This window comes from Eudoraea chungangensis, from assembly GCF_029360665.1.
GTDB lineage: Bacteria > Bacteroidota > Bacteroidia > Flavobacteriales > Flavobacteriaceae > Eudoraea > Eudoraea chungangensis.
On the sequence record NZ_JARDUB010000003.1, the window covers coordinates 1 to 230,686 of the forward strand.

Genomic DNA, 230,686 nt, shown 5'->3' on the forward strand with positions numbered 1-230,686 from the left:
TAACTATATAAGAAACGCTGTCTGTCAATATGTCAATGAACTTCCTTTAACGCTCAAACTCTACCCCATCTATACATCACATCCCTGCCTAAGCGGCTGCAAATATAAACACCTTTTTTAAATTAAAAACTAATTTTAAGTATTTTTATGAAATAAATTTCACCCTAATTTTTAATGCGCTAATAATTAGGTTTTTGACAAGAATGTCAAAATAAAAAAGGGTTATAAATCTACACTATTTAATGGTTTCCTGCAACTATTTTTTATTCTTTTCCATCTTGCCCCACTTATTCGTTAATGAGGAATAATCGTAGTCCAAAACTGTCTCCTGTCTTTGTAACCTATTTGTTGCAAAGGCCCTTTGTAAAATATCTTCTATAAGATAGTCTTCGTGCACCATTTCAGGATTATAGACCTCCTTAATACTTATCTTAAACATTTTCGCGGTAGTATTATACCAAAATGCACGCCATCCAGATCTGAGCTCCTTCACCAAATCATAAGCAGAGGTCCCTGTCTGACGGTAAATTAATTTTACCAGAATCTGTCCTTCTGTACGAGTTAACTTTTTTAATTCTTCTGAGAACTCCCCTTCTATATAGTTCTGTAATTCCTTGGTATACTTTTTCCTTTTCCTTTTAGACTTTATAGAGGCCAGGCTATCATTTAAGTCTTCCAGTCTTTCAGAAGCCAATTTTGCATAAGGATAAACCTTTAAAGTCTTTCTTCTTAAAATATAATAGCGTAGTTTTTCCTGGTAAGAACTAAATTCCAGTTTGCCAAAAATATACACTTCATTTAGGGGTATATAATTTTGAAAAATAGAATCTCCTTCTACAATGATCATTTTCTCAGTAATAGAATCCATTGGCATTTCCTCTACTTGCGCCTGGCCAGTAAAAGTTATACCTACCAAAAAAAGTAACAACATAATTTTTCGCACAGTAACCACTTTTCAAAATTCTTGCCAAAATTACGTATAAACCTCATACCGAACACCTAAATAAAAGTGAATATTATTAAGTTTGTATTAAACTAAAACATATATGAGCGCCAAAAAAATAATCACTAAAAAATCCTTAGACTTTTTTGAAAAATATCTAAACAACGCCTCCCCAACAGGATATGAATGGGAAGGGCAAAAGCTTTGGATGAATTATATTAAACCCTATGTAGATACTTTTATTACGGATTCTTATGGAACAGCGGTTGGGGTAATTAACCCGGATGCAGCCTATAGAGTTGTTATTGAAGGACATTCGGACGAAATTTCATGGTACGTAAACTACATAACGGACAACGGTTTGCTCTATGTAATACGTAATGGTGGCAGTGATCACCAAATAGCCCCTTCAAAATGGGTAAACATTCATACCAAAAATGGCATTGTAAAAGGTGTTTTTGGATGGCCTGCAATTCATACCAGAGATAGGGCAAAAGAAGAGCCACCAAAACTAGATAATATTTTTATTGATATTGGGGCAAAGGACAAAGACGAAGTGAAAAAAATGGGGGTTCATGTCGGCTGCGTCATTACCTATCCAGACACATTTCAAATTTTAAATGGCAATAAATTTGTTTGTAGAGCAATTGATAATCGGGCAGGAGGTTTTATGATTGCAGAAGTAGCACGACTTTTAAGTGAAAACAAGAAAAAACTTCCTTTTGGGTTATATATTACCAATGCCGTACAAGAAGAGATAGGTCTAAGAGGAGCCGAAATGATTACGGAAACCATTAAACCAAACGCTGCCATAATAACAGATGTTTGTCATGATACCACCACTCCTATGATAAACAAAAAACAACAAGGACATACAGAAATGGGAGCAGGTCCGGTTATTTCATATGCCCCTGCAGTACAAAATAAACTCAGGGAAAGAATTATTGAAACCGCTGAAGCTAACAACATTCCTTTTCAAAGAATGGCAGCTTCAAGAGCTACAGGAACAGATACGGATGCCTTTGCATATAGTAATGGCGGCGTACCATCCGCACTTATTTCCCTGCCTTTGCGCTATATGCATACGACAGTTGAAACAGTTCACAAGGATGACGTAGAAAATGTAATTCGACTTATTTACGAATCCTTACTACAAATTAAAAATGGGGAGACCTTTAGTTATTTCGATTAAATTCCCTTGAAAAAGAAAAGATTCAAAATTATTGGTCATGGAAGAATGGGTAGATGTATTAAATGAAAATGGAGCTCCTACGGCCAAGGTTGTTTTAAAATCAGAGGCACATGAAAAAGGAATATTTCATGCCACTGTACATATATGGTTTTATACCAAAAATGGAAAAGTCCTTTTACAACAAAGAGGGGAGCAGAAAAAAACCTTCCCTCTTCTTTGGGACGTCTCCGTTGCTGGTCATGTTATGGCAGGGGAAGCTATTTCTGATGCTGCTTTAAGAGAAATACAGGAAGAAATAGGGCTCAGTATTACAAAGAATAAATTACAAAAACTTGGCGTCTTTAAATCTGTTCAGGAACACCATAAAAATTTATTGGACTGCGAATATCATCATACTTTCCTATGCCTTCTGGAAAAAGAAATTCATGAATTAAGAAAACAAAAAGAAGAAGTTAAGGATCTAAAACTTATACCACTGCAAAAATTTGCAGAGGAAACTTGGGGAATAGCTAATCCAAAACCTTATGTCCCCCACGATAAGGAATACTATGCCGCAGTAATTAAGTCTATTAAAAGGAGTTTATAGAGTAGCTAGAAATTGATCTATTTCATTAATAGGATAGGTGGTTTGAAGGCCTTTTTTCATATCCTTGACTACAAATACATTTGCTTCCAATTCTTGCTCTCCTAATAGTATTATGTACGGAACCTGCCTTTGGTTTGCATATTTCATTTGTTTCTGCACCTTTACTGTATCGGGATACAAGTCTGTCCTGATACCATTACCACGCAATTTCCCGAGGATTTTCATTGCCTCCAATGCCTCTTTGTTTCCAAAATTTAAAATTAGCACATCCAGATTATGTGCTATATCGGCTGGAAAAAGATTCAATTCTTCTAAAACCAAATAAATCCTATCTAATCCGAAAGAGATACCAACACCACTCACATTTTTCAACCCAAAAATATCCGTGAGATGATCGTACCTACCACCGCCACCTATAGAACCCATTTTTACACCATGCGGAGGAGTTACTTCAAGTATTACACCCGTATAATAATTAAGACCTCTAGCTAAGGTTACCTGAAAGTTTAATTGAATACTTGCTGCTTCTAAATCCGAAGTCCTTTGCAGTACAAATTCTAGCTCTTCGATTCCTTTTGATCCCTCTTCAGAGTCTTTTAAAAACTCCTTTAAAACAGCTAATTTTTCGGTATTAGAACCACGCAAAGAAAACAATGGATTAGCCTTATTAATGGCTTCCTGAGAAATGCCCTTAGCCAACATTTCGGTCATTACTTTATCTACCCCAATTTTATCTAACTTGTCTAGGGCTACCGTAAAAGGTATCAACTTCTCCTTCTCACCTATTACCTCAGCAATTCCGGATAAAATTTTTCGGTGATTAATATAAACAATGGAGCCTTTCAGCTTTAAGTCGTTAAATACGGAATTGTACAGCTGAATCAATTCTATCTCCTGCAACAAGGAACTAGAGCCCACCATGTCCGCATCACATTGGTAAAACTCTCTAAATCTTCCCTTCTGTGGTCTGTCTGCCCTCCATACTGGTTGTATTTGATAGCGTTTAAAGGGAAAGCTAATTTCATTCTGATGCATTACCACATAGCGAGCGAAAGGCACGGTTAAATCATAGCGTAGGGCTTTCTCTGAAATACGTGGTGTTAATGTTGAAGAATTCTTGCTTTTGTATAACTCTTCATCTACCTTGTTTAAAAAATCTCCTGAATTTAAAATTTTAAATATCAGACGATCTCCCTCCTCGCCATATTTACCCAAAAGCGTGTCGAGATTTTCGAATGAAGGTGTTTCTATGGGTTGGAATCCAAATAGTTCGAAATGCTTCCTTATTACAGAGAAAATATAGTTTCGTTTTGCAATTTCTTTTGGAGAAAAATCTCTTGTTCCTTTTGGTATAGAAGGTTTACTTGCCATAGGTTCCGGTTAGTTTACAAAGATAGAGGTTTCTGGAAAGCTGATTAAATGAACGCACAATTTATCCTATAATCTTATCAAACCATTGATATAAATCGCCTTTAGTAATTACAGCACCTTCTTGTATTAGTCCAAAAATATCTAAACTTTTATCCTCAGAATATGCCTTAGAGGCTGTTAGGTATTCTACAAAATCGGATTGCCAATTTTTTTTAAACCAATTAAACCCCAAAGAAGTTGTTAAGTCTATGTCTGGGTTTAAGACCTTTATAGACACCAATTTCATTTCCTTTTCTGCCATGAAGAACAAATGCATATGTTGTTTAGAAACATTTTCTAAATAGGAAACCTTCTGGAGTACCCCTTCCCAAACTAAATCGCTAAAGACATCTAATTCATCCTCTGCAACCTCTGGTTTATTTTGTTTAATTTCTTGCCATTCATCTGCAGTAATGGACTGAGTTGCTAGAAAATTGATAAACTCTGTATGCAATTCCTCTAACTGTTGTTTGGTTAAACGCGTATATTTCATCCCAAAAAAATAGCTGTTGGCCAATGGCCGTAAAATACTTATTAATTAAAAAGATATCTAATTCCAATTTGTGCTCTCCAACGTGATATTTCAGAAGTAACTGCATTGAAGGTACTTGTGTTGGAAGGATTAAAAGTATAGGTTGGCACATTGTTTTCATCTATGGTTACTCCCATCAACTGATCAAACGAAGGAGCCTGTACCACTCCCCAATTGGAGTTCAAAAGATTTCCAAAATTCAGTATGTCAAGACTTATTTGGAACTTGTTCTTTTCGTTAATTTTAATGTCTTGCAATACCTTTATATCGAATGTACTTCTCCATGGTGCCAATGCCCCATACCTTTCCGCGTACTGCCCTCTTCTACCATTTAAATAATCGTCTTGTTGAATAAATGCTTCAAAAGCTTCAGCTTGTCCGGGGCCACTAAAGTTCATTTGTGAGAGTTCTGTTGCCGTTGGAATATACAGCAGATCGTTTATACTAGACCCATCGTTGTTGATGTCACCACCATAAATGTAATTATACCGTCCACTTTTCGCATATTCAAAAAATGCTGATACCGTTGTACCCGTTTTAAAACCTTTAGAAATCACCCCAATTACTCTGTGGTTATCCCCATATCTAGAAAAAGATAATACGTCTTTATTGGCATTCCCAACTACTGCGTTCCCAGCAAAAGCATCCCCGGTGATTTCTGCATCAATTGAGTTAACTTCTTTAGAATTTAAAAAGCTATAGGCGAGCATGGCATATATACCATTATCCCAGGTCTTTTGTCCTTTTACTGATGCATTCCAAATTCTTCCCTGATCTGAATTGGTAAAAACATAAGCATTAGTTGGTCCTCCAAAAATTTGAGATTTATCATCGTTAGAGTAAACCGCACGATTATCAACGCCAGCTAATGTTTCAGAAGGAGATTTTAATCCCCAATTCTGCACGTGGGCTGCGTTTATATCCTTGGTATATGAAACATCAGCTGTTAGGATAAGTCCGTTATCGAAACGTTTATCGGCACCTACATTAGTTCTCCAAACCTGTGGCCATTGAAAATCAGGATCCACGATTTGGTAGAAGAAAAAGTCTAAGCCCTGTACTTGGTTCCCCAACCAAACAAATGGAAAACGGCCCGTAAAAACTCCGGAACCTCCTCTAATTTGCAACGTATTATCATTATTCACATCCCAGTTAAACCCTACTCTTGGAGAAATTAAAATCTTATTGGTGGGTAATTGCTCAGAATCTAAGAAAATAGGTTCATCCGTGTCCGGATCAAAGTATTGTATAGAGGGTATATAAGTTCCTGAATCTCCCCCTTTTCTTTCAATATTTTCTCTTATTTTAGCTGCGGTATCAAAATAAAGCGGTTTATCGAAGCGGATACCATAGGTTAGCTTAAAGTTTTCTTTTATGTCCCACTGGTCTTGAAGATAAAACGATAGTTGCCCAACATTAGTTTCTGCCAATGCCCAACCTCCTGGGTTTCCCACGCCAGCCGCATTAAACGCGTTATTAGTGGCGATAGCGTCGTCAAAAGCCTGTTGTAAGGCTCCTGAACTGGCAAACTCCGGAAAATCTGTAATAGTTGTGGTAGGAAAGAATACTCCCTGTGCCCCGTAGGCCCCTAAATTAAATGAGTTATCAAACTCGAACTTTTCAAATGAAAAACCTACCGTAAAGGTATGGTCTCCTTTAAAGAAGTTTAAATTGTTAGTAATTTGCAAGACTTTCTGATCTAGCGTATTATTTATTGAAAAAGGTTCGTGACCGCCAATGATGTAATTTGAACTACCTGTATCATCCAGTATAACTAAACTTGGTGCAGGTGTTGAGAATGGGTTTCTAAAATCATCAAAATGGGTATATCCAAATTGCAATTTATTGGTAGCTTCCTCAGAAAGTTTAGTGTTAAGTTCTACCTGAATAGAATTTATATTATTGTTTATTTCGTAACCGGCATTTTCAAACTGAAGAGTTTGTGTATTCGGCCCTCTAAAAGTAATCGCATCTCTATTCGCAGGTTTTCCTTTTGAGGCCTTCAAAAAGTTATAGATAACGGCTAGTCTATTATTGTCGTTTATGTTCCAGTCAATCTTAAAAATACCTTTGGTAGACTCCTGATCAAAGTTAAAACCTTCGTATCTTCCTGGGTTATAAAAAATATCATTGCCGCTTCCATCTTGTCCAATAACTACCTGGCGTAACAAATTGTCCACGAGCTCAAAATCTGAGGCAAGAACGCGACTTTCATTTATCTCCCCTGTTCCTCTATTAGGAACAAATCCGTCTGTACCTAAAGAGGTTAATTGGTCTTTTTCTAGGTTGACAAAAAAGAATAGCTTGTTCTTAACAATAGGACCTCCTATACTGAGACCATACTGATACTGTTCAAGACCTGTTTTAAATACTTTATCGCCATTAATCTTACCCCCTGTTAAATCGTCATTTCGGAAAAAGCCATAGGCTGTTCCATAAAACTCATTAGTTCCACTTTTAGTAACGGCATTTACAGAAGCCCCAGTAAAACCTGATAGGGTAACGTCATACGGTGCCGTGGTAACCTGTATCTGATCAATTGCATCTAAAGAGATGGGCTGTGAATTTGTCTGCCCCCCTGGGGTAGCTGCGTCCAAACCAAAAGGGTTATTAAAAATGGCACCATCCAAGGAGAAATTATTGTATTGGTCATTTCTTCCTCCGAAAGACTGGCCCGAAGCTCCGTTAGAAGCTGTAGGATCTAATCTAGTAAAATCACTTGCCGATCTTGAAATAGTAGGTAATTTGGTAAGCTCATTTCTTCCTACGCTGGTTTCCGCTCCTGTTCTGTCACTACCAAAAGTTCCTGTTCTGTCTCCAACCACAGTTACCTCGTCTAAAAGTTCACTATCGGTTGCCATTTGAACATCCACATTATAGGTCTTACCTAAAGAAAGGAAGATATCATTTTGCGTTTGCGATTTAAACCCTATATAACTGATAGTTAGCTCATAAGGCCCTCCTACTCTGAGGTTAACAAGATTAAATCTTCCGTCTTCATTAGTTACGGTTCCATGTTTGGTTCCGGTGGGCATATGAATAGCGACTATATTGGCTCCTAATAAAGGTATACCTTGATCATCAACGATAGCACCTCTAATATTTGATGTGGTTACCTGTGCCATCAAGGACGTCATGGCACCTAAAAACAACAACAGACAAAACAGTTTGTTTTTCATAGTAATTTAGGTTAGTTAGATTGAAGAAATCCGTTAGAATATAATAAAAAAAGAGCTATGATATCATAGCTCTTTTACAATAAAAAATTGAAATACTTATTTTTTGTCACCCACCACTTCAAATGGGAATTCCACAACTACATCTCTGTGTAGCCTAATAGCTGCTTCATAAGGACCCGTTCTCTTTATGGTTCCTCCTTTGATGCTAATATATTTCTTGTCTATTTCGTGACCTTCTTTATGTAGAGCGTCCGCAACATCGATATTAGAAATGGATCCAAATAATTTTTCTGCGGCACCAACTTTGGCAGCAATTTTTATTTGAAGTTCTTTAAGTGCTTCAGCGGTTTTGTTTGCTTTAGCAATTATTTCTTTCTCCTTATGCGCTTTTTGACGGATATTCTCTGCAAGTACTTTTTTAGCAGAAGGTGTTGCCATCATAGCAAGACCCTGAGGTATTAGGTAGTTTCTACCATAACCATTTTTAACCTTAACTACGTCATCCTTAAAACCAAGGTTCTGGACGTCATCTTTTAATATAAGTTCCATGATCTGCTATTTTTATTTTAATAAATCGCCTACATAAGGCATTAAGGCTATATGGCGTGCTCTTTTAACTGCCTGAGCCACCTTTCTTTGATATTTTAAGGAAGTACCTGTAAGTCTTCTTGGAAGTAATTTTCCTTGCTCGTTTACTAACTTCATTAAGAAATCAGGATCTTTATAATCTATATATTTGATACCAGATTTCTTGAACCTACAATACTTCTTTTGCTTGTTAGTCTCGATATTAAGAGGGGTTAAATACCTAATTTCCCCATCTTTCTTGCCTTTCGCTTGTTGTTCTATTGATGCCATAAAATTATGCTTTAGCTTTTAATCTGGTTCTTCTTTTTTCTGCCCATTCAATGGCATGCTTGTCTAGCTTTACAGTTAAAAAACGCATTACACGCTCATCTCTTCTGAATTCTTGCTCGTAAGGAGCAACGGTTTCGCCAGAAGCTGTAAATTCAAATAAATGGTAAAAACCACTCTTTTTGTTTTGAATCGGATAGGCCAATTTCTTTAGCCCCCAATTTTCTTTGGCCACTATTTTAGCGCCATTTTTAGTCAAGAAATCTTCAAATTTCTTTACTGTTTCCTCTATCTGAGTATCTGATAGAACGGGATTTAGAATGAAAACAGTTTCATAATTGTTCATAATATAATTGTTTTAAAAGGAGCGCAAAAGTAATAATAATTAGTTCTAATTACAAGAAAATGAGAAAATCTTCGTTATAGCTTACAAGAATCATAAAATCTAAACTTAACCTATAACTTTAAAATGATTAATCATTTACCATTTACACAGAAAAATCAGCAGTGTTTACAACTTTTATTGCAGTTCAACTGATTTTTTCGGTACTTTGTCGATGATTTAACCCCACAAATCAACCCATTTATGAAACTAAGAAGTATTGTTGTTGATGATTCATCTATGCAGCGTATGGCCGTTGCAAAATTAGTGAATAATCACCCTAACTTGGCATTAGTCGCTGACTACAGTAATGCCATTGAAGCAAAAAATGGTATCAAGAATAATGAAATTGACTTGATATTTTTGGATGTAGAGATGCCAATTATTAATGGTTTTGACCTACTAGAGTCCCTTGAAAATAGACCTCAGGTAATTTTAATCACTGGAAAGCCAGATTATGCCCTTAAGGCATTTGATTATGATGTAACCGATTATTTGCACAAGCCTATTACCATGGCAAGATTTGATGCCTCCGTAAAACGTGCTGTTGCCAAGTATGAGCAAATGCATAAGGTTAACGAAGATGAGGAACATATCTTTGTAAAAAGTAATCTGAAGAAAAGGAAGGTTATTTTAAACGATATTAAATGGATAGAAGCTCTTGGTGACTATATTAAGCTTGTGACTGATGAAGCTAATATTGTAATATTGTCTACCATGAAGGCATTTGAAAAGCAATTACCGGAGGATAAATTTCTCCGTATACATAAGTCTTACATTGTAAACCTCGAAAAAATCGAGAAATTCAATAGCAAAAACGTAGAAGTAAGTGGAAGATCTATTCCACTTAGCCGAAATAAAAAGACAGAATTGGCAGAAGCCTTGAGTAATGTATAATTAGAAATAATCTACATTGTAAATTACGCGTACACTTCTGTACTGTGAAATAGCATCAAAAGAGTTTTGAATTCTTTTGATGTTTTTTTTGGTTTGTACTAAAGGAACTTTTTTTGGAATTTTTATTAATAGATGCTTAATATACTGGTTTCGTATTCGTGATATAGCAGGATACTCTGGTCCCAGAACTTCGGCAGCGAGCAAGTTTCTTAAAGCCTGTGAAAACCATAAAGAGGCTTCATTGAGCTTATTGTAGTCTTTGTGTTTAAAAGTAAGACGAATAATTCTATTATAAGGAGGGTATTTGAACTGAGATCGTTCGTAGAGTTGCTCCTTAAACATTCCTTCAAAATCTCCTGTTGTGACTTGTTTTAAAATTTGATGGTATGGATTATAGGTCTGAATTATGACCTTACCTCTTTTTTTTGTTCTTCCTGCTCTCCCTGAGACCTGTGTCAACATTTGAAAGGTTCGTTCATGAGCTCTGAAGTCAGGGAAATTCAAAAGAGAATCCGCATTCATGATACCAACCAAGGTGACATTCCTAAAATCTAAGCCCTTCGTTAGCATTTGCGTTCCAACCAAAATGTCTAATTCTTGTGCTTCAAAAGCTTCTATAATTTTGGCATATGCATGTTTTCCCCTGGTTGTATCATAATCCATTCTTCCTACTTTTGCCTCTGGATACATACTTATCAGCTCTTGCTCTACCTGTTCGGTCCCAAATCCTTTTGTATCCAAGTCTTTGCTTCCGCAAGCCGGGCAGCTGACAGGAAGACTGATATGATAACTGCAGTAGTGACATCTGAGTTGACTTCGATTCCTGTGAAACGTTAGACTAACATCACAGTTGATGCACTGAGGACTATGTCCACAAAAATTACATTCTAATATAGGCGCAAAGCCTCTTCTATTCTGGAATAGTATTATTTGTGACTTTTCGGCAAGTGACGCTTCAATTTCAAGTCTTAGTCGTTCTGAGAAATGGCCCTGCATCCGCTTCTTCTTGCGCTGTTCCTGAATATCCACCAGTTCCATTTCTGGCAATAGAACGTTGCCATATCTTCTGTCTATCTGTGCATAGCCATATTTTCCCTGTAATACATTGTGATAACTCTCAATACTGGGGGTCGCCGAACCAAGTAGTATTTTAGAATTAAACAAATTTCCGAGTACGATGGCAGAATCTCTGGCATGGTACCTGGGAGCGGGGTCGAATTGTTTAAAAGATACTTCATGTTCTTCATCTATTATGATTAGCCCTAAATTTTTAAATGGTAAGAAAATTGAAGAGCGTGCCCCAAGGATAATCTGGGCTTTATCGGAATTATATAATACATTTTTCCAGATTTCCGCCTTTTCTTGTAAATTATACTTTGAGTGAAAAACTGCTATTTTTGGACCAAAATACTCTTCTAGCCTCCTAATTAATTGTGTAGTAATTGCAATCTCAGGGACCAAGTAAAGCGCTTGCTGTTTTTTTGCTATACATGATGCTATTAACTCTACGTAAATCTCAGTTTTCCCGGAAGAGGTCACTCCTTTTAAAAGTACCACTGGTTTATCCTTAAACTGTTGTTTAATTTCTAACAAAGCCCTGTTTTGATCGTCATTTAGTGTTTTTAGCGCAGATAATTCTTTAGATCCCTTATACTCAATTCTATCTCTCTGGACAGAGTATTCCTTAAATACCCCTTTTTTAAGCAGGGATTTAATTACGGCTCTACTTAAGTTACCCTCCTTCTCCAAATCTGCGAATTTAACTGGCTTTTTTGTAGAACCCTCTAATTGAAACAACATTAATACGGCCTGACTTTGTTTAGGGGCTCTTGCCAAAGAACGGAGTAGATCCTCTAATTTATCGTCTTCTTCATAGTCTTCACTAAGCTGCACATACTTCTCCATTTTAGGTTTGTAAAGCTCCTTTATTTCTTCCTGTACATGAATAATCCCCAGCTTTAGAAGTCTATTTAAAATCGGAAAGATATTTTTCTTATCTACTATATTTATAATATCCTCTACAAGTAAAGTTGGTTGATGCCTGAGGGCCTCTACCACCAGAAAGTCATCGTCTGGCAAAACCGACTCCTCTAAATTTTCCAAGCTAGTTAATTGAATGGATGTTTCACTTTCCAGAATAAACGTCTTTGGGATTGCAGCTCTAAAAACCTCTCCCAGAGAGCACATATAATATTCGGAAATCCAAAGCCAATGTTTTATTTGCGTATTGGTCACAACAGCTGTGGAATCCAAGATATCATGGATCGGCTTTGCTTCATAGGCCTGAGGCGGATTGTTATGGATTTCATAAACCAAGGCCGTGTATATCTTACTCTTTCCAAAAGGTACAGCAACCCTAAAACCAGGGGCTAAGCTACTAGCCTCTTCCGCGGTAAGACTATAGGTAAAAAGCCTTTCAACGGGTATAGGCAAAATAACATTGGCAAATATTTTCATCTCCATTCTTTAGGTAGCCGAAAGATTCTTAGTGTTTCACAGACAAATTAACAAAACACTATTCGTGTTTTTTTCTCAAAAAGTTAAGCGTTGCATTTAATTCAAATCCCAACAAGAGTATATTGGAATTAAGCCATATATAAACCATCAAGATCATTAATCCGCCTAAGGCACCATAAAGCTCATTATATTTCGAGAAATTTTCAATATACACCCCAAACAAATACGAGGTTAACAAAAATAATAAGGTGGTCATTAAGGCTCCATATGAAAAGAATTTGGCTTCTTTTCCTTCATGGGTACCAAAGTAATACAACACTGCAGTTGTTAAATAAGACAAAACAACAAAAAACAGATACTTGCCTAATTGTGCATTAAACAAGCTCCAATTGGAATATTCCTGTCCGGATGCTTGGGTTGTGAGTGTACCAAGGTATCCGAGAATATAAAACTCAAAATATACATAACCGATAGCTCCAACTAAAAGTAAAACAGACAATAAAAAACCCACCATCAGAGCATAGGCATACTGTTTAAAAAAATTTCTTGTGAGTTTTATATGATAGGAGTATTCAAAACCGGCAAAAATTGAATTTACGCCATTGGTCATTAAAAAGATCGATAACAAAAAGGTGGAAGACAGTAAACCTCCCCTTTGTTGAAATTTAATTTGATTATATATTTCCTCAAAATAATCGCCGGTAGCAGAGGGTAAAAACGATTCTAAAAATAATAAAAACTGGTAGTCAAAGTTTTCATTGCCAACACTGACATAGGGGATAACGAACGGGATAAGTGTAATTAGGAAAAGTAAAAGAGGAAACAGAGCCATAAAAAGACTAAAGGCAATTGAGCTGGCCCTTGTAGAAAGAGCTCCTTCAACTATACCAATGATGTACATCTCAATAAGATCGTATAGAGAAAGACCTTCAAAAGCATATAGTTTTACGCGTTTTAATAGTCTTACGAACCAATTTATAATAGGAATCTTGTCTAATTTTGCCTCAATTTCTGCTGACATCTAAACGGCTTTTAGACTTAGATCTTTGTTATAAACAGAATGTGTTAGGGCTCCCGAGGATATGAAATCTACTCCGCATAGTGCATATTCTCTCAGGGTATCTTTGTTTATTCCGCCGGAAGACTCAGTAAGGCAACTTCCATTTATAAGCCTTATCGCCTCTTTTGTATCCTCATAATTGAAATTATCTAAAAGAATTCTATAAACGCCCTCATTAGATAAAATCTCCTCTACCTCTTTCAGATTTCTTGCCTCTACAATAATTTTCAAATCTTTATTAGTCCTTTCTAAATAATTCATTGTTTTGGCTATTGCCAAACTTATTCCCCCTGCGAAATCTATATGGTTATCTTTCAGCATAATCATATCATAAAGAGCAAATCTATGGTTCTCTCCTCCCCCGATTTTAACAGCCCATTTTTCTAAAGCTCTAATACCTGGTGTAGTTTTTCTGGTGTCTAGTATCTTGGTTTGTGTGCCTTCCAAAAGTTTTACATATGTTCTGGTTTGTGTAGCTATTGCGCACATACGCTGCATTGCATTTAGAACAAGGCGCTCGGCTTTTAATATGGATTGAGAATTTCCAGAAACATAAAAGGCTATATCACCTACTTGTACCTCTGTACCATCTTGTAGCAATACTTCTACTCTTAAATTTGCATCTATATATCTAAATGTCTGTATAGCAAAGTCGACCCCCGCTAAAACACAGTCCTCTTTTACTAGTAATTTGGCCTTGCCTTGCGCATCTTCAGGTATGCAAGCCAAGGAACTATGATCACCATCACCTACGTCTTCCCGAATTGCATTTGCAATAATTAAATCTATCTCTAATTGAAATTGTTCAGGTGATATCATTTTGCCTTTCTTAGATAGCACTAAATTAGTAAAAACTCCAGCCAAAATGGAATTTCAAATTATACAAATAGTAACTTTGAAGCATGCGAATAAAGATAATAGCCGTTGGGAAAACCGATCAGCCTGAATTGCAACAACTTATTGATTTGTATTTAAAAAGACTGGCCTTCTACGTAAAGATTGAATTGTTGGTTTTAAACGATGTAAAAAATAGCAAGAACTTATCTAATTTCGATCAGATGAACAAAGAAGCTGAACTTATATCCAAACATATTCAGAAGTCCGACATGGTATTTATCTTGGATGAAAAGGGGAAGGAATACAGCTCCAAGGGTTTTGCCCAGCAACTCCAAAAAGTTATGAATATGGGAACTAAACAACTGGTGCTGATAATTGGAGGTCCATATGGATTTAGCCAGAATTTTAAGAAAAAAGCTAACGGCAGTATAAGCCTCTCCAAACTAACCTTTTCGCATCAAATGGTGCGTCTTTTTTTAGTTGAACAATTATACCGGGGATATAGTATACTCAACAATCAGCCTTACCATCACGAATAAGACTGCATTGTTTAAAACACCTAATATAGTACTCGGAATTTGATGGTATTTTCTACCTTTTTCAAGGCTTTTACTACCTCTTTGTTATAGTCCTTATCTATATCCGTAATTACATAGCCAACTTCACTATCGGTAGATAGATATTGTCCTGCAATATTCATTTCGTAGGTGGCCAGAACCTCATTAATTTTAGCCATTATTCCGGGAACGTTTTTATGAATATGTAAGAAACGATGCGCATTCGTTTGTTTTGGCAATCTAATGTTTGGAAAATTCACTGCATCCACCGTATTTCCAGAATTAACATAGTACATTATCTTATTGGGCACAAAATCTGCAATATCCCTTTGTGCTTCTTCAGTACTTCCACCTATATGCGGTGTTAAGATGACGTTAGGGATTCCCTGTAATGCAGTTATAAATGAACCATTTGTTTTTGGTTCTTCTGGAAAAACATCTACGGCGGCACCAGAAAGTCTACCTCCCTTTAATGCAGTTACTAAGGCTGGGATATCTACAACAAAGCCTCTGGATAGATTTATGAGAATTGCCCCTACACGCATTTGATTAAACTCGCGTTCTCCGATAAAGTTGATATTTGCTTTATTATCATCCAGGTGCAGTGAAATAATATCGGAAACGTTTAACAAGTCTTCCAAAGTTTCACATTTTACCGCATTTCCCATTGCAAGGCGATCTTCAATATCATAATAATAAACCCTCATGCCCATTGCTTCGGCAAGAACAGAAAGTTGTTTTCCAATATTTCCATAGCCGACAATACCTAAATTCTTGCCTCTAATTTCTTTAGAATTACTTGCTGTCTTATTCCATTGCCCTTGATGTAATTCGGTACTCCTGGGGAAAATATTTCGAATTAGCATAATCATTTGTCCTACTGCTAATTCTACTACAGAGCGCGTATTACTATAGGGTGCATTGAAAACAACAACCCCTTTCTTTTTAGCATATTCCAAATCTATCTGGGTAGTACCTATGCAGAAGGCTCCGACAACTAGTAGTTTGTCAGCAGCATCCAACACGTTGGAAGTAAGCTTAGTTTTTGAACGAATTCCCAAAACATGAACCCCCTTAATTCGTTCTATTAACTCCTTCTCAGACAAACTGTGATCAACCAATTCTACAGAAAACCCGTCCTTAGATAGATTGTCAAAAGCAGCTGGATGAACATTTTCGAGTAAAAGTATTTTTATTCTATTTTTAGGATAAGATAAGTTTCTGGGTAAATCATTTACAAAAAGAAACTCATCTAAATTTGGAGCAACATGATCAGCATTGTCGGCTGCTTTATCTCTGTGTACATTTTCGGTATATGCAAAGAATTTATGCGCTATCCCAGCTTCACGCATTACATAGTCGCTATAGCCATCCCCTATGACCTGTACTTCTCCATCAAGGTCTAACCTTCTTAAACATTCTATCTTCCCGTTATGCGTAGCCAAAACATTCTCCTTATCGAACCCAACGATATTTCCTAGATCATCAAAACTAAAGGTATTTGCAAAAACTCTTTCCGAAGGAATATTGTAGTCTTTTACAATTGGATCAATAAATTCTTTAAAACCACAAGAAATGACATATATATCTTCTGAATACTTTTCAAAAAACTCCTTATTAGATTCTATGGATTTAGATATCTTCTGTCTCAGTTCTTCCACGAGAGGATCTAAATGATCTTTGTGCGCCTTTAATAAATTTATTCTTCGCTCTAAGGATTCGGTAAACGAAATGTCCCCATCAATCCCTAAATTCGTTATTTCTTGTATTTCATGTATTACCTGATCTCTATTAGCTTTACCTTGTAAGGTCATCTCGGCCAAAACATCCAGTGCTTCTACCCTAGTTAAGGTACTATCAAAATCAAATACGTATTTTCTGCCTACATCTAACATACTTCTTGAAAATTTTGCATGTAAAAGTAAAAATTTATTTAATCCAACAAGTTTAAAGTAGATCAAAAATAGACTAAGTTATTAAAGATATCGAGCAACTCGTCAATTATAACAAATGAGGACATAAATTGCTTTTAATTAAACAAACACTTGTTAAATCAAAACTGTTTTTGTTAACAGCGAACTATCCCGCTATTTCAATATCCAATAACTTCTTTAATAAAGTCTGTTTCTGCTTGGGAATAAGGCGAGCCATCCGGTCTTAGGATGTCATGATGCCAGACATCTGGTTCGTGTACAAAGCTAGAATCCCAGCTAATCCAGGGGTATATGGTATTGGTTTTGCCGGCCACAAAACCCCAGTTGATTGCTGCTATTTTCTCTTTCTTAAATATGGGTAAGATTGTTTCGAAGGTGTTCCCTACTCCTCTGGCTAAATACTCTGTACACAAAATTGGTCTGCCGTAATTTTGCAACTCCTTTATTTTAGTCTTAACCTTAACCGAATCCCCATCATAGGCATGAAAAGATATTACGTCTGAATGTTCCACCATAAATCTATCTAATTTGGAAAGACTATCCGGGTTTCCCCAATTGGCAATATTTCCCTTCCAAATACCTGCAGTAAGAGGTTGGGATGGCTTAACCTCTCTGACCCAATGCACAACTTTTTTAAGCAGTGCCAAAGAGTAGATATGTTTGTTTGGTACTTCAAGTGCTTTGCGCCCCGGTTGTTGAGCAACATTATCGGGCTCATTATATACATCCCAAACAACAACTCTAGGATCATTGGCAAACTTGGAAACAACTCCTTGGATATAAGGTTTTAATTCATTATGCCGACTACTGTCTCTTAGTATTTCCGCTCCGGGGGCTTGCACCCAACCCGAATTATGCACACGAACTATCGGTTCTGGCTGCTTACCCAACTTGGGTACGGGATGCCATACATCGTCTAAAAGGACAAACATGGTTTTTATTTGGTATTTATTGGCTAGGGTTAAATAAGTGTTTAGTCTATCTAAAAAACCTATGGAGTCTTGTTTCCAAAGCAGGTTGTGTAAATACACCCTATGCAAATTCATACCCAGTTCGGCAGACCATTTTAATTCTCTCTCGATTGTTTTCGGGTCAAAAGTTGTTTCTTGCCAAAATTCCAATTGATTGATGGAGGTACTGGGATTAAAATTTGACCCAACAAACCAAGGTTGCTCGTTGTACCAGTCCCATGCCTTTTCCTTGGACCAACGATAATTATTTTCACTAGAGTTGACCTTGTGGCTTTCTTTTTTTAAATCGCCACATGCCAACACAATCAGGCAAACTAGGCTTAAACAGCAGATAGTTTTCATTAGGTCAAGTATTTGAAGTGTAAAGTATTCCTGTCATCAATGCCATACCAAAGCTTAATAAGGTACCTATAAGAATATACTCTGTTAGTTTTCTATTATTTGTTTCCTTTAAGTCGTTAAATCGGAACACCGATTTAGCGGCAATCAAGAATCCTATTGCCTCCCATCTGCCCATTACAATAAATACAAAAACAAAAAGTCGTTCCAATATACCAATATACTTGCCGGCGTTTTGTAGAGATTTATGATCAAGACTTATTTGTTTTGACATACGTTCTAAAAGCACATTCATTATTATCGATGCCGGATATGTTACAAATACTAAAGCCGTGACAAGGGCCCAGTTGATGTGATGGTACAAATAAAGGGAATGCTCTAAAAGATTGGAGTGATATGCGCATAGGTATAAAACCAGAAGGTGTAAGCATTGATCTAGTAAAAATGGTATTGCCTGTTTATGAAAGAGGGGGGCTGTATACAGCTTTAAAATATCTATCAGCAAATGTGATCCCGCTATGATAAGAGCAATTTTCCAATACTTTATATTCCCCAAAAGAAGAAGGGTCAGGGTAAAATGAATTAAAATATGGAAATACAGGTATTTTGATTTTATTTTATGCACTTCTTTATGTACAACCCATTTTTTTGGTTGAAAAACAAAATCGCCTAAAATATGGGCAAGAAGAAGTTTAGTAATAAGCATTAAAAATCAGATTTGTTAACCGTTTCCTTATAGTATTCTAGCAGTTCTTGCACAAGGTTAAGTCGCGCTCTTTTTTGGCGCTGACTAACAGCAGACTGTTTTATCTTGAGTTTTTCAACGATTTCTCGCTGTTTCCAATTCGGATTTTGGAGGCTAATTAGAATAATTTCGGCTGAAACGACACTCCAGGAATCCATAAAATCTAACGCCAGCTTGAATAGAAGGTTTAAAGTTTTCTCATGTGCATTACCAGTACTAATGCCCAAGTTTACTCCCTCTTCCTTCAGTCTGGATAGTGTTCTCCCCGACCTTCTGTAAGCAGATCCATTAGAATCCGTAATACCAGCACCTTGATATTCTTCTTCCCCCAGGCCAATGCCTATTCGTACATCTAAGTATGGAATTGTTTTGATTAGTGCCTTTATTCCGATAGCAGTCTCTAAGGCCAGTTCTGGAGAAGTTGATAATTGAAATTCATCCCCTCTATAGATTTCCCAATTACGTGAAGATTCTCCTACTTTACGGAGGTAATCTTTTAACAAGGGCATCCATTTTTCAGTTCCAGTTTTTTCTGAATTTACTATATCGCCAGTCAGTACTGCAAGCATTTTTATAAGGATATAAGCTAATATATAAAAATATTAACATAATTACTAATAATATTATTTATTTCTTGTTTTCCTTATACTTGTAGTCTTGGATTCAGAACCATCTTCTAACCAGGATACAATAATTTTTATAGTCTTTCCCGAAGCGTTCAAGAAGCGCTTTCTCTTCTAAGGAAATTTGAAATCTATTCATATAACCAACAAAACCTGCGGCCAGTAAAATATTAAAAGCGTTACCTAACCACAAGCCCCATGCTAGCAAAAAAAGCAAAAGTCCCAAATACATGGGATTTCTAGAGAAATTATACAAACCCGTAGTGACCAGATTAGAAACCTTCGACAACTTTTTAGGGTGAATTGTTGTGCGAAATTTGTAAAACTGAAGAAGCGATATTATTCCCAGGGCTATGCCTAGGATAACAAAAAGCTTACAAAAGAATATGCGTCCATAGAAATCAAAGCCTCCAACGGGCAAGAGTAAGTTGAGCATCCACATAAGTAATGCAAAAATCCCAAAGACTAGAACGGGAGGTATTTTAAGATTTAGTTGATCCATAAGACTGCTGATAAAATTACTACTTTTGATTTCTTTTTAATCTCTTTTTGACCAATAATTATAGCTATGAAACTTGTTTTCGCCACTCAAAACAGGAATAAGATTAAAGAGGTAAAACTCTTGTTGCCGTCTGAAATTAATATTATCTCACTTGCAGAACTTCATTGCCACGAAGATATCCCGGAGACTGCAGACACTTTAGATGGAAATGCTCAATTAAAAGCAGAATTTGTTTGGAACAAATATGCCCTCGGGAGTTTTGCTGACGATACAGGGCTCCTAATAGATGCTCTTAATGGGGCGCCTGGGGTATATTCGGCAAGGTATGCAGGTCTTCAAGCCACAGCAGATGATAATATTGATAAAGTTTTACACAAAATGAAAAATAAATCAAACCGGGCGGCGAGATTTATCACTTCCATTGCCTTAAACTTAGATGGGTCTACGCATTTTTTTAAAGGAATTATTGAAGGACAAATAAGCAAAGAAAGAATGGGAAAAAAAGGCTTTGGATATGACCCAATTTTTATCCCAAAAGGATACCAAAAAAGCTTCGCACAAATGACACCTGAAGAAAAAAATTCAATCAGTCATAGAGGAAGGGCCTTAGAATATTTAAATACCTATCTCCGCAAAACATTATAATTCTTTTAAGTATTGGTTCTTAATAAATAAGAGTATCTTTGCGCCTTAAATTAATGCCGCTGGTATAGCATGTGTTGCGCTGGGTCTTTTAGGTTAGATGAACAATCGCTCTATGCAACATAAATATTTGCGATTAAGTAAATTAACATATTATGACAAAATTTGAGGCGTTAGGGCTAGAGAAGTCCCTATTAGATGCCATTACCGATATGGGCTTTGATACCCCATCAGAAGTACAAGAAAAATCTATTCCACTACTCCTAAGTGACGAAATCGACCTGGTGGCCTTGGCCCAAACGGGTACTGGAAAAACAGCAGCTTTTGGTTTTCCTTTAATTCAGAAAATTGACCATAGTAGCAGAACAACACAAGGATTAATACTTTCCCCTACTAGAGAGCTTTGTTTACAGATTACCAATGAAATGCAACTGTATTCCAAATATGTAAAAGGGCTAAACATTGTAGCTGTTTACGGAGGAGCAAGTATTACAGAACAGGCCAGACAGATTAAGCGAGGAGCACAAATAATCGTTGCAACTCCTGGTCGAATGAAAGACATGATTGGCAGAGGAATTATAGATATATCCAAAATAGACTATTGTGTTTTAGATGAAGCGGATGAAATGCTAAACATGGGGTTTTATGAAGATATCAAAGACATACTCTCCAATACGCCCGAATCTAAATCTACCTGGCTCTTTTCGGCTACCATGCCAAAAGAAGTAGCCTCTATAGCTAAAAAGTTTATGCATAAGCCAGCGGAGATCACCGTTGGATCTAAGAATTCTGGTGTAGATACGGTACAGCACGAGTATTATACCGTAGGAGGCAGAGACAGGTATCCTGCTCTAAAAAGGCTGGCTGATGCCAATCCCGGGATTTTTTCAGTGGTTTTTTGTAGAACTAAAAGAGATACCCAGAAAGTAGCTGAAAAACTTATTGAAGATGGGTATAATGCCGGTGCTCTGCATGGAGATTTAAGTCAGAATCAGCGAGATTTGGTAATGAATGCTTTTCGAAAGAAGCAAATTCAGATGTTAGTTGCCACCGATGTTGCTGCCAGAGGAATTGATGTAGACGACATTACCCATGTTATCAACTATCAGCTGCCAGACGAAATTGAGACCTATACGCATAGAAGCGGAAGAACAGGACGTGCTGGGAAATCTGGGATATCTATGGTCATTGTAACCCGAAGTGAACTTCGGAAGATTGGAGCCATTGAAAAGAAAATTCAACAAAAATTTATCAGCAAAAAGATTCCTACCGGAATAGAGATTTGCGAAATTCAGTTATACCACCTAGCTAACAGGATACGCAATACCAAAATAAATGAGGAAGTAAACAACTATCTTCCAGCTATTCACGACGTATTGGAAGGCTTGGATAGAGAGGAATTGATACAAAAAATTGTTTCTGTAGAATTTACTCGCTTTTTTAATTATTACAATCGAAGTAAAGATCTGAATACTACCGATGGTGATCGTGGGAATAGAAAGGAAAAAGATTTCCAGTCAGACTCGGGCTCTGTTCGATATTTTATTAATATCGGTGAAAGAGATGGTTACGATTGGATGTCGTTAAAAGACTTTCTAAAGGATACTCTCTCCCTAGGCAAAGAAGATTTGTATAAGGTCGACGTAAAAGATAGTTTTGCTTTTTTCAATGCAGATTCGCAATACAAAGACTTTATCCTTGAAACCTTTACCGACTTTAAGGTAAAAGGACGTTTCATAAATGTTGAAGTTTCGGACAACCCAGGAGGAGGTCGTAAGAGAAGACGGGATAAAGATTCGCGAAGATCGAATAATAAATATGGAGAAAAATCCAGAGGAAAAGGGAGGAAGAAAGATTCGAATTTCTCCAAAGGGTCTGGAGGATCTAGAAGATCCGCTTCCTCCGGTAGAAGGAGCAAGAAGAGAGATGGGTTTTATTAGTTAATTCTATAATAAAAATTGGCTTTAGCGACCTTTTTTCACTTTATTCGTGGACTAAAGTTCCACTGTACTTTATGAAGAAGTTTTTAATATGTACTCTATGCTTAATCTCTTTAGTCGGATTTTCTCAGGAATCTGAAGGAGAGCCGGTTGTGCAGGAGTTTCAAGCCATTGTAGTCAATGCACAGTCTAGCAGCCCATTAGAAAGTGTTCACGTTGTAAATCTTAACAGAGTGGTTGGTACCATTACCAATAAAAAAGGAGAGTTTTCTATGACGGCAGCAGTCAACGATACACTTTATTTCTCCTATCTGGGTTTTAAATCGCAGAAAATTAGGGTAACTAATGATATGTTTCGCTTTAAAGACACTAAAATTGCCCTTACCGAATTAGCATATGCATTAGAAGAAGTGGTTGTTCGACCCTACTCATTGACCGGGTATTTGGAAATCGATATTAAAAATTTACCAATAAACAACTCCTATCAGTATAGCATCTCAGGATTACCAACCAGCTATGAGGCTGGAAGTAAAAGTCCAGGTGCGGTTACTAAGGTATTGGGCTCTATCTTAAATCCTGCCGATCTGCTTAGGAACTTATTTGGCAAAAAACCTGCACAAATGAGAAAAATGAGGCAGATTAAAGAAGATGATGATATAAGAGATTTGTTGGCATCTAAATTTGATAGAGAAACACTTACCGAATTGTTACAAATAGACAAGGTAGACATAGATGATATTCTTTCTAACTGCAATTATTCTACATCTTTCATAAAAACTGCGAATGATCTTCAGATTTTAGATGCAATAAGCAGTTGTTACGAAGAATATAAGGTACTTAATCGCAAATAGACACATAAGCTAAGAGACTAAGCCTTAACACAATAAGCAAGGCCTAAGCATATGTTTTACAGAAGAGCAGCAAATTGGCAAATAAATTTCATATTCCGGCATTCATTTTATAGTTTTAAGAAAAATCTATAAACATGAAAAAACTGCTTGTTGCCACTGCAATTTTTGCAATTTTTTTTAGCTGTAAAGAGAATAAATCTTCCCAAGAACCTGTACCTGCTAATTCACAAACTACTGCTGGCCTTGAAAAAGAAAAAGAAGTTCCTTTCCTATGGGAAGGAGCCACTATTTATTTCTTGTTAACCGACAGATTTAATAATGGAGACCTCACGAACGACATTACCTTAGAAAGAACAAATGAAACAGGTGTATTAAGAGGCTTTATGGGAGGAGATATAAAAGGAATTACTAATAAAATTAAAGAGGGCTATTTTACAAAATTAGGAGTAAATGCCATTTGGTTTACCCCTGTAGTAGAACAAATCCATGGGGACACAGATGAAGGAACTGGCAATTCCTATGGGTATCATGGTTATTGGGCCAAAGATTGGACTGCATTAGACCCTAATTTTGGCACAAAAAAAGATCTGGAACAACTAGTAAAAGAGGCACATAGCCATAACATTCGCGTATTAATGGATGTTGTTGTTAATCATACAGGGCCCGTAACGGAAGAGGATCCGGTTTGGCCTGACGAATGGGTAAGAACTACCCCACTTTGTGAGAACACAACTTATCAAAATACCACTAGCTGCACTTTGGTTGAAAACCTACCAGATATCTATACAGAATCTGACCAAGCCGTGGAATTACCAGATCCTCTTTTGGCTAAATGGAAACAAGAAGGCAGGTTAAGTACCGAGCTAGATGAATTGCAACTTTTTTTTGAAAGAACTGGCTATCCAAGAGCACCGCGTTTTTACATAATTAAATGGCTTACGGACTATGTAAACGACTTGGGTGTTGATGGCTTTAGAGTAGACACAGTAAAACACGCCGACGAGCATACTTGGGCAGAATTATATGCCCAAGCATCCTATGCCTTTGAAACATGGAAGAAAAAGCATCCGCAAGAAGTACTAGACGAAAATCCATTTTATATGGTCGGTGAAGTTTACGGCTATGAGATTTCAAAAGGAAGAGCATATGATTTCGGAGATAAAAAAGTAGATTATTTTAACTATGGCTTTCATAGTTTAATCAACTTTGATCTGAAAAAAGATGCCCATAAAGACTATGAAACCATTTTCAAGAAATATAGTAAGCTATTAAACACTAAATTAAAAGATAGAGGGGTTGTTAATTATTTAACCTCCCATGATGATCAAAGTCCGTTTGATAAAGAAAGACAAAACTCTTTTAAGGCAGCTAACGTTCTTTTGCTAACCCCTGGCACTGCACAGATTTATTATGGTGATGAGTCTAATAGAGATCTAACCATAGAAGGTGCCGTTGGCGATGCAACACTTAGATCATTTATGAATTGGAAAGAAATAGATAGTCTTCCTAAAATCCAAGAATTAATGGCGCATTGGCAAAAATTGGGAAGCTTTAGAAAAAATCATCCTGCGATTGGTGCAGGTAAACACAAAAGATTGGCTAAAAAGCCCTATGTTTTTAGTAGAACATATATAGATGAAGATTACAAAGACAAAGTAGTTGTTGGTTTAGAACTACCTAAAGGAAAAAAATACCTTTGGGTAAAGGGGTTTTTTGGAGACGGAACCAAACTATACGATACCTATTCCGAAACAGAAGTAGAGGTTAAAAACGGGAAAGTATATCTTGAAAATAACCATACCATGGCCCTATTGGAACTAGCCGATTAGGTGGAAGAATGAAGAGCAATTCTATTTCCCTCGCAATCTAAAAACAAAGCCATATAGCCGTGGCCTTCTCCTATAGCCGTTTTATCTTGAAGAATGTTGCCCCCAGCTTCCTTTATTCTATCTAGTTCCTGAGACAGGTCCTTACAGGAAAAATACAGAAGTGGTCCTGCTTTATTGCTTGGAATATACGAATCGTGTTTAACTAATGCACCAGAAGTACCATTCTTATCCTGAAAATTGGGAAACCACCCCATAACAAATCCTTCTAGCTTGTGTAGCGAAATCTTGATCCTAAAAACCTTCTCATAAAAAGTAATGGCCCGTTCCATGTTGATAACCGGAATTTCAATCCAAACTATTAGATTTTGGTCCATGTTTCTATTTTATGCCTTTTCCATAATGGCTTTCAAACTGGCAAGTCCTTCCTCAAATTCTTTCCCTACCATTTTATCCATATTCATAAAAAGCATCATTATACTCATTGGAAACTTGTTTTTACCAGAAAAACCCCAGCTAACTTCAGTACTATCACTTCCCAATTCTTTAACTTTTAGATAGGCATCGGATTCTGATTTATACGGTTTAAAAAACCTTAATTGACTTTCGATTATTTCATTATCCACAATATTGGTTATTTCCTGCTCCCCACTGCCTACTTCTTTATTACCTTCCCATTTACTTAAAAACCCAGAAGTCCCGTCAACACCTACAAATTCTTTCTTCATATTTGGATCTTTTTTCATCCAAGGGCTCCACGCATCTTGATTTTTTAAATATTTCAAATATTCAAAAACCTCCTTTGTTGGTTTGTTTATTTCAACTAGTCTGTTTACATGATAGGTCTTGGGAGCTATAATCCCTAATACCAGAATTAGTAGAATTACTGCCGCCAAAATGTATAAAATTGTTGTCATTTACCTGAATATTAATTGGTTGTATCTAAAGATACTAAAAAATTATAGCTTTTGGTAGTAGCGATTAATGATCTGATCACAACTTTTAATTGACTTCTTTGCCCAATCCAAGCGCTTTTCTAAAATTTCCTCTTCAGACAGATGCCACGGCACTTCCGAATCTCTTAACCTCTGGGATAATTGCTGTAAGATAATGGCAACCGCTACAGAAATATTGAGACTTTCTGTAAATCCAAGCATTGGAATTCTAATAAGATCGTCGGCTTTTTTAAATACATTCTTAGTTAGCCCGTCTTTCTCTGTTCCAAAGAAAAGAGCCATAGGCTTGTCTACTGTTAAATTGTCTACAAGTTTGCCAGATTTGTCCGGACTTGTAGCCACAATACGATAGCCTTCTGATTTGAGCTTCTTGATACAACTAACAGCATCGTCGTATCGCCTTAAATCGACCCATTTTTCTGCACCCATTGCGATATTCTTATCTAACCGATCCCCATACCTATTTTCTATAAGATGTAGCTCCTGAATACCAAATACTTCACAACTCCGTAATACTGCACTAGTATTGTGAAGCTGGTATACATCTTCCATAACCACAGTTAAAAATTTAGTACGCAGATTGAGCACTTCTAAAAAACGTTCCTTACGTTCAGCAGTTAGAAATGTCTCCAAATACGCAAGCAGTGCCATATCTACCATAACCCTAAGATAGGAAAATCACGTATATTTAGTTTCAATTTACAGTATGAACAACATTGTTGTACTTAGCGGAGCAGGCATGAGTGCCGATAGTGGCATCCATACCTTTAGAGATGCGGATGGTTTATGGGAAGGACACGACGTGATGTCGGTAGCCTCTCCCCAAGGATTCCGTAAAAACCCTGAACTAGTATTAGATTTCTACAATCTGAGAAGACGGCAGCTTAAAGAGGTAGTTCCAAATGCAGGGCATTTAGCAATTGCCGAATTAGAAAAGTGTTTTTTAGTAAACATAATTACCCAAAATGTGGACGACCTACACGAACGAGCGGGCAGTACTAATGTCCTCCATTTACATGGTGAATTACTAAAGGTTAGAAGTATGGCTAACCCGAATATTTCTTTACAATGGAAAGAAGATTTAATCCTGGGACAAACTGCTGAGGACGGCTGTCAATTAAGGCCCGATATTGTATGGTTTGGTGAAGAAGTCCCCTTACTTCCAAAAGCCGCTGAATTAACCTCTAAGGCAGATATTCTAATAATGATAGGAACCTCGCTTCAAGTCTATCCGGCCGCAAGTCTGATTCATTATGCGCCAGTAAACAGTCCTAAGTTTTTTGTGGATCCCAGACCATCTGTAGAAGAAGATTTCTGTCCTAATTTAAAAATAATCAGAAAGACATCCGCAGAGGGAGTTCCTATTTTGGTAAAGGACCTAATGCATAAATTGCGCTAGTTCTTCTTGCCCATTCTAAGAGTTTTTCCTTTTGATCATTCGATATTTTCGATTCGGAATGAAGTAGAGTATAGGCGGGCATGGGCAGGGCATGGTTTTCAATTACCAAATGAATCTCCTCTATAAGTTGTTTTTTCTCCATCTGAGAATAGTTCTGCCATCCGGAGAAATTCAGTTTTTCTTTTCCCTTAGAAATATCATTAGCCAGGAAGAATGAAACAGGGGCTATATTATTATACCATGGATAATTGGTTTGGTTGCTATGACAATTATAACAACTGTCCTGCAAGACTCTTTGTATTTCTTCTGAAGGATTGGCATCTTTTAAAAAACCATGCAAATGCTCTCCTTGCTCTAAATTTTTACTAGGTTTAAAAAATTGTAATAGTACAAAGAACAGCAAAATAAATTTTGCTGTATTTTTAAGTAATTTCATGTTTGGGGCATTTATTACGCCGGAAAATTACAACTTTTGTGGATATTTCAAACTTAGTTCCTTTAATAAAATCTATCGATGCCAGCAGAGTTAAACGGCAAAATCTTGCGGATATCGTTATCCGCAACCCATCACTTATGGAGCCGTTAATGAGAATTGCATTTTCAGAAGAAGGGGAACTCGCCAACAAGGCTTGCTGGATTGTTGAGTTTGTTGCCAAGTCGGACCTAAACCTATTACATGCTCATCTCAATATTTTTACGGAAAATCTTTCTGGACTAAAAGAGGATTCTTCAATAAGACCCATGGCCAAACTCTGTGAAATATTAATTCTTTCTTATTTTAAAAAAAAAGCAGGACAAAACATTGGCGATTGTCACGGACAAACATTTAGAACAGATAGCTACGGCCTGTTTCGATTGGTTAATTGGTGATTACAAAGTGGCCAGCAAGGCTTATTCTATGATATCCCTTTACTATCTAGGTAGCAAGATAAAATGGATAAGACCTGAACTTAAGTTGGTTCTGGAACAGGACTACTCAGAAGGAAGCCCCGCATACAAAGCAAGAGCACGTGAAATTTTAGCTCTTTTACGGTAATAATATAGCAAACCATTTAGGAAGAACTTCCCTTCCGGAAAGTTTTTATAATGAAGGCCATTAAGTATCTTTGCAACTTTCTAAAACTCTTCAACATTTATAACTATGTCTTTAAACTCTTTAAACGCTATTTCTCCCATAGATGGGCGCTATCGATCAAAAGTGGAGGACCTCGCGAACTACTTTTCTGAAGAAGCACTTATTAGATATAGAGTTTTAGTAGAGATCGAGTATTTTATCGCTCTTTGTGATTTTAATCTCGAACAACTTCCCAAGCTCTCTGAAACACAAAAAATAGAATTACAGTCGATTTACAAATCCTTTAGTACGGAAGATGCTCTGGCTATCAAGGAAATAGAACGAACCACTAATCATGACGTGAAGGCCGTTGAGTATTTTGTTAAAGACAAATTTGACAGATTGGGACATCAGAAATACAAGGAGTTTATACACTTTGGACTAACTTCTCAAGATATTAATAATACTGCAATTCCATTATCAGTCAAGGAATCTATTGAGGATGTTTATTATCCTCTTTTAGAGACTTTAATAGCTACTCTCCTAGGGTATGCAAAAGAATGGGAGGGAGTGCCAATGCTTGCCAGAACGCACGGCCAGCCGGCGTCCCCTACCCGATTGGGGAAAGAAATAATGGTTTTTGTTGTACGGCTTGAAGAGCAGTTAAAACAGCTCAAATTAGCCCCTCATGCAGCTAAATTTGGTGGAGCGACAGGAAATTTTAATGCCCACCAGATAGCCTATCCATCGCTTGATTGGAAAGAATTCGGGAAACACTTTGTGGAAGATCGACTTGGTTTAAAACATTCTTTTCCAACAACGCAAATAGAACACTACGACCACCTAGCTGGCCTTTTCGACAATTTAAAAAGAATTAATACCATACTAATCGATTTAGATAGAGATATGTGGACCTATATCTCTATGGAATACTTTAAGCAGAAAATAAAGGCCGGAGAGGTTGGTTCCTCGGCCATGCCACATAAGGTAAATCCCATCGATTTTGAAAATTCGGAAGGAAATTTAGGAATAGCAAATGCCATTTTTGAACATCTAGCAGCCAAGCTGCCCATTTCCAGAATGCAGAGAGACTTAACCGATAGTACGGTATTAAGAAACGTTGGGGTGCCTGTAGCGCATACAATATTGTCTATCAAAGCTTGTCTAAAAGGACTTAATAAACTCTTGTTGAATGAAGATAAGTTTAAGGAAGATCTTGAAGACAATTGGGCAGTAGTAGCCGAAGCAATACAAACAATCTTAAGGAGAGAAGGCTACCCAAACCCTTATGAGGCTCTAAAAGGGTTAACAAGAACAAATGCCGGTATTACCCAAAGCTCTATTTATGAATTTATTGATACATTGGAAATAACAGAGACCCTCAAGCAGGAGTTAAAATTGATTAACCCAAGCAATTACACCGGCATTTGAGCTGCATAAGGGCAGCTTTTTAGGTGTTCTTTTTAGCTTTTTTATAATTAGGAATCTTTATGTATTTCAACAGAGTGTGGATAAGGAATTTCTATTCCTGCAGCATCTAGTGCTAGTTTACAGTCCTCTACCGTTCCAAAATACACATCCCAATAATCTTCCGGTTTGGAATAGGGTCTTACGGCAAAATTAACAGAACTATCAGCCAATTCTAAAACATTTACGGAGGGCGCCGGCTCTTTTAAAACCTTGGCATTAGAAGTTAAAACATTAAGTAGCACTTCTTTTGTTTTCTTAATATCTTCATCGTAGCCCACACCAATAACCAGATCAATTCTTATTTTCCCTTCTGCCGTAAAATTCACAATATTTCCATTAGCCATTGCGCCATTTGGAACTATTGCCTGTTTATTCTGAGGCGTAATTAATTTGGTTGTGAAGATATCTATTTCTTTTACTACGCCTAATATGCCTTGTGCTTCTATAAGATCACCCAGTTCGTATGGTTTAAAAATCATTATCAGAACTCCTCCGGCGAAGTTAGATAGAGAGCCTTGCAGGGCTAGGCCAACTGCTAAACCGGCAGCGGCAATAACCGCAGCAAATGTAGTCACATTAACGCCCAGCGTGGATATAACAATAATGATTAGAAGAACTTTTAATCCCCAATTAGCGAGGTTAAGCAAAAAGCTCTGAAGAGAGGGGTCGTATTTACCCTTTGCCATCATCTTTCGGGCAGCACCAATTATCTTTTTTATTACCCAAGAGCCGATAATAAAAATGAGAATTGCACCTACCAGTTTGGGACCATATTCAACAACAAAGTCTATTCCCTTATTAATCCAAAGTTCTGCATTTTCCATTTGTTCCTATTACTTTAATTTTTAAGACCTTGAAGATAAAAAAAATGTCTGAAGCACAACAATCATACATGGATAATTTTACAAACAAAAAAGCCTGCTCTTTTTTTAAAAGAGCAGGCTTTTTTACTATTTAGTTTTTCTCTTTAACCCTTTAAAAAATCCCCTATTTCACCAAGTTCTGCAGTGTCAAAGTCAGAATTCTGAATTGCCCCCATTAACTGAACTAACTGTGTTGGATTCATATTTTTTCCCAGTACTCTAATTATGGCAAATCCTTTATCCTCGCTGCTTCCATAGATAATAACTTCGTCAATAGCATCCGCATCACCTAGGTACTTTATCGCTCCTTTTCCATATTGAGAGTTTAATTTCATTAACTCAATATATTTATCGTTATTCAGGATAGCGTTTACCCTGGTCTTTTCTGTTTGGAACTCGGCCTTATTATCTTCCGTAACCCTAAAAGCTAAAACATTCAGCTTTCGCAAAGATTCTAATCCTTCACGCTGTGTCTCTGTGAGACTGTTGCTCTGCAGATTAAGGATACTTGCCGGCACGTCTAGGGAAATAAAGTTTGGATTCTCAGAATTACTAACATAATACTCCTGCAGGCTTTGTCTGGAGGAACAGGAAACTATTAGCAGTAAAAACATTCCCGATATAACTATTAACGTTTTTTTCATGGTTCTTTTATTTCTGTTTAACCTTTTTTCTCTGCTTTACTAAGCTCTTCAGGAAGATTCATCTTTTTGGTAAGAGAACCTATTTTAGTAAGGTCTATATCTCCCGTCAAGGTCAGTAAAACAGTTTCAATATTTCTATTGTCTATTTCAATATTATCGCTCTTAATCCCTGTTACAAACATAAGAAGCTCGCTCACATGGTCATCATCTTTACCATTCTTCACATAGAATTTCACGTTGGTATCCTTATCCTTCACTCGCATTAACTCTTCAAGAGAAGAAGACTTTAAATACTTATTTACGGTTGCCTGCATATCCGCAGAAACTTCTTTATCTTCCGTAATAAAGACTTTTAGGCCACTTAAACTTTTGGCTATGTCCATAAATTCTTGTGCTTCAGGATCATCCACATCCACATCCATTTTCATCAATAAATTAAACATGTTCTTATTCACAACTACTGAACTTACAGCGTCAGAATCTTCATATTTATCAAAAATAGACTGTGAAAAACCAACCAAAGGCATTACAGCCAAAGCAATAATTAATATATACTTTCTCATCTCTTTAAATTTTAATTGTTTTTATAAATTTTTTGTTTTGTGTTTTCAAACTCTTTTAAATAGGCTACTTTTTCGGTTCCACGATCGAAATTTTCTGCTAATAAGCCAAGTGCCATACGAGTCTGATTATAGGCATACTCCGCTTCTCTTTGCTCCCGATAATCATTACCGAAATATATACCAAAGGCCATAACTGCTACCGCTGCAACGGAAATCCATTTGTAAAAATTTACTCTAGGTTTTAATGGAACCTGCTTTGTAAACCGTTCGTCTTTGGCTTCAGAAAAATAAGTGAACATAGGGGCGTATTGCTTTAAATGAGGAGCTACCTCTTCCTTGGCAAAATAATCCCGAAGTTCATTTTCTTCAGCTACCGTTGTGCTAGCTTCGAAATATTTTTCTAATAATTTTTCTTTTCTATCCAATTCCATAATTATGTTTTTGAACTAATTTTTCTCTTACTGTTTTTCTCGCCCTAGACAGAGCCACTCTCACTGCAGTTGGTTTCATCTCCAAAAGGTCTGCAATTTCATTATAATCGTACTGCTCTACATCTCTTAGCTGTAGTACCATTTTTTGTTGCTCGGGCAATTCTTGCATAATGCGTTCTACCCAACTAATACTATCTCTAGTTTCTACCTGGCTCTGCAAAGACCTGCTGCCATCTTCGTAATTACTGTGTACTAACTTAAGATTACTAGATTGTTTGGATTTTAACCTATCTAAACAAAAATTCTTGGTCATGGTCATAGCAAAGGCCTCTACATTCTTATAACCTTCAATATTTTTCTTCTTTGCCCATAACTTCATCAGAATCTCTTGTGTGGCATCTTCCGCCTCCTCTGCAGAGACTAATAATCTTTTTGAAAGCCTGTATAGCTTATCCTTAAAAGGCATTACCACATTTAGAAACTCGGACTGTGTCATTGTTGGTTGATCTGTTTCTGTATAAACCATTTATTGGTGTGTTACAAAAGGAAGACGAAGCACCTTCAAAATTGTTACACAGACAGTAAAATTCTTTTTATTCTTTAAATTAATATAAGCAAATAAGCCAATTTATGATACGCCCTAACCTAAGAATACAGCGGTAAAAACTGTTAAGGAATACTAAAGTTGGTATAAAAATTGTTTAAAGAAAGTATATTTACCAAAAAATTAGAAATATGAAGAAGTACGCCCTTGCCCTAGTGGTTTTCTTATTCCTATATATTAGCTGTAGCAAAAATGATGATGATGGTATTCAAGGTCCGGGTACCCCTTCCGTAAGTACACAGGATTTTATGTGGAAAGCCATGAATATTTGGTATTTCTGGCAATCAGATGTAGAAAATCTTGCCGATGACAGGTTTGCAACCAATGAAGAATACACTACTTTCCTAGAGTCCGAAGAAGATCCTGCTGCTTTTTTTAATGGCCAATTGCGATTTGGTGAAGATCGATTTAGTTTTTTTAATGAAGACTACAAGGAATTAACAGAAAACTTATCTGGTATATCTAGAAGCAATGGTGTAGAGTTTGGATTATTCTTCGCGGGCGATGGTAGCGATAATATCTTTGGATATGTTCGCTATATAATTGCAAATTCGGATGCTTCTAATAAGGATATCAGCCGTGGAGAGCTATTCTCAGGAGTAGACGGACAAACGTTAACTGAAGGTAATTACAGGGACCTTCTATTTGGTGATAATGCTAGTTATACGCTAAATATGGCAGATATTCAGGACGGTAATGTAGTTCCAAATGGCAAAAATGTAGCGCTTACAAAACAAGATGGGTTGGTAGAAAATCCTGTCTTTATTACAGAAGCTTTTGAGCTTAATGGGAGAACAATTGGCTATTTGATGTACAATGGTTTTACCAATGAATTCGACGAAAACCTTAATGCAGCTTTTGGCCAATTAAAATCAGCTGGTGTAACAGACTTAGTATTGGATTTCAGGTATAATTCTGGAGGATCCGTAAATTCTTCAAGACTGCTCTCTAGCATGGTATACGGAACCAACACAAACGATGTGTATATCCGTCAACGATGGAATGATAAGTTGCAAGGACAGTTTTCCGAAGAAAATTTGGTAGACTTTTTTGCTGATCAAACCAGTGAAGGATCTCCTCTTAACACTCTGAACCTGAGTGAAGTATATATTATCACCACCAATAGTTCTGCCTCAGCCAGTGAATTAGTGATAAATGGGCTAAACCCGTATGTGAATGTTATTAAAGTGGGAGACACGACCAGAGGGAAAAATGAATTCTCCTTGACGCTGGTAGATGATCCAGACAGAGACGGTGCACCATTCGTATATAGTCCCTCAAGAGAGAATCAAATAAATCCAGATAATCAATGGGCTATTCAACCCTTAGTTGGCCGAAATGAAAATTCTGTTGGTTTTTCGGATTATACTGCCGGATTTGCACCCGATATATTACTAAGCGAAGACCTGGAAAACCTAGGAGTACTTGGAGACCCAAGCGAACCTCTGCTGGCCAGGGCAATTGAAGAAATTACTGGCATAGTGGGCAAAAGGGAGTTTCGGGCCAAGATGCCAGTGAAGCCTTTTACGGATAGCAAAAAGCAAAGACCCATAGGAGACAATATGATTTTGGACAAGCCTTTAAACTTAAGTCCAGCTGTATTTAAAGGGATAAATTAAGTCCAATCCGTAAGTTTCTGCCTCTAGTAGTAAAACCAATTACCTCGGTAAACTCTTCATTAAACAAGTTATCGATATTTAAGAATAACTTAAGACGATCGTGCATTAATTTTTGTTCGAAATAGATACCAAAGAGCGAGAAGGGGTCTAGGACTTCATCTTCAAAACTATTAAAATTAGTATCTACTCGCTTCCCTGTATAGGCATAGGAAAATGAAGCAAAGGTTTTTTTGCTAAAGGAATATCCCGCCAGGAAATTAAGCTTATGCTTTGGTAGCCTTATTGCGTTATCCCCAACACGTTCGGTAAATGTGTAGTTAGCATCGATTGAAAGTTTTTCCAATGGTTTCCATTGCAATTCTGCCTCTACCCCTTGAACATCAATTGCTTCAGTGGCATTAAAATATTGAAAAAGATCATTGTCAAAAAAAACGTAATTCTCTTCTTTTCTATTAAAGTATAAAAGACTTAGCCGTAAAGCTTTGGAAGTTTTGTACTCTGCACCACCCTCAATCGTTCTATTAGTTTCGGGCTCTAACATATCATTTGCCCCAAAAATACCATATAACTGACTCAAAGAGGGAGTTATATAGGAAGTGGCGTAAGTCCCCATGAATTTAACATATCCAGAAGACAGGTTATAGGTGTATGAGGGATTTATATTGTATACCAATTGAGAGCCATATTCCGAGTGAATATTAAGTCTGGTTCCAGCATTTAAATTTAAGCCAAAAGACGACAGATACACAATATTAGCATAGGGATCTACCAGAGAAAACTCTTGGTTCTCTTCTATAAAAGTTTTATCCAAGTTGTAGTTAAGGCCCACGACTGTTAGGAAATTCTCACTAAAAGAGTAACGGTTATACAAGTCGGCCACATAATTACTACCCTCAAAGGTCGATGGAAAAGCACTAATATTTTCTGAGCTATAATCCGAATAGGCAGCATTAAGATTTATGTCGCCCTTTTTGTAAGACCATTTCGAAGAAATACCCACCCTAGTTTGTTCGGATAGAAATTGATAAGGGGCATCTATCATTCCAAAGGATTCGTCGTAATCCGTTTTAATATTCGTATTGTTCAAATACAATACTAGTTTAAAATTATTCTTGACATTATATCCAATTTTCACATCAACATTATATCTTGAAAAGGGATCTTCCTCATTTTCCGGTGTGATAATCGAAGAAAGTCCGTTAGAATACGCATTAGAAAAACCTAAATTATAGGTAAAACGCTCGAGGCTCCCGCTAATAAGTGCAGCGTTTCTAAACTCAGCAATATTAAAATTTTGATCCGTAGCCGATTGATTTGTGCCAATACTAGATTGTAAATTGGCCGCAATTTTTCGATTTGAAGCCTCTTTGGTGGTTATGTTAATCACAGCGGTTGCGGCACTCATGCCATATAAGGTACTTGCGGCTCCTTTAATAATTTCAATAGACTCTATCGCCGAAGTATTCAGTAGACGAAGATCGTATTCTTGTGAAAAAGAAGAAGGGTCGGATACCCTAACACCATCTATTAAGATTAAAACCTGTCTACCGCGACCTCCTCTGGGAAATACACCTAATACCTCCCCTTCTCTGCCTCTACTACCCGCAATTTCAATTCCGCTTTTCGTATTAATAATTTCAGCTACTGTTTTCCCCTGGCTCTTGGCCAAATCCTCTTGGGTAATTTGTATTACTGTTTTACCAGAATTCTCTCTTTTTAGAGAAAATCTCGAATCACTAACCACCACCTCATCTAATTCTTGTACTTCCATTTGCTCCTCTTCCTGGGCTAAGGTGAAAGCACTAATAAACAAACTGAGAATCCAAAATAGAACGCCTTTCTTTAACATATCTTCAATTTAAATTGGGAATAAGGCGTAGGAGTATCCATACGAAAACCTCTATCCCGAAAGTTTTACATTATTATCTCAATTGGCAGGTCTCCTGACTTGCGTTTTGCTACTTACCTTCCCGTTACTACAAAAAATATTGTGAAAATTGTAGTTCCGACTAGTTACCGGATTCACAGTGGTACAGAATTAGCAGCAAACATCCCAATTTACGGGACTAAGCTTACAGTTGCGGGAACAGTTCCAGACTTTTACTTTTTACATACATAAAAAGAATCACTGGATTCCCTTTTAATCTTATGCCTTTACCATAATGGCATAAAAACCAATAATGCGACCAAAGTAATATATATTATTTAGAAATGTACTATTCTGTTTAAAGTTTGATTTTTTCTGTTTCTTTAAATTATTAACGTACTGGCGGCCAATAGGACATTTACAAGATTAATTGAGTTGTTAAAAAAAATAATATATTAAACAGTTTGGCATTCCTTGAGTAATGCTTTGGCACTTTTGTTACCTTGTGGCAATGAAAAACCTTTGCCTAAAATCCGTCTACTTTTTAATAATCCACTTTGCAGTCCTTGCCTGTAATTCAAAAAAAGAAAAGCGGATCCTTGTTACAGAAAACCCCCGAAAGGAACTAATAAGGCATGCTACAGGATTTTCTATCTCTGTACACAGCCCTGCCTTAACCATTATAAAGGTAAATTCTCCATGGCCAGAGGCTAAGGCCCCTTTCTGTTATGCCTTAATAAAGAAAGGTTACAACCTCCCTCAGAGTTTTGACAGCACTAAATATGATGCTGTCATAAGAACTCCGGTCCAAAGGGTAATCGCCACCTCCACTACCCATATTGCCGCCCTGGAGGCTCTTTCAGCAGACTCTTCATTAATTGGATTTCCGAATACGGCCTATATTTCTTCTAAAAGAACAAGAGAAAGAGTAGATAAAAATCTAATTAAAGATCTTGGTAAAAATGAATCGATAAATACCGAATTAGCTCTTAATTTAACTCCAGATGTAATTTTTGGTTTTAGCATTAACAGTCAAAACAATCCGTATAAAACTCTTCAAGAATCTAAAATACCTATTGTTTACAATGGGGATTGGGTAGAGGAAACTCCTTTGGGCAAAGCCGAGTGGATTAAATTTTTTGCCGCATTTTACCAACTCCCGAAAAGAGGCGATTCTATATTTAATACAATTGAGAACAACTATAAGGAAGCTAAAAAATTAGCTTTAAGCGCAAAAGAAAAACCATCCGTTTTAAGCGGTGCCCTTTACAAAGACGTTTGGTACTTGCCTGGGGGTAAAAGCTGGGCAGCAAGGTTTATAGAAGATGCTAATGCCAATTATTTATGGAAAAACAATGATCTTTCCGCAAGTTTAGCCTTAAGTGTTGAAAGTGTAATTGAAAAGGGATTACAGGCAGACTTTTGGATTTCTCCCTCCCAATTTACGTCTTATAAAGAACTCATGGACGCAAATCAACATTATATGCGTTTTAAGTCCTATAAAAAAAGGAAAATCTACACTTTCGCAAGAACCAGGGGGGCAACAGGAGGCTTGCTATATTACGAGCTCGGTCCAAGTAGACCAGATTTGGTTTTGAAAGATTTGATACATACTTTTCACCCAGAATTATTGGAAGATTATGAGCCATTTTTCTTTAAACCCTTAGAATAATTGAAAACCAAAAGCCCATACACGTTATCCTTTACAGTTTTGATTTTGGCACTACTTGTTTTTTTCTTGCTGAATCTAAGTTTGGGATCGGTCAACATACCTCTTGAAGAAACGATTCAAAGTATCTTTGGCGCAAAAATAGAAAATGAATCTTGGGAATATATTATTAGGAATTATCGTATTCCAAAGGCATTTACAGCCGTCCTCGTAGGAGGAGGATTATCCCTGAGTGGACTTATAATGCAGACTCTTTTTCGCAACCCCCTTGCGGGTCCCTTTGTATTAGGGATTAGTTCGGGAGCCAGCCTGGGAGCTGCCCTTTTAATTATGGGAAGTGGCCTGTTGGCTTCTTTCTTCTCGGTAAGTTTCGCTAATGACGTCAGTCTGGCAATTGCGTCAAGTATCGGCAGTTTTATTGTTTTACTAGTTGTTTTAGGAATGGCATCAAGGGTAAAGGATACAATGGCTTTGCTAATTATTGGATTAATGTTCGGTAGTATCTCCGCTGCTGTAGTAAGTGTATTATCTTATTTTACAGATGCTGAAAGGTTACAGCAATACATTTTTTGGGCCTTTGGCAGTGTGGGTAATCTTAGTTGGTCTCAGGTGGCTCTTTTGGCCGGTTTTGTCGCTGTTGGTATTCTCATAACTATAGCTGCCATCAAATCTCTTAACTCCTTGCTGCTTGGTGAAAACTATGCTCAGAGTTTAGGGGTACCCGTAAATAAAATCCGCTTTTTCCTAATTATTGCAACAGGACTCTTGGCAGGCTCGATTACTGCCTTTGCCGGACCAATAGCTTTTATTGGTCTTGCTGTGCCCCATTTAACAAGACAACTATTTAATACCACAGAACATAAAATACTAGTCCCTGGGGTACTTATTTTAGGGGCAATTATTCTTTTACTATGTGATATTATAGCCCAAGTACCTAGCTCTTATTACGTATTACCCCTTAATGCAATAACCACTATAATAGGTGCTCCCGTTGTAATCTGGCTATTGGTTAGAAGAAAAAAAATGATTTTTTAGTAACATTAAAAATTTACACTAATCCAAGAAAAAAAAGAAAATATAACCCTTAAGATTAACGATTTATCCATTGGATATAAACTAAACAAGAAGGATAAGCCGGTTTGTGGCTCTATAAACTTTGATCTAAAGCAAGGTGAACTATTAGGCATAATTGGCGTTAATGGGATAGGTAAGTCTACTTTCTTACGCACCTTGGCCAAGGTACAGCCTAAGTTATCGGGCAGTATCATTCTCAAAGGAAAGGCCTTGGAGAATTTTGAAAATAAAGACTTCGCTAAGACTCTTAGTGTGGTATTAACAGAACCGTTGGCCTCAAAAAATTTAAGTGTAAAAGAATTAGTTGCTTTAGGAAGACAGCCTCATACCAATTGGCTGGGTACTATGAATAAAAGAGATCTGAGTGTACTCCATAGTTCATTAAAACAACTAAAGCTTGAAGAATTACAAAATAAAAAATGTTTCGAACTTAGCGATGGGCAACTTCAAAGAGCACTAATTGCCCGAGCACTTTGTCAGGATACCGAAATAATAATTCTAGATGAGCCTACCACCCATTTAGATCTCTATCACAAGGTTGAAATTATTAAATTGCTTAAGAACATTGCAGGGAATACAGGCAAAACCATACTTTTTACTTCTCATGAGATAGATCTGGCCATTCAGCTTTGTCATAAAATTTTAATAATCAAAGAAACTGATTCGGTTTTTGGAGATCCATGTACGCTTATAGAAGAAAAAAGTTTCGATGACTTATTCCCTAAAGACAGTATTACCTTTAACGCAAAAACGGGAAGTTTTAGAATCGTCAAATAACCCTACCTAACAAAAATTTTCAAGTTAATATCCTATCTTTATCTCGTTTTAATTCTTCTTTATGGAAAACCCATTAATCTATTTATCTATAATTGTCGTGAGTCTTGGGATTGGGTATTTCTTAGGCGCTTACATAAATAGTTTAAAAACGAAATCCAACCAAAGCACTTTACTTGAAAGAGAGCAGCAACTGAATATTGCTATTCAAGGACTAGAGGAACGTCTTGAGAAAGCCGACATGCATATTAACAACTCACAAAAGGAGAAAGAAAATTTGCGTTTGGAGCTTATACGTAATGAAGAAAAATTGGGGCATCTCCAAGAAAGAAATGAAGAGCAAAAAACAGAAGTGGCCAAGCTTCAAGAGAAATTTACTAAAGAATTTGAAAATCTTGCTAATAAAATATTAGAAGTAAAGTCTGAAAAATTTACCAAGCAGAATAAAGAGAACATCGAAAACATCTTAAATCCCCTAAAAGAAAAAATAAAACATTTCGAAGAAAAGGTAGATAAAACACATAAAGAAAGTATAGACTACCACGCCGCTCTGCGTCAGCAAATATATGGGCTAAAAGAGTTAAATGAACAGATGTCAAAGGAGACCCTAAACCTTACAAAAGCGCTGAAGGGTGACAGTAAAATGCAGGGTAACTGGGGAGAGTTAGTACTAGAAAGAGTCTTGGAGAAATCTGGTCTTAAAAAAGACCATGAGTATACCGTTCAACAGAGTTTTCAAAAAGAAGATGGTAGCAGACAATTGCCTGATGTAATAATTAATTTACCTGGAGGCAAAAAAATGATCGTAGATTCTAAGGTATCCTTAACCGCTTATGAACGATTTGTAAATGCAGAGGAAGACAAACGTCCATTGCACTTGAAGGAGCATATAAATTCTATTAAAACACATATAACTCAACTTTCATCCAAAAAATACGAAGATATATATGAGATGGAGAGTCCGGACTTTGTTCTGATGTTTATTCCCATAGAACCCGCTTTCGCAGTGGTTATTAATGAGGATAATTCGATGTATGGGAAGGCTTTGGAGCAAAAAATTGTTATTGTTACTCCTGCTACTCTTTTGGCCACTTTACGAACTATAGATAGTATGTGGAGTAACGACAAACAACAGAAAAATGCCTTGGAAATTGCCAGACAGGCCGGTGCTCTTTATGATAAGTTTGAAGGCTTTATTTCCGATTTAACCAAAGTCGGAAAAAAAATGGATGAGGCCAAAACAGAATATAGAGGGGCTATGAATAAACTCGTTGAAGGTCGGGGAAATATTATAAGTAGTATTGAAAGACTTAAAAAAATGGGTGCTAAAGCAAAGAAAGCCTTGCCAGACAAATATTTGGAAAGAGCGGAGTACGACGAAATAGACTAAATTAAACCAAATGAAAAAAGCATTATTAATTACATTATTGGCTATCGGAATAGGAATTGTTGGTTATTTTACTTTCGTGTATTACGTACCCTATAGTACGGGAGTGCGATCCGGAGAATTAATTAAAATTAGCCACAAAGGGGTAATAGTAAAGACCTGGGAAGGTGAGATTAGTCAAGGTATTTCCGGAGCACAGATATTTCCATTCTCTGTCTCTGGCAGTAGAACAGATCTCATCGAAAAACTGAAAGAATACCAGGGAGCCTATGTAAAACTAGAATATGAAGAACGCTTCCGCTCCTTTTTTTGGTGGGGAGATACCAAGTATTTTATAACAGCGGTAGAAAAAGGATCTAGGCAAAACAGAAATCAGTAAGGCTTTTTTAATTTATTACGTGTTGCCAGCTATTCAACTTATAGATAAGTGGCCGCATCTTTATCCATAAACCAAACTAAATTGGATGACCTAGGCGCAACTAGAGCAGCTGGATATTGAATATAATCCCCAGTTTTGTTGATAATTTGGGTAACTTTATCGGCCTTATTCTTACCAGTGACTAAGAAAGCCACCTCAGCGGCATTGTTAATGATTTTGCCAGTTATGCTTATTCTTTTTTGACCTGTTTCCGGATGTGCAGCAACAATGCAATTTTCCCTGGCATCCCATAAATTAATTTGGAAAGGAAATATAGAAGCAGTATGACCATCATCTCCCATCCCTAAGATAACCATATCGAATTGTGGAATACCAAAACCTGGCTTTAATTTGTCTTCCAAGAGTTGAGCATAACGCCTTGCTTCCAAACTGGGCTCGTTTTCCCCCTGTATTCTAAAAACCTGCCTTTCGGAAATACCAATCTTGGAAAGCAAATGGCTGTTGGTCATATTATAATTGCTCTCAGAGTCTGTTGGTAAAACACATCTCTCGTCCCCCCAGTAAAAAAACACCTTAGACCAATCAATTATGTTCGCATATTCTGCAGCAAGCAAATCAAAAACAGCTTTGGGTGTACTTCCGCCGGACAATGCCAAATGAAAACTTTGCGAATTATTGATGCGCTCTGCAAGATATTCCGCAAAAGCTTTAGCTGTTTCTTCTTTAGACTCTTGTATATTTACTTTCATGTGTAATTTTAGGATATAACACAAAAACCAGGATCCTCTCCCAAAAGAGCTCCAGGGTTGCGCCATGAATATTTGCCATTAAACAGATCATTGGCATTTTGCGGGCCCCAAACCCCAGCCGAATATCCATACGTAATGACGTCTTTTCCATTCTTCCAATAATCCAAGATAGGGTCTACAAAAGCCCATGCCGCCTCTACTTCATCCGCTCTAGCGTAAAGCGTGGGATCGCCTTGCATGGCATCTAATAACAGTCTTTCATAAGCCGTCATTAATGTGGTTTCAGCTAGATCATCATAGTAAAATTCCAAATTGGCTCTCTCCACTTTAAATCCTTGACCCGGAACTTTTACCCCAAATTTCATTAAAATTCCTTCGTCGGGCTGGATTCGAATAATCAATTTATTGTCTTTGTCTATTACACCAGACTGACTAAAAATATGGTGGTGTGGCGACTTAAAATGAATTACAACTTCGGTTACTTTGGTAGGCATCCTTTTAGCAGTACGGACATAAAAAGGAACATCTTTCCAGCGCCAGTTGTCTACATAAAATTTAACTGCAGCATAAGTTTCTGTGGTTGAATCATTTGCAACCCCAGGCTCTTCTCTATATCCTAGAACTTTTTCTCCCATTAAGTCCGACGAAAGATATTGTCCACGGATGGTGTTCTGATATAAAACTGCCTCATCCTTCATTATTCTAATAGATTTTAAAGCTTTAACTTTTTCGTCTCGTATAGCCTCGGCTTTGTCATCAATGGGTGGTTCCATGACGATGAGTGACACAATTTGCATAAGATGGTTTTGGAACATATCGCGTAAGGCACCCGATTTATCATAATACCCCCCGCGTTTCTCAACACCTACACTTTCTGCATTCGTAATCTCTACATGTTCAATGTAGTTCCTATTCCACAAAGGTTCAAAAATACTATTGGCAAATCTGGTCACCAAGAGGTTTTGAACCGTCTCCTTCCCTAAATAATGATCAATCCGGTAAATCTGTGATTCCTCAAAATATTTTTGCAAACCGGTGTTCAATGCTTTAGCTGTACTAAGACTATAGCCAAAAGGTTTTTCCACAATAAGTCTTTTCCATCCGTCCTTCTGATTTGCTAAATTCTGCTCGCTAAGATTTCTGGCTATCACCTCGTACATATTAGGAGGCGTAGAAAGATAAAATATGCAGTTTCCTTGTGTGTTGTACTGAGCCGCTAAAGAATTAATTCTACTTGCGAGTTTACCATATTCTACGTCATAACTATCTCCCAGATCCTGATAAAAAAGTTTATCCATAAAAGAATCCAGAATACGCTTCGTCTCTTTTTTGCCGTATTTTTTGAAATAAGGACTATTCTGAACTACCTTATCGCGAAATTCCTGGTCAGACAAATCACTTCTACTAGCGCCCAATACCAGAAAGTTCTCAGGCAGATTCCCTCCCTTAAACAAGGCAAACAATGCAGGTATTAGCTTTCGTGCCGTTAAATCTCCTGAGGCACCAAATATGACCAGCATCTGATTATCTATAGTGTTCATTTGTCTTGAATTAATTACCTAAAATATTTTTATGGCGATACCCAAAGCTTTTATTAGAATATTTAAATTATTTTTGAGATGCACGCTAGGCTAAGATAAAATATATTTATCTCATACGTTAGTCTGGTATTAATATATCGGAAGATTTTTAAAAAGTTAAAACAGTAAATCAAATGCAACAAAACACCTACGATTTTGGTCTTGTTGGCCTAGGAGTAATGGGACGTAATTTTATATTAAATGTCGCCGACAATGGTTTTAAGGCATTTGGTAATGATTTGGATGAGGAAAAGGTAAATGCCTTAGTAAAAGAAGGAGGTGATACGGTTAAAGTAAATGCTTCCACAAATACTGAAATTTTTGTTGCATCTCTGTCTAAACCCCGGAAGATTATGCTATTGGTGCCAGCAGGGAAGGTTGTAGACATTGTCATAGAAGGTTTACTCCCTTTTCTGGATAAAGAAGATATTGTCATAGATGGAGGAAATTCTTTTTTTACAGATACGGATAGGCGTGAGGCATACTTAAAGGAAAAGGGTATACACTTTTTTGGAGCAGGGGTATCGGGTGGCGCAAAAGGAGCAAGAATAGGCCCAAGCATAATGCCTGGCGGGAACCGTAAGGCCTATGGTGTTGTAAAACCCATTTTTGAGGCCGTTGCTGCTAAGTTTAAAGGAGAACCTTGTGTTGCCTACTTAGGGCCAAAATCGGCAGGGAATTATGTAAAAATGGTTCACAATGGGATAGAATATGGATTGATGCAATTAATCACAGAGGCTTATGATCTTTTAAAAAAAGGTGGAAAGACCAGCAACGAGGAATTACAGAGCATATTCTCTAGTTGGAATAAGGGTAGACTTCAATCGTTCTTAATGGAAATTACCGCAGATATTTTCAAAGTTGATGATGATCTATCGGATGGCAAACTAGTAGATAAAATACTAGACAAAGCAAAACAGAAGGGTACCGGAAAATGGACATCACAAAATGCCATGGATTTGGGCATACCCGTGCCCACAATAGATATGGCGGTAAGCATGAGAGAATTATCAGCGCTTAAGAAGGAAAGAATAGAGGCGGATGCGATGTACAATAAACCAGAGCTATCAAATAATGCAAAGGAAGAATTAACTAAAAAGATGGAAGCGGCATTGTATTTTGCTTATATAATTACTTATGCTCAAGGGCTGCACCAATTAGAAGATGCATCCAAAGAATATTCTTATTCTTTAGAATTAGCCACCATTGCAAAAATTTGGCGTGCAGGTTGTATTATTAGAGCAGGTCTTTTGGAAGATATTTCCATAGCATTTAAGACAAACAAGGGCCTGCCGAATCTGTTACTCTCCCCTCTTTTTAAGAAAAAGATAGAAGAAACAGTACCTGCAGCGAGAGAAATAGTTGCCTATGCCGCCACGAATGGAATCCCCATGCCTGGTTTATTTAGTGCTCTGTCTTATTTTGACGCTTATACCTCAGCAAGGCTGCCTCTAAACTTATTACAAGCGCAAAGAGATTATTTTGGTTCGCATACTTATGAGCGTGTAGATAGAGAGGGCATATTCCATACCGAATGGGAGTAGGATAACTTTCATTCTTCTAGATTAACGAATAAAGAATACCAATACACCAGGGAAAACTAGGGCCTAAATTTCGCTGGAATATTTCGTCAAATTTTCTAAGAATATGAAACTTACCGCATTAAAACAGATTATAGTCTATATTCTGTTTATTACAGTTTTTCAAGGAATAGCGCAGGAAGAACCTCTAATTATCCAAAGTGTTGGCGGGCTGCGAACCGTTAAGTCGGGTGAGATTTGGTTATCCCATGAGCATATAATAGTGGATTTTATTGGGGCAGACAGCATAGATAATACTTCATGGGACCGGGACGACATTTTAAAGCAGACGCTTCCCCATCTGATTGAATTAAAGAAATTTAATGTAGCATATTTTGTGGATGCCAGCCCCCAATACCTAGGAAGAGATGTTTCCCTCTTAAAAGAACTAGCACAAAGAACAGGACTTACAATCCTTACCAATACGGGGCTTTATGGTGCACGAAAAAATAAGTTCATACCCCACACAGCTAAACAAAAAACCGCTGAAGAATTGGCCGAGGAATGGTTAATAGAATTCAAAGAGGGAATTGAGGATACCCGAATAAAACCAGGCTTTATCAAAATAAGTGTAGACAATAACGATTCTTTAAGTCCTATGCATCAGAAATTAGTTAAAGCAGCTGCCCTTTGTCATTTACAAAGTGGTTTAACCATTGCATCTCATACGGGAAAGGCCTTGGCACTATGGCCCCAACTAGAAATTCTTACAAAACAAGGCGTATCTACAAAGGCCTTTGTCTGGGTTCATGCGCAGGCCGAGGAAGACGATTCAAATTTCATAAAAGCTGCAGAATCTGGTTGCTGGATTAGCTTGGACGGCCTTGGTTGGGAGATAGATAAACATGTAAAAAAACTTTTACTAGCTAAAAATAACGGTTTTTTAGATCAGATTTTAATCTCCCACGATGCAGGATGGTACGATCCTCAGAAAAGAGAACAAAACATACAACCCTATACACCTATTTTTAAAAGACTGATACCCCTTCTAAGAGCTAAAGGGTTTACTTCTAATGATATTATGCAAATTCTTTCAATAAACCCTTCCAAGGCTTTTGCGATAAACATAAGAGAATTACAAGCCAAATAAGTAAGACTTCTATCGTATATTTTAGTAAATACCGCTTAAAATAGTTTGCGACTTTTTAAGTATTAAAAACAACTATTCCCAAACTCGTCAGAACTTAGAATTTCCGTCTAAATACAATTTAAAATCCTAGTATAAGTCTGTAAACAATCCCTTACTTACTTAAATACATTTTACGTTTAGAATACAGCTCGTAGAATTCGTCGTCTTTTAGACTGTCGATAAACAAAATACTCTCCCCGGTACTTTTCATTTCTGGTCCAAGGTTCTTATTTACATTCGGAAACTTGTTGAAGGAGAAAACAGGTTGTTTTATAGCAAATCCTTCCAGTTGCGGGTTAAAACTAAAGTCTTTCACCCTCTTCTCACCAAGCATCACCTTAGTTGCATAATTTACATAAGGTTCTCCATACGCCTTGGCAATAAAGGGAACTGTTCTCGAAGCCCTAGGATTAGCCTCTATGATATATACCATATCATCTTTTATGGCAAATTGAATATTAATTAGTCCCACGGTATTGAGGGCTAGAGCAATTTTCTTAGTATGATCCTTTATTTGTTGCATAACAAATTCCCCCAAATTAAAAGGCGGTAAGGTAGCATTAGAATCGCCCGAGTGAATTCCGCAAGGCTCAATATGCTCCATGATACCTATGATATAGACATCTTTCCCATCACAAATGGCATCGGCTTCCGCTTCAATTGCGCCGTCTAGGTAATTATCTAGTAACAATTTATTATTTGGAATTTTACGCAATAAATCCACTACATGAGCTTCTAAATCTTCTTTATTGATAACGATTTTCATGCCCTGTCCGCCCAATACATAAGACGGTCTTACTAGTAAAGGGAAGTTTAATTGGTCGGCCAATTCCAATGCCTCATCAGCACTTTCGGCTACTCCAAATTCGGGATAAGGGATATCATTTTCTTTTAGAAGCTTGGAAAAGCTTCCCCTATCTTCTGCTAAATCCAGGGACTGAAAACTAGTCCCTATAATCTTAATTCCATATTTATCTAGTTTCTCAGCCAATTTTAAAGCGGTTTGCCCACCTAATTGTACAATAACTCCTTCCGGATTTTCGTGAAGAATAATGTCGTATATATGTTCCCAGAAAACGGGTTCAAAATATAGTTTGTCTGCCGTATCAAAGTCGGTGGAGACCGTCTCCGGATTACAGTTGATCATGATAGTTTCATAACCACACTCCGCCGCCGCTAAAACGCCATGAACACAGCAATAATCAAATTCTATCCCCTGCCCTATTCTATTAGGCCCAGAACCTAATACTACGATTTTTTTGCGGTCTGTTACCTCGCTATCATTCGCAACAAATCGATTTCCATCTGAAGTTTCAATTTCTGCTTCAAAGGTAGAATAGTAATAAGGCGTCATTGCTTTAAATTCAGCAGCGCAGGTATCCACTAATTTATACACTCTATTAATACTAAGTGCCATTCTCTTCTTGTGTACTTCACTCTCATAGCAGTCTAACATATGTGCTATTTGACGATCTGCGAATCCTTTTTGCTTTCCTTCCAACAATAATTCTTTTGGCAGGCTTTCGATGGTATATTTTGAAATCTCTTTTTCCAATAAGTGTAATTCTTCATATTGTTTTAAGAACCACATATCAATTTTGGTTATCTCATGTATTCTGCTCAGCGGGATACCTAATTGTATGGCATCATAAATAACAAAGACCCTATCCCAGCTGGCAACGGTAAGTTTAGCTATTATCTGATCGTAATTTTTATAACCTTTCCCGTCGGCACCTAATCCATTTCGTTTTATTTCCAACGACTGTGTAGCTTTGTGAAGGGCCTCCTGGAAAGATCTTCCGATACCCATTACCTCGCCAACCGATTTCATTTGTAAGCCTAATGCCCTGTCCGAACCTTCAAATTTGTCAAAATTCCAACGTGGTATCTTTACAATAACATAATCGAGAGTTGGCTCAAATAAGGCAGACGTAGACTTTGTAATCTGATTGTCTAATTCATCTAAGGAATAACCAATAGCCAATTTGGCTGCGATTTTTGCAATCGGATATCCTGTAGCCTTCGAAGCTAGGGCTGAAGATCTTGAAACTCTTGGATTAATTTCTATTGCAATGATATCTTCTTTTTCATCCGGACTTACTGCAAACTGTACATTACATCCGCCAGCGAAATCGCCTATGCTCCGCATCATATGAATGGCCATATCGCGCATTCGCTGAAAAGTTCTATCCGAGAGTGTCATGGCCGGGGCAACTGTAATGGAATCCCCCGTATGAATACCCATAGGATCCATATTCTCAATGGTACAGATAATTACAACATTGTCGTTCTTATCTCTTAACAATTCTAATTCGTATTCCTTCCAGCCCATGAGAGCCTTGTCTATCATTACCTCATGAATAGGAGATATTTCTAATCCTCTGCTCAATAATTCATCAAAATCTTCTGGCTTATACACTATAGAAGCTCCTGCACCTCCCAGTGTATACGAAGCGCGGATAACCAAAGGAAAACCAAATTCCTGTGCAATTTCCTTGCCTTTAAGAAAGGAAGTTGCTGTGGCCTGTGGCGCCATTCCAATGCCTATCTTTAGCATTAATTCACGAAACTTTTCTCTGTCTTCTGTGATATTTATTGCATCGATGTCTACGCCGATAATATCGATGCCAAAATCTTCCCAAATACCTTTATCTCCTGCCTCGATACACAGGTTTAGTGCCGTTTGCCCTCCCATCGTTGGTAAAACCGCATCAATATTGGGATGCTTCTTAAGAACCTCAATGATAGACTTAGTAGTCAAGGGAAGTAAATAGATATGGTCGGCCATGGACGGGTCTGTCATAATAGTAGCCGGATTACTATTAATAAGGATAGTTTCTATTCCATCTTCCCTTAAAGAACGTAATGCTTGAGAACCTGAGTAGTCAAATTCACAAGCCTGACCGATAATAATGGGTCCGGAACCGATAATAAGTATTGAGTGGAGATCTTTTCTTTTTGGCATTTTCTATTCTTTTATTAGGTATTTGTTCGTAATTGGATAAAAAAAAGGTGCTACTTTTAAAAAGTAACACCTAATTATTTAAAGATATTCGATCATTATTTTTTGTGTCTCGGCTCTGAAGATACGGTTAATTTTTTTCTTCCCTTTGCTCTTCTTCGAGCAAGGACTTTACGTCCGCTAACTGAAGCCATGCGCTCCCGAAAACCGTGTTTATTTCTTCTTTTCCTTTTGGATGGCTGATATGTCCTTTTCATTACCGATTATTTTTACTTTGCATGTGCAAAATCTGGGCGCAAATATACGAAGAGTTTTTTCTTTGGCAAATGGATTTAAAAAAATATTTCGGATAGTTTTATTACTTTTGCACAAGCACTAAAAATGAGCGCCATTAAAGTGAAATATCCTTCTATTTTTCTACTTCTTTTATTTACCAATACTTTCGCTTTTGGCCAAACTATTTTAAGGTACCATTTAGCAATAGGGGACAGTTTTACCGTACAACAGGACGCTCATCAGAGTATAACACAGGATACTGAGGGTATGAAACATGTCATTACCAACGATTTGCAAGGCATAATTAAGTTTAAAGTGGAGGGTATAAAAGAAGACATCTATGAACTTCAGGTATCGTTTAAAGATTTAAAACTAAAGGTAAATTCTAGTCTTCAAGGAGATTTATTGGTGGTAGATGCCTTAGAACATGAAGAGGGCGACCAACAATCCAAGATGTTCCATGGGCTTTTAAATATTCCAGTAACGGTTTACATGTCTTCTCAAGGAGAAATATTAGAAGTACGGGGTGGGGATCAATTAGTAGCTAAAATGGTAGAGGCTAGTAATATGCAGGATCCAGACGGAATAAAATTCTTGGAGAATTCCTTAAGTAAAGAATTTGGTTCTAAAGCCTTGTCGGAGAGTTATGAACAGCTCACCTATTTATATCCTAAAAAACCCCTGAGTCAAGGAGATCTCTGGGAAAATGAGTTTCACGGAAAATTAAAGGCCAAGAACAACTGGGTTTTAGAGGGGATAAACAAAGACAGCTTGCAAATCGCAGGGACTTCAACTATTCGTATGCTTGTTGAGGACGAGAATTCCTCCATGCGCCTTGAAGGAACACAGAAATCCAAAGTAAATGCCTCTACAAAGACGGGGTTTATAAAAAAAATGCATGTTGAAGGAAATGCTTCAGGAGTTGCATTTGTAGGAGCGAATTCTGAAACAGAGATTCCAACTCAGATCCAATCAACCATTATATATCAATTAATAGAAAACTAATTTATGTTTAATAAAAATTTCAAACTCATCCTTGCCGGACTAATTGTTGCCTATGCTGTTTATCAGTTTATCGAAGGAAATATTGGTAATGGCATCTCTTTAGTACTGCTTGCGGGCATCTTCGTTTTTTTATATTTCCGTAATGAAATGATTTTATTAGCGTTTTTAAGAATGCGAAAACAAGATATGGCAGGTACTGAGAAATGGCTTACAAAAATTAAAAACCCAGAAAGCGCATTAACACCAAAGCAACAGGGCTACTACAACTACCTCCACGGGATTATCTACTCTCAAAAGAATCTTACCCAGGCAGAGAAATATTTTAGAAAAGCCCTTAAATTAGGTTTAAATATGGATTATGACGTGGCCATGGCCAAGCTTAGTCTTGCGGGAATTGCGATGCAAAAAAGACGTAAAAGAGAGGCGACAACTTTATTGACAGAAGCCAAGAAACTAGATAAAAATAATATGCTTACGGATCAGATAAAGATGATGCAGCAACAAATGAAAAAAATATAAGTTTTTTTATTTAGAGGTCTTATAATATCCTTTATTCGGAATTTCCAAAGTGTACTTTTTCCTAGAAGCATTATTTAAGTGCGGCTCCCTTAACCAAGGATTATGTCTTTTTAAGATTTTATAGTTAATCTCATATTCCTGTGCAAAATCGGCAAAATTGGTTACCGGTTCGTCAATTTCTACATTAAATGTTGGAATAGCATTGTACATATCCTCTTTCCCGATTTCAAATCCATATTTTTCAGGATTGTTTAAAATCTCTTTTATTGCCATTATTCTAAAAACATATCTCCCGGTCTCCTGTCCCAGAAGCAAGTCGTAATAGTCATTAACCTGCTGGATACCCATATACTTGTTGATAGCTCCAGGGCCGGCGTTATAGGCTGCGGCCGCTAAAGTCCAACTTCCAAATTTTTCCTTGTATTTCTTCAAATACCTACAGGCCACCTCAGTAGACTTTTCTAAATGATACCGCTCGTCTACGTTCGAATTAATTTCAAGACCATATTCTTTTCCGGTACCTTTCATTATCTGCCAAAAACCGGTTGCACCGGCGTGCGATACAACGTTTTGTAAACCACTCTCGGCAACGGCTAAATATTTAAAGTCTTCAGGTATTTCGTTTTTTGCAAGTATTGGCTCAATCACTGGAAAATACTTATGGGCTCTTTTCATAAGCAATAGAGCGTTAGACTGCCAATAGGTGTTTACTAAAAACTCTCTATCTACTCTTTCCATAATTTCGGGGTCCTCCTGAGGCACTTCCTCTCCAGCAAAATTTAAATCTTCTGGGATGTCTATTGCCGATATTTTATAAGTAGAAGCTACATTTTTATTTATTTCATTTTCCGGTAGCTGCACCTGTGGTTCTTGGCTGAAATTATCGCCTTGTTGGACTGCAAAAATCAGGGAACTGAAAACAAAAACTATTCCCAAAACCATTAAAATATTCTTAATAAACTTCATAGATACATGTTTTGATACTACCAAAGGTATAAAATAGAACTGCGTTACGACAAAATAATTGTAGGCAATCGCTCATTAAACCATTTAAATCTATGAATGATCATTGCATGAGTCCCGTTTTTTATCTCGATATAGTCCTTAATGTATTTCACCGGAAAAACCGGATCTTTCTCCCCTTGAATATGTATTATGTTAGGCATTGGTTCTTTTCTTTTCCAATTTATTATTTTATCTATACACCAATCCAAATACTGTTTGTCGCGAATAACTAGGTATTTTTCATATAAATCCAGTCTTTTCTTTACCGTTTCACCAAAGGCATATTTTGACAATAACTCCATATTGTTTATTATCCCCGTGGGCAGAATTTTATACGCCCTCGTGTACCTGGCAAAAATGAACCTCTTTGGCAGTTCTAACTCACTCTTAATACTAGATATAATTATAATTTTTCTGACCTTAAGGTAGTTTGCCACTTCCTGCATTAGGATACCTCCAAGGGATACCCCAATTAACACAGGGTTTTTTCTATCAATATTCTTCGATATAAGCTTGGCGTAATCTTCCAAAGACATTTCTTCGGTAGGCATAAACCATTCCAGATAAATACAATCAAAATATTCACTGGGCAATTCAATTCTATCAAAAATAGTTGGCCCTGTAGCCATTCCGGGCATAAAATAAACGGGGATTTTGGAAGTGGGCATAGGTCGTAAACTCTTTATTTTGCTAGGAAATTACTATAATTTTTGCTACTTTTGCTCCCCGACTATAAATTCCCTTAAAAAGTCTTACTAAGCATTTGGAAAACTTATGGTCTTACGATTGGATAGGACGGTCGTATTTTTATTATCTGAAACCACTATAACACATACTATATGAATGAAGTAGCAATTAAGGATAACAGTTTTCTGCGTCAGTTTGAAACAAAGGTCGATAATCATTTAGCCAAAATTGAATACTCTTCCCAAGAAAGAAAAGTCTTTCTAACCAAATTAGTTATCCCGGAGGAAATTACTCAAAAGGGTTTTAAAGAAGATTTTATAAAAGCAGTTTTGCATCATATACAGGAACAAAACCTAAGAGTTGTTCCAACAAGTCCGCAAATTGCTGGTTTCCTGCGAAAAAATAGGCAATATAAAGAGATGTTACCGGTAGGCATCCGGATATGATTTTCTTAAACCTCCAAACGGGAGGTTTTTTTTTGTGCTAGAGATTTTTCTTTTATTTTAATTTGCACTATACCATCTTCATAAATACTTTCAAGAGAAACCTTTTTTAAGGTATTCACAAGCGCAGGATTCCAAGGTGCTTTCACCTTTATATAATTTTCTGTAAACCCGTGAATATATCCCTCTTTATTTTCACCTTCAAAAAGCACAGTAAAATCTTGTCCTATTTGACTTTCGTAAAATGCCCTTCTCTTTTTAGTAGAAAGACCTCTTAACATCTTACTTCTTTTTCGTCTTACAGATTTAGGAACTGCATTAGGCATAGTACTGGCCAAGGTATTCTCTCTTTCAGAATAGGTAAAAACATGAAGATATGCGATGTCTAATTCATTAAGATAGTTATACGTCTTTAAAAAGAGATCCTCTGTTTCTCCGGGAAAACCAACAATTACATCCACACCTATACAAGCCTGTGGCATTATTTCCTTTATCTTCCCTACCCTTTCTGTATACAAAGAGGTCAGGTAGCGTCTCTTCATTTGTTTAAGCAATAAATCACTCCCACTTTGTAGCGGAATATGAAAATGAGGTACAAAAGAATTACTTCTAGATACGAATTCAATCGTTTCATTTTTTAGAAGGTTTGGTTCTATTGAAGAGATTCGGTACCGATGTATGCCTACTATCTTATCTAAAGCTTTTACCAGGTCTAAAAAAGTATGTTCATGTCGTTTATTCCCAAATTCTCCCTTGCCATAATCTCCGATGTTAACCCCAGTGAGCACTATCTCTTTTATTCCTTGATCGCCAATTTCTTTAGCGTTTTTTAAGACATTAGCAAGGGTGTCGCTTCTGGAGAATCCCCTGGCTAAGGGGATCGTACAATAGGTACACTTATAATCACAGCCGTCTTGAACCTTGAGAAAAGCTCTTGTTCTATCGCCTACAGCATAGCTTCCTACATAAAAATTAGCATCTTCAATTTCGCAGGAATGAACCTCACCAAAATCATTTTTAGATAAATCATTAATGTAGTCTGTAATTTTAAACTTTTCTGTAGCTCCCAGGACCAGGTCTACCCCATGAACATCAGCAAGCTCTTTTGGTTTAAGTTGTGCGTAACAGCCAATGGCGGCTACAAAGGCCTCAGGATTGCGCTTTTGGGCCTGCTTTACAAGAGTTTTAAATCGTTTATCCGCGTTTTCAGTAACCGAACAAGTATTAATGACATATATATCTGCCTCTGTATCAAAACCCACTTGTTCAAATCCCTTTTTTTCAAAATCTCTTGAGATAGTGGAGGTTTCTGAATAATTCAATTTACAACCTAGTGTATAAAAAGCAACTTTCTTTTTCATTAATATATCAAACTAATAAAGGGTTTGCAAAGATACCAAAAGCTTCTAATTGCTATTGTAAGATGTTGTGAAAAGCTTTTTAAAGCTAGAAATTCCGATACTTCTTGGTTAATTCAAAAACATGGTTTAAAATACCCGCTTCTATCTCATCAAATTCAACTCCACGCCTTGCCATCATTACCCTTGCCGCCTCAAATGCCTTCTTGGGTAAATAGGTAGAAAAGCCCGAAGCTCCTCCCCAGCTAAAACTGGGAATAAAATTTCTGGGGAATCCGGGAACATAGATATTTGAATTAACCCCTATTACAGTACCCGTGTTAAACATAGTATTAATAGCTGTTTTACTATGATCTCCCATCATTAGGCCACAAAACTGTAATCCAGTTGGAACAAATCTCTCTTTGGGATAGCTCCAAAGCTTTACCTGTGCATAATTGTTTTTTAAATTGGAATTATTAGAATCTGCTCCAATATTGCACCACTCCCCTAAGACGGCATTGCCAAGATAACCGTCATGTCCTTTGCTGGAATAACCGAATATTACCGAATTATTAATTTCTCCACAAACTTTACCATAGGGCCCAATGGTTGTAGGACCATAGATCTTCGCTCCCATTTTTACAACGGCCTTCTCACATAAGGCAAAGCCCCCTCTAATTAAATTACCCTCTAAAACTTCTGAGTTTTTACCCAAATAAATAGGTCCATGGGTGGCGTTTAATAAGCTATACTCTACTTTTGCACCTTCTTCCAGAAAAATATTTTCAGGATTAATGAGCTGATTGGTAGTAGAAATAGGTGCACTTTCTCTTCCTTCAGTTAATAAATCAAAATCGTCTTGTAATGCAATTCCATTCTTAGAAAATATATCCCAGGTATTTATTAGTTGAAAAATATCTTTGGTGCATTCTATCTTCTTAAAACTACTTAATTGCTTTTCTTTGGCTGGTTCTTCAGCCATATAAGCCAACAACACTTCTCCCCTGTAAATTGCTGTATTTAACTGCAATTGCCCAAGCATTTCAACTAATACTGGATTGGGAAGCACGGATGCATTAATAAAGGTATTCAACACGTCTAAGTGCAAGGGAAATTTTTTAGACAAATAATCTTCCGTCAAGGTAGAAGTTTTAGTTCCTAAGTACTTCTCCCATTTTTCCCGAATAGTTAAAATACCAATACGGATGTCGGCCACTGGCCTAGTAAACGTAAAAGGTAAGAGGGATTCTCTAGTCTCGTCTTCAAAGAGTATATAATTCATCAAAGATATTTTAGATAAAATTAAAAAAATAACGCCTTCGATTTAAATCGAAGGCGTTATTAAGATAAATATGTCTATTAAACAGTTGAAATAACAACGGCTAGAGATTTCTAGCTCTCGTATTAACCGTTTATTTCTTAAATTTTTTGTATTTACTCTTAAACTTGTCAATTCTTCCAGCTGTATCCACAAGCTTGGCCTTCCCAGTATAGAAAGGATGTGAAGTTCTGGAAATCTCCAACTTAATTAAAGGATATTCTACCCCATCAACCTCTAAAGTTTCCTTTGTATCTGCAGTAGATTTAGTTATGAATACATCCTCATTGGACATATCTTTGAACGCGACTAATCTATAATTTTCTGGATGTATACCTTTTCTCATCTTTACTTCGTTTAATAAACTGAATTTTTCAGCGTGCAAATTTAATTAAAAATATAAGAAACTACAATTATATTTAGTAAAAAAGAAAAGTTAAAAATTGTATCTTTAAATGTAACAATATCTAGCAGGCAGTTACTAACTAAACAAACAAAAAATATCAGATAATGGAAGAAAATCAACCAAAAACCGGAAAGTTTGCACTTAATTATGGACTTATTTTAGGCGGCATCTCGGTGGCCTTTGCCCTTATGCTTTTTTCGATGGATGCGCATTTTTCACAAGACTCATCCAATACCATCGTTAGCATACTAATTACTGTAGCAGTAATTATGTGGGGAATCTTTAGTTTCAAAAAGGCCAACAACGGATACCTGAGCCTTGGAGAAGCTCTTAAACTAGGTGCTGGAATAGCCTTAATTGCAGGGATTATTGGAGTAGCGTACACCATGTTACTTGCAAATGTTTTAGACACTGAATTTGTTCAGAAAGTTGCTGATGCTCAAAAAGCCGCAGGTATTGAGGGTGGAGCAATGACAGAACAGCAAATAGAGCAACAATACCAGGGTACCCTAAACTATTTTTGGATTTCCTATCCCATAATCCTGGTTTTTAATATCATCATTGGATTGGCTATTGGTCTCATTGGAGGATTGATTTTGAAAAAAGCAAAACCTATGGAATAAAGATCAAATATTGTACTTTTGATGGAATTTCCTTGAGAGCTGCATGAATTTATCTATAGTTATCCCTTTACTTAACGAAGAAGAGTCGTTACAAGAATTACATGATTGGATTGTGAGTGTTATGCAATCCAATCATTTTTTATATGAAATAATTTTGATAGACGACGGAAGTTCGGACGATTCCTGGGATATCATTAAGCATCTAATTGAGAAAGACCAGAACACAAGAGGGATTCGATTTCGTAAAAATTTTGGTAAGTCTCAAGCTCTGCATGCGGGTTTTAAGATAGCCGTTGGGGAGGTCGTTGTTACCATGGATGCAGACCTTCAGGATAATCCAGAAGAAATCCCAGAATTGTATCAATTAATTATGGAAGAAGACTTCGATATGGTCTCCGGTTGGAAGAAAAAACGATACGATTCTCTGTTAACCAAAAATATTCCTTCCAAAATTTTTAATTGGGCGGCAAGAAAGACTTCTAAAGTGAAGCTTCACGACTTCAATTGTGGGCTTAAAGCCTTTAAGTTAGAGGTGGTAAAAAACATTGTAGTTTCTGGGGAAATGCATAGGTATATACCAGTCTTAGCAAAAAACGCAGGATTTTCCAAAATCGGAGAGAAGGTTGTGCAACATCAGGCCCGAAAATATGGAAAAACTAAATTCGGTGCAGAACGATTTATTAATGGTCTTTTAGACCTTATTACCATTTCTTTTGTCGCCAAATTTGGCAAAAGACCTATGCACCTTTTTGGTGCTTTAGGGGTTTTTATGTTTATCATAGGTTTTGGCTTTGCCCTTTATTTGGGAATCGATAAATTGTTTATTAATCCAACCGGTCGCCTGCTATCAGAGAGACCTCAGTTTTATGTTTCACTAACGGCAATGATTATTGGAACACAGTTCTTTTTAGCCGGATTTATTGGAGAAATCATGGTTCGGTCCAGAGTAAACGAATTGCGATATACTATTTCTGAAGAACTAAATCTGTGATGTATCCCAATATTCTTTGTAATTTTAACTACTAAATTTAATTCCCGCCTATGGATTCTATAAATGCCAAAGCCAGTGCCTGGTTAACCTCTTTTTTTGATAGTAAAGTTCAAGAGGAAGTGAAATTCCTTATGGAAAATGACCCTGAAGAGCTAAAAGACCGATTTTACAAGGATCTAGAGTTTGGAACTGGAGGCATGCGCGGGATAATGGGGACTGGTACCAATAGAATAAATAAATATACCTTAGGAAAAAGCACCCAAGGTTTAAGCAATTATTTAAACGAGGTTTATCCTGATCGGGAATTAAAAGTAGTGATTGCCTACGATTGCCGGCATAATAGTGATACTTTGGCAAAAACAGTGGCAGATGTTCTTTCTGCCAACGGAATAAAGGTATATCTTTTTTCAGCCCTTCGCACCACCCCAGAATTATCTTTTGCAGTAAAACACCTGAATTGTCAGGCAGGCATTGTTCTTACAGCTTCACATAACCCTCCGGAATATAATGGCTACAAAGTATACTGGACAGATGGAGGGCAAATAGTACCACCACAAGACCAGGAAATAATAAGGAGGATAAATAAGTTAGCCTTCGAAGAAATTCGCTTTAAGGCAAAAGAGGAACTTATTGAATTAATAGACAAAGAAGTGGATGAGGCATTTATTAATGCCTCGGTTAAAAACGGCAGTTTTAACGCCCAAGGAAAGGAAAATTTTAAAATAGTCTTTACCTCCCTTCACGGCACGTCTATTACCGCAATTCCTGAAGTATTAAACCGTGCTGGTTATTCGAAGGTTACTATAATTGAGGAACAAGCTGAACCAGACGGAAATTTCCCCACAGTAAAATCTCCTAACCCAGAGGAACCTGAAGCATTGACTTTGGCTATGAAAAAGGCCGAAGAGATTGGAGCAGATATGGTTATTGGCACAGATCCAGATAGCGATAGGCTGGGAATTGCTGTAAGAAACCTTGAGGGAAATATGCAATTGCTAAATGGGAATCAAACCATGCTACTAATGACCAGGTTCTTGTTGGAAAAAAGAAAAGAAAAAGGTTTTAACGGGAGTGAATATGTGGCCACAACCATAGTTTCAACGCCCATGATGGAAAAGATGGCAGAAGCTTATAGTGTGGAGTGTAAAACTTCCTTAACTGGCTTTAAATGGATCGCGAAAATGATAAAAGATTTTCCCGAACAAAGTTTTATTGGAGGTGGGGAAGAGAGTTTTGGATTTATGGTGGGCGACTTTGTAAGAGACAAGGATGCGGTGACCTCTACCCTTCTTGCCTGTGAAATTGGTGCCGCAGCAAAGGCGTCAGGAAGTTCTTTTTTTAAACAACTTATCGATTGCTATCTAGAGTACGGGTTTTATAAGGAGAAGCTTATATCATTAACTAAAAAAGGGATTCAGGGTGCGGAAGAAATCAAAGAAATGATGATTTCATTTAAAAATAATCCGGTTCAAAAATTAGGAGGTTCCAAGGTAGTTAAATTAGACGATTACAACACATCCACCTCCTTAGATCTGAATTCTGGAGAGGAAACAACCATAGATTTACCAAAATCGAACGTTCTTATTTATACAGCAGCGGATGGTACCAGAATGGCTGCAAGACCAAGTGGAACAGAACCCAAAATAAAATTCTACTTTAGTACAAATAGCCCTTTAGAAAGGTTTGAAGATTTTTCTAAAGTAGAAACCCAGCTTGAAAAACATCTGGCAGAAATCATAACCGATCTGAAACTCGATTAATGGATTATTTTAAAAAAATCCTTCGATACGCTATACCTTATAGAAGATTTGGTTTTTTAAATATTTTCTTTAACATTCTATATGCCCTGTTTAGCGCGCTTTCTTTTGCCGCTCTAATTCCCATGTTGGATGTTCTTTTTGACAAGGGTAAAAAAGTAGTAGAATTACCGGTGTATAAGGGCTTAGGAGAAGCAAAGAATTATCTTCAAGACTATATAAATTATCAGGTTACCTCTTATGCAGGTGACGATGAAATGAAAGGCTTGGTATTGGTCATAGGCTTGGTATTAATACTTTTTTTATTAAAGAATCTCTTTAATTATTTGGCAATGTATTTTATTACCTTCTTGAGAAATGGGGTTTTAAAAGATGTTAGAAATGCCATGTATAAAAAAATAGTAGACCTACCACTTTCCTATTATTCAGAAAAAAGAAAAGGGGATGTGATAGCCAGAATTTCCTCGGATGTGCTCGAGATACAGCATTCATTCCTATCTATTTTGGAATTAATAGTTAGAGAACCCCTAACTATACTTTTTACTATTCTAATCATGTTTTTTATCAGTGTAAAGCTGACCCTTTTTGTATTCATTTTTATTCCCATTGCCGGAATGATAATCTCAAGAATTGGTAAGTCTCTAAAAAGACAATCCGATGAAGTACAAAAAGAACAGGGCGAATTTCTATCCATAGTTGAAGAAACCCTCGGGGGTTTAAGAGTTATCAAAGCCTTCAATGCCGAAAATAGGTTTTACAGGGCTTTTGCCCGGTCTACGGACCGCTTCTATAAATTTTCTAATGCCCTTTTAAATCGTCAGAATTTGGCCTCGCCGACAGGAGAATTCCTGGGGATTTTGGTAATTGGAATTCTTTTGTGGTTTGGTGGGAAGATGGTCCTCATAGACCAAACCTTAGACGCTTCTTCCTTTATTGCCTATATGGGTCTTGCCTATAACATTCTTACACCGGCCAAATCTATCAGTAAAGCCTCTTATGGAGTTAAAAAAGGAAACGCCGCTGCGGAAAGAGTTCTGGAAATTCTGGAAACGGAGAATCCAATTGCTGATAGCACTGGTGCGAATGACAAAAACTCTTTCGACGATGCTATTACCTTAAATAATATATTCTTTAAATACGAGGACGACTATGTTCTAAGCGACTTTAATTTAACCGTTAAGAAAGGACAAAGCGTTGCTCTTGTTGGGCAGTCCGGAAGTGGCAAGTCAACCATCGCAAACCTTGTTACACGTTTTTATGATCCTAATGAAGGTGCAGTTAAACTGGATGGAACAGACATAAGACTGCTATCAAAACAATCTGTTAGAAATCTAATGGGACTTGTTACTCAAGACTCCATTTTGTTCAATGATACGGTAAAAAACAATCTCGGCCTAGGCAAAGAAGGCGCCAGCCTTGAAGAAATTATTCGGGCTGCAAAAATTGCCAATGCCCACGACTTCATAATGGAGTTACCAAATGGGTACGATACTAATATAGGTGATAGCGGAAACAAACTAAGTGGAGGTCAGAAGCAGCGATTATCTATTGCAAGAGCTGTACTTAAAAACCCGCCAATAATGATTATGGACGAGGCTACCTCAGCATTAGACACCGAAAGTGAAAAACTCGTTCAGGACGCCCTTGAAAATATGATGAAGAATAGAACTTCTATTGTAATAGCACATAGATTGTCGACTGTCCAAAAAGCGGATAATATAGTGGTGCTTCAAAAAGGAAAAATAGTAGAGCAGGGTTCCCACAGCGAACTACTCCAGAACAATGGCGTCTATAAAAACCTGGTGGAAATGCAATCCTTAGGCTCCAATTAATTAAATTGGAAAATTAAACCTTTTCAACTTACCTTAGTCTAAAGACAAGAAATGATTGACTTTGATAACGGAACAATCCTTAGTTGTAGATCTTAAAAATGAGGAAACAAGGGCCAAGGCTTTTGAAACACTCTTGCACACATATAAAGAACGTTTATATTGGCATATCAGGCGAATAGTCCTAAATCATGAGGACACTGATGATATTCTTCAAAATACATTTATCAAAGTTTTTAAGAATATAGATGGTTTTGAAGGCAAGAGTAAACTCTATTCTTGGCTATATAGAATTGCTACAAATGAAGCATTGAGTTTTTTGACCTCTAAATCTCGTAAGCTAGGAATACAAAGTCAGGAATTACAAAACAAAATGGTAGAAGACTTAAAAGCAGACAGCTATTTTGAAGGCGATGAAATTCAGTATAAATTACAAGCCGCCATAGCTACTTTACCAGAAAAACAGAAATTGGTTTTCAATATGAAATATTTTGATGACTTAAAATATCAGGAAATTTCTGAAATTCTAGATACCAGTGTAGGAGGCTTAAAGGCATCTTATCATCTGGCGGTTAAGAAAATTGAGCAGTATCTAAAAGACAGCTGATACCTAAATGAAGAAGCATAAAAAAAATAGTGGTTTTAAAATTCCAGATAATTATTTGGAACGGTTTTCAGACGACTTACTTCAAAAATTAGAGGTAGGCGAATCTAAAGCAAATCATAACCCCTTTTCAATTCCGGATGACTATTGGAATACTTTGGAAAAAGAGGTGCTTAAAAAAACGACAGAAAATAAAAAACCAAAGAAGAGTACCATACGGTTGGCACCCTATTATGCAGTAGCCGCATCCGTCGCCCTAATAATTTTCTTAACCATAGGCACAGAGAAAAATAAGACGAAGGAATCTGACTTAACTTTTGCCAATTTGGAAGTGACTGAACTGCAATTGTATTTACAAGAAGTGTATCTAGAAGAACCCTCAAGTGAGCTAATATTACTTATTCCCGAAGAAGGTTTTAGATGGGAAGCAGAGGAGGTAAATACGCTTAATGGAGAAAATATACTTCAATATTTAGAAGATACAATAGAAGAAACAGATGAATTTAATATATACGAAGATGAAGAATTATAACCATTACTTTTTGTCCCTATTCCTGTTACTGCTATGCTGGAGTGGCTATTCGCAACAAGGACCAGGCAGGGATAGAATAAAATCCCTGAAAGTGGGATTTATTACAGAAAGAGTAGGTTTAACAAGTGATGAAGCTACATCTTTTTGGCCCATCTATATGGCACACGAAGAGGCTCTGGGGAAATTGAGAAGGCAAGAAAGGAGAGAAGTCAATGGTAGACTGGAAGAAATAGAAGCTCTCTCGGAAAATGAAATAGACAAAATTTTGAATAGTTTAATGTCTTTAGAGGAAGAAAAGCAAGAACTAAACCAGACCTATCTCAAAGAAATAAGAAAGGTTATTTCTGCAAAAAAAACCCTATTACTAATTCAGGCAGAGATTGCATTTAAAAAGAGACTTCTTCAGGAAATGCAGAAAAGAAGAAGGGGCGAGCGTTAAAAAGGTTTTCCTTTAATAAAATGTAGTTTAGCGATACGATTTTTTCCAGCGGCAAAAGCTATACTATCGTTCTGAAATCTAATGGTATAGAAACCTTCCTGCGACAAGTTTTGCCATGTTTTACCACTGTCTTTAGAATAATTAATTCCGGTATAGCCTACAGCAACCATTTGTTTGCCCCTACTATTGGGCACAAATTGAATACAACTCATATAGCCAGGAGGATAACCATCTGCAACCAATCCCCATGTATTTCCGCCATCTTGCGTAAACGCCTTATTTCCTTTGTTTGTCTGAGAATCCGTAAAATCTCCTCCTATTATCACACCCAGGTCATCGTTGTAAAAGTTAATAGAAAAAATACCCTGTGTATGCTTCTCTGCAGTTATAGGTGTTTCTTGAATAACCCAATGCCTCCCCTTGTCTTCTGAGAAGTAAACACGACCAAAACTAGTGGCAACCCAGGTATAATTACCAACACTTGTAATATTGGTATTACTAGCCGCAAATGCACCTTCTCCCGGTATGGCTTCTGGCAATCCATCACAAGCCATCTTACGCCACGTATTGCCACCGTCTCTTGTAATAATTATGGAGAGACAATTACCAATAGCATCCCCAACAGCAATTCCTTCGGTATCATTCCAAAAAAGCATGGAATCATAAAACACCTTCTCCCCTACCTCCTCATACACCAATTGCATTTTTCCAGAGGACCCGGTTTTGTACAGTAAAGCCGGAGTGCCTGCTGATAACATAAAAAAATCATTGGACGTATGCCCTACTGCCCTGAATTCCGGCAAGCTATCTAAATGACGCTGTTTCCCCAAAAGGACTTTGTTATTGGTTAGATTTATAGAGCCATAAATGCCTTTATTTGCAGCAAATGCCAGACTATTTCCAATTAAGTCAATAGCTCTTACGCTCATTGTGTCTTCCACCAGTAATTCTATATCTACGGAAGTAAAAGACATATCCTTCTTTACCTCCCCACAGGAGATAAGAAATACTACCAAAACAAATGAAAGAACATAACGCATAGATGAAAGAAGTTTAAAATAGAAACTTGATTATAGGATTATTACAGCCTGATTCACCCTCTTTAACTCACTTAAGGAAGGTATTAATCGACAAGAAACAACATGCATTTAATAAATCCTATATGATTTCAATAAGAATTAAAAAACGATACCTTTGCCACCTAAATAAAGTAAAATGCGATTGCATAGAAATCTTGTATTTGCGGTAGTTGACGGGTTAAATATGATCTTTAATGAAGGAGAGTATGCAGACAAAGTCGTAGAAAAATTACTAAAGCGCGATAAGCGATGGGGAGCAAGGGATAGAGGTTTTATTGCAGAAACCACCTATGACATAGTGCGTTGGAAGCGATTATACGCTGAAATTGCGGAAGTTCATTCCCCTTATTCCAGAGCAAATCTTTTTCGCTTATTTGCTGTTTGGGCAGTACTAAGAGGAATAGAACTACCTGATTGGAAACAGATTGAAGCTACACCTTCTAGACGAATAAAAGGGAGGTTTGACGAGCTTTCTCAAATTAGAAAATTTCGAGAATCTATACCTGATTGGATAGACCAAATGGGATTGGAACAACTCGGAGAAGCTAGATGGACTCAGGAGCTAAAATCTCTAAACGAAAAAGCTCCGGTTGTGCTTAGAACCAACACTTTAAAAACCAACAAGAAAGACTTAAAAGCAAACTTAGAAGAAGAAGGTATAAAGACAGACTTAGTAAAAGTAGATCCCGATGCATTAGTGCTTATAGAAAGGACTAATGTTTTTAAGACAAAAACATTTAGATCTGGCAGTTTCGAAGTTCAGGACGCTTCTTCACAAAAGGTTGGATATTTCTGTGATGTTAAGCCCGGAATGCGGGTTATTGATACCTGTGCGGGCGCCGGTGGCAAAACCTTACATCTTGCGGCTATTATGGAGAATAAAGGGCAATTAGTAGCCTTAGATATCTATGAAAACAAATTAAAGGAGCTAAAAAGACGGGCCAAACGGGCAGGGGCTCATAATGTGGAAACACGCCATATTACAAATAGCAAAGTCTATAAAAAACTATTTAATGGTGCAGATAGGGTACTAATAGACGCTCCCTGCTCTGGACTAGGTGTTTTAAAAAGAAATCCAGATGCTAAATGGAAATTACAGCCAGAATTCTTGGATAAACTTATTCGTACACAAAGGGAAATTCTTGGCAGCTACTCCAAAATGGTTAAAAAAGGAGGCAAACTAATTTATGTTACCTGTTCTATACTTCCCTCTGAAAATGAAAAACAAATAGCTTGGTTCCTTGCTTCCAAAGAAGGAGAAGACTTTGCCGTAGAATCTCAGAAAACGATCTACCCCTCCGAGAGTGGCTTTGATGGATTTTTCATGGCTCGCTTAGTAAAGAAGTAATCAACAATGATGTTTGAAAACTGTTGAGGATTCTCCTCAAAAAACCCGTAATAAAAACGTAAATTTGTGCTTTTCTAATCTTAATCTAGAAACGTTCCATGATTCATTTCTTTGGAGACCTAAGCACAAAAGTTTTTGCAGTAGTATCTTCTCAAAAACTTTCTTCGTCACACAGTGATAAACTTAGCTGGCTTTTTGGTAACAAGCCTCTTTTAAATTCGGCGTCAATTGACGCTTTTTTTGTAGGTCCTAGAGCCGCAATGATTACTCCATGGAGTACCAACGCTACAGAGATAACGCAGAATATGGGGATTACTGGGATAAAAAGAATTGAAGAGTTTATTCCAGTAAGTGCAGACTTTTCGGACTACGACCCAATGTTAAGTGCCAAATATTCGAGCCTGGATCAGGATATTTTTACCATTAATATATCGCCAGAGAGCATTCAAGAAATAGATAATATAAAGGCCTATAACGAACAAGAGGGTTTGGCGTTAAGTGAGGAAGAAGTAATCTACCTGGAAGAATTATCTGAAAAAATTGGCAGAAAACTTACGGATTCTGAAGTTTTTGGTTTTAGCCAGGTTAATTCGGAACATTGTAGGCATAAGATATTTAATGGAGTTTTTGTGATTGACGGGAAAGAGAAACCATCTTCTCTCTTTAAACTTATTCGCAAGACCTCTGAAGAGAATCCTAATGATATTGTTTCTGCTTATAAAGACAATGTGGCGTTCGTAAAAGGACCACAAGTAATTCAATTCGCTCCTAAGACTTCCGATAAACCAGATTACTACCAAGAATCACCGTTTAACTCTGTAATCTCCTTAAAAGCAGAAACACACAACTTTCCTACAACGGTAGAGCCCTTTAACGGGGCTGCCACAGGTTCTGGTGGCGAAATAAGAGATAGACTAGCCGGGGGAAAAGGTTCATTGCCCCTAGCCGGTACAGCGGTATATATGACTTCATATTCTAGGTTAGAAAAAGACAGAGTTTGGGAAAATGGCATGAAAGAAAGACCATGGCTCTATCAAACTCCCATGGATATCCTTATCAAGGCTTCCAACGGCGCTTCGGACTTTGGGAATAAGTTTGGCCAACCTCTTATAGCCGGTTCCCTGTTTACTTTTGAGCACGAAGAACATGAGAGAAAGCTGGGATTTGATAAAGTAATAATGCTGGCCGGTGGCATTGGATATGGGAAGGAAGATCAGGCCTTAAAAGACGTTCCGAAAAAAGGAGACAAAATAGTAATTCTTGGAGGAGATAATTACCGGATAGGTATGGGCGGAGCCGCAGTGTCTAGTGCTGATACTGGAGAATTCAGCTCTTCTATAGAGCTAAACGCCGTGCAAAGATCAAATCCCGAAATGCAGAAAAGAGCTGCAAATGCCATTCGTGGAATGGTAGAAAATGAAAATAATCCTATAGTTTCTATACACGATCATGGTGCCGGAGGCCATTTAAATTGTCTTTCGGAACTGGTGGAAGAAACCGGTGGAATAATCGATGTTGATAAACTTCCCATAGGTGATCCCACTCTATCCTCAAAAGAAATTATTGGAAATGAGTCTCAGGAGCGCATGGGACTCGTAATAGGCGAAACCGATTTATCACTGTTGCATAGAATTGCCGATAGAGAACGTTCACCGATATACGACGTCGGGGACGTGACAATGGATCATAGATTTACCTTCAAATCTGGAAAAACTGGTGCAAAACCAATGGATCTGGATATTGCCGATATGTTTGGAAGTTCGCCAAAGACGATTATGAAAGATCAACATATAGAAAGACCCTACGCAGAGCTGTCTTATTCTATAGAAAATTTTCAGGATTATTTAGAAGCTGTCTTACAACTAGAGGCTGTAGCCGCTAAAGATTGGTTAACAAATAAAGTGGATAGATGTGTTGGGGGACGTGTTGCAAAACAACAATGTGTAGGACCGCTACAATTACCTTTAAATAATTGCGGGGTTATGGCCTTAGATTTTAAAGGTAAAGAAGGAATTGCCACCTCCATTGGGCACTCTCCTATTAGTGGTTTAATTGATCCACAGGCCGGAAGTAGAAATAGTATTACGGAAGCCCTAACAAATATAGTCTGGGCTCCGCTAAAGGATGGACTTAAGTCAGTTGCCTTATCCGCAAATTGGATGTGGCCTTGTAGAAATGCCGGCGAAGATGCCAGACTTTATGAAGCTGTAGAAGCAGTCTCCAATTTTGCCATCGGATTGGGAATCAATGTTCCTACAGGGAAGGATTCCCTGTCGATGAAGCAGAAGTATAAAGATGAAGAAGTAATAGCCCCTGGAACCGTCATTATCTCTTCTGCGGCGGCCTGTTTGGATATTACTAAGGTTGTAGAACCCGTTTTACAAAAGGATTCAGGAGCCATCTACTATTTAAACTTATCTGCGGATAAGCATAAGCTTGGAGGTTCATCATTTGCGCAAATCTTAAATAAAGTTGGTTCGGAAGCGCCCGATGTTAAGGATATCGACTTGGTAAAAAGAGGTTTTATGGTAATTCAAGAGCTTGTTTTAAAAGAAGACATTGTCGCGGGTCATGATATTGCTTCAGGTGGATTAATTACTACATTGTTGGAAATGTGTTTTGCAGAGATATCTGTGGGAGCTCAGATTGATTTAAGTCTTATTGGAGAGGAAGATTTAATTAAACTGCTATTTGCTGAGAACTCGGGAATTGTTTTTCAAGTTAAAAATACAGCCGTTGAAAATAGGCTAGCATCCTATAACCTACCCTTTATAAAAATTGGTAAAGCGGTAGAATCGCCACAGTTAGAAATTAAGAATAATAATTTACAAATTGCTCTGAATATTAATACTCTAAGAGATACATGGTTTAAGACATCCTATCTTTTAGATAAAAATCAGACAGCCAATGAACTTGCTAAAGAGCGCTTTAATAACTATAAGAAGCAGCCTCTAAAATTTGTTTTTCCGCAAGAGTATCAGAATTCTTTTCCTTCAAAAAATTTAAAAGAACTTTCCAGACCTAAAGCCGCTATTTTGCGAGAAAAAGGAAGTAACTCGGAGAGAGAAATGGCCAATGCCATGTATTTAGCTGGCTTTGACGTAAAAGACGTCCATATGACAGATCTTATTTCTGGAAGAGAAACCCTGGAAGATATCAGTTTTATTGGTGCTGTTGGAGGGTTTTCAAATTCCGATGTTCTAGGAAGTGCGAAAGGTTGGGCCGGAGCTTTTAAATATAATGAAAAGGCTAAGAACGCATTACAGGCATTCTTTTCCAGACCTAATACCCTGTCGGTTGGTATCTGTAATGGCTGTCAGTTATTTATGGAATTAGAACTGATTAATCCTGAGCACAAAGAACATGGTAAGATGGATTTTAATGACTCCCATAAACACGAAAGTGGATTTACTTCCGTAAAAATTCAGAAGAATAATTCTGTTATGTTATCGTCCTTAGCAGGAGCACAATTAGGTGTTTGGATTTCACACGGTGAGGGAAAGTTTAATCTTCCCAACACTCAAGAAGATTATAACATCGTCGGTACCTACGGCTATGAAGCTTATCCTGCCAATCCGAATGGTAGTGACTTTAATACGGCAATGCTATGCGATAAAAGTGGAAGACATTTAGTTACTATGCCACACATTGAACGCTCCATATTTCCTTGGAATTGGGCACATTATCCCAAAAACAAAAAAGACAAAATTTCTCCATGGTTAGAAGCATTTATAAATGCTAGGAAATGGGTAGAGCAACATCCCTAAAAGTGTTATGAATATTAGAAAGGCAAAAAGAGAAGATGTTATTTCCATAGTACGATTATTGGCAGATGATATTTTAGTAAAACAGAGGGAAGACTATAGAATACCATTGCCACACGCTTATTACCAGGCCTTTGAAAAGATAAACACCGACCCTAATCAGGAATTAATGGTAGTGGAAAACAAACAGAATATGGTTATTGGGACCCTACAACTAAGCCTTATTCCTTACCTTACCTATCAGGGCGGATTACGGGCCCAGATAGAGGCTGTGCGGATAGCAAAAGAACATAGAGGGCAGGGATTGGGCAAAGAGCTCTTTGTCTGGGCAATTCAAAGGGCAAGAGAAAGAGGAGCACATGTTCTACAACTTACCACCGACAAAAAAAGACCTGAAGCCGTACGGTTTTATGAGAGCTTAGGTTTTAAAGCTAGCCATGAAGGCATGAAACTACATTTCTAAGAAATATCTTAATAAAGGAAAAAGCTACAACCAAGTGCCATAAGCCAAGTAAACACCCCAATCATATACTTGGATTTATTTTATATTACGCTTCCCTTTTCTTATTTTGCAAGGACTATTTAGACTAAACTTATGCAAAACATAACTCGCTTATTTGATTTTCCCTATTACCAGTTAGAAAAAAACAATCTGGAAGACTGTTTAGTGACAAAAAAAGATGGTCAGTGGATTAAAACTTCTACACAATCCTACTTGGATCAGGCAAATAAAATAAGCAGGGCACTTTTGCGCCTAGGGGTTAAGCCAAATGATAAAATTGCCCTTATCTCGATGACTAACAGAACGGAGTGGAACATAATGGACATTGGGGTACTACAATTAGGAGCACAGAATGTCCCCATATATCCGACTATTTCTGAATCGGATTATGCCTATGTTCTCAACCATTCGGAATGTACTTATTGCTTTGTCTCTTGCGAAGAAGTGTACAACAAAGTAAAGTCGATAAAGGATCAGGTACCCAGCCTAAAAGAAATTTACTCCTTTGATAACCTGAATGAATGTAAAAATTGGAGTGAGGTATTGGCCTTAGGGGAAGACAATTCAAATCAGGATGAAGTAAAGGAATTGATGGCAGCAGTTCGACCTGAAGACTTGGCAACACTCATTTATACATCAGGAACTACGGGTACTCCTAAAGGCGTAATGCTATCCCATAAAAATGTGGTAAGTAATGCTTTGGAGAGTTCCAAAAGAATGCCGGTAGAAGCAGGATATAGAGCACTGAGTTTTCTCCCGGTATGTCATATCTATGAAAGGATGTTGATGTATCTATACCAATATTCTTCTGTTTCCATTTATTTTGCGGAATCTTTGGAGACCATAAGTGAAAACTTGAAGGAAGTTAAACCCCATATAATGACGGCAGTGCCAAGATTGCTAGAAAAGGTGTATGATAAAATCATTGCCAAAGGGGCGGATCTTGGAGGTATAAAACAAGCCTTATTTTTTTGGGCCGTTAAAGTTGGGCTCAAATATGAACCATACGGGCAAAACGGATGGTTTTATGAAAAAAAATTGGCACTTGCTCGTAAACTTATCTTTAGCAAATGGAAAGAAGGTTTAGGAGGAAACTTAAAACTGATCGCTTCAGGAAGTGCGGCTTTGCAATCAAGGTTAGCGCGGGTATTTAATGCTGCTGAAATGTGTGTCATGGAAGGCTACGGACTAACCGAAACCTCTCCTGTGGTTTCTGTAAACGACATGCGAAATAAAGGTTTTAAAATTGGGACCGTAGGAAAATTAATTGGCAAAACAGAAGTAAAGATTGAAACCGACGGGGAAATATGCGTAAAGGGTCCTCAGGTAATGATGGGATATTATAAGGATCCTGAAAAGACTGCTGAGGTTATTAAAGATGGCTATTTCCATACGGGGGATATTGGAGAAATTGATGCAGAAGGGTTTTTAAAAATTACAGATCGTAAAAAGGAAATGTTTAAAACTTCTGGAGGGAAGTATGTGGCTCCTCAAGTTTTAGAGAACCGCTTTAAACAATCTCGCTTTATTGAACAAATAATGGTAATTGGAGAAGGAGAAAAAATGCCTGCTGCCTTCATTCAGCCTAATTTTGAATTTGTACAAGAATGGGGTAAAAGACACAAACTAGACCTGGAAGATCCCGAAATTATTGCCAGGCATCCAAAGGTTATTGAACGTTTTCAGGAAGAAGTTGAGGCGGCGAACGAACAATTTGCCAAATGGGAAAAGGTAAAACAATTTCGCCTCACTCCTAGCGTCTGGTCCGTAGACGAGGGGCACCTTACCCCTACCATGAAATTAAGACGCAAGGTAATTAAGGATTTGTACAAAGACCTATATTCTCAAATATACGGGGCTTAATCATACGTCATCGTTAAGCAGCAACCTACCTTCCACATCCTTTTACTTCTTTTTTTAATTTATTATGCATGCATAATAAATTTTATTATCTTTGGGAAGCTGAAAACCAAACATGAAGGATCAAACCATAGATTACGCCCTTAGAGCTACATGGCAACTTGTTGCCAGAATGTACAACGAAGAAGCAAAGAATTTTGGCACTACCATGGCAGTTGGTTTTACTCTCCTGAGTATTGACCCCAAAACGGGAACGCCTTCCACTGCCTTAGGTCCAAAAATGGGAATGGAAGCCACTAGCTTGTCTAGAATTCTAAAAAGTATGGAGGAAAAAGAATTGATAATGAGAAAGCCAAATCCTGAGGATGGGCGAGGCGTACTCATTTTTCTAACCCCTTTTGGACTAGAAAAAAGAAAAGATTCTAAAGACGTGGTACTGCAATTTAATGAAATAGTAAAAAACAATGTTTCTGAGACGCATCTCGAGGGTTTTTTCCATGTAGTTGATACTATTCATGAACTAATTTCAGAAAAGAAAATATATCCTAAAGATTCAATTAATAACAATCATTCAGAATGAATAAACATATAAACAAGGTAGCGGTAATTGGTTCAGGAATCATGGGAAGTGGTATAGCCTGTCATTTTGCCAATATAGGTGTTGAAGTTTTATTACTAGACATAGTGCCTCGAGAAACTAATGAGAAAGAAGACAAAAAAGGATTAACTCTTCAGGATAAGGTGGTTAGAAATCGTTTAGTAAATGATTCATTAACTGCAGCCCTCAAGTCTAAGCCCTCTCCAATCTATCACAAGAATTTTGCAAAAAGAATCCTAACTGGAAATCTCGAAGATGATATTGCAAAAGTCTCTGAAGTGGATTGGATTATCGAAGTAGTGGTAGAACGCTTGGACATAAAAAAATCTGTCTTTGAAAATTTAGAAAAGCACAGACGGCCCGGGACTCTCATCACCTCGAATACCTCTGGGATTCCCATTAAGTTTATGAGCGAAGGAAGAAGTGATGACTTTCAAAAGCATTTTTGTGGAACTCATTTCTTTAATCCAGCCAGATACCTAAAATTATTTGAAATTATTCCAGGACCAAATACTTCTAAAGAAGTTTTAGATTTTTTAAATGGTTATGGTGAGAAGTATTTAGGCAAAACTTCTGTGGTTGCAAAAGATACACCGGCTTTCATAGGAAATAGAATAGGTATTTTCAGTATTCAAAGTCTCTTCCATATGGTAAAAGAAATGGGACTTACGGTAGAAGAAGTAGATAAGTTAACAGGACCGGTCATTGGCCGTCCTAAATCCGCTACTTTTAGAACAGTTGATGTGGTAGGCTTAGACACTTTAGTTCATGTTGCTAATGGCATTGCTGAAAACTGTCCCCAGGATGAACGTCACGAACTTTTCAAACTCCCTGCCTTTATAAATACTATGAATCAGAATAAGTGGCTGGGTAGTAAAACTGGGCAGGGTTTCTATAAAAAGGTTAAAAACGAAAAAGGAAAAAGTGAAATTCTGACTTTAGATTTAGATAGTATGGACTATCGAAAATCTAAAAAAGCAAGCTTTGCAACTCTAGAGCTTACCAAACCCATAGACAATGTAATTGATAGGTTTAAAATCTTGGTTAATGGGAAAGATAAAGCAGGATTGTTTTATAGAAAGACTTTAGCCGCCCTGTTTGCCTATGTGTCTAATAGAATCCCAGAAATAACGGATGAATTATATAAGATCGACGATGCCATGAAAGCTGGCTTCGGTTGGGAACATGGGCCTTTCCAAATTTGGGATGAAATCGGTATAGAAAGGGGATTAGAATTGATAAAAGAGGAAGGCCTACAAGCTGCAGATTGGATAGCAGAGTTAGTAGAATCCGGGATCTCAACATTCTATTCCGTCCGTGAAGGAGCTACCTATTATTATGATATTCCAGCCAAAGACATGACCAAAATTCCAGGTCAAGATGCCTTTATTATATTGGATAACATTAGAAAATCTAAAGAAGTATTTAAGAATTCGGGAGTGGTCGTTGAGGATTTAGGTGATGGTGTCTTAAATGTGGAGTTTCAGTCAAAAATGAATACGATTGGGGGTGATGTATTGGCTGGATTAAACAAAGCAGTTGATATAGCTGAAAAAGATTTTCAGGGACTTGTAGTAGGAAATCAGGCGGCGAATTTCTCCGTAGGTGCAAATATAGCAATGATATTTATGATGGCCGTGGAACAGGAGTACGACGAGCTGAGCATGGCTATCAAAATGTTTCAGGATACCATGATGCGTATGCGATATTCCTCTATTCCCACAGTCTCCGCCCCTCATGGCATGTGTTTGGGAGGAGGGTGTGAATTATCACTTCATGCAGATAAGGTAGTAGCGGCGTCAGAAACCTATATTGGCCTTGTTGAATTTGGCGTTGGAGTTATACCCGGTGGAGGAGGATCCAAAGAAATGGCATTAAGAGCTTCCGATATTTTCAAAAAAAATGACGTAGAACTCAACGTCCTGCAAGAATACTTTTTAACTATCGGAATGGCGAAAGTATCTACCTCAGCCTATGAAGCATATGATTTAGGAATACTCCAAAAAGGCAAAGACATCGTTGTTGTTAACAAAGACAGACAACTCGCTACAGCTAAAAATTATGCCAGAATTATGGCCGAAAACGGATACACAAGGCCAATAGCACGAAAAGACGTAAAAGTTCTGGGAAAACAAGCTTTGGGAATGTTCCTTGTTGGAACAGATTCTATGGAGGCCGGACATTATATCAGTGAACACGACAAAAAAATTGCGAACAAGTTGGCCTATGTAATGGCAGGTGGCGATTTGTCTGAAGCGAGTATGGTTAGTGAACAGTACTTGCTCGACTTAGAAAGAGAAGCATTTCTCTCCTTGTGTACGGAGCGAAAAACCTTAGAAAGAATACAGCATATGTTAAAAACTGGGAAACCATTAAGAAACTAAATAAAATGAAAACAGCATATATAGTAAAAGCATATCGAACCGCAGTAGGTAAAGCACCAAGGGGGTTATTTCGTTTCAAAAGACCGGATGAATTGGCTGCCGAGACAATAGCCTATATGATGAATGAACTGCCTAATTTGGATAAAAAAAGAATCGATGACGTTATCGTGGGTAATGCTATGCCAGAGGCTGAACAAGGTCTTAATATGGCACGTCTTATTTCATTAATGGGCTTAGAAATTGATGATGTTCCCGGAGTTACCGTAAATCGCTATTGCGCTTCCGGCATAGAAACTATTGGAATTGCCACTGCAAAAATCCAGGCAGGTATGGCCGAATGTATTGTTGCAGGCGGAGCAGAAAGCATGAGCTATATTCCTATGGGGGGGTATAAGCCAACACCTGATTATGAAGTGGCAAAGAAGGGGAATGAAGACTACTATTGGGGCATGGGACTAACTGCAGAGGCCGTAGCCGAACAATTTAAAGTATCGAGAGAAGATCAGGATATGTTTGCCTACAATTCCCACATGAAAGCGCTAAGTGCGCAAAAGGAAGATCGATTTAAAGAACAGATTGTACCCATTACTGTAGAGCATACTTTTATAAACACCGCAGGTAAAAAAGAGACTTCTAACTATACTGTGGCCAAGGATGAAGGCCCCAGAGCAGATACCTCTAAGGAAGTTTTGGCCAAACTTAGACCAGTATTTGCAGCCAACGGATCGGTTACCGCGGGTAATTCTTCTCAGATGAGCGATGGTGCTGCATTTGTTATGGTAATGAGTGAAGACATGGTGAAAGAATTGAACCTGGAACCGATTGCGAGACTTGTAAATTATGCAGCAGCTGGTGTAGAACCACGTATCATGGGTATAGGGCCTGTAAAAGCAATCCCAAAGGCACTAAAGCAAGCTGATCTGCAACAAAAGGATATTGAACTGATAGAATTAAACGAAGCATTTGCATCCCAATCTCTGGCAGTTATGCGCGAGCTAGACTTAAATCCGGAGCTAGTTAATGTTAATGGAGGAGCCATAGCACTAGGGCACCCACTAGGATGTACGGGCGCAAAACTATCCGTTCAACTATTTGATGAAATGCGAAAACGTAAGATGCAAAATAAGTACGGTATGGTAACGATGTGCGTAGGCACAGGACAAGGGGCAGCCGGAATTTTTGAATTTTTGAATTAAAAAAAAGAAAACTATGAGTACAATTACCGAAAACAAAGAAATTCTAAGGGGGGGACAGTTTCTGGTTAAAACAACACAACCAGAGGACATATTTACCCTAGAGGATCTGAATGAAGAGCAAAAAATGATGCGTGATAGCACTAAAGAGTTTGTAGACAGAGAACTCTGGGCGCATTGGGAAAGGTTTGAGAAAAAAGACTACGCATTTACCGAAGAAACAATGCGAAAGGCTGGGGAACTGGGTCTGTTAAGTGTAGCAATACCAGAAGCATACGGAGGTATGGGTATGGGCTTTGTTTCTACCATGTTGGTATGTGACTATATCTCAGGAGCCACGGGTTCTTTTAGCACAGCTTTTGGAGCACATACAGGAATTGGCACTATGCCAATTACACTATATGGAAATGAAGAACAAAAAAATAAGTATGTTCCCAAATTGGCGAGTGGTGAATGGTTTGGAGCGTATTGTCTAACCGAACCAGGAGCAGGTTCCGATGCAAATTCCGGAAAAACTAAGGCAGTTCTTAGCGAGGATGGAAAACACTACCTAATTAGTGGACAAAAAATGTGGATTTCAAATGCAGGGTTCTGTAAATTATTTATAGTCTTTGCTCGTATTGAGGACGATAAAAATATTACAGGTTTTATTGTAGAAAATGATCCGTCAAATGGAATTTCGCTCGGAGATGAAGAACATAAATTGGGGATTCACTCCTCTTCTACCAGACAGGTGTTTTTTAATGAAACTAAAGTCCCTGTGGAGAATATGCTATCCGAAAGGGGAAATGGCTTTAAAATTGCTATGAATGCTTTAAATATTGGTAGAATTAAATTAGCAGCCGCCTGCCTTGAAGCCCAAAGACGTGTTGTAGGGGAAGCGGTAAAATATGCTACTGAAAGAAAGCAGTTTAAGACACCCATTATAGATTTTGGAGCCATTAAATGGAAAATAGCCCAAATGGCGACAAACGCCTATGCTGGTGAATCTGCGTCCTACAGAGCCGCAAAGAATATTGAAGATAGGATTGCGCTACGTCTAGAAGCAGGAAATTCGCATCAGGAAGCAGAGTTAAAAGGCGTAGAGGAATATGCCATTGAATGTTCTATTTTAAAAGTTGCAGTTTCCGAAGACGTACAAGAAACTACGGATGAAGGTATTCAGATTTTTGGAGGTATGGGCTTTAGTGCCGATGCCCCAATGGAATCTGCCTGGAGAGATGCAAGAATTGCAAGAATTTATGAAGGCACCAATGAAATTAATAGAATGCTTGCCGTTGGTATGCTGGTAAAAAAAGCAATGAGAGGCCATGTAGACCTCCTTGGACCAGCTACTGCAGTAGGAGAAGAATTAATGGGTATTCCTTCTTTTGAGACACCAGATTATTCGGTCTTATTTTCTGAGGAAAATGAAATGATAGCTAAGCTGAAAAAGGCCTTTTTGATGATTGCAGGGAGCGCTGTTCAGAAGTTTGGAACAGAATTAGAACAACACCAACAAATCTTAATGTCGGCCTCTGATATACTAATTGAGGTCTATATGGCCGAATCTACTATCCTCAGAGCGGAAAAGAATGCAAAACGTTTCGGAGAGGAGACACAAGAGGTGCAAATTGCTATGGCACGATTATATTTATACAACGCTGTAGACATTGTCATAAGAAAGGGTAAAGAAGCGATTGTATCCTTTACAGAAGGGGATGAACAACGATTAATGCTTATGGGGCTAAAACGTTTTACAAAATATACGAATATACCCAATGTAGCTAGTTTGAGAGAGCTCATTGCGGATAAAATTGCTGCTGAAAAAGGATATACTTTTGACTAATCATTATTAGCTTTAATGATCTAAAAAAAACCGCTCTAAATGGAGCGGTTTTTATTTTATCACTGAACAAAAGAACTTTTTTTAATCTAAAAAACTGTAGTTCTTGGCATAGTGCAGCATTTGTTCTTCAAAAGTTTCCGCAAACTCTAATCGAATATCCGTTATTTCGCCTTCCTCATTAATAATTGGTTTAATGACAGGGTTTACAAAACCTGAATAAGCAGCCGATTTAAATTGGGAGTTCCTGTCTAATACTTCAGCGTGTATACGCTGATCAACCTTTACACCATAATTCTCTACAAGTTCTTGTGCCGCTTCAAAATCTCCTTCAGACTTAATACGTTGTGTTTCCCTAAGAAGTTCTCCAAATAACTCCCTCAACCTTGCATAATCATTTATATTATAATATGTCTTTCCATCTCTGCTCACTCTTTCAATTACATTTTCTGGCGCCCCTTTTTCAAAAACCCATTCGGAAACCCACTTTCTGTTAACCATATGGTCTTCTTCTATGTCGTCGCCAAGTTCTATTCTTACCAATTGCGTTAACATCCCATTTCTAATATACCCGTCATAAGAAGCCTTACCTACTTCTTCCCAGTTTTCTACAAGACCTAATTCTTCCAGTTTTGGATCCATAATAAAATATAATCCTACGAGGTCCGCTCTTCCTTCCTCTAAGGTAGACCTGTAGTTTTTGAGTGTTTCTTTTGGTTGCCCTACCCCGTCGTTAATCACTCCAGAGGCATGTCCTACAACCTCATGCAAGGCTGTGTGTAACTTATCAGCCAGTTTTCCATGTGCTAGTTCTAATCGTATCTCTTCTTCGTCGTTAGCATATTCTTTTAGTCTACCACTTCCTCCGGCATTATTAGAAGCATCAATAATATTACCCAGTGACACGGATTTACTTCCATGCCTTTGTCTGATCCAATTATTATTTGGCAAATTTACCCCAATTGGCGTGCTTGGAGACGCATCACCTGCTTCTCCGGCAACATTTATAGTTTTGTATGAAACCCCGGTTACATTTTTCTTTTTATGCGCATCCTGAATAGTGCTATTGTCTTCAAACCATTGGGTGTTTTTTGATAAAACAGCCATTTTTCTAGACATATCAAAATCGGTAATTTGAATGATACTCTCATACGATCCTCTATAAGCCTTCGGGTCATTGTATACTTCAATAAATCCATTAATCCAATCTATATTACCTTCGGTTGAAGTTACCCATTCTATACAGTATTCATCCCACGTATCTAAGCTTCCTGTACTGTAATACTCAATTAGCAATTCCAAAGACTTGGCTTGCTGTTCATTCTCTGCTACCCCTTTGGCTTTTTCTAACCAACCAATAATCTGGTCTATTGCCTCGCCATACATGCCCCCAGACTTCCATACTTTTTCAACAAGAATGCCATTTTCTCTAACTAATTTAGAGTTTAATCCGGCCTCAATTGGTCTTCCCTCTGGCCCCTTATAGGCCTTCTTATAAAAAGCTTCTACCTCAGCATCTGTAATATCGGGATCATAAAAGTTAATCGCCGAAGAGGCAATATTATCTACTCCCTTCTTTTTGTTAACTTTCTTGAGATCTTTTTCATTAAAAATTACCTCAAATGCTTCTCCCACTAAAACAGTATTAGTTTCTGTTAATAATTGCTTTAAATATTCCGCACCAAACCCAGGATTAATTTTGTCATTGGAATAATGGTGATGAATTCCATTAGAAAACCAAAGTCTTTTTAAATAGACTTCAAAAGCCTTCCAGGCCTCTGTTGTTGTATCACCCTGATAATTACGGTAAACATTCTCTAAGGCTTTTCTTATTTCCAAGTTATATCGGTAATTCTGATCCCACATAATATCCCGACCTGCTAATCCTGCCTGTGTAAGGTAGTAAACCAGCTCTTTTTGTTTTAAACTTAATTCTTCAAAACCAGGAATATCGTATCGGAGAATTCTCAGATCTGCAAATTGATCAACCTTATATTCAAACTCTTGGGCATACTCTTTATCTGTTACAACTACTTCAGATTCCTCCTTACAGCTAATAGCAATACCTAGAAAAAGGATCAAACTGAGGGCAAAAAATTTCTTCATAATACATCATTAATTGAGCTTGTAAAATTAACAAAAGCAAAGGCCTTAATAGCAATATAAATTCAAAATTTTAAATTTTCCCATTTTTATTATTCAAAAATAGTCCTAGGTTTGTTTAGTACAACAGAAGACTTTGACGGACAAATGGAAGAATCTTTATTACATAGGCTTTACGCTCCAGAAGAATTCAGGAAAAATGGGCATGCATTGATAGATCTGTTGGCAGATCATATGCAGGAAAGCCTAAAAAATTATAAGAACAAAGCAATTGTATATCAGGAACCCCAAGATGAGTTCGAATTCTGGAAGCAATATAAAACAAGTACTTCTTTCGAGGCATTCAATAAAGAAGTTATAGCGCGATGCGTACACCTTCATAATCCAAAGTATTTGGGACACCAAATTAGCCCACCAGCACCTATTACAGCACTGAGTAGTCTACTAAATGCTGTTCTTAATAATGGTATGGGAATATATGAAATGGGGATGGCCCCTACGGCAATGGAAAGAGTTGTATGCAAAGAAATGTGCGAAATAATTGGGTTTACAAAAGAAGCGGATGGTTTTCTTACTTCTGGGGGTACCTTAGCAAATTTAACCGCTTTGTTAAGTGCAAGGAGTAAAATAGTACATACCAATGTCTGGGAAAATGGAAACAGCTCTAAACTTGCAGTTATGGTTTCAGCAGAAGCACACTATTGTATTGATAGGGCTGCAAGAATTATGGGCCTTGGTAGTGAGGGTATTATTAAAGTAACAGTAAACAAGGATTTTGAAATAAGAACAGAACAGTTAGAACTGCAATTTAAAAAGGCCAAGGAGTCGGGTCTGGAGGTATTTGCACTGATAGGCAGTGCCCCTTCCACAGCAACAGGGATTTATGATAACCTGGAACGTCTTGCCTTATTTGCCGAGCAAAAAAAAATATGGTTTCATGTAGACGGAGCGCATGGAGGTGCGGCAGTCTTCTCTAAAAAATACAAACACCTGGTAAAAGGAATAGAACAGGCAGATTCAATTGCCATAGACGGACACAAAATGATGATGATGCCTTCTATCACAACGGCCTTATTGTTTAAAAATGGAAAAAATGCACACCAAACCTTTCAACAAAAAGCAGACTATCTCTTAGAAGAATCCCTGGAAGAAGATTGGTATAACCTTGCAAAACGCACTTTTGAATGCACCAAATATATGATGAGCCTACATTGGTATATTTTATTACGATTTTATGGGAAAAGTGTTTTCGATTCTTTTGTTACTACCCTCTATGACTTAGGTAGCGAAATGGGAGAAATACTAGCGCAAGACACAAACTTTGAATTAGCAGTTAAACCAGTTTCTAATATCGTATGCTTTAGAATTATTAATCCAAAGCAGTCTGAAGAAAATTTAAATATGCTCAATGCAGCTATAAGAGAGAGCTTATTAAAAGACGGTACCTACTATATTGTTCAAACTAAACTAAATGGAATAATCTATTTGCGATGTACTATCATGAATCCCTTTACTTCTAAAAAAATCATTAAAGATTTGCTGCAACAAATCAAAGTAAAAGCAAGAGAATTGTCGGTCTGATTAATATATTCCTTAGCATTGCTTTTTTCTATTCCCGCATAGACTCTAAAACCTTTTCCTCTCCTGCCTTGTTAGAAAAATTAACGGCGCATTCAATTAATGCTAGATGAGAATATGCCTGTGGAAAGTTGCCAAGTAGCCTTTTTGTTTTAAAATCAATGTCTTCACTAAAAAGACCAAGATGATTACTATAACCCAGAACTGCATCAAATAATTCTCTAGCCCGTTCTTCTTCCCCAATTTTAAACAAGCTATTAATAAACCAAAACGTACAAATGGTAAACGAAGAAGATGGCATTCCAAAATCATCTTCATTTTTATAACGATATAGAAGTCCATCATTACTGAGTTCTTTCTCTATGGCCAATACCGTACTTACAAATTTAGGGTCTTTGGCATGTACAAAACCGTAGGATTCCATCAATAAAACAGACGCATCTAAGTGTGGCGATCCGTAAGACTGCGTAAATGCGTTTACCTTTGCGTTCCAAGAATTCGTTAGAATATCTTGCTTAATCTCCTGTTCTAGCTTGACCCATTTCTCGAGCTTCCTATTCTTTTTTAGAATTCTGGCAACTTTTATAGCTCTATCTATTGCTACCCAACAGAGAACCTTGGAGAACGTAAAATGCTTATCCTCTGTTCGCAATTCCCAGATACCTTTATCCGCTTCGCGCCAATGCCTCGATACGATCCAGACAATACCCTTTGTTAATCCCCATAGTTCTTCTCCATTTTCTATATTCGTATCAAAACGAACCAACTGGGCATGAATAACATCCATAAGGATACCGTAAATATCGTTCTGCTTTTGTTTATAGGCTGCATTACCAACCCTAACCGGACTAGAGCTTTTATATCCACTTAAATGGTCTAAAGTAACTTCTGTTAGTTTCTTTTCCTTATTGATGCCGTACATAATTTGTAGTTTCTCATCCTTATCTGGAATAAGATCAATTATGAATTGCAAATAACGTCTCGCAACATTCTTATGCCCCAATTGTGCCATAACTTTTATAACCATAGAAGCATCACGTATCCAGCAAAATCGATAGTCCCAATTTCTCACTTCGCCTATAGTTTCAGGTAAAGAAGTGGTTGCCGCAGCCAGCACAGCCCCTGTCTTGTCATAACTAAGTAGTTTTAAGGTAATAGCACTGCGGGTAATTTCCTTGTTATATTGATTATAGGTAGGAGTCCTATTCGTCCAGTTTAACCAATAAACTTTAGTGTTTTCTAGATCCAAATATACTTTACGCGTATTCGGAAGAAGTATTTTTTCATTGTATCCTAAAAGGAAATAACCATTTTTGGTCACTTCAATTTCTCTCGCTTCCACAACAGCATTTTTATTAAAAGAAGTATAGAGAAAAATAGTATCGAATCTTTTAGTATTAGTCAGACTTACAATGAAGTTCTTTTTTACATAAGAATGTGTTTTACCTAAGGCATACTCTAGTCTGGGATCGTAGTTAGCTCTAAATTTAGGCTTCCCAGAAATATGTCTTATATATCGCACTAGTTCTGGTGGAGAATGGTAACTTCCATTTTCCGCATAATATCTCGGCATAAAATCGTGCACCTCAAAAACATTATCACCTTCCTCAAATCTCGTAATAAGGATGGCTGTATTTTTCTTGTATCTCTGTCTAATTTTATACTCCTCTGAAACGTTTATTTCAAAACTCCCGCCAATCTTTTCATCCAATAATTTTGCAAAAACAGAGGATGAATCAAATTCTGGAAGACAGCACCATTCAACTGCTCCAAATTTAGAAATTAATGCTGCACTCCTGCAATTTCCAACAATCCCGTAATCTAAGTTATCCATAAATAAATATTCCGCTAAAAAGCCTTTATTAATTGTTATTACAATTCAATTTGACGAAATTTAGAAAAATAAAGTTCATTTCAAGACTATTTTACTCAATTCATGCATAAAACTATCATTATCTCAAACAGACTACCTGTACAATTGCAAATTAGCAATGGAAGTATAGAAGCAATACCAAGTGTGGGCGGATTGGCTACTGGAATGAAATCTGTTCATACCAGCGGTGAAAGTCTTTGGATTGGTTGGAGCGGTTTAACCGACGAAGAAATTCCGGAAGAACTTTCCAAAGATATAGATGACGTATTAAAGGAACATGGTGCTGCAAAAGTAAACTTAACGGAAGAGGAAGTGAATGGATTCTATTTTGGTTTTAGCAATAGAACCATATGGCCGCTTTTTCATTATTTTATACAATATGCAGAATTTGAATTAAATAATTGGGAAACCTATAAAAAGGTTAACCAAAAGTTTGCTGATGCCATTTTAGAAAGTGCCGGGGAGGAAGATACCATATGGATCCATGACTATCAATTGATGCTTGTCCCTAAAATGGTAAGGGAAAAACGACCTAATATTGCCATTGGGTTTTTTCTGCATATACCTTTCCCCTCTTATGAAATCTTTCGTATTATGCCTTGGCGTGAAGAGGTCTTAGAAGGATTATTAGGTTCCGATTTAATAGGGTTTCACACCTATGACTATGAACGTCATTTTCTTAGTTCTGTAAGGCGTCTATTGGGAAGAGAAGTGAGTTTTAACGACATTATTGAAGATGATAGAATTATCAAGGTAGATTCCTTTCCTATGGGAATAGACTACGATAAGTTTAATAAAGCCGCAAAAATTCATCAGGAAAACACAGCAGAGGAACAGTCCGATCTACAACGCAGATTAGATTCACATAAAGAGTCTAGTCCGGAGGCCAAATTAATATTATCCATAGACCGGCTCGATTATTCAAAAGGAATAGCCAAAAGACTGCATGCCTTTAAATATTTTCTAGATAAATATCCCGAATACAAGGAAAAAGTAAGGCTTATAATACTAGCAGTGCCTTCAAGATCTAACGTACCGCAATACCAGCTCTTAAAAAAAGAAATCGATGAACTAGTAGGTCGTATTAATGGAGAATTAGCTACGGTCAGCTGGACTCCCATATGGTATTTTTATCGCTCCCTTCCTTTTGAAAACCTTATTGATCTTTATACTTCTAGTGATATTGCTTGGTTAACTCCCATTAGAGACGGTATGAATTTAGTTGCTAAGGAATATATTGCCACGAGAATAGACAAAAGCGGGGTGTTAATCCTAAGTGAAATGGCTGGTTCTGCCAACGAAATGAATGAATCACTACTCATTAATCCTAACAATTTTGAGCAAATCGCAGATACCTTGTTCCAAGCAATTAATATGCCTCTGGAAGAACAAAAAACACGGAATGAGCAACTTCAAAAACGACTGGCACGATATAATGTTGAAAAATGGGCAAACGATTTTATGAGTTCCCTTCAAAACCAAAAGCAAACAGCCGTTGGAAAAACTTCAAAGAAACTTACTCCGGGGATTTTAAAAAGTGTCTTAAAAAAGTATAACAAGTCTCAAAAAAGGTTGTTTTTCTTGGATTATGACGGTACGCTTACTGGTTTTAAAAATGACCCTCAAAAGGCCAGTCCGGATGAAGAATTGTATAATCTAATAGATGCTTTGGCAGCAATTCCCGGAAATGTGGTCTATTTAATTAGTGGTAGAGATAAAGAGACCTTTACACGATGGTTTCTTCCCAAGAAATACAATATGATTGTAGAACATGGGGTATGGCATTCTACTAATGGTGAAGAATTTAAAATGATTGAGAAAGTCAAAAAAGATTGGATGACCAATATAAGACCCGTACTGGAATCTTTTGTAGACAGAACCCCTGGTTCTTTTGTAGAAGAAAAGAATTACTCCTTAGCATGGCATTATAGAAATACAGATCCTGATTTTGGAGCCAAAAGGGCAAACGAATTAAATACAGTCCTTACAAGCTTAATTGCCAACGATGACATTAGCGTTCTTAACGGAAACAAAGTCATGGAAGTTAAAAGTAGTAATGTAAACAAAGGTCGGGCAGCCATGCGAGTGCTTTCAGAAGATAGTTATGATTTTATATTTGCTATTGGAGATGATTGGACAGATGAATTTATGTTTAACGAACTTCCTGAAGAAGCAACAACTATAAAAGTTGGTCTGCAAAATACCCAAGCAAAATATTTTATTGAAAACGTTGGCGGTGTAAGGGAAATATTAAAAAAGTTTCTAAACTGAAACATCAAAATACAGTGAAAGTTTAAACTCAATTCACTTAAACAGATTTTTTTTTTAGGCTATGTTAATTTAAATTAATTGGTCTAATTACTTACTTTAATCTAACATCCTTTGTAAATTTGCTAAAGAGCAGACTAACTATAAACTATGGTTCAAGAACTACCATTTCCTATGGTGATTCTAGTGTAGTTTAGCTTATTAAGCTATCAATTTATAATCACATTCCTATGCATAGAATTATTACCACCCTCTTACTAATTACTCCTTTGGTTCTTTTGTCACAAAATGATACCCGTATCTACGATATTGTTAAAGAAGTTTCGGCGGAAAGAATAGAAAAGGATATTACGACTTTGGCCAATTTTGGCACCAGGCACACACTTAGTGATACCGTGTCTGCCACCAGAGGAATCGGAGCAGCAAGGAGGTGGATAAAAAATGAATTTGAAAAAATTTCATCGGATTGTAATAATTGCCTGGAGGTCTTTTACCAAAAGAATTTGGTTTCCAAAGGTGAGAATGAAAGAATTGTAAATGATGTGTGGGTGGTTAATGTTGTTGCTATTCAGAGAGGTTCCCGATATCCAAATAAGTATGTTATAATGAGTGGGGACATAGACTCCCGAGTAAGCGACCCCAATAATTTCACTTCCGATTCACCTGGAGCTAACGATAACGCTAGTGGCATGGCAGGAACCCTTGAAGCTGCAAGAATACTTAGTAAGTATAATTTTGAAAGCAGTATCATCTATGTTGGGCTTTCTGGTGAGGAACAGGGACTTTTTGGTGGGAAAGGTTTTGCCAATTATGCCAAAGAAAACAGCTGGGAAATTTTAGGGATTCTCAATAATGATATGATAGGTAATACCTCCGGAGTAGACGGGGTAACAAGCAACAGAGACTTTAGAATATTCTCAGAGCCTGTTCGGGCCAATGAAACAGAACAAGAGAGGAAGGCAAGAAGGTTTTATGGAGGGGAAGTAGATGGCATTTCCAGACAATTGGCGCGCTTTATACACAAAACTACAAAAGAATACATGCCTGAGATGAACCCAATGATGATTTATAGATTAGATCGTTTTGGAAGAGGAGGCCATCATAGACCTTTTAATGATCTTGGTTTTCCGGGAGTGAGAATTATGGAGGCACATGAAAATTATACACAACAACATCAAGACATCCGGGAAGAAAATGGGATAGCCTATGGCGATGTTTTAGAACATGTTAATTTTGAGTATGCAAAGAAACTTACAGCGGTTAATGCCATAAACCTGGCGTCCATAGCCTGGGCTCCCCCAGCTCCTGAAAATGTGGCAATAGGAGGAATTGTGCAAGCATCTGCAAAATTCAAATGGACAAAAAGCCCAACCGCTAAAGGCTATAAAATTTACTGGAGAGATACCACCTCTCCAACCTGGGACTATAGCCGATATGTTGGTGATGTAGACTCGGTAACCCTAGATGGTATTGTGATCGATAATTATTTCTTTGGTATTGCCGCCGTTGGAGAAAATGGACATGAGAGTATTATAGTCTTTCCTAACAAGGTCTTTAGAGATTAAAACATGAGATTTAAAAATCGAATATTTTTCCTTTCTGCACTTTGCATCTCTTTTTTCATTTTTACAAATTGCAGGCGCACTGAAGAAAGCGTAGATATTGACATAGACAGTCTTTACCTTCCAGACCTTAACAAACTCTACACTTACTATGATTTAATTGAAACTCCTTATCAGTATAGAGTTTTTGCCGGCAAATTAGTAAGGGCAAATAGAGATCTAAACTCCTCGGAAATGTATGTTGAGGCGGCGGCTCTTTATCATCATGCCGGTGTAAAGGATTCAGCAATAATAATACTCCATAAGGCTATTGATCATGGTTTGGCCAATCCAAAAATTATCTCAAAACTCTTTGGTAATGAAACTCCTTATAATACCGATAGTTGGGAGAGGCTGCAAAAAAGACTGGATTCTATACAGCTGAAACTTCAAAAAGTATCGAACTATGATCTTGAGACAGAGGCGATGTCAGAATTTTGGGGGTATTTAAAAAGAGCTCTAAAAGATACTTCTAATGCAAAGCGCATATTTAAAGAGTATATTTTTGAAGGTCCAAAAGCGCTAAGAGATTTCTACGTGGTTCGTTATTTAAGTCTGGAAAATATGTACGGCCAAATGGTTAATGGTTCGCCTGACTACTACAAGTATTTAGAAAAACAATTTAATGTAGACAGTGTCAATGCAATGCGGAGTACTACTACCAAATGGATGAAAAAGTTCAAAGCTTTATACCCAGAGGCTGTATTTCCCAAGGTTTATGTAGTGCCTGGAATACTAAATTCGGGAGGGACAGCCACTGAATTGGGTTTATTCGTTGGAGGAGATATGTATGGCAAATCTGCGAATATGCCAGTTAGAGGTCTCACCACGTGGCAAAAGAATGCTATCATGAACTTGAGTGAACTTCCAGGGTTAACCATACACGAACTGATGCATTTTCAACAAAATTATCAGGATTTTGAATATGGTGATACCGTATTAGCCCAAATAATCGGCGAAGGTGTTTGCGATTTTATGGTAGAACTCTGTTCTGAAATTCCATTGGAAAATTCCAATCTGTCTTATTTGGAGATGCCCGAAAACCAAGCAAGGATATTTACAGATCTTAAAGCAGATTTGTTCAGCGAAGACAATTCAAATTGGCTATATAATGGTGGTTCTATCGAAGACAGGCCTCACGACCTAGGTTATACAGTAGGGTATTTGATTTCTAAATCTTATTATGAAAATTCTGAGAACAAGCAAAAAGCGATTTACGAATTACTTAATTCTTCTGATTTTATTTCCATCTTAAAAAATAGCTCCTATTCTTTTTTGTTGGAAGAAAGTATTTAATTCATGAATTAAAATTTTTAATATTTCAGGTTTCCTCCAAAGCCAAGGAAACTAATTAGACCTATAAAAACACATCTATGAAAAAAACTAAACCAATTTTTCTTTCCCTTCTTTTTTTATTTTACCTAAATATTAAGGCTCAAGAGTATACAGAACAAGATAGTCTTAGAGGAAGTATAACCCCCGAGAGAGCATGGTGGGATCTAAACTATTACCACTTGGACATTGAAGTATCTCCAGAAAATAAGTTTATCAAAGGATCTAATCTTATCCGGTACAAGGTTTTAGAGGAGAATAGTGTTTTACAAGTCGACTTACAACCTCCCTTAAAAATTACCGCTATTGTTCAGGATAATGAAACTCTTACCTACAAACAGAATGGTAATGTATTTCTAGTAACTCTAAATAAACCACAACAAAAAGGTTCTTTTAATGAGCTGAAAGTATTTTACGAGGGCAATCCAAAAGAAGCCGTTAGAGCGCCATGGGATGGAGGTTTTTCATGGAAACAAGATAGCGATGGCAAACCCTTTGTGGCAACTTCTTGCCAAGGCTTAGGCGCCAGTGTTTGGTGGCCCAACAAAGACCATATGTACGATGAAGTAGATAGTATGGCAATCAGCGTAACGGTTCCTAAAGGACTAATGAATGTTTCTAACGGACGTCTAAGAAAGGTTGAAAATAAGGGAGATCTTACAACCTATCACTGGTTTGTCTCTAATCCTATAAATAATTATGGCGTAAATGTAAATATTGCAAATTATGAAGAGTTTAGTGGTCGTTACCAAGGAGAAAATGGAGAACTAACTTTAGATTACTATGTCCTGAAGGGAAATCTAGACAGGGCAAAAGAGCAGTTTAAACAAGTACCCTTAATGTTGGAGGCGTTTGAGCATTGGTTTGGCCCCTACCCTTTCTACGAAGATGGATTTAAACTCGTAGAAGTTCCCTATTTAGGAATGGAGCATCAGAGTTCTGTAACCTACGGGAACAAATACCAGAATGGTTATTTAGGCAAGGATTTGTCTGGTTCTGGATGGGGCCTGAAATTCGATTTTATTATAATACATGAATCTGGCCATGAATGGTTTGCTAATAATATTACCTATAAAGACATAGCAGACATGTGGGTACACGAAGGTTTTACAGCATATTCCGAGAATTTGTATCTGGACTATCATTTTGGTAAGAAGGCATCATCTGAGTATGTCGTAGGAACTAGGGAGCTCATTAAAAACGACCGTCCCATAATAGGAGATTATAATGTTAACAAGGAGGGGTCTGTAGACATGTACTATAAAGGAGCAAATATATTGCATACCCTGCGTCAGTTAGTGGAAGATGACACGCTGTGGAGAGAGGTCCTACGAGGCTTAAACAAGGAGTTTTACCATAAAACTATTACCACAAAACAAATCGAAGACTATATTAGTTATAAAACCAAAAAAGACCTAACTGCATTCTTCAACCAATACTTAAGAACCAATGAAATTCCCTTATTGGAGTATAAAAAAGAAGGAGATATGCTTACCTACAGATACCAGAATATAGTAGATGATTTTGATATGCCCGTTCGAATTTTCGCAGGAACAAAAGAACATTGGCTATTTCCAACCTCTGCATGGAAGACAGAAAAATTAAAGAATATTGCAGCCGAGGGTTTATATCTAGATAAGAACTTTTACATCGATTCTCGAGAAATTGTAAATTAATTATCCCCGGCTGAATATGCCGAGGATAGTTAGTCTTATTAATCTCTTCCTTTACTTATTTGAAAATGTAGTACCAACCAATATTAAAGGATCGGCGCCTCTATCTTCCTCGGAATTATGTTTGTATACCAAGTAAAGCTCTTTTGCTATTTCATTGCTGTGCTCATCCAGTTTGATATCCACACGTCCTCCTTCCTGACCGACTTTTGGTTTTGGCATCTTACCCTTACCCAATAATTTTCCATCGGGCTTGTTAAGCCTCACCTCAAAATCAATACCAGCTTTTGGCATTCCTCTCCAGGCCGTATTTATCTGTACCGATTTCACCCCATTAAGATCAATGTTTTCCAAAACATACCATGCGTCTTTCTGAGGAACAATAAGGAGGTTCTTTCCTCCAAACGTAACAGCCATAAAGCCCTCCTGCTTAGTTTTAGAGGCAAACGGAAGGGTATTCCCCTTTAAGGCTATTCTTTTTATTCCTGTTAAAGGTGCAGCATTGCCTTTCCCTGAATCTGTATAACTGGCAGTAATAACCAAACTATGTCCTTCCTGTGCGGGTTTCGGAATTATCGTTCCCTTGGTTGGCAAAGAATTATTCTTTTTGCCATTGTCTGCAAGAGAAAGAATATAAGTGGCTATTTGCCGTGATTGTTCTTTGGTAATATTCGGATGTGCTGGCATGGTAACTTCTCCCCAAACTCCGTTTCCACCTGATATAATTTTCGCTTGTAAATAGGACATGGCCTGATCATCAGAAATGTACTTTTCTGCGATTTCCGTATAGGTTGGCCCAATAGAAGCCTCTGCTGGTTTATGGCAAGCCTTACAATCCATAGATTGTGTTAAGGCCATGCCGGCAGCAGAAGCCGAAACTTCCTTATGCCCCATGCTTAAATTTACCTCGTCCATACCTTCCATATAGTCTACGGAGACAAATATTTTGGAAGCATCAACCTCTTCCCCACCGTCCGGATCGGATACCTCAACCTCGTATTTAATTGGAACTCCAGGAATAAAGAAGGAAGAATTTCCTCCTTTTAAATCAATGGCGACAATGGGTCTGGAGTTTCCTGCTACTACACTCACAACTTCACTCGTAGCAACAGCACCCATTGCATCTTTAACTTGCACAGATAGCTTATATTCACCTTCCTCAGTATAGCTATGGCTTATGGTTGGCTCGCTAGTTTCTTGCGTTCCTCCATTACCAAAGTCCCATAAATAGGTAACCGAATCGTTTTCACGATCTCGCGCACTTACTTCAGCTGAAATAGTAAGAGGTAATTGCCCGGAAGTCTTGTCGACCTTTAAATTATCAATAAGTGGCGGTCGATTACCACCATTAAATTCAATATACCCCAGTCCTGAGTCATCATTTCTAGTGAACCATCCACTTCCATACTCTAACAGATAAACTCTCCCGTCGGATCCTACCTCAACATCGATAAGGTTACTTAAGGAAATATCCGAAGCAAAAGGTTCCATTTTATTAAAGGTTCCATCTTCAAAAAGTGTTACTGCCTTCATCCATCCACGCATCCAATCGTATATTATGACTTTCCCATCATAATAGGCTGGCAAGGCTCCCGGGCCATTATATAAATCCGAATAATACACTGGCCCTGCCATGGCATTTCTGCCACCAGTACCTACCTGAGGAAACTCCTGAGATTCGGCATAGGGGTAGTATACGTAAGCGGGGTTTGTAGGCGGCAACTCTGTTAAACCAGTATTGTTGTTAGAATTGTTAATAGGCTTCATTGGATCAAATAGTTCCCCACTTTCACCGGTTTCATAATTATAAGAGACATAGGGCTTATTGTCTCCAATAAACAATGGCCATCCAAAATTCCCAGCTTCTCTAGCCTGATTCATTTCATCATAACCCCTAGGACCTCTGGTAAGCAAACTGTCCTGTCTGGCATCAGGCCCTACTTCTCCCCAATAGAGATATCCGTTCTTTGGATCTACAGAAATTCTGTAAGGATTACGATGTCCCATGGTATATATTTCAGGTCTCGTTTTTTCCGTTCCAACCGGAAATAGATTTCCTTCCGGAATATCATAAGTTCCATCCTCGTTCACCTTAATTCTTAAAATCTTTCCTCTTAAATCATTGGTGTTCCCGGAGGATCTTCGGGCATCGTACTGTTCTTTACCAGTTAGATCATTTAACGGGGCATAACCACTGTTGATATACTTTGCTCCCTTTTCGTTAAAAGGAGTAGAATTGTCACCAGTAGAAACATATAGCAGCCCTTTAGGACCAAATGCTATAGACCCGCCAGTATGACAACAAATTTCTCTCTGACTAACTACATCCAATATTTTCTGTTCTGAGGTAAGGTCAAAAATTCCATCCTTAAACTTAAAGCGCGAAAGTCTATTTACCCATTCGTCACCGGTAGGAGAATAAAAAACATAAATCCAGTTATTCTTTGCATAGTCAGGATCTTTTTGTAATCCTAATAAACCTTCTTCTGCATTCGCATCTGGATTCGCCAGCGTTTTGTCGTATACATCCAGTAACGCTACCTGCTTCAATTCTTTTGTTTGAGCGTCGTAATGCATTATCTCACCTCTTCGTTGTCCAATTAAAATGTCATCATTTGGCAAGACAGTCATTTCTGTAGGTTCAAATAATTCTGCACCCCCGATTAGTGTTACCTTTGAAAAACGATCTATTTCCGGAGGAATTTGTGTGCTTACCTTACTGTAGTCTAACTTTAAATTCTCTCCGATAGCATAATTTATACCTCCCAATAAGTGTTGTAAAAATAAATCCTCCTGATAGGTCTCTGAGGTATGTCCAAGAGCTGTATAAAAAGCTCTGCCCCCATCGTATTCGTGGTACCAACTCATAGGGTGGTGATTTCCATTTTCTCCACCTTCGTAGGTAGTTTCATCAATAGTCATTAAAACATTTATCCCTGGGTTTATTTTTTTGAAATTGTACATTTCATCTTTTCTGTGCCAGATACTATCCGTGAAAAATGATGTTGCAGGAAAATTTCGGTCTTTTATAATAAAGTCGGCTTCAGGAGTGCCTGAAGGATGACTTAAAAAGGAAGCGCCTACCATTTTAACATACCAATTCCAATCGTACTCTGTATCCGTCGCCGCATGTACTCCGACAAATCCTCCACCAGCCTGTATATATCTTTCAAAACCAGCTTCTTGGTAATGGTTAAGTATATTACCAGTTGTGCTCATAAAAATAATCGCCGAATAATTCTTTAGAGAATCCGCCTCAAAAACACCTGCATTGTTAGTGCTATCTACAGCAAAACCATTTTCTTTTCCCAGCTTCTGTATAGCCTCAATACCATCCGGAATAGAAGCATGCTTAAAACCCATTGTTTTATAAAAAACCAAGACCTTGGGTGCACCATCTCTCTTTTTTGATTCGCAGCTGGCCAATAAAATAGAAAGCAGCAGAATTAATACATACAGGGGATTTATTTTAATCATAAGAATAGAATTTCATTAAAGTCCAAGCTATAAATATAAGTATTGTATTTTGATTTCACTAAAAAGAAATAGGAGCTACTTTTAGAAAGTAAAATTAATAAGGCTTATTTAGGTCTCTCTAATCTTCCTAAATACTCATTTCTTCTTCGTACCTTAATCTTCGAAAATTAGCAGATAATCCTAACCGATGAGAATTACTTTTTTCAAATACATCTCTCTTTTTTTTCTTTTTTTCCATTGTACTCCGAATTCCATTGAAATAGACCTCGTTGTGGCTAATGGCAGCCTAATACATTTAGAAGACGGCAGTATTTCAAAGGGTAATATATACGTTAATAATGGGGTTATCCTTGGTGTAGGTGAGGCTAAAGAATTTCCAAACCTAAACCCAAGAAAGGAACTCGATGCCAGTGATAAATACGTATTGCCCGGATTTTGGGATAACCATGTGCATTTTAGAGGAGGAATTGGACTAGTTAAAGACAACAAAAAATTTCTTGATCTATTTTTGGCAAATGGTATAACCACGGTTAGGGATGCAGGAGGTGATTTGGCAACGGAAGTTTTGACTTGGCGGACGGCCATAAATAATAAGACTATGTTAGGGCCAACAATTTTTACCGCAGGACCAAAAATTGATGGACCAAATCCTACTTGGGAAGGCTCCTTAGAGGTTACAAATGAGATGGAGGTTGCAAAAGCCCTGGATTCCCTAGGTGGCCTACAGATCGATTTTGTTAAACTTTACGATAGTAAGATTTCTTCTGAGGCCTATTTGTTAGCCATTAAAGAAGCTACAAAAAGGGGATATATAACCTCCGGACACATGCCCTATTCCGTAAGTTTTCAGGAGGCAGTTAAAACTGGCCTAGGTGCTACGGAGCATTTATACTATGTTTTTAAGGGTTGTTCGTCCAAAGAGCAGGAGATAACGGATTTAGTGGATGCAGGTGAAATTGGATTCTGGGAAGCTCTACAGGAATTGCTTAAGTCTTATGATGAAGAATCTGCCGAAAGAACCTTTGAGCTTCTAAAAAAGCACCAGACTTTTGTGGTACCCACTTTGCATATTATGCATACTTTAAGTTATTTAGACGAAGAAGACCACGCCTCAGATAAGTATTTAAAATATTTTTCACCGGCCTTCATAAAGACATATCAGAGACGTATAAATGCGGCCGTAAATGCTAGTGAAGAAAACAAAAAATCTCGAAAAAGTTTAGACAGTATTTTTAGAAGTCTAAATTCAAAGCTAGACCATGCTGGTGTGTCCCTTCTTGCCGGATCAGACTGTGGTGCATACAATTCCTATATCTATCCTGGGATTTCTTTGCATAAAGAGATGGCCGCTTTGGTTCAATCAGGGCTCTCTCCCCTTCAAGCCTTAAGGACGTCTACATTTAATGGAGCAATCTTTCTAAAAAAGGAAGGTGACTATGGCAGTATAGCCAAAGGAAAAATATCTGATCTGGTTATCTTAAATGCAAATCCTCTGGAAAACATAGAAAACTCAGAAGATATATATGCCGTGCTAAAAGGAGAGCAGCTTCTACAAAAACAAGATCTACAAAAACTCCTATCTAATTAATAACATAGTTATCTTAATACTCATGAGAAATTATCCCTTACTAATTCTATTATTGATTCTAACTTCATGCAAACAAGGCAAGCCACAGCAGAGCGAGACGTCTATTTTAATCTCCAACATTTCTGTGCTTGATGTGAAAACAGGCGACATACAAAATAACCTGAATATCGTCATAGATTCCGGTTTTATTAAGTCGGTTAGTACTGCGGAAATAGACAAAACTCTCTTTAAAACGCATATAGACGGAAAGGGAAATTATCTTATGCCCGGATTAGCAGAAATGCATGCGCATATACCCCCGCCTTCAACTTCTAAGGAGCGAATTGAAGAAACACTTTTCCTATACCTGTCCAATGGAATAACTACTATTAGAGGAATGCTAGGTCATCCGGAACATTTACAACTTCGAAAAGCAAGTGAAGAGCAAGAATTATTAAGTCCTAGAATTTTTACCTCTAGCCCTTCTTTAAATGGAAATACGGTTAAAACTAAAGAGGAAGCCAGTCTTAAAGTGCGTCAATATCAAAAAGATGGTTATGATTTTTTAAAAATTCATCCAGGAATTGAGCTTGAAGTATTCGATGAAATCGTTAAAACAGCCAGAGAAACAGGAATCTCATTTTCGGGGCATGTGCCTGTCAAAGTGGGAATAAGGCACGCCTTGGAAAGTAGGTATGCTTCTATTGATCATATCGATGGTTTTTTGGAAGGTTTAGTTCCTCAATCGGCCAATGTAAATCCTGAAGAAAATGGCTTTTTTGGGTATAACTTCACGCCTTTGGCAGATACAGAGATGATACCCGTACTTAGCGCCAATGCCCGTGCAAATAAGGTTTGGATTGTTCCAACACAAAGCCTTTTTGAAAGATGGTTTGCTCCTGTTGAAGCGGATGTCTTATTAGCGGAAACAGAAATGCGTTATATGCCAAAATCTACCCTGGATGAATGGAAAAAGAGAAAGAATGCTTCCACAGGAATAGGTTCAGGGTTTAATGAAGAACAATGGCAGACTTTTATTAATATCCGAAGAGAACTTCTGCGTTCCTTACAAAAAGATGGCCATGGAATACTACTAGGCTCGGATGCACCTCAACTTTTTAATGTCCCGGGCTTTTCTATACATCATGAAATAAGTAGCATGACAAAAGCAGGTTTAACACCTCTACAAATAATTCAATCTGGCACTATTGCCCCTGCCCGGTTTTTAGAGCAAGAAGAATTATTTGGAGAGGTCAAAAAAGGACAATATGCCGACCTAATACTTTTAGAAGCGAATCCTTTAGAGGATCTAAGCGCCCTGAAAAATCCCAAAGGTGTATTCAGCCAAGGTAGATGGTTAAGTAGAAGTATGATTAAGAAAAAGTTAGATCAGATTGCCAAAAATACCGAAAACCAATAATTTAACGAATTTAAATAACCATTCTATAATCTATAAAAGAAAATCTTTATGATAAAAAGGATTACCTGCCTGTTAATGCTCCTCATTGCACATAACCTTATCGCACAACAAGGGGAAGATAAACTAGGAATTTGGTACATGTACTTCGGTATGAATAAAATTTCAGATAGATTTAGTATCCATACAGAAGCTCAATTCAGGTACTATGAGATGAACGATAACTTCAATCAGCTTCTCTTGCGTACAGGGCTTAATTATCATATAAATTCCGATGCCATAGCCACAATAGGTTATGCTTATATTGAAACAGATCCCAGTTTTGAAAACATACCCGGTCAAAGTCTTCTTTTTGAGAATAGAATTTTTGAGCAGTTTATCCTTAAAAACAAGGTGTGGAAATTACTTTTTGAACATCGATTTCGTTTTGAACAGCGTTTTCTTCACGAACAAGATTTCACGGACTATGAAAATAGAGCCCGCTACCGCTTGCAGATTACACTTCCTCTGAATAAAACATTTTTCCTGAATTTTTATGATGAGATATTCTTGAATTTACAAAATGACCCTTTTGGTCAAAATAGATTATATGCCGCTCTAGGTATTGTGCTGATGGAAAATCTTAGTGTGCAACTAGGCTACTTAAAAAATCATTTTACCAATGCCAATTACGACAGATTACAACTTGCAATTTTTTATAATCCAGATCTTCGACCACTTCTCAAGAAAAAACCAGAATAGCCCTGCTTAAATAGCAAATGATTATTCGTTTCACGGTTTAAATTAAAGTAGTCCGGAATAATACAGCTGCCTTAAATCTCCTACTCACAGAAAGTTTAGTAACTTTCTAACGACTAGTATTCAAAACTACTTTATGGGGAATTTAGCAATTAAATTTAGAAACCGAGAAGGGGAATTATTGTCGGGTAAACTTGATCTTCCCGCAGACCAGCATCCTCATAATTATGTGCTTTTTGCCCATTGTTTTACCTGCAATAAGAACCTTTTAGCCATTTCAAATATAAGCAGAAGTCTTATCTCTAAAGGCTTTGGTGTCTTTCGATTTGATTTTACAGGATTGGGCGAAAGTGAAGGAGATTTTGAAGACAGTAATTTTTCTGGAAATGTAGAAGATCTTGTTGCTGCATCACAATACTTAAGCGAAAATTACGCCTCTCCTTCATTGCTCATAGGACACTCCTTGGGAGGTGCAGCAGTATTAGCGGCGGCGCCAAAAATTCCAAGTGTAAAGGCCGTAGCTACCATTGGAGCTCCGTCGAATCCTAATCATGTACAGCATCTCTTTAAATCTGATTTAGAGGAAATAAAAAAGAACGGACTGGCGAAGGTGAACATTGGCGGAAGAGATTTTACCATAAAAAAACAGTTTCTCGAAGATTTAAAGGCAAGTTCCACACAAGATATTGTAGACAAAAACAACGTAGCACTTTTGTTTATGCATTCTCCACAAGATAGTATAGTAGGTATTAAAAATGCCGAAGAATTATATATTGCAGCACATCATCCTAAAAGTTTTGTAACCCTAGATGGGGCAGATCATTTATTAACTAACAAAAGTGATTCTTTATACGTAGGTAATGTAATTGGAAGCTGGGTAGAAAAATATATTCCGCTGCCTAAACCTGCGAATTTAAAGTCCAAATATCAGGTGGTTGCGAAACTTTCAAATAACGATGGATTTACTACAGATTTAAAAATGGGCCAACACTACCTAACCGCAGATGAGCCCGTTAATTATGGTGGAAATGATTTTGGTCCTTCCCCATACGAACTGGTATCAGCTGGGTTATCTGCTTGCACGGCAATGACTATGCAAATGTATGCCAAAAGGAAAAATTGGGATTTAAAGGAAGTTGAAGTACACACCAGCTATGGCAAAGATCATGCTGTTGATTGTGAGAAATGCGAAAGCAATTCTTCCAAAATAGATACCTTTCAAAGACTAATTAAGATGACAGGCAACTTGGATTTAAAGCAAAAGGAAAGGCTTTTAGAAATTGCTGATAAATGCCCGGTACACCGAACTCTACACAGTGAAACTCAGGTAATAACTAATAATATTAACGCTTGAAAAGTTCCATCTTTGAGGCAACAGTCAACAATAATAGTACGCTGATAATACCCCCCTTGATTGGTATATCTTTCAAAGAAAAAGATATCAATAGGGTTAGGGTTTGGATACGATTTAAGGAAAAAGAAGTCTCTTTTTACGCCGCCTTACAAAAACGGCAGAAGTATTTTTTTATTTGGTTTGGAAAGAGACATCAAAAAGCCTTAAATCTCTATCCTAATGATTATTTTGAGGTGCAACTTTTTCAGGACAATTCCATCTATGGAGTAGAAATGCCAGTTGAATTAAAAGTCGTATTTGAGAGTGATCCAGAAGCCTTTAAACATTTTGAAGCCTTAAGTATGGGTAAAATAAGATCTATAATCTATAGTATTGAGCGACTAAAAAAATCAGATTCACGTCTAGATAAGGGTATTTTAATGAGCAGACGGCTTAAAATGGGAATAAGGGATGTTAAACTTTTATTTAAATCAATCTGAGTTGCATTTTGACTTAACCTTGAATATATTGTAACTTTCACATCTAAACATTTAAAATTATACCTATGAAAAAAATACAACTTGTTGGACTTAGCTTGGTTCTTGCTTTATCGTATCAGTGTAAGGAGGCTAAAAAAGAAACGAAAGAAGAAGCCGTTAAGGAAATTGAAGAAACTATTGAAGTAGTAGAAGAAGTAGAAGTAATTACCTTCAAAATGGAGTCGAAAAGTGGTAGTAATGTTGAGGGAGAAGTGACTTTTACTGAAAAGGATGGGATGATAAGTATGTCTGCCCTTTTAAGCGGTCTAACGGAAGGAGAGCATGCTATTCATATTCATGAAAAAGCAGATTGTTCTTCGGATGATGGGAAATCTACCGGAGGACATTGGAATCCTACCCATGAACCACATGGTAAATGGGGCAATCCAGAAGGATACCACAAGGGAGATATTGGAAATTTTACCGCAGATGCTGATGGAAATGCAGAGGTTATTCATAGTACCGATGAATGGTGTATTGGTTGCGAAGATGAAGCCAAAAATATTGTTGGGAAAGCCGTTATTGTGCATCAAGGAGTGGATGATTTTACCTCACAACCTAGCGGAGCTGCTGGGGCAAGAGTTAGTTGTACCGGAATTATTCAATAGTTTTAGGTACATTAGGAATAAGGCCGTCTTTTTAGGCGGTTTTTTTTGCGCCTATTCTATTTTTAATAATTATTTCCCAATTTAACCACCTAAATTAATCAATTAGACACTATAAATGGATTTTGTGCAAATTTCCAATTTTGTCCACTAAAAAAAAGCATCCCTTTTAAAAATTGCATAATTTCACCGAGATTAGAACTGCAAAAGGTTTAAGCATATGAATCCCTCAGCCATCGGTTGGATTGATAAATTTGGATACCTTGTTAAAGATTCCCAAGATGTCTTCAAAGATTTTTGGGATTTATACGGGGGACTTAAGAAGGCAGGATTCGTCTACGGATTGAATGTAAAAATCCCGCGTTTTATCACCCCAGAACATGTTTTATCTGAGGATGAAAAGGCCAAAATAAACCTTGTCACTGCCCTATATTTCACCTATAAACTAGAAAAGGGAGAGGAGGAGTTTGATGTATTCTTAAAAGAAGTATTTGGTTTCTACAAAGAATTAAACGTAAGTAGTCTAAGCCTTTATCAAAAAATCTTTAGTGGCAATAAGATTTCTTCACGTCTGGAAAGCCTTATAGATTCCAGAGTTTTTCTGGAGGCGAATATCTTAACCAAAACATTTAATAGTAACATAACCAACTCCTTGTTATTTATAGACGTACTCACTTTTAAGTATTTCCTGCGTGGAGGAAAAAAGCTTACAGATCATGCAAAGCGTTTGGAATATCTTACGATTAACATTACCTATCACGCACTTAGCTCCAAGCAAAAAAATAAAACCGATGAACGCCTTGCTCATCTCTTTGCCACTTCTTTGAGTTTTATAGACAGTGAGCAAAAGGATTTTGACGGGGCCTACAGAAAAAAACTTCTTAACAATACCATGGTTTGGGAGAATAAGTATTTTTTGGATGTAGCCTGTTTGGCTATTTGGGAAGATAATAAAATGGATTCTCAGGAATCACTATTTATTCATAGCCTTGGAAAGGATTTAGGTTTTACATCTAAAGAGGTAAATAGGTCATTAGAAGAGATTAATTCCTTTTTCACAAAGAATGTCTCCACTATTCGTTTTTTAAAAGATAGCAATCTTGCTATTCAATTCTATGACGGGATGGCCGTGTTGGTGAACAGACTCATCATACGCAATAATAAACGCTTACAAAAGGAGCTTTCGGACAGCAAAGAACTGGTGCTTCTATTATCTAAATCGACAAGAAAAGAACTCAGTATTGAGGAGAAAAAAAAGGTGCAAAATCAGTTGTTAGATATCTTTAAAAGCATACCCTCCCTTGCTATATTTTTGCTTCCTGGCGGGGCCGTTTTATTACCAATTTTTATTAAACTAATTCCGAAGCTACTACCTTCCGCATTTGATGACAATAGAGTGGAAAATTCGGAGTAAATTATATTATTTTTTACTATAAGAAAAATCTATGGTAGATGTTAAACAACTGTAATTCAGTAATTAAAAGTTCTTTATTCCAACCATAACTTAAAGTCCTTTACGCGTTCTCTACTAACGATAACTTCTTGGTCGGAATACCTGTTTAGTTTAATGATTAGCCTGGAATTAGCGTAAGAAATGATGTCTTTTATATGGTTAATATTGACAAAGAATTTTCTGCTAATTCTAAAAAATGTCTTTGGTTCTAATTCATTTTCCAGCTGCTCTAGAGTTGTATCAAGGAGATAATTCCTGCCTTCCGTAGTGGCCATATAGGTACCCTTATTTTCGCTGTAAAAACATTCAATCTCATCCGTATTTACAATTTTTAAATGTTGCCCTAATCGAATAGTAAATCTTTGTTTAAAACTTCTTTCCAGGGGGTGAACCAATAACTTCTTGATATCCTCAAAATCTACGGATATGGGCTTAGAGGAAGGGGTTCTACTCTTGTATTTAGATACGGCTACCTCCAATTCTTCATCATCAATTGGTTTTAATAAATAGTCAATACTGTTAAGCTTAAAAGCCTGAAGGGCGTATTCGTCATAAGCCGTCGTAAAGATAATAGCGCTTTGTACGTCAACAACATCAAATATTTCAAAAGATAGTCCGTCTGACAATTGAATATCAAGAAATATCAGATCGGGTTGCTGATTTACCTGAAACCAACTTACTGCTTCTTCAACGGAATGGAGCATGGTAGATACTTGCACATCTAATTCTGCTAGCAGCCTGCACAGTCTTCTGGCTGCAGGTTTTTCATCCTCAATAATAATAACATTCATACTATTTATCCTATTATTTTGTGATTCAATAATCGCTTAACTTCGTTATTTGTACTTATCTGCTTCTTTTTTGTCTTTCTCAATATACTTCTGTATTTGCCGCTCTTCCCACCTCTTTCCAAAAAAAGGGTTGTAATTAAATACAAATGCTGCGTGGGCCGCAAGGCCAATGCCCCAAAATATAGAGGTAAAAAAACTAGAAAACTCCCAAAACTGCTCCCCATTGCTAGATTTGCTAATAAAAACATTTACCAATATAAAGACATTAATCACTATATATACCGCTAGATGAATATAAAAGCCTTTTATTTCTTCCACGCGTTTTTTAGCTCGTTCTAATTTATCTGCATTATAATCTTCCATAATATTCTCTTTTAAAGTTACTCCCATCGGTTTTGGTTTTCATCTTCTCCCATTATCTCATTAATCTTTCTTTCTTCCCAGTTTTTTCCAAAAAATGGATTTAGATTGAAAGTATTAATCGCATGAAAAAATACCCCTATCCCCCAACCAAAAGCGGCCCATAGAAACCACATATAGCGCCATTCGTTAGTCCAATAGTTAATTCCTGCCAAAACAGATATAACCAATACATAAGAGAATAAATTACCATAGAATTTCTTTAATTCCTCTACTCGCTCTTTTGCTCTTATATATTTTGATTCTTTATCCCAGCTTTCCATTTTTATAGATTCTTTTGATTTATTTTAGTGTTTTGCAATCCGCGATGGCTTAAAAGTTACTATCGCGCATTAGTTCATTTATTTTGCGCTCTTCCCATTGCCTACCCCATAATGGATCTATCCCTTTAGATGCCATGTATTTCATGATTAGACCGAAGCCCCATCCCAGAGTTGGAAATATGGCCCATGGGAAACCTGTGGTCTGATAATTAATGTACCAAAGCAAGGGAATTATAATCATATATACCGAGGCGCTAATAAAAAAGCCTTTCAACGCATCAACTCTTTCTTTTGCTCTTTTGTAACTTGTTTCTTTTGATGTTGTTTTCATGGTTTTGTTTTAATTTAATAACACTCCAAAATTGATAATTCTTTAAGGAGATTTAAAAAATAAACTCCTGAGTTGTACTTTTTGCTAGATGAGTTGTATTTAGAAATCCTCTTTCTCCATCAACTCTTTAATCTTTTTATCCTGCCAACTCTTCCCCCACAAAGGATTGTATCCATAGGCCTCCATACCATGTGCAATGAGTCCAATTCCCCATCCAATAGCCGGAAAAATTGACCATGGGAAATCAGTAGTACGAAAATTTAGCCAAACCAAAAAAGGTATTATCAAACAGTAAGAAATTAAATTTCCATAAAACCCTTTAATAGCATCTACCCTTTCCTTAGCCTTTTGATATCTTTTATCTCTGATATAAGTCTTTTGGGTTTCTTTCATATTTAACTGCCTTGTAAGCATAGGAAGCGCCACGGTAAATTCCTTATCTGTTTTTTCAATTTTAACTTCCCTGTTAGAAAGAATACTATACCGTTGCTGAATATTTCTAAGACCTACTCCACTGCTTTTTTTAACCACTTGTTTTTCCTGTAAATTATTTTTAACCAAAAGTCTTCCACGTACTTCGCTCACCTCTATACGCAGGGGCTTACTGCTGGTAACAACATTGTGCTTTACAGCATTTTCCAATAACAATTGTAGAGACAAAGGAACAATTTTAGCGTCAGGATTACTCGCATTTTCCGGAATGACAAAAACAATACTATCTTCAAATCGCATTTTTAATAGTCTTACATAGGTTTTGGCGAACTGTAATTCCTCATCTACGGTAACCAAATCTTTATTTTTCTGTTCTAGCACATAGCGATACACCTTTGATAAGGAAGTGGTAAATTTTTGGGCTTGCCCAGGATCCTCTTCAATCAGGCTAGTAAGAACATTTAAACTGTTAAAAAGAAAATGCGGGTCTAATTGGTTTTTTAGAGCATCGAATTTCGCAGAGGCCGTGCCGGCAATAATCTTTTGTTCCTTAACTTTTTTGTCTTGAAGAGATCTATAAAAGTAAATAGCGTGAAAAAAAACTGTGACGACAATGGTTATGATTAGTGCAAAAATGTAATAGATGGTCCTCTCGTTTTCAACAAAAGTATCCCAACTATAGCCCTCGTATCCCATCTTCAATAATATCCGAATCCAAAAAATACCCAGCATAGTGAGTATTACGGAGCCTAAAGCACCGATAATTAACCGATACTTCTCCCACTTTTTCCACTGAACCTTTTTATTAAGGAAATTAAAATAACTTTTATTTATGATGGTCAGTACTATGGAGTAAGTCATATTATATAGAATTTCTGTCCAAAAATTCTGGCCAAACTCTATGTGTCCGTTAGAGAAATACTCTATCGCTATAAAAATCACCGAGAGGATTAGTCCAATGACAATACCTACCCTTAACATCTTAACAAAGTCTTTCATAATTCGCAGCTTAGTTACTGTTTATTTTTGTGATTGATTTGAAGATTGCAGCCTTCTAAAACATATTCCGCACGGTGTTTTCCCCAATTAGGATGATAGTCTCCCTTTGGTTTAAAGTTAGTAAAAAGTTCTAAAGAACGCTTTATTTCCAAACAGTACAGACTTGTATCCTTTCCGAAATACCTCGCGGTTCCCATGTCCCATTCTGCCTTGCTTAACACCACTCTGGGGTTCATTGGTTCTAATGCTAAGACTTTGTCGTACAGGGCAGTGTTTTTTGCTGCCAAAGTAGGGCCATAGCTTGCACCATCAAAAGCAATCCAAGCTGTATTAATTAGAGCTTGCTGTATTAGTATCTCTGCATTATTGGGGGATATCATCTTCGCGGTATTTAAATATTCCTGTGCCTTTTCTAATTGCAGACTTAATTTATTTTCATCTTTTTCTCCAAAAGATAATAATGTATTTATATGTGCCACGTAGTAGTAAGGAAGCCAATTCTCTAATTCTACCATCGCAATTCTCTCAAAAAGGTTAGCCGCTTCCCTGGGCATATCATTCTTCCATAGTAAAAATGCCTTATCCATTCCTTCCGAATAACGATCTTGACCCCATAAGCCTATGGTAATAAAAAGGCCAAATACTACTAAAAATTTTTTCATTGTATCTTGTTTTTTGAATATTTCATCAAATATGAAAGATAAACTAACCCTTATTAAAAAAAAGATACCCAGTTGTTATATTCCTAGGACAAATTGTATTTTCGATATTATTTAGATTCTACCTAATATCTATGATGCTGAAAAAAATATTCTCTAGCCTTGTGGCAGTTCTTGCAAGTATTGTCGCAATTAGTCAAAGGCCAAGTGCCCTTAATAACGGCAAATTTATGCAGGATAATGAGAGCAAATTCCTTTATGGAGGTGAATTGCAGAATCAGAATTTTGTGATTAATAACTTAGAACTTAAACCGGAACAGTTTCACTATGGACTTGGACGAGAGGCCTTTCCGGCACTTATTAAGCCCGAGTTTGAGTCTGTAGAAGAAGCAAATAAACATTGGAAAGATTCAGATCGTTTTTTGGTGGCATATTCTGGCAATGACGTAAAGGCGTACTCCATAAAGGATTTAACCAGACACGAAGTAGTTAATGATATCCTCGACGGAGAACCCATTTTTGCAGCCTACTGTATTTTGGCAGATTTAGGCGCAATATATACCAGAACTTATAATGATAAGGTTTTTACTTTTGCCGTTAGTGGTTATACTTATTATGATCCTAAAATATGGAACGGTTTAGACGGCTTTGTCTTATGGGACCGGGAAACGGAAAGTTTATGGTGGCCTTTAATAGATAAAGCTGTATCCGGGAAACTCAAGGATACCCCTCTTTTTAAGTTAGAGAAAACAAAATGGAAGGACACGAATTGGGAAGATATAAAAAGAGATTTTCCACAGGCTGAAATACTAATACCTAACCAGGACTTTGAAAGACCAAAAACTTGGAAACGCCATGAGAACGTAGATGATATTGTTAAAAAATATAATCGCTAAGTTTCCATTCCCCGGGCCCCATTTAAAATCCCATTTCAATCATTTAATATAGAAATTGTACCATATGTATATTCCTTCTAAATACGAAAACACAAATCTTAAAGAAGTCAAGGAATTTATCCAATTAAATGCCTTTGGCATACTAACTAGCCTAAGCAAGGGGCGGCTTTGGGCCACGCACATACCTTTGGAATTGGAAATTAGGGAAGGTAGCCCAGATGTATTAGTTGGGCATATTGCGAAAGCAAATGAACAATGGAAAGGTTTTGACAATAACCAAGAGGTTCTGTGTATATTTAATGGCCCACACAGTTACGTATCCTCATCCTGGTATGAGAAAGAAGAAGTTCCTACATGGAATTACATAGCAGTTCATGTTTATGGGACCATAAAAATTCAGAACGAAAGGGAAGTCCTTGCCGCGATGCATAGACTGGTAGATAAATATGAGAAGCATTCAAAACAACCGCTATCGTTAAAAAATCTCTCTCCAAAAACGCTAAAACAAGTTAGAGGAGTTGTAGGCTTTGAAATTAAAATAGAGGAGATAAAAGCCGCCTATAAATTATCACAAGGGCGGGAGGAAGATCATACATCTATAATTAAAGAATTAAATAATTTGAACAACCCAGCAAGTTCTAGTATAGCAAAAGAAATGCAAAAAAAACGATAGTCCGCTATATGCATAACGGCATTTACTTGTTGGTTTGTACCTAAATCATATGTAATCTGTCTAACAACAACTCTTTATAGGATTTACTTATTGGGATTACCTTTCGATCAATTTCTAAGTGGGAATCGGCAACCGCATCGAGTTTAGACATGTTAACCATAAAAGATCTGTGTACACGGATAAACGAATGTTTAGAAAGTTTAGATTCTAGGGTTTTAAGGGTATTTACAACCAAGAATTTACCCATTGTGGTTATTATATTACAATAATTCCTCTCCGCCTCGATATAGAGAATTTGGTCTAACATAATTTTAACCATTCTGCCGTTATGTCGCACAAAAATTCTGTCGGCTAAAACCTCCAAATCAGAAGTCTTATGCGAAACTTTATTATTCTTATCTCTTATTTGCTCTTCAACTAATGCTATTGTGCGTTGCAAATTAAGCTTGTTAAAAGGTTTAGAAATAAAGGCGTAAGGATGGGTTGCTTTGGCCCTGCCAAAGGTTACATCATCATTATTGGCAGTTAAATAGATAATAGGGACTTCCCTTATTTGATGAATTTCCAAAGCTGCATCGATGCCATCAATATCGCCTTTAAGATTGATATCCATTAAGATAATGTCTGGTAGATTCGATTTTACATGGGTAATAGCATCTTCACCCTTGCAAACAATTCCGCTAATATCATATCCTAACTTGGTGAGTTGCAAGGATAAATTAGCGGCAATTATCATGTCGTCTTCTACAATTAGTATTTGGCTCATAATAAAGGTTTTAAGCTGCTTTATATTGTTGAAATTGAAAGGAAACAGCAGTTCCTTTCTTTATATTTAAAGTCATTATTCCTTCTAACTGTCGAGTTAATAACCCTATTAACTGGGAACCAAAACCGGTCCCCGTAATTTTGTTTTGATTTTTCTTGCCAACACCATTATCAGATACTTCTAGTTGAAGAATACCCGATTTATTCTGAAGTCTTATTCGTACTTCACCATGCCCATTCTCCGGAAATGCATATTTCAGAGCGTTGGTCAACAGTTCGTTTACAATTAAGCCAATGGGAATAGCACTATCTATATCTAATTCTAGGGCCTCCATCTCGCAATGTATTTTAACCCGGCCTTTTGTGTCGTAAATATCACCCAGATAATCCGAAAGGTTTACGAAATAAGACTTCATTTCAATAGATGAAAGACTTTTGCCTTGGTAAAGCTTTTGATGTACCATACTCATACTATGAACTCTATGCTGACTTTTCTCCATTGCATCTACAAGATTTAGGTCTTCTAACTGTTCCGCTTGTAATGCTAATAGGCTGGAGACAATTTCCAGATTATTCTTTACGCGATGATGAATCTCCTTTAATAGAAACTCTTTCTCTGTGTTTTGTTTATTAAGGAGTCTATTTTTCTTCTTATTGGTTTGTATGGTGTTATATAAGAGTAATAACACCAGGAGTAAAAGTCCGGCAATAAGACCTAATAAGCGCTGAATAGACTTTTCTTTTTTTAATTGATCTTCCTGCACCATTATGGTACTTTCTTTTTGTGCTACGTCGTATTCGGTGAGTAGTTGGGAAACATGCTGATTAGACTCTGCTGTAAATAAAGCTTTTTGTAAATTATTGTATTTGGAGTAAGCCTGATACGCTTCCTGATAATTATGATTTCCGGCATATGCCTTGCCCAGAGCCTCATATGCTTCGCTTAGAAAAAAATCATCCCCAAAATCTGCAGTAGCCACTTCTATGCTTTTTTCCAGACTTTGGATGGCAGAAATATATTTTCCTTGAAGATTTTGCAATTTTCCCATAGCCACCCATGATCGCATTAACATAAAGTTATTCTCTAACAAAGTGGCATATTTGATAGCATTTGCTGCGGCCTCCTCCGCTGCTTCGAAACTATTGAGAAAAGACTCCAAATAGACCATAGAAATGTAAACGTCGCATAGGTTGTTATAGAAACCATATCGTTCCCCGATAGCTATGGAATATTCGTAAAACTTTAAGGCTTCTTCGTAGTTATTTAACGCCAAATAAGAATTTCCGACTACATATAGCGTAAAATCATAGTCGAGATCTTGCAAACCTCTTTCTTCAAAAATAGCTAATGATTCCATCCCATATTCTAGCGCTTCTTCATATCTTTCTTGCTTCCAAAAAAGATTACTTAAATCGCTCAAAGCTACTGCCAACGCTCTCTTGTCATTTAACTCTTTGGCCAAGTGTAAAGTTTCCATGGCAATATCTGCTGCCTTGCTTAGTTCTCCTTCTCTTTCAAAAACATAGCCCAATTGGGTATAGGCCAAAGGAAGATCTGCCTTTCTTACTTTTCCTAAAGCACTTTCTAAACTTGTTCTTGCACTATCTAAGGCTTCCATACGCAGGAGAACGGCCCCTTCTGTTATTTGAAACCTTCCCTCCCAAAGTTCATTATTTACGGACCTGGTCAGAGAAAGTCCTTCTTGTACATAGGATAAAGACTTAACAAGATTCCTAGTATGCCAATAGTAGGCCAGGTCATTCAAAACACGAAACTTTAAGGAATCATTTGATATTAAAGGATAAGCGGTTGCCAAAGTATCTAAGTAAGACTCTCCGAAGTTATCTGTATCTACAAATACTCTATTGTAAACAGTATCTTTTTCAAAATAAACGAGCTGCCCAACTACTGAACTAGGGTTCAAATTGGTAGCGATTATAAATAGAAGAAAAATAAATCGGCTTTTCACATTCACACATTTACCGATTTGGGGCTGGCTTAGGCTAAATATACGAATTTTAACATAATCCCCGGCCTGCTAAATTAAAATAGTCTCTCGGACATAAAATTCAGACGTTCGTCCTATAAAGCTTTAAAATCCTAATAATTTACTCTTTATTTAAAGGTATTGTTCTTGAAACCTAAACTTCTTTTTAATCTATTCATGTGATATGAATAAGGCATTAATTTACATAATTATAAGTGTTTTGCTTTTTCTATCCTGTGAGCAAGATAAAAAGACGGTATCTGAAGAACAGAGAAACCAACTTAAAAACCAATTAATCAGCTATATAGATACATGCTGGAATCAAAAAAAAACAAATAGACTTAATCCAATAATAGCTAAGAATTTTGAGCGACGCTTAAATGGTATTTCGGTGGCTTCTAACACCAACGAACTAAAGGCTCATATGCAAGTTTTCTTTATGGGATTTCCGGATCTCGTAATAAACACCCGCGAACTAAACATTAAGGACAATATGATTTTTTTACAATGGGAGAGTATTGGACGGAATACAGGTGTTTATGGAGAAATGCCTCCAACCGGTAAAAAAGTAAAAATTAATGGTCTTACTCACTTATATTTTAATGAAAAGGGTGAAATCTTTAAGGAAGAAGTATTTTTTAACGAACTAGAGCTTCTTCAACAATTGGGATACACCTTAAATTCCCCTGTTTTAGAATGAGAGATTTAATCAGTAACCTTAAACTATAATAAAAATGAAAAAAATGAAATCGCAATTTTTAACAAGTTTATTAGTCTTACTTGTAGGTGGGCTTGGTCTCGCACAAGAAGATTCTTCACCTCAGGCCTATTGGGTTCATGAAGATGTAATAAAACCTTCTAAAGTACAAGATTACGAAAGCATCTGCGGTGAATTAATAAAGAACATGAAACAGCATAACACGCAGTCTATGAATGTTATTGTAACCAATACTGAAGACAATAGGTATCTATGGGTAAGCCCCATAGCCAATATGGCCGATCTAGATAAGCCTGTATTTGCCGGTCTTGCAGAAAAGATGGGGAAAGAGGCCATGGGTAATCTATTCAACAGAATGGATGAATGCTATGACACCGAGCAAGATTATATCATTTATTTGAGCAAAAAACTCTCTTATATGCCTGGTGGGATATCCCAAACAATTGAAGGAGAAGACTACAGGAAGTTTCATTATTTCCATATAACTCCTGCTAATAGAAAACTTGTTAGCCAAAAGATTGAAGCTATAAAAGACTTGTTTGAAGCCAAGGGGTCTGCTTTTCACTACAGAGTTTATAAAAGCGGTTTTGGTGTTAGAGGAGAATTCTATATGGTAGCTATTGCTGCGAAAAACGCAGAAGACTATGCCAAAAAAGTTGCTGCGAACAATGAACTTTTAGGAGACGAATGGGCAAAACTATATGGGGAACTTCAAAGTAGTCTTTTGAAATATGAAAATTTTTCCGGTCAAATGCGACCTGAAATGGCCTATAGCCCGTCTAAGTAGTAATCAATAAATAGAAACCAATAATCTTTAAATAAAACACAATGAAAAAATTATTCTTACTAGGTCTTTGCACCTTATTCTTTCTTGGTTGCCAACAGGCGGAAACCAGATATACTACGAAATCACCCGAAATTGACGTGGCTAAAGCAGTCTTAAAGGACTACACCGAAGGCAACTGGGAAGGCTGGGCCTCCCATTATGCTGATACTGCAAAAATTTCTCACAATACATTGGAAACTTCGTCCACTTCGGAAACACTAGAAGGGCTTAAACAAATCCTTGCCAATACTTCGGAATATGGCTTTAGTGATAAAAACATCTTCTATGAAATGGTAATTGATGACGATAAAGAACGATGGGTAAATTTCTGGGGAACATGGGAAGGCACTTTGGCAGCTAATGGACAAAAAATGGTTATTCCAGTACATCTTACCTTTCAATTTGTAGACAATAAAATTGTGGAAGAACATGGATACTATAATATTGCAGAATATGCATCAGCAATGGCCAAAATAGCTGCCGAAGCGGCTATGGCGGAGGAAATGAGTGATGAAGAATAAGGCGGTCACTGAACAAGTGACCTAATTGAGACTCATATACTATACTAATGTCCTTTCAAAGAAAAAGTGGCAATAATAATAATAATAATAATAGCAAAACTTCTGTCTAGGTAGCTACGAGTAGTAATACTATGAGGCCCCTGAGAAATTGAACTTTTTGCTATGAAATTTGAGATTAACCAATACATTTAATCAACCAACCATGACAAGTCTGGCCATAGCCAGACTTGTTTTTTTTTAATTCGGTCATATCTGATATTTGAGAAAACAACCGCCTTAAAAGACTGTTCAAATTAGTCAGTTAAAACATTCTTTAGTAAATTTCGTCCTCAATTAAACCACTATATGAAAAATCTATTTTTCCTTCTTATTTCCATTTCATGCTTTATTCCCGCGCTAAATGCCCAGCAGAAAACCAATCTGCAATTGACGGATATCTTTAGCATGGAATATGTTTCTGATCCTCAAATCTCTCCGGATGGATCCCAAGTAATCTATGTGAGAAACTTCAAGGATATCATGACCGATAAAAATTTATCAAATCTTTGGATTGTTAATTTTGACGGTACACAAAACAGACCATTAACCTCTGGTAACCAAAACGACAGATCTCCTGTATGGTCTAATGATGGAAGTAAAATCGTCTTTATATCGAATATGCAGAATGGTAAGAATAAACTTTTTCTAATGTGGCTAGACACCAAAAATATTGCGCCTCTTACCAATACACCAAATGTTCCAAATAGGGTAAGCTGGTCACATGACGACAAATATCTGGCATTCAACATGTTTGTTCCCGAAAAATCTGAATCTTTAATTAAGATGCCAGAAAAACCTGAAGGAGCGGTATGGAATGCACCACCTAAATACATAGATAAAATGAATTATCGTGGGGATGGGCAAGGGTATTTAAAAAGTGGAAATAGACAGCTCTTTATTCTTTCTACGAATGGTGGTAGTCCAAGACAATTAACTTCCTCAAGTTTTAATCACGGAGGACCCATTTGGTCTAAGGATAATACGAAATTGCTGTTTTCTGCCAATCTGCATGAAGAACACGAATATGAGCCAAATAATACCGAAGTATATTCCTTGGATATTACAAGTGGATCTATAAAAGCGCTTAGTACACGTTTAGGTCCTGATGAATCCCCTGTATTATCACCAGATGGCCAAACTATTGCCTATACTGGATACGATGATAAATACCAGGGATACCAGCTTGCACAATTATACACCATGTCCGCGGATGGAAATAATATTAAAGTTATTTCATCCGACTTCGATAGGGACATTCAAAATATTCAATGGGCCGCTGATGGCAAGGGTCTTTATTTTCAGTATAATGAAGAGGGTGATACGAAAATTGGCCATATTACCTTGGGTGGCAAGATTACCTCCTTGGTAGAAAATTTAGGAGGGCTTTCCTTAGGTAGGCCATATAATTCTGGCACATTTACAGTTTCGAAGACAAATAAATTTGCCTATACCCTGGGAGGAACGCAACATCCAGCAGATTTGGCGGTTTATGACCGAAAGAATACGAAACGACTAACTGCCTTAAATGAAGATTTATTTTCTTACCGCAATATTGGAGAGGTAGAAGAGCTTTGGTGGGAGTCGTCCTATGATCAGAGGCGTATTCAGGGTTGGCTTATTAAACCTCCAAATTTTGACCCTTCAAAGAAGTATCCTTTAATCCTGGAAATACATGGAGGGCCCTTTCTAAGTTATGGGTCTGTTTTTAGTGCCGAACTTCAGATAATGGCTGCCAAAGGCTATCTTGTACTGTACACTAATCCAAGAGGGAGTACCAGCTATGGAGAAGAATTTGGCAATCTTATTCACCATAACTACCCAAATAATGATTATGATGACTTGATGTCTGGGGTGGATGCGGTAATTGAAAAAGGCATCGTTGACGAAAAGAACCTGTTCGTGACCGGTGGTAGTGGTGGCGGTGTATTGACAGCATGGATTGTGGGTAAAACAGACCGATTTACCGCCGCCGTAGTAGCAAAACCTGTAATTAATTGGTATAGCTTTGTACTTTATGCCGATAATCCAGGGTTTTTCTATAAATATTGGTTTCCAAATAAGCCATGGGAAGATCCTACCAGTTATTTAAAAAGGTCTCCTTTAAGCTACGTAGGTAATATTACAACCCCTACCATGCTGCTCACGGGAGAAGAAGATTTTCGTACCCCGATTGCGGAATCAGAACAATTTTATGCCGCTTTAAAATTAGAAAAGGTAGAATCTGCTATGGTAAGAATTCCTGGAGCCTCGCACGGAATTGCCAACAGACCTAGTAATTTAATCGCGAAGTTGGCAAGTATTTTGGCCTGGTTCGAAAAGTATAAAACCAATTAAATAACAAACGTAAAATTGGGTGATATGATACACAATAAATACTGGCAAGCCTTCTTTGCTATTGGACCAATTCTTTTTGCTTTCATAATGATTCTCGGCTATTTTGGAGTATTGCTCAGCTTTATAGGGGAAGTTTCACAACTGCCTCCAGGAGTTGAACCGGGTCCCGGATTGATTCTACAATGGGCAATTCCCTTTTTCATCGTCTTAGGGTTAATTGTTTTATTATCCTTAGCAAGTTTTATTTTCTACATTGTTCATGCCGTGCAGAATCCGAACTTAAAACAAGGAAGTATGCTCTTGGTTTGGATTATACTTTTTATTTTTCTCAGTGGGTTGGGGCAATTTATTTATTGGTTGGTAGAAATTGTTAGCAAAAAAGCAGATTACGAAAGATTCTAGAGCGCTATTATTCTATGTAAACCACAGGTAAAGGTCTGATTCACTTTGTTAAAATCAGGTTTAAACCAAAGCTTTTTTTTCTCTGAATTGTATTGCATACATTCCCATTTTACTCTTTTTCCCACCATAGATGATCTCTGAAAGCTAGTTAAAGGCTTATTGGTGAGAGGAGTCGCTATTTTTTTTTAGAATAAGCTCGGGAATTAAGGTATTGACCTGATTGGGGTTACAAAGTTCATGTATTCTGGCGGTTGTATTTAAAAGGGTCTCCTGTTTAGATTATATCCGTCTTTTTTAAATTGCCTTATTCAGAGGTGGGCTTAGTCTTATTTCTATTTACTATATATCATATCCAAATTTGCTATAGTTAGCCATGATGGCTGTCGGGATAGACTGGGCAAGTATTCCTTTAATTTCATATGCCATCCTTTCGAGTATTTTGCCAGTCAACAAAATGAAGAACTATTTCGGTGTTTTTAATTATTTTATCGTAGTTCACTAGGTCATAGCTGTTGTTATCTTAGGTTTTCTACCTAAATCGTTTTTTGGAAAAGTGGCCTTCTATACCCTTATCTTAGGTCGTGTTGCCATGATAATTGCCGGCTATTTTGCCTTATACGGAAAGATAAGAAGGTCACTATAAATTTTGAGGAGTGACAAGATTAAAGATTCTGCAATTGATTACTCTTCTTGTCCGAACTTATAGTCCAGAATAAACCAACAAAAAAGAAGCTGTCTGCCGGCGGTCTTATTGCTAATCTGTCGAAATTCCCGTCGGGATTGGGAGTATTCGCATATTCATAATTACTGATGTTGTTAAATCCGAAAACGTTACTAACTGAGAAGTATAGTATTTTCTGCTGGTCTATTAAATATGCCCAATTAAAGCTTATGTTATTATATGCCTTGGTTTTTTCATTTAAGAATTGGGGATTGTTCGGATTATCATATGGACGTCCTGAACCAAAAGTATAGCTTAGACCCACTTGAGATCTTAAGTCATCCACCCAATACTTTGTAACAGCAGAAAAACTGTGCTTAGGAGCAAAATTAGGTGTAGCTAAATCTGAATAGTTTTGATAATCTCTCTTCGTAGTTAAAAGAGAATAGGACAACCAATATTCCAAATTATTAATCGTGGCGTTATCTCTCCAAAAAAAATCTATCCCAGTGGCATAACCATTGCCAGTATTCGTGTAATCTGAAAAAAATACAGGCTCTTCAGTGTTGTATTTCACCAATTTATTGTAATCCTTATAGTATGCTTCTGCCCTTAATGTTCTTCCATTGAGGCTATATTGGTAGTTTAGAATATAGTGCCAGGTATTTGAAGCGATTAAACTAGTATCATACTTTAATATGTTAATATCAGGGTTTTGATAAAAGTTCCCCAATGCCAATGAAAACTGACTTCTATGTCCTGGTTTATATGCCAAAGAAATTCTTGGTGCCAGAGTTTGTTGACTTAGCGCTCTTGAATGCTCTAGTCTCAAGCCAGCTTTTAATACTAATTTATCGCTGAAAAACCAATCAACCTCTGTAAAAACAGACGATAGTTGTTCCTTAAACTCGTTGGATAAAGCTATGTTTTCCATAGGTTTATAAACATCCTCATAATCTATAATAAAACGTTCTATGCCTAAATACCATGAAAATCGATTAGAAAAAGCCTTCTTCCCCTTTACTTTTATATGAACATCAGCTTCCTGAGTATTTATGTTATCATCGAGAATACCTATGGCGCTTTTATCTTTTGCATAACTTACCCCTCCCCTTAAAGACCAACCTTTTCCAAAAAAATGTTTATAGCTTGTGTTCAGATAATAATTATTATTTTTTAGTTGATAGGGAACAAATTCTTCAAAATTCACATTCTCTTGTCTGAGAGAAAGATTAGAATAATTAAAGGCAGTGTAAAACTTAAAGAGACCATTATTTAGCTTAAGGCGATATACTGCTTCTCCCGAAAGAGATTCGTAAGGTTTAATCCACTCTACATTCTGATCTGATGGCAGCAGGGCTTCATAGGGAGCCAAATTAATATAGGAGGTATTTATACTTAATGACTGGTTGTTCCAGATTTCCGTATGTCCTATTCCCCCACCAACACTCATCAAAGAGATATCCGTTTTTTCTTGCTCTGCAACGTCTGCCGTATTTAAGATTAAAACACTGGAAAGAGCTTGGCCATATTCTGCCGAATAACCGCCTGTACTGAATGAAATACCTTTAAAGAGAAAAGGCGAAAACCTACCCCGAGTTGGGCTATTATTAGCGGTTTCTATAAAAGGTTGAAAAACTCTTAAACCATCGATGAAAATTTGTGTTTCATTAGCGTCGCCACCGCGAACAAATAGCCTTCCATCCTCATTTACTGTTGTTGTACCTGGTAAGGTTTGCAGGGCAGCAACAAAATCGCCCATAGCACCCGCCGTGGTTACAATGTCCAAAGGCTTAAGTACACTTGCCTTAGACTCACCGCCTGCTTCAAAGGTTCCGGCAGAAAGGGTTACTCCCGTTAAGGAATTTACCGCTACATCCAAGTAATCCTTACGTTGTTGAACCTCACTAACATTAATAACTACCTTGAGGGTTTCGTACCCCAAGCTAGATATTACCAATAACTGAGCTCCCTTAGTTTCAGTTTTAAAGGAGTAAAACCCCTCGTCATCAGTAGAACCTCCGTCATAAGTACCTTCTATATATACATTTACTTGCGAAATAGGTGTTCCTTCTTTGTCTAATACGTATCCATCTAAATTGGTTTGAGAAGATGCAAGAATAAGCTTTAAAAGGAAAAATATAAAAATGGAGTATTTCATGGCATTGTATTTAATTAATGCCCAAAACTGCTTATCTATCAAAAAGTTTCCCAAAAGATTTAACCCAACTGTAAGTTTTTAGTTGTGAATTGTCGTCAAACAGTTGAGATACAATTCAGCCTTTAAATTCCACAACTCGGCAACTAAATCTTTGTGTGACAATAGACTTATGGGATATTTGAGGCATCATTAACACAAAAATCAAAACAGTATGAAAACAATTGCCTTATTGCTTGGAATGTTTATCACTAGCCTTGTTGCCGAGGCACAAGACACGGATGGAATTACGCTTACTTTGACCATCGAAAATATAATTAGCAGCGAGGGCAACGTCCTCACAGCCTTACACTCGGAAGAAACATTTATGAAAGGACCGGGAATCCAAAACAAAAAAGAAAAGGCTAAACAAGGGAGTATTACGGTAAAATTTAAAAACATAGCTCCAGGAACCTACGCGCTTTCGGTCTTACACGATGAAAATGAAAATCAAAAAATGGATTTTGAAGACAATGGAATGCCAAAAGAAAAATATGCCATGAGCGGTACAAACGGTAAAATGGGGCCCCCCTCCTTTTCCGATGTAAATTTTGAAGTAGGAGAAGAAGACATGAATATACATCTCAAGTTTGAATAGAATCTAACCTCCACTTAAATAGTGGGGGTGCCTACCATAAGATCCATGAGACATCCCGCCTAAGAGAATAAATTATTTAAATATCTTTTATTAAGTGTATAAGTTTTATTGATAGATTTTATATTTTTATACATAAACTTTATCCGAATGACGATTACACAATTACAGTATGTTTTGGCCGTAGCGGAATATCAAAATTTTACATTGGCCGCTGAAAAGAGTTATGTGACGCAACCTACCCTAAGCATGCAAGTGCAAAAATTAGAAGACGAGTTAGACGTTAAGATTTTTGACAGAAGTAAAAAACCTATCCGGATTACTGCGGCGGGACTTAAAATAGTTGCACAAGCAAAGAATATTGTCAATGAAGCAGACCGTATTAAGGATATTGTAGATCAAGAAAAAGGCTTTATAGGTGGTGAATACACCTTGGGGTTGATCCCTACCATAATGCCAACACTCTTACCCATGTTCCTAAAAACCTTTATAAAAAAATACCCCAAAGTAAATCTGATTATTAAAGAGCAGAATACAGAAGCATTGATTAAAAACTTACAAGAAGGTCATTTAGACGGGGCAATAGCCGCGACACCATTAGAAATAGAAAGTATAATTGAAAGACCCCTTTATTACGAGCCCTTTGTTGGTTATGTCCCTAAAAACCATCGTTTGGCAAAACAAGACAAATTAAATCCATCAGATTTAGACATAAACGATATTTTACTATTGCAAGATGGACATTGCTTTAAGGAAGGGGTAGTTAATTTATGTAAAAGCCCAAAAAAATATGCAGATGAGCATTTTCAACTGCAAAGTGGAAGTTTTGAAACCATGGTCAATTTGGCTGATGAGGGGCTGGGAATGACCCTTTTGCCCTATCTGAATACTCTGGAACTGGATACACAAAAAAAGAACAATCTCAAATATTTCAATAAGCCGTCTCCAGCAAGAGAAGTAAGTTTAATTTATCATAAAAACGAACTGAAAATTCAAATAACACAGGCTTTAAAGGAGGTAATCTCAGGAATAGTTAGAGGGGCAATAGCTTTTCAGGATGTAAACATAATAAGTCCTCTTAGTAAAATTTAAGCCACCTTAAGAAGGTGGCTTGTTGTTAGGCTTTTAAATACAATAGTGTCGGTTGTAATTCTGGCTTGTCGGTAATAAAATTGTGAAGCCAGGTTTTGAGTTCTTCAATTTCTTCAGGAAGTAGCTTAGAAATTGCTTTTTTCAGTTCTTTACTAAAAAGTTTAACATCAAAACTTACTTTTTGGAGTACTGTTTTATAATACTCCAGCATAGCTTTTGCCATATTGAGAGTTTGTTTTAATTAGATTGTTATTGTAAAAATAACCAAAAAAAGCTTTGTATTATTGTGTACATTCCGTTAAAAATTAAATAATTTCATGTTAAATTGTTATTTGACTATCGTGATTTTTGTAAGACGTATTATAGTAGTATCACTTTTGTTTAATTTTCTTTTGCTGGGGGCCTGTAGTACTTCAAAAATTATTCAAAAAAAAGTAGATACTCTTTATTCCTCTGCTTCTGACAATCACTTCACAGGAATAATGTTATTCGATCCGGATAAGAAAGACACCATTGTTAGTTACAATAGTGCCAAATATTTTACCCCTGCCAGTAACACCAAAATTTTTACCCTATATACGGCCTTGAAGCTTTTGCCTCCAAAAGTGCCCTCCTTCAAATACCTAATATCTAAAGATACCTTGATTGTTACGGGAACCGGTGACCCCTCTTTTTTTCACCCAATTTTTAAAGACAGCTCGGCCTTTAACTATATCAAAAACTTTAAACACCTTGCCGTATATTTAGATAATTATTATGACCCTGCATTTGGCCCTGGTTGGGCTTGGGAAGACTATGATTTGTCTTTTTCTCCAGAACGAAATAGTTTTCCTTTATATGGAAATGTAGTAACAATTTTTAAAGATCCTAATTTCGGCATCTACCCCGACTATTTTAGCTCCACTGTATTGGTAAGGTCAAATAAAACGAATAGAGAAAAGAGCGAGAATATATTCTATTTTCCTCCTGAAAGAAAGGATACACTTTATGTGCCATTTATTACTAAAGACTCGATAGTCCTAGGTCTTTTAGAAGGTATTTTTAAGAAAAAAATAAATCATTTAAACCGTCTGCCAGCAGGTAAACTAGAGACATTTTTTGGAAGTTCCAGAGATTCTTTAGCCAAAGAAATGATGCAAAAGAGTGATAATTTTTTGGCCGAACAAATTTTGATTATGGGGTCTTCAACCATTTCCGACTCTTTGTCCTCCAAAAAAACGATAGACTATATGCTAGATAATTATTTGAACGACTTAAAACAATCTCCCCGATGGGTAGATGGTTCTGGATTATCTAGATATAATCTATTTAGTCCGGAGTCTTTGGTTAATGTATTATATAGGATGTACACGGAGTATGACGAAGGAAGACTATTTAGTCTTTTTGCAGTAGGCGGTGAATCAGGAACCCTTAAAGAATGGTATGTTAGCTCAACGGACCCCTACATCTATGCAAAAACTGGTAGTCTAGGTAATAATCATTGTCTTAGTGGGTATTTGAAAACAGATTCTGGTAAAATCTTGCTTTTTAGCATTATGAATAATCATTTTAGGCAAACTCCTTCAGAAATAAAAGAACGAATGCAGGAATTCCTGGCCTTTGTTAAGGTGAAATATTAAAAGAGATTATTTAATTGCGCATATTGAATAAGCATTATAGTCTTAGCATCCTTTATTTTACCCTCTTTTATCCAGCTTATGGCTCGTTCAAAAGGCAATTCTAATACCTCGATATTTTCGGTCTCGTCTTCTGCTCCTCCTCCCTCTCCTATTTTCATTTTTTCTTCATATTCGCCGATAAAAAAATACAAAATTTCGGTTACAGAGCCAGGAGACATATAGGATTCAAAAACCTTTTGTACTTTATTTATCTTATATCCGGTTTCCTCTTCTACTTCCTTTTTTATGCAAGCCTCAGGTTCATCACCATCTAATAAACCTGCGCATACCTCTACCATCAACCCACTAGCATTCCCGTTAACAAAGGTTGGCATCCGAAACTGTTCGGTAAGAATTATACGCTGCTTCTCTTTATTTATTAAAAGAATTGCAGCCCCATTACCCCTATCGTATGCTTCCCGTTCTTGTCTTTCCCAAAGACCATCTTTCTTCTTGTAATCATATGCGTACTTATAAAGGGTATACCAGTTATCCGATAAGGTTTCTTTTACAACATTTTTGATCATAGATTCTTATAATTTGATCTAAACCAATTAACTCATGGTTTTACAGACTAGGTCTGCATAGCTTAGACTGTTAACGCTCGATTAAGATATCTTCGAAAAGGTAGCATTTCTATATAAATATCTAAAAGATAATCTTCAAATTTATCATCAAATAAAGTGTTTTTGGGAATAGTGTGTATAACCCCAAATGACTTATTTTGCAAAAGCGATAGGTAGGGATGGGATTTGGAAAAGCCCTTAGGTGCTGTTTTAAGTTTCTCATCCTTGTATAATCCACCGAACTGATTTTTGAAAGAAGGATTCATTAAAATGGCCATTAATTCTTCTCCATTGAAATCTATGGCTTGTCTAATGCTGTTGAGTTTAGAAGTCTGAGGTTTCCAGATACCTCCAGCAAAGAGAGATTGTTCCAGCCCAATTTCTACATAGAAATCTCCATATCCGGGTGCTTTATCAAAACCTGCACCAAAATAATCCTTATAAACAGGTTTCGTTGGGTGGTATAGCAAATTGTTGTTTATTCTAATAATACCCTTTTTTCCTGGTGTAAAGTAGTAATCCTTATCTATTTCGGCTAGTTTTAAGTTTATCTTATCTAGCCAATCTATAAAGGTATTTCGAACTTGGTGATACCGTTTTCTGTTAAGATCCATCCACTGTTTGGAATTGTTTTTATTAAGATCTTCTAAAAAATGAAGCAACAAATTAAAATCCATTTCCAAAAGATAATGATTCTAAGTAACTAAAACCTATTGTCACCCATTACAATATCTCCTAAGTCACCTAATATACTTCCTTCTCCCTTATCCTTTCCACCACCTTTGGGAGCAGCTGCCCAAACCCTACCGGCAAGTCTGCTAAATGGAAGAGATTGAATATAAACTGTACCAGGACCTCTAAGGGTGGCATAGAACAGTCCTTCTCCTCCAAAAATAGTATTCTTAATACCGCCCACAAATTCTATGTCGTAATCCACATGCTGAGTAAAACCAACAATGCATCCTGTGTCTACTTTTAGGATTTCACCTGCTGCCAGTTCTTTCCTTGCCAAGGTTCCACCGGCATGTACAAAAGCCATCCCGTCTCCCTGCAGTTTTTGCATGATAAAACCTTCTCCTCCGAAAAATCCTCTTCCCAAACGTTTAGAAAATTCTATATCAATGGTTACCCCTTTTGCAGCGCAAAGAAAGGCATCCTTCTGACAGATAAATTTTCCTTGTTTTTCGGATAAATCAATGGGCACAATTTTGCCAGGATATGGAGAAGCGAAACTCACTTCTTTTTTCTGATGCCCAACGTTTAGAAAAGCAGTCATGAATAAACTCTCTCCTGTTAAAACTCTTTTCCCTGCTGAGAATATTTTCCCCAAGACACTGTTATCCTGATTTGAACCGTCTCCAAAAATGGTATCCATTTTTATATCACTGTCCATCATCATAAAACTTCCCGCCTCCGCAATAACGGCTTCTTGCGGGTCTAGTTCAATTTCTACATATTGCATTTCTTCACCATAAATGTGGTAGTCTATTTCGTGTGCATTCATTTATTAAGATTTTAGTTTTAATAATAAGTTGTCAAAAAAGTAAATATGTTACAATTATGAATCATTAGATTCTCTAAATCACAGCAATTATTGAAATTTAATGACATCCCAGAAAAGCAAGCCTTTTTCCTCAGAAGTATATCGTGAACTATTTATCTATATAGTGAAATACTTATTTCCGCAATTTTAGTGCCCATTCAAAATTGAAGGTAGCAACTACTACTCCTTCCCTGTTAGTCCCAACAGATTGAAGCCATACTGTTTGTCCTTCCCCTGTGGTAATAACTTGGTCTATTATTTTTTGAAGTTTCGACCCTTCAACACATTTAAATGAGATTTTACCAGTGGCTTTTTTAGAAAAATTAGCATTATTATTAGCCACCAACATCGAAATGCTTTGGCCGCTCTCCCGTATCTTGGTCATAACCAGTACACCTGTACTTAATTCTGCTGCCATCCCTAAAACGGCCCAGAATATTGATTTAAAAGGGTTTTGATTAAACCAACTGTGCTTTAAAGTCACTACGGCCGACTCATCGTCTACTGATTTTAAGCGTACGCCACTCCACCAGGCCGACGGAAGTTTAAAAAAAGTAAATAGGTTTGTTTTTAATGGGAGGTCCATGTATGCTTAGGATTTCTTGTAAAAATAATAAATATACTCTCGATATGATATGTTAAATTTATGTTAATTTATAGTACTATGTTTTGCATAATACCTTTTTTTAGCCATATATTTGCATAAGAAACTAATATGCCATGGCAGAGACACTGACAAAACACGAAAGAAATGTAGCCTCAATAATACATGCGTCTACACTGAGCAAGTACTTTATTCCCTTTGGAAATATTATAATACCTCTGGTTCTGTGGACTGCAAATAAAAATGAACAGCGCTTTGTAGATTACAGCGGGAAACAGGCCTTAAATTTTCAAATTAGCCTCTTACTGTATTCTGCAGTTTTAGGAATTCTTTCTGTACCCTTGTTATTTGGTTTTATCCCAAATATTTTCGAAGGTGGTCTTTTACATTTAAATGATTTCAATCAGTTCAACAATGTAGATTTTCACTTTTCAAGCGATTACTTCAATATTCGGAAACTGCTTTGGCCAGCAGGCATTGCAGGAATCCTGCAAGTAGCGCTTTTTATTATCAATATAGTTTATACTATCCTGGCAACCTTAAGGACTAACGAAGGGGAATATTTCAAATATCCTCTGACCATAAAATTTATTAAATAAAAATATAGACCCTAATTACTACAGCCCTAATCAAGCTGTGAATATTTACAAATCCATAAAAAGAGTTTATTTATCAATCAAAATGAAAAGCAAAAAACGAACAGTTAATCAAGTGTTGAAATAGAAGCCAACAAGCGGACCAGCACCAATAGAAAAATGACATTATGAATATAGAAAACACAAAGGCGCAAATGCGTAAAGGAGTTCTGGAGTATTGCATCCTATCTATTTTGGAAGGAGACGACAAGTACGCTTCAGAAATTCTTGGAACGCTCAAAGACGCAAAGATGTTAGTAGTAGAGGGAACCATTTATCCCCTTTTAACTCGGCTCAAAAATGCAGGTCTTTTAAACTACCGCTGGGAAGAATCTACATCAGGACCCCCTCGTAAGTACTACGGTTTAACAGAAACCGGAAAAGTATTTCTCAAAGAATTAGACACAACATGGGACGAACTCCGAGGAGCAGTCAATTTAGTTACCAATGCTAAAAACAACTAACAATGAATAAGACAGTAAATATAAATCTAGCAAACATACTTTTTCATATCGATGAGAAAGCATTTAATAAACTACAACGCTACCTGGAATCGATAAAAAGATCTTTTTCTGGCACAGCGGGAAGCGATGAAATTATTGCGGATATAGAAGCCAGAATTGCCGAATTATTCCAAGAAAAAATGGAAAACGACAGGCAAGTGATAACGCTAAAAGAGGTGGATGAAGTAATAGGCGTAATGGGACAGCCTGAAGACTACATGGTAGACGAGGACATCTTTGAAGATGAACCAAGAAAACATACCGAACCTTCAAGAAAAGGAAAGAAACTTTATCGAGATATAGACAGTAAGTATATTGGTGGGGTATGTGCTGGCCTGGAACACTATTTAGGTATAGATTCCCTTTGGATAAGACTAATTTTCATACTTCTAGCGCTCTTTACAGGCTTTGGCTTTATTGCTTACATTCTTCTTTGGATTCTAGTTCCAGAGGCTGCGAGTACTTCTCAAAAACTGGATATGAAAGGCGAACCAGTGAATATAAGCAATATCGAAAGAAAGGTTAAGGAAGGCTTCGATGATGTCGCTGATAAAGTAAAGAGTGTAGACTATGAGAAAGTAGGCAACAAGGTTAAAAGCGGCGGAAAGACCTTTTTTGACACTTTGGGCGATATCATTATGTTTTTCTTTAAGGTTGTTGGGAAATTCATTGGAATATTGTTGATTATTATTGGCGCAGCTACACTAATTGGACTTTTTATAGGCTTATTCACCGTAGGTGTTTTAGATATTGTACATATCCCTGGGATAGACTTTTATGATATGGTTAATTCTACCTCTGCCCCTGTTTGGCTGGTATCCCTTCTTGCGTTTTTTGCTGTGGGTATCCCTTTCTTTTTCCTATTATACCTGGGATTAAAGATCTTGGTTAACAACCTTAAATCTATAGGAAACATAGCAAAATTCTCCCTATTAGGCCTATGGTTGCTCTCTGTTATTGGACTGAGTGTCTTAGGAATTCAGCAAGCCAGTTCTCATGCCTATAATGGAACTACAACAATCAAGGAAGATCTTGTTTTTGCCTCTGAGTTAGATACCTTACACGTTAGACTGAACAGCAGTGATTACTACGACAGCCAAGAAAACATTGGAATAGACGGAATGACGGTTACCTACGACGATCAAGACGGGAAAATCCTTTTTTCAGATGATGTTATAGTAAACTTTAAGAGATCTGAAGACAGCATTAGTCGTATTCAAATACGAAAAGACGCAAATGGCGGTTCCTTTGAATCTGCCAAAGAACGTTCTCAACAAATAAATTATGAATATTCCCAAGAAGGTAACACTTTAAAACTAAACGATTTTTTGACTACTGCAGCCAAAAATAAAGTTAGAGATCAGGAAGTTCGTATTACCGTATTTGTTCCTGAAAATACAGTTTTGACCTTAGATGAATCCCTAAAATACCATATTGGAAGAGCTACCAAGTATGATAAGGATATTTCCAGGTTCGATTTAATTAAATACCAATGGACTATGCAGAATAACGGAATTCTTGAATGTATAGATTGCCCATTAATTATGGATAAAACCAGAGAAAACGGTCATATAAAAATAGATGAAAATGGCATTGATATAGATATTGAGGACAATGGCGAAAAATTTAAAATGAAAATAGACGAAGACGGTGTACAAATAAAAAATGAAGATGGTGTTGATATAAATTTACAGGATGATGGGGAATCCTTCAAAATGAATATTGATGAAAATGGCGTTGAAATTAAAAATAATAAATCCTAACTAGGAATTACAGCTCATCCTAAACATTAAACAATTGGGTAACAAAAGTTACCTCATTCATTAAAAATAAATCACTTTTGAATCACTAAATATTAATCATTAATCCGATCTAAATCGGTCAACAAAAAAAACGAAAATCATGACAACTTTAGCTAGAATTACCATCGCATTTATTTTGGCGCTATTTTTATCCTCCTGTGCCTTTGATATAGACTTTGGGCAAGGTGTAAAAGGCAATGGAGCCGTTACCACAGATGAAAGACCAATTACAGGAGAATTTACCGTTGTATCTGCAGCAGAAGGTTTGGATGTTTATGTTACCCAAGCCCCTGAATTTGAAATAAGAGTAGAGGCAGACGAAAATGTAATTGATTTAATTGCCACAGATATTAAGGGCGACAAACTTAAAATTCATTGTACTCAAAATATTGGCAGAGCCACTAAAAAAATATTTGTTACACTACCTGAAATTACTGGTTTATATGCTTCTTCCGGGGCAGATTTGGTAGCCAACGGTATCATTGAAGCAGACAAAATTACACTTAATGCCAGCAGTGGCTCTGACCTTAACGCTGAAATCATGGCCGACGAAGCCAATGCAGATACCAGTAGCGGTGCCGATATGAGACTAAGTGGGGAAGCAATTTCTTTACAAGCTAGCGCAAGCAGTGGAGCAGGTATAAATGCTAAAAACCTGATAGTTCAAAACTGTAAGGCCAATGCTAGTAGTGGGGCAGATATCTCTGTAAATGTAAGCGAATCTCTGGTTGCCGATGCCAGTAGTGGTGCTGATATTAGATATACCGGAGAGGCAAGTATACAAGCCAAAAATTCTGTTTCTGGAAGTGTAAGAAAAAACTAGCTCTCTTTGCTTTAAACCTAGACCCTTTATCTTAATAACCCTGGTAATCATGCCAGGGTTTTTTAATGGAGGTCAATTGGATTTATTTATATTAGCTTTAAAGAAAAAAATAATGCAACTTACCTTAAAAAAATACGTCTTACAGCTAAGACATACTTTTAGTATTTCCAGAGAGTCACACGATTTTCAAAACACATTAATTATAAGTCTAACCGAAGGAACTCAAACTGGTTATGGTGAAGCTACTTCTAATCCGTATTATGGGATAAGTTGTGAGGGTATGATGGAAGAAATTGAACAGATTCGGGATAAAATTGAAGCACATAATTTTATTTCACCACATACCTTTTATGATTTTCTTTCCAAAGAAAACCTCAGTAACTTTTCGCGCTGTGCATTAGACCTAGCGGCCCATGACTTATTTGGAAAATTAAAAGGAAAACCACTCTATGAAATTTGGGGTACAAATAAGAGTAATTATCCCATAACCAATTATACTATAGGCTTAGATTCTCCGGCAAAAATGGTTTCTAAGATTAAAGAAAAAGTTTGGCCTATTTATAAAATTAAGTTAGGCACCGAAGATGATGTAGCCATTATTAGAGAACTAAGAAAGCATACAGATGCCGTCTTTCGTATCGATGCCAATTGCGCGTGGTCTGTTAAAGAAACCATAGAAAATGCTCCCTTACTAAAGACATTAGGCGTTGAATTCTTAGAACAGCCCCTGAGGGCAGATGATTGGGAAGGTATGGAACAGGTATTGCACGCAAGTGTATTGCCCGTAATAGCGGATGAGAGCTGTATTGTTAAAGAAGATGTTGCAAAATGTGCACTACATTTTAATGGAATAAATATAAAACTTACCAAATGTGGAGGACTTACCCCAGCTTTAAAAATGATAAAAGAGGCTAAAGCGTTAGAGCTTAAGGTGATGGTAGGATGCATGACAGAGTCTACTGTAGGAATATCAGCTATTGCACAGCTTTTACCGCAACTAGACTACGTTGACATGGATGGAGCTATGCTTTTAAAAGAAGATATAGCTACCGGAGTAAAAATTGAAGAAAATGGAGAAGTAATATTTCCAAGACTAGATGGAAGCGGAATAAGCCTTGTAGGATGAATATAAGTATAGATTCTTTCCCGGGCAGAAAGATTACTTACAACTTAAAAACCTTTCTGTATTTTGGTGGAACTGCCTATCTGGGTGTGCAAACGGATGTCTTTTTTCAAAAAAAATATATCGCCAACTTGCAGAAATACGGAACTAATTACGGGGCTTCAAGGATTTCTAACATCAAAATAACACTTTACGAAAAGGCAGAAGAAATGTTAGCTACATGGACCGGAGCGGAGAAGGCCATGACCGTTTCTTCTGGCTATTTAGCCGGTCAATTACTGAGTGCCTTCTATGCCTCCACCAAGTATAGACTTTACTATTTACCTGGCACTCACTCGGCTCTGATTCGAGGTAAAATAGATTCTTATAAAACAATCCATTATTTGAATGAAACGCTAAGAAGTCAATTAAAATTAGATCCTTATCGAACTCCGGTGGTATTTTTAGATTCTATTGATTTTAACGGTAGTAATTACCCTAATTTTGAATCTTTAAAATTACTCCCTCTTCATAAATGTGTACTTATCGTTGATGATTCGCATGGCATGGGAATAATTGGCCTAAACGGAGCAGGCATTTATAAAAAGATATATTCTTATAACCCAAAAGAACTTCTTGTCTCTTGTTCTTTAGGCAAAGCTTTGGGAATTGACGGGGGTGCCATTTTTGGGAATAAAAGTACTTTACAGGCTTTAAGGCATACCGCTACTTTTACTGGGGCTTCCCCTGCCGCCGCTGCTGCTCTGGCTACTCTAACTGAATCCATTAGTCTTTATGAGAAAAAAAGAATTCGTCTTCAAAGGAACATAAAACTATTTTTAAAAGGAATTAAACAAAAGGATCACTTTACCTACATAGAAGATTTCCCTGCATATTCCTTTACAAATGAATCCCTTGTTTCATATTTGGCTACTCATGGCATTATTGTCTCCCATTTTGAGTATCCTGATGCATCAAACAGCTTGAAGAGTAGAATAGTCTTAAGTGCATCACATAAGAAAAAAGATATCTCCCAACTCTGCCATTGTATAAATGAATATTTTGAGCAAGAACACAATTAAATCGGTATTCATAAATCCATAAATTTTTAGCTATAATCTTGCATATCTTTTAAAAAAAAGTTGTAACTTTTAAGATATAATTAAGATTAATCATAAAGCACTAAGCCATGAAAAAAATACTTGGATTGGTTTTATTGATGGTTGTTCTAACTATTTCTACAGCAACTATCTCTTCAAAACCGAGCACGATGCATACAATGGAAGGTACCTGGGAACTCCAGAACTTTTATAGTTATGACGGAGAGGATATCATTGATACCGTTCTCATACAAAATGGGTATAGACAGGTAAAAATGTATTATAATGGAAGGGTAATGTGGTCTAGAACTGACCCAAATGATACTATAGGCAGGTTTGGTTTTGGTTCCTATCGCATAACGGATACAGAGTTGATTGAAACCATTGAATATGGCGATTATGGAATGATGCAAGCTCTGGATACGCTAAGAAATTTTACATTTGAGCTGAGGCTTAAAGACGATAACTACAGTCAGATTTTCTTAGATTCCGACGGAGGAAGAACGTTTTCTGAAAACTACAAAAGAATCGACTAACTACATTCAAAAAACTAAAAAGGCCTCTATTTAAATAGAGGCCTTTTTGCATTTATAATACTTCCTTACGAAACTTCTTCTGGAGCTTCTATTGTGGCTAAATAACGCTCTGCATCTAAAGCTGCCATACAACCAGTTCCTGCCGCGGTAACCGCTTGTCTGTATTCTTTATCCTGTACATCACCGCTTGCAAATACTCCTGGCTTACTTGTCTTGGTAGACTTTCCGTGGGTTATTAAATACCCAGTATCATCCATTTCTAACTGTCCCACAAAAATATCGGTATTGGGTTTATGGCCAATTGCTACAAAAAAACCTGTAATAGCAATCTCATCCTTCTCCCCTGTTTGATTATTTACTATGCGTAATCCTTCTACAACTTGTTCCCCAAGAACTTCATCCACTTCACTATTATATCGAAGCTCAATATTCTCTAAACTATTAACTCTATGTTGCATAGCTTTAGAAGCTCTCATATGATCTTTTCTGACAAGCATGGTGACTTTCCTACAAATATTTGCCAGATAAGAAGCCTCCTCTGCAGCAGTATCGCCACCTCCCACAATTGCCACATCCTGGCCTTTGTAAAAGAAACCATCACAAACCGCACAGGCAGAGACACCACCACCACGCAACCTTTGTTCACTAGGTATCCCAAGATACTTAGCCGTAGCACCAGTAGAGATAATTACGGTTTCCGCTTCCACCACCTTAGCGTCATCAATCGTAACCTTATGAATCCCTCCTATTTCATCACTAAAATCAACCGATGTGGCCATACCTATTCGAACCTCTGTTCCGAATCGTTCGGCCTGTTGCTGCAGTTGAACCATCATTGTAGGCCCATCTATTCCTTCTGGATAACCCGGGAAGTTATCCACCTCCGTAGTCGTAGTAAGTTGGCCTCCTGGCTCCATTCCAGTATACATAATAGGCTTTAAGTCGGCTCTTGCCGCATAGATAGCCGCAGTATAACCCGCCGGACCAGAACCTAATATGAGTGTTTTAATACGTTCAATTTTTTCTGACATAATCCAATTATTCAATAAAGTTTTAGACTATAAAAGTAGGATTTTCATACCAAACCTTACTTTAAAAGTTATCAAAAGTTTTTAGCCATGCGATAGACCAAAAATAAGCTGTTATTTAAACTTAATTTTGCTTCTGTACCCCTTAAATTAATCAAAGAGCTAATGAGTATTATTGGTTTTGACTTCAGGTAATAAGCCTATTAATAACCATCTAAAATGACATAAACTCACTATTAGAACAATCAGAATGCTAGGCATAAAAGTATTTGTTTCAGCCAATCTACATCTCTAGATAAATTGTGTACAACCTGTATTCAGGCCACAAGCTTCTTGGTTGTGATGCAGAACTATTTTATCCGCCGTAACAATTGTTACGGACTTTTGTCTGAATTAATTCCTATTTTAGAATATTAAAGTAAATCTTAGACCGTATGGAAAGAAGAAAATTTGTAAAACAAGTAGGTTTAGGAGGCCTGCTTAGTAGTTTGGGATTAGATATAGTCTATAGTGCAAACTTACCCAAAGGTTATATCCCACTGGCACTTCAAGATACGGATCCATTTGAGCTGTTTGCAAAAGACCAGGAAATGACGATATTAAATCGAAAGCCCTGGAATATGGAGGCGAAGGCTCATTTACTGGATGATAAGATCACTCCTAATAAATATATGTTTATTAGAAATAATGGGCTTATTCCCCAGATCGCATCCGCTTCGGATTGGCAACTAAAGATAGATGGGGAATCCGTAAAGACTTCAAAGACATATACACTAAAAGAACTCAAGACAAAATTTCAAACAGTAAGTTATCAACTTACCTTGGAATGTGGTGGGAATGGCCGAAGCGAATTTGATCCTCCTGCCAAAGGAAATCAATGGACAGTAGGGGCTGTATCCTGTGCCGAATGGACTGGTGTGCGTCTAAAAGATGTTTTAAACGACTGTGGTATTAAGGACGATGCCGTTTATATTGGATATCACGCAGCGGATATCCACTTAAGTCATGATCCAACTAAAGAGCCTATTTCCAGAGGAATGCCATTAAGAAAAGCTTTGCAAGAAGAAACAATACTTGCTTTTCAGATGAACGGGGAAGATATTCCTCTGGCACATGGCTATCCGCTAAGACTAGTAGCAGGAGGATGGCCAGCCTCAGTATCCGGAAAATGGATTAACAGACTTAGTATTCGAAATATTGAACATGATGGCGCCAAAATGAAAGGTTCTTCCTATAGAGTGCCATGTTCTCCGGTAGCACCAGGTGAAAAAGTAAAAGAGGAAGATATGTGTATAATTGAATCTATGCCTGTAAAATCATTGATTACCTATCCCAAGACAGGAGCAATTTTCTCCATGGAGAAAAAACTAGATGTTAGGGGACACGCTTGGGCTGGAGAATTATCTGTGCGTATGGTGGAGTATTCTATAGATTTTGGCTCAACCTGGAAACCTTGCAAGCTAGAAAAGGCAGTAAATAGACTGGCATGGCAGCACTTTCAAACTCAAATTGAGTTCCCAAAAAAAGGTTATTACGAGGTATGGGCCAGAGCTACAGACAGTAATGACAAAAAACAACCAATGCTCTTACCGGGTTGGAATCCAAAAGGGTATTTAAATAATGCCTGCCATAGAATAGCGGTTAAAGTAAGCTAGTGGAGTATGAATAAAGAAAAAAGTAAAAAGATTTTTAGGCCGTTGATTCTGGTATTGGCAATCCTTGGAATAGTCCTAGTAGTCTATATTAATTCTGGCCCCAAGCTAGCACAGATAAATATGGAGGATTCGTCTAACTCAAAAAATTCATCTTATGACTTGGAAGATCCAAATAGAATTGAAAACGGAATTCATTTAAGAACCGGTTTAAAAGATACTACCGGACTCATGACGGTGGTAAATAATTGTACGTCCTGTCATTCAGCAGAAATTATTATGCAGAATAGAATGAGTAAAGAAGGCTGGGCTTCAACCATAAAATGGATGCAAGAGACTCAGAATTTATGGGACTTAGGTGAAAATGAAGTAGTCATTATTAACTATTTGGCAACTAACTATCCGCCAACAAAAAAAGGACGCAGAGAAGTCTTAAAGGATATTAACTGGTATAAACTAGAAGAAAAATGAGGCGTTATTTTGAGGCTTTTGTGTCTTCATTTAAAGGCAGTTTGGACTGGACATGGAGTTCAATCATTTTCGAAGTCCCATGGTATACAAATTATTTTTGGGGCCTTATAGGCATTTCAATTGTTGTATGGGGTTTAGAAATCTTTTTTCCATGGCGGAAAAGACAGGCTATTTTTAGAAAAGATTTCTGGTTAGACTTCTTCTATATGTTTTTTAATTTCTTTTTGTTTGCGATTGTTATAAGTGGTTTTTATAGTCTTTTGGGCGTTTTTTTCAAGGATATCGGCCTAAACGAAAAATCTTTCGCCATAATTGACCTGAGCGGTTTAGCTGTTTTCTTTCAGCTTCTTATATTTTTTGTGGTCCTTGATTTTGTACAATGGTTTACACATGTTTTATTACATAAATATTCGTTCCTATGGAATTTTCATAAGGTACATCATTCTGTAAAGGAAATGGGGTTTGCCGCACATTTAAGGTACCATTGGATGGAGAACATTTTGTATAAACCATTAAAGGTCTTTGGAGTAATGATTCTAGGTGGATTTGAACCAGATCAGGCCTATATAGTTCATTTTATTGCCATTAGCATTGGCCATTTAAATCATGCTAATATTAAACTCAGTTGGGGTCCATTTAAATATGTATTAAACAACCCGGTCATGCACCTTTACCATCACTCCAAAGCTATCCCAAAAGGTTCTTACGGCGTTAATTTTGGTATTAGTCTAAGTATTTGGGACTATATTTTTAAAACGAACTATATCCCCGAAGACAGTGGCACCATAGAATTAGGTTTTCCAGGAGATCAGCTCTTTCCAAAAGACTTTATACATCAAAATCTCTATGGTTTTAGGAATAAAAATAAACAGACGAAAACCTAAGTCTTAATACTATTATTAGTACTTATCTAAATACTTCTTGCTTGAAATCAACCATGCTTCTTAACTTTCCCTTTCTGAATAGAACATGGGTATGTCTTAGATAATAAGCAGTAACAAATAAAAGAGTTTGCACCTGCTTAGTTATTTGTATCGACCATGTATTAGACTATACTAAGCCAATACTCGGGTTTACCTGGAAATTTTTCCAACTGCACAACTAAAGTATGACTTGGCCTTGGATTTAAATGGATTTTTAGAATCTATAGATGGATATCCCAAAGAAGCCAAAACTTTTTTTACCTCCATCGCATTTTCAGTATTTAAATAGCTAAAATGGACTGAAGCCGTATCTAAGTCTACACTAATCTCACTTACCTCATTAAGACCTTCTAATCGGTTTAGAATAGTTGCAGCACACCCACTACATTTTAAATTTTGTACAATAATAGAAGCTTTCATATTCAAATGTTTTTTTATTTCCATGCCAACAAACCTCCTTTTAAATCATAGACCGCCTTAAATCCCATTTGATCTAACTTCCTAGAGGCATTTCTACTTCTATTTCCAGATCTACAATACAGATAAACGGGCTTATTTCTATCCATTTTAGCAAAGGCGTTTTTAAATTTTTTTTTATCAAAAAAATCTATATTAATGGCATTGGTAAGGTGCCCACCCGAAAATTCCTTTGGGGTTCGCAGGTCAATTAATTGATTCTTTTTATTGGAAACAGCCTTTCGAAAGGCATCGGTTTCCAAAACCTTTATATGGTCGTTCTCATGAGAATTAGAACCAAAAATGGTTTGTAAAAGTGACATATTTAATAAATTTAGTTTACTTGGAACAGGAAGTGGCTTGTCGAAAAAGGGAATAACAAGAAAATACTTGATTATTCCCTCTTTTGATCAACCAACAAACTTCAAAAAAACACTACAACATTGTTGTAGGGCATACATATTCGGATACAGGGGTATCCGTTTTCTTAATTCCGCCAAAACCTTCTATGACATCTACAAAATCGTCCAGACCATTATTCATCAACAAGGAGGCTGCTATCATACTTCTATAACCTCCAGCACAATGCAATACAAAAGGTTTGTCTTTGGGAAACTGCCATAGATGATTTTCCAGTTCATTTAATGGTACATTTATTGCTCCAACAACATGTTCAGAATCAAATTCACTTTTCTTCCGTACATCAAAAACCAATGGGCCTTCTCCATTGTAAGCTTTTTTAAACTGGTCCGGTGTTATCCTTTTTATTCTTTCTATAGGTTTATTTTTTTCTGTCCACGACTCAAAACCTCCCTCTAAAAAGCCAATCGTCCTATCGTAACCCACTCTGGAAAGTCGGGTTATGGCCTCTTCTTCTTTCCCTGGATAAGTAACCAAAAGTATCTTTTGATTCACATCTGGTATAATTTCACCTACCCACTGGGCAAAGTTGCCCTCTAACCCAATATTAATACTGCTAGGAATATGAGATTTGGCAAAATCTTCGGCATTTCTAGTATCTAAAATCACCGCCTCGTTTTGTTCTTTTTCTATTTCAAATTCCACTGCGGAAAGCGGTCGTTCGCCTCTTTGTATAACAGTATCCAAACTTTCATATCCTTTAATGTTCATTAAAACATTTTGCGGAAAATACCCCGGAGGTGTTGTTAGCCCATTTAGGAGTTCAGTAATGAATTCCTCTTTGGTCATATCTTCGCGAAGGGCATAGTTTACCTTTTTTTGATGCCCAAGGGTATCAGTTGTTTCTTTGCTCATCATCTTTCCACAAGCCGATCCGGCACCATGGTTTGGATAAATAATTAAATCATCGGACAAAGGCATAATTCTATTTCTCAAAGAATCATAAAGATGTCCTGCGAGTTTCTCCTCCGTTAATTCAGAAACAACATGTTGTGCTAAATCCGGACGTCCAACGTCTCCAATAAAGAGTGTATCCCCAGTGATTAATCCATGCTCTTTACCCTTTTCGTCGATGAGCAAATAAGTAGTACTTTCCATGGTGTGCCCAGGAGTATGAAGAACTTTAACCCTATAATCCCCTACTTCAAAGATCTGTTTGTCTTTGGCTACAATTGCTTCATAACTTGGTTTCGCTGTAGGGCCAAACACTATTTGGGAGCCGGCTTTTTCCTTTAAATCTAAATGCCCACTCACAAAGTCGGCATGAAAATGTGTTTCGAACACATATTTTATTTTGGCATTGTCCTTTCTTGCTCTTACCAGGTATGGCTCCACTTCTCGCAGTGGATCAAACACAGCCGCTTCTCCATTACTTTCTATATAATAGGCCGCATGAGCCAAACAACCTGTATAAATCTGTTCAATTTTCATATCGCTAATAATTAATTTCTTTAAATAAAATTACAAATACCTTTTAAGGCCTACAGTTACTTTTGTTACAAAAAAAGTGGATTTACCTTTTAAAAAATATGATATCAGTCAGGTCTTTAATTATTATTTTAATTCCTTATACAGTATATAAACGGCCATAACGAAGACAAACCAACCAAAATAGTTTTTCAACCTGCTTTCTTTAATGAATTTGTTTAGATAAATCCCCAGGAATATACCTGCAATGGATAAGAGGGTGAAAATCAAAAGGAAGATCCAATCCATTGCCAAATTTTCAACATCCCCAATAAAACCAATTAGAGACTTAATAGCTATGATTAAAAGAGAAGTTGCCACTGCCTTTTTCATAGGAAGTTTAGCCAATAAGACTAGTGCCGGAATAATTAAAAATCCACCACCAGCGCCGACAATTCCAGTAAGAAATCCTACTATTATTCCTTCCAAAACTATCATTGGATAATTATATACAACGGCAGACTTTTCATCATTATCGCAATGTTTACAGTTCCCAAAAATCATAAAGTAGGAAGCAATAAGCATAATTAGGGCGAAAAAAACCATAATTCCAATCTCCTTAGATATTTCAAAATCCTTAATCTGAAAAAGAGTATCAGGAAGGGCTGGGATAAAAAACCTTCTAGTTAAATAGACTGCTAGAAGTGCGGGAAGGGAAAAAATTATTGCAGTTCTCATATCTACTAGGCCCTTCGATATATTTCTGATAGCACCTACCATGGAAGTAACCCCCACGACAAAAAGAGAATATGCCGTAGCAACAAGAGGGTTTAAGCCAAAAAGATATACCATTACCGGTACCGTAAGAATAGAACCACCACCTCCAATAAGGCCTAGCACGAGTCCTATTATTATTGCCCCGAAATAACCCCAAACATCTGTATATTCCATATAGAATAATTAGAAGAACAAAGGTAGGAGGATCAATTATGAGGCTCAGTAACCAGAGTTACACAAGCCTATATATCCCGGGTAGGGAAGTTATTCCATAACATAAAACCTCGATATAACTATCGAGGTTTTGTAAATGTTCAGTATTACGTATAATGCTTTCACAGAAGAAAACTAAATAAACAAAAGATGTGTACCCTCTTCATTAGCCCTTCCATAAAAATCACCAATAGTCAAAATTCCATCTAACTCATCAATCAAATCTTCTCTTTCCAGATGAAACATATCTATTGCTAATTTACAGCCCCACAGTTTACAGCCAGAATCAGAAAGAATTTCTAAAAATTCATCTATAGGAGGCATGTCTAGTTTTTCCATTTCTCTTTTCATCATTTTAGTCGCCAATGCTTCAACTCCAGGCAGTCCACCCAGCATGGTAGGCATATGAAGTGCAGGGTTACCTACGGTAGCAGTATGCAAGTGCAACAACTTTTTCTTTTGAATGGCTTCTAAGCCAAAAAAGGTGAAAAATATTTCCGATTCAATTCCTTCCATTCTAGCACCATTCGCCATAACAAAGGCGGCATAAGCATTCTCTAATGTTCCTTTTGAAAGAATAAAAAGCATCTTTTTTACTTTTGTAGTACTCATATCTTACTTTTTTTGGATTAGCAATAAAAAATAGGCCAGCTCTGCCTTAAATACAGCTTTTTGGTTTTGGAATTCCAGCAATCAATGTAGATTTCTTAAGAGGACCTCCTGGAAACAGAGCATAGAATTCCTTAATATTGATTACACCACTTTTCTTAATTCCTCGAATTGACAGAGGTTCTTCTTTTTGATATTTGTCCTGTATATACGTAACAACCTCCCAATGCTTTTCCGACATAGAAATACCCTGCTCTTCAGCGATACAAAGGCATAACTCCCTATCCCATTCTGTAAAATCTACAAGATATCCTTCTTCGTTTACTTCAATTTCGCGATTATCTATTATTTTTTTCATCCTATTTATTTTAAAGTTTATCCTATTTAATTTTTTCTATCTGTTTTCCTTTTTCAGACATCTGCGAGCTTACAAAAGGAATAGGGACTCCTTTCAAGAGCATGTTCCAATAAACCCATCTAAAAGCAAGCTTTCCCATATGGTTTAATTTACTCTCTTTTAAGAGTTTTAAAGGTCCTATTCCCGGCAAAGGAAATGATCCTTCTACTGGCTCTTGGGTGTAGTTAAAATCAATTAAAAGGGCCTTTCCATCTCCGGTTTCAATAAAACAATTCGAATGTCCGTCAAACTCTTCTTTTAAAGGATCATCATTAATGAACCTCAATACATTGTCTGTCAATATTTCTGCCTCAAAATGTGCTACAGACCCGGCCTTAGATGCTGGTAAATTTGTAGCATCCCCAATGGCAAAAATATTTTTATGTGCCAAGGTTTGTAAGGTAGCCTTGTGAGTAGGGATAAAATTTAATTCATCTCCAAGACCAGAGCGCTCAATTAAGGGATCTCCCATATTAGTGGGAACCGTAACCAAAAGGTCGTAGGCTACTTCCTTTTCGCCATAATCCACTATTTTTCCATTCTCATAATCTACCCGTTCAATATTAAAATCTGTAACTTCTTTAATATTTTTTTCTTTTAATAAATAATCCAAGGCCTGTGTTGCCCTGGGTTTAGTGAATGCACCACTAAGTGGAGTAACAAAGGTTATGTCTACCTTATCCCTAATTCCTTTGTTCTTAAAATAAGAATCTGCAAGAAAGGCAAACTCTAAAGGAGCAACAGGGCATTTAATAGGCATTTCTGCTATATGGACTACCAGTTTACCTCCTTCCCAAACGCGCAATTTATCTCTTAGCGCCTTGGATCCGTCGTAAGTATAGAAGTCGAAAATTTTATTCTTCCAATCCGGACCAGTCATACCTTCTATCTCCTCTGGAACCGTTTTTGTACCAGTGGCCACTATGAGAATATCATAAGAACAGGATTCTCCAGACTTAAGCAAAACCTTGTTTTCTTCTGGAATTATCTTATCAATACTTTGTTGTATATAACTTACTCTCTTGGGAATAAACTTTGAGCCCTTTTTCTTAACCTGCTTAGAAGAATAAATATCGAATGGAAGAAATAAAAACCCAGGTTGGTAGTAGTGTGTTTTACACTCGTCAATAATGGAAATATTCCAATCCACAGCAGGAAGCTTTGAATTTAAATGGTTTGCCATCATGGTTCCCGCTGTGCCTGCTCCTAAAATTAGTAGATTCTTCATAACCAGACCTTTTACTTAAATTAATTGATGTAAAAGTAAATGCCTTACTCTGATTATTATATGACAAATATCAGGTTAAACCCTTGTGTAACAATGGTTACAGACGAATGTAGTAAGAAAAAATTTTACGGATTTTACCTTAGTAAAATATTAGAAGAATCCCGTAGCCAAGTGTTATATCGATTATTTTGCGGTCCATCCGCCGTCTACTGTGAGCATAGAACCTACCATATAGCTACCAGCATCACTTGCCAAAAAGAGTGCTGCTCCCTGTATCTCTTTTAATTCTCCCCAACGGGCCAAAGCAGTAGCTCCAACAATAAAATTTTTTGCTTCCGGGGTATCTGCTATTGGAATATTCATTTCTGTTAAAAAAGGACCAGGACAGATGGCATTTACGGTAATATTAAAGGGAGCAAGCTCCAAACCTAAGGCCCTAGTCATTTGAACCACTGCACCCTTACTGGTGGCATAGGGTGTTCTGTTTGCAAGGCCAACTAGACCGAGGGTACTAGCCATATTAATTATACGACCATATCGGTTTTTCTTCATGTTTGGAGTAACTGCACGAGAGGCATTCCATGTCCCTTCTACATTAACCTTCATGACCTCGGCAAAATCTTCAGGACTTAACTCATCAATGGCTCCTCTGATGTTTATCCCAGCACTATTAATGAGGACGTCAATTTTACCAAATTCCTCGATAATCTTTTCTACCACAGACTCAACTTCAATTAAGTTTGTTACATTGGCAGCATAAGCCCTAGCGGGAACAGAATAATCCTCTTCTAACTTTTTAGCCGCCGCTAAGCCTTCTTCCAAATTTCTATTTACAAGGATTGGGGTGCAACCGGCCGAAGCCAGGCCAGCCGCCATGGCATAACCTAATCCTTTAGACCCTCCAGTAATCATGGCAATCCTGCCTGGCATTTGAAATAGTTGTACTCCAGGTAAAGCTTGATCTTTCATCTTATTTAATTATTTCTAACTAAAGCCAAGAATATTTTTGGCATAGTTTAATGAATATTGGTTGTTTTTTGTTTCTAGTGCAAGGCGGTCATCAACGGAATTACCAGATATATTTGGTAGGTCCTTCTTTGAGCCGGCCTTTTTTAAGTTGTGTAAAAACCCAGCAAACTGACTTGCGGAAATATTGTCAAATGTTTCCCAATAAATATCTGTTAAGCACGGAATTTTTAAGGGGTCTCTTGTAATCATTTCTAGATTGAATCGAATGTCTGGATTACTTCTTTTAATCGTTTTCACCATTTCAGGAATATCCAGATATCCTTCTCCAAGATTAACTTCCGATAGCAGGAAACCATCTTCATATTCTTCTATACCCATGTCTTTTAAATGTACACTAAAGGAATAAGGTGCAAGAGCCTTAACTACTTCCATCGGATCTTCTAATAGCGCAATATTGTTCCCTGTATCTAAGGTAACCCCAATCCACTCCTTGTCTAATTTACTTAAAACCTGCAGCATTTCCTCAATTCTCCAATCTTTGTGGTTTTCTACAGCCAATCTAATCTTATGTTTTTTAACAATAGCCTCCGACATTTTTAAGGAGGTCTCCGATGCTTTTCTAAATTCAACGAAAGCATCATTGGTCTTAAAGGTCTCATACCTCCGACCAGAGAGACATGCCGTTCTAAGTGTATCAATGCCCGCTATTTTCGCACCTTCAACTTCAGACTCAAACCTTGAAACATCCGCCTTATTCTTTGGTAGACTAATCTGGCCCTCAAGGAAAACATCCAACTCTTCAACCCTAGTTCGAACTTTTTTTGCATAGTCCTTATCCCATCCTCTTACACTGAATTGCATGCCGCCAAAACCCACAGAAGCGCTGTACTCTATCATTTCCAATGAATTGGTAAAAGCCGGATAAGTTTTACTTTCTAATTTGGCATAACGCCTTTGCATATAAGAGGCTTCGGCAATACCAAATCTCATTTCATTGAAAACTGATGAAAATACAGGTAAACTTGGCATTAATAATCCCATTACACTTGCAGAACTTGTATTTTTCAGAAAGTTTCTCCTCCTCATAGTTAGTAGAATTATTATATAGACAGCGTATATGCCTTAAATGAAAAAGGCTGTCATTCTTTTAAAGCCTAGCTGTGTTTGTTTTAAAAGTAACAAAAGTATTTTATAGCCAACACCAAATTGTAAAAAAAAACGCCTTTCACAAATTAACTCTGGTTCCATTTTGTTTCCTCCTTTAAAGATGATAACTTGATTTCCAATTCATATCTTGTATTATAACAACCACAACCTAACGCAAACTTTAAAATGAAAAAAGAGAATTCTAAAAAACTAAGAAGTGAAGACTGGTTTAATCCCGAAGACCCTAAAACAGCCTTTATTCATAGGTCATGGTTACGTAATCAGGGTTATCCTAATGACTATTTTCAAGGGCGACCGGTTATTGGAATTTGCAACACATGGTCTGAGCTTACCCCCTGCAATGGGCATTTAAGGGAGTTTGCTGAGTTTGTTAAGCGGGGAGTTCTGGAAGCCGGAGGGGTTCCTTTCGAATTTCCAGTTACCAGTATGGGCGAAATTTTAATGCGCCCTACGGCCATGCTCTTTAGAAATCTGGCAAGTATGGATACAGAAGAATGTATTAGAGCCAACCCTTTAGACGGGGTTGTTCTCTTAACCGGTTGTGACAAAACAACGCCCTCTACGGTAATGGGTGCCTGCAGTGTAAACTTACCCACCATTGTTGTTCCTGGGGGTCCAATGCTTAATGGTAAATATAAAGGAGAAAGGATTGGATCTGGTACTTTCGTATGGTCCTTAAAAGATAAAATTAAAACTGAAGGTTTTACGGAAGAAGATCAAATTGAAGCGGAAATATGTTCGGCCAGAAGTGCCGGGCACTGCATGACCATGGGTACCGCTTCTACCATGGCTTGTATGGTAGAATCTTTGGGACTAACACTTCCCGGGGCAGCGGCCATTCCGGCTGTGGATTCCAGGAAAAAAGTAATGGCTCAGTTATCTGGAAGGAGAATCGTAGAAATGGTGAGAGAAGATTTAAAACTATCTAAAGTTCTCACTAAAGAGGCCTTTGAAAATGCCATAAAAATTAATGCTGCCATTGGTGGGTCTACCAATTTCATTATACATCTTCAGGCAATTGCAGGAAGAATTGGAGTACCCTTAAACCTAAAAGAATTTGATACTTTAGGAAGTAAAATCCCGCTTTTAGTAAATTTAATGCCTTCAGGAAAGTTTTTGATGGAAGATTTCTTTGATGCAGGAGGCTTACCAGTTGTTATCAGGGAAATGAAAGAACACCTGCACAACGATGCCATTACAGTTAATGGCAAGGCTATTGGAGACAACAATCAGCATGCAGAGTGCTATAATTCAGAGGTTATAGCACCTTTAGACAAACCTTTTATTGAAGAAGCAGGCATAGCCGTTCTATACGGGAATTTATGTGAAAACGGTGCCGTAATTAAACCTTCAGCGGCTAGTCCTGAGCTAATGACTCATAGAGGAACCGCAGTGGTTTTTGAAACTATTGAAGACTGCCATGCAAACATAGACAGACCCGATTTAGAAATTGATGAAAATAGCATAATTGTTTTAAAAGGGGTGGGCCCTGTTGGATACCCAGGTATGCCCGAAGTTGGGAATGTAGATCTTCCGGAAAAAATTCTTAAAAAGGGGATTAAGGACATGGTAAGAATATCTGATGGTAGAATGAGTGGTACCGCCTTTGGAACAGTAATTTTACACGTGTCCCCTGAATCTTCCATCGGAGGTGTATTGGGCTTAGTTGAATCTGGTGACATTATCTCTCTGGACGTCCCTAATAGAAAATTACATCTAGAAGTGTCTTCCGAAGAATTAGAAAAAAGAAAAGCTGCTTGGATACCACCAAAGAACCTTTATAACAGGGGCTATACCAACTTATATACAAAAACCGTACAACAGGCGCATCTGGGCGCTGATTTTGATTTTCTGGTAGGAAATTCAGGATCTGATGTCTCCAGAGATGCTCATTAAATATCCAATTTTATGTTAACCATTGTTTTATTACTCTTAAGTGTTGCTATCATCGTAGTTCTCACTGCCAAATTAAATGTTCATCCTTTTCTGGCCTTATTAGGGGCTGCTCTCTTTTTTGGACTTTGCTCCAGTATGCCTTTAGATACTATTATAAAATCTATAAACGATGGTTTTGGAATTACTTTGGGAAAAATTGGGGTGGTAATTGTTCTTGGGGTAATTATTGGTGCTTTTCTTGAACATTCTGGGGGAGCTTATAAGCTGGCAGAAATTATCCTAAAAATTATTGGAAGAAAAAGAGTACATGAAGCCATGGGCTTGGTGGGATTTGTAGTTTCTATACCCGTATTTGCAGATAGTGGATTTATTATTCTAAACCCCTTAAATAAAAGTCTATCTAAACGCGCGGGGCTCTCCATTGTGGGAACCGCCACTGCTTTAATTCTTGGTTTAATGATTACCCATGTCTTGGTACCCCCTACTCCGGGACCTATTGCCGCCGCTGGAATCATTGGCGCTGATGTTGGATTGGTAATGTTAGTGGGCTTAGTCATTGGCTTGCTATCTCTTATTGTAGCGGTAGTATATTGTAAAAAAATGGGATCCAAACACTATATAGATCCAAATCCTGATATATCCGAAGATGAAATTCAGGAAAAGATAAAACAGGCCCCAACTGCCTTTAAATCGTTCTTACCCATTTTAGTCCCTATTCTTCTCATCGTTGGCAAGTCGCTCATTGAATTTAAATTGACCGAAGAACAGGCCACTACTGCCTGGGCTTCAGCCGTGTCTTTTATTGGAACTCCAGTTATTGCACTTACTATTGGAATGCTTCTTGCCTTTTTATTGCCACGGAAATGGGATAAGACCATTCTATCCACCACAGGTTGGGTAGGAAAATCGCTTACAGATGCTTCCAATATTATTCTAATAACCGGCGCGGGAGGAATCTTCGGAACTATCCTTCAAAATAGTGGCATTGCCGATACTTTGGCAGATTCTCTTTCTACCGCCAATTTGGGTATTTGGCTTCCATTTTTTCTTTGTGCTGCCATAAAAACCGCACAAGGCTCGTCCACTGTAGCGCTTATTACTACAGCCTCCATTATCGCACCTTTACTTATTTCCATGGGTTTTGCCACAGAAATTGACAAGGCATTGGTAGTGGCAGCAATTGGTGCAGGAGCCATGGTTGTTTCTCACGCTAACGACAGTGGCTTTTGGATATTGACACAATTTGCAGGAATTGATGTGAAGACAGGTTATAAGGTATATACCCTTGGGACTTTTGTTGTTGGAACATTTGCTGCATTTTTGGTATATATTGCCTCCTTTATTCTTTAGATTATCTTTTTAAAATAAGGTGATAACGAGGATTATTTTGTATTTTAGAAAGCTATGTATAGGAGAATAAAGTTGCTCTTTAAGGGAATAGGCATAACGGTTGTCTGTATGGCAATTAGTTGTCAAAAAAATCCTTCCCCGCCTTTAAGTCCGTCAGATGCTTTAAAAAGCTTTGTTTTAGAAGATACTAGTTTGGAGATTCAATTAGTCGCATCAGAACCATTAATTGAAGATCCCGTTGCCATCTCTTTTGATGAGGCAGGAAGGTTATGGGTTGTAGAGATGTTGGGCTTTATGCAAGACATTGAAGGCTCTGGTGAGAAAGATCGTATTGGAAGAATTAAGGTTCTTTTCGACAATAACCTTGATGGACAAATGGATTCTGCCCAAATATTTATGGATAGTCTAATTCTCCCCAGAGCTATCGCCGTGGTCAATGGAGGGGCCCTAGTTGCTGAAAATATGCCTCTGTGGTATGCCAAAGATTCGAATGGCGATTTTATTGCAGATACGAAGATCCTTATTGATTCTACTTATGGCGGATTAGGTGTTCCGGAACACTCAGGAAATGGCCTTTGGAGAGGAATGGATAATTGGTACTACAATGCCAAATCGGAAACTCGATATCGATGGAAAAATGGGGAGTGGATATCAGAACCGACCGAGTTTCGTGGACAATGGGGAATTTGCCATGACAATGCGGGCAGATTGCATTATAATTATAATTGGTCCCAACTACATGCAGACTTGGTTCCTCCGAATACCATGCAGAGAAATCTTCACCACAAATCAAATAACGGTATAGATCACGGGCTTACCCTGGATAGGAGAATTTATCCCATCAGAAGTAATACAGCAGTTAACAGAGGTTATGTGCCTGGCACGCTAGACAAAGATGGTAAACTTCTTGAATTTGCTTCGGCCTGTGGACCATTAGTATACAGAGGAGATCTTTTATCGGAGACATATTTGGGAGATGCTTTTATATGCGAGCCAACTGGTAACTTAATTAAAAGAAATCATATTATTGAAAATGGCTTTATTCTGGAAGCCCAGGCGGCCTACGAAAAGAAAGAATTTCTGGCCTCCTCAGACGAAAGATTTAGGCCAATTTCGCTCTCCTCAGGTCCCGATGGTGCCCTCTATGTTGTAGACATGTATAAGGGTATTATTCAACATGCCCCATATATGACCGAGTATTTAAAAGAGGTAAGTCTAAAGCGCAATTTGGATAAGCCAATACATATGGGTCGCATTTGGAAAATTACCAAACCAGGGACACCAAAAAAGGAACCAATCGACCTAGGTAAAATACAACCCTCTGAATTGGTTAGCTATCTTGGAAGTCCCGATGGATGGACCAGAGATATGGCCCAGCGACTATTAGTAGAAAGACAAGATTTAGAAATATTACCCCAACTAAGTACTCTTTTAAAAAGTGATAACCCCTTGGGGCAATTGCACGCCTTATGGACACTGGAGGGCCTGGAGTATAAAGATCCGGACCTATACCTTATGGCATTGCATTCAGAAGATAGTAAGGTAAAGCAGGCAGCCTTGAGAATTTACAGCAATATTTTGCTTAGAGAACACCAGACAACCGATGAATTAGAGGCTTATGTTCGTAAAGACTTTAGTAATTCAGACCCGGCTTTGCAATTGCAAATGGTATTAATATCCAATCAACTAAGTGAGAAGTTGGCTTTTGAAATCTGTACGTCTTTCTTAGAAATTCATAGTGGTGACCCATTGGCCAGAGATGCGGTAATGAGTAGTCTTCAAGATAGAGAACTTACTTTTTTTAAAGCTCTAAGAGCTAATGAGAATTGGAAGTCTTATACTCAAAATCAGGAAATTTTTCTAGAACTTTTAAGCTCAGCTATTGCGGTTAAAGCTTCAGAGGAGGAAGTAATTTTTCTGTTAGATCTGGCGAATACTTCTAAACAGGAAGATATTTGGGTTTCTAATGCTATAATTCAGGGAATTCTAAATAGTGTTGCGCTGCGAGAAGATACGCAAATTGAATTGAGCCAAAAGCCGAAAATCTTTGTAGCAAATAATAATCATAGCATTACTCAGCTAGAAAGCTTTGATAAGCTACAAACACTTTTTAATTGGCCTGGCAAGCCCGCAGTAGAAAAATTGAAGCAAAATGAGGTAATAGAGGTAGACCCAACAATTATGGCGGCCGGCAGACAGAAATACTTAAATTTATGTGCCAATTGTCATGGAACCAAGGGAGAAGGAATGCCTCGATTTGCACCGCCATTAAAACAATCTGAATGGGTTATTAAAGAAAAAGAAAAACTAGCCATGATTTTATTACACGGCATGGAAGGCCCAATAAGAGTAAATGGAAAAGAGTATGGTATACCCGATATTCTGCCTAGTATGCCCTCCTTTTCTACCTTGCAGAATGAAGATATCGCTGCTATCGCCACCTATATAAGAAATAGTTGGGGTAATTCTGGAGAATCCTTAAAATCTAGTATAGTGGGTAGGATTCGTTTTCGAACACAAGGAAAAATAACACCATGGAAGGCTGAGGAATTGGATACCGTTATTTTTGATTATAAGCTTTAAATAAATCAACACATGAAGAAACATTGTTTAGCATTAGATTTAAAAGAAGACCCCAAACTTATTGAGGCTTATGATCGCTACCATAGAGAAGTCTGGCCTGAGGTATTAGAAAGCTTAACTACTTCGGGAATAGAGCATATGGAGATTTATCGAATAGAGAATAGGTTGTTCATGATTATTGAAGTAAGTGATGACTTTTCTTTTGATAAAAAAGCTAATCTAGACGCGGATAACGCCAAAGTCCAAGAATGGGAGATTTTAATGTGGAAATTCCAACAAGCGCTCCCATTTGCCAAGCCAGGTGAAAAGTGGGTTCTAATGGAAAAAATTTTTGAACATTGAGTTATAGGATCCTTTAGTCTCATACCTATAACAGAAGTACTTCCTATTCTTCTAACGGATGTTCAGTTAGTAGTTCTTGTGCCGAATAAAACCCTTCTTTGTCTTTGATAGCATCTCTGACTTCTTTAACTTTTTCTGGACTTATATAATTGGCCTTGTTACCAAATGCATTTCGCACAAAAGTTAATACTGAAGCTACTTCCTCATCGTTTAACATCCCACCGAAAGGGGTCATAGGTACCTGTCCCGGATACGTTTTACCTTTTACATCGATAGGCCCCATAATTCCATTTAAGGTTAGTTTTATAAGTCGTTCCTCATTGCCAGTGACCCACGTAACCCCTGCCAAAGGAGGAAATTGAGAGGCGCTAAGACCCAATCCATCCGTTTGATGGCAAGTAACACAAAAACCTTCCCTTCTGTAAATCTCTTCCCCTTTAACAAATAACTCTAAAGCTTCTCCCTTCAGGTCCGTTTTCGTCATATTGGTATTGGGATCTTGTCCCACATTATGTCCATTTAAATGAGCTAAGGCTGCCTCATGTGGCTTCTCCATCCATTTATCCAAAGGGGCTTCAGCTGCCTTCTCCACAATAGCAACTCCTTGGTCCTTTGGCAGCCACGAGGCTGCTACAAAAGCCTCTAATCGCACCCTGGGACTAGTATCTAATGCTGCCTGTAGAAGGAGTTCTTGCTGATTGTCTATTTGATGTCCTCCATATCTCAAAACTTTTACTGCAGCAGCTCTGGCTCTGTAGTCCTTAGCAACCAAGAGCTGTTCTAATAGCTGCTGATTTATTCTATTTAATCCCCAACTGACCCATAGGGCTTCCAATAATTGATGCTCATAATCCGGACTATTTTTATCTAAATCCTCGATCCAAATATTCAATTTAGTCATAACTTCATCTGCATTTCTGGCCCTTAACTCTCGTTTGGTTCTATATCTGGTTCTATACTCAGGTAGTTTAAGGTTCTCTAACAGGTCTTCGATACTGGCATCTACGATCTTAGCTGGTTTTACTAAAGGTCTTGAAGGGTAAGTCATCCTGTAAACTCTTCCATGAACATGATCTCTTAATGGGTCTCTGGCGTTGTGTTGCATATGGCCAATTAATACGTTGTGCCAGTCTATAATATACAAAGATCCATCAGGAGCAAATTCCATGTCCACAGGACGAAAATTGGGATCACTTCCTTTTATTAAATCAACTCTATGTTCGCTTAAGTAGCCAGCGGTAGAGGGGTCATCTAAAACTATATGCTGCTTGGTTCCTAAAAATCCAATCGTGTTATTTACAATTAAGTCTCCCTGCACATCGTCGGGAAAATGCCTGCTTGAAATAAACTCTAATCCCGAAGTTGGTCGTACTCTGTGTTCTTCTTCAATTATATTATCTGGCAATGGTGACGCTTGCCCATATCGCGGCTTAATCGTTCCAGGGGTCATCCAGGTAATATCCGGACCTGAGGTATGGGCGAAAAATGGTTGCCCCCAATCGTCAAAGGCAATCCCCCATGGATTCGGTATAGGAAGCTGGGCTGTTCTTTCTAAATGATGTCTTTGCGGGCTATAGCGATAAAAGCCTCCATTGGTAGCCCGAACTGGTCCATAAGCGGTTTCTACATTAGTATGTAAAAAGACTCCTTCTGCCATGTATAAGGCACCAGATGGATCTGCGGTAAAAGCACTTATAGCATGATGCGTGTCATGGTCATCAAAACCGCTGAGAATAATCTCTTTACTATCCGCTTTATCGTCGCCATCTGTATCTTTTAACAAGACTAAATTGGTTCCCTGAGAAACATAAACACCTTCAGGAGCAAACTCAAATCCTATGGTCAGATGAAGACCTTCAGCAAATATTGTTTGCTTATCGGCCTTGCCGTCTAGGTCTGTATCTTCCAAAATAAGAAGTTTGTCGTTGGGTTTGCTATCGCCTGGCTTATAATGTGGATAACTTGGCATCACTCCCACCCATAGGCGGCCAAGATTGTCAAAAGATAGCTGGGTAGGGTTTGCTAAATCCGGAAACTCTACCTCCGAGGCAAACAATTCCAATTTATAATGTGGTGCTACTTCAATTTTAGAAAGCGCTTCTTCTCCATATAGATATTCCGGACTTCCATTATTATTTGCTGGATTATAATTCGTTTTTACCTTCGGAAGAATTCGGGTATTGGCATCTGCCACAGCCAAGTCTTTTAACTTGCCATGAACTGCATCCCATATGGCCGTATCCCGTATGGCGGTCATTTCTCTAATCTTTACCACCTCATCAGGATAGTTATCCGGACCAAATGGGTCAAATCGCCTTCCGTACGCGTGTACACCATTGGGAATCTTAATATCATTATGCCACATCCAGTTTTTTTCTAAGACTGCCTCCTGAACCATGGTATAATTTGCCAGCTCCATTTTCTCTTTTTTTCCAAAAACAGCATCGGCCAAATAGGTTGCAAACTTCTGGTAACCACTATCGTTTAATTGAAATCCATCTGCTGTTAAAGGAGAGTCGCTTTCCTCGTACCATTTGGTACTGATAGCAAAGGCATCAACAAATAACACCTCTTCCTTCTTTGCAATTTCTTCCATTGCCTTGCTGTAGAGTGTGAGGTTTTTATTTTCTTCTATGCCATTTGGCAGATCCATTAAGCTAGATAAATCTTCAAAGGCTATAGGAGAAATAATAGCCAATTGTGGAGAAGAAATACCATTGTATTTTTTCTCTTTTGTATGCCTGATAAAGGCTGTTAATTCGGCCTTATAAGAGTCTAATCCTTCAGGGCCGTTGAAGGACTCATTATAACCAAAAAAAGCTATAATTACATCAGGCTTAAGTCTAGATAACCAACTATCTTCACTATCAAAATGGCCTATACTGCCAGAGTTTTGTGCCAATTCGGTTTGAAACTCTTCTGCTCCTGGAAAAGCCCAAGGTTCGTTTCTAGAAGAGTGAGGTCTGAAACCAGGCGTATTACCTCCATCGCAAATATTTCTAATAAATAAGGAATTGTCTGGATAACGCAGTTGCATTTCTGTTTCAAAATATCCATAATTCATCATTCGAGATCCAAGATTATTCCCTAACAGTACGATTCGACTTTCCTTTTTTATAGACAGGGAATCGGTTTTTTCTGTACAGGAAATAAAAAGAACAAAAAGAAAGCCTATCAGGCTTCCCAAATTAATACAGCGTTTAAATAAACTCATTTCGTTTGTGAATTAGGATTTAAAAGAAACATGTACTCCATTCTCTACAGAATATTCACAGGCTTCAATGATTTTTTGGCAGCTTATAGCATCTTCAATCGTGGAAAGAGGTGCTTGGTCCTTTCCGATAACATTTTCTATAAAATGTATGGTAGTATTTTTGATAGATTCGGGGTAGCTATAAAAGGTTTGGGAGTGCGGGCCATTAGGCTTATGAATCACCCAATCTCTGTAGCTATATCTGGCACTACCTTTCGTCCCCAAAACCTTTATTATACATGTCCATGGTTCCCCTGCCTGATCGTCGTTTGCAAAACTTGTTGAGAGATGGCTCAGTGTTCCGTTTTCCATTTTAAGGATAGCCATAGCCACATTTTCCTGAGGCGCCAAACTTGGGTCTACCGTGTGCGTTAAACAAGATATGACTTTTGGTTTTCCCGCGAGATATAACATGGTATAGCTATGATGTGTTAAAATTTGTCGGACAACGCCGGGATATCTCGCCCTGACTTCGTCGGCATGATGAATATTATACATCATATAAAACGAAGCAATCTCCCCCAGATCGCCGTTCTCTATCATCTTTTTGATACGATAAACGCCTGGCTCATAAATATAATTATGAACAGGCATGCATTTGACCTTAGCCTTATTAACAGCTTCTTGCATCTTTTGCAGTTCTACTATGGAAGATGCTGCCGGTTTTTCAACTAAGATATCCTTTCCGGCAGCTGCTGCCATCAATGTATACTCGCAATGGGTCTCCATATTAGTAAGGATAAAGACTGCATCTATATTACTATCTGCCAATAGCTCATCTACCGAGTCATAAAAGTTACATTGGTATTCGTTTGCCTTTTGTAAACCTTTTGTTTTCGTCCTATTCCAAAGACCAACCAGTTTAGCCGATGGTAGTTCTTTTATAGCCTTGGCGTGCAAGTTTGCAATATCCCCTGCACCTATAAATCCAACTCCAATTTGTTTCATGAACTTTCTTTTGAAAAGATTAAACTACCTTCCTTGGCAAGTGCCATAAAATCTTTTAAAGTACTGCGAATTCCTTCAGATATATCCGTTAAAGGGAGATTATTAAATGTTGTATCAATCTTTGTATGATCTAAGTCGGACACAAATAAATTTTCAGCTACTCCTTTTCCAACGGAGAGGTCTGCATACTTTCCCATTCCCAACCTTTTCGCTTCTGCCGTGGCCAGATTTAGAAATTCTTGAATTTCGATGGTTTTCCCTTTGATATTAAAACATTGATAACCCTTAAAAGTTTGTAAGGTACAGGCAGCGAATTGTGCGCCTACATCTTCCACAAAATGATAATTCTCTTTGCCTTGATAGGGCATTTCAAAAGGAATTATTTCGTCATTAGTGGCACCAATAGCAATAGCTTTCAAGGCGTTAGTAGGAGCGGATGTCTTGCCTTTCTCTCGACCTTTACCATAGGTCGTATTGAGTCGTAAACAAATGGTCGGAACCTTTGTATTATCATAGAATAATCGAGCCAAATGTTCCCCGGCAAGCTTCCAAATTCCATAATGATTGGGAGGAGCAAGAACTACTTCTTCACTTATAATATCTTGAGGATACATAGCTCTCATCCCATATACAGCAGCAGAACTTGCAAAAACAAATCTTTTCAATTCCGGTAAATTCTGAGCTGCATCCAAGAGAGCCATTGTCCCACCAGTATTAATGTCCATACCGCGAATATGGTGCTTGGAGCAATCCGGACTTTGGTAAGCGCCTAAGTGAATTATATGGGTTGGATTTACCGTATTTAATAAGTCAGGAATTTTGTCAAAATCTGAGATATCAAGTTTAACAAATTCTAATCGACTATCTAATTCTTCCCCCAACCATAATGCTAATAAATCCTTTTGATTAGATCTTGCTGCCACAACAATTTTACTTACTTCTTTATCTTTCAAAAGGTTATAAATAGTTACCGCACCAATGCAGCCCGTTCCACCTGTAATAAAAATCGTATGCCTTTTTTGTTTATTCATGGATTCATTTTTACTACTGCTTTTACATTTTGTGCTTTGATAGAATCTTCAAAAGCCTTGGTGATATCTTTGAAATCGTACAAATCTATATACTCCTTGGAGGGGAAACTTCCTGTAAGCATCAACTTCTGTGCTGCCATATAGTCTTTTCTGCAAGATCCCATAGAACCTTTGATATTCAAAGAAGTTCTGGTTAAATGCGTTGCATTTATAGATACCTCCTTAGGGTAAGTCGCTATTACACAGATATCTCCCTCTGGTTTTACTATATCAATTGCCTCTGTTAAAACCTGGGGTACGCCAGAACATTCAATTAAAAGATCAACTTTCCCTTTTTCGCCAAATAATAACCCCTTACTATCCTTAATACCTTTTGCCAATTGATCTGTTAAAGAATTTTCCAACGAGACTTCTATGGTCATAAAGCCTCTTTCCCTTGCTTTTTTTAAGCGAATATCTCTATCATGAGCAATCCCGGTAACGAGTACTCTTGCCCCTGAAGCGCGCGCAACCTCTGCCGACATCAAACCAATAATTCCACAACCACTTACCACAACATCCTGTCCGGGTTTAATATCACACTTACTGTATAGGGCGTTGGTAATGATAGAAAGTGGTTCTACTAAGGCACCCTCTTCTGGGGAAAGACCTTTCATTAAGCGAACGACTCTATCAGATTCTAAAACAACATTTTGTCCAAAACCTCCATTTCTGTGGAAGCCTATAATCTGTTTCTCACTGCAAAGATTCCATTTTGCAACGCTGCAAGCCGGACAGTCTTCTTCCCTGCAACCCAACATTGCCAAAGGCGTAAAAATATCTCCTACCTTTAGATCGCCATGCTCTCCGGGTCCCAACTCCAGTACTTCTGCGCTAAACTCATGTCCAATAATTCTTGGTCGTTTTACCCAATCAAAATTAGGTTTCCCCAGTGAAGCGCTATTATCAGAGCCACAAATTCCAGTGTAAAGTGTTTTTGCTAATATTTCTCCTTCTTTTAGAGCAGGAAAATCCATAGAAACTACCGATGTATTGCTGGTAACTTCCTCCCCTGAATTGGGGTATATTCGTTGATTTCCGTGAAGACAAAATCCTTTTATTTCTTCAGCCATTTAGGTTTTAGTTATTTTTAGTTGGTCCATTTTACCCCTGTCTTTTGCCAAGACTTAGTCTTGGCGGAGTTTAAAACTGCTTCGCATACTTTTTGTGTCTGTTGCGCATCATTAAAATTTGGGTGGCAGGTGGTTCCATCTTCCAAACACTTTAAGAAATCTGCTACCTGATGTACAAAGCTGTGTTCATATCCTATAGATAAGCCCGGGACCCACCACTTGTCCATATAAGGTTGATCCCCGTCTGTAACATGAATGGAACGCCATCCTCTCTCTATAGATTCGTCTCTGTGGTCAAAATACTCCAAACGACTTAAATCGTGTAAATTCCATTTAATGGAAGCGTGTTCGCCATTAATTTCAAAGGTGTAAAGCGCCTTATGTCCTCTGGCATAGCGGGTAGATTCAAATAAGCCAAGAGAACCATTTTCAAAATGGCAATGGAAAAGACAAGCATCGTCTATTTCCACTTTCTGCTTTTCTCCGGTTCCCGTATGTACCCTTTCTTTTATAAAGGTTTCTGTTACCGCTGAAACGTCCTTTATCCCCCCATTTAGCCACATGGCAGTATCTATGCAATGTGCAAGGAGATCTCCTGTTACCCCAGATCCGGCAGCAGCATTATCCAGACGCCACAATCCTTCACCCCCCTGAGGCAGTTCCGGACTTATAGTCCAATCCTGAAGGAAGTTAGCCCTGTAGTGGAATATCTTTCCTAGTTTTCCTGCATCAATTAATTGCTTGGCTAGGGTTACCGCAGGTATTCTTCGGTAATTATAATAAACGGTATTGGCCACACCAGAACCTCCAATTGCGTCTACCATCGGTTGGGCTTCAGCCACAGATCTGGCTAAGGGTTTTTCACACAAAACCATTTTACCAGCCTTGGCGGCTGCTATGGCAATTTCGGCGTGCATATTATTGGGAGTACAAATATCAATTGCATCAATATCATCTCTTTGAATCAACTTTCTCCAATCCGTTTCCACAGATTCGTATCCCCATTGTTCTGCAAAAGCAGTAAGTCTTTCTTTATTTCTTGCACAGATAGCCTTAAGTACAGGCTTGTATTTCAATTCGGGAAAAAAGTCTCCTACACGTTTATAGGCATTAGTATGTGTTCGTCCCATAAATCCATAGCCGACCATGCCGATATTGATAATTTTTTTTGACGTCATATTTACAATTTAATTAATAATAATTTACGCATACCACCCATGCAGTTGACGTACTTTGATCATTTCAGCCAGAATATCATTCCAAGTCTGTGGTTTTAGCATCACCTCATTTGGGAACATACATCCGTCCCAACATATATGTTTAAATTTCTTGGTTATTTCGCCATTTTCGTCCCTGAGCCAGTAGCCCGCATCTTCTGCAATATTGAGTTTTCCATTTGGATCCGATGCCAGGCAATGTCTACCGGTTTTGTCGTGTGATCCGGCACCAAAGACTGTACCGTCATTCTGTGCAACATGAAAATCAATAGTCCAAGGTCTCAGTGCTGCAGTTAATGTCTTTAAACCCTCTTTTAAAACCTCGCGATCACTCCATTCAAAGTTAGTCGGAAGAATACGCTCATCAGGCTTATTGTAACCTAAAAGGTATAGTAAAGTATGGGCCATATCTGCCTGAAAACCAATATTAGGTCTATCTACTGCTTCCAAAGTATTTATCATGGATTTCCATCCATGCATACCTCCCCAGCAAATTTCACCTTCTGCAGCCAAGGATTCTCCAAAATCTGCGGCAATATCGCAAGCTTCTCGAAAAGTCTCGGCTATTAGCTTAGTGTTGGCAACAGGATCCTTTGCCCAGGATTCCGGATTAACGGAAGAATCTATTCGTACAATCCCGTTGGGTCTAATGCCTAAATCTCTAAGTCTTTTTCCTATTCTACAAGACTTTTTAACCTGGGTAAGAAAACGATCTCTCTCCGCTTTTGTACCCATCGCAGATCCACCTCCCGTTGGCTCCCAGACAGGAGCAACCAAACTACCTATTTCCAGATTTCTTGAAGCTGCCTTATCTACCATTATCTTTATCTCATCTTCGGAAGCATCAATACTCATATGCGGATCAAAAAGAAATAAATCTATACCGTCAAAACGCTTTCCATCCACCTCTGCATTGGCAGTTAAATCTAATAAAGTATCTAAGGGAATGGGAGGTTCTGAATCGGGCCCTTTTCCTACTACACCGGGCCAAGAAGCATTGTGTAATTTGGGATAGTTGTTTTCTGGCATGGTTTACTATTTAAGTGTTAAAATCAAATTTATGTTCAGTAATTTCTACTTTTCACTACCTAAAAATAAAAAAAAGGAAGATAGTAACTATTTAACAACTCTGTAAAAAAATGTAGACTTTATAAGCAATTAGTTATGTATGTTACAAATTAATTATGATTTTAGGAAAAAAGACATTAAACTTATGAATTCAAATACATTTGATTTCATTAAATTGTGGAATTAATCAACCTAAAACTAAAATACAAATGGAAAACGATTCAAATACTCCCCAAATTAATTCTAAAAGGTTATTCTATGGTAGTTGCTTTGCGCTTATCACTACAGCTCTTTCTTTTAGTATTAGAGCAGGAATACTTCCTCAATTAGGAGAAGAATTAAGTCTGTCTGCCGAACAATTGGGTTTTATTAACTCTATGTGGTTTCTAGGGTTTCCTATTTCCATGGTCGTTGGTGGCCTTGTTTACCACACCGTTGGAGGAAAAAGAATTATGCAATTTGCCTTTTTTGCACATGCCATTGGGATTATTATGACCATCTATTCAGGTAGTTATGTTGGGCTACTTATATCTACGCTTTTAATTGGGTTAGGAAATGGTTGTACCGAAGCTGCTTGTAATCCTATGATAGCCGATGCGTATCAGGGTAATAGAATGAGTAAAATGATGAACCGTTTTCACATGTGGTTCCCTGGAGGAATTGTGATTGGCAGTTTAATATCAAAATTTATGACCGACGCAGGCTTTGGCTGGGAAAGTCAGATTTGGGTAATTATGATCCCTACGCTTATATACGCTTATTTATATTTTGGGCAAGAATGGCCAAAAGCTATTGTCAAAGAGGCGGCTACCTTAACAGGAAACTTAAAAGCCATGATTTCACCGCTGTTTATTTTTATGATGATTTGTATGGCTCTAACCGCTATATCGGAATTTGGACCACAACAATGGGTAGGGCTTATTCTATCTAAAAGTGGTGCACAACCGATGTTGGTGCTGGCTTTAGTTACTGGCCTTATGGCAGTAGCCAGATATTTTGGAGGGGATGTCGTTAAAAAGTTCGATCAGACTGGGGTGCTATTAGGGTCTTCTGTTCTTGCCACTATTGGTATATATCTTTTTAGTACTCAAACAGGCGGGATGGCTTATGTTGCAGCAGTGTTCTTTGCACTAGGGATAGCTTATTTCTGGCCAAATATGATTGGCTTTGTAGCTGCTAAAATTCCAAAAAGTGGTGCCTTGGGAATGTCTATAATTGGAGCCGTAGGCATGTTTTCCTCTTCTATTTTTCAACCAATCATTGGAGGCTGGATAGATTCAGACAAGGCAAAAGCGGCAGCCCAAGGCTTAACAGGTGATGAATTGGAGTTGGTTGCAGGCCAGGCCACTCTGGGTACAATGGTATTGTTCCCGGGGATATTAATCATCTTATTTACACTACTCTTTTTCTGGATGAAAAATCGAAAGCCGGAAGTAGCAGTTGCCTAATATATTCTTGAAATAAAATAGACTGCTGGTAATAAGATTGCTAGCAGTTTATTGCTTTTATAAACCTAGTAATACGCTCTATATGAAAATAGGAATGAACATGTTATTGTGGACAAACCATGTGACAGAAGAACATTTTGGTATAGTCGAAACTCTTAAGAAGACGGGATACGATGGAATTGAACTCTATATGGGAGATGGAGATGTAGAACATTATAAAAAACTCGGAGATTACTTTAAATCTCTTGGTCTTGGGGTTACAACCGTAACAGGGCTTGCTCCGGAAGAAAATATTTCTAGTGAGGATAAGACAATTAGACAAAATGGCTTAGACAGACTGAAATGGGCAATTGATAATGCCGAGGCTCTTGGTGCAGAAAATATTTGTGGCCCCATTCACTCAAGTTTTGCCTTTTTTTCGAGACAACCACCTACTGCGGACGAGCGGAATCGAAGTACTGAAATGTTATATCAGGCGGCCGAATATGCCGCAAACGCGAATATTATGCTTTGCCCTGAGGCGCTTAATAGATTTGAGTGTTATTTATACAATACCATGGCAGATCTAAAAACCTTAGTAGAAGCAGTTAACCATCCCAATCTTGGTGCAATGTATGATACCCATCACGCCAATATTGAAGAAAAGAGTCAGGCCAAAGCACTTAGGACTATTGCTCCTTATTTAAAGCACGTTCATATAAGTGAAAACGATCGAGGTACTCCTGGAAGCGGACAAATAAATTGGAAAGAAGTATTTGATACTTTAAAGGAAACAGGATACGATGGTTGGCTTACTATAGAAGCCTTTAGCACTGTAATTCCCGAATTTGCAAATGCAATTAATGTTTGGCGAGACTATTCTCCCATGGAAGAAGTTTTCAAGGAGGGTTATAGTTTTATAAAAAAAGGAATGGCAGTATAATTTTTAGTAAAAACAAATTTTATGAAAAAGATATTACTTCTTGGAATGGGTATACTTTTATTTCTGAATTGTGCAGAAAAGAAAAAAGAAAAAGTAGAGAAAAAGCCAACTGATTCTCCTTTAGAATGGTTACTTTTTAATGAAGAAAGTTCTTCAAAACATGTGGTTTTAATCTCAGGTGATGAGGAATACCGATCAGAAGAAGCTTTACCGCAATTAGCCAAAATTCTAGCTAAACGACATGGCTTCAAATGTACGGTCCTCTTCGCACAAGATCCAACTAAACCAGGGATTATTAATGCGAATTATGTAAAAAACATACCAGGCTTAGAAAGTCTTGAAACAGCAGATGTTATGGTACTATTTACCCGTTTCAGAGCTCTCCCAGAAAATCAAATGAATTATATAGACCGCTATCTTAAAAAAGGAATGCCGGTTATAGGAATAAGAACGGCAACACATGCCTTTAACTTTCAAGAAGACAGTCTTTCTAAATATAGGCATTACGGGAATTATTACGAGGGAGAGAAAACGGCCTGGGAAGATGGTTTTGGAAGATTGGTTTTAGGAGAAAATTGGATATCACATCATGGAAAACACAAATATCAAAGTACTAGGGGTGTTTTATCCAAGTTCGGAGAAAATCATCCTATCAGTAACGGAATTAATTCCAAAGATATATGGGGTCCTACAGACGTTTATGGCGTTAGGTTGCCCCTCCCAGGAGATTCTAAACCTCTCGTTCTTGGAGAGGTTATTCAAGGAGAACAACCGTTTGATGAGAACGACCTTTTTTATGGAATGAATCCTACGGATAGTATACCGGCTACAACTAATGAAAAGAATGAATTACTCAATAATCCTATGATGCCTATTGCATGGGTAAAGACATATCAACTTCCGGGTGGCACTGAGGGACCCGCTTTTACTTCAACTATCGGTGCAGCGACTGACCTGCTAAATGAGGCTACGCGAAGACTATTGGTAAATGCAGTGTTTTGGGCCGCTGATTTAGAAATTCCAGAAAAGGCAGATGTAGAAATAGTTGGCGACTATAATCCTACCGCCTTTGAATTTCGTGACGATTCCTATTGGCTAGAGAAAGAATTGAAAATTGAAAGTTTCCAATAAGGGCTTTTTCTGATTTGAAGTAAGAATAGTTATTTAATGGGGATATTCTGATTTTGAATTCTATTTTCTACGTTTTCTATTTGAGTAGAAAGTTCTTCCCTATGTCTATTAAATTTTTTCTTGGAAAAGGTTTTTACTTTACGATTTTCTTTAGGACCTAAGACATTGAGAAAAATTTTCAGATCACCCTCTAAGGGTACCTCTCCCTCTTGTGTTTGCACTACTCTCTTCTTTTTAGATCTAAAGAGCAAATCCGATAAACTTGCCTCGACACCTATATCTAATATACTATCTCTCATATTTATCTTTCCATAAACATCCATATTAACAATATTATTATTAATAAAGACATCCTTAAAAAGGAGCTCTTGTCCATCCAGATATCCTACAATATCCAATTCCTTGACTAAAAAATCATCCTTTGCCTTATGCCCAATAAAGGACAAAGTTTCTTCAATAACTTTTACATTTCTAAATTCCGCGTCGTGTACTCTAAATTTAAACTTCCATAAATCGCTGTCCGATGGGGTATCAAAAGACTCGATTAAATTAAAATGAAGGTCCGATTCCCAAGAAATTTTTCCGTCGGTATTTTTGTAGGTTATTTCATCCTGTTTAAAATTATTAAATGCTAGTAACACTTCACTCAGATCTAGCTCATTGCTCTCACAAAATATGTAAGAAGGAAATGAGGTCTTGTTCTCCTTTTTTAGAAAGCCCCGGGTAATTACCTCTCCATCGCCAAAATTAAACTTCAACCGATTTAACTCTAGTTTTGTGTTGCCATAGTTCGCCGCCAAATCTATATTTTTTACCACTGCATTCTTATATTTAACACTATTGGCAGTGGCACTTAAACCCACTTTCCAGTTGGTAGGAAAACTAAAGTCTAGAATGCCATTATCTTCCTCCTTATATCTCTCATTCTTATCTGGGATTCCAAATACTTCTGATTTAAGCAGGGTATTAAGATTAACGGCATCCAAATTCATCTTAAGATCCGCAACATAGGAAATTTCAGGGGACCTTATCTTATTTGCCTTCAAAGTCAAGTCGAACGAACCAAAAGTCAGGTCTCCTTTAAAGAATTGGACCAGCAAAGTCTCGTTTTGAACTAGAAACTCTGTTTTTAAATTCTTTACAAATTGATCTTTATATCGGACATCATTTGCGCTGAGAAGAAGATTTATGTCTAACTCTTTAGGAAGGTTTTTAAATCCCAATACACGTCTAGTACTATCAGCATTTTCAATCTTATTATCCAGCAAGTAGTTATCTAAAACCAATTTGTTCAAAGCGATTTTACCACTTCCTGAGAGTTGCAAAATCTTCCCCTCCCTAAAATTTAAGTTCCCTTTAAAATTGGTAGTACCTTCCTTAGTTTTAAATCTGAGTTGATCTACTTCTAATCGCTCTCCTTTTGCGTTTGCCTGAAGATTAAAGTTCTCTACCGGAATATCAAATAATATACCCTTATCTATTTTAAGATCTACGGTAGCATCCAGATTACTCGGAAGGGAAAATTTGTTGTTCTTGTTTTTTTTCGAAAGTGAATCTTTTTTTGGCAGCGCAAAATTAAACTCTTTAAAATTTGCATTTAGTTCGGCTTTTATACTTGCAATATCTGTGCGGTGTAAAACAGCTTTTCCGCTTCCAGATACCTTGCCCTTCTGATAGTTAAAAGCAAAGGAATTCATTGTCACTTTCGAGGATCGGTATGCCGAGGCTAGTTTTACGTTATTTAGTACACCATATTTTGTTTTTAAAACATTTCCATCAACAAACAAGTCGAACACCAATTCTGGAAGTTTAGATTGCTTACGTTTTCCGGAAACATTCTTTTTTTCATTTAAGATAGGGATATGCTGCATATCCAACATATCAAAATCTACCCATAATTTACCCGATATAGCCTTTGTTTTTCCCAGTAAGTACTCATCCAAATTATTGAATTCTCCTTTCAATTCTAACACAGAAGCCTGATCCAAGTTGACCTCGGTATCTAGTTTTACAAAATGATTCTTCAGAACAATCCTGCCATTTTTAAAAAAAACAGCATTATTACTTTTTGGAGCTCGCATTCTAACATTATTAAATGTAATTACTCCTTTTGCAGCTTCTTTTTTATTAAAATCGAGCTGTTTAAGTTCCGATATTTTTCCTTTGGTATAGAGGTCTAAATCTACCATTCCCTCCAACTCATATTTATTAGAATCTGGCAGAAAATGTCCAAGGTCTATTTGGGATACAACATGGGCATCAATAATTGGGTCCGATAAATTAGACATGGTAAATCTGCCTCTTATATAACTATTTTCAATTTCAGCATTAAGGGTATCTACTTTAATTGCTGCCGTTTCAGGGCTATGACTCGACCCGTTGTTGTAATTTCCTTCAAGGGTTACCTTTGAAAGCGGATACCGCAACTTGTCGCTCGAAATACTGGCATCCTTGATCTTGAAGTCTAGATGAAAATAAGGCCGCTTAAAAGGATTTACAAAACCTTCCTGGTTGTAACTAATAATTAAATCTGCATTAGGATTAAGTTGTTTCAAATTAGATCCTACATGAACTTCGAACAAATCTACAAAGGCATCAAGGTTTCCATCGCCTAGAATATGAAAATCAATAATATTTCCGTCGTCCTCCGGAATTAATTTAAGGCTGGGTGTAAGTTTTAAATCATTAGCATATATTTCTCCATCAAGCAGCTCTTTTACCCCGGTTATTCGATGAATTTGAAATGCTGCGTTTTCTACTCTTGCCGCCTGGTTTTTAATCAGGGTGGTACGTTTGGTAATTAGCGAGTCTAAACTGGCGTCAGCGTTACCCTGGAGTAATAGTGTAGTATCCGAAGAGGACAGTTCAAACCTGCCACTCTTAACCATTATATACATCCGATTCTTCTTGTACTGATTCCCAAAGAACAACTGTGTATTTTCTACTTCAATATCCCCAGATTTAAGGAGGAGTTTTCGTCCATTTTTGTTTTTTGAACCCGTATTCTCTCCAAATAATTTAGGTCTTCTTCCCAAAGAATCTATTTCATTGCTAAAAAAGCCATTTTCTACATGTAGTCTTTTAATTTCTAAAGTATCTCTAAAAAGACTTCCAAGTCTTAATACAACATTTATTCTTTCAAAATGAGATTCCCCTGCATTACTATTAATAAATGTTACATCTCTAAGTTCTATTCTTGCATTAGGAAAATTACTCAAATACGAAAAGCGCAGGTCCCCAAATGAAATATTACCATCAAACTCTTCATTAATTACATTCACCAATTCATCATGTACACTATTATTATGGGACTTGGCCAATACCCATAAACCAAAGATCCCTATTAAAATAAGACCTAGAAAAACCAGTATTATTAGCTTAATGACTTTTTTCAACGTAGTTTAACTTATTTCTCTCTGATTAATTTTCCTAATTAGTCCCTGCACCTAGACGATCGTCGCTTATTCTTCATAAGCCTCTAAAAGGTTAATACAAAAGAGGTACTTTTCTCTGGTATCGAATGTACCTCTAAACTACCTCCATGCAATCGCATAATTTGCTTTGACAAGCTCAGCCCTATTCCTGTTCCTGAATTTTTAGTGGTAAAAAATGGCACAAAAATCTCTTCTATCAAATCAGAAGGAATTCCCGGACCATTATCCCGAACTTCAATATATTTCCTGCCTGAGGAATTAACCCCGGCAAATATTTGCAAAAAACCTTCCTCCATTTCGCTCATTGATTGCATGGCGTTTTTACCTAAATTTACTAAGACCTGCGTGATTTGTTTCTCGTCAAGAAAAAACTCCAGATTTTCAGGTTGCAATCTCATTTCTATTTTTATGTTAGGAAAGGAATCCTCGGTTTTTAATAACAATCGAACCCGACTTAAAATCTTTGTGGCCGGAACTATTTCCTTGTCCGGATCCGGTAAGCTCAATAAACTGCGATAGGATTGTACAAAGCTGATTAAATCATTTCCCTGCTCCTTTATGACTTCCAATCCTTTTGCGGCACTTTTTAGATGATTCACCGCAAGACCTTCTTCAATTAATGAACCGTCTTCTTTTTTAAAGTAATTTAATACAGATTCAGAAATTGAAGTTATTGGGGCTATGGTATTCATAATCTCATGTGTTAACACTCTGATAAGACGTACCCAAGAGTCTGTTTCTTTTTCATCTAACTCCCGGTGGATGTCTTGCACAACGACAAGTAAAAAATTCTCGCCTTCCAGATTAATTGCGGTTGCAGATAAGGATAGTTGCCGTTTTTCTCTCTCATTTACAAATTGAAATAACTTACGATCAAAAGGTTTCAAATCATCAAATAATTCATATAGCTTCTTATCTACCTGTGCTAATTGTTTGATATGGTTGAGGGGTTTATAATTCAATAATTTTTCAACTGTGGGGTTAGAATATATAATATGTCCCTTTTCATTAAAAGTTAGTATCCCGATATCTGCTCTGCGCATAATTTCTTGATAATACTGCTCTTGTGTTTGCTTTTTCAGATGTATATCTTGTATCATCTCATTGAGCGTATTGAGACTATGGTTTAATTCTTCTAAAGATTTAAGACTTAATTTTTCGGGAAACCTAAGGGTAAAATCCTCATTCTGGATGGCGTCGAAGAAATAGGCGATTTTTCTATTGGTATGATTCACATAGCGAATTAAATCGGCTACTTGAATTATAAAAATAACCCCTAAAAGTCCTGTTATAAAGTATTGTTCTTTAAAAATCAGGAATCCGATTGCCAAAGAGAAACCAGAAATTAACAATATTCGCAAGACGAGTTGTAGGTATATGTTTTTACTTACCATTATTTACTCATCTTTTTTAATTTGTTGTACAAGGTCTGTCTGGTAATTCCTAATTGTGCCGCGGCAGCACTATAATTTCCATGGTTATTATTCAGGGCATTTTGAATCATTCTTTTTTCCATCTCATCCAGGGTATCTGGTTCTGAAGATTGATGATTTTCAACACTTGTATTTAGAAGAAAGTCGCTGGGTTTAAGTACATTTCCATCGCAAAGTATAACCGCCCTTTCAATTGTATGCTGTAATTCACGAACATTTCCTGGCCACGAGTATTCCTTGAGTTTCTCCTGTGCCATTTTATTTATTCGCAAGCCATTCTTTCCATATTTCTTGGCAAAACGATTTAAATAATAGTCCGATAATACCAAGACATCGTTCTCTCTTTCTCGGAGGGCAGGGACCTGAATATGTATGGTATTTATTCTATACAACAAATCTTCCCTGAAAACACCTTCAGATACCATTTTATTTAAATTACAATTTGTTGCACAAATAAGTCGAATATCCACCGGAATAGCTTTATTAGAACCCACTTTTACAACGGTTTTATTTTGTATTGCTGAGAGCAATTTGGCCTGTGTCTGTAGTGATAAGTTACCGATTTCATCCAAAAACAAGGTACCCGCATTTGCAGCCTCAAATTTTCCAATACGATCTTCTTTTGCATCTGTAAACGCCCCTTTTAGATGACCAAATAACTCACTTTCAAACAAGGTTTCAGAGATAGATCCCATATCTACTGGAATAAAGACTTCCGAAGACCTGCTAGACATTCGGTGTAATTCTCTAGCAATTAGCTCTTTACCAGTACCGTTCTCTCCTGTAATCAGTATGTTAACATCTGTTTTGGCAACCTTGTGTGCTAGCTTTAAAACGGCAGTTAACTCTGTAGACTCCCCAATTATTGGACTCTTATTTTCATTTAGAACCTGTTTTAATCCGGATTCCTTTTGTTTTAATTTCACTACCTCCTTTTTGGATTCTCGAAGCTTATATGCAGATTTAACAGTGGCTAAAAGTTTTTCATTATTCCAGGGTTTAAGAATAAAATCTACAGCTCCCTCCTTTAGTGCTCTTACGGCGAGATCTACCGCTCCATAAGCAGTCATCATTATCACCGAAACATCTGGGGCTTTATTTCTAATTTCCCGCAACCAATACAAGCCTTCGTTGCCAGTATTTACACCCGCTGAAAAATTCATATCCAATAGGACAATGTCTACCTCCTTAATATTTGTAAAAGAAGAAATCTGATTGGGATTGGAAATATAGGTCACTTCCCGATACTCATCCTGAAGTAAAATTTCAAGTGCGCTTAATACACTTTTATTATCATCAATAACCAATACACTACCGTCTAACATAATTCCTTTTTTATGTTCTTGTAAAGCTACGATTTGCAGTCGTAAATACGAACAAGTGTAAAATATTTTTACATAATATGTATAAAAGTTTGACATTTTTTTCAATTGATATATTTGAAAATATTCATAAACAATTGATTATCAACATACTAATTTATTGGCACAATGGTCGCTATCATATGAACAGAGTTTTAAAATATGAAGATTAGAATAACAACAAGCTTTCTCATTTTATGCCTATCAGCTACTAACCTGATAGCACAGCAGACATGGTCTTTAGATGATTGTGTAAACTATGCTTTAGAACATAATCTCTTTCTAAAAGATTTTAAATACGCCACAGAGTCTGGCGAGGAAACCTTTAAGCAATCTAAAAGAAGCTTACTTCCCAATATTTCCGGGAATACTAGTTATACAATTAATCAGGGACGTACTGTTGATCCGAATGATAACAGTATTGTAAACTCGGACTTTTTCTCCAATGATTACAATTTGCAGGCCTCTATAGATATTTTCCAGGGTTTCCAAAAAATGAATATTATCAAAGCATCTAAACTTGCTTACAAAGCTATACAGGAAGAGACACTACAGGAGAAATACCTTCTCTCTTTTAGGGTAATGCGGGCCTATTACGACATAAAATTCTTTGAAGGCCTTTTGGCAATATCATTAGAGCAAGAAGCCTTATCAATTACGAATTTAGATTTAGTCAACAAACAGATAGATTTAGGCTTAAAGGCTGGAGCGGATAAATACGAAGCAGAGTCCTTATTACTAAGAGACGAACTTAATGTAACACAAACTCGAAACCGTTTGGCCGCCGCCAAGCTAAGACTAATCCAGGAAATGAATCTTGAAGGAACCAGTGAGATTTCCATACGCGAAGGCTTGGTAGAAAAGTTTCGAGAAACAGACCCGGATGATATTAAGACCGACCAAATTTATGAAGAGGCTATGGGTTTTTTACCAATTATTAAAGCTCAGGAATTAAGAGCTTTACAAGCACAAAAGGAAATTTCCGTGGCCAGAGCCAGTCTTTATCCATCTCTTAGACTCTTTGGCGGATACGGTACAGGGTATTATGAGACTATTACCGATTCCCTTGGTGTAACCATTCCTTTTAGAAATCAGTTCAGGGATAATGCCGCTGGCTTTGCCGGGATATCTCTAAGTATTCCAATACTAAATAGCTGGTCTTTTCGATCTCGAATTAAACAGCAAAAAATAGCTTTTGACCGAGCGCAGAATAACTTAGATCTTCAGGAACAAGAATTATTTCAGACCATACAGCAACTTGTTCAGGAATACAATTCACTTGTGGTAGAATACGATCAAAGCTTTCAAAATATGGAAGCACAGAACCTTGCTTTTACTATTGCACAAAAACGCTATGACAAAGGAATGATAAGTGCCTTAGATCTTTTTACAGCAAAAAACTTGTTCGCAATTGCACAAAACGACAATCTGCAGGTACGACTGCGAGCAGAGGTTAATAAGAGTACGCTTGATTTTTACAGGGGCTTACCAGTATTTAATTTTAATTAGAAGGAAACAAACAAATGGATATACAATTAGAAAAGAAAAAAGGACTTCGCCCAAAACATTATGGCTATATAGCCCTAGGTCTTTTAGTGCTTTTTTTAGCATGGAAGATCCTCTTTAGTAGTTCTGTCTCTACTTTTAGAACCGATAGAGATAAACTGTCATTAAATGAAGTAGTTGCCGGTAAATTTGATGACTACATCACCATAAACGGAAATGTTGCTCCTATAGCAACTATTTATATGGATGCCTACGAAGGGGGAAGAGTAACTGAAAAACTCATAGAAGAAGGCGCCATGGTGAAAAAAGGGGATGTTATTTTGAAACTAGAGAACAGGGCCTTGTACGAGCAAATCTTGGCAAGTGAAAGTAACTTAGCCCTAAAGCAAAACGACCTGCGTTCGACAAAATTAACCTTCGACTCAAGGCAGGTGGAAGGTAGGAGATCTCTGGCCACAGCGGAGTATGATTTACAAAGACTGAAAAGAAACTACGAGCAAAATAAATCCCTCTATGCTGAAGAACTGATATCTAAAGAGGAGTTCCTTCTGTCAAAGGAAAACTATGAGCTTTCACAAAAACAGTACGAAATAGTTAAAATGCAGACCGAACAGGACGACGAATTAAGAAAGACCTCCTTAACTAGTCTGGATGCCGATTTGGCTAGAATGCAGACAACACTAGGAATGGTATATGAGCGAATAGACCAATTAAACGTGAGAGCTCCTGCGGATGGACAGTTGGGTTTTTTAGATGCCGAAATTGGTCAAAGCATTGCACAAGGTCAGAGAATAGGACAAATAAATGTTCTGACAGATTATAAGATTGAAGCCTCCATAGATGAGCATTATATTGATCGTGTAATACGAGATCTTACTGCCAATCTCGAGCGAAATGGCAATGAATACCCATTGCGAATCAGAAAAGTATATCCCGAAGTAAGAAATGGGAAATTTAAGGTTGATTTGGTATTTACGGATCAAAAACCAGAAACCATACGTACAGGGCAGAGTTACAACATAAAACTTCAATTAGGTGAATCTAATGATGCTCTTTTACTACCAAAAGGTAGCTTTTTCAGAAGTACGGGGGGGCAGTGGATTTTTGTTGTAGATATGGATGGCGGAGAAGCCATAAAAAGGCCCATTCGGATTGGAAAACAGAATTCTCGCTATTACGAAGTTCTGGAAGGACTAGAGGCAGGAGAAAAAGTAATAACCAGTAACTATGACACATTTGGGGAAGCAGAAAGAATTGTATTAAAATAAATACGAGCCTATCTCAGGAATATTATGATTAATTATAAAACGATAGATAAATTAAAGTTTAAAACACCTATACAATGATTAAAATAAAGAATTTAAAGAAAAGCTTCAGAACAGAAGAAGTGGAGACCTTAGCCCTTAACAATGTGGCTATGGATATTACGGATGGCGAATTTGTTGCCATTATGGGGCCCTCCGGTTGTGGCAAGTCTACCTTACTAAATATCATCGGAATGCTAGACAATCCAACAGAAGGCACGTATAACTTTGCAGGGAATGAAGTTGGAGGACTAAAAGAACGTCAAAGAACAGAATTGAGAAAAGGAAACTTAGGTTTTGTTTTTCAAAGCTTTAATCTAATAGACGAACTCACGGTCTTTGAAAATGTAGAGCTTCCGCTAATCTACCTTAAAATGAATAAGGCAGAAAGACAGGAAAAAGTGACAAAAGTATTGGAGCGTATGAAAATTGCACATCGAGCCAAACACTTCCCACACCAACTATCCGGAGGACAACAGCAAAGGGTAGCCATTGCCAGAGCAGTAGTCACAAACCCCAAACTAATCCTAGCGGATGAGCCAACTGGAAATTTGGATTCCAAAAATGGAATTGAGGTTATGAATTTATTAACTGAACTTAATCAGGAAGGAACTACGATTGTAATGGTTACCCACTCTGACAGGGATTCACATTACGCACATAGAGTAATTAATCTTTTTGACGGTCAGGTAGTAACAGAAAGTCAAAATCGAGCTATGGGTACAGTTATGTAAAAAAAAGAGTTTATTCATCAAATCAATCATTATGTTTAAGAATTATCTAAAAATTGCTTGGAGAAATTTGGTAAAAGACAAAATGCAGACTTTTATCAATTTACTTGGCCTGACGATAGGGACAGTAAGCTGTCTTTGTATTATGCTCTATGTCTTTGATCAGATGGGATACGATCAATACCATCAGGACCCAGCTTCTATTTTTAGAGTGAGGTCTGAGGTAGATGGAAGTGGTGCCAACGGTGAATTTAATTCTTTGGCAACCACTTCACCGCCTGTTGCCTTTGACCTGAAAGAAGACTTTCCGGAACTTGAACAGGTCACCCGGGTAGTGAAAGTAGATATCTTTAATGTAGACATTATTAAGGTTTCAGGCGCTGAAAATGGGTTTTATGAATCTAGGGCCTACCTCGCAGACTCTACACTTTTCGAGGTGTTTAATTTTAAACTCCTGGCCGGTGATAAGAAAGCCTTAAATGAACCTAGCACCTTAATACTCTCCTCGCAACTTGCGAAAAAAATGTTCGGAGAGACCGATCCCGTAAATAAGGTGGTTGAGATTTCTGGGTATAGTGGTGAACCCAACAAATTAACAGTTAAAGGCGTATTTGATGAAAACTATGGCAAATCTCATCTCAATCCAAACTATATTATTAGTATGGACACCCCCGGCTTGGGAGCTTATGTTAAAGAGAATAATACCTATGGAGGAAATAATTATGTTTATACTTATGCCAAGCTAAAAAAGGGTACCGACCCATCCGAATTGGCTGCAAAACTACCCTCTTTCTTGGAATCCCGGGCAGGAAATCAACTTTCTGAAAGGGGAATTAGAATGAAATTAGTCTTGCAAAACATACAAGACATACATTTGTACTCAAAAGGGATCGCTTCACAAATAGAAAAGGTTTCAGATATACAATACCTTTATATTTTAGGGATATTGGCTTTCTTTATCCAATTGGTTGCCTGTATAAACTTCATAAACCTCAGCACTGCAAGAGCCAATAAAAGAGGCAAAGAAATTGGAATTAGAAAAGTAGCCGGCGCAGAAAAAAGTTCACTAGTATTTCAGTTTTTAAGCGAATCTTTACTACTTTCTTTCTTTTCTATCTTAATTAGTATTCCTATTACTATTAGTCTCCTCCCAATAATAAATGAAATCTCTGATAGCGCTCTTACCTATCCGGATATCTTTCAACTACCCATACTTATTTCTTTATTAAGCCTTGGGGCCATAACCGGAATCCTTGCAGGAATTTATCCTGCAATGGTATTGTCCTCTCTGGAAACGATAAAAGTCTTAAAAAAGGAAACGGTTAAAGGAAGTGGCAACGGCACTTTACGGAGGGCATTGGTAGTATTTCAGTTTGTACTGTCTATAGCACTAATAAGCATTGTTTTGATTATATGGCAACAATTTAATTTTACACAAAAAAAGAATTTAGGGTTTCAAAAACAGAATTTAATTTCCCTAGAACTCAATACGGAAGATGCTCGTAATAACTATGAGTCATTAAAATCTCAGTACTTAAACATATCCGGTATTTCAGAGATTACTGGGAACTGGTTTTCCCCTTACGAAAATATCAACGCCAGCCGAGAGCTATATTTAAAAGGTCAGAACCCTGAGAATGCAATAGGCACTAATATAAACTTTATAAGCGAAGATTATATCAGAACAACTGGTGTTAGCCTGCTGCAAGGACGTGATTTAAAGGAAACCGACGAAAACCAACTTTTAGTAAATCTGGCAACGCTCAAAGCCATGAATATAGAAAAGGACAAAGCTTTGGGAACCATAGTCTTGGGAGAGGGAAATGAAGGGCCTGTAGAATATGAAATAGTTGGCATTTTAGACGACTTCCATTTTGCTTCCTTAAAAAACCCTATAGAACCCTTGGTTCTTATTAAAATGAACAATCCCAGGAGAATGCTGCTTCGGCTCGAATCGGCAAATATGGGAGCTATTTTGGCCAATATGAAACAAGTATGGAAAGCCACCATAGAGGGCACCCCATTTATGCATTCTTTTGTTGATACCGAAGTGGAACAGATGTATGAAGAAGAAAAACGCATAGGTAAAATTGCCGTTTTCTTTACCATATTAGCCATCTTAATCAGCGCTCTGGGATTATTTGGTCTTGTTTCATATACAGCAGAACAAAAGAAAAAGGAAATTGGGATCCGAAAAGTTCTAGGTGCCAGTGTTCAGTCTGTTGTACAACTATTAACGAAAGACTTTGTTAAGCTTGTATTGCTTGCATTACTTATAGCAACTCCTATAGCCTACCTATTTACCAATCGTTGGTTACAAGATTTTACCTATAGAATTGATATTCATTGGTGGGTTTTTGCTTTGGCTGGTGCCATTGCTATGTTAATTACACTTTTAACCGTTGGAGCTCAATCCATAAAGTCGGCTATAGCAAATCCTGCAACTAGCCTACGTACTGAATAAAAAAAAAATAACTATGTTCATCAATCATATCAAAATCGCCTGGAGAAATCTTTTAAAAAACAAAGGTTTTACCTTTATTAATATCATCGGATTAAGTATTGGGGTCGCTGCCTGTGTACTCATTTCTATCTATATCGTGCACGAAAGGAGCTATGATAAAAAAATAGAAAATTCAGAGAATATATATCGTATGATTAATAGATATATATCTGACGGAACTATTAACGATGGCATACATTTTTCTGCAAATACAGCACCTACGGTACTGAGTGATTTTCCAGAGGTTATGCAGAGCGGCAGAATAATGGATAATGAACTGTTTTGGGGAGCGGGGAGTAATGAAATTAGAATTGGGGGGGAGCAAAGACAACATCACGAAGAAAGATTTACCTACGCCGACCAGGCCATTATCGATATAATGCAAATACCCATGGTACATGGTGTTTCCGAAACTGCCTTGGCAGAACCTAATACAGTGGTTATTTCGGAACGAATTTCAAGAAAGTATTTTGGCACAGGAAATCCTATTGGAAAAGTCATTTATTTAAATGGAAACAATGGGCTGCCATTTCGGATTAATGGTGTTATGAAAGATTTTTCGAGTAATTCACACATGGACTATGACTTTCTAATTACGCTTGAAGGGGTTGAATTTGGTGAAGGCGAGCAAACTAGATGGACACAGAACAATTATTATACTTATATCACATTAAGGTCCGATGCCGATCCTAAGGCTTTCGAAGAAAAAATGTCGAATCATTTAATAGAAGAGTACATTGTTCCGGCGAATGAAACAGCAGGCTATGTAATTCCAGAGGATTTTAAAAATCAGTTTTTTATTAAACTACAGGCGTTAACAGATATCAATCTCTATTCCTCAACCATAGATTTTGAAGCATCTAAACGAAATGATATTAAAATCATATGGATTTTTGGAATTATTGCCCTTTTTATCTTAGTCATAGCAAGTATTAATTTTGTTAACCTCTCCACGGCGAAATCATCGAGCAGAGCCAAAGAAGTTGGGGTTAGAAAAGTTGTTGGTTCTTCAAAACGCTACTTAATTAGACAGTTTTTAACCGAATCTGTACTGATTACGGTTATTTCCTTTACACTTGGTACGATGCTCGCCTGGGTATTAATGCCACTTTTTAGAAGTATGTCGGGAAAAGAATTAAGCTTGCCCTTTACCAATCCCATATTCCTTATTAGTCTTTTGGCAGGAGCTCTAATCGTGGGGGTTTTAGCCGGCCTCTACCCTTCCTTTTATCTTTCTAAATTTCAACCGGCTGCCGTCCTAAAAGGAGACCTGACCAGCGGAAGTAAATCTAGTAGCCTTCGCAGTGGTTTAGTAGTATTTCAGTTTACAATATCTATCATACTTATAATTGGTACGCTAATAGTAAACCAACAGATGAACTTTATTCTCAACTCTAAACTTGGTTTCGAAAAAGGACAGGTAATACAACTATACGGTACAAATTTGATGGGAGATCAACTACTTACTTTTAAAGAAGAACTTAAAAACCTAAATGGAGTAGAAAATGTAAGCATTAGTGACTTTCTACCTATCGAGGGTACTAAACGAAATGGTAATAGTTATGTTAACGAAGGCCGAGATAATATTGACGAAACCGTTCCCGGACAGGCGTGGGTTATAGATGAAGATTACCTAGAAACCCTGGGAATGACTCTAGAATTAGGCAGAAACTTTGACAAGGACAGAGCCTCAGATGAAAATGCTACGATAGTCAACCAAACCATGGTTAAAGAACTTCTTTTGGAAGACCCAATTGGCAAAAAAATATCTCGCTATGGCACTCTTTATGAGATTATAGGAGTGGTTAACGATTTTAACTACAATACCCTGCAGCAAAAGGTACAGCCTCTATGCTTTTTTAGAGGAATTAGCCCTTCTATTACCTCTGTTAAGGTTAGCAGTACTGATTTGCCTGAACTTATTAAAGACATTGAAGAAAAATGGAGCACATTTAATCCAAACATGGAGATGCGCTATGAATTTATGGACAATTCATTTGCATTAATGTATGCTAATGTTTCTAGAATTAAGAGCATCTTTATATCCTTTGCCATTTTGGCGATTTTTGTTGCTTGCTTAGGATTATTTGCTCTTTCCGCCTTTATGGTCGAGCAACGCAAAAAAGAAATTAGCATCCGCTTGGTTTTAGGGGCCCCATTTAGAAGTATCTACTCCCTTCTTACTCTTAATTTCCTGAAATTAGTGTTAATCGCTATTGTCATGGCAGTACCCATAGGATGGTTAATGATGCGAAAGTGGTTGGAGGATTTTTCTTACAAAATAAATATCAGCTGGGAAGTCTTCCTAATAGCAGGTATTGCGGCCATTGTCATTGCCTTAGTAACCATTAGTTACCAATCTATAGGAGCAGCATTGCTGAAACCGTTAAAGAGTTTACGTACAGAATAGTTTATATTTGATTGTACTTAAATAAGAAATTGAATGATTAAAAATTATTTTAAAATAGCTTGGAGAAATATCCTTAGAAGTAAGGGCTATTCCGCGATTAACATCGGAGGGCTGGCCTTGGGTATGGCGGTCACCTTAATAATCGGATTATGGTTACAAGATGAATTGAGCTATAATAAGCATTTTACTAATTACAATGAAATTGCCCAAGTATTTCAATCACAAACCTTTAACGGACAAACCTCTACAGGGCCAGCGATTCCCAGACCCCTAGAGAGGGCGTTCCGAGATCGATATGGAGATAAATTTAAGCATATAGTAATGTCGTCCTGGCAAAACTCGGAATACTTAAAATACAAGGATATAAATATTGCGAGAGAGGGGAACTTTATGCAACGCGGGGGACCAGAAATGCTTGGTCTGGATATTATTGCCGGGGAATTAGATGGCCTTCGAGAAATTAATTCAATAATGATATCGGCCAGTACGGCAAATGCTCTTTTCGGAACCGAAGACCCTATTGGAAAAGTTCTTAAGGTAAATAATGAATATAATATGATGGTGACCGCAGTATATAAGGACCTGCCCTTTAATACGAACTTCCATGGGCTAACCTATATACAACCATGGGAACATTATATTACTACAGAAGAATGGCTAAAGGAAGCCGAGACTAATTGGGGAAATAACTCTTTTCAAATGTTTGTTCAACTAGCAGATAATTCTAATATGGAATCTGTTTCTTCCGCTATTCAGTATGTAAAGAAAGATCTAAATGAGGACACACGGGAATTTAATCCTCTGCTCTTTTTATTTCCAATGAAAGATTGGCATTTGCGATCTAATTTTGAAAATGGGAAACAAACGGGTGGCAGAATTCAGTACGTATGGCTTTTTGGAATTATAGGCCTATTTGTATTGCTGTTGGCCTGTATTAATTTCATGAATTTAAGCACTGCAAGATCGGAAAAGCGTTCCAAAGAAGTAGGTATTAGAAAATCCATAGGGTCGCAAAGAAATCAGTTAATCAATCAGTTTTTAGGAGAATCCTTTTTAGTCGTGGTTATTGCCTATGTCTTAGCCATTCTCCTGGTTTTATTGGCCTTAAATAGTTTCAACGACTTGTCTCTGAAGCAAATCAGATTTCCATGGACAAGTCTTACGTTCTGGGCCAGTTCCTTGATTTTCGTTATCATAACTTCTTTATTAGCAGGCAGTTACCCTGCACTTTATTTATCCTCTTTTAATCCGGTGGAGGTTCTAAAAGGCACTTTTAAGGCTGGCAAATTAGCTGGTTTGCCAAGAAAAGTTATGGTTGTTATTCAGTTTACCGTTTCCGTAGCCTTTATTATAGGCACGCTGATTGTTTTACAACAAATCCAATTTGCAAAAAATAGACCTATTGGTTACGATAAAGAAGGCCTTGTACAAATCCCAACCTTAAGTCAGGATTTTATTGGGAAATACGACCTGATGCGAATGGAGTTCCTAAACTCCAATGCAGTAATTGAAATGTCTAGTTCTAGTAGTCCTACTACCAATGTATGGTCTAATCGAAGTGGATATACCTGGGAAAGTAAACCTGAAGGATTTCAGGATGACTTTGCCTGGATAGACGTGGCTCCCGAATTTGCTAAATCCTTAAACCTGAAAATTCTTGCAGGCAGAGATTTCTCGAGAGACTTTTCTACAGATTCTACAGCGGTTCTCATAAACGAAACCGCGGCTAAATATATGGGATTGAGCAATCCGGTTGGGGTTCAATTAAAAGACTCCGATGAAGAAGACCCGGATCCTCCCTTAACGATTATAGGCGTAGTGGAAGATATGGTTATGCAGTCGCCCTACGATCCAGTAAAACAGGCAATATATGCATTCGATGGTTATGGGGAATCTAGTTATTACAACCTGCGTCTCAACCCTGGAAATAGCGCCAGTGAAAATCTGGAAATAGTGGAGAACGTTTTTAAAAAACATTTCCCTGATCTCCCTTTTGAATACCAGTTTGTTGATCAGGAATATGAAAGAAAGTTTCGATCTGAAGTACGAATTGCACGACTGGCTAGTATTTTTACTGCTTTGGCTATTTTAATAAGCTGCTTAGGTCTTTTTGGTCTCACCTCCTTTGTTGCCGAGCAACGGACAAAAGAAATTGGAGTAAGAAAAGTCTTGGGAGCCTCCGTGTTTAATGTTTGGAAAATGCTTTCCAAAGACTTTATAGGTCTGGTTATTCTTTCTTGCATCATTGCTATTCCGATTTCCTATTATTTAATGAATGGCTGGTTAGAATCCTACACCTATAGTGTTAGTCTTAGCTGGTGGATTTTTGCTCTGGCAATTATTGGAGCAATCATTATAACCTTGCTTACTGTGAGTTTTCAAGCCTTGAAAGCCGCAAAATCGAACCCAGTTAATAGCCTAAGGACAGAATAACTTTATAAAATCAATCACAATCAATCAAAAACGAATATCATGTTTAAAAATCATTTAAAAATTGCATGGAGAAGTCTTAAAAAGCAACCTTTTTTTACTTTTCTAAACATCTTCGGACTAGCCATAGGAATGGCTGGTGGCCTCTTAATTTCCCTTTACATTTATGACGAGCTTAGCTTCGACAAAATGTTTTTGGATGCAGAACGTATTCACCGCATAAATGTCGATGTAAAATTTGGAGGGGAAGCCATGTTTTCTGCCGAAGCCTCGGCTCCTATGGCCGAAGCTTTAAAGAATGATTTTGCACAGGTTGAAAATTCTACCCGACTAAGAGACCAAGGAAGTCGTCTCATTCGAAAAGAGAACAGCACGGCGAACATAAAAGAGGAAAATACGGCCTTTGCCGATGAAAATTTCTTTGAGTTCTTTGGTTTAGAACTTCTTCATGGCGATGTCAATACTGCCTTAAAAGAGCCTAATACCCTTGTATTAACAGAAACAGCTGCTAATAAACACTTTCCATCCGAAAACGCCCTAGGACAGACATTGATTTTGTCCAATAACGAAACATACCGGGTAACCGGGGTAATGGAAGATCTCCCTAAAAATTCTATGTTAAGAGAACATGCTGTATTTATGGCAATGGTAGGGCATGAAGACGCCTGGGAAGGCGCCTGGGGAAGTCATAATTATTTTACCTTTATTAAGGTACTTCCAGGGGCAAATATGGCTGCATTTCAGGAACCATTACAGTCTATGGTAGGGACCTATGTAATTCCGTACGTTCAAAGATATTTTCCAGGAATCACGGAAGAACAATTCAGGGCCTCCGGAAATTATTTAAACTTTTCAACTATTCCACTTACCGATATACATCTGCACTCCAATGCATTTATGGAATTAAGTGCCAATAGTAAGGTTGAAAACATCTATATCTTAACCTTTATAGCGCTGTTTCTAATTCTTTTGGCTAGTGTAAATTTTATGAATCTTTCAACCGCCCATTCTCTAAAAAGGGCAAAAGAGGTTGGGGTCCGAAAAACACTAGGATCAAACAAGCGAGAACTGATTCGTCAGTTTTTAACAGAATCTGCTATGGTATCTTTGATTTCGCTGGCACTCGCTATTTCAGTAGCCTGGATTCTATTACCCTTTTTCAATGATTTGGCAGGGAAGGATATTAAGATGCCATTTACTTCCCCTTTCTTTTGGTTGATTTTGTTTGCTGCTACTACTCTATTAAGTCTATTCTCCGGGAGTTATCCTGCGTTTTTTATGTCTCGATTTATGCCAGTAGATGTCTTAAAGGGCGGTGGCACGAGTAATGTTGGTGGAAGTGCTATTAGAAATAGTTTAGTTGTTTTCCAGTTTACCATTTCTGTTTTACTCATTATTGGGACCATTGTAGTCTATCAACAATTAAACTTTATTCAAAATAAAGATTTAGGTTATTCCAAAGAACAAGTGCTTGTGGTTAACGATGTGTTTACCGTCGGAGACCAGGTACAGACCTTTAAACGGGAGGTTGATAAATTAACTCCTGTTGCGGCTTCTACCCTCAGCAGCTATCTTCCTACCCCCTCAGCAAGGTCTAATACTTCCTTTTTTCAAGAAGGCGCTGAAGAACAAGAAAACGCCATAAATATGCAGCAGTGGTTTGTAGACCATGATTACATAAATACCTTAGATTTGGAAATACTAGCAGGGCGCAATTTTGATCGGGAATTTAAGACAGATTCTACAGCCATGCTACTAAACGAAACCACAGTGTCGGTCTTAGGAATTTCCCCAGAGGAAGCAATAGGTATGCGAATTTCAGGGGATTTGGGCGCAGAGAACCCAGAATTTTTTACGGTAATTGGGGTCATTAAGAACTTCCATTTTTCAAGTCTTCGGGATCGTATTGGGTCCTTGAGTATGGTTCTTGGTGATTTTTCGTCTGCACTTTCCATAAGACTTAATACCTCAAACTTCCCTGAAGCAATTGCAAGTATTGAAAATATTTGGAATCAGGTGGCACCGGGACAACCCTTCGACTATTATTTCCTGGATGAGTCCTTTAATCAAACTTATGAAGCAGAACAGAGACTTGGAAAGATCTTTATCATCTTTACCCTTCTCTCCCTTCTAATTGCTTGTCTTGGTCTTTTCGGACTTGCCGCCTTTAATGCCGAAAAGCGAACTAAAGAAATTGGTGTAAGGAAGGTTATGGGTGCCAACATACAACAGATTGCTTACGGACTAACCCTAGACTTTTTAAAACTAGTGGGCTTAGCCATTTTTATTGCGCTGCCCTTAGGATGGCTGGCCATGAGTAAGTGGTTAGAAGATTTTACCTATCGCACCAATGTAGGAGTGGAGGTATTCATATTCGCCGCCCTAATTGCAGTCTTAATTGCAATAATTACCGTGAGTTATCAAAGTATAAAAGCCGCAATTGTAAACCCAGTTAAGAGTTTACGCACAGAATAGTATATTATTAAGTTTTGCAAGTTTATAGCCTGCAATTACAAAACCAAAACAAAATGTTACTAGAGCTAAAAAATGTTTTCAAATGGGTACAATCTTCAAGCAATCCTGTCTTTTTATTAAAAGACATCAATTTACAGGTTAGAGAAGGGGAATTTATTTCTATAATGGGGCCTTCTGGTTCTGGCAAGTCTACTCTTTTAAATGTTATTGGAATGCTAGATGGTTTTAATGAAGGTGAGTACAATTTTATGCACGAATCCGTACATAGTTTAAAAGAAAAACAGCGCGCTAACCTCTACAAGGAATATATTGGTTTTGTGTTTCAGGCGTACCATTTGCTAGACGATCTAACCGTTGAGGAAAACCTAGAAATGCCATTATTGTACAAAAAGGTCAAAAGCGGAGAACGAAAAGCGAGAGTGGCGGACATGCTTGATCGATTTAGAATTGTGGGAAAAAAAGACTTATTTCCTGCACAATTAAGCGGAGGCCAACAACAATTGGTAGGCGTAGCAAGAGCCCTAATAGGGAATCCAAAGTTAATTTTGGCGGATGAACCAACAGGAAATTTAAATTCTAAACAAGGAGAAGAAATAATGGATTTGTTTAAGCAATTAAATGAGGAGGGAGTAACTATTATTCAAGTAACTCATTCGGAGAAAAATGCGGCTTACGGCCAGAGAATAATAAATTTGTTAGATGGAAGAATGGTCTAGAAAAAATTTTCTATAACAGGAATTATGCAAAAAAGAAAGGATGGAGCTCTAAAAAACAGCTTACATCCACGTAATAAAAATAGAGAAAATTACGATTTAGAAGCCTTGGTTTTACTAAAACCGGAACTAACGGATTGTCTCCAGAACAATTCCTATGGCACTACTACCATTAACTTTAGTAATCCGGTAGCAGTTAAACTTCTAAATCAGGCGCTTCTGCATAAGTACTACGGCTTAAAGAAATGGAACTTCCCTAACCAAAATCTTTGCCCTCCTATTCCTGGAAGAGCAGACTATCTTCATTATTTGGCAGATCTTCTGGCGGAAAATAATAAAGGAAGTATTCCATATGGTAGTCAAATAACTGGTTTAGACATAGGTGTGGGTGCAAGTTGTATTTATCCTATCCTTGGTGTAGCAGAATACCAATGGGATTTTATTGGTACCGACATTGACCCTGCTTCTATCAGTTCCGCCGAAAAAATCGTAAGAGACAACCAAAAGTTAGAGGGCAAGATAAATATTAGACTTCAAAAGAATCCGCAGCAAATTTTTGCGGGCATCCTAAATACGGAAGATAAGGTTGATTTTACAATCTGTAACCCCCCTTTTCACTCTTCCATGGAGGAAGCTTTAAAAGGCAGCAGAAGGAAGATTAAAAATCTTACTGGAAAAAGAAATAAGGCAATAAAATTGAACTTCTCTGGTAACCATAACGAACTTGTCACCAAGGGAGGGGAAATAAGGTTTATAGAAACTATGATCAATGAAAGTCTCTCTTTTTCCACAAACGTTTTTTGGTTTACAACTCTAATTTCAAAACAGTCTAATTTACGCAAGATTGAACTTTTATTAGAGAAGGCAAAGGTGAAGGATTTCAAAGTAATTCCTATAGGAACTGGAAATAAGAAAAGTAGAATAATGGCTTGGACCTATTTATCGAAAAATGATCAAAAAATATGGCAGTCTAAGCGTTGGAATTCTGTAACTATCTCCTAAATTAAGACTTCCAGAAAAGTAAAACAATAAAAGACAATCTGTCTCCAAACTACTTAAGTAATACGTATATTGTGATCACCTCTCAATGACCAATCTATGAAGCAGAAATACCAACAACTAACCAAATGGCTAACGTCTAATTACAATAAAATAAGTCCGGGTAAGAATGCAATTACTGGCGCTGCAAAGGGTTTGCTTGTTTGCTCCGGAATTTTATGGGTTTTACACGCCATTATCGTATCCATTAATATTAAGGATAATTGGATTTTATTACTTTTTCTGAGTTTTACCTTGATGGTAATCCTAGCCAGTTACCTCTCTTTATGGGGTATTAATAAAATTAACAGCATCCCCAAGGTTTATAAGGTAGCCCTCGGCATTTCCATTCCTCTTTTTTTTATGATGAGTTATGACTGGCATATTACCCTATTCTTGGTTTTAATGACCTCTCTTTTTGGTGCGGGTATTTTGGTGTTAAAAAAGACCGGTTTTACTAATTTAAGTCGTCCAAAACAAATAATCAGTTTGGCAGGACTGGTGTTGGGTGCCACTGGCTTAATTACGGCCATTGTTTTGTATATCCCAAGTGGCTTTGAAATTGATCCGATTGAAAATGCAGCCTCAATTAACGAGGCCACTATCACCCCAATTAGTGCAGCTTCTCCGGCAGAAAAAGGAAATTATAAAGTTAAAACACTCCACTATGGCAGCGGTAAAGATCGTCACAGAAAAGAATTTGGTAATGCGGTAGATATCAAAACCGATAGTGTAAATGGAGTGGCTTTTATAGATGATTGGAATGGATTTGGAGGTTGGTGGCGAGAAAAATACTGGGGATTTAATTCTTCTGCCCTTCCTATAAACGGGAGTGTGTGGTATCCCGAAGGAGAAGGTCCTTTTCCTTTGGTACTGATTGTTCATGGAAACCACCCCATGCAAGATTTCTCCGATCCCGGATATGCATATTTGGGAAATTTACTTGCTTCTAGGGGTATTATACTGGCCTCTGTAGATGAAAATTTTATTAATGGTTCTTGGTCCGACATTTTTGGAGGTTTAGAGGAAGAAAACGATGCCAGAGGTTGGCTGTTATTAGAACATTTAAGGGTGTGGCACAATTGGAATAAGACTTCAGGAAATATATTTAACAACAAAGTAGATACTTCAAAAATTGCTTTGATAGGACATTCCCGAGGAGGTGAAGCAGTTGCCCATGCCGTAATGTTTAATAAGCTTTCACATTATCCTGACGATGCTTCTATTAAATTCGACTACAACTTTAATATTCAATCCATAATCGCTATTGCACCGGTAGACGGGCAATACAAACCAGGAGATAGCAGAACCAAAATTGAGGATGTAGATTATTTTGTTTTCCACGGGGCACAAGATGCTGATGTTCGCTCCTTTAGAGGAACCCAGCAATACGAAAGAGTTAGCTTTAATGATAGTCTCTACCACTTCAAAACCGGACTATATATCGCTGGTGCTAATCATGGACAGTTTAATACGAGTTGGGGAAGAAGTGATGTTGGAAATCCTTTTACAGGGCTATTAAATTTAAAACAACTACTCTCTGCGGAGGATCAAAGAAAAATAGCGGAAGTTTACATTAGTTCCTTCCTGGAAATTACTCTGCGAAATAAAAAGGAATACTTACCCATGTTTATAGATAGTAGGCGAGCAAAAAATTGGCTTCCTGAAACCATATACCTCAATCAGTTTGAAGACTCCAATGCCAGTTTTCTATGCACCTTTGAGGAAGATTTTGACGTGGTCACGACCACCGAAGACAGCGGTACCATCCTTACCAAAAACCTCAGTGTGTGGAGAGAGGAAGAAATACAATTAAAATGGGAGAAGAAAGGAAGTAGAGCTGCGGTATTAGGATGGCATTATGAAGAAGAGGATGCCGACACAATTGTAAACAAGAAAGTAGATTCTTTAATAGCTAGTTATTCTATACATCTAAAGCCCAGAACCATATCTATTGATTCCTCCGCTGCTTTGGTTTTTTCTATGGCAGAATCCACGGAAGACGCCAATCCTAAAACAAAGGGAAAATGGATTATTACGAAGGACAACAAAGAAGAAAAAGAGGAATCAAAAAAGAAGAAAGACAAAGAAAAGGATGATGCTAAAAAATCTATTGATTTTTCTATAGTCTTAAAAGACTCCTTAGGCCAGTCTGTCTCTTTTAGTTTAAGTGAATTCTCGGCCTTGCAAAGAGAAATAGACCCTGTAATTTGGAAAATGGAATTCCTTACTTCAGAGAATACAGCAGAAAATGTTTTTCAATTGTTTTATTTCCCATTAGACCGTTTCAAAAGTTATAACGCAGAGTTTAATATAGAGACTATTACAAAGATCGAGTTTGTATTCGACAAAACAGATGAAGGAGTAGTAATAATAGATAATATTGGTTTTATGAAGTCACTTTGATTTCATGAATCTCCGCAAACCGTCATAATTAAATGTTGGCTTATACAAACAATTGTACAGAAACTCCTGCTGAAAAATCATTTCAATCTATTATCTTTAGTGCTGTTTGAATAATTCCTAACCCAAGAATAAAAATCAACAAGAATGAAACAAACTATACTATTAATTTTTTTGGCTTTTGTGCTCTCATGTAAAACAGATAAAAAAGCGGAAGTAAATGCAGAGAGCTCCTCTGAAGAGACAGTTACTGGCTCTGAGACTAATTGGATTGTTCTCTTTGACGGAAGCAGCACAGATGGCTGGAGAGCCTATAACGGGGAAGTTATGCCTCCGGGCTGGGTAATAAAAGATAAGGTGCTAACCTTTAATACCGAGCAAATTCTAGAAGAAGACTATGATTACAAAGGTAGTAGAGATATTATTTACGGAGCTGAAGAATTTGATAACTTTGAATTATATGTGGAGTGGAAAATCCCGGCTGGGGGGAATAGCGGAATATTTTATCATGTGAAGGAAGGTTATGACGGTCCCCCTGATGTATCCCCGGAATATCAATTAATAGATGATGACAACTATGCCTCCATCCACGATCTTACGGAATACAACAAAGGCTTGGGTGCTCCAAATCCTGAATTGTTACAGGATTGGCAATCTACTGCCGCGGATTACGCAATGCATACACCAAATCCAGACAAAAAAGTTTTACATCCGGTTGGAGAGTGGAATTCTTCAAAAATTGTGTTTACCCCTGAAAAAGTAGAACATTGGCTAAATGGACAAATGGTACTCTCTTTTGTACCCTGGTCCGAAGACTGGTATAATAAAAGGAATTCCGGAAAATGGGAAAACAGTCCGGACTACGGTAAGTTCAAAACCGGATATATAGGTTTTCAAGACCATGGAAGTGACCTGTGGTTCCGAAATATAAAAATCAAAAAACTCTAACCAATCGTACGAAGATGAAAAGAAGACATTTTATAAAAAGCAGCGCAGTTTTGGCATCCGTTACTGCCCTACCATCGCCAGTATTGGCCTTAATGCAGGATGGAAAACTCAGAACAGCACATATAGGAATTGGAGGTATGGGTATGGAAGACCTAAAGGCTTTTTCATCGCATAGTCAGGTTGTTGTAACTGCTCTTTGCGATGTGGATTCCAATAATTTAGCGGTAGCCCAGCAAATGCATCCCCAGGCAAAAATATTTAAAGACTATCGCAAAATGTTGGAAGAAATAGGAGACCAGATAGACGCGGTGGTTGTTTCCACCCCAGATCACACTCATGCTCCTGCGTCTATGAAGGCCATGGAAATGGGTAAAGCCGTTTATTGCCAGAAACCACTAACGCATCATGTCACCGAGGCTAGGGAAATGAGAAAATTAGCGACGGATAAGAATTTGATTACCCAAATGGGTATCCAAGTACACTCATTTTATGATTACAAGTTAGCTACCTTGTTAATTCAGTCTGGTATTATTGGAAAGGTACATACCGTTCGTGCTTGGTCGAATAAGAATTGGGGATACGATGGCCCGGAACCAAAAGGCAGCGACCCGGTACCGGAAACTTTAGATTGGAATCTTTGGCTAGGCACAGCCATGGAAAGACCATATAAAAATCAGGTCTACCATCCAGCCAATTGGAGAAAGCTATTAGACTATGGCTGTGGGACTCTAGGAGACATGGGAGTGCACATTTTTGACACCCCTTATAATGCCCTTGCCTTAGATGTTCCTAAAACCATTAAAAATGAATGCCGTAAACCAAACGGCTTTGGTTTTCCAGAAAGTAATCGGGTAACCTATGAATTTCCGGGAACTGAATTTACCACAGATAACTTCAAGTGGGTATGGGACGATGGTGTGAATGCACCAAAAAAACATGACGAACTAAAACTACCAAAAAAAGAAAAACTACCCGAACAAGGAGCTATGTTTATTGGTGAAAAAGGAAGACTCCTTCTTCCCCATTTTATGCAGTTACCGCAAAAAATAGTGGATGGAGCTTTTGTTAATATCGACGAAGAAATTGCCAGTATTACCAAGGAACACAATCTTACCCCTGTTAGGGACTATAATACAGAAGGTACCAAGCACTACCATCAGTTTGTTGACGCCTGTTTAGGAAAGGATGAAAGTAGCGCTCCGTTTTCCTATGCTTCAAGATTAACAGAAACCATTTTACTGGGGGTAATTGCAGGTAGGTTTCCAAATAAAACCCTGCATTGGGATACCGATACAGCCTCCTTTGCTGAAGAAGAAGCCAATGAATTCCTGGACGGAAAATATAGAGACTTTTAGATACTGTTTGCCGTAAACTAACCATCTGGCATCTCTTATTAACACCTTAAGTACTATTACACATGGAAGAAATCAAATACCCAAGATCCTTTTCACATATTGGTATAACAGTGCCAGATATTCATCGAGCTGTTAAATTTTACAGCGATATAATGGGTTGGTATATAATTATGGCTCCTTCTCAGGTTAAAAAGGAAAGAGAAACTGCTATTGGCCAAATGTGTATCGATGTTTTTGGTGAAGACTGGGAAGAATTTCAGATAGCCCATATGGCTACCTCCGACGGTATTGGTATAGAATTGTTTTCTTTTGCAAATAGTGCAGATGAGGCACCAAAGTTTAATCCTTTCGAAACGGGCTTATTTCATTTCTGCGTACAAGACCCTAATATTGAGGCTCTCATTGAAAAAATTGTTAAGGCAGGAGGCAAACAAAGAATGCCCATACGCGAGTATTATCCAACGGAAAAACCATACAAAATGTGTTATGTAGAAGATCCTTTTGGGATCGTTTTTGAAATATATACCCATAGCTATGAGCTTACTTATTCCTCTGGAGCTTATCAGAAGTAATCCATCTGGTATGCTTTGTTAAATAGTAGCGAGCTCTATTCTTAATAGATACTTTAAAAAATCCTAATGCAACCGATTAGTGAGTTTTATCTTAGACAGACAGAACCCAATAGAAGTTGTTTATTGGCTCTTAGGCAGCTCATTCTGGAACAAGACTGTGAGGTTTCGGAAACCACCAAATATGGAATGCCATGTTTTTGTTTTAAGAATAAAATGTTTTGCTATCTCTGGGTAGATAAAAAAACTACTAATCCCTATGTCCTTTTTGTAGAAGGGAAACATTTAAAACATCCAAAACTAGAAAAAGGGGGACGCGCTAGGATGAAGACTTTTTTGATAGATCCAACCCGGGATCTACCTCATAATACTTTGGTATTACTTATTAGGGCAGCGATAGATCTCTTTAAGACTGGTATTATTAAAATAAAATAGGTGTCTTTTCTAAGACGATGCGTCTTAAAAAGATAAGCGAATTGGAAAAATTCTGTATATATTTCAGCGATCTTAGGTATAGTTTCTATAAAATGATAGCTCTTATGAGCTTATGAAAAGTATATTCCGCATATTTTGTCTCTTGGCTTTATCTGCTGCCACATGTTATGGGCAGGAAGAACTGAGACCTTCGCATATGGCTGGAGAACTTAGGGGGGAAATAATAATTGACGGCGTACTCAATGAAAGTGATTGGCAGAAGGCACCAATACTTGACGATTTTCTCACGACTGTTCCCGAAGAAAAAGGAACTCCCTCCTCCCCTACTTTAGTTCGTGTAATGGCTAATTCTCAAGTACTGGTCATAGGCATTGAATGTAAAAACCCAAATCCGGAGGATATTGTAAGGTTTTCAAAACTTAGGGATGCTGATATTTCAGAAGAAGATCATATTAAAATAGTCATAGACCCATTTCTAGACGGACAGTCTGGGTATATTTTTGCAGTTAATGCACTGGCTGCCAGATACGATGCCCTAGTCTCTAATCGAGGGGAATCAGAAAATGAAGATTGGGATGCCGTTTGGGAAGCCAGAGTGGCTGATCAATCGGACGGTTGGTCGGTAGAAATACTAATACCTATTCAGAGTATTTCTTATAAAAAAGGGCTGCGTAAATGGGGTTTTAATGTAGAGCGAAGAATTCAAGGAAAACAAGAAACTATCCGTTGGGCAAATGTGCAAAGAGACCAGTGGTTTATTCAAACAAGTAAAGCCGGGTATTTAACCAACCTACCCGCATTTAATTTTGGACTGGGGCTAAATGTACGGCCTTCATTGGTAAACGAATTGAATAAAATAGGCCCGGATGGCGCCACTATTTATGATTTTGATGCCAGCTTAGATGCCAGTCAGCGTATTGGTCCAAACGTCTTGGCTACACTAACTGTTAACACCGACTTTGCCGAGACTGAGGTAGATACAAGACAAACAAACCTAACTCGTTTTCCTTTGTTTTTTCCAGAAAAACGAACATTTTTCTTAGAAGGCTCTGATATTTTTGAATTTGGATTTGGGACAGGAACCAATACTGTCCTCCCCTTTTTTAGCAGGCGTATTGGATTAATTGATAATAATGAGGTTCCTATTGTTTTAGGGGGGAAACTAAACGGCAGAATCGGCAAAACAGCTTTTGGAGGTTTAGGTGTCCGCACGGATGTTTTGCAAACTGCCGAACGCCGATATGAGGCTACCAATATGGGTGTATTGCGCATTAGACAAAATATACTGAAAGAGAGTACGGTTGGGGTTATTGCTTCTGTAGGAGATCCATTAGATCGGCAGGGAAGTTGGATGTCTGGTGTTGATTTTACCTACCAGACTACGAGTTTTCAAGGGGATAAGAATTTTTTAATAGGCGGATGGGGACTATATACCGAGCGAGAAGATCTAACAGAAGACTCTTCTGCCTTTGGTATTAAGGTAGACTACCCCAACGACATTTGGGATGTTGCCGCCACCTATTCTAGAATTGGAAGACAGTTCGATCCTTCCTTAGGCTTTGTTCCAAGATTGGGGGTTCACTATTCTAGATTAGGCGGAACATTTGCCCCACGTCCTTCCTGGCCATTGGTAAGACAGATGTTCCATGAGGTATTTATGACGTATGTGAAAAACATTGATGGTCCGTGGCAGTCGTACAGTATTTTTACTGCTCCAGTAAATTGGAGGCTAGAAAGTGGCGACCGTATAGAATTTAATGTGCGGCCCGTTGGGGAAAATATCCTTGTCCCATTTGAAATTGCCGAGGGAGTTACTATTCCTATTGGCGAATATCATTTTATGAGGTACAGAGCCGAAATGGAATTTGCGGCAAAAAGAAGACTTAGCGGTGAGGCCTCCTATTGGTTTGGTTCTTTTTACGACGGAACTCTACAAGAAATGGAAGTACAGGTTAACTGGAATCCCCTGGCCCTATTAGGATTTGAACTTAACGCCCTAAGAAATACGGCCGAACTCCCATTTGGTAATTTTGAACAAACTCTGGCCGGACTTCGGGTTAGATTTAATATTACTTCAGACCTCCAAATAAACAGTTATTTACAGTACGATACCGTTAGCAGAAATATGGGCCTAAATGCAAGAATACATTGGATTTTTTCTCCCTTGGGTGATGTGTTTTTGGTCATTAATCATAATACATTTAATGATTTAACAGAAAGTTGGGTGCTGCAAAATCAACAAATATTATTAAAAATAAGGTATAATTTTAGACTCTAATAGAGTAGTATTATATAAAAAAATGAAAACCATCATTATACAAGGAAGTGCCCGACACGACGGGAATACTAGCATAATTGGCAATGTTCTGGCAAAAAACCTAAAGGCGGATGTAATCGACCTGTGTAAAAAAAATATCCATTCGTATAGTTATACCCATGAGCATATGGAAGACGATTTTTTCCCGCTTTTTAGATCTGTAGTGGAATATGACTTAATTGTATTTCTTAGCCCAGTCTATTGGTATACCATGAGCGGCCTTATGAAAAATTTTTTAGATAGGATTACCGATTGTTTAAAAGTGGAGAAAGATACAGGGAGAAAACTCAGGGGAAAAGCTATGGCAGCCGTCTCTTGCGGCTCAGAACCTATCGCAACAGAAGGGTTCTTTATACCATTTACATTAAGCGCCTCCTATTTAGGAATGCGAAACCTTGGAAATTTGCATACGTATATAGACGAAAAAACACCAAACGAGCATGTATTAAAAAGTCTTGAGCAGTTCTCAGAGAAACTAAAAAGAGAAGTCTAAAATAGTAAGGGACAGCTTTTTTTGATATTTGGCGTAACTTTATATGCATTCGCCCGTCTTATTTACATAAATTCACTACATATTCTGTATTGTTTTGATCATTTTTAAGATTCCATATGATTTTAAGTATCACTTCTCTTAGGTTACAATCTCCTTTTAAAATTTTTAAGGTCTATAAGTATTCTTATCGTGTAATGAAGCAAATAAAGAAAAGTCCTTGTTTGGCTGTAAGGACAACGGGAAGCTGGTCCAAACACTATACTATGACCCTATGGAGAAACGAGGAAGAAAAACTAGAATTTTACAAATCTGGCGCCCATCTAGATGCCATGAAGAATGCGAGTCGAATCGCTAAAGAAATTGCAAGCCTAAACTTAGAGGCGGATTCTTTTTTAGGTTGGAAGGATGCAAAAATGAAGTTAGAAGAGCAAGGAAAAAAATATACTTTGCGTGGCAGAACCTAGTAGAGTATTATAGCTTTACCAAGATTTAATATTACTATGAGTTTTAAGCAAGTCCATACCGTTCCAAAACTCGCAGTTCCCATAAGACTTCAGGAGTATGGGCCAGGAATTTTTAATCTAATAGCTACCAAATCGGCCTTAAAGAAGGCTTTAAAAAAACAGTGCATTACCGTTAATGGTCTTACTGCAACCACAGCAACCTATATAAAAGGAGGGGAAACCATAGAATTTCTCATTCCCGAGCAAAACATAAAGGGTAAAAGCTTTGTTTTTCCCTTAAAAGTGATTTTTGAGGACAATCACCTTGCAGTTATATCTAAACCGGCAGGTATTTTGGTAAGTGGAAATAGTTTTAAAACGATTGCTAATGCCTTAGCCCAAAATATAAAGACCAGTATACTAGAACCTCAGACGGTTGCACAACCCGTACATCGTTTAGACTATGGTACAACAGGTCTACTTCTTATTGGTAAAACAAGTACTGCCATACGACGCCTGAATAAAATGTTTGAGGAAGGCACAATAAACAAGAGCTACTTCGCTGTAACTATCGGTGAGATTAAGGCCAACGGTCAAATTAATCTTCCTATAGGAAAGAAAGTAGCGACCACATATTACAAGCTCATTCAATCTGTATCATCTAGAAGATATGGGCGCTTAAACTTAGTAGAACTATGGCCACAAACGGGGAGAAGACATCAACTAAGAAAACATTTATCTGCCATCAAAAGTCCCATCTTGGGAGATAAGGAATACGGGGAACATCCTATGGTTTTAAAAGGGAAAGGAATTTATTTACATGCCCATAGTCTCCAATTTATTCATCCATTTACCAAAGAAACCATGGCCCTAAGGCAAGCGCTACCGGAGAAGTTTAGCAAGATTTTCCAAATAACAAATAATTAATACACAAAGACCATAATTGATAGAAACCGATCCCAATTATTCACTTAACAATCTAACAATATAAAAACCAATAAATGTATGGCGCTGTGACCCCGCGGGTAATTATCACATATTTTTGTATTTTCGAAATGTAGTCGATTCCTGCACCGAAATACCCGCAGACTTTTTTTATGGACTCCATTAAGTAAGATCGAGCAATAAATCAGAATAATTAATTTGTGTCTGCTATCAGCATATGAAGGGAAAAACCAAAATATTGAGAATCTGGAAAGGCTGGACCTCCATAAAAAACGCTGCTATATACGAAGATATGTTAGTAAGGGAAGTATTTCCAGCTGTTCAAAAGAAAGGAGTAACGGGATTAGAAAAAGTTAGTATTTCCAAAAAATCTGTGGAAGATGAAGTAGAATTCCTACTGCTTCTTCGATTTGATTGCTTAGAATCTGTAAAGACTTTCGCTGGAGAAGACTATGAGGCTGCATATATCCCTGAGAATGCCAAACAAGTTTTACTTAGATATCAAGATCGTGCCACACACTATGAATTCAGAAAGGAATTAATCTTTTAGTTTACGTAGATGAAGACAAAACAAAAGCCCAATAACTTTTATAAAAAAGCAGACTTAAAGCTATTCCTCTTTTCGTATTTCCAGAAGTCAAACTTTCTTCAAAAAAGCCTTTTATCTTCCTTAATCTTAATACTTCTTATTACCTCTTGCACCGATACCGAAGACCCAATAGTGGAGACAACTCCTGAAGTTCCTGAAGCTCCTGCCTTAATTCAGCCAACCGTCTTAGTTATAGATTCAACAGACCTAAAAGATCTCCCGGCCGATAAGGGTGGTAAGCATACAGCCTACCCATTAGCATCTACCAATTCCGTATTTGGACATTTTGTATATACCCCGGATGGCTATACCGAAGATGGTCCGGAATATCCTTTATTGGTGTTTCTTCATGGTTGGGATATAACCGAATATACAGGTACGGATGAAGAGGAACTAAACGAACTTTTATTGGGAACAACTCCTCCAGGGCTTATACATTCTGGGAGATGGAAACCATCCACTCCATTTATAGTAGCTTCACCAAAACTTAAATCCGACTGGTATTGGAGGCATGATCAAATTCATGAATTTATCGAATATTTAATCGAAACTTATAGGGTAAATTCTCAAAGAATATATCTTACAGGGCTAAGTCTAGGAGGGGGAGGTGCCTGGTATTATGTAGGAGAAAGAGGAGAAGACAATTATGTTGCCGCTATTGTACCAATTAGTGCCAGAGGAGAAGAGCGCATTGTTTCAAACCTAACCAAAACACCCATATGGGCATTTCATGGTGACTCGGACGCTACAGTACCGGCCTATGATAATTTCGGATCTTTCCCCTTGGTAACAGCCATAAATGCTCTTAATCCGGAGGTAAAGGCTAAGGTTACCGTTTTTGGTAATACCGGACATGATGCTTGGAGCAGGGTCTATTCAAATCAGCTGGCATTTACACAAATCCAAGGAAGTACATTTGATGTATCTATTTATGACTGGCTATTGCAATTTAAAAAAGAATAAATATAGCCTAAGAACTTAATGTGAACAGTACTAAATAAATGATTGGGAAGTAGTATTCTTTTGAATCTCCCGGACCTTATCACCTATAGTAGCACCATCTTCAGGCAGCGAAGTTAACCTATGTAATTACTAATTGCTCTGTAGTTTACCGCCTACTTCCACGTAGGCAATGAGAAGTTATTTTAAGAATACTGAAAAGGATAAAATACCTGGGTCATAAAAGGATTATGCTCCCGTAAAGCTATGCATCCTTATCCTATTTACTTAGACCTAAAAGTGGCCGAGGTCATTACACTGTTTAATAAAAATACCTACATTGGGCCTAAATACTCACCAGAAGAATTTGATTATAACCTAACAGGGCTCAATCAAGTCAAGATTTTTTTGCCAAAATAAAAGATACCTAAATAACCAATGTTTAAATTCTTTCGTAAAATACGATACAAGCACATGAGTGAAAATAAAACAGCTAAATACCTAAAATACGCTTTTGGTGAGATTGTCCTGGTGGTTATTGGGATTCTAATCGCATTAAGCATCAATAGCTGGAATCAAGACAGATTGGACCAACTGGATAAAAACGAAATTCTTTCTAAGCTCCACGTAGAATTTCAATTAAACAAAAAAATATTACAGGATTATACATTGACAATGGATGCTTCTATGAATGCCAATATTAAGCTCCTGAGCCTAATTGGGGAAAGTAGAGAAGTGCTTTCAAAGCAAAATTTAGACAGTCTTTTTTATGAAGCATACCAAGGGTTTGAACTTGCCTTTTCTGAAAATGCAGCAAAAAACATCGTGGAAGGAGGGCGTTTAAATCTTTTTAAAAATGAAGACATGACGACTTTACTAAATCAATGGAACTCGCTTTCTGAGATTAGAGAAAAACGTTTGAATAAACTAGATTCATGGAATAACGAATATTCTATACCTTATCTCATACCCCATATATCCTTTAAAGAAATGGATGCCAATGCAAATTTCAGATGGTCAGGCAAGTCTAAAGTCAAACCCGATTACTATCCATTATTTCAAAAAGTTGAATTCGAAAATTTATTAGAAAATACCTTGTGGTATCAGGAGAACCTAAATGTTAGACTTGAAGAAACGCAAGTACTAATTGATAAAGTTATCAATGCATCCAAACCAACTATAGACTCTAAAAAATAATTTGGGATTCACTGTATAAAGAGCACAACCTAGGGTATTGGAAAATGCTGTATTATGGGCTAATTCAAAAAATACAGTTAATTTTTTTCCTACTCGTTCTGGATTACTATATTAGATGTTTAAGCACGTAAATGACCCAACTTACTAACCTAGAAAGGAATTAAAAAAACACACATGAAACACCAAAATTTTCTCTTTGTCCCCCTAGTCCTCTTAATGGGATTGGGAACCATTTTCGCTCAAGAAAAAAGAATCTATAAACCTATTGATGAATCTGTACCAACAAATGAGTTTATAGATTCAAAAATTGGAAAACTCAAATTCCCATTGGGTTACCCTACAGATAAAACAGCACAAATGTTAGAAGACGAAATGCTCTACATTAACGCTGTGAACAGTTATAACAACACTATTCAAGGAGCCTCGTTATGGGCTTTGCGTAAAGGTTTTGCCGAACTAGGTGTTAAAGACGGTGAGTTTATCATTTCACCCGAAATGGTAGATGGAAAAAGTCTTATGCTAACCGCTAACATGGACACCTATTATTTCTGGGGTAACTTAGACTTATCGGATGGGCCATTGGTAGTGGAAACTCCTCCCGACGTGCTGGGCATATTTGATGACTTTTGGTTTAACTGGATTTCTGATTTTGGCTTAGCAGGGCCCGACAGAGGTAAAGGAGGCAGATTTTTACTTGTGCCGGAAGGTTATGAAGGCAACTTACCGGAAGGTGGTTATTATATAAGATATTCAAAAACCAATCTTGTTACCATGCTAGGTCGAATGTTTTTGGTAGATAACTCCACAGAAACCAGTGACAAAATTATAAAGGAGTACATGAAAATTTATCCATACGTTGAAGGTGGGGAAGGCACAAGTGTGTCTAGCTATTTAAATGGCAACGGTAAATTGGCTCCACTTAGTAAACCAATACAGCCGAGGTTAGTAGATGTTTCTGGCAAAGATTTTAACACCTTACCTCCTGCTAACTACAGACACTTCATATATATTAATGAATTAATCCAAAGCCAGCCTGCCGGAGCTATCAGTCCAGAAATTGCAGGGCAATTAGCGGCAATTGGTATTGTGAAGGGAAAAGATTTCAACCCTGACGAAAGAACAAAGTTAATTCTTGATAAGGCCGTTAAAGTAGCAAACGCTTATTCAAGAACTGCGGCGGTAGGCGCCTTGCCAAGTAAAAAATTTAGATATTATGATGAAGGTTCATCGTGGTGGAACCCTCTTTTTGAAGGGGGCTATTTATTCAACACACCTCCACCAGAAATTGGAAAAGAGGGCGAAATAATACCTTATGAAAGTGATGGTGCAAGAAAAATAACAGCGCGAACTTCTTTTTTCTACCTCGCGACTGGTATTACTCCTGCAATGTGCATGCGTTTAACCGGGATTGGCTCACAATATTTAGTGGGTAATATAGATTCAGAAGGCAATGTTTTGGACGGTGGTAAGACATATAAACTTACTCTGCCAAAAGGTATTCCACAAGAAAGGTTTTGGTCTACAACGGTGTACGACAATCAGACACGTTCCATGATTCAAACGGACCAAAGGTATCCCCGGGCAGGTAGTCAGTCCTTCCCAACACCGGCTGCGGAAGAAAACCCTGATGGTTCCATTACATTGTATTATGGCCCCGATAAACCAAAAGGGGTAGCTGATGGCAATTACATTAAAACAAAGCCCAATAATGGTTGGTTCCAAATTATTAGATGTTACTCCCCTACCAGTGGATTCTTCGACAAGTCGTGGCAGCCGGGTGAGGTAGAACTTGTAAAATAGAAATAAAGAGCATTATGCTCTTTATTTCAGAGTTGTGTTTCATTATAACCAACCGCTAACTTATGATAAAATTCTTTAGAAAAATTAGACAAGATTTACTTTCCAAAGGAAAAACAATAAAGTATTTCAAATATGCAATTGGAGAGATTTTTCTTGTCGTTATTGGGATTTTGATTGCGTTGTGGTTAAACAACCTTAATCAAGTGAGTAATAAAAACCAAGAAAGGCAAAAGTTAAAAATATCGTTGATTAAAGAATTACGGGAAAATAGAAATTCATTCAGTAACTATAAAAATTATGTAAATGAGTGTAATAAGAAAAACATAATAATTTTAAATATTTCCGCAGGAAAACAAACAGATTTACCCATTGATTCGATTAGAAAATATGTGGTAAATATGTTTCCTATTCGCACTTTGGGATTTAATGAATCAGTTCGTAAATCAACTAATTCTGCCGGTAAGTTAGATTTATTAACTATGAAAGAAGGTAAAGCAATAGCAGATTATGAATCGAGCGTTGAAAATTATAAAGAAGCACGAAAAATAAATACGATTTGGAAAGAAAGTAATAGACAAATGTTTAGTTATTTATCAGTTTTCGAACAGAGAATTAACCAAAACTTAGAAATAAGACTTCCGAATATGACTTTAGTGAATCACTCTGACTATGACTTGTCAGATAAAGAGTTTATTGATTACTTACAAAACATAGAAACTTACACAAAACTCAAAGATATATTTATTAGTACCACAGTTGATATTACCTGGTTAGAATCAATTATTGAAGATATTGATAAAACCATTGAAGTATTACAATAATGGACTCATTAATTAAAATAACGAAAGCGCAACAATGGCTATAATTAATTGCTTGTTCTCGCCTACTTCTGAAAATCCTCGCGGATTTTCTATTCGGTTTGCATTTGCTAAATTAGCGACTTAAAACACCTAACTAAACCTATTCTAGACCGTTGGCATTAATTATTCAAATGAATTGAATATATGAAACAAATAATTTACACAATGATTGCGCTATTCCTATTAGTAAGTTGCAATCAATCGGAAAAAAAAGAAAATACAGCTCAAACAGAGAAACCATTAAATGTTCTCTTATTGGTTGGAGATGATATAGCTTTTGGAGATTTGGGTATATATGGATCTGAAATCAAAACTCCAAACTTCGATCGTTTAGCTGATGCAGGAATCCGATTCTCGAATTTTCATGCTTCTCCTGTTTGTTCTGTAACCCGTTCTATGCTGTTAACAGGATGTAATAATATTGAGATTGGACTGGGATCTTTTGATTACTCGTTTTATCCGGACTCAAAAGGTAAGCCTGGCTATGAAGGATATTTAACAGACAATGCTGTTGCTATTACACAACTTTTTAAAGACGAAGGTTACGAAGTGTGCAAAGTGGGTAAATGGCATCTAGGCGGCGAAGCCGCAGGTGGTAGAGGGCCTTTAGAGTGGGGCTTTACCAAAGAATTTGGAATTCTCTCAGGAGGTTCAAACCATTGGAATAACCTGCGGATGACACCAGACTTTAGCGACCCAGACTACATGAATAAAAAATTTGAGGAACATTGGACATTGAATGGAGAAAAATACGAGCGCCCAGAAGGCATTTATTCTGGTGAATTATACACCAACCAAATGTTAGAATTTATAAAAGCTGCGCAATCACAAGATAAACCATGGTTCTCATACATGGCGTTTACAACTGCCCACTTCCCAATTCAGGCACCGCCTGAATTGATTGAAAAACACTATCAGTTTTACCTTGACAAAGGTTATGAAGGCTTGAAGCAATTCCGCTATGAGCGCTTAAAAATGAATGGCCTTATTTCAGAGATGGCAGATCCTTCTCCCGAGAATGATCTTGTGAAAAAATGGGCAGAATTAAGTCAGGAGGAAAAAGAATATCAAGCGAAAGTATTTGCAACCTATGCGGCAGAAATCGAGGATCAAGACAACAGAATCGGGCAGGTGCTCGATTATCTGAAAGAATCAGGACAGCTTGACAATACATTGATTGTATATGTTTCAGACAACGGTCCTGAAGGAATGGAAGCCGAAAATCCAAAGACAGGAAATCAAGATTTCGGCAAATGGATTGCAAACAACTATGACACTTCTTTTGAGGCCATCGGTACGGCAAATTCAAGTAATTACATTGGAACTTCATGGGCTAATGCAGCAACAGGCGGCTTGTCCTGGTGGAAATGGTTTATAGGAGAAGGTGGTGTTCGTGTTCCTATGGTAATTGTACCTCCAGGTGCCATGAACAACAAATATGAACGAGCCGGCGAGATCAGTAATGTAGTTATGTCTGTGAAAGACATCCCAATGACTATACTAGATTATGCGGGTATCGCTCATCCTGGAGCCAAGTACAACGGAAAAGATGTTGTGGCACCTACAGGTATAAGTGCTCGCTCTTTTTTAGATGGCAATACCGACCATGTTAGAACAGATGCAGACTGGTATGCCTTTGAGCTTTTTGGCAATGGGTATTTAATGAAGGGTAACTACAAGCTTATGAAAGTTCGCAAAGGGATGTTCGGAGACGGAGAATGGCATTTGTATAACGTTGTAGAAGATCCTTCAGAAAGCATACCTTTGGAGGAAGATTTTCCAGATATGTACAACGAAATGTTGGTATTATATAACGCATATGCAGCTAAACATCAATTGGTCGAAGTTGCCGAAGACTGGAATGCTTTCAAGGCAGCGAGCGAATAAACCTTATTTGGGAAATAAAGAAAGTAGATTTAATAAGTGCGTTTTTTTGATTCTGACGGCTTGTGAAAATCATAATAAGGAAACTGAGAAAAGAAAAATCTGAAATAGATATGTCTCATTGGTACGTGTAGCAAACCCACATTGCTCTTTCAAATGCTAAAAAGGTCTGTGGTGAACTACAAATACACTATACGCCTGCGGAACGTTTTGTAAACACTAATTACAATAAAAATGGGGTTAACGGAAAAAGGGTTAAACGCTTGTTTTTTATTGGCAACTGGATTTAAAGATAATGAGGATGACTCCCAGAATTATAAAAAAGCTAAAACGAATCGACACAATATTTGAGAAGATAAACTAGTACTAGTAAAGAATATCTTCCTACAACAAGGTATAAAAGCAATAGCGGTGTGGATAGACTTAAACTATTTTTTCTGTTAAATTACGTGTATTACATATCACTAATAAGTGCGTATAATAGGCTACTACTTTTATACAAACCGCTATATACAAACACAAATGAATCGTATTAAAAGATGAAAATTATGAAACTAAATTATTTTACCTTGAGCCTAATATTAATTCTTGGGTTTACGTCGTGCAGTGATAGTGAAGATTCAACACCAGACCCCGTAACATCAGCGAACATTATTGGATCCGTAAATCTATATGATGAGGGTACTTCACAAATTGACAACTCTGGAATGACTGTTAAATTAGAAGACACATCATTTTCAGCTACCACGGATGTTCAGGGCGATTTTACTTTGACAAATGTACCCTTTGGAACCTATACAATCATTTATGAAAAAGCAGGATTTGGAACATATAAAAAATTTGATCTAAAACATTCGAATACAAGTTCGTCAACCATTATTACAGAAACGCCGTCAATAGGACAAATGTCTTCGACAGAGATTACCAATATAGCAGTTACCTCAAATACAAGTAATATAATAATATCTGCAACTACAAATCCTGCAGGAAGTAATGGTAATACTCGTTATGTTAGATATTTTCTTTCCGAAAATGCAGACGTCAGTAATGAAAACTACAATTTTTATTCACAAGGGCTTATTTCCCAAATAAATCCTTACGATATTAACTTATCACAAGATGATTTGATTAGTGCTGGCTTTACAACTGGACAAACTATTCATATTAAAGTATATGGCGATTCCTTTTGGAGTAATGAATATAACAACCCTAATTTGCAAATAAAAGTTTTTCCAAATTTGAATATGACTTCAACAAGTTCTGTTTCTTTTGTTGTACCTTAAATCAAATATCAGTAAATAACACAGAATATATGTAATTGCTTGTTCTCTCCTACCTCTGAAAATCAACAAGGATTTCAGCTTGGTGTGTACGTGCAAGTTAACCACTAAATCACGCAGCGAAGCATAACCAAACCATTCCCCAAAAGCTGGACAAAACGATATAAGAAAATGACTAATGAACGTTTACAGCGATTACTATTGTTCATAGCGGCTATAGGATTAATTCCAATTGCTTTAGGCTATGGCTTTTTACCAGAAAAGACGCTAACACCAATTTATGGATTCGATGTTGATAATGTGAATCTAAAACATATAATGAGGGCCGTAATGGGACTGTATATTGGTCATGTGATTATTTGGTTTCTCGGAATTTATAATCCTAAATTTAGAAGACCTGCAATGTACTGCTTGGTTGTATTTATGTTTGGCTTGGCTGGGGGTAGAATTTTAAGTCTTATTGTAGATGGAATTTCACATTGGTTGCTTCTTGTTTATTTACTTTTGGAATTAAGTATTGGGCTCTTAGGATTAAAATTGATTATGAATGAAAAAAAATGATAAGCCAATAGCTAAAAATGGCTATGCTTAATACGAGGCGTAAGGCCTTCTCAAGTGCCAGTTTATTCTTGAAACCCTAAACAGCTGCTATTAAAATTAAAGTTTTTATATGTGCATTGGTATTGTTTAAATTAGAATATAAAACACTAAAAACAGCCAATAAAAACCTTGTTAACTAAGGAAATATAGGACTTCCATCGAAAGGGGTTAAAGTATTCTATTAAGACATAAGGCTTAAATAGATTAAAAACAAACCAGTAGAACTTGTAGTTGAAGAATAAAAAGCTTTTATAGAAAACACTTCTATCAACATTGGCCATAAGTAATTGCACGTTCTCGTCTTCCTTGTCTGTACCTACAGAGTTAAGTCCTAATCCCCGTAACTTATTATAGCCGATAGCCTTGGTGGAAATATCTCATGTAAATCAAAGCTTTTCCATGCAGTAAGCTAAGTCGGAAACTGTAACAAATTTGTATTCGCTTTGTCTGTAATACATATCGCAACACTAAATTTCCAAAATATGAAGAAAATAGAAATCTCTGTTTTAATACTACTAACTTCACTATTTTCTACACAATGCTATGCTACCTGGTCTATTATTGCCGTTGACAGAAAAACGGGAGAAATTGGAATTGCAGGTGCTTCATGTACTTTTGATGTATCCGGAATTGCGTCTATCGAACCTGAAAAAGGTGCCATTGTAGTGCAAGCAGCAAGTAATTATTTTGCTCGGATGAAAGGAGTCTCGCTTATGGAAAACAATGCTTCCGCACAAGAAATATTGAATGCTATGAAAGAAAAACGTTTCGAACCAGAACAGCAGCAATATGGTGTAATATTATTGAAAGAAGGTACAAGCCCTTTGGTATATTCCGGAACTGAAATTGCGGATTGGAACGGTCAAATGATTGGGGAAGATTTTGCAGTTATGGGAAATATACTTTTGGGGGAACAGGTTGTTAAAAAAGCCTTTGATGCCTTTAATCAAAATAGGGATAAATCTTTAGCTGAGCGCTTAATGCTTGCACTCAAAGCTGGAGAAGAAAATGGCGGAGATAAAAGGTGCAAAACACAATATGCAAGATCCGCTTTTATAATGGTATACAAACCCGAAAATGGAGCTATTCTAAAGCTAGCGGTTCAAGGTTTAAAAAAGGGAGGTAAACCCGCTGTAACAATGCTAAATAAACAATTTGATTTTTGGCGCAAAGAAGAAAAAGGCAAAGGTTAAAAACTACCGCCAACACCCTGTATATTCATTACTACTACTCAATTACATACGTAACCCGATAGTTATCGTAACTCTCGGATTTTCCATTCGGTATGTATTTGGTAATTTAGTTCCCGAATCACCTAACGAAGTCAGATACATGAGCTTTAGTGGTCATTATCAATTTCTAAATCATCACAAAATGAAAAACCTAAAACTAACACCCCTACTAACATTTTGCGCTTTAATAATTTTTGTTGTTCCAAACTTCAATAAAGTTTTAGCCCAATCTTCTAATCTTACACTTGAACACTTTGACGTGGCAGTCAGTCTGAGTAGCCCGAGGATTAGTCCTGATGGAAAGAAAATATTACTTATCGTTAGAAAAGCTGACTTTGAAAAAAATGAATACATCAATACATTATGGATGGTTAATAAAAGTACAAAAGAAGCTACGCCACTTACCTACAATAGACCTTCCGTAAATTTGCCAGAATGGTCTCAAAATGGCCAGCATATAACGTTCTTGGCTAAAGGGAACAATGAGAAACGACAAATTTTTACGCTGCCAGTGCATGGGGGGGAAGCCCAACAGATAACGAATAGTAAAATGGGGGTCATTACCTACAAGTTGAGCCCAGATGGTCATTTATTTGCTTTTGTTCAAAAGGACTCTTTAGAAGAAAAAAAAGGAATTGAAAAGCACAACAAATCCTTCGAAGTTGGCAATGATTGGTATTTGGCGAAAGAGGCGGCAGTGGCATCGCACATTTGGATTTGTTCCAATGAAGGTAAAAATGAATATCAGTTAACATCAGGAGAAGTTGGATACAACAATTTTACTGGAAGCTTTAATTGGTCTTTTGATAGTAAAGAATTAGTTTATATCGAACAGCCCAAACCACATTCAGGTGCGTTTTTAAACAGTTCATTACAACTAATAAATTTAGAATCTAAGAAAGCTATTACGCTAGACAAAGGTCCTGGCGTACCGACAAATCCCTCTTTTTCAAGAGATGGGTCTACTATTTTATATAGCAAATCCATGGGAAAAGAACCATTTTTTAATCCTCACGGACTATTTTCGGTTAGTGCTAATGGCGTTAAAAATGACAATATAATTCTCGATATCGATCGTGATATTTTCAGTCATCTCTCGTTTTCTGACCAGAGTTTCCTAGTCGGAGCTCCCGATAAAACTAAAGTAAGCTTATGGAAGGGGCAACTAGACGGCAATTATAAGAGTCTCAATACAAATGGAGTTATTCCATCACTTAACAATATGGATATAGGACAATCTGATGAAATTGTATTTATCGGTTCTACCTCAAGCGAAGCATCAGAATTGTATTACATGAAAGATTATAGTAGCATTCCAGAAAAGATTACTTCATTTAATGATACTATTTCACAATTAAATTTAGGTAAAGTTAGTTCCGTAAATTGGAAAGGTGAGGACGGCTTTTACGAAGATGGGGTAATCACCTATCCACCTGATTTTTCATCAAATAGAAAATACCCCTTGGTGTTATACATCCATGGAGGACCTATGGGCTCTTCGATAGAAAGCTTTAATTTCTTTGCTCAAGCTCTGGCCGCAAAGGGATGGATTGTTTTCCAGCCTAACTACAGAGGCAGTAACAATCTGGGCAAAGCATATCAAAGTTCGGTTATTAACGATGCTGGTGAAGGACCAGGAAAAGATGTTATGGCGGGAGTTAAAGCGGTTAAGGAATTGGGTTTTATTGATGAAAGTAAAATCGCCGTGTCTGGATGGTCTTATGGCGGCTTCATGACTGTTTGGCTTACCTCTCATTTTCAAGGATGGAAAGCAGCTGTTGCCGGAGCTGCTGTTACAGACTGGTTTGATTGGTATAATATGGCAGATTTGAATGTATGGTCTGGCTATGGTCTGGGTGGTTCACCATGGCTTAATGATAATGCTGAAAATTATCGCAGGCAATCACCAATAACCTATGCACACCAAATTAAAACCCCTACCTTGATTCTATCTAATACGTTGGATCAAAGAGTAACAGTTACGCAATCCTTTAAATTATTTCACAACTTAAAGGACAATGGCGTGGAAACAAAATTTATCGCCTATCCAATTCCAGGTCATTTTCCACAAGATCCGGTACATAGAAAAGATGTCTACAAGCAGTGGATATCATGGATAGCACATCATTTTTAATAAAAAGACAATTTTTAAAACCATAAAACAGCTTCCCCTAAAAAAATAAACGCCCTTAAAGAGGCATTTATTCAAACCGTTGCGCTCCTTTAGACTAAACTCAAGTTAATTAATTGTTTTACCTTTCCATAAATCGAAATACCAACCAAAAACAAAAGATTAAATCCTTTAGAAAAATGCGTAATCCTAAATGCCTTAAAGAGATGGTAATTATTACCAACAAGTCAAACTTTAAATACCCTTTAAAAATGCTATCATTGTTCATCTTGATGCTTTATTCGACCTTAACTACAGCACAAATAAAAGATTATAGTGAAGTGGTCACTAAAAAAGCAGATAAGATTGAGCAGAAAGTCATCGATTGGCGACATGATATCCACCAAAATCCAGAATTGGGAAATCGTGAATTTCGCACAGCGGCCTTAATAGCCAAACATTTAGAATCAATTGGTATAGATGTACAAACAAAAGTAGGTGTGACAGGCGTTGTTGGAATTCTTAAAGGAGACCTGCCAGGTCCGGTTGTAGCACTTCGAGCAGACATGGATGCCCTGCCTGTTGAAGAAAAGAATGACTTAGCATTTGCCTCAAAGGTAAAAACCATGTACAATGGTAAAGAAACTTCTGTAATGCACGCCTGCGGACATGATGGTCATGTGGCTATTTTAATGGGGGTTGCTGAAATACTTTCTGAGCTGAAAAGTGATTTAAAAGGAACCGTGAAATTCATTTTTCAACCCGCTGAAGAGGGTCCACCCAAAGGAGAAGAAGGCGGAGCCTATTTAATGGTAAAAGAGGGGGTGCTTGAAAATCCCAAAGTAGATGTCATTTTTGGACTACATATGGATGCTTTAACCGAAGTTGGACAAATCACCTATAAACCAGCTGGTATTATGGCAGGTGTCAACGATATGAAAATTACCGTTAAAGGAAAACCCGCACATGGTTCATCTCCATGGTTTGGCATTGACCCTATAGCGGTTTCCGCCCAAATCATCACGAACCTGCAGACTATTGTAAGTCGTAATGTCGCATTGACGGACAATGCTGCGGTTGTAACCATAGGTGCCATCAATGGGGGAAATCGAAGCAATATCATTCCTGAACAGGTAGAAATGTTAGGTACAATCAGAACCTTGACTGACGCCGATGAAGCTTTTGTACTAAGAAGAATAAGAGAAGTTGTGGAATTTACTGCAAAAGCTGCTGGAGCAAGTGTTACCCTAGAGCTTCCCTACTCTGTACGTTTTCCAGTAACCTACAACAATGAAAGTTTAACAAAAATGATGTTGCCCACTTTAGAAAAATCTGCCGGAAAGGATAATGTCTCTCTGATTCCTGCCATTACCGGTTCAGAGGATTTTTCATTCTTTGCTGAACAAGTGCCCGGATTGTATTTTTTCGTGGGTTCAACAACCAAAGGAGCAAATATGAAAACCATAGGGGATCATCATACGCCACAATTTCTCATGGACGATAAATCGTTTAAGACAGGTGTCAAAGCAATGTGTAATTTGGTGTTTGATTATATGGAAAAAAATACGCAATAAAAGACAAGGCATTTATTCTAAAATAAAGAAGTAGTGAAAGTGCTCTTAACAAAGCGTAATAAGAAATTGAATAACGGGATTACAGCACTGAATAATTGTAATTACGGCAGATTAGACTATCCTTCGACAAGCTAAGCACAAGCTAGAATCCCCTCGAAATTACTAAAGTCTGAGCCATACCGAAAACATGTGCTAATGTAACCCGTGACTGATGGCTATACTAGAACTTTTTGTTCATTAAACAAAAATGATTATTCAGCTATTATTTTGATACCATTCAGTAAAAATTAGCCGTAAAGCCTCATTTTTATTGCATTATCATTTTTACTTCGTTTAAAATTAAAAACGATAAAAAAATGAATAAAGCATTTTTAAGCACGAAATTAACAGCGGTAATTGCAATAATTCTTTGTTGTGGTTTATATCTAACGGGGTATTTTCAAATCATCTTTGCTGCTTTAATAGTATTAATAGCAAGTGCTATAGAATACCGAAAAAAACTTTTTAGCGCTTTGGGTTTTCAGCGTAAAAAAACAACTCTAAAAAGTCTTTTTATTCATGCCCCACTGATAGGTATTGCATTATTCTTATTCTACGGCTATATAATGATACCAATTGTTACTTATCTTACAGGAAAACCTATGGATTTTTCTGTATTTGAACAATTTAAAGGCGACCTATCTGCAACGCTTAGTTTGTTACTCTTTATTTGGATTTCAGCCGCATTTGGAGAGGAAATTGTATTCAGAGGGTATTTAATGAAACAGTTTACTAAGTTTTTTGGATCAGGTAAAATCAGCTTAGTAATTAATATTATTCTTTTTGGATTTCTCTTCGGCCTCATACATGCCTATCAAGGTATCAGTGGGCAGATTTTATCTGGTATCATAGGTATGCTTTTGGCTCTTATATTTCATATTAGAAAGAACGATTTATGGTTCAATATTGTTCTTCATGGTTGTTTTGACACTGTTGCAGTAGTATACATATACCATGGTTGGGCTTTATAATAAAAAACAAAGCCTATGTGTAACAATACATAAGAAAAGATATCGTGGTTTGGGACAGCTTTAAGATCTATGCTTATTTACAAAGTTTCCAATTATGAAACCTGGTATTTACAATAAAAATGATTAAAGCAAAACATTATATTAAGCTTAATATCAAACTGAAACGTAACGCTTATCACCTACCCTACGTTTCTTATACTGAACGTTGTGAAAAACAAAAAAAGTGATTTGCTTTACAAATCACTTTTGGTTAAGTCGGGATGACAGGATTTGAACCTGCGACCACACGGCCCCCAGCCGTGTGCGCTACCAGACTGCGCCACATCCCGAAACGGATGCAAATATAAAACAATAGTTCAGAAATAATAGCGAAGCCTTTCATTAAAAATTAAGTTATCATTTTTCTGATAACCAGAGTGATTTTAATTTAATCTGCCATTAGGAAGCTATTTAAAATATGTATTCTTCCAGTTTTATAAGAAGACTACCATTCTTTAATCCAGACTAAATGCTTCCAGTTTTTGTATTCTTTTAATACCAAAATAATATTTGCCAGAAACAACCCTCCGGTTTGCATAAGTTCTTTCAGTTCGTCGCCCTCCAAAAACCAGTGAAAAAGGAATATATGTAAGGTAATTGGCAGTAAAAAAAGGGCGCCGATAAAGCTGCTTCCTTGCAAAAGTAGAAGTAGTCCAAAAAGTAACTCACAAATACCCAAAACTTGCCAAAAATAGCCTGTTTGTTTAGCTCCACTTATATAGAGAATTTTCTGAAGGGTATTTTCCTTTTCAGGTGCTGTAAACTTCTGGGCTTTTTCAACCACTTCCACAGGGCTAGGTAGGGGCTTACGAAACTTTTGTACGCCACCGTACAACATAAATCCGCCTAAAAAAAGGCGGATTAAAATATAAAATAGGACAGATGTTTTCATAACTGTTTTATAATGAGGTTTCTCCTTGGTTTGGATTATAAACATAATTAAAGGTGTACACTCTGGATTCATCCATAAAAGCATCAGGTTGTGCCGGAGCATCCCGGTAATAACTCAATATTTCCACCTTAGCGTAATATCCATCGTGGGTGCGGATTACCAATATTTTACCGGGAATGGGGGTCACGGTAAAAGTAGCCGGGTTGTAATTATACCATCCTTCATCACTGCCTTGAGGCACGGCAAAACTACCATCGGCATCTTGAAGATAAGTGATTCCTGCAGCAGAAGTAAGATCGGAAAATATACCGTTCTCAATTGCTATTCCGGCATTTCCATTGCGTACTGGTTCTTCTGCTGTACCGGTAGCCACACCGCCATTTACAGCTATGGTAGTTCCCCTAAAAGCAATATCCCAGTCTGTTTCAGAATCTGTAACGGCCCCGGTTGCGAAACTAAACTTGGTAAAAGGACCTCCTATGGGTTGGCCCTGTCCTCCGGTTTGTGGTGCTTCCAAATTCTGTACTGTATTAGCTACTAATTCGGATAATACCGTAAAATTGGAGGGAGCTACCTTGGCAAAACCGTTGGCAACTACCTCTACTTCCCCCGAAGATCCTCCTTCTGGGACCGAGGTAATGATTTCCGTGCTACTGGCCGAAATAATGTTGGCCATGGTTCCTCCAAAACTTATGTCTATTGCAGAAGCCTCGGAAGGAAAATTACTTCCCGTAAGCGTAACCTGTGTTCCTACCATGCCTGTTTCCGGGTTAATAGAAGTGATATTAAACTCGGTAATGGTTTCACCAGAGTCATCACTACTACAGTTTATTAAACTTAAAGTGGCACATAAAATTCCTAAGATTCTAAGGGGTGTTTTTAAAATAGTTTTCATTGTTATTAAGGTTAAAATTGAATATTAATTTTTGTGAATAATTGTATTCCAGGGTTTATTATTGTATTAGTATCTGCTGCTCCCAAAGGATTAGTACCTTGAAAGTTCAAAAGGTTATTGGCACCAATTTGTATCTGATAATGTTTAAAAAACGTTTTACCTAAAGCAAGGTTTACCAGTGCATAACCTTCTACAAAGGAGTTATCATAGGTATCCAATACGTCGTTTCCGTTGCTGTCTGTTAAACCAAACTTACTTCTGTAGGTAAGCCGTAAATTGGCATAACTATTCCATTTCGGAATTTCATAAAAGGCTTTAAAATTGACAGTATGCCTAGAGCGATTTTCTAAGCCAAAATAGTCTTCCCTTGTAATCCGGATAGTTTCAAATGTCTCGGGATCTCGGGCAAAAACTTCTCCATTATCAATGGCTTGTAGTTTATCTTTGTCATAGGCATACAATAGCTGATACCCTGCCGAAACATCCAGGTTGGGAAGGAGTTTATACTTTAAATCAAGTTCTATTCCTTGCGTATAAACTCTTTCCCGATTTATATAGCCAAATACATTCTGCCCATTGGTTTTGGCGGCAAGAATTCTGGTATCAATAAGGTTTCTAAAGTCATTTCTAAATAAATTTAACTCCGAGGATAGTTTATTTTGTCTGTAGACCAGTCCAAAATTGTAGCCCACAGAACTCTCTGCTTCTAGAGGCTCTCCAAGGTCTGAAAGTTCAACCTGAAGAGATGCAATTTCATCGTTGGCCTGAAGCCGTTGTATTCCGGCAAGTTCTACTTCTTTTCCAAAGACACTATACCCGCCACCGGCAACATTGGAAAAATCCAGATACAATTGCCTAAAATCCGGAGCTTTAAAGCCACTACCCACAGAAGCCTTTAAAGAAAACTGGGGATTAATATCGTATTTGGCGGAAACTTTTGGACTTAGCTGGGAATTGTAAACGCTATGATTGTCAAATCGAGCTCCTAGAATAAGATTTAACTTTTCTAATGGCTTAAAGTCGTACTGCGTAAAGAGGTATTGCGAATTAAAGCTTACCCTTTCTGCAAAAAGGGAGCGGTCTAAACTTTCAAAATTACTTCCTGCGCCAGCAGTGAGGGTGTTTTTTGGCTGAAAGGCGTAATTAAAGCGAATTTCTGGTCGTAACAACTGTTGATCGAAGTTGTTTTCTATAAATAATTCGTCATCAATAGGATCTGAAATACGTTCGTCGGTTTTGTAGTTGGTGTAATAAAATTCATATTGAAAGGAAGCCTTTTCGGAAGCCTGATGGTTAATTTGTATTTGGACATTAGCATCTTCCTCCTCGCTCATATCAGCATCTAGTTGAAACTCTTGTGTAAAGTATCTGCCACTAACAAAAGCGTCCAAAGCCTGTGTAATATCCAAATAAAGACGGGCATTTAAGGTATAGTTTTCGAAAGGATTAACCGTCTGTCCTGCTGTGGATGGTGTTAGGTCGTACCCATCCGTACTTAGGCGGTCAAAAAAAAGAGAATAGCCCACTTTATCAAGACGTTGCTCCAGACTTATATTCGTATTCTGGTTATTGAAGCTCGCAAATCGATGCGATATCTGTCCAGAAATTTTATCTGATGATGGTTTCTCGGTAATAATATTAATAACGCCACCGAGGGCCTCAGAACCAAAAAGGCTTGAAGAAGGCCCTTTAACTATTTCCACTTGCTTAATATTTCCAACAGCGAGCCTACTTAGGTCTAAATTCCCTGAACTTCTGCCAACTACCGGGACACCATCAATTAAAACAAGTACATAGTCAGATGAAATACCCTGTATTTGTACTCCTTCTCCTCCCCCAATGGTAGCATCAGGGGTCATAATTATCCCCGTTTGTTCATTGAGTATCTCATCTAAACGGGTTACTCCGGTTTGCTGAATTTGCGTTTTGCTTATTAGAGTCACAGGCAAGGGTAGTGAAGATAATTGTCTAAGTGTTCGCGTAGCGGTTACAACTACTTCGTCCAGATCTTGAGGCAGAATACTGTCATTTTCTTGCTCATAAGATTGCTGTGCAAAGGCCTGTTGCAAAAAAAATATTAAAAAATAATTTAAAATATTATTTTTATTTAGACTCATTCTATATAAATTTGTCGCAAATATATAAGTTATTTTTATTCAGTCTAAATAATAATAAATAAATTTTAATTTTTTTTATTCCAATTACAAACACCTTTAAAATGAAAACAAAAACGATTTTTTTTGCCCTCAGTATTCTTTTTACTATTGGGACAAATGCACAAAACAAAAAAGAACTAGATAAAAAAGCGATCAAAGCTATGTGCGGTTGCTACGATGTTTCTTTTAAGTACACAGAAACTTTTGCGCCAGAAATAGACTATGAAAAAAAACTAGATTATACCGCCTCTGCCTTGGAATTGGCCCTACCCATTTTAGATGAGGAAAACAAGATTTCCATTCAACATTTGTTGGTTGTAAACGATACCATGGTTATAAAACACTGGCGTCAAGACTGGGAATTCGAGAACCAAAACGTATTTACCTATGACAAGGACAACAATTGGATATTTAAAACCTTACCTGAAGAACAGGTAGAAGGACAATGGACACAAAAGGTGTTCCAAGTAGATGACAGTCCTCGGTATTCTGGTTCGGCCACCTGGGTGCATGTTGACGGCAAAAGTTATTGGGAAAACAAAGCCTCTTCTCCTCTTCCTAGAAGAGAATACACCAAAAGAAAAGACTACAATGTAATGAAACGAGGAAACCGACAAGAAATAACATCCTACGGATGGTTACATGAACAAGACAATGATAAAATAATCCGCAAAGACGGGGAAAATGATGTTTTACTTGCACAGGAAAAAGGAATGAACATCTATACTAAAGTAGCTGATAAAAAATGTGCGCTTGCCGTGGAATGGTGGAAAGAGCATAACGAATTCTGGGCATTAGTTAGAGATTCTTGGTCTGAAGTGTACACTAGAGAAGGTGATCTCACCTTAGCGAAAAAAGTGGAAGAGAAACCTCTCTTTATGCATCTTGCTCCCCTAGAGATGAATAATAGTGATAAGGCTAAAATTGATGTAGTACTAAATAAATTTGTGGAAGAGAAAGACCTTCCTCAGAAACTAGAAGGCAAATAATATGTACTTAAAGTTTTTGGCCATGCTATGCATGGCCTTTTTGCTCTTTGGAACAATATCCGATAAAATTTCACCCAGGTTGGAACAAAAGTTTTATGCGGCTATCAAGACCTCCTATACAATTGAAGAATTTGCCCTAGAGGCGGTATTGCCAGATTCTGAAACCAATAGTATCACCCCTTCTTCACTAGGAGAAGATAATTTATTCAAAGTATTTCATAAAGACAGCCTCATTGGATTTGCGTATTTGGGACAGGCACCTAGTATGAAAAATGTTTTTGATTATGTGGTACTATTTAATTCGGACTTTAGCATAAAAAAATCCAAAGTTTTGATTTATAGAGAAGACTATGGCCGGCAGATTGGCAGCCAAAGATGGTTAAAACAGTTTGTTGGTCTAGCACCGCAGCATGAGATAATCTATGGTGAAACCATTGATGCTATTTCCGGGGCAACTATTTCTGCCAAATCGATGACCAAAGCCATAAGCGAAATTTTATTTAGTGTAGAAATACTTCAAGAAAGAAAATTCTTATGATTGAAACGCGCGCTACGATCACCTCTTTTTCAAAGGAGATGAAAACCTTAATTCTTATTTACTTACTAATAACAAGTCTCGGATTCTTATCTGCCTTGCAGTTCGTTAACCTAACCACAGAGGGAAATCCTACCGGGATTGAGGAAAACTATTTAGGCAATGAGCAAGATTTAGAGGCCGCAGAAATGAAATTTGCCAAAAGTGAAAAACAAATTTTAAATATCGTACATGCGCATATGTTATCCCTTTCCATGCTTTTTCTAATCCTGGGAATTTTAGTGTCCTGCACGCCCCTTGGCGGCTCACTGCGAACTATTTTAATATTAGAACCTATGGTTTCTGTTGCAATGACCTTTGGTGGCATCTATCTGTTAACTAAGGGAGTCATGTGGATGAAATACTTAATACTCTTTTCAGGTATAGCTATGGTAATATCCTATATTCTATCTGTTGCTATTGTAGTTTATTGGATCTTAAGAAAGAGCAATTAATTAGTTCTTAAAAACATCTGAACCATGTTTATTGTGAGTTAAATAAATCCTTATCTTTCCATGCAATAAGTAAATTTGGAATTTAAGCGGGGGGATGTTCTAATCGCTGAAGAAGACTAAAAAGAAATATACTAAAAACAAATGAAAGAACCACAAACACTATCGAGCTTATTTAAGCTAATTGGGATATCAACGATCTTAATTGGATTCGTGAGCTGTAATCAAGGTAAAGAAGAAAAAGAAAATAATTCTTCCTTAAAAAACTTTAAAGGAGAAATAAGTCTTGATGTAAGAGATTCTAAATCCGATTGGTCGGCATACACGCCAAAATCGGCACCTGAGGGTGCCCCCAACGTTTTGTTCATCCTCTATGATGATACTGGATTAGGGGCTTGGTCTCCTTATGGAGGAGCAATCAATATGCCTACCATGGAAAAGTTAGCCGCCAATGGGTTAACTTATTCGCAATGGCATACAACGGCCTTGTGCTCTCCTACCCGATCTACTATACAAACGGGTAGAAACCATCATCTTAATGGGATGGCAAGCATCACCGAGACGGCGGATGGATTTCCTGGTGCTAATGGACGAATGGGACCAGAAGTAACACCTTTTTCTAAGATTTTACAAGACAATGGTTACAGTACGTTTTGGATTGGAAAAAACCATAACGTTCCTGAACAAGATGTGGCTTCAGGAGGCAGTAAAAAACAATGGCCGCTTCAAATGGGTTGGGATCGATTTTATGGCTTTATTGGGGGAGAAACTAACCAGTGGTATCCCGATTTAATTGAAGACAACCATTTTGTAGAACAGGAGTACGGCCCGGAAGATGGTTATCACCTCTCCAAAGACCTTGCTGACCACGCATTAGAAATTTTACGCGATCAACAGGCTACAAACCCTTCCAAACCTTGGTATATGTGGTATAATCCTGGAGCGAACCACGCCCCGCATCATGCTCCAGAGGAATACATTGAGAAGTATAAAGGTAAATTTGATGGCGGGTACGATGAATATAGGGAGTGGGTTACGAAAAGAATGATTGAAAAGGGAATATTACCGGAAGGAACGGTAAATACTCCAATGAATCCTATGCGTGAAGATATGGCGCAGCCCATCGATAACGTTAGACCTTGGGATACCTTAAATGACGATGAAAAGAAATTATTTGCAAAAATGGCGGAGGTATATGCAGGATTCTCTGAATATACGGATGCCCAGGTAGGGCGTGTTATTGCTTATTTAGAGGAAAGTGGGCAACTAGAGAACACCATTGTAATGTACGCAGCTGATAATGGTGCTTCTGGTGAAGGCTCTCCAAACGGCTCTGTTAATGAGAATAAATTCTTCAATAACTTTCCAGATGAATTGTCTGAAAATATGAAATACATAGACGTTCTCGGAGGTCCGGAAACCTACGAACATTACCCAACTGGTTGGGCGTCTGCGTTTTCAGCACCCTTTAAAATGTTTAAGCGTTATTCACAATATGCAGGTGGCACAAACGATCCTTTGGTAATATCCTGGCCAAAAGGTATAAAGGCAAAAGGTGAAATTCGACATCAATATCACCATTCTGTGGATATTGTTCCTACACTTTTAGAACTAATTGGATTGGAAATGCCGGAAGTCTACAACGGGGTTAAACAGGTACCTCTTTCTGGAGTTTCTATGGCTTATACTTTCGATGCCAAGCCTAATGATCCAACACAAAAGAAAGTACAATATTATTCCATGTTAGGATCTCGAGGTATTTGGAAAGAAGGGTGGAAAGCAGCCGCAGTGCATGCTCCTTTATCCGGCGATGGTAATTTCGACCAGGACGATTGGGAATTATACCATGTGGCAGAAGACAGATCGGAATCCAAAGATCTCGCGAAAGAGAATCCAGAAAAATTACAAGAACTTGTGGATGCCTGGTTTGTGGAAGCTGATAAGAATAATGTATTGCCTTTAGACGATAGAAGTGCCGCAGAAATTTTAACCATCGAAAGACCTTCACAGGAACCTGCGCGTGACAGATATATTTACTATCCTTTTGCAGCACCCGTCCCTGAGGGTAACGCTGTAAATATTAGAGGTCGTTCTTATAAGATATTGGCTAATGTTGAAATTACTAAGGAAGCATCCGGTGTTCTATTCGCACATGGTTCTCGTTTTGGGGGGCATTCCTTATTTATTAAAGACAGCAAGCTCTATTATGTCTATAATTTTTTAGGCATAAGTCCCGAACAGGTCTTTGAATCATCTATAAAACTAAAACCAGGAAAATACACCCTAGGAGTAGAATTCATCAGAGAAAGCGCAGGGGACAAAGGAGAGTCGTTTGGTACCACCAAATTGTATATCGATGAGCAGTTGGTCGCAGAGGGACCCATGAGAACACAACCTGCCAAATTTACCTTATCTGGTGATGGGCTGTGCGTTGGCTATGACAGTGGCGACGGCGTAAGCGAATTCTATCCCAGTCCCAGCAGGTTTAGTGGAGGTAAAATTGGCTTCGTAGGAGTTACGGTTGAGGGAACCCCTTATATTGATTTAGAAGCAGAAGCAAAGCGAATTATGATGAGCCATTAGGATGATTAATTGAATTTAGTTTTAGGGAAGAACAACACAGAAGTTTTACGGAATACCAAGGATATAGGTCTTTCACAAAAAGACGGGATGTTCGCTACGGACTTTTCCAGGTACGCTTTTTATATTGTTAGATTTCTATTTAGTATTCCAATACTTAATTCCACCTTCTAGGCAAATGAATAAAGGTTTGGATGAAATATCTTAGGTTTATACTTCCTATCATCGTAATTGCACAGTTCTGTTGTACGTCTATTTGGTTTGCGGGGAATGCTGTGATGGGAGACCTAGTGGGAAATTATGGGCTGCCTGAAAATGTTTTAGGGCATCTCACCTCAGCAGTACAGATGGGGTTTATAATTGGAACCTTGGTATTTGCCATCTTAACAATTGCGGACCGTTTTTCCCCCTCCAAAGTTTTTTTTACGAGTGCCTTTCTGGCATCCCTTTGTAATCTTGGGATATTGTTGGAGGTTAATAGTCTGCTTAGTATTCTTTTACTTCGCTTTTTTACGGGTTTCTTTCTGGCCGGTATCTATCCAGTTGGAATGAAAATTGCTGCCGATTATTATGATAAAGGATTAGGCAAATCCTTGGGTTTTTTAGTAGGCGCCTTGGTTTTGGGTACTGCGTTTCCACATTTGGCGAAAGAATTAATGGCCGGGCATCCATGGAAATTTGTATTGGTATTAACCTCAACTCTAGCGGTCCTTGGCGGTTTTTTAATGTTCCTGTTGGTTCCAAATGGCCCCTTTAGGGAAGCAGGAAATGGACTAGAACTATCTGCTTTTATAAGGGTTTTCAGAAATCGAAAATTCCGATCCGCCGCCTTCGGCTACTTTGGCCATATGTGGGAATTGTACGCATTTTGGGCATTTGTACCCATTATTCTTAAAACCTATAGTTTTAGTCATTCCGAGGCAATCTTTAATATTCCTCTCTGGTCTTTCCTTACCATAGCAATGGGTGGCTTGGCTTGTGTAATAGGAGGATATTTAGCTCAGATTGCCGGCACCAAACGTATAGCTTTGTTAGCACTACTATTGTCCGCTCTCTGCTGCTTGCTATCTCCCTGGATGTTTACCTTAGCATCGGAAGGTCTATTTCTTGCTTTCCTTCTTTTTTGGGGAATGGTAGTAGTTGCAGACTCTCCTTTGTTTTCAACCCTGGTGGCCAAAAATGCAATGGCAGAAATACAAGGTACAGCACTTACTATTGTAAATTGCATAGGCTTTTCGATAACAATAATCAGTATACAGTTATTAAACCATCTGTATGCAATTACAAATCCCGTGTATATTTATACCATCCTAGCCTTTGGTCCTATTTTAGGTATTTTGGCGTCCTTTGAAAAAAGAAATGTAACTTAATGGCTATGAAGTTTATAGCTTAGTCATCTCACAGGTAATATGAATAAACTACTCGAAGAAATAAGACAATGTTCTGTCTGTGCCCCTTATCTTTTAAACGGGGTGAATCCAGTTGTTTCTGTAAATGCAAAGAGTAAAATTGCAGTTATTGGTCAGGCCCCAGGAAGTATTGTTCATAAGACAGGGATTCCCTGGGATGATAAAAGCGGTGCACGTCTAAGAGAATGGTTGGGAGTAAATAAAGAAGAATTCTATAATGAAAATCTCTTTGCCTTAGTACCTATGGGCTTTTGCTATCCGGGCAAAGGGAAAAACGGTGATTTACCCCCAAGAGAAGAATGCGCTCCTAAATGGCACCAACTTCTATTCCGGCAAATGAATCAAATAGAATTGGTTTTGCTTATAGGAACTTACGCACAGAAATACTATTTAGAAGAATCGATTAAAAAAACCCTCACGGAAACCGTAAAAAACTACCGAGAATATTTACCTCATCAATTACCCCTACCCCATCCTTCTCCTCGAAATAATATTTGGTTAAAGAAGAACCCCTGGTTTGTAGATTCCTTGGTGCCCGAGCTTAGAATAAGAATAAAAGACATTGTAAATAAGGTAGAATAAGAAAGTCTATTAAAAAACCGCTGCAGGCAGAGAAAAGGGTACGACCTTTTTTAAAAGACTAATAGATTTTTTTTTAAATTAGTGAAAGGAAATCTATAGGAGAAGGATTTCAAAGCCGTCTCAAATTCTGGCGCATTAGAGATTAATCATGGTAAGGTAATAATAACGATTAGCAGGAGGGCTGTAATTTAAGTAGGTATTAAAAAATTGAAGTATGGAAAAAACGTGGATAATACTTATCGCTCTAGGGGTTTTTTTACTCTCTGTTTTTGTTTTTTGGAGAATGACAAATACCTATGCCCAAAAAGGATATGGTACAAAAATGTGGAAGCATTGGTCTACAAGGTTATATTACTGGCAGGCTGCCATTTTTTATAGTATTGGATTTACAACCATAACTATGTATGTTTTAAAATGGTCCAAAATACTAAGCTTTTAGTAATTTACCGCAAGAAAAATACTCCCTTTAATAGAATTTGCCTGCGCCAATCACTGATTATAAATGTACTTCATAATATAGTGGAATGGGCAATGAAGAGGCGAATATCAGAATAGTAAGGCAATAGAATTTGCACAACTGATTTAATGTGCTCTTCCTTTTTTGTAACAGTACAATTTTTCATCCGCCTTTAGGTATAGCAATAAGCTTACGATGAAAAAAACAACCTTGACTCTTTTTTTGTTCTCATTACAACCAATATTCTTGCACAAGCCATAAACCCAAAACCGATTAAGTAACGAGAGACTATACCCCACCTAAATTCATCCCACCAGATGATAATCATTTTTTTCTTCTAATCCTATAGATTATATAGGGTCTGGAGGCGCAGAGGCCTTTATAAGAGTGTTAAAGGAAGAGCTTATCCCTTTTTGGAATACTTACATATCGCTTTTTCCTGAAAATGTGACTATACGGGTATTTGTTAGCGCAAATATGGTAATGGTAGGTGTTTTTTCTTACTTGAGTCTTAATAACCCGCAAAACCTAAACATCGGCTAATGCGTTCATCTGTTGACCTCAAAGCTTTGAGAGCTACCAAAAAGCAAATCTTAACAGAACCTGTAATTGCAACTTTGGCGGCCGGACTTGCCTTTATTGATGTTGACTATTGGGACCTTGCCTTTATACTTGTTCCCCTTTTATTCGTCTTAAGAAAAAAGTTAACTACCATTAAGTACTTAAGTTTTTAGGAATAAAAAATGTGTGGGAAAAACAGAATTCAATAAATAAGGGGTCGTAGTTTTACCTACAACCCCCCTGCCATAACATATCCATTAAAATATGCTTTATCTATATAAGGTAAAATGTCCTACGTATTGCTGTTTTTCCAAATCATTGGCATTTACTACATACCAGTAATCTCCTGTAGGTAGTTCCATTCCGTCATATTTACCATCCCAGGCAGAGACTTGATCTAGAACAGCAACGACTCTACCATAACGATCGTATATTTTTACCTCCAGGTTAGGGAAAAACTCTCTATTTCGTGGGAACCAAACTTCATTCATATTATCCCCATCCGGAGTAAAGAAATTAGGTATCTCAAGCATTCCAGTAAAATCAAATGGTATAGTGATAATAGCCTCACAGCCGCCTTCGTCTATTACTCTAACTGTAACCATAGCATCTTCATTGGTTTCATAAACATTTACGTCACCATAGGCTTCATCCTGGAAAAAGAATTCGTAACCACCATAACCACCAGTTGCCGTAGCTGTAATTTCGTTTGGTCCGGATTTTACAGCATTAAGCGTTAAAGGTTCATAAGACTCCGTAGTAAATTCAACGAAAGTGGTACATCCATTGGAATGGTAGATATAAACCGTATAATCTCCCGCAGGTAAATCACCCCAAGTTCTTTCCGTAGTTGCCAGAGAAGTTACCGCATCTGTTGGGTCCACTGGATCCAGTGCGAATAGTAAGTCAGAATACTGACTAGTATCTGCCATTTCAATGGTCACGGTACTATTTGGAAATATACCATCACAACCGTATTGTATAATAGGCGTTGGTATTAATTCTACTCCTATACCTACCGGAACAATGACATTGGTTTCACATCCATTGGCATCCCTTACAAAAATAACATAGGTCTCTCCTCCGGAGAGGGTATCCCAATACTGTGATGGGTTTGGCGCAAAATCAGCATCATCTGACGAATTCAGAGCAAATTCATATGGCGCTGTACCACCAACCACATCGAGGGTAACAGTACCGTCACTATCTCCTAAACAGGTTTCAGGGGTAGAGTTTGCTATCCCAGCAACCAATTCCTGCGGTTGTGTAATTGTTATTGTCTGGGTAATAGTACAACCTAATTCATCCTGAATAATAACTTCATAAGACCTCGGACTTAAATCTGTAAATGTTTTTCTATTTGGATTTAAGGGATCATCTCCTTCAAAAAATTCACTTAACTGATCTGCAATAGAATAACGTATAATTCCAGTTCCTCCACTAGCTTCTATTATTAATTGGCCATCTGTATCACCAAAACAACTTACAGGGACTGCTTCTATATAGTCTAATACCAATGGTGGCGGATCTACAATTGTAATTGGGGTAGAAATTGTTGTACAACCACCACTTTCTGCATAAACCCAATACGTACCAGGACCCAAGTCTCTAAAAATCCCTGAAGCCTGTGCTCCTCTTTCAACGTTTCCACCTGATGGGAAAGCAGGAACATCAGAATTTAATAAGGTATAAACGTAGTTTCCTATTCCTCCAAAGGCCTCTGATCTAATAATTCCTGTTGCCTCTCCTGCACAATTAATAGTAGCATTGGCTAAGTCTAATGCAATAACCAAAGGAGCTGCAGGGTCTAGAGATATTTGGTTTGATCTTTCGAAAGGACATCCATTGGAATTTTGAACATCGTATTGAAATGGTCCGGGATCTAGTGTAATATCCTCAGTTATTTGTGTTGATATTGCCGTAGGATCTAATGGATCTAATGGTAAAAAGGGATCTGTGGTATTAGATCGTCTATAAAAATAACTTACACCAGGTTCTGGATTTGTGACTGTTAATTCCATAACCCCTATATCACCACATCCGGGAGGCGACAATTCTACAAGTTCTGTAATAACCACTTCAGGATCTTGAATGGTTATAGGTACAGTAGTATAACTACAGTCCCACCCATCAAATACAGTAATGGTATAATCCCCAGCGGCAAGGTTGGCAAAGCTAGTAGTAGTTTGCAACCCACTATTGGTACCTTCGGTAACCCTATTTAATTGGTATAAATAATTTCCAGGACCTTGACCCCCACTTACATTAAAGGCTTCTATGATACCGTCGTTGTCATTATTACACTGTAAAGGCTGAGTTATTTGTATATCCGCGTAAATTGGTGCTGGCAATGCCAGGTTAATAGTATTGGTTGCAATACAGCCTTCCACATCGCGGACATTTACGGTATATAGGCCATCTGAGAGACCATTTAAGCTATTATTATTATCAGGATAATCCTGAATAACTGTAATCCCATCTGGAGCAATCACCTGATACTCGTATGTACCCCAACCTCCGTCTCCGGTAATGAAAATCTCACCCAATCCGGGGATAGCACAGGTAACTTCGGCAGTCTGATCAATAGCTACCGTTAGCGCTCTATCAGGTTGTCTTACCGTTGCTGCATTACTCACTACATCACAAAAAGGAATATTCAAGGCTTCTACGTATACTACTAGGTTACCGGCTGGGAGGCCTGTAATTGTTCCCGGATTCTGCCCAACTAAATTGGTATCAAAACTTCCTGTGACTCCTGTGGTAGTTTCCACCCCAGTATTGTCACGTGAAAATACCTCGTAGTTATAGGCGCCAGAATAGTTATTAATCTGAATGCTCATCTCACCATCGCTACCATTAAAACAGGTAACTGGTTCGGTTTCGGCGATTAATGCTTCAATAGTATTATAGTCAGGTACATTTATGATCGGAGTTAGATATGTACATCCTGCATTTCCTACATCTGTTACGGCAAAAATATAGTCTCCTGGAGTACTGATAGGCCAGTTTACGGTATTGGTTCCTCCTGAGGTACGAACTGGCTCTGAGCCCAGGGGCAAAATTTCCACTTCGTAATTCCCGGGGCCTTGATCTATTATAATATCAATAGACCCGGGACTAACACCTGTTCCTGAAGCATCACAGCTAATTGAGTTTACATTAAAAGTAAAGGTAAGTCCTACCGGTGCATTGATATTTACAGTTTCTACAACCTCACAACCATTTTGATCCTGTGCGGTAATGATAATGCTCTGGTTAGTACCATTATCAATTACTTCAAAAACATTACTCGTTTGAAAATTAGTCCCATCAAAAGCCGGAGTACCATCATTCATACTGTAGGTATAGGTTGGTGTACCTGTATCACTTCCGGTTCCGTCTCCATTGGTATCTGTAAATACTGTAATAGTTGCCGTATTAAATCGATTGCTGTTCGGATCACAGGTAAATTCTGTGTTGGTGGTATTTATTACTAATGGTGTGGGTTCTAGAATTGTTACATCGCCAGAACGGAAGGTACATCCTCTATCAGAAATAACCTCAACCTGATACGTACCCTGACTTAGATTATCGAAAATTGCCGTTGGCTGCGGCCCTGCTAACACTGTGGCAGTACCTCCATCGTATAAAATATAGGAAAAAGGGCTATCTGTATCCGTACCAGGTTGCAATTCTACCGATATATTTCCATCATTAGCACCGTTACAGGTAATATCATTCTTGGGAGTTGCTGAAATTACAGGACTATTGACCACGGTTACATTTACGGTTACTAAATCTGTACATAAGGGCACAGTATTGGAATCCAAATCGGTAACCAAAATGGTATAATTTGCCGGGAATAAATTCGTAAATACGGGATTGTTTGTTTGTGTAATTGTAGGATTTATTCCATCGTCTAAATCGAATCTAAAATTTCCACTTCCTCCCGAAGTATTCACGGTTATAACACCGTCTCCGGCATTACAAGTTGGTTCTGTTGTAGCATTTGCTGTTATAGCAAAGTAGTCGAATACCCTTGCTAAAACCGTATTGGTACAACCGTTCCCATCTCTGACAATTATGGTATAATCCCCTGGATTAGCAACGGTAAAATTAGGACTGGTCTGAAATCCGCCACCTATATCGTATTCAAAGGTTTCATCAGGTAAACCAGATCCCGTACTAAGAGGAGCCGTCATATTGATGGTATAGTTCGAAACAGCGGTACATTGGTTTATAACATCCACAGTTGGAGTAGGTACCCCCGGATCTTCCGTAACGGTTACGGTTGTAAAACTAATACAACCGCTTGCGTCTTGTACATAAAAATCATAATCTGCAGGAAAAGGTCCGGTTATTTCATAAGTAGATTGCGAATTAAATGTGGATGGTGCAGCTGCTCCTGTTGGAACATAGGCAAAAGAATAAGCTGCGGTACCGCCTGTACCTCTTACAGTGACCAAGGCACCAACATTACAATTAGCAGGCTCATTATTATCCACCACGAGGGTTGGAATATCCGTAATAACGTCTACCAGAGCACTTGCGTCACAACTGGTATTGTCGTCTTGCACTAAAATTTGATAATTTCCAGGCGGTAGAGCGTTAAAAGAACCACTATAGGGAATTGGCTCATTAGTAAGTACTAATGGAGCGCCAACGATAGCACCTGTATTAGTATCTTGAATTTGAATAGTAATATCCGCTGGAGAACCAATACCAGACACTTCATAATCTATTTGTCCGTTTCCACCTGGAGTACATGAGGCAGTAGTTGAAGTTGCAGCAATTGCGATAGGAGATGGTCCTAGTATAGGATCAATTTGTTCTATATATCTACATCCAAGTGCGTCAACCACTTCCACAAAATAGGTTACCCCATAGGCTATTTGCCCTGTAAAGTCGTGCGTATCAGCATCTACATTTGGTGCGCCTAAAGGCGTTCCCACTAGACCAATTTGATAGGGAGCTGTTCCTCCCACAATATCTACAATATAGGTAAATGTTGTGGTACAATCTGGAGGTGTTGTAGTAGAAACAGGAACTAAGTCTATCTGATTCTGAGTTATAGTAACCGTATCTCTATCTTCACAACCACTGGCATCTGTTGTTATAACCGTATAAGTGCCAGGCACCAAATTTGGAATGTTTACAGCTGTGCTGGGAGTTGGCCCAACCGAGGCCACGGTAGTTCCAGAAATGTCTATAATAGAATAGGTATAATTAGCTGTCCCATTAATTACTGCTGTAATATCGATAGATCCCTCAACCGTACCAGCTGCGCAAATGGCATTATTGGCAACGACCGTGGCATCAACAGGGGTGCTAGCACTTATAGTTGCAGACAATACGGGTGTAGTACAGCCTCTACTATCTCTAATTACAAAAGTATTATAGGTGCCCGCTGCGAATCCGGAGAAAATATTCTGTGTACTAAAAGTTGCTCCATTATCATCACTATATTCATAGGGGGGTACACCAAAATTGGTATCGGGTACCAATTCAATAAGTCCATTGTTGTCCCCACAGCTTGTATCGGTTGGTAAAGCTGAACCAACAATGCTTTCTGGAGGGATTATGGTTATGGTATTTGTCTGGGTAGTACATCCCTCACTATCACTAACCATAAATTGGAAAGTGGTTGGCGTAATGATACTACCGTCGTTAGGAATATCATAAATGAAATTGGTTCCTGTAATTGGATTTGAGTCGGACGTAAAAGGAGCACCATTTATACTTACCTCATAGATGTCATAATTTCCCCCAGAAGGATATCCATCCGCTATATTAACTCTTATTTGGGCGGAAGGACCTCCACAGCTAAGCTCTCGAATAATAGCACCACTAGCGCTTATTTGAGGTTCAATAGTAAAACTTAAGTCATCTCTACAATCGTTAGCGTCAACTACTTCAATGGTATAGTTTCCCGGAGTAAGATTATTAAAAACATTTCCTCCCACCAGAGCACCTCCATTTATTCTGTATTGATATGGAGCCAGACCACCTGCGGCAGTTACCCCCAAGGTAGCCGCATCTATATTATCATAACAAAAATCAGAAAGCGCAGCATCTAAGCTTAAGGTAGGGGATGTTAAGGACGTAAGGGTAAAACTATCCGTGACCGTACATCCGTTTGCATCTGTAACGCTAACCTGGTACAAACCATCTTGGGTAAGGTTACTAAATGTTCTACCGTTTTTAGGCCCTCTAGTAGAACCATTGGGCTGTGTAAGAGTATATCTATTACCTCCCCAACCACCTACGGTATTTATAACAACTCTACCCACATTGTTATTCTGACAACTCATTGCCGTAACATTAAGACTACTAATGGCAAAGGCTGTTCCAGGCTCCTGAATCACCAAATTAGCGGTATCGCTACAATTGGTATCCTCATCTGTCACGGTAATGGTATAGGTACCGGCAGATAAACCCGTTAATGGAATAATGGCTGCATTTTCTCCTGTATTTAGCGGCCCTGCATCTATCTGATAGCTGTAAGTAGAGGAGAATCCATCTACCAAAAATCGGCCAGCACCATCGCTATCTCCTACACAGGTAACTACTGTTGTAGCCTGTGCCTGCACTCCTATAGAGCTTATATCGGTAATAGCAAAAGACTCGTCATAACTACATCCGGCACTATCCGTAACTCTAAAACTATAGGTTCCTAAGCCCAATCCCGTAAAAACCGGATTATTTAAATTATTTACCGCACTACCTGCAGGTGCTATAATTTCATAAGTATATGGGGCAATACCATCAGTTACGGAAACTGTAACAGAAGCAGTACTGCTTAAACAATTAATACTTGAAATGGCAAAATCCATGTCCGTAGGCTTGTCTAAAGCATTAAATACAATTGGTGCCAGTGTCTCTACACAACCATTGGCATCCCTTATTTGAGGTGTGTAAGTGCCTACACCAAGATTGGTAAATACCGTAGTTGGACTAAATCCTGCACCGATACTGTAGTCATAAGGACCAGTACCTCCAGCGGCTCCAGAAATGCTAATTTGACCTCCAGTTTCATTTAAACAACTGGGAATAATATCGGCTGTAGCCGTAGCAGTGATAGTAGACGGGGTACCAACGGTTTCTGCCGAGGCCGGCGTTGTACAAACAAAAGAACCTTGTTGGTATCGTATTACGACGTCATATCCACCAGGCGTAAGGCCATTAAATACATTACTGTTTTGAAAGTTAGAGCCATTATCTATGCTAAATTCCAAATTATAGCCGAACCCATTAGTAACATTAACAGTAATTCGACCATCATTTATTCCTCCACAGTTAGCATCTTCTGTAGTAACAGTAAATACTGGGGGAGGTAAATCTTCTACATCAATATTGGCAGTTCTAGTACAGCCATTTGTATCTTCAATAAGTATGTTGTAAGTCCCTGCAGCGGTTACAGTAAAAACAGCATTCGCGGCAAAGGTGCCGCTGAAATTTGCACCTCCATCCAAACTATACCTATATGGGGCCGTTCCTCCGGTAGTATTTATGGTGACATCTACCGAGGCGGCACCACAACCAAAACTATCCGAGGCAGAGGCAGAAACCGCTAAAGGACTAATTCCACTACCAATTGCAATTGGATCTCCACTCGTATCCAGAGTAATCAGTTCATTACACTTATTAGTTTCTACACGAACGCTATAATCTCCCGGACTAACATTAGCAAATGTATAGTTACTGGCCGAATTAGGACCAAAAGTATCTACGGTAACTCCAGATTTAAGAAGTCTATAGGTATAGAACCCTGGTACTCCGCTTACCTGAACGTCTATACTTCCTAATTCTCCGGGACATAGAATATCATTGGCGGTAACTTCCACGGTTATATCCAAATCATCCACGATTACCGTATTTGATGGAAAAAGACAGGCGCTAGTGGAAACGTTTTTTAAACGAACCCAAACATTATAATTACCTGAAGAGGTAATATCAAAAAAGGGATCGTCTTGGTATGGACCCGCAGAATTATTTAAACTGTATTCATATCCGGCAGGTACGTTAGTAACCTCCACCCTTCCAGGATTTCCACAAATGATATCTTCCTTTATTAATTGTGGATCCAAAGGATTCAGAGAAGATTTAAAATAAAAATATTGTCCTCCATCTACTCTAACGCGAAACTCCCCAGAGGAATCTAGATTGTAAGTAGCTCCGCTGCCTACGGTATCATAACAGGTATTAGTTGGGTTGGCACAATCGTCTATCACGGACAGCGCACACCTATTTGGGTCTAATTTCTGCCACTGGTACGTACTCCCTGTTTGGCTTAAAGAAATTGTTCTAATATCACTAGTACCACAGAGAAAAAACTTAGCTAGGGTACTACCATCGTTTGGGCATACCACCTGCTCATTCGAACCTTGAATAATGGTCATGAACATTGGAGGAGTAAAAGCCTTAGAATTAGTTACAACATTAGATGGGCTTATCCTTTCGCTTTCTATCAAAGAGGAATCCTCTATTGGGGTAGCGGTATTCAAAGAAGATATATCCGAAATAAGCTCGTAAACTTTTGACTTTGCTATAGCCGAGGAACCCACAATAAATAGCGCTAACAATAGCACGGCATACGTAAGTTGCCTTGTTTTCTTTGGGAGCATAGGTTAATTCGTGTTATGGCAAGAATATGCTAGATTTGGGATCAGGATATTCTACAGCGTAATTGTTTATACTTATATTTTCTCTTTATCTTTAGGCTTTAACGGCCCTTGCTTATTATTAATTTTTAACGCCAGATAATGAAAAATAGTATATTTCTATTGTATATATTCGTTGTAATGAACAATATTTCTTGCGGACAAAACACAGATAATGACGTTCAATTACCGAAAGAAAACACCTTTTCAGCCGATTTATTAATTGCAGATTTAGAGATTCCATGGGGCATGGCTTTCCTCCCAGATGGAGGTATTTTGGTTACCGAAAAAGCCGGGGAATTAATCCTGTTTAAAAATGGAATTAAAACAAATATCCAAAATCTTCCAGAAATCTATCTAAGAGGACAGGGTGGCCTTTTGGATATTGCATTACACCCAGATTATGAAGACAATGGCTGGGTCTATTTTACTTATGCCTCCGAGGAAGGAGAAGAAAAGGGAGGACACACCGCCTTAATGAGGGCAAAAATTGAAAATAATTCATTGATTAATAGAGAGTTATTATACAAAGCCTCACCTAATACTACAAAAGGTCAACACTTCGGTTCTCGAATAGAATTTGATGATCAAGGCTTCCTTTATTTTTCTATTGGGGAGCGGGGAGAACGGGATATAAATCCGCAAAACATTAAATTGGACGGTGGCAAAATCTATCGCTTAAGTGACGATGGGAGCGTTCCTGCAGACAATCCATTCGTATCCGATTCGGAAGCAAAAAGTGCTATTTACACCTTTGGAAACAGAAATCCTCAAGGAATGAGTAAACACCCGGAAACAGGGGAAATTTGGATTCATGAACACGGGCCACAAGGAGGTGATGAGATCAATATAATTAAAAAAGGTGCAAATTATGGTTGGCCACTAGTTACCTATGGAATAAACTATAGTGGCACCCCAATAACGGATAAGACTGAAATGGAAGGAATGGAACAACCACTGCATTATTGGGATCCTTCAATTGCTCCAAGTGGATTGGCATTTGTTACTTCAGACAAATACCCCTCATGGAAAGGAAATATATTAGTAGGTTCCCTGGCTTTCCAATACTTAGAGCGATTAGTACTGGAGGGAAACAAGGTGGTTTATCGTGAAAAATTAATGGAAGATATCGGAAGGGTTAGAAATGTAAAACAAGGACCGGACGGCTTTATTTATGTTGCAGTTGAAGGTAAGGGCATTTATAAACTAATTCCAAATTAGAATTTTCGCTTTAGTGGGTAAGACAATGCTATGAGACAGTTCGCGGGTACTTATTTGTTTTTATTTTTTTCTTTAACCAAATTAGGTGCGCAGGAGACCCTTTTGGAAGAGAGTATTATAAATGGGAAAACCATTTATTCTAGTTTTTGCGCAAGCTGCCATATGGATGATGGTATGGGTGTTGGGAGAACCTTCCCGCCTGTAGCCAAAACCGATTTTTTAATAAATCAAAGAACGGAAAGCATAAAGGCTATTAAGTACGGAATACAGGGGCCTATAATAGTAAATGGCATAACTTATAATAGTAGTATGATGTCTATGGGACTAAAAGATCAGGAAATAGCCGATGTGATGAACTACATGCTAAATTCTTGGGGCAACAAAGACGACGATATGGTTTCTGCCAAAGAAGTTGCTGCCATTAAGAAATAATCTACTATTTAAGCGCGTCCATAGCTTTTTTTACGGAGCCATACTGCAATAGTAGCTTTTCTGCTTCTTTATATGGTAGCTTAAGACCTTCCATCAGATATCGAGTACCCCGATCTACCAACTTAGTGTTACTAAGCTGCATATTAACCATCTTATTCCCTTTTACCCTTCCTATTCTAATCATCCAAGCGGTAGTTATCATATTCAGAACAAGCTTTTGAGAAGTACCGCTTTTCATTCGTGTACTCCCCGTTAAGAATTCCGGACCCACGTCTACGGCTATTGGAATATCAGCTAATTGTGCCAATGGAGATCCCGGGTTATTAGTAATACCTGCTGTAAGAACTCCATTTTTTCTGGCTTCTCCCAAGCCTCCTAAGACATAGGGTGTAGTTCCCGAAGCCGCAATACCTACCAAGACATCCTTGTCATTTATTTTATGCTCCAAAAGATCTTTCCAAGCCTGCGAGCGATCGTCTTCTGCAAATTCCACAGCCTTGCGAATAGCAGAATCCCCGCCGGCAATTAATCCTACAACTCTCTCATGGGGCATCCCAAAAGTAGGAGGGATTTCGGATGCATCCAAAATCCCTAAACGGCCACTGGTTCCAGCACCAATATAGAATAAACGTCCGCCGTGAAGAAAACGTTCTTCTAACCCATCAACAAGAAGTTCAATTTCTGGAATGACTCTTTTTACTGCTAGAGCAACCTTTTGGTCCTCCTTGTTTATATTAAGTAAGATATCCTTCGTATCTAACATTTCTAAATCATTATAAAGCGAAGGAGTTTCAGTAATTTTAATGTATTCAGACATATTACAATAAGTATATTTCTTGATTTCGATAAGGGTTGAGTAGATTGTTATTTGGTTCTAACTCTGTAATCATTGTATTTATAGCGTTAATATCGCATGTTTTGTACTGATGCTGTGAGTTCAATTTTTCAGAAATACACAAAAGTACTGTCTTTTTAGAAGCATTAATAACTGCTTTCTTAATTTGAACTATCTCCCAGTCAAAATCGGTTAATCCATGTAGAGAATCTACATAGCCAGTCCCGATAAAACTGTAATCGAATCGCACTTGGGCTAACTGATGTACGGTGTAAGAACCAACAGATATTTGGGATTCTCTAGAAATTTCTCCCCCAATAAAAATAACTTTGACGTTAGGGTATTCTAATAACTGCCAAGCCACGGGAAGACTAAAAGTAAAAATACTCAGCGTTAAGGCAGGAGGAATTAGTTTTACAAGTTCTAGACAAGTGGTTCCCCCATCAATAAATATAACACTATCCTTTTTTATTAGCTTAACCGCCTTTTCGGCAATAAGGACTTTTTCTTGTCTCGCATAAATATTGGTAGTATTATTCGGTAGGCTTGTGAATCCAAGAGAAACTGCCCCGCCATGTACTTTCTTAAGCTTATGATCTGCATCTAACTCCTTCACATCTCTTCTCGCAGTGTCTATAGACACATCCAGTTTTTCCGCAATATGCGTAAGTAGAATTCTGTTATGTCTTTCTACCTCCTTTAAAATTGCCCTCTGACGCTCTTCTTTTAACATTACAAATTACTTTATTAAGCCAAAGATAATACTTTTTTAATTATGCCGTTTTATGCCGTTTTTGAAACTATTATAGTATTTTTATGCTTTTTTATGCTTTTTTTATTGCTTTTATATGCTGTTTTTAAGAATTATTACTATATTTGCAGCTCAATTAGTCTTTAATACATATTAAAATGGCGGAAACACTTACAAAACCAAGTCCTATGACTTATGCGATAGACGAAGAGTCTCGCAAATTTGAAAAAATTAACACCCTAATTCACGAAAGTTCTGAAGAAGCTTCATTTTTTGTGGCAACAGAAATTGCAGAGCTAATAAAGCAGAGACAAAAGCAAGGAAAGCATGTTGTTCTTGGTTTAGCTACAGGCTCTACTCCTACCAAGATGTACGAGTTTTTAGTAAAATTTCACCAGGAAGAAGGATTGAGTTTTAAAAATGTCATCACCTTTAATTTAGATGAATACTTCCCAATGGAACCAGATTCCATTCATTCTTATGTGCGTTTTATGAACGAACATTTATTCGAT

194 protein-coding genes, 1 tRNA gene and 1 riboswitch (1 of these 196 cut by a window edge) are annotated in these 230,686 nt (G+C 37.5%); of the genes, 117 read left to right on the forward strand and 78 right to left on the reverse strand.

Annotation, left to right across the window (positions count from 1 at the left end; translation table 11 throughout):
- Positions 1–256 precede the first annotated feature (256 nt).
- The gene (locus PXG98_RS06835) at positions 257–931 is read right to left on the reverse strand and encodes a DUF4294 domain-containing protein (protein WP_276389848.1); all 675 of its coding nucleotides are present in this window, start codon (positions 929–931) and stop codon (positions 257–259) included.
- A gap of 115 nt (positions 932–1,046) precedes the next feature.
- Here PXG98_RS06835 and PXG98_RS06840 point away from each other — a divergent pair, with 115 nt between their 5' ends.
- Both PXG98_RS06840 and PXG98_RS06845 read left to right on the forward strand, forming a co-directional pair.
- On the forward strand, positions 1,047–2,135 hold the full coding sequence (locus tag PXG98_RS06840) for a M42 family metallopeptidase (protein ID WP_276389849.1): 1,089 nt from the start codon (positions 1,047–1,049) through the stop codon (positions 2,133–2,135).
- Positions 2,136–2,172: 37 nt separating this feature from the next.
- Positions 2,173–2,721, forward strand: a complete 549-nt coding sequence (locus PXG98_RS06845; protein ID WP_276389851.1) for an NUDIX hydrolase — start codon at positions 2,173–2,175, stop codon at positions 2,719–2,721.
- Here PXG98_RS06845 and hisS read toward each other — a convergent pair.
- The 6 genes from hisS to rpsF form a co-directional block, all read right to left on the reverse strand.
- Complete coding sequence (gene hisS, locus PXG98_RS06850) at positions 2,716–4,092, reverse strand: histidine--tRNA ligase (RefSeq protein WP_276389852.1); 1,377 nt, start codon at positions 4,090–4,092, stop codon at positions 2,716–2,718. The two genes, PXG98_RS06845 and hisS, sit on opposite strands and share 6 nt — an antisense overlap.
- Before the next feature lie 61 nt (positions 4,093–4,153).
- Entirely contained in the window at positions 4,154–4,624 is a 471-nt protein-coding gene (locus PXG98_RS06855; RefSeq protein WP_276389853.1) for a DUF6495 family protein, read from the reverse strand.
- A 41-nt stretch (positions 4,625–4,665) separates the two neighbouring features.
- Positions 4,666–7,842 (reverse strand): TonB-dependent receptor, encoded by a 3,177-nt coding sequence (locus PXG98_RS06860; protein ID WP_276389854.1) that lies wholly within the window; start codon positions 7,840–7,842, stop codon positions 4,666–4,668.
- 96 nt (positions 7,843–7,938) lie between these two features.
- Positions 7,939–8,391 carry a 50S ribosomal protein L9 gene (gene rplI / locus PXG98_RS06865; protein ID WP_276389856.1) on the reverse strand — a complete coding sequence of 151 codons (453 nt, stop codon included), beginning with the start codon at positions 8,389–8,391 and terminating at the stop codon, positions 7,939–7,941.
- A 12-nt stretch (positions 8,392–8,403) separates the two neighbouring features.
- Positions 8,404–8,700, reverse strand: coding sequence for a 30S ribosomal protein S18 (rpsR, locus tag PXG98_RS06870; protein ID WP_276389858.1), 297 nt, complete (start codon positions 8,698–8,700; stop codon positions 8,404–8,406).
- A 4-nt stretch (positions 8,701–8,704) separates the two neighbouring features.
- Positions 8,705–9,043 (reverse strand): 30S ribosomal protein S6, encoded by a 339-nt coding sequence (gene rpsF, locus PXG98_RS06875; RefSeq protein ID WP_276389860.1) that lies wholly within the window; start codon positions 9,041–9,043, stop codon positions 8,705–8,707.
- A gap of 240 nt (positions 9,044–9,283) precedes the next feature.
- Here rpsF and PXG98_RS06880 point away from each other — a divergent pair, with 240 nt between their 5' ends.
- Positions 9,284–9,976 carry a LytR/AlgR family response regulator transcription factor gene (locus PXG98_RS06880; RefSeq protein ID WP_276389861.1) on the forward strand — a complete coding sequence of 231 codons (693 nt, stop codon included), beginning with the start codon at positions 9,284–9,286 and terminating at the stop codon, positions 9,974–9,976.
- Here PXG98_RS06880 and priA read toward each other — a convergent pair whose 3' ends face one another.
- Genes priA through nadC form a run of 3 tightly spaced genes read right to left on the reverse strand, consistent with a single transcriptional unit; the run spans position 9,977 to position 14,312 of the window.
- Positions 9,977–12,433: a replication restart helicase PriA gene (gene priA / locus PXG98_RS06885; protein ID WP_276389862.1), complete on the reverse strand. Its 2,457-nt coding sequence runs from the start codon at positions 12,431–12,433 to the stop codon at positions 9,977–9,979.
- 58 nt (positions 12,434–12,491) lie between these two features.
- Positions 12,492–13,454, reverse strand: a complete 963-nt coding sequence (locus PXG98_RS06890) for a YihY/virulence factor BrkB family protein (protein WP_276389863.1) — start codon at positions 13,452–13,454, stop codon at positions 12,492–12,494.
- Positions 13,455–14,312, reverse strand: a complete 858-nt coding sequence (nadC, locus tag PXG98_RS06895) for a carboxylating nicotinate-nucleotide diphosphorylase (RefSeq protein ID WP_276389865.1) — start codon at positions 14,310–14,312, stop codon at positions 13,455–13,457. It lies immediately after the preceding gene.
- A gap of 83 nt (positions 14,313–14,395) precedes the next feature.
- Here nadC and rlmH point away from each other — a divergent pair, with 83 nt between their 5' ends.
- Positions 14,396–14,869: a 23S rRNA (pseudouridine(1915)-N(3))-methyltransferase RlmH gene (gene rlmH / locus PXG98_RS06900; protein ID WP_276389866.1), complete on the forward strand. Its 474-nt coding sequence runs from the start codon at positions 14,396–14,398 to the stop codon at positions 14,867–14,869.
- A gap of 20 nt (positions 14,870–14,889) precedes the next feature.
- Here rlmH and serA read toward each other — a convergent pair whose 3' ends face one another.
- The 5 genes from serA to PXG98_RS06925 all read right to left on the reverse strand — a co-directional run bounded on the left by serA (position 14,890) and on the right by PXG98_RS06925 (position 20,001).
- The gene (gene serA, locus PXG98_RS06905) at positions 14,890–16,782 is read right to left on the reverse strand and encodes a phosphoglycerate dehydrogenase (protein ID WP_276389867.1); all 1,893 of its coding nucleotides are present in this window, start codon (positions 16,780–16,782) and stop codon (positions 14,890–14,892) included.
- A gap of 197 nt (positions 16,783–16,979) precedes the next feature.
- Positions 16,980–18,134: a cellulase family glycosylhydrolase gene (locus PXG98_RS06910; protein WP_276389868.1), complete on the reverse strand. Its 1,155-nt coding sequence runs from the start codon at positions 18,132–18,134 to the stop codon at positions 16,980–16,982.
- A 4-nt stretch (positions 18,135–18,138) separates the two neighbouring features.
- Entirely contained in the window at positions 18,139–18,837 is a 699-nt protein-coding gene (locus PXG98_RS06915; protein ID WP_276389869.1) for a DUF3307 domain-containing protein, read from the reverse strand.
- Positions 18,837–19,445, reverse strand: coding sequence for a hypothetical protein (locus tag PXG98_RS06920; protein WP_276389870.1), 609 nt, complete (start codon positions 19,443–19,445; stop codon positions 18,837–18,839). The genes PXG98_RS06915 and PXG98_RS06920 overlap by 1 nt, the downstream gene beginning before the upstream one ends.
- Positions 19,446–19,539: 94 nt before the next feature.
- Entirely contained in the window at positions 19,540–20,001 is a 462-nt protein-coding gene (locus tag PXG98_RS06925; protein WP_276389871.1) for a methyltransferase family protein, read from the reverse strand.
- Between the two features lie 66 nt (positions 20,002–20,067).
- Here PXG98_RS06925 and PXG98_RS06930 point away from each other — a divergent pair, with 66 nt between their 5' ends.
- From PXG98_RS06930 to PXG98_RS06945, 4 genes are all read left to right on the forward strand, one after another.
- Complete coding sequence (locus tag PXG98_RS06930; RefSeq protein ID WP_276389872.1) at positions 20,068–20,646, forward strand: non-canonical purine NTP diphosphatase; 579 nt, start codon at positions 20,068–20,070, stop codon at positions 20,644–20,646.
- Positions 20,647–20,798: 152 nt separating this feature from the next.
- Positions 20,799–22,583, forward strand: coding sequence for a DEAD/DEAH box helicase (locus PXG98_RS06935; RefSeq protein ID WP_276389873.1), 1,785 nt, complete (start codon positions 20,799–20,801; stop codon positions 22,581–22,583).
- 74 nt (positions 22,584–22,657) lie between these two features.
- Positions 22,658–23,434 carry a carboxypeptidase-like regulatory domain-containing protein gene (locus tag PXG98_RS06940; RefSeq protein ID WP_276389874.1) on the forward strand — a complete coding sequence of 259 codons (777 nt, stop codon included), beginning with the start codon at positions 22,658–22,660 and terminating at the stop codon, positions 23,432–23,434.
- Between the two features lie 134 nt (positions 23,435–23,568).
- A complete protein-coding gene (locus PXG98_RS06945) occupies positions 23,569–25,263 on the forward strand; it encodes an alpha-amylase family glycosyl hydrolase (protein ID WP_276389875.1) in 1,695 nt (564 codons plus the stop codon).
- Here the strand turns inward: PXG98_RS06945 and PXG98_RS06950 are convergent.
- The 3 genes from PXG98_RS06950 to PXG98_RS06960 are packed head-to-tail and all read right to left on the reverse strand — an operon-like array spanning position 25,260 to position 26,876.
- Positions 25,260–25,637, reverse strand: coding sequence for a VOC family protein (locus PXG98_RS06950; protein ID WP_276389876.1), 378 nt, complete (start codon positions 25,635–25,637; stop codon positions 25,260–25,262). The genes PXG98_RS06945 and PXG98_RS06950 overlap by 4 nt on opposite strands.
- A gap of 9 nt (positions 25,638–25,646) precedes the next feature.
- Positions 25,647–26,177, reverse strand: a complete 531-nt coding sequence (locus PXG98_RS06955; protein ID WP_276389877.1) for an SRPBCC family protein — start codon at positions 26,175–26,177, stop codon at positions 25,647–25,649.
- Between the two features lie 42 nt (positions 26,178–26,219).
- Positions 26,220–26,876: a TrmH family RNA methyltransferase gene (locus PXG98_RS06960; RefSeq protein ID WP_276389878.1), complete on the reverse strand. Its 657-nt coding sequence runs from the start codon at positions 26,874–26,876 to the stop codon at positions 26,220–26,222.
- Between the two features lie 46 nt (positions 26,877–26,922).
- Between PXG98_RS06960 and PXG98_RS06965 the strand changes: the two genes are divergently transcribed.
- A complete protein-coding gene (locus PXG98_RS06965) occupies positions 26,923–27,615 on the forward strand; it encodes an SIR2 family NAD-dependent protein deacylase (protein ID WP_276389879.1) in 693 nt (230 codons plus the stop codon).
- On the opposite strand, the gene PXG98_RS06970 is transcribed toward PXG98_RS06965, so the two are convergent.
- Positions 27,578–28,051 (reverse strand): heme-binding domain-containing protein, encoded by a 474-nt coding sequence (locus tag PXG98_RS06970; RefSeq protein ID WP_276389880.1) that lies wholly within the window; start codon positions 28,049–28,051, stop codon positions 27,578–27,580. The genes PXG98_RS06965 and PXG98_RS06970 overlap by 38 nt on opposite strands.
- 38 nt (positions 28,052–28,089) lie before the next feature.
- On the opposite strand from PXG98_RS06970, the gene PXG98_RS06975 reads away from it, so the two are divergent.
- Complete coding sequence (locus PXG98_RS06975; RefSeq protein WP_276389882.1) at positions 28,090–28,485, forward strand: hypothetical protein; 396 nt, start codon at positions 28,090–28,092, stop codon at positions 28,483–28,485.
- A gap of 271 nt (positions 28,486–28,756) precedes the next feature.
- On the forward strand, positions 28,757–30,100 hold the full coding sequence (gene purB / locus PXG98_RS06980; RefSeq protein WP_276389883.1) for an adenylosuccinate lyase: 1,344 nt from the start codon (positions 28,757–28,759) through the stop codon (positions 30,098–30,100).
- Positions 30,101–30,147: 47 nt separating this feature from the next.
- Here purB and PXG98_RS06985 read toward each other — a convergent pair whose 3' ends face one another.
- The 5 genes from PXG98_RS06985 to PXG98_RS07005 all read right to left on the reverse strand — a co-directional run bounded on the left by PXG98_RS06985 (position 30,148) and on the right by PXG98_RS07005 (position 33,136).
- The gene (locus PXG98_RS06985) at positions 30,148–30,963 is read right to left on the reverse strand and encodes a mechanosensitive ion channel family protein (protein ID WP_276389885.1); all 816 of its coding nucleotides are present in this window, start codon (positions 30,961–30,963) and stop codon (positions 30,148–30,150) included.
- 143 nt (positions 30,964–31,106) lie between these two features.
- Positions 31,107–31,646, reverse strand: a complete 540-nt coding sequence (locus PXG98_RS06990) for a DUF4252 domain-containing protein (RefSeq protein WP_276389886.1) — start codon at positions 31,644–31,646, stop codon at positions 31,107–31,109.
- Positions 31,647–31,663: 17 nt separating this feature from the next.
- Positions 31,664–32,209, reverse strand: coding sequence for a DUF4252 domain-containing protein (locus PXG98_RS06995; protein ID WP_276389888.1), 546 nt, complete (start codon positions 32,207–32,209; stop codon positions 31,664–31,666).
- 11 nt (positions 32,210–32,220) lie between these two features.
- On the reverse strand, positions 32,221–32,640 hold the full coding sequence (locus PXG98_RS07000; RefSeq protein ID WP_276389889.1) for a hypothetical protein: 420 nt from the start codon (positions 32,638–32,640) through the stop codon (positions 32,221–32,223).
- The gene (locus PXG98_RS07005; RefSeq protein WP_276390765.1) at positions 32,627–33,136 is read right to left on the reverse strand and encodes an RNA polymerase sigma factor; all 510 of its coding nucleotides are present in this window, start codon (positions 33,134–33,136) and stop codon (positions 32,627–32,629) included. The genes PXG98_RS07000 and PXG98_RS07005 overlap by 14 nt, the downstream gene beginning before the upstream one ends.
- Before the next feature lie 239 nt (positions 33,137–33,375).
- Here PXG98_RS07005 and PXG98_RS07010 point away from each other — a divergent pair, with 239 nt between their 5' ends.
- Positions 33,376–34,863, forward strand: a complete 1,488-nt coding sequence (locus PXG98_RS07010) for a S41 family peptidase (RefSeq protein WP_276389891.1) — start codon at positions 33,376–33,378, stop codon at positions 34,861–34,863.
- On the opposite strand, the gene PXG98_RS07015 is transcribed toward PXG98_RS07010, so the two are convergent.
- Positions 34,847–36,712: a TonB-dependent receptor plug domain-containing protein gene (locus PXG98_RS07015; protein ID WP_276389892.1), complete on the reverse strand. Its 1,866-nt coding sequence runs from the start codon at positions 36,710–36,712 to the stop codon at positions 34,847–34,849. The genes PXG98_RS07010 and PXG98_RS07015 overlap by 17 nt on opposite strands.
- 67 nt (positions 36,713–36,779) lie before the next feature.
- Positions 36,780–37,057, reverse strand: a riboswitch (cobalamin riboswitch).
- A gap of 184 nt (positions 37,058–37,241) precedes the next feature.
- On the opposite strand from PXG98_RS07015, the gene PXG98_RS07020 reads away from it, so the two are divergent.
- The 5 genes from PXG98_RS07020 (at position 37,242) to PXG98_RS07040 (ending at position 42,013) form a co-directional block, all read left to right on the forward strand.
- The gene (locus PXG98_RS07020) at positions 37,242–38,402 is read left to right on the forward strand and encodes an ABC transporter substrate-binding protein (protein ID WP_276389893.1); all 1,161 of its coding nucleotides are present in this window, start codon (positions 37,242–37,244) and stop codon (positions 38,400–38,402) included.
- Positions 38,403–39,434, forward strand: coding sequence for a FecCD family ABC transporter permease (locus PXG98_RS07025; protein WP_276389894.1), 1,032 nt, complete (start codon positions 38,403–38,405; stop codon positions 39,432–39,434).
- 114 nt (positions 39,435–39,548) lie between these two features.
- Positions 39,549–40,250, forward strand: coding sequence for an ABC transporter ATP-binding protein (locus PXG98_RS07030; protein WP_338150234.1), 702 nt, complete (start codon positions 39,549–39,551; stop codon positions 40,248–40,250).
- A 61-nt stretch (positions 40,251–40,311) separates the two neighbouring features.
- Positions 40,312–41,637, forward strand: a complete 1,326-nt coding sequence (locus tag PXG98_RS07035) for a DNA recombination protein RmuC (protein ID WP_276389896.1) — start codon at positions 40,312–40,314, stop codon at positions 41,635–41,637.
- Positions 41,638–41,647: 10 nt separating this feature from the next.
- Complete coding sequence (locus PXG98_RS07040) at positions 41,648–42,013, forward strand: 6-phosphogluconate dehydrogenase (protein ID WP_276389897.1); 366 nt, start codon at positions 41,648–41,650, stop codon at positions 42,011–42,013.
- 38 nt (positions 42,014–42,051) lie between these two features.
- On the opposite strand, the gene pgl is transcribed toward PXG98_RS07040, so the two are convergent.
- On the reverse strand, positions 42,052–42,762 hold the full coding sequence (gene pgl, locus PXG98_RS07045; protein ID WP_276389899.1) for a 6-phosphogluconolactonase: 711 nt from the start codon (positions 42,760–42,762) through the stop codon (positions 42,052–42,054).
- Positions 42,763–42,770: 8 nt separating this feature from the next.
- Positions 42,771–44,303, reverse strand: coding sequence for a glucose-6-phosphate dehydrogenase (gene zwf / locus PXG98_RS07050; protein ID WP_276389900.1), 1,533 nt, complete (start codon positions 44,301–44,303; stop codon positions 42,771–42,773).
- Positions 44,304–44,476: 173 nt separating this feature from the next.
- Here zwf and gndA point away from each other — a divergent pair, with 173 nt between their 5' ends.
- Positions 44,477–45,886, forward strand: a complete 1,410-nt coding sequence (gndA, locus tag PXG98_RS07055; protein ID WP_276389902.1) for an NADP-dependent phosphogluconate dehydrogenase — start codon at positions 44,477–44,479, stop codon at positions 45,884–45,886.
- 103 nt (positions 45,887–45,989) lie between these two features.
- Entirely contained in the window at positions 45,990–47,012 is a 1,023-nt protein-coding gene (locus tag PXG98_RS07060; protein ID WP_276389904.1) for a phosphotriesterase family protein, read from the forward strand.
- 151 nt (positions 47,013–47,163) lie between these two features.
- On the opposite strand, the gene carB is transcribed toward PXG98_RS07060, so the two are convergent.
- Together carB and rpmH are read right to left on the reverse strand one after the other, a co-directional pair.
- Positions 47,164–50,016 carry a carbamoyl-phosphate synthase large subunit gene (gene carB / locus PXG98_RS07065; protein ID WP_276389906.1) on the reverse strand — a complete coding sequence of 951 codons (2,853 nt, stop codon included), beginning with the start codon at positions 50,014–50,016 and terminating at the stop codon, positions 47,164–47,166.
- 95 nt (positions 50,017–50,111) lie between these two features.
- Positions 50,112–50,270, reverse strand: coding sequence for a 50S ribosomal protein L34 (gene rpmH / locus PXG98_RS07070; protein WP_276389908.1), 159 nt, complete (start codon positions 50,268–50,270; stop codon positions 50,112–50,114).
- A 124-nt stretch (positions 50,271–50,394) separates the two neighbouring features.
- On the opposite strand from rpmH, the gene PXG98_RS07075 reads away from it, so the two are divergent.
- Together PXG98_RS07075 and PXG98_RS07080 are read left to right on the forward strand one after the other, a co-directional pair.
- On the forward strand, positions 50,395–51,294 hold the full coding sequence (locus tag PXG98_RS07075; protein ID WP_276389909.1) for a DUF6263 family protein: 900 nt from the start codon (positions 50,395–50,397) through the stop codon (positions 51,292–51,294).
- A gap of 3 nt (positions 51,295–51,297) precedes the next feature.
- Positions 51,298–51,813 (forward strand): DUF2892 domain-containing protein, encoded by a 516-nt coding sequence (locus PXG98_RS07080; RefSeq protein ID WP_276389910.1) that lies wholly within the window; start codon positions 51,298–51,300, stop codon positions 51,811–51,813.
- Positions 51,814–51,819: 6 nt separating this feature from the next.
- Here PXG98_RS07080 and PXG98_RS07085 read toward each other — a convergent pair whose 3' ends face one another.
- Together PXG98_RS07085 and PXG98_RS07090 are read right to left on the reverse strand one after the other, a co-directional pair.
- Positions 51,820–52,779 (reverse strand): lytic transglycosylase domain-containing protein, encoded by a 960-nt coding sequence (locus tag PXG98_RS07085; protein ID WP_276389911.1) that lies wholly within the window; start codon positions 52,777–52,779, stop codon positions 51,820–51,822.
- 44 nt (positions 52,780–52,823) lie between these two features.
- Positions 52,824–53,486, reverse strand: coding sequence for an alpha/beta hydrolase (locus PXG98_RS07090; RefSeq protein WP_276389913.1), 663 nt, complete (start codon positions 53,484–53,486; stop codon positions 52,824–52,826).
- 171 nt (positions 53,487–53,657) lie between these two features.
- On the opposite strand from PXG98_RS07090, the gene PXG98_RS07095 reads away from it, so the two are divergent.
- Entirely contained in the window at positions 53,658–53,951 is a 294-nt protein-coding gene (locus PXG98_RS07095; protein ID WP_276389915.1) for a GNAT family N-acetyltransferase, read from the forward strand.
- 5 nt (positions 53,952–53,956) lie between these two features.
- Here PXG98_RS07095 and mtaB read toward each other — a convergent pair whose 3' ends face one another.
- From mtaB to PXG98_RS07110, 3 genes are all read right to left on the reverse strand, one after another.
- A complete protein-coding gene (gene mtaB, locus PXG98_RS07100; protein ID WP_276389917.1) occupies positions 53,957–55,309 on the reverse strand; it encodes a tRNA (N(6)-L-threonylcarbamoyladenosine(37)-C(2))-methylthiotransferase MtaB in 1,353 nt (450 codons plus the stop codon).
- 85 nt (positions 55,310–55,394) lie between these two features.
- Complete coding sequence (locus PXG98_RS07105; protein WP_276389919.1) at positions 55,395–56,570, reverse strand: GlmU family protein; 1,176 nt, start codon at positions 56,568–56,570, stop codon at positions 55,395–55,397.
- Between the two features lie 130 nt (positions 56,571–56,700).
- Positions 56,701–56,952 (reverse strand): type B 50S ribosomal protein L31, encoded by a 252-nt coding sequence (locus tag PXG98_RS07110; protein ID WP_276389921.1) that lies wholly within the window; start codon positions 56,950–56,952, stop codon positions 56,701–56,703.
- Between the two features lie 164 nt (positions 56,953–57,116).
- On the opposite strand from PXG98_RS07110, the gene PXG98_RS07115 reads away from it, so the two are divergent.
- The 7 genes from PXG98_RS07115 (at position 57,117) to PXG98_RS07145 (ending at position 63,787) form a co-directional block, all read left to right on the forward strand.
- The gene (locus PXG98_RS07115; RefSeq protein WP_276389922.1) at positions 57,117–57,635 is read left to right on the forward strand and encodes a DUF4199 domain-containing protein; all 519 of its coding nucleotides are present in this window, start codon (positions 57,117–57,119) and stop codon (positions 57,633–57,635) included.
- Between the two features lie 43 nt (positions 57,636–57,678).
- Entirely contained in the window at positions 57,679–58,626 is a 948-nt protein-coding gene (locus tag PXG98_RS07120; protein ID WP_276389924.1) for a glycosyltransferase family 2 protein, read from the forward strand.
- Between the two features lie 50 nt (positions 58,627–58,676).
- Entirely contained in the window at positions 58,677–60,386 is a 1,710-nt protein-coding gene (locus PXG98_RS07125) for a phospho-sugar mutase (protein WP_276389925.1), read from the forward strand.
- On the forward strand, positions 60,386–62,215 hold the full coding sequence (locus PXG98_RS07130) for an ABC transporter ATP-binding protein (RefSeq protein WP_276389926.1): 1,830 nt from the start codon (positions 60,386–60,388) through the stop codon (positions 62,213–62,215). The genes PXG98_RS07125 and PXG98_RS07130 overlap by 1 nt, the downstream gene beginning before the upstream one ends.
- A 61-nt stretch (positions 62,216–62,276) precedes the next feature.
- Positions 62,277–62,819 (forward strand): RNA polymerase sigma factor, encoded by a 543-nt coding sequence (locus PXG98_RS07135; protein WP_276389927.1) that lies wholly within the window; start codon positions 62,277–62,279, stop codon positions 62,817–62,819.
- A 7-nt stretch (positions 62,820–62,826) separates the two neighbouring features.
- The gene (locus PXG98_RS07140) at positions 62,827–63,348 is read left to right on the forward strand and encodes a hypothetical protein (protein ID WP_276389928.1); all 522 of its coding nucleotides are present in this window, start codon (positions 62,827–62,829) and stop codon (positions 63,346–63,348) included.
- Positions 63,335–63,787, forward strand: a complete 453-nt coding sequence (locus tag PXG98_RS07145) for a hypothetical protein (protein ID WP_276389930.1) — start codon at positions 63,335–63,337, stop codon at positions 63,785–63,787. Before PXG98_RS07140 ends, PXG98_RS07145 begins: the two co-directional genes overlap by 14 nt.
- Here the strand turns inward: PXG98_RS07145 and PXG98_RS07150 are convergent.
- Positions 63,784–64,827, reverse strand: coding sequence for a WD40/YVTN/BNR-like repeat-containing protein (locus tag PXG98_RS07150; protein ID WP_276389931.1), 1,044 nt, complete (start codon positions 64,825–64,827; stop codon positions 63,784–63,786). The two genes, PXG98_RS07145 and PXG98_RS07150, sit on opposite strands and share 4 nt — an antisense overlap.
- A 175-nt stretch (positions 64,828–65,002) precedes the next feature.
- On the opposite strand from PXG98_RS07150, the gene PXG98_RS07155 reads away from it, so the two are divergent.
- The 8 genes from PXG98_RS07155 (at position 65,003) to PXG98_RS07190 (ending at position 78,343) form a co-directional block, all read left to right on the forward strand.
- Positions 65,003–66,214, forward strand: a complete 1,212-nt coding sequence (locus PXG98_RS07155) for an RsmB/NOP family class I SAM-dependent RNA methyltransferase (RefSeq protein WP_276389933.1) — start codon at positions 65,003–65,005, stop codon at positions 66,212–66,214.
- A 98-nt stretch (positions 66,215–66,312) separates the two neighbouring features.
- Positions 66,313–69,981 (forward strand): phosphoribosylformylglycinamidine synthase, encoded by a 3,669-nt coding sequence (purL, locus tag PXG98_RS07160; protein ID WP_276389935.1) that lies wholly within the window; start codon positions 66,313–66,315, stop codon positions 69,979–69,981.
- A gap of 7 nt (positions 69,982–69,988) precedes the next feature.
- Positions 69,989–70,441, forward strand: coding sequence for a GNAT family N-acetyltransferase (locus tag PXG98_RS07165; protein WP_276389936.1), 453 nt, complete (start codon positions 69,989–69,991; stop codon positions 70,439–70,441).
- Between the two features lie 132 nt (positions 70,442–70,573).
- Positions 70,574–72,343, forward strand: a complete 1,770-nt coding sequence (locus PXG98_RS07170) for an AMP-dependent synthetase/ligase (RefSeq protein WP_276389937.1) — start codon at positions 70,574–70,576, stop codon at positions 72,341–72,343.
- A 112-nt stretch (positions 72,344–72,455) separates the two neighbouring features.
- Positions 72,456–72,920, forward strand: coding sequence for a MarR family winged helix-turn-helix transcriptional regulator (locus PXG98_RS07175; protein ID WP_276389939.1), 465 nt, complete (start codon positions 72,456–72,458; stop codon positions 72,918–72,920).
- Complete coding sequence (locus PXG98_RS07180; protein ID WP_276389940.1) at positions 72,917–75,322, forward strand: 3-hydroxyacyl-CoA dehydrogenase/enoyl-CoA hydratase family protein; 2,406 nt, start codon at positions 72,917–72,919, stop codon at positions 75,320–75,322. The genes PXG98_RS07175 and PXG98_RS07180 overlap by 4 nt, the downstream gene beginning before the upstream one ends.
- A 5-nt stretch (positions 75,323–75,327) precedes the next feature.
- Positions 75,328–76,518 (forward strand): acetyl-CoA C-acyltransferase, encoded by a 1,191-nt coding sequence (locus PXG98_RS07185; RefSeq protein WP_276389941.1) that lies wholly within the window; start codon positions 75,328–75,330, stop codon positions 76,516–76,518.
- A gap of 13 nt (positions 76,519–76,531) precedes the next feature.
- A complete protein-coding gene (locus PXG98_RS07190; RefSeq protein WP_276389942.1) occupies positions 76,532–78,343 on the forward strand; it encodes an acyl-CoA dehydrogenase family protein in 1,812 nt (603 codons plus the stop codon).
- Between the two features lie 81 nt (positions 78,344–78,424).
- On the opposite strand, the gene PXG98_RS07195 is transcribed toward PXG98_RS07190, so the two are convergent.
- Complete coding sequence (locus PXG98_RS07195) at positions 78,425–80,446, reverse strand: dipeptidyl-peptidase 3 family protein (protein ID WP_276389943.1); 2,022 nt, start codon at positions 80,444–80,446, stop codon at positions 78,425–78,427.
- A 111-nt stretch (positions 80,447–80,557) separates the two neighbouring features.
- On the opposite strand from PXG98_RS07195, the gene PXG98_RS07200 reads away from it, so the two are divergent.
- Complete coding sequence (locus tag PXG98_RS07200; RefSeq protein ID WP_276389945.1) at positions 80,558–82,024, forward strand: pyridoxal phosphate-dependent decarboxylase family protein; 1,467 nt, start codon at positions 80,558–80,560, stop codon at positions 82,022–82,024.
- A 28-nt stretch (positions 82,025–82,052) separates the two neighbouring features.
- Here PXG98_RS07200 and PXG98_RS07205 read toward each other — a convergent pair whose 3' ends face one another.
- A complete protein-coding gene (locus PXG98_RS07205) occupies positions 82,053–83,855 on the reverse strand; it encodes a glycoside hydrolase family 15 protein (RefSeq protein ID WP_276389947.1) in 1,803 nt (600 codons plus the stop codon).
- 102 nt (positions 83,856–83,957) lie between these two features.
- Between PXG98_RS07205 and PXG98_RS07210 the strand changes: the two genes are divergently transcribed.
- The 4 genes from PXG98_RS07210 to PXG98_RS07225 all read left to right on the forward strand — a co-directional run bounded on the left by PXG98_RS07210 (position 83,958) and on the right by PXG98_RS07225 (position 90,771).
- Positions 83,958–86,165 (forward strand): bifunctional alpha,alpha-trehalose-phosphate synthase (UDP-forming)/trehalose-phosphatase, encoded by a 2,208-nt coding sequence (locus PXG98_RS07210; RefSeq protein WP_276389948.1) that lies wholly within the window; start codon positions 83,958–83,960, stop codon positions 86,163–86,165.
- Between the two features lie 227 nt (positions 86,166–86,392).
- Positions 86,393–87,727, forward strand: a complete 1,335-nt coding sequence (locus tag PXG98_RS07215; protein WP_276389949.1) for a M28 family metallopeptidase — start codon at positions 86,393–86,395, stop codon at positions 87,725–87,727.
- A 3-nt stretch (positions 87,728–87,730) separates the two neighbouring features.
- Positions 87,731–89,059, forward strand: a complete 1,329-nt coding sequence (locus PXG98_RS07220; RefSeq protein ID WP_276389951.1) for a gliding motility protein GldB-related protein — start codon at positions 87,731–87,733, stop codon at positions 89,057–89,059.
- Between the two features lie 77 nt (positions 89,060–89,136).
- The gene (locus tag PXG98_RS07225) at positions 89,137–90,771 is read left to right on the forward strand and encodes a M1 family metallopeptidase (RefSeq protein WP_276389953.1); all 1,635 of its coding nucleotides are present in this window, start codon (positions 89,137–89,139) and stop codon (positions 90,769–90,771) included.
- A gap of 51 nt (positions 90,772–90,822) precedes the next feature.
- On the opposite strand, the gene PXG98_RS07230 is transcribed toward PXG98_RS07225, so the two are convergent.
- A complete protein-coding gene (locus PXG98_RS07230; RefSeq protein ID WP_276389954.1) occupies positions 90,823–94,245 on the reverse strand; it encodes a ThuA domain-containing protein in 3,423 nt (1,140 codons plus the stop codon).
- A gap of 187 nt (positions 94,246–94,432) precedes the next feature.
- Between PXG98_RS07230 and PXG98_RS07235 the strand changes: the two genes are divergently transcribed.
- The 7 genes from PXG98_RS07235 to PXG98_RS07265 all read left to right on the forward strand — a co-directional run bounded on the left by PXG98_RS07235 (position 94,433) and on the right by PXG98_RS07265 (position 101,858).
- Positions 94,433–95,833, forward strand: a complete 1,401-nt coding sequence (locus tag PXG98_RS07235) for an amidohydrolase family protein (RefSeq protein WP_276389955.1) — start codon at positions 94,433–94,435, stop codon at positions 95,831–95,833.
- 22 nt (positions 95,834–95,855) lie between these two features.
- Positions 95,856–97,232: an amidohydrolase family protein gene (locus PXG98_RS07240; RefSeq protein WP_276389956.1), complete on the forward strand. Its 1,377-nt coding sequence runs from the start codon at positions 95,856–95,858 to the stop codon at positions 97,230–97,232.
- Between the two features lie 48 nt (positions 97,233–97,280).
- Positions 97,281–97,970: a DUF2490 domain-containing protein gene (locus PXG98_RS07245; protein WP_276389958.1), complete on the forward strand. Its 690-nt coding sequence runs from the start codon at positions 97,281–97,283 to the stop codon at positions 97,968–97,970.
- A 133-nt stretch (positions 97,971–98,103) separates the two neighbouring features.
- Complete coding sequence (locus PXG98_RS07250) at positions 98,104–99,321, forward strand: bifunctional alpha/beta hydrolase/OsmC family protein (protein ID WP_276389960.1); 1,218 nt, start codon at positions 98,104–98,106, stop codon at positions 99,319–99,321.
- Positions 99,318–99,800, forward strand: a complete 483-nt coding sequence (locus tag PXG98_RS07255) for a YdeI/OmpD-associated family protein (protein ID WP_276389961.1) — start codon at positions 99,318–99,320, stop codon at positions 99,798–99,800. Before PXG98_RS07250 ends, PXG98_RS07255 begins: the two co-directional genes overlap by 4 nt.
- A 65-nt stretch (positions 99,801–99,865) precedes the next feature.
- On the forward strand, positions 99,866–100,447 hold the full coding sequence (locus PXG98_RS07260; RefSeq protein ID WP_276389962.1) for a superoxide dismutase family protein: 582 nt from the start codon (positions 99,866–99,868) through the stop codon (positions 100,445–100,447).
- Positions 100,448–100,664: 217 nt separating this feature from the next.
- Positions 100,665–101,858, forward strand: a complete 1,194-nt coding sequence (locus PXG98_RS07265; RefSeq protein ID WP_276389963.1) for an LETM1-related biofilm-associated protein — start codon at positions 100,665–100,667, stop codon at positions 101,856–101,858.
- 74 nt (positions 101,859–101,932) lie between these two features.
- On the opposite strand, the gene PXG98_RS07270 is transcribed toward PXG98_RS07265, so the two are convergent.
- The 6 genes from PXG98_RS07270 to PXG98_RS07295 all read right to left on the reverse strand — a co-directional run bounded on the left by PXG98_RS07270 (position 101,933) and on the right by PXG98_RS07295 (position 105,795).
- On the reverse strand, positions 101,933–102,688 hold the full coding sequence (locus PXG98_RS07270) for a LytR/AlgR family response regulator transcription factor (protein WP_276389965.1): 756 nt from the start codon (positions 102,686–102,688) through the stop codon (positions 101,933–101,935).
- 45 nt (positions 102,689–102,733) lie between these two features.
- A complete protein-coding gene (locus PXG98_RS07275) occupies positions 102,734–103,078 on the reverse strand; it encodes a 2TM domain-containing protein (RefSeq protein WP_276389966.1) in 345 nt (114 codons plus the stop codon).
- Positions 103,069–103,371 carry a 2TM domain-containing protein gene (locus PXG98_RS07280; protein ID WP_276389968.1) on the reverse strand — a complete coding sequence of 101 codons (303 nt, stop codon included), beginning with the start codon at positions 103,369–103,371 and terminating at the stop codon, positions 103,069–103,071. The genes PXG98_RS07275 and PXG98_RS07280 overlap by 10 nt, the downstream gene beginning before the upstream one ends.
- 49 nt (positions 103,372–103,420) lie before the next feature.
- A complete protein-coding gene (locus PXG98_RS07285; RefSeq protein WP_276389969.1) occupies positions 103,421–103,702 on the reverse strand; it encodes a 2TM domain-containing protein in 282 nt (93 codons plus the stop codon).
- A 99-nt stretch (positions 103,703–103,801) separates the two neighbouring features.
- A complete protein-coding gene (locus PXG98_RS07290; protein WP_276389970.1) occupies positions 103,802–105,133 on the reverse strand; it encodes a 2TM domain-containing protein in 1,332 nt (443 codons plus the stop codon).
- A gap of 14 nt (positions 105,134–105,147) precedes the next feature.
- Positions 105,148–105,795, reverse strand: coding sequence for a hypothetical protein (locus tag PXG98_RS07295; RefSeq protein ID WP_276389971.1), 648 nt, complete (start codon positions 105,793–105,795; stop codon positions 105,148–105,150).
- Between the two features lie 131 nt (positions 105,796–105,926).
- Between PXG98_RS07295 and PXG98_RS07300 the strand changes: the two genes are divergently transcribed.
- Positions 105,927–106,688, forward strand: coding sequence for a DUF3179 domain-containing (seleno)protein (locus PXG98_RS07300; RefSeq protein ID WP_276389972.1), 762 nt, complete (start codon positions 105,927–105,929; stop codon positions 106,686–106,688).
- Between the two features lie 64 nt (positions 106,689–106,752).
- On the forward strand, positions 106,753–107,361 hold the full coding sequence (locus tag PXG98_RS07305; RefSeq protein WP_276389974.1) for an FMN-binding negative transcriptional regulator: 609 nt from the start codon (positions 106,753–106,755) through the stop codon (positions 107,359–107,361).
- A gap of 40 nt (positions 107,362–107,401) precedes the next feature.
- Here PXG98_RS07305 and PXG98_RS07310 read toward each other — a convergent pair whose 3' ends face one another.
- Together PXG98_RS07310 and PXG98_RS07315 are read right to left on the reverse strand one after the other, a co-directional pair.
- On the reverse strand, positions 107,402–108,127 hold the full coding sequence (locus tag PXG98_RS07310) for a LytR/AlgR family response regulator transcription factor (RefSeq protein WP_276389976.1): 726 nt from the start codon (positions 108,125–108,127) through the stop codon (positions 107,402–107,404).
- A 10-nt stretch (positions 108,128–108,137) separates the two neighbouring features.
- On the reverse strand, positions 108,138–110,051 hold the full coding sequence (locus PXG98_RS07315; RefSeq protein WP_276389978.1) for a histidine kinase dimerization/phosphoacceptor domain -containing protein: 1,914 nt from the start codon (positions 110,049–110,051) through the stop codon (positions 108,138–108,140).
- A 247-nt stretch (positions 110,052–110,298) separates the two neighbouring features.
- Between PXG98_RS07315 and PXG98_RS07320 the strand changes: the two genes are divergently transcribed.
- The 5 genes from PXG98_RS07320 (at position 110,299) to PXG98_RS07340 (ending at position 114,954) form a co-directional block, all read left to right on the forward strand.
- Positions 110,299–110,814 (forward strand): ester cyclase, encoded by a 516-nt coding sequence (locus tag PXG98_RS07320; RefSeq protein WP_276389979.1) that lies wholly within the window; start codon positions 110,299–110,301, stop codon positions 110,812–110,814.
- Between the two features lie 43 nt (positions 110,815–110,857).
- On the forward strand, positions 110,858–111,619 hold the full coding sequence (locus PXG98_RS07325) for a hypothetical protein (protein WP_276389980.1): 762 nt from the start codon (positions 110,858–110,860) through the stop codon (positions 111,617–111,619).
- Positions 111,620–111,660: 41 nt separating this feature from the next.
- Complete coding sequence (locus tag PXG98_RS07330) at positions 111,661–112,179, forward strand: nuclear transport factor 2 family protein (RefSeq protein ID WP_276389981.1); 519 nt, start codon at positions 111,661–111,663, stop codon at positions 112,177–112,179.
- Positions 112,180–112,524: 345 nt separating this feature from the next.
- Positions 112,525–114,552 (forward strand): S9 family peptidase, encoded by a 2,028-nt coding sequence (locus PXG98_RS07335; protein WP_276389982.1) that lies wholly within the window; start codon positions 112,525–112,527, stop codon positions 114,550–114,552.
- A gap of 24 nt (positions 114,553–114,576) precedes the next feature.
- Positions 114,577–114,954, forward strand: a complete 378-nt coding sequence (locus PXG98_RS07340) for a hypothetical protein (protein WP_276389984.1) — start codon at positions 114,577–114,579, stop codon at positions 114,952–114,954.
- A 662-nt stretch (positions 114,955–115,616) separates the two neighbouring features.
- Here the strand turns inward: PXG98_RS07340 and PXG98_RS07345 are convergent.
- The gene (locus tag PXG98_RS07345) at positions 115,617–117,776 is read right to left on the reverse strand and encodes a TonB-dependent receptor (RefSeq protein ID WP_276389985.1); all 2,160 of its coding nucleotides are present in this window, start codon (positions 117,774–117,776) and stop codon (positions 115,617–115,619) included.
- A 211-nt stretch (positions 117,777–117,987) separates the two neighbouring features.
- On the opposite strand from PXG98_RS07345, the gene PXG98_RS07350 reads away from it, so the two are divergent.
- Both PXG98_RS07350 and PXG98_RS07355 read left to right on the forward strand, forming a co-directional pair.
- Positions 117,988–118,410, forward strand: a complete 423-nt coding sequence (locus PXG98_RS07350) for a DUF2141 domain-containing protein (protein WP_276389986.1) — start codon at positions 117,988–117,990, stop codon at positions 118,408–118,410.
- A gap of 147 nt (positions 118,411–118,557) precedes the next feature.
- Positions 118,558–119,499, forward strand: coding sequence for a LysR substrate-binding domain-containing protein (locus tag PXG98_RS07355; RefSeq protein ID WP_276389987.1), 942 nt, complete (start codon positions 118,558–118,560; stop codon positions 119,497–119,499).
- A gap of 25 nt (positions 119,500–119,524) precedes the next feature.
- Here PXG98_RS07355 and PXG98_RS07360 read toward each other — a convergent pair whose 3' ends face one another.
- Positions 119,525–119,722 carry a hypothetical protein gene (locus tag PXG98_RS07360; RefSeq protein WP_276389988.1) on the reverse strand — a complete coding sequence of 66 codons (198 nt, stop codon included), beginning with the start codon at positions 119,720–119,722 and terminating at the stop codon, positions 119,525–119,527.
- A gap of 118 nt (positions 119,723–119,840) precedes the next feature.
- Here PXG98_RS07360 and PXG98_RS07365 point away from each other — a divergent pair, with 118 nt between their 5' ends.
- On the forward strand, positions 119,841–121,118 hold the full coding sequence (locus PXG98_RS07365) for a D-alanyl-D-alanine carboxypeptidase (protein ID WP_276390769.1): 1,278 nt from the start codon (positions 119,841–119,843) through the stop codon (positions 121,116–121,118).
- On the opposite strand, the gene nudK is transcribed toward PXG98_RS07365, so the two are convergent.
- The 4 genes from nudK to PXG98_RS07385 form a co-directional block, all read right to left on the reverse strand.
- The gene (gene nudK / locus PXG98_RS07370) at positions 121,115–121,684 is read right to left on the reverse strand and encodes a GDP-mannose pyrophosphatase NudK (protein ID WP_276389990.1); all 570 of its coding nucleotides are present in this window, start codon (positions 121,682–121,684) and stop codon (positions 121,115–121,117) included. The two genes, PXG98_RS07365 and nudK, sit on opposite strands and share 4 nt — an antisense overlap.
- A 62-nt stretch (positions 121,685–121,746) precedes the next feature.
- Positions 121,747–122,400 (reverse strand): DUF2461 domain-containing protein, encoded by a 654-nt coding sequence (locus PXG98_RS07375; protein ID WP_276389993.1) that lies wholly within the window; start codon positions 122,398–122,400, stop codon positions 121,747–121,749.
- Positions 122,401–122,426: 26 nt separating this feature from the next.
- Positions 122,427–123,227 (reverse strand): TIGR00266 family protein, encoded by an 801-nt coding sequence (locus PXG98_RS07380; protein WP_276389994.1) that lies wholly within the window; start codon positions 123,225–123,227, stop codon positions 122,427–122,429.
- A 172-nt stretch (positions 123,228–123,399) separates the two neighbouring features.
- Positions 123,400–123,852 carry a DUF4442 domain-containing protein gene (locus PXG98_RS07385; protein ID WP_276389995.1) on the reverse strand — a complete coding sequence of 151 codons (453 nt, stop codon included), beginning with the start codon at positions 123,850–123,852 and terminating at the stop codon, positions 123,400–123,402.
- A 134-nt stretch (positions 123,853–123,986) separates the two neighbouring features.
- Between PXG98_RS07385 and PXG98_RS07390 the strand changes: the two genes are divergently transcribed.
- The 7 genes from PXG98_RS07390 (at position 123,987) to PXG98_RS07420 (ending at position 130,371) form a co-directional block, all read left to right on the forward strand.
- Entirely contained in the window at positions 123,987–124,469 is a 483-nt protein-coding gene (locus PXG98_RS07390; protein WP_276389997.1) for a DUF4870 domain-containing protein, read from the forward strand.
- Positions 124,470–124,633: 164 nt separating this feature from the next.
- Complete coding sequence (locus PXG98_RS07395) at positions 124,634–124,969, forward strand: PadR family transcriptional regulator (protein ID WP_276389998.1); 336 nt, start codon at positions 124,634–124,636, stop codon at positions 124,967–124,969.
- Positions 124,970–124,971: 2 nt separating this feature from the next.
- Positions 124,972–126,771, forward strand: a complete 1,800-nt coding sequence (locus PXG98_RS07400) for a PspC domain-containing protein (RefSeq protein WP_276389999.1) — start codon at positions 124,972–124,974, stop codon at positions 126,769–126,771.
- 139 nt (positions 126,772–126,910) lie between these two features.
- The gene (locus PXG98_RS07405; protein WP_276390000.1) at positions 126,911–127,633 is read left to right on the forward strand and encodes a head GIN domain-containing protein; all 723 of its coding nucleotides are present in this window, start codon (positions 126,911–126,913) and stop codon (positions 127,631–127,633) included.
- A 112-nt stretch (positions 127,634–127,745) separates the two neighbouring features.
- Positions 127,746–128,759: a dipeptide epimerase gene (locus PXG98_RS07410; RefSeq protein ID WP_276390770.1), complete on the forward strand. Its 1,014-nt coding sequence runs from the start codon at positions 127,746–127,748 to the stop codon at positions 128,757–128,759.
- Positions 128,756–129,817: an aminotransferase class I/II-fold pyridoxal phosphate-dependent enzyme gene (locus PXG98_RS07415; protein ID WP_276390001.1), complete on the forward strand. Its 1,062-nt coding sequence runs from the start codon at positions 128,756–128,758 to the stop codon at positions 129,815–129,817. Before PXG98_RS07410 ends, PXG98_RS07415 begins: the two co-directional genes overlap by 4 nt.
- 107 nt (positions 129,818–129,924) lie before the next feature.
- The gene (locus tag PXG98_RS07420; RefSeq protein ID WP_276390002.1) at positions 129,925–130,371 is read left to right on the forward strand and encodes a hypothetical protein; all 447 of its coding nucleotides are present in this window, start codon (positions 129,925–129,927) and stop codon (positions 130,369–130,371) included.
- A 65-nt stretch (positions 130,372–130,436) separates the two neighbouring features.
- Here PXG98_RS07420 and trxB read toward each other — a convergent pair whose 3' ends face one another.
- Positions 130,437–131,402, reverse strand: coding sequence for a thioredoxin-disulfide reductase (gene trxB, locus PXG98_RS07425; protein ID WP_276390003.1), 966 nt, complete (start codon positions 131,400–131,402; stop codon positions 130,437–130,439).
- Between the two features lie 431 nt (positions 131,403–131,833).
- On the opposite strand from trxB, the gene PXG98_RS07430 reads away from it, so the two are divergent.
- From PXG98_RS07430 to PXG98_RS07440, 3 genes are read left to right on the forward strand one after another with little or no spacing between them, the layout of a single operon-like run.
- Positions 131,834–133,054, forward strand: coding sequence for a sulfite oxidase (locus PXG98_RS07430; RefSeq protein WP_276390004.1), 1,221 nt, complete (start codon positions 131,834–131,836; stop codon positions 133,052–133,054).
- A 6-nt stretch (positions 133,055–133,060) separates the two neighbouring features.
- On the forward strand, positions 133,061–133,522 hold the full coding sequence (locus PXG98_RS07435) for a monoheme cytochrome C (protein WP_276390005.1): 462 nt from the start codon (positions 133,061–133,063) through the stop codon (positions 133,520–133,522).
- Positions 133,519–134,406: a sterol desaturase family protein gene (locus tag PXG98_RS07440; protein ID WP_276390006.1), complete on the forward strand. Its 888-nt coding sequence runs from the start codon at positions 133,519–133,521 to the stop codon at positions 134,404–134,406. Before PXG98_RS07435 ends, PXG98_RS07440 begins: the two co-directional genes overlap by 4 nt.
- A 189-nt stretch (positions 134,407–134,595) precedes the next feature.
- Here PXG98_RS07440 and PXG98_RS07445 read toward each other — a convergent pair whose 3' ends face one another.
- The 9 genes from PXG98_RS07445 to PXG98_RS07485 all read right to left on the reverse strand — a co-directional run bounded on the left by PXG98_RS07445 (position 134,596) and on the right by PXG98_RS07485 (position 142,007).
- Complete coding sequence (locus PXG98_RS07445) at positions 134,596–134,865, reverse strand: heavy-metal-associated domain-containing protein (RefSeq protein ID WP_276390007.1); 270 nt, start codon at positions 134,863–134,865, stop codon at positions 134,596–134,598.
- A gap of 14 nt (positions 134,866–134,879) precedes the next feature.
- The gene (locus PXG98_RS07450) at positions 134,880–135,224 is read right to left on the reverse strand and encodes a rhodanese-like domain-containing protein (RefSeq protein ID WP_276390008.1); all 345 of its coding nucleotides are present in this window, start codon (positions 135,222–135,224) and stop codon (positions 134,880–134,882) included.
- 112 nt (positions 135,225–135,336) lie between these two features.
- Complete coding sequence (locus tag PXG98_RS07455; protein WP_276390009.1) at positions 135,337–136,752, reverse strand: MBL fold metallo-hydrolase; 1,416 nt, start codon at positions 136,750–136,752, stop codon at positions 135,337–135,339.
- A gap of 123 nt (positions 136,753–136,875) precedes the next feature.
- A complete protein-coding gene (locus PXG98_RS07460; RefSeq protein ID WP_276390010.1) occupies positions 136,876–137,679 on the reverse strand; it encodes a sulfite exporter TauE/SafE family protein in 804 nt (267 codons plus the stop codon).
- 174 nt (positions 137,680–137,853) lie between these two features.
- The gene (locus PXG98_RS07465; protein WP_276390011.1) at positions 137,854–138,330 is read right to left on the reverse strand and encodes a DsrE/DsrF/DrsH-like family protein; all 477 of its coding nucleotides are present in this window, start codon (positions 138,328–138,330) and stop codon (positions 137,854–137,856) included.
- 46 nt (positions 138,331–138,376) lie between these two features.
- On the reverse strand, positions 138,377–138,685 hold the full coding sequence (locus PXG98_RS07470) for a TusE/DsrC/DsvC family sulfur relay protein (RefSeq protein ID WP_276390012.1): 309 nt from the start codon (positions 138,683–138,685) through the stop codon (positions 138,377–138,379).
- A gap of 22 nt (positions 138,686–138,707) precedes the next feature.
- Positions 138,708–139,952, reverse strand: coding sequence for a type III sulfide quinone reductase, selenoprotein subtype (gene sqr / locus PXG98_RS07475; protein ID WP_276390014.1), 1,245 nt, complete (start codon positions 139,950–139,952; stop codon positions 138,708–138,710).
- Positions 139,953–140,135: 183 nt separating this feature from the next.
- Positions 140,136–140,921 (reverse strand): SDR family NAD(P)-dependent oxidoreductase, encoded by a 786-nt coding sequence (locus PXG98_RS07480; RefSeq protein WP_276390015.1) that lies wholly within the window; start codon positions 140,919–140,921, stop codon positions 140,136–140,138.
- Between the two features lie 15 nt (positions 140,922–140,936).
- Positions 140,937–142,007, reverse strand: a complete 1,071-nt coding sequence (locus tag PXG98_RS07485) for a sugar phosphate isomerase/epimerase family protein (protein ID WP_276390016.1) — start codon at positions 142,005–142,007, stop codon at positions 140,937–140,939.
- Positions 142,008–142,253: 246 nt separating this feature from the next.
- Between PXG98_RS07485 and PXG98_RS07490 the strand changes: the two genes are divergently transcribed.
- From PXG98_RS07490 to PXG98_RS07505, 4 genes are read left to right on the forward strand one after another with little or no spacing between them, the layout of a single operon-like run.
- Positions 142,254–143,984, forward strand: coding sequence for an IlvD/Edd family dehydratase (locus PXG98_RS07490; RefSeq protein ID WP_276390018.1), 1,731 nt, complete (start codon positions 142,254–142,256; stop codon positions 143,982–143,984).
- 12 nt (positions 143,985–143,996) lie between these two features.
- Positions 143,997–145,334: a GntP family permease gene (locus tag PXG98_RS07495; protein WP_276390020.1), complete on the forward strand. Its 1,338-nt coding sequence runs from the start codon at positions 143,997–143,999 to the stop codon at positions 145,332–145,334.
- A gap of 54 nt (positions 145,335–145,388) precedes the next feature.
- Positions 145,389–147,917, forward strand: a complete 2,529-nt coding sequence (locus PXG98_RS07500) for a DUF7133 domain-containing protein (protein ID WP_276390022.1) — start codon at positions 145,389–145,391, stop codon at positions 147,915–147,917.
- Positions 147,918–147,929: 12 nt separating this feature from the next.
- Positions 147,930–148,259 (forward strand): L-rhamnose mutarotase, encoded by a 330-nt coding sequence (locus PXG98_RS07505; RefSeq protein WP_276390024.1) that lies wholly within the window; start codon positions 147,930–147,932, stop codon positions 148,257–148,259.
- A gap of 43 nt (positions 148,260–148,302) precedes the next feature.
- Here PXG98_RS07505 and PXG98_RS07510 read toward each other — a convergent pair whose 3' ends face one another.
- From PXG98_RS07510 to PXG98_RS07535, 6 genes are read right to left on the reverse strand one after another with little or no spacing between them, the layout of a single operon-like run.
- Positions 148,303–151,473: a PVC-type heme-binding CxxCH protein gene (locus PXG98_RS07510; protein WP_276390025.1), complete on the reverse strand. Its 3,171-nt coding sequence runs from the start codon at positions 151,471–151,473 to the stop codon at positions 148,303–148,305.
- A gap of 12 nt (positions 151,474–151,485) precedes the next feature.
- Positions 151,486–152,460 (reverse strand): Gfo/Idh/MocA family protein, encoded by a 975-nt coding sequence (locus PXG98_RS07515; protein WP_276390026.1) that lies wholly within the window; start codon positions 152,458–152,460, stop codon positions 151,486–151,488.
- Positions 152,457–153,491, reverse strand: a complete 1,035-nt coding sequence (locus tag PXG98_RS07520; RefSeq protein WP_276390029.1) for an NAD-dependent epimerase/dehydratase family protein — start codon at positions 153,489–153,491, stop codon at positions 152,457–152,459. Before PXG98_RS07520 ends, PXG98_RS07515 begins: the two co-directional genes overlap by 4 nt.
- Positions 153,488–154,603, reverse strand: coding sequence for a zinc-dependent alcohol dehydrogenase (locus tag PXG98_RS07525; RefSeq protein WP_276390031.1), 1,116 nt, complete (start codon positions 154,601–154,603; stop codon positions 153,488–153,490). Before PXG98_RS07525 ends, PXG98_RS07520 begins: the two co-directional genes overlap by 4 nt.
- Positions 154,604–154,620: 17 nt before the next feature.
- A complete protein-coding gene (locus tag PXG98_RS07530) occupies positions 154,621–155,781 on the reverse strand; it encodes a Gfo/Idh/MocA family protein (protein ID WP_276390033.1) in 1,161 nt (386 codons plus the stop codon).
- A 24-nt stretch (positions 155,782–155,805) separates the two neighbouring features.
- Positions 155,806–156,849: a sugar phosphate isomerase/epimerase family protein gene (locus PXG98_RS07535; RefSeq protein WP_276390034.1), complete on the reverse strand. Its 1,044-nt coding sequence runs from the start codon at positions 156,847–156,849 to the stop codon at positions 155,806–155,808.
- Positions 156,850–157,097: 248 nt separating this feature from the next.
- Between PXG98_RS07535 and PXG98_RS07540 the strand changes: the two genes are divergently transcribed.
- The 3 genes from PXG98_RS07540 to PXG98_RS07550 all read left to right on the forward strand — a co-directional run bounded on the left by PXG98_RS07540 (position 157,098) and on the right by PXG98_RS07550 (position 160,389).
- Positions 157,098–158,336, forward strand: coding sequence for an MFS transporter (locus PXG98_RS07540; RefSeq protein ID WP_276390036.1), 1,239 nt, complete (start codon positions 157,098–157,100; stop codon positions 158,334–158,336).
- An 82-nt stretch (positions 158,337–158,418) separates the two neighbouring features.
- The gene (locus tag PXG98_RS07545; RefSeq protein ID WP_276390037.1) at positions 158,419–159,258 is read left to right on the forward strand and encodes a sugar phosphate isomerase/epimerase family protein; all 840 of its coding nucleotides are present in this window, start codon (positions 158,419–158,421) and stop codon (positions 159,256–159,258) included.
- 21 nt (positions 159,259–159,279) lie between these two features.
- On the forward strand, positions 159,280–160,389 hold the full coding sequence (locus tag PXG98_RS07550; RefSeq protein ID WP_276390039.1) for a ThuA domain-containing protein: 1,110 nt from the start codon (positions 159,280–159,282) through the stop codon (positions 160,387–160,389).
- Between the two features lie 29 nt (positions 160,390–160,418).
- On the opposite strand, the gene PXG98_RS07555 is transcribed toward PXG98_RS07550, so the two are convergent.
- The 3 genes from PXG98_RS07555 to PXG98_RS07565 form a co-directional block, all read right to left on the reverse strand.
- Positions 160,419–163,784, reverse strand: a complete 3,366-nt coding sequence (locus tag PXG98_RS07555) for a hypothetical protein (protein WP_276390040.1) — start codon at positions 163,782–163,784, stop codon at positions 160,419–160,421.
- Positions 163,785–163,867: 83 nt separating this feature from the next.
- Positions 163,868–165,217 carry a sensor histidine kinase gene (locus PXG98_RS07560; protein ID WP_276390041.1) on the reverse strand — a complete coding sequence of 450 codons (1,350 nt, stop codon included), beginning with the start codon at positions 165,215–165,217 and terminating at the stop codon, positions 163,868–163,870.
- Entirely contained in the window at positions 165,217–166,581 is a 1,365-nt protein-coding gene (locus PXG98_RS07565) for a sigma-54-dependent transcriptional regulator (RefSeq protein ID WP_276390042.1), read from the reverse strand. Before PXG98_RS07565 ends, PXG98_RS07560 begins: the two co-directional genes overlap by 1 nt.
- A 198-nt stretch (positions 166,582–166,779) precedes the next feature.
- Between PXG98_RS07565 and PXG98_RS07570 the strand changes: the two genes are divergently transcribed.
- From PXG98_RS07570 to PXG98_RS07715, 30 genes are all read left to right on the forward strand, one after another.
- On the forward strand, positions 166,780–168,126 hold the full coding sequence (locus tag PXG98_RS07570) for a TolC family protein (RefSeq protein WP_276390043.1): 1,347 nt from the start codon (positions 166,780–166,782) through the stop codon (positions 168,124–168,126).
- Positions 168,127–168,140: 14 nt separating this feature from the next.
- Positions 168,141–169,391 (forward strand): efflux RND transporter periplasmic adaptor subunit, encoded by a 1,251-nt coding sequence (locus PXG98_RS07575; RefSeq protein ID WP_276390045.1) that lies wholly within the window; start codon positions 168,141–168,143, stop codon positions 169,389–169,391.
- A 74-nt stretch (positions 169,392–169,465) separates the two neighbouring features.
- Positions 169,466–170,161, forward strand: coding sequence for an ABC transporter ATP-binding protein (locus PXG98_RS07580; RefSeq protein WP_276390047.1), 696 nt, complete (start codon positions 169,466–169,468; stop codon positions 170,159–170,161).
- Positions 170,162–170,192: 31 nt separating this feature from the next.
- Positions 170,193–172,622, forward strand: coding sequence for an FtsX-like permease family protein (locus PXG98_RS07585; protein WP_276390048.1), 2,430 nt, complete (start codon positions 170,193–170,195; stop codon positions 172,620–172,622).
- Positions 172,623–172,635: 13 nt separating this feature from the next.
- The gene (locus PXG98_RS07590; protein WP_276390049.1) at positions 172,636–175,071 is read left to right on the forward strand and encodes an ABC transporter permease; all 2,436 of its coding nucleotides are present in this window, start codon (positions 172,636–172,638) and stop codon (positions 175,069–175,071) included.
- Positions 175,072–175,104: 33 nt separating this feature from the next.
- The gene (locus PXG98_RS07595; RefSeq protein WP_276390050.1) at positions 175,105–177,504 is read left to right on the forward strand and encodes an FtsX-like permease family protein; all 2,400 of its coding nucleotides are present in this window, start codon (positions 175,105–175,107) and stop codon (positions 177,502–177,504) included.
- A 39-nt stretch (positions 177,505–177,543) separates the two neighbouring features.
- Positions 177,544–179,976: an ABC transporter permease gene (locus PXG98_RS07600; protein ID WP_276390052.1), complete on the forward strand. Its 2,433-nt coding sequence runs from the start codon at positions 177,544–177,546 to the stop codon at positions 179,974–179,976.
- A gap of 53 nt (positions 179,977–180,029) precedes the next feature.
- A complete protein-coding gene (locus PXG98_RS07605) occupies positions 180,030–180,692 on the forward strand; it encodes an ABC transporter ATP-binding protein (RefSeq protein ID WP_276390054.1) in 663 nt (220 codons plus the stop codon).
- Positions 180,693–180,716: 24 nt separating this feature from the next.
- The gene (rlmF, locus tag PXG98_RS07610; RefSeq protein WP_276390055.1) at positions 180,717–181,691 is read left to right on the forward strand and encodes a 23S rRNA (adenine(1618)-N(6))-methyltransferase RlmF; all 975 of its coding nucleotides are present in this window, start codon (positions 180,717–180,719) and stop codon (positions 181,689–181,691) included.
- Positions 181,692–181,787: 96 nt separating this feature from the next.
- Entirely contained in the window at positions 181,788–184,133 is a 2,346-nt protein-coding gene (locus PXG98_RS07615) for an alpha/beta hydrolase (protein WP_276390057.1), read from the forward strand.
- A 144-nt stretch (positions 184,134–184,277) separates the two neighbouring features.
- The gene (locus tag PXG98_RS07620) at positions 184,278–185,078 is read left to right on the forward strand and encodes a 3-keto-disaccharide hydrolase (protein WP_276390059.1); all 801 of its coding nucleotides are present in this window, start codon (positions 184,278–184,280) and stop codon (positions 185,076–185,078) included.
- 14 nt (positions 185,079–185,092) lie between these two features.
- Positions 185,093–186,433 carry a Gfo/Idh/MocA family oxidoreductase gene (locus tag PXG98_RS07625; RefSeq protein ID WP_276390061.1) on the forward strand — a complete coding sequence of 447 codons (1,341 nt, stop codon included), beginning with the start codon at positions 185,093–185,095 and terminating at the stop codon, positions 186,431–186,433.
- A 62-nt stretch (positions 186,434–186,495) separates the two neighbouring features.
- Complete coding sequence (locus PXG98_RS07630; RefSeq protein ID WP_276390063.1) at positions 186,496–187,005, forward strand: lactoylglutathione lyase family protein; 510 nt, start codon at positions 186,496–186,498, stop codon at positions 187,003–187,005.
- A 66-nt stretch (positions 187,006–187,071) separates the two neighbouring features.
- Positions 187,072–187,437, forward strand: a complete 366-nt coding sequence (locus PXG98_RS07635; RefSeq protein ID WP_276390065.1) for a DUF1801 domain-containing protein — start codon at positions 187,072–187,074, stop codon at positions 187,435–187,437.
- Between the two features lie 112 nt (positions 187,438–187,549).
- Positions 187,550–189,715, forward strand: a complete 2,166-nt coding sequence (locus PXG98_RS07640; RefSeq protein ID WP_276390066.1) for a carbohydrate binding family 9 domain-containing protein — start codon at positions 187,550–187,552, stop codon at positions 189,713–189,715.
- A gap of 22 nt (positions 189,716–189,737) precedes the next feature.
- Complete coding sequence (locus PXG98_RS07645) at positions 189,738–190,247, forward strand: flavodoxin family protein (protein ID WP_276390068.1); 510 nt, start codon at positions 189,738–189,740, stop codon at positions 190,245–190,247.
- 116 nt (positions 190,248–190,363) lie between these two features.
- Entirely contained in the window at positions 190,364–190,711 is a 348-nt protein-coding gene (locus tag PXG98_RS07650) for a DUF3291 domain-containing protein (RefSeq protein ID WP_276390070.1), read from the forward strand.
- Between the two features lie 36 nt (positions 190,712–190,747).
- Positions 190,748–191,617: an RluA family pseudouridine synthase gene (locus PXG98_RS07655; protein WP_276390071.1), complete on the forward strand. Its 870-nt coding sequence runs from the start codon at positions 190,748–190,750 to the stop codon at positions 191,615–191,617.
- A 256-nt stretch (positions 191,618–191,873) separates the two neighbouring features.
- On the forward strand, positions 191,874–192,185 hold the full coding sequence (locus PXG98_RS07660) for an antibiotic biosynthesis monooxygenase (RefSeq protein ID WP_276390072.1): 312 nt from the start codon (positions 191,874–191,876) through the stop codon (positions 192,183–192,185).
- A 9-nt stretch (positions 192,186–192,194) separates the two neighbouring features.
- Positions 192,195–193,187, forward strand: a complete 993-nt coding sequence (locus tag PXG98_RS07665) for a carboxylesterase family protein (RefSeq protein WP_276390073.1) — start codon at positions 192,195–192,197, stop codon at positions 193,185–193,187.
- A gap of 450 nt (positions 193,188–193,637) precedes the next feature.
- Positions 193,638–194,360, forward strand: coding sequence for a DUF6090 family protein (locus tag PXG98_RS07670; RefSeq protein ID WP_276390074.1), 723 nt, complete (start codon positions 193,638–193,640; stop codon positions 194,358–194,360).
- A 174-nt stretch (positions 194,361–194,534) separates the two neighbouring features.
- Positions 194,535–196,160 (forward strand): DUF1254 domain-containing protein, encoded by a 1,626-nt coding sequence (locus PXG98_RS07675; protein WP_276390076.1) that lies wholly within the window; start codon positions 194,535–194,537, stop codon positions 196,158–196,160.
- 62 nt (positions 196,161–196,222) lie between these two features.
- Complete coding sequence (locus tag PXG98_RS07680) at positions 196,223–196,981, forward strand: hypothetical protein (RefSeq protein ID WP_276390078.1); 759 nt, start codon at positions 196,223–196,225, stop codon at positions 196,979–196,981.
- Between the two features lie 183 nt (positions 196,982–197,164).
- The gene (locus PXG98_RS07685; RefSeq protein ID WP_276390079.1) at positions 197,165–198,907 is read left to right on the forward strand and encodes an arylsulfatase; all 1,743 of its coding nucleotides are present in this window, start codon (positions 197,165–197,167) and stop codon (positions 198,905–198,907) included.
- Between the two features lie 545 nt (positions 198,908–199,452).
- Positions 199,453–200,187, forward strand: coding sequence for a carboxypeptidase-like regulatory domain-containing protein (locus tag PXG98_RS07690; protein ID WP_276390080.1), 735 nt, complete (start codon positions 199,453–199,455; stop codon positions 200,185–200,187).
- 168 nt (positions 200,188–200,355) lie between these two features.
- On the forward strand, positions 200,356–200,745 hold the full coding sequence (locus PXG98_RS07695) for a DUF4345 domain-containing protein (protein ID WP_276390081.1): 390 nt from the start codon (positions 200,356–200,358) through the stop codon (positions 200,743–200,745).
- Positions 200,746–201,266: 521 nt separating this feature from the next.
- A complete protein-coding gene (locus PXG98_RS07700; protein ID WP_276390082.1) occupies positions 201,267–201,977 on the forward strand; it encodes a DUF1028 domain-containing protein in 711 nt (236 codons plus the stop codon).
- A 181-nt stretch (positions 201,978–202,158) separates the two neighbouring features.
- Positions 202,159–204,150: a S9 family peptidase gene (locus PXG98_RS07705; protein WP_276390084.1), complete on the forward strand. Its 1,992-nt coding sequence runs from the start codon at positions 202,159–202,161 to the stop codon at positions 204,148–204,150.
- A 248-nt stretch (positions 204,151–204,398) separates the two neighbouring features.
- Positions 204,399–205,700, forward strand: a complete 1,302-nt coding sequence (locus tag PXG98_RS07710; RefSeq protein ID WP_420909562.1) for an amidohydrolase — start codon at positions 204,399–204,401, stop codon at positions 205,698–205,700.
- A gap of 356 nt (positions 205,701–206,056) precedes the next feature.
- A complete protein-coding gene (locus PXG98_RS07715; protein WP_276390087.1) occupies positions 206,057–206,710 on the forward strand; it encodes a CPBP family intramembrane glutamic endopeptidase in 654 nt (217 codons plus the stop codon).
- A gap of 255 nt (positions 206,711–206,965) precedes the next feature.
- On the opposite strand, the gene PXG98_RS07720 is transcribed toward PXG98_RS07715, so the two are convergent.
- The 4 genes from PXG98_RS07720 to PXG98_RS07735 form a co-directional block, all read right to left on the reverse strand.
- Positions 206,966–207,039 (reverse strand) — tRNA-Pro (locus PXG98_RS07720).
- 155 nt (positions 207,040–207,194) lie between these two features.
- Complete coding sequence (locus PXG98_RS07725; RefSeq protein ID WP_276390089.1) at positions 207,195–207,641, reverse strand: DoxX family membrane protein; 447 nt, start codon at positions 207,639–207,641, stop codon at positions 207,195–207,197.
- A 7-nt stretch (positions 207,642–207,648) separates the two neighbouring features.
- Positions 207,649–208,536, reverse strand: coding sequence for an IPT/TIG domain-containing protein (locus PXG98_RS07730; protein ID WP_276390091.1), 888 nt, complete (start codon positions 208,534–208,536; stop codon positions 207,649–207,651).
- Between the two features lie 11 nt (positions 208,537–208,547).
- The gene (locus PXG98_RS07735) at positions 208,548–210,653 is read right to left on the reverse strand and encodes a TonB-dependent receptor plug domain-containing protein (protein WP_276390093.1); all 2,106 of its coding nucleotides are present in this window, start codon (positions 210,651–210,653) and stop codon (positions 208,548–208,550) included.
- Positions 210,654–210,754: 101 nt separating this feature from the next.
- Between PXG98_RS07735 and PXG98_RS07740 the strand changes: the two genes are divergently transcribed.
- From PXG98_RS07740 to PXG98_RS07775, 8 genes are all read left to right on the forward strand, one after another.
- Positions 210,755–211,681, forward strand: a complete 927-nt coding sequence (locus PXG98_RS07740; protein ID WP_276390094.1) for a DUF6607 family protein — start codon at positions 210,755–210,757, stop codon at positions 211,679–211,681.
- A 1-nt stretch (position 211,682) separates the two neighbouring features.
- Positions 211,683–212,219: an FMN-binding protein gene (locus tag PXG98_RS07745; protein ID WP_276390095.1), complete on the forward strand. Its 537-nt coding sequence runs from the start codon at positions 211,683–211,685 to the stop codon at positions 212,217–212,219.
- Positions 212,216–212,710, forward strand: a complete 495-nt coding sequence (locus tag PXG98_RS07750) for a hypothetical protein (protein ID WP_276390097.1) — start codon at positions 212,216–212,218, stop codon at positions 212,708–212,710. The genes PXG98_RS07745 and PXG98_RS07750 overlap by 4 nt, the downstream gene beginning before the upstream one ends.
- A 141-nt stretch (positions 212,711–212,851) precedes the next feature.
- Complete coding sequence (locus PXG98_RS07755; protein WP_276390099.1) at positions 212,852–215,290, forward strand: arylsulfatase; 2,439 nt, start codon at positions 212,852–212,854, stop codon at positions 215,288–215,290.
- Between the two features lie 191 nt (positions 215,291–215,481).
- Positions 215,482–216,657, forward strand: a complete 1,176-nt coding sequence (locus tag PXG98_RS07760; RefSeq protein WP_276390101.1) for an MFS transporter — start codon at positions 215,482–215,484, stop codon at positions 216,655–216,657.
- Positions 216,658–216,696: 39 nt separating this feature from the next.
- On the forward strand, positions 216,697–217,278 hold the full coding sequence (locus PXG98_RS07765; RefSeq protein WP_276390103.1) for a uracil-DNA glycosylase family protein: 582 nt from the start codon (positions 216,697–216,699) through the stop codon (positions 217,276–217,278).
- A 214-nt stretch (positions 217,279–217,492) separates the two neighbouring features.
- Positions 217,493–217,717 (forward strand): hypothetical protein, encoded by a 225-nt coding sequence (locus tag PXG98_RS07770; protein WP_276390104.1) that lies wholly within the window; start codon positions 217,493–217,495, stop codon positions 217,715–217,717.
- 560 nt (positions 217,718–218,277) lie between these two features.
- Positions 218,278–218,469: a hypothetical protein gene (locus PXG98_RS07775; RefSeq protein WP_276390105.1), complete on the forward strand. Its 192-nt coding sequence runs from the start codon at positions 218,278–218,280 to the stop codon at positions 218,467–218,469.
- A gap of 96 nt (positions 218,470–218,565) precedes the next feature.
- On the opposite strand, the gene PXG98_RS07780 is transcribed toward PXG98_RS07775, so the two are convergent.
- The gene (locus PXG98_RS07780; RefSeq protein ID WP_276390106.1) at positions 218,566–226,899 is read right to left on the reverse strand and encodes a T9SS type B sorting domain-containing protein; all 8,334 of its coding nucleotides are present in this window, start codon (positions 226,897–226,899) and stop codon (positions 218,566–218,568) included.
- A gap of 138 nt (positions 226,900–227,037) precedes the next feature.
- Here PXG98_RS07780 and PXG98_RS07785 point away from each other — a divergent pair, with 138 nt between their 5' ends.
- The gene (locus tag PXG98_RS07785) at positions 227,038–228,156 is read left to right on the forward strand and encodes a PQQ-dependent sugar dehydrogenase (RefSeq protein WP_276390107.1); all 1,119 of its coding nucleotides are present in this window, start codon (positions 227,038–227,040) and stop codon (positions 228,154–228,156) included.
- A 30-nt stretch (positions 228,157–228,186) separates the two neighbouring features.
- Positions 228,187–228,588 (forward strand): c-type cytochrome, encoded by a 402-nt coding sequence (locus tag PXG98_RS07790; protein WP_276390108.1) that lies wholly within the window; start codon positions 228,187–228,189, stop codon positions 228,586–228,588.
- 4 nt (positions 228,589–228,592) lie between these two features.
- Here PXG98_RS07790 and PXG98_RS07795 read toward each other — a convergent pair whose 3' ends face one another.
- Together PXG98_RS07795 and PXG98_RS07800 are read right to left on the reverse strand one after the other, a co-directional pair.
- On the reverse strand, positions 228,593–229,405 hold the full coding sequence (locus PXG98_RS07795) for an N-acetylmuramic acid 6-phosphate etherase (protein WP_276390110.1): 813 nt from the start codon (positions 229,403–229,405) through the stop codon (positions 228,593–228,595).
- Between the two features lies 1 nt (position 229,406).
- The gene (locus PXG98_RS07800) at positions 229,407–230,156 is read right to left on the reverse strand and encodes a DeoR/GlpR family DNA-binding transcription regulator (RefSeq protein ID WP_276390111.1); all 750 of its coding nucleotides are present in this window, start codon (positions 230,154–230,156) and stop codon (positions 229,407–229,409) included.
- 176 nt (positions 230,157–230,332) lie between these two features.
- Between PXG98_RS07800 and nagB the strand changes: the two genes are divergently transcribed.
- Positions 230,333–230,686, forward strand: partial view of a glucosamine-6-phosphate deaminase gene (nagB, locus tag PXG98_RS07805; RefSeq protein WP_276390112.1) — the start only. It continues 1,593 nt past the right edge of the window; the window shows 354 of its 1,947 coding nt (coding positions 1–354); it begins with the start codon at positions 230,333–230,335; its stop codon lies beyond the right edge, outside the window.

Coding starts and splice junctions, on each gene's coding strand:
- PXG98_RS06835 (WP_276389848.1), bottom strand. CDS start 931: ATGTTGTTACTTTTTTTGGTAGGTATAACTTTTACTGGCCAGGCGCAA.
- PXG98_RS06840 (WP_276389849.1), top strand. CDS start 1,047: ATGAGCGCCAAAAAAATAATCACTAAAAAATCCTTAGACTTTTTTGAA.
- PXG98_RS06845 (WP_276389851.1), top strand. CDS start 2,173: ATGGAAGAATGGGTAGATGTATTAAATGAAAATGGAGCTCCTACGGCC.
- hisS (WP_276389852.1), bottom strand. CDS start 4,092: ATGGCAAGTAAACCTTCTATACCAAAAGGAACAAGAGATTTTTCTCCA.
- PXG98_RS06855 (WP_276389853.1), bottom strand. CDS start 4,624: ATGAAATATACGCGTTTAACCAAACAACAGTTAGAGGAATTGCATACA.
- PXG98_RS06860 (WP_276389854.1), bottom strand. CDS start 7,842: ATGAAAAACAAACTGTTTTGTCTGTTGTTGTTTTTAGGTGCCATGACG.
- rplI (WP_276389856.1), bottom strand. CDS start 8,391: ATGGAACTTATATTAAAAGATGACGTCCAGAACCTTGGTTTTAAGGAT.
- rpsR (WP_276389858.1), bottom strand. CDS start 8,700: ATGGCATCAATAGAACAACAAGCGAAAGGCAAGAAAGATGGGGAAATT.
- rpsF (WP_276389860.1), bottom strand. CDS start 9,043: ATGAACAATTATGAAACTGTTTTCATTCTAAATCCCGTTCTATCAGAT.
- PXG98_RS06880 (WP_276389861.1), top strand. CDS start 9,284: ATGAAACTAAGAAGTATTGTTGTTGATGATTCATCTATGCAGCGTATG.
- priA (WP_276389862.1), bottom strand. CDS start 12,433: ATGAAAATATTTGCCAATGTTATTTTGCCTATACCCGTTGAAAGGCTT.
- PXG98_RS06890 (WP_276389863.1), bottom strand. CDS start 13,454: ATGTCAGCAGAAATTGAGGCAAAATTAGACAAGATTCCTATTATAAAT.
- nadC (WP_276389865.1), bottom strand. CDS start 14,312: ATGATATCACCTGAACAATTTCAATTAGAGATAGATTTAATTATTGCA.
- rlmH (WP_276389866.1), top strand. CDS start 14,396: ATGCGAATAAAGATAATAGCCGTTGGGAAAACCGATCAGCCTGAATTG.
- serA (WP_276389867.1), bottom strand. CDS start 16,782: ATGTTAGATGTAGGCAGAAAATACGTATTTGATTTTGATAGTACCTTA.
- PXG98_RS06910 (WP_276389868.1), bottom strand. CDS start 18,134: ATGAAAACTATCTGCTGTTTAAGCCTAGTTTGCCTGATTGTGTTGGCA.
- PXG98_RS06915 (WP_276389869.1), bottom strand. CDS start 18,837: ATGCTTATTACTAAACTTCTTCTTGCCCATATTTTAGGCGATTTTGTT.
- PXG98_RS06920 (WP_276389870.1), bottom strand. CDS start 19,445: ATGCTTGCAGTACTGACTGGCGATATAGTAAATTCAGAAAAAACTGGA.
- PXG98_RS06925 (WP_276389871.1), bottom strand. CDS start 20,001: ATGGATCAACTAAATCTTAAAATACCTCCCGTTCTAGTCTTTGGGATT.
- PXG98_RS06930 (WP_276389872.1), top strand. CDS start 20,068: ATGAAACTTGTTTTCGCCACTCAAAACAGGAATAAGATTAAAGAGGTA.
- PXG98_RS06935 (WP_276389873.1), top strand. CDS start 20,799: ATGACAAAATTTGAGGCGTTAGGGCTAGAGAAGTCCCTATTAGATGCC.
- PXG98_RS06940 (WP_276389874.1), top strand. CDS start 22,658: ATGAAGAAGTTTTTAATATGTACTCTATGCTTAATCTCTTTAGTCGGA.
- PXG98_RS06945 (WP_276389875.1), top strand. CDS start 23,569: ATGAAAAAACTGCTTGTTGCCACTGCAATTTTTGCAATTTTTTTTAGC.
- PXG98_RS06950 (WP_276389876.1), bottom strand. CDS start 25,637: ATGGACCAAAATCTAATAGTTTGGATTGAAATTCCGGTTATCAACATG.
- PXG98_RS06955 (WP_276389877.1), bottom strand. CDS start 26,177: ATGACAACAATTTTATACATTTTGGCGGCAGTAATTCTACTAATTCTG.
- PXG98_RS06960 (WP_276389878.1), bottom strand. CDS start 26,876: ATGGTAGATATGGCACTGCTTGCGTATTTGGAGACATTTCTAACTGCT.
- PXG98_RS06965 (WP_276389879.1), top strand. CDS start 26,923: ATGAACAACATTGTTGTACTTAGCGGAGCAGGCATGAGTGCCGATAGT.
- PXG98_RS06970 (WP_276389880.1), bottom strand. CDS start 28,051: ATGAAATTACTTAAAAATACAGCAAAATTTATTTTGCTGTTCTTTGTA.
- purB (WP_276389883.1), top strand. CDS start 28,757: ATGTCTTTAAACTCTTTAAACGCTATTTCTCCCATAGATGGGCGCTAT.
- PXG98_RS06985 (WP_276389885.1), bottom strand. CDS start 30,963: ATGGAAAATGCAGAACTTTGGATTAATAAGGGAATAGACTTTGTTGTT.
- PXG98_RS06990 (WP_276389886.1), bottom strand. CDS start 31,646: ATGAAAAAAACGTTAATAGTTATATCGGGAATGTTTTTACTGCTAATA.
- PXG98_RS06995 (WP_276389888.1), bottom strand. CDS start 32,209: ATGAGAAAGTATATATTAATTATTGCTTTGGCTGTAATGCCTTTGGTT.
- PXG98_RS07000 (WP_276389889.1), bottom strand. CDS start 32,640: ATGGAATTGGATAGAAAAGAAAAATTATTAGAAAAATATTTCGAAGCT.
- PXG98_RS07005 (WP_276390765.1), bottom strand. CDS start 33,136: ATGACACAGTCCGAGTTTCTAAATGTGGTAATGCCTTTTAAGGATAAG.
- PXG98_RS07010 (WP_276389891.1), top strand. CDS start 33,376: ATGAAGAAGTACGCCCTTGCCCTAGTGGTTTTCTTATTCCTATATATT.
- PXG98_RS07015 (WP_276389892.1), bottom strand. CDS start 36,712: ATGTTAAAGAAAGGCGTTCTATTTTGGATTCTCAGTTTGTTTATTAGT.
- PXG98_RS07020 (WP_276389893.1), top strand. CDS start 37,242: ATGAAAAACCTTTGCCTAAAATCCGTCTACTTTTTAATAATCCACTTT.
- PXG98_RS07035 (WP_276389896.1), top strand. CDS start 40,312: ATGGAAAACCCATTAATCTATTTATCTATAATTGTCGTGAGTCTTGGG.
- PXG98_RS07040 (WP_276389897.1), top strand. CDS start 41,648: ATGAAAAAAGCATTATTAATTACATTATTGGCTATCGGAATAGGAATT.
- pgl (WP_276389899.1), bottom strand. CDS start 42,762: ATGAAAGTAAATATACAAGAGTCTAAAGAAGAAACAGCTAAAGCTTTT.
- zwf (WP_276389900.1), bottom strand. CDS start 44,303: ATGAACACTATAGATAATCAGATGCTGGTCATATTTGGTGCCTCAGGA.
- gndA (WP_276389902.1), top strand. CDS start 44,477: ATGCAACAAAACACCTACGATTTTGGTCTTGTTGGCCTAGGAGTAATG.
- PXG98_RS07060 (WP_276389904.1), top strand. CDS start 45,990: ATGAAACTTACCGCATTAAAACAGATTATAGTCTATATTCTGTTTATT.
- carB (WP_276389906.1), bottom strand. CDS start 50,016: ATGCCAAAAAGAAAAGATCTCCACTCAATACTTATTATCGGTTCCGGA.
- rpmH (WP_276389908.1), bottom strand. CDS start 50,270: ATGAAAAGGACATATCAGCCATCCAAAAGGAAAAGAAGAAATAAACAC.
- PXG98_RS07075 (WP_276389909.1), top strand. CDS start 50,395: ATGAGCGCCATTAAAGTGAAATATCCTTCTATTTTTCTACTTCTTTTA.
- PXG98_RS07080 (WP_276389910.1), top strand. CDS start 51,298: ATGTTTAATAAAAATTTCAAACTCATCCTTGCCGGACTAATTGTTGCC.
- PXG98_RS07085 (WP_276389911.1), bottom strand. CDS start 52,779: ATGAAGTTTATTAAGAATATTTTAATGGTTTTGGGAATAGTTTTTGTT.
- PXG98_RS07090 (WP_276389913.1), bottom strand. CDS start 53,486: ATGCCCACTTCCAAAATCCCCGTTTATTTTATGCCCGGAATGGCTACA.
- PXG98_RS07095 (WP_276389915.1), top strand. CDS start 53,658: ATGAATGAAGTAGCAATTAAGGATAACAGTTTTCTGCGTCAGTTTGAA.
- mtaB (WP_276389917.1), bottom strand. CDS start 55,309: ATGAAAAAGAAAGTTGCTTTTTATACACTAGGTTGTAAATTGAATTAT.
- PXG98_RS07105 (WP_276389919.1), bottom strand. CDS start 56,570: ATGAATTATATACTCTTTGAAGACGAGACTAGAGAATCCCTCTTACCT.
- PXG98_RS07110 (WP_276389921.1), bottom strand. CDS start 56,952: ATGAGAAAAGGTATACATCCAGAAAATTATAGATTAGTCGCGTTCAAA.
- PXG98_RS07115 (WP_276389922.1), top strand. CDS start 57,117: ATGGAAGAAAATCAACCAAAAACCGGAAAGTTTGCACTTAATTATGGA.
- PXG98_RS07120 (WP_276389924.1), top strand. CDS start 57,679: ATGAATTTATCTATAGTTATCCCTTTACTTAACGAAGAAGAGTCGTTA.
- PXG98_RS07125 (WP_276389925.1), top strand. CDS start 58,677: ATGGATTCTATAAATGCCAAAGCCAGTGCCTGGTTAACCTCTTTTTTT.
- PXG98_RS07130 (WP_276389926.1), top strand. CDS start 60,386: ATGGATTATTTTAAAAAAATCCTTCGATACGCTATACCTTATAGAAGA.
- PXG98_RS07140 (WP_276389928.1), top strand. CDS start 62,827: ATGAAGAAGCATAAAAAAAATAGTGGTTTTAAAATTCCAGATAATTAT.
- PXG98_RS07145 (WP_276389930.1), top strand. CDS start 63,335: ATGAAGAATTATAACCATTACTTTTTGTCCCTATTCCTGTTACTGCTA.
- PXG98_RS07150 (WP_276389931.1), bottom strand. CDS start 64,827: ATGCGTTATGTTCTTTCATTTGTTTTGGTAGTATTTCTTATCTCCTGT.
- PXG98_RS07155 (WP_276389933.1), top strand. CDS start 65,003: ATGCGATTGCATAGAAATCTTGTATTTGCGGTAGTTGACGGGTTAAAT.
- purL (WP_276389935.1), top strand. CDS start 66,313: ATGATTCATTTCTTTGGAGACCTAAGCACAAAAGTTTTTGCAGTAGTA.
- PXG98_RS07165 (WP_276389936.1), top strand. CDS start 69,989: ATGAATATTAGAAAGGCAAAAAGAGAAGATGTTATTTCCATAGTACGA.
- PXG98_RS07170 (WP_276389937.1), top strand. CDS start 70,574: ATGCAAAACATAACTCGCTTATTTGATTTTCCCTATTACCAGTTAGAA.
- PXG98_RS07175 (WP_276389939.1), top strand. CDS start 72,456: ATGAAGGATCAAACCATAGATTACGCCCTTAGAGCTACATGGCAACTT.
- PXG98_RS07180 (WP_276389940.1), top strand. CDS start 72,917: ATGAATAAACATATAAACAAGGTAGCGGTAATTGGTTCAGGAATCATG.
- PXG98_RS07185 (WP_276389941.1), top strand. CDS start 75,328: ATGAAAACAGCATATATAGTAAAAGCATATCGAACCGCAGTAGGTAAA.
- PXG98_RS07190 (WP_276389942.1), top strand. CDS start 76,532: ATGAGTACAATTACCGAAAACAAAGAAATTCTAAGGGGGGGACAGTTT.
- PXG98_RS07195 (WP_276389943.1), bottom strand. CDS start 80,446: ATGAAGAAATTTTTTGCCCTCAGTTTGATCCTTTTTCTAGGTATTGCT.
- PXG98_RS07205 (WP_276389947.1), bottom strand. CDS start 83,855: ATGGATAACTTAGATTACGGGATTGTTGGAAATTGCAGGAGTGCAGCA.
- PXG98_RS07210 (WP_276389948.1), top strand. CDS start 83,958: ATGCATAAAACTATCATTATCTCAAACAGACTACCTGTACAATTGCAA.
- PXG98_RS07215 (WP_276389949.1), top strand. CDS start 86,393: ATGCATAGAATTATTACCACCCTCTTACTAATTACTCCTTTGGTTCTT.
- PXG98_RS07220 (WP_276389951.1), top strand. CDS start 87,731: ATGAGATTTAAAAATCGAATATTTTTCCTTTCTGCACTTTGCATCTCT.
- PXG98_RS07225 (WP_276389953.1), top strand. CDS start 89,137: ATGAAAAAAACTAAACCAATTTTTCTTTCCCTTCTTTTTTTATTTTAC.
- PXG98_RS07230 (WP_276389954.1), bottom strand. CDS start 94,245: ATGATTAAAATAAATCCCCTGTATGTATTAATTCTGCTGCTTTCTATT.
- PXG98_RS07235 (WP_276389955.1), top strand. CDS start 94,433: ATGAGAATTACTTTTTTCAAATACATCTCTCTTTTTTTTCTTTTTTTC.
- PXG98_RS07240 (WP_276389956.1), top strand. CDS start 95,856: ATGAGAAATTATCCCTTACTAATTCTATTATTGATTCTAACTTCATGC.
- PXG98_RS07245 (WP_276389958.1), top strand. CDS start 97,281: ATGATAAAAAGGATTACCTGCCTGTTAATGCTCCTCATTGCACATAAC.
- PXG98_RS07250 (WP_276389960.1), top strand. CDS start 98,104: ATGGGGAATTTAGCAATTAAATTTAGAAACCGAGAAGGGGAATTATTG.
- PXG98_RS07260 (WP_276389962.1), top strand. CDS start 99,866: ATGAAAAAAATACAACTTGTTGGACTTAGCTTGGTTCTTGCTTTATCG.
- PXG98_RS07265 (WP_276389963.1), top strand. CDS start 100,665: ATGAATCCCTCAGCCATCGGTTGGATTGATAAATTTGGATACCTTGTT.
- PXG98_RS07270 (WP_276389965.1), bottom strand. CDS start 102,688: ATGAATGTTATTATTATTGAGGATGAAAAACCTGCAGCCAGAAGACTG.
- PXG98_RS07275 (WP_276389966.1), bottom strand. CDS start 103,078: ATGGGAGTAACTTTAAAAGAGAATATTATGGAAGATTATAATGCAGAT.
- PXG98_RS07280 (WP_276389968.1), bottom strand. CDS start 103,371: ATGGAAAGCTGGGATAAAGAATCAAAATATATAAGAGCAAAAGAGCGA.
- PXG98_RS07285 (WP_276389969.1), bottom strand. CDS start 103,702: ATGAAAACAACATCAAAAGAAACAAGTTACAAAAGAGCAAAAGAAAGA.
- PXG98_RS07290 (WP_276389970.1), bottom strand. CDS start 105,133: ATGAAAGACTTTGTTAAGATGTTAAGGGTAGGTATTGTCATTGGACTA.
- PXG98_RS07295 (WP_276389971.1), bottom strand. CDS start 105,795: ATGAAAAAATTTTTAGTAGTATTTGGCCTTTTTATTACCATAGGCTTA.
- PXG98_RS07300 (WP_276389972.1), top strand. CDS start 105,927: ATGATGCTGAAAAAAATATTCTCTAGCCTTGTGGCAGTTCTTGCAAGT.
- PXG98_RS07305 (WP_276389974.1), top strand. CDS start 106,753: ATGTATATTCCTTCTAAATACGAAAACACAAATCTTAAAGAAGTCAAG.
- PXG98_RS07310 (WP_276389976.1), bottom strand. CDS start 108,127: ATGAGCCAAATACTAATTGTAGAAGACGACATGATAATTGCCGCTAAT.
- PXG98_RS07320 (WP_276389979.1), top strand. CDS start 110,299: ATGAATAAGGCATTAATTTACATAATTATAAGTGTTTTGCTTTTTCTA.
- PXG98_RS07325 (WP_276389980.1), top strand. CDS start 110,858: ATGAAATCGCAATTTTTAACAAGTTTATTAGTCTTACTTGTAGGTGGG.
- PXG98_RS07330 (WP_276389981.1), top strand. CDS start 111,661: ATGAAAAAATTATTCTTACTAGGTCTTTGCACCTTATTCTTTCTTGGT.
- PXG98_RS07335 (WP_276389982.1), top strand. CDS start 112,525: ATGAAAAATCTATTTTTCCTTCTTATTTCCATTTCATGCTTTATTCCC.
- PXG98_RS07340 (WP_276389984.1), top strand. CDS start 114,577: ATGATACACAATAAATACTGGCAAGCCTTCTTTGCTATTGGACCAATT.
- PXG98_RS07345 (WP_276389985.1), bottom strand. CDS start 117,776: ATGAAATACTCCATTTTTATATTTTTCCTTTTAAAGCTTATTCTTGCA.
- PXG98_RS07350 (WP_276389986.1), top strand. CDS start 117,988: ATGAAAACAATTGCCTTATTGCTTGGAATGTTTATCACTAGCCTTGTT.
- PXG98_RS07355 (WP_276389987.1), top strand. CDS start 118,558: ATGACGATTACACAATTACAGTATGTTTTGGCCGTAGCGGAATATCAA.
- PXG98_RS07360 (WP_276389988.1), bottom strand. CDS start 119,722: ATGGCAAAAGCTATGCTGGAGTATTATAAAACAGTACTCCAAAAAGTA.
- nudK (WP_276389990.1), bottom strand. CDS start 121,684: ATGATCAAAAATGTTGTAAAAGAAACCTTATCGGATAACTGGTATACC.
- PXG98_RS07375 (WP_276389993.1), bottom strand. CDS start 122,400: ATGGATTTTAATTTGTTGCTTCATTTTTTAGAAGATCTTAATAAAAAC.
- PXG98_RS07380 (WP_276389994.1), bottom strand. CDS start 123,227: ATGAATGCACACGAAATAGACTACCACATTTATGGTGAAGAAATGCAA.
- PXG98_RS07385 (WP_276389995.1), bottom strand. CDS start 123,852: ATGGACCTCCCATTAAAAACAAACCTATTTACTTTTTTTAAACTTCCG.
- PXG98_RS07390 (WP_276389997.1), top strand. CDS start 123,987: ATGGCAGAGACACTGACAAAACACGAAAGAAATGTAGCCTCAATAATA.
- PXG98_RS07395 (WP_276389998.1), top strand. CDS start 124,634: ATGAATATAGAAAACACAAAGGCGCAAATGCGTAAAGGAGTTCTGGAG.
- PXG98_RS07400 (WP_276389999.1), top strand. CDS start 124,972: ATGAATAAGACAGTAAATATAAATCTAGCAAACATACTTTTTCATATC.
- PXG98_RS07405 (WP_276390000.1), top strand. CDS start 126,911: ATGACAACTTTAGCTAGAATTACCATCGCATTTATTTTGGCGCTATTT.
- PXG98_RS07410 (WP_276390770.1), top strand. CDS start 127,746: ATGCAACTTACCTTAAAAAAATACGTCTTACAGCTAAGACATACTTTT.
- PXG98_RS07415 (WP_276390001.1), top strand. CDS start 128,756: ATGAATATAAGTATAGATTCTTTCCCGGGCAGAAAGATTACTTACAAC.
- PXG98_RS07420 (WP_276390002.1), top strand. CDS start 129,925: ATGAAAAAAATACTTGGATTGGTTTTATTGATGGTTGTTCTAACTATT.
- trxB (WP_276390003.1), bottom strand. CDS start 131,402: ATGTCAGAAAAAATTGAACGTATTAAAACACTCATATTAGGTTCTGGT.
- PXG98_RS07430 (WP_276390004.1), top strand. CDS start 131,834: ATGGAAAGAAGAAAATTTGTAAAACAAGTAGGTTTAGGAGGCCTGCTT.
- PXG98_RS07435 (WP_276390005.1), top strand. CDS start 133,061: ATGAATAAAGAAAAAAGTAAAAAGATTTTTAGGCCGTTGATTCTGGTA.
- PXG98_RS07440 (WP_276390006.1), top strand. CDS start 133,519: ATGAGGCGTTATTTTGAGGCTTTTGTGTCTTCATTTAAAGGCAGTTTG.
- PXG98_RS07445 (WP_276390007.1), bottom strand. CDS start 134,865: ATGAAAGCTTCTATTATTGTACAAAATTTAAAATGTAGTGGGTGTGCT.
- PXG98_RS07450 (WP_276390008.1), bottom strand. CDS start 135,224: ATGTCACTTTTACAAACCATTTTTGGTTCTAATTCTCATGAGAACGAC.
- PXG98_RS07455 (WP_276390009.1), bottom strand. CDS start 136,752: ATGAAAATTGAACAGATTTATACAGGTTGTTTGGCTCATGCGGCCTAT.
- PXG98_RS07460 (WP_276390010.1), bottom strand. CDS start 137,679: ATGGAATATACAGATGTTTGGGGTTATTTCGGGGCAATAATAATAGGA.
- PXG98_RS07465 (WP_276390011.1), bottom strand. CDS start 138,330: ATGAGTACTACAAAAGTAAAAAAGATGCTTTTTATTCTTTCAAAAGGA.
- PXG98_RS07470 (WP_276390012.1), bottom strand. CDS start 138,685: ATGAAAAAAATAATAGATAATCGCGAAATTGAAGTAAACGAAGAAGGA.
- sqr (WP_276390014.1), bottom strand. CDS start 139,952: ATGAAGAATCTACTAATTTTAGGAGCAGGCACAGCGGGAACCATGATG.
- PXG98_RS07480 (WP_276390015.1), bottom strand. CDS start 140,921: ATGAAAGATCAAGCTTTACCTGGAGTACAACTATTTCAAATGCCAGGC.
- PXG98_RS07485 (WP_276390016.1), bottom strand. CDS start 142,007: ATGAGGAGGAGAAACTTTCTGAAAAATACAAGTTCTGCAAGTGTAATG.
- PXG98_RS07490 (WP_276390018.1), top strand. CDS start 142,254: ATGAAAAAAGAGAATTCTAAAAAACTAAGAAGTGAAGACTGGTTTAAT.
- PXG98_RS07495 (WP_276390020.1), top strand. CDS start 143,997: ATGTTAACCATTGTTTTATTACTCTTAAGTGTTGCTATCATCGTAGTT.
- PXG98_RS07500 (WP_276390022.1), top strand. CDS start 145,389: ATGTATAGGAGAATAAAGTTGCTCTTTAAGGGAATAGGCATAACGGTT.
- PXG98_RS07505 (WP_276390024.1), top strand. CDS start 147,930: ATGAAGAAACATTGTTTAGCATTAGATTTAAAAGAAGACCCCAAACTT.
- PXG98_RS07510 (WP_276390025.1), bottom strand. CDS start 151,473: ATGAGTTTATTTAAACGCTGTATTAATTTGGGAAGCCTGATAGGCTTT.
- PXG98_RS07515 (WP_276390026.1), bottom strand. CDS start 152,460: ATGAAACAAATTGGAGTTGGATTTATAGGTGCAGGGGATATTGCAAAC.
- PXG98_RS07520 (WP_276390029.1), bottom strand. CDS start 153,491: ATGAATAAACAAAAAAGGCATACGATTTTTATTACAGGTGGAACGGGC.
- PXG98_RS07525 (WP_276390031.1), bottom strand. CDS start 154,603: ATGGCTGAAGAAATAAAAGGATTTTGTCTTCACGGAAATCAACGAATA.
- PXG98_RS07530 (WP_276390033.1), bottom strand. CDS start 155,781: ATGACGTCAAAAAAAATTATCAATATCGGCATGGTCGGCTATGGATTT.
- PXG98_RS07535 (WP_276390034.1), bottom strand. CDS start 156,849: ATGCCAGAAAACAACTATCCCAAATTACACAATGCTTCTTGGCCCGGT.
- PXG98_RS07540 (WP_276390036.1), top strand. CDS start 157,098: ATGGAAAACGATTCAAATACTCCCCAAATTAATTCTAAAAGGTTATTC.
- PXG98_RS07545 (WP_276390037.1), top strand. CDS start 158,419: ATGAAAATAGGAATGAACATGTTATTGTGGACAAACCATGTGACAGAA.
- PXG98_RS07550 (WP_276390039.1), top strand. CDS start 159,280: ATGAAAAAGATATTACTTCTTGGAATGGGTATACTTTTATTTCTGAAT.
- PXG98_RS07560 (WP_276390041.1), bottom strand. CDS start 165,217: ATGGTAAGTAAAAACATATACCTACAACTCGTCTTGCGAATATTGTTA.
- PXG98_RS07565 (WP_276390042.1), bottom strand. CDS start 166,581: ATGTTAGACGGTAGTGTATTGGTTATTGATGATAATAAAAGTGTATTA.
- PXG98_RS07570 (WP_276390043.1), top strand. CDS start 166,780: ATGAAGATTAGAATAACAACAAGCTTTCTCATTTTATGCCTATCAGCT.
- PXG98_RS07575 (WP_276390045.1), top strand. CDS start 168,141: ATGGATATACAATTAGAAAAGAAAAAAGGACTTCGCCCAAAACATTAT.
- PXG98_RS07580 (WP_276390047.1), top strand. CDS start 169,466: ATGATTAAAATAAAGAATTTAAAGAAAAGCTTCAGAACAGAAGAAGTG.
- PXG98_RS07585 (WP_276390048.1), top strand. CDS start 170,193: ATGTTTAAGAATTATCTAAAAATTGCTTGGAGAAATTTGGTAAAAGAC.
- PXG98_RS07590 (WP_276390049.1), top strand. CDS start 172,636: ATGTTCATCAATCATATCAAAATCGCCTGGAGAAATCTTTTAAAAAAC.
- PXG98_RS07595 (WP_276390050.1), top strand. CDS start 175,105: ATGATTAAAAATTATTTTAAAATAGCTTGGAGAAATATCCTTAGAAGT.
- PXG98_RS07600 (WP_276390052.1), top strand. CDS start 177,544: ATGTTTAAAAATCATTTAAAAATTGCATGGAGAAGTCTTAAAAAGCAA.
- PXG98_RS07605 (WP_276390054.1), top strand. CDS start 180,030: ATGTTACTAGAGCTAAAAAATGTTTTCAAATGGGTACAATCTTCAAGC.
- rlmF (WP_276390055.1), top strand. CDS start 180,717: ATGCAAAAAAGAAAGGATGGAGCTCTAAAAAACAGCTTACATCCACGT.
- PXG98_RS07615 (WP_276390057.1), top strand. CDS start 181,788: ATGAAGCAGAAATACCAACAACTAACCAAATGGCTAACGTCTAATTAC.
- PXG98_RS07620 (WP_276390059.1), top strand. CDS start 184,278: ATGAAACAAACTATACTATTAATTTTTTTGGCTTTTGTGCTCTCATGT.
- PXG98_RS07625 (WP_276390061.1), top strand. CDS start 185,093: ATGAAAAGAAGACATTTTATAAAAAGCAGCGCAGTTTTGGCATCCGTT.
- PXG98_RS07630 (WP_276390063.1), top strand. CDS start 186,496: ATGGAAGAAATCAAATACCCAAGATCCTTTTCACATATTGGTATAACA.
- PXG98_RS07635 (WP_276390065.1), top strand. CDS start 187,072: ATGCAACCGATTAGTGAGTTTTATCTTAGACAGACAGAACCCAATAGA.
- PXG98_RS07640 (WP_276390066.1), top strand. CDS start 187,550: ATGAAAAGTATATTCCGCATATTTTGTCTCTTGGCTTTATCTGCTGCC.
- PXG98_RS07645 (WP_276390068.1), top strand. CDS start 189,738: ATGAAAACCATCATTATACAAGGAAGTGCCCGACACGACGGGAATACT.
- PXG98_RS07650 (WP_276390070.1), top strand. CDS start 190,364: ATGATTTTAAGTATCACTTCTCTTAGGTTACAATCTCCTTTTAAAATT.
- PXG98_RS07655 (WP_276390071.1), top strand. CDS start 190,748: ATGAGTTTTAAGCAAGTCCATACCGTTCCAAAACTCGCAGTTCCCATA.
- PXG98_RS07665 (WP_276390073.1), top strand. CDS start 192,195: ATGAAGACAAAACAAAAGCCCAATAACTTTTATAAAAAAGCAGACTTA.
- PXG98_RS07670 (WP_276390074.1), top strand. CDS start 193,638: ATGAGTGAAAATAAAACAGCTAAATACCTAAAATACGCTTTTGGTGAG.
- PXG98_RS07675 (WP_276390076.1), top strand. CDS start 194,535: ATGAAACACCAAAATTTTCTCTTTGTCCCCCTAGTCCTCTTAATGGGA.
- PXG98_RS07680 (WP_276390078.1), top strand. CDS start 196,223: ATGATAAAATTCTTTAGAAAAATTAGACAAGATTTACTTTCCAAAGGA.
- PXG98_RS07685 (WP_276390079.1), top strand. CDS start 197,165: ATGAAACAAATAATTTACACAATGATTGCGCTATTCCTATTAGTAAGT.
- PXG98_RS07690 (WP_276390080.1), top strand. CDS start 199,453: ATGAAACTAAATTATTTTACCTTGAGCCTAATATTAATTCTTGGGTTT.
- PXG98_RS07695 (WP_276390081.1), top strand. CDS start 200,356: ATGACTAATGAACGTTTACAGCGATTACTATTGTTCATAGCGGCTATA.
- PXG98_RS07700 (WP_276390082.1), top strand. CDS start 201,267: ATGAAGAAAATAGAAATCTCTGTTTTAATACTACTAACTTCACTATTT.
- PXG98_RS07705 (WP_276390084.1), top strand. CDS start 202,159: ATGAAAAACCTAAAACTAACACCCCTACTAACATTTTGCGCTTTAATA.
- PXG98_RS07710 (WP_420909562.1), top strand. CDS start 204,399: ATGCTATCATTGTTCATCTTGATGCTTTATTCGACCTTAACTACAGCA.
- PXG98_RS07715 (WP_276390087.1), top strand. CDS start 206,057: ATGAATAAAGCATTTTTAAGCACGAAATTAACAGCGGTAATTGCAATA.
- PXG98_RS07725 (WP_276390089.1), bottom strand. CDS start 207,641: ATGAAAACATCTGTCCTATTTTATATTTTAATCCGCCTTTTTTTAGGC.
- PXG98_RS07730 (WP_276390091.1), bottom strand. CDS start 208,536: ATGAAAACTATTTTAAAAACACCCCTTAGAATCTTAGGAATTTTATGT.
- PXG98_RS07735 (WP_276390093.1), bottom strand. CDS start 210,653: ATGAGTCTAAATAAAAATAATATTTTAAATTATTTTTTAATATTTTTT.
- PXG98_RS07740 (WP_276390094.1), top strand. CDS start 210,755: ATGAAAACAAAAACGATTTTTTTTGCCCTCAGTATTCTTTTTACTATT.
- PXG98_RS07745 (WP_276390095.1), top strand. CDS start 211,683: ATGTACTTAAAGTTTTTGGCCATGCTATGCATGGCCTTTTTGCTCTTT.
- PXG98_RS07750 (WP_276390097.1), top strand. CDS start 212,216: ATGATTGAAACGCGCGCTACGATCACCTCTTTTTCAAAGGAGATGAAA.
- PXG98_RS07755 (WP_276390099.1), top strand. CDS start 212,852: ATGAAAGAACCACAAACACTATCGAGCTTATTTAAGCTAATTGGGATA.
- PXG98_RS07760 (WP_276390101.1), top strand. CDS start 215,482: ATGAAATATCTTAGGTTTATACTTCCTATCATCGTAATTGCACAGTTC.
- PXG98_RS07765 (WP_276390103.1), top strand. CDS start 216,697: ATGAATAAACTACTCGAAGAAATAAGACAATGTTCTGTCTGTGCCCCT.
- PXG98_RS07770 (WP_276390104.1), top strand. CDS start 217,493: ATGGAAAAAACGTGGATAATACTTATCGCTCTAGGGGTTTTTTTACTC.
- PXG98_RS07775 (WP_276390105.1), top strand. CDS start 218,278: ATGCGTTCATCTGTTGACCTCAAAGCTTTGAGAGCTACCAAAAAGCAA.
- PXG98_RS07780 (WP_276390106.1), bottom strand. CDS start 226,899: ATGCTCCCAAAGAAAACAAGGCAACTTACGTATGCCGTGCTATTGTTA.
- PXG98_RS07785 (WP_276390107.1), top strand. CDS start 227,038: ATGAAAAATAGTATATTTCTATTGTATATATTCGTTGTAATGAACAAT.
- PXG98_RS07790 (WP_276390108.1), top strand. CDS start 228,187: ATGAGACAGTTCGCGGGTACTTATTTGTTTTTATTTTTTTCTTTAACC.
- PXG98_RS07795 (WP_276390110.1), bottom strand. CDS start 229,405: ATGTCTGAATACATTAAAATTACTGAAACTCCTTCGCTTTATAATGAT.
- PXG98_RS07800 (WP_276390111.1), bottom strand. CDS start 230,156: ATGTTAAAAGAAGAGCGTCAGAGGGCAATTTTAAAGGAGGTAGAAAGA.